This window comes from Streptomyces sp. NPDC090077 (genome assembly GCF_044747545.1).
In the GTDB taxonomy this organism is placed as follows: domain Bacteria; phylum Actinomycetota; class Actinomycetes; order Streptomycetales; family Streptomycetaceae; genus Streptomyces.
This window is the reverse complement of record NZ_JBIVEG010000002.1, coordinates 392593-595816: the sequence shown is the minus strand read 5'-3', so window position 1 is coordinate 595816 and position 203224 is coordinate 392593. Positions and strand designations below refer to the sequence as shown.

The window sequence follows — 203224 nt, the reverse complement described above, 5'->3', positions numbered from 1 at the left end:
TGAGCGTTGCTGTCTTGCGCATGTGTGTATTCCCCGTTGCTGAAGATCCGTTCTGGTGCGGTAACGACCGTAGATCATGCCGCCGCTCGGGTGGCGACCGCCCGAGACGGCGGGGGCTAGAACAGGTCAGGGGTCCAGGTAGGGGCGGGGTGGTCTGGTGTGCCCGGATGGCGTCCCGCAGGTGGGCGGGGGTGACGAGGGTGGCGTCGAGTGTCTCGGTCCAGCCGTTGGGCAGCTGGGCGGCGGTGAGGTCGTCGCCGGTGGGCACGTGGTATTCGTAAAATCCCTGGCCGGGAAGCGGCGAACCGGCACCCGGGCGACGCACTGCTGAAGCAAGATCATCTTGTGTAGGAGTTCGAATCCGGCTCGGCCAGAGAGCTGTCTCTTGATCTTTTTGATGCGGTTCATGGCGCCTTCGATGCTGCCCGAGCTCCAGTCCAGGAGGCCGGCTGTCACGGCGTCGATCCAGGCAGGCAGCGTGGCGCCGAGGCGGCCGGTGAGGATCTCACCGAAGTCGCGGACGTGTCCGGCGGCCGTGACCAGTTCGGGGCAGCGGGTCAGGAGGTCCTTCAGGGTGACGCGGTCTTCCTCGCTCAGGGCGGTGGGGTGGCGGGTGGGCCAGCCGGTCACCTGCCGCACCGTCGGCGGCCGCGGCGTTGCGGTGGATGGAGCCCCGCGCAAGGTGGCGATGTGGGCGCGGACCATGCCGTGGGTGATGGGAGCCTGCTCGGAGACCAGTTCGCCGTGGAGTTGGGTGACGCCGGTGCTTCCCTCGGCGAATCGTCGTTCGAGGTAGGGCTTGTAGAGGTCGAGTCTGCTGGGTCGGGGCTGGATGTCGCGGATGGTGTCCTGCCATTGTGCGGCGTTCGCGTACTGGAGGACGGTGTTGAGGCCCCAGCCCCGGTGCCGGGCGATCGCCCGGCGTGACTGGCCCTGGGCGAGCATCTCGTGGACCAGGGCGTGTGCGGCCTTCTTGCGCTCGGCCCTCCGGCCGACGGGCTCCGCGTCGCTCTGCGGCCGATCTGAAGCTGGTCGGGTGCCCTTCGGCAGGAGGCCGCTGGGCGTCGGGGTGCGCAGGCAGTCGCGGTGGGCGGCTACGCAGGTCTCCACGGCGCGGCCGAGGCCCTGCCACAGATGAAACCGGTCGGCGACCTGCAGTGCGTCGGGGGCACCTCGCCGGGCACCCTCGGCATAGGCTCCCGCGCGGTCCCGGCAGATGATCTCCACGCCGGTGTGACGGACCAGCCACACGGCCAGTGGCCCGGCGTCACGCGTGGGGAGCACATCGACGACGCGATGGTCTTCGACGCTCGTCAAGACCGTGGAGTAGGTCTGACCGCGACGGATCGCGAAATCGTCCACGCCCCAGCACAGGCGGAGTGCTGAACTGCGGATCAGGCAGTGCCATACCCCTGCGTAACAAGGTCATCTGCCCCGCGCCGCACCCCAGCTGGGCAGCGAGCCGGGCGCCGGCCCGCCCGGCCAGCGCGAGCCCCACTCGCTCCAAGGCGCGGTTGAGCCGGGTCGTGAACCGTGCGTACGGCGCGGCCAGCCGGGAGAACGGCTCGGCGAACGTCCGACGCGGACAGTCCGCCGAGCCGCAGACGAAGCGCCGGACCGTCAGCCGGATCACAACGCCCTGATCAGCGAGTGGAAGGTCCTTCAGCTTGCGCTGGTAACGGTCGTGGACCCGGTCCGAGAAGCAGCCGCAGTCCGGACATGCGCCCTCGGCCCTGCGGCCTCTCGCCACCACCTCGACCGTGCCGAACGCGGCCGTCACCGTCTCGACATCCACATCGTCGATCCCGTGGAACACCAGTGAGTCCCAGAACGGTGCATCGGTCTGCATGACCAGCACCATCGCCGTCCACGACCCGCCACAGCAGCGACCGACAGGAAACTGAGAGAGCGTCACATCTGGCTGTCTGACAGCAAGGCGTGCGCCGTCTCACACGAGTCGGCCTCCTCGCAATCGAACGCCGAGGTCACACTCCGTGACGCCTCCCCAAGATCTGTGCCAGAACCGAGTGTGGTTTTGGCACAGGTTGTGTGATCGGTGACACTGGGTAAATGGGTTAGAGATCGAACAGCGACTCTTCCTGCAGTTTGGGCTCGGGTGCGAGGACGGCGCGAAGGCTGCTGATGCTCTGGCGCCACCTCGGGCCATCGGGTGTCTCGTCCCAGAGCTCCGCGAGCTCGGAGGCCTCGGCGACCACCCGGTCCAGCGCCTCGACAGCAAGAGGCTGAAGATCGTCGGCGAAGATCGGAAGGACTTCGTCGGGCCCGTAGCTTGTGCTGATCGGCTCACCGTTCGGGCACTGTGCCGCGATGAAGGCGACGGCAGCGACGGCCTCTGCCCCTTCCGGGCTTTCGAGGTAGTCCCGGGTCTGGATTGTGCGGGTCAGGGTCGTCCGCACGAGGCTCTCGCGCTTGTTCTTGGGCGTCTCGTCCAGGGTGTAGGCGAAGTCTGCGGCCATGTCATTCTCGAACGGGCCGATATCCCAAGTGCCCATTGTGATCTCCTCGTGTCAAAGTGCGGTGATCATCGCATCGACCACTGACAGCGGCTGTCACGAGGCAAGCAGGACACGTTTCCGTAGAAGCGCGAAGCCTGCGCGGCCGCACATCTGCCGTTTGAGCATCTTGATCCGGTTGACATGGCCTTCGACGACACCCGCGTTCCAGGGAAGGCTGAGCCCGGCGATGACGGCATCGCGGTCGCGCTCAATGCCTGCGGCAAGCGTATGGAGGCTGGGAAGGTCGTCCTGTCTGACGGCGTCGAGCCAGTCCGGCAGTCGCTCGCCCTGGCGCTCGGTGAGCATGGTCGCAAAGGACCGGACGTGCCCGGTGAGCGCGTCGATTTCGGGGCAGTCGGCCCGGACGTCCTTCAGGTGGAGGTGCTCGGCCTCGGACAGATTCTCCGGGCGTCGGAGGACCCAACCGGCAACAACCCGGGGCGAAGGCGGCCGGGCTGTCACGGGCCGCGGCGAAGTGCGCTTCTGACGGAGGTAAGCGCGAACGCGCTGGTAGCTGCCTTTGTAGCCGAGCAGGACGATCTCCTCCCACAGTTTCCAGGCATTGGTGCAGCCCTCGTTCCAGCGGTTGTCGAGGTAAGTCTTGTACTCGTCGAGGACGGAGGTCCGGGCCTGCCACTGTCCGGTGAAGAGGTCTTCCGGTTTCGCTGCGTCCGCATACCGTTTGACGGTTCCACTCATCATGCCGAGCTGTCGCTGGATCGCGCGACGGCTGTGCCCTGCCTCCACCAGGGCATGAACGGTCGCGTGCACGGTGCGGGTGCGGTCGGCGAACCGGTGTCCGGTCGGCCACGGCGAGCTGGAGGGATCCCCCGCTGGGTCGGGCTCGGACTCGGGCGCTTCAAGTCCCTCGGCGACCAGGACGCGCAGGCACCGACGGTGCTGGGTGATGCTCCGCTCGGCGGCCTCTCCGAGGTTGTGCCACAGATGCCATCCGTCTGCGACCTGCACGGCCTGCGGTGCGCCGGCGGTGGCGCCCTCGGCGAAGAACGGCGCGCGGTCCCGGCCCGCGAGGGCGAGGCCGATCGAGGCCACGGTTGAGCGCAGCCGCTCGACGGCCGCCGCGGACGCGGGCTCGACGGCGGTCTCTCGGTCCATCTCCCTGCCGACCGAATACGGGGGCACCTCGATGGCGACGTTCCCCGGCAGTGAGTGCCAGTACAGGGCCCCGCGCCCGTACAGGCCCCGGGCGGTGCCGCAGTCCCGCTCGTAGTCGACCCAGCCGGTAACGCCGAGCTCGCGCAGGACAGTGAGGACGCGGCGCAGGTCGTCGAGGTCGCGGTAGTCGAGGGTGTAGACGCAGGCGCGGGTGAAGTCCTTCAGCACCTTCGCGCCGAAGCCGAGGCAGCCCTCGAGGCCAGAGAGAGGACAACGGCCATGCAGCGCATTCTCACAGCACTCCGAGATAGTCCTTGAGTTCCGGCCCGACCGTCCCGGCCACGGTGAGAAGTTCCGCCAGAACGACCGGCGCGTCCGTGTCCAGCGTCAGGATTGCCTCGATCTGCGGCGACAGCTGGATCTGGTCCGGCGAGGCGCTGTTCTGGGCGGAGACGGTAGGGGCCGCATCCGGCGTGGTCAGGCCACGGATGACGTAGGCCACGACCAGGTCCCGCGGCTCGCACGCCTCCCCGTTCCGCGCCCTTGCCACCTCGACCGCCACGCTCAAGAACCGCACAGCGTCGGCGTCCATCCGCCGCATCAGCTCTTCTAGCCTGCGAGGTAGCGCGTATTGGAGTAGAAGGTCGGCAGCGCCCAGATGTTGCCATGCTGCCCGTAGTGCGTCCCCACCGTGCGGTACAGGCAGGTGCCTGCCTGCTTAGTCGTCGAGTCGTTGACGTGGATGGTCTTCGCGGTCGAGTAGCTCGTTACGCCCTCGCCGCGACTGAACCACTGCGCCCCGTCCAGGACCTGGACCTGCGCGCGGGTGTTCGCGTCGTCCAGGCTGTCCGAGCACAGCACACGGACGAAGCCCCTCACTTCCTCCGCGTCGACGCTCCACGGAGCGTTCACGCTGTTGTCCCACTTGCAGGTGACGGCGTGCTGCGGGCCGGGTTCAGCAGCCTGCGCGGTGCCCACTCCGCCGAGAGCGACAAGGCCCGCCAGAGCGGTAACCATAGCGGCGGATTTCATCTTGGTGATCAGGAAATCTCCTCGATACAGGTAGACCAGTCCCCCGAATGCGGGAAAAACTGATGGCCACGCCCTGCACCACGAACCTATCAGCCGGCCTTCGCAGACAGCCGCGCGACTTCCGCCAGAACTCGTTACCAGAATGCACAGTTGAGCCACCTGTGGCGACTGCGCACGCCTCTACCCCCAATTCACGGAAGTCCCCATGAGTTCCCAATCGCCTCGTGGGCCGGACCCGCTCAGCCTGGCAGCTGGCCGTGGCCGTGCGTGGTCGGCTGAATCGGGAGCCCCGCCGTGGTCGGGGCCGCCAAGGTAGCGTGGCGGCCATGAGCGCTTACCGCTGTCAGTCAGAGCCCAGATTCGAGCAGTTGGGAAATACTCACAACGAAGGGGTTTCGTCGAAGTTCAGGATGAATGTTCACAAGATGCCAAAATGCTTCCTCAGAAAATCTGACGGCCTCCAAAATAAACTCACCCCTGGAACATTCGACCTGCAAGTCCGGACCGAACGAAATGATCAGGCAATCACCTGCCGGCTCCAGGTCGATATACTCCTCGTGCTCCGTGAATGAAATCTTGGCATTCGCCGACCGCTTCACTTGGCACGCGGCTTTCAGTAGGCCAGGGACGAAGTCAAGGAGAGGTATCGGGATAGCATCCAGCAGAGTGACGTCGCCGATCTCCACTGTCACAGGATGCGTAAAGTAGTTATACCTGAGGGAAATCTCTTGGATTCTCTCCAAGGTGTCGCTCGGACCTAGATATGGGTCGAAATCCTGGTCGGCTGCGAACGATATGCTGATCAAAATTTCCTCTTCTTCGCGGAGATGGTCAGCCGGAGGTCGACGGCTACGGCCGGGCGGCGTGACCTCGGCATCAGGGCAAGGTGTGGCCGTCCGGTCGCCGATGGCAAGATCGGGCCATGGGATTGAACATAGTCGTCGGAGCCCTCGTCGATGACGAGGACGAGGACTACACCGAGATGGTCCGCGCCGACTTCGTCGCGATCGGCGAGCTACTGGAGCGCGCGGGAGCGCAACAGTGGACTGAGCCCGACCTGGATGATGAGGACAGCGCGGAGTTCGATGCGTGGGGTTACTCGGGTTTGCACACCGTTCGCCGGCTCGCCGTCCACCTTGCAGCGAGTGGGCGCCTGCCCGAGCCGTTCGACAGGACACAACGGGCAACTGACGACCCGCTCCTGAACGAGGTGTACGAGGCCCTGCCGAGTGATCCTCCCGGGCCCTTCGATCATCTGGTCCACCATTCGGACTGCGAGGGCTACTACGTCCCCGTCGATTTCGCCCACGTCATGGTCGACAAGAAGGTACCAGGCGGCTATCTGGGCTCTTCGGTGCGACTGCTGGCGGAAACCCGTCGACTCGCTGAAGCCCTCGGTCTTCCAGAAGACCTCGATCCGCACTCCGAGGAGGTCTCCGACGCTGCCGACGCCGAAAATCCGGCCGTCGAGGGGTGGCAGCGATACCGCGTCGAGTCCTACGTATGCCTTCAGCTCCTCCACGCTGCGAAGCTTTCGGTCTCGACCGGCGCAGCCATCGCTTTCTCTTGAGCGGGGTGTCGTCATTCGTTTGACGACAGGCAGGCGGGGCGTCCAATGAACCCAGAAGGTGGAAGAACTCGCCAAAATCCTCCTCGACGAGCACTAGGAGCCGCGCGCAGCTCGGTCCCGCGTCACTCAACGTGAGACCGGGTTCTCGACAACAGTGAATACGTGACACCTCGACATGCGGGCCCACCAGTCCCAAGGCCGGCCCCCTAAAGGGTGTTGCAGAAGGCTCGGTGTTGGGCATTTTGCCTGTATGGGGGGGGTTGTTGCGGGCTGAGCCGGTGTGGGTGGAGACGTTCACGGGCTTGCGGATGGAGCGGTTCGCGAAGCTGGTGAAAGTGGTCCGGGAGCGGGGCGGGAACGGGCCCGGTGGCGGCCGGCCGTAGTGCCGGGTGTGAGTAGTTGCGGTACAGAAAGTGCCGCTGAGATTGATCTTGCTGACGCTGGGTTACTTCGCGGAGGCTTCGAGCTGCCGGTACGGCGCCGGCGCGCAGTTCCCGCAGGTCCGGGATGTGGTTGTAGAGGGTGCCGGGTGAGACCCCCAGGAGCTTGGCGATCGAAGTGATCGAGCGACCGGGGTCGGGGAGCAGGTCGCGGGCGGCAGCCAGGCCCTCGTTGGTGCCGATGACGATGAGCTCGCGGACGAACTCCGCAAGCGCGGCGAAGACGTGGAAGACGAGCCGGCCACCGGGGGTGGTGGTGTCGAGGTCCTCGTGCAGCAAGGTGAAGCCGATCCGGCGCTCGCGCAGCTCGGCGACCATGTTGATGAGGTCCTGGAGGCTGCGGCCGTAGCGGTCGAGTGAGGGCACGACGAGCGTGTCGCCAGCGTCGAGGAAGGCGTGGCACGCCTTCAGTTCGGGGCGGAGCGCGTTCTTGCCGGATTTCTTGTCCGCGAAGATCTTCCGGCACCCGGCGGCGGTGAGCGCGTCGATCGGCCGCTCCAGCTTCTGCCCACCGGTTGACACCCGGGCGTACCCGTTTTTGATCTCGGTGCGGACGAGCGGTTCGGCGACGAGGAGTTCCGGCCCGGCGGCCGGTTCGAGGGCGGCCATGACCCCGGATCATGTCAGAGAACGGTGGACTGGGATTGTTGAATGACCCAGGTTTTTGAAGGGGTTTTTGAAGGACCTGCGGGGTCCGGGAGGCCCTGTCGGGCGATCTTCAGAGAGCAAAGGATTTTGACGTATGCCCTCACGTGCGACGGCTCCGATGTGCGGGGCGTGTCGGTGGTGAGGGCTAAGGTGCGCTGTCGTGGACGCTGATGATCTTGGCTACCGGGCCCGAACGCTGACGGGCTGCATTCCTCCGCCGCTGGTGGCGCGGCTTCTCGAACTCGGTCATGAGCGAGAAGTGGAGTTGCAGGCCGACCGCGGAGAGTGGTTCTGCGCGCTGGAGTGGGCCCGGCTGCTCGGACATCGAGGCCGGCGCGAGCAGGCGTTGGAGGTGCTCGCTCCGTACGTCGCCACGAACTGGTGGCCGGCGGCCCAAGCCCGGGCGGAGCTGCTGGAAGGCTGGGGCCGGGCGGAGGAGGCGATCGCACTGTCCCGCCCGTACGCGGAGGCCGGTGACCGGCTGGCGCTGGTCTTCTTCGCGCGCCTGCTGGCCCGCCATGGCCGCGGCGGCGAGGCGTTCATGATGCTGCGCGCCGGGATCCAGGACTGGTTCCTCGCCGACTGCCTGGTCGACGTCGCCGAGATGGCGGGCATGGACAAGGAAGCGGCGGCCCTGTTGGAGGTCCGGGTGGAAGCGGCGGTTCCTGCCTGTGACGACCCGGACTGCGACAACCTCCGGATGGAACCGTCCAACGCAGTCGGCCTGCTCGCCGTGATCAGGGAACGCCAGGGCCGGATCGAGGAGGCGATCGCCTTGCTGCGCACCCGCAAGGTCACCTCCGTCAATGGCCGTGACCAGCTGGCCGACCTGCTGGCCGGACACGACCGGATCACGGAACTGCGTGCGTACGCAGCGTCCGAGTACCACGGGCACGCCGTGCAGCGCCTTGCCGAAGTGCTGGAAGAACGCGGTGACGTGGAAGACGCGATCGCCGCCTATCGCACGTTCGGTGCCACGCAGTCCGGCATGTGGCATGTGGCTGTACCGCTGTCCGAGCTCTTGGTCCGGCACGGACAGGGCGACGAGGCGATCGAGATGCTGCACGCGCTCACCGAACACGACGCGGAGGACTGGATCGTCCACACTCTGTGCACCCTGTATGCCGACCAAGGCCGGTCCCGAGAGGGCCTGGACCACCTCGATGCCATCAAGGCGCGAAGCGACGGCAAGGAGTACTGGGACCTGTTCCAAATGCGGCTTCCGCTCATGGCCGACTGCGGCCTGCTCGACGAAGCGATCGAGCAGACGCGGACCCGGCAATCAACAGCTCTCTTCGTGCGGAGCGCCTTATCGACCTCGGCCGCATCCAAGACGCTGTACGACTCCTCCAGCAGCCGATAAGCAAACCGACCACACCCGCCTGGGAAGGCGCCTACCCCACCGAACCACCGTTCTGACAGCTCGGGGTGGTATGCGCCACGTCGCCACCGTACGTCGCGGGCCGGTTCAGTCGTTGCCCTTCTGGCGCGCAGGGCAAGCTGGACCAGCTCGATGCCGAAGCAGCCCGCCGATCCACCGCTGTCGACCTCGGGATGCCGGCCTTCGGTCAGATCGCCGTACGCACGGAGGAAGTGAGCGCACCCTCTGAGGATGGCTGATCGGGCCGCGATCGGTAGTTCAGAGAAGGCACCATCGACCTGATCGACATCCTCAAGGAGGCCGGGTTCGCCACCGGCTTCACCGGCGAGTTCACCTCGGTCGCCGCCAGGGAGGCGGTCCCGACGGCGGTGCTGCGTCGCTGGCTACTGCTGGTGCTGTTCGCGCTCGGGACGAACATGGGCATCAAGCGCGTCGCGGTCACCGGCAAGCACGGCGACAGCGAGGCCGTCCTGCGCCGCGTACGGCACCTGTTCGTCAACCGGACCAACAATGCGCGCGGCGCTGGTGCGGCTGGTCAACGCCACCTTCGCCGCCCGCGATCAGGCGTGGTGGGGCGAGGGCACCGACTGCGCGAGCGACTCCAAGAAGTTCGGCTCCTGGAGCTCGAACTTCATGACCGAGTGGCACCAGCGGTACCGCGGGCCCGGCGTGATGATCTACTGGCACGTCGAGAAGGGCCGTTCGGCGCCCGCTGTTACACGCTGACGCTGTCGGAGGCGATCGACCGGGGGATCTGCGCGCCGTACCAGGTGGTGTGCGTGGACATCACCGACAGCCGGCTCCAGGCCGCGCAGCTGCACGCCGCCGACCCCGAGCTGTACCCGCACACAGTCTGGGCGGACTGACTGTGCGGCAAGCACAAGCCGGGCCACCGCCGGCGGGTCCTCGGGGAGTTCGCCGACGGCATCGCCGCGGACGGCGCGGTCGTGGAGAAGGGCGTCCTGGGCTCGGTGAAGGTCCTCGGGCAGGGCGTCGACACCAAGAACTGCGACTCCGTCTACTGGGCCGACGTACGCGGCTCGATGCCCGCCCTTGTCCAGGCCGTCGGCCGCGCGCTGCGGATGCAGCCCGGCGAGGGCAAAGTCGCGTCCCTCGTGGTGCCGGTGCTGCCCGAGGTCGACGCCTTGGCAGTCGGCCCGCCCCTTGCCTCCGGGCTTGCCCTCGAAGTCGACCATCGCGATTCCGGTCGTGCACGCGATCGCCCCGACGTTCCCGGGACGGCTTCTTTGAGATCTTGCCGGTGGAGCGGAACCGAAGATCGTCGAGCCACGTCATTGAACATGTTCAAGTGACTTTGACCAGGAGGTTCCTTCTATGTCCGGACGACGCCAGCGCATCGCGATATGGCTCGCGGCCACCGTCGCAGCAGCCGGACTGGGGGGCGGCGGCTGGTACGTGACCCAGGTGGTGTCAGCCTTCACCGGCAGCCTGAAGGTGTCCTGCGACGAGGCTGCCCATTTCCTGCGGGCCGCCCGACTGCCCGACGGGACGCACGACCGACACTGCACCACGGGCCAGTGGCTGAGCATTTCGTACGAGTTGGACTTCCGCGCGCCCCGGGACGCCATCGAAGCGTGGCTGCAGGCCTCCTATCCGGGCCTTCAGCTCCGAGATTGCGCAAACGCCGACGTCTGCGCGGACGTGCAGCCGCGCCCCGTACCGTACACAGACAAGGACGGCCACCGGCTCACTGACTCGGTGTGGGTCGAACTCGACTACGAGGACGGAGGCATCGCGCACGCGCGGATGTCCGGAGCCACCATCTGACAGCATCCGGCGCACGTGACACCTGGGCCGGGACCGGGGGCCTTGAAGTCCGCCGCCGTACAGGCCTCCTACGGGCCGGCCGGCGCCCGGGTCAAGCGCAGGCCTGGGGCAGGTAGATCATCACGCCGCCGACCGTGGGCACGCACCGCGTGCCCACCAGGAAGTGCTCGACGACGCCGAGCCCGTCGTCCGGCCCGTACAGCATGATGCGGGAGAGGTGGTTGCGCCCGTACAGCACGGTGCCGGGTTCGGCCCGCGTGCCGGTGAGGCAGAGGACGGGGTCGGCGGTGAAGTGCCCGCCTGCCTCTTTCCCGACCGTCACCGCGGCCGCGTTCAGCTCCGCCTCCGCCGTCTCCACCAGGGTGTGGCACGGCGGCAGACTCAGGCGACGACGATGGGCAGGAAGGTGACCTCGGCGCGGGGCGCGGGGCCCGGGGTGCCGTTGCCTCGGATGGTGAATGACCACTGGCCGTCGCTGTCGGTGAGGTCGGTGGCGTCGTGGTTGGGGTGGGCCTTGATCGCGGTGACCGCCCCGGCGATGAGGGGGGCGGTGTTGTTGCTGCGGAAGAACACGACCAGGGCGGCGCGTCGGGTGCCGTTGTCGATGTACCGCAGAAGCTGGTCCATCGCGGGTTCCATCGCGGCGGAGCCGCGCCACAGGTTGCACTCGACGATGAGGACGTTCCGATCGCCGATGCGCAGGAGGATGTCGTTCTTGCCGTCGCCGTTCAGCGTCTCGCTGGTGGCCTTGCCTTCGAAGTAGCCGTTCAGGGCGACGAGCAGCACGTCGCGGAGGCGGTATTCGTCCATGCCGCGGGTGAGCCGGTGCTGCCGGGTCATGGCGTTGCGGGCGCCGCGCAGGATGCGGAGTGCTTCGCGGTGGGCTGCGTCTCCTTCCCGTGCGTCCTCGGGGCGGTGCTCGCCTTGGCGGCGGATGTCAAGCTTGGGGGTGATGGTGAACCCGTCGCGGGCAAAGGCGTCGGCGATGCCGGCGAGCTTCTTGTGCCAGTATGGGGTCCGGTTCGTCGGGGCGGTGTTCGCGGAGGATCGCCGCGAACATGAGGCACGTTTGTCTGCTGCCCGTCTTCCGCCGGGGTCGACCGGCGACGGGCCGGTGTCGGCTCCCCCTTCTTCGCGCGGATGTGGGAGCCGTCCACGCATGCCCTGGACCAGTCGAGGCGGCCGGCCGCGTTCAGCTCGGCGCGAAGGGTTCGGTTCCGCTGGTCGAAGACCCCCCGCTCGCTGCCAGCGCTCCAGTCTGCGCCAGCAGGTCTGTCCGGAGTCGAACCCCAGCTCGGGCGGCAGGGGTTGCCAGGCGATGTCGTTGCAGAGCACGTACAGGATGCTCTGCAGACACAGCAGGTCAGCCACTGGCCGCGGCCCTGGTGACCTCGTCGGCCGGGGCGGCGGCAGCGGCTCGATACGTGCTCACAAGTCGTCGTCCACGCCCACGGCCGAGTACTCACACCATCCCGAACGGCTGAATCGTCACACCGGTCACGCCCGACCAGGACATCTCCTCAAGATCCTGTTATGAGCTCGTAGGGCGGACAGACAGCGACCCTATCCATTTGTCATGGGCGACTCAGACGCTCAGGTGATGGCCGATTCGCTGACTCTCAGGCAGCTCTGATGCCTAGCCTGAGCCAAGGCCCGCATTGGGCTGAGACGAACTGAACCAGGGAGGGCCACGGAATGTCGCTGGAGATGCTCCCCGACCGAGCCGGGCGGGAAGTCGACTTTGAACGCATGCTGGACGAGCTCCTTCCGATCTTCTGCCCTGACTGGGAGTTGCCGCCGATCATGGAAGGCGAGCCCCAGTACCACTGCAACGAGGTGAAGCGATACCAGCTCGGCGAGGCCGCGGCCCAGGATCCCGCGGCGACACGGCAGCACGCCAGTCTCCTCACGCATGCCGCCGTGCACGATCAGTGCCGAAGCGGCATACGACAGCTCATCCAGCCCCTGGTCACAGCTTGCGGCTATCGCCAGATCCAGGCCGCGATCATCGACTACATGCGAACCGGTTCCGACGCCGAAAAGGTCGGCGCCGGCATGGCCTGGTACTTCGCTCGCCCAGGTCTCCAGTACGCCTCTATGGCGGACTTGCGGCGAGGAATGCCCACAGAGGAGAGCAAAGCGGCGCTGGAGGCACTGGCCGATCTCCGCGACGACTACCGATCGGCGTGCCTGTCCGCATTCCTGGCCTGCGAAGACCCAGAGACGCTCCAGGACCTCTCGCTGGAACTCAGCCTCGACCCGGCGGACTATCCCGCCGACCTCCGCACCAGTCACGAGAAGGCCAGGCTCATCATCCTGGCAGACCCCGAAAGGTATCGCCGACTGTTGGAACGCTGCACGCACATGTCATGAACGGCTCAAACGTAGGTACTCACCTCGACTCTGAAGCACCTATGGATCGTCAAGTCGGGCAGCGAGGTCCATAGGATGCGCTCATGGCTCGGTTTGATGAGGTTAAGGCGACGTTCTGGGGCGAGGGCCCGTACGGGGTTCAGCCACCGCTGACCGACGCGGTCGTTCAGGATGCCGAGCGCCGGCTTGGTGTCCGTCTGCCGGCCTCCTTGCTGGAGATCTTGCGGGTCCAGAACGGGGGTCCGGTGGCGGAGGCGTGGAACGCGTTCCCGACCGATGTGCCGACGTCGTGGAGCGAGAACCACGTTCCGCTCGACGACATGATGGGCATCGGCCGTCACAACGGCCAGCTGTCGTTGCTGGACTCGGGTTACCTGGTTGCGGAATGGAGTCTTCCTGCACCTCTCGTTCTGCTCTCCGGTGATGGCCACTGCTGGATCACCCTCGACTACCGGACATGCGGAGAGCAGGGGGAGCCGTCCGTGACGTGGTTCGACGTGGAAACCGACACGGAGCTCCCGCTGGCAACCGACTTCCAGACGTTCGTCGAACGGCTGGCCGCGGCAGCGTCGCTCGAAGACTCGGACGGCAGCCAGTCAGCATACTGATCCAACTCCGCCCGAGCCCACCGTGATCAGGATGCCTGTACTCCTGAGGTGCCTGTAGACCTCGCGGGCGACGAACCTCTTGAGGCACCCCATGATGTCCTTGGTGGACATGCCCTCGGTGGTGCGTCTGGCGACGTAGGCCGTTTCTTAGCGATCACCTCGCGGTCCAGATGTGGATGGCCGCGAGGTGCAGGGCCGCTCGGTAGACCGTTGCCGTCTTGTCATAGCGGGTGGCCAGGCGCGCCGCTGCTTGAGTCTATTCGGCCGCCCGGTCGAAGGCCTGCGGCAGACGCTCCACCAGCTCCTTCAACGCCTGCACCGTCGCGGACACCTGCGGCGCCGAAAGCGTCTGCGCGTCGTCCAGGAACACGTGGTTCACCCGCTCGACCGCGTCGCTGGCATCGCACACCAGCCGCGCCGGATCCGTCTGCCCCATCACCGCTCCTCACCGTCGAAACCCCCGCACCACCAGCCTTCTGCCCACCGGCGTCCCCCGAACACCCAACCCCGGCCGCCGCAGCGCCGGGTACACAAGGTGGTTGCGGGGTTGTTCAGGTACGAGCAGGGGCACGCAGGCGGGCGCGCTCCGCGCAGTGGATCCCGCCCTCAATGTGGTTCTCGACCGCCCGGCCCTCGGCCGGGCCGTGGTCCGGGCACCAGGAAACTGCCGTGACCCCCGCCGCAGGCATGGAGCACACACCCGCAGCCGGCGCCCGCGGCCGCGGGCAGGAGCGCGTGATGGGCCACACCCCCGTTCCGGGCGGCCGTTCCCCGCAGGCCGGCAGGCCAGCCAGTGTCACCCGCAGGCAGCCCGCCCCCGAACGGAACCGCTCGACCACCCGCACCCGGTCCAAAACCGCCAACGGCACGGTCAGCCGGCCCAGCGCCGCCCCGAACTCCCCCGCCGTCAAGGTGACCAGGGCGCCAGCGTCCTCGTCGGTGGACCAGCCGGACAGCACGTCCTCCCCCGCCGCGTCCTCGGCCAGGACGAGGTGCGGGCCGTCAAGGCGGAACCGGGCCGTGCGCCGCCCCGGGCCCACCACGGTCAGCGTCGCGGCTGGCATGCCGATGGGGACGCCGATCTTGTCGTGGGCCAGCAGCCACGCCACCACGGCCGCCCGGTCAAACTGCGGATGCACCTCCGTACCGCCGGACGGGGCGGGGCAGTAGGCGGTAGCGGCGGCGCCAGCTCCGCACCGCAGCCCGGCCCACCCGAACCATGCGAGCCACTTCCGCCAGCAGGACCCAGTCCCGGCCCGGAACTACCGAGGCCAGACCGGCGAGCGGGGAGCGGGGAGCGGGCGCCGGCCGGGGCGGCGTACACCGCCCGCCAGTCCACCCAGGGCCGCACCACCGGAAGCCGCGCAACCTCCTCAGCCGAGTACAACGGCACCGTGGTGACGCCGCCCTGCTTCACAGAAGGCCCCGGCACTATCATCGAAGCCTTCTCTCACAGCACGATCTGCCAGGAACCCCAAGGGAAATCCACGGGAGTCATCATGAACGTCGAACCAGAAGAGCCCATGCGCGAGTACATCGGATTCATCCGAATCACTGGCCAGCCGGACATCCCATTGCGCCTGATGGCTTCATCATCAGGCGCAGCCCGAAAAGCAGTCATCGAGCAGTACGGAACCGGTCACATTATCTCGGTCTGGAATGAAGAGGACGCCAGTCAGCCCAGGTAGAGCCACCACCCGGTCCAGACCGGCAAACGGGGCTGCGGGCGCCCGCAGGAGCCGCATACACCGCCCGCCCACCAACGGCCGCACCACAGGGAGCAGCGCCACCTCCTCGGCGGAGTAAAGCGGTTCGACCGTGACGCCGCCCTGGCGCTTGTAGTCGACCTCCACCGAACCGACAGGCATCACGAACCCCGAGGCGCACGACGGCGTTGAAATCGACACAGCGGACGCCGAGGTGGCGGGCGGCCTGCTCCGGGCCGAGCGGCACGTGCCGGTCCAGCAGCACCGGCAGGTCCCGCCGGCGCGCGAGGGCGGCCACCTGATCCGGGTGGACGTCGGGAAACGCCGGGTCCCCGCCGAGGTAGACCAGCAGCCCGGCGCAGACGAGGTGACCGACCGCCGAGGCGGTCACCCACGGCCGGCAAGACAACGGCTCCCCCAGCGCCTCCGCCAGCCGGCCCATCGCCACCCCCGCGCCCATCGGGCCCCGCAGCGCCGCCCGGACCGCCTCCGGGTCGGAAACCTCCACCACCCCCCGCGACCAACGCCCCGGCCCGGCGTCCGCTGGCGGGACCAGGCCCGTACCGGCCGCCCACCGCCACGCCGCCACCGGCACCCGCAGGCGCCCCGCGGCCTGCCCCTCGTCGTAGAGCTCACGTACCGAACGCCCCATCCGAACCACACTCCAAACACACGACGGCGCGGCCCGACAGCCGGGGTGTGCCGGAAACATGACGAAAGATCCCATTTCATGTAGATAGTCCTTATTTCGGGGCGAGTTGGGAGTGCACCGCACAAGCCGCCTACGCGTATGTGAGGACAGGAGTCACCCCTGCGGGGGACTGCGGACCGATGCCGGGCAGACGACGGCGGGGGCCGCCAAGGCCGGCCCCTGCCGTCCCCCGGACGTCACGTTCCAGGGGGTGGGGAGCGCCTGCGCAGCGCGCGGGTGGGCGTCGACATCGCCTTGGCGGTGGGCGGCGTGGCCGTGCCCGAGGCGGCGGAACTGCTGGTTCGCGAGGTCCCGCTGGACGCCGCGACCGCGCACCACGAGGCCGCGTTCTTCGCCCTGACCTCTGGTCAGATCCTGCCCTGCCAGGCCGGCAAGACGCAGGTGCTGGCGCTGCCGGCGGATGCGCGCCGCCTGTTCGGGGAGCGCTTCGAGCTGCGGCGCTTTCACCACCACCTGTGGCGCAACGGCAATGTCCCGCTGCCGCTGCTGCGCTGGGAGTACCTCGGTGACCGGGAGGAGGTGGACCGCGCGGACGCCCTTGTCACGGCGTCGGCCTGAGTACCCGCACCAGCAGCGCCGTGCAGAGCAGGGAGGCCGCCGCCGCCACGGCGATGCCCGCCGACGGCCGGGCCAGCTCGGCGACGGCTCCGGTCAGGCCGACGGCGATGCCCTGGCAGGACATCAGGCCGGAGGCCGCCAGCCCGAAAGCCTGACCGCGTGACGCGACGGGGACGACGTCGACGAACGATTCCTGGAGGCACAGACCGTAGCCGAAGCCGATACTGGCCAGCGCCGCCAGCCCGGCGGCCGCGGCGATGCCCGGCTGGGCGGCGAAGAGCAGGTACGGGGCGCCGAGCAGCACGGACAGCGGCAGTGCCCAGCGGCTGCGCCGGCGTCGGGTGGCGAAGCGGCCGACGAGGGTGTCGCCGATCAGCATGCCCAGCGCCGCGGCGGTGAGCAGCGCGCCCACAGCCCGGGGGCTGCCTATCTCGTCCGCGTACGAGATCATGGTCGCTTCCGCGCCGACGATCCAGCACGCGGGCAGGCACAGCGCCAGCAGCAGGCGGCGCACCCGGACGTCCGCCCACAGCGCCCGGTTGACCGCCCAGGTCGTGGAGAGGGCCCGTGCCGGGGTGATGGCGGATCCGCCCGCCCCTCGCGGAGGGCGGATCCGCAGGCCCAGGCGGAGCACCGCGGCGGACAGCAGGGCGCCGCCGCAGACCACCCAGAGTGTGCCGACCGGCCCGAGCAGTGCGAGCAGGGCGCCGCCCACGGCGAAGCCGCCGATCTGCGCGGCGCCGACCGTGACGTTCATCAGGGACTGGGCCAGCACGAACCGGCGCTCGCCCATGAGTTCCGGGAGCAGGGCTGTCTTCATGGCGGCGGGCACGGGGTCGAACAGGCCGTACAGCATGCTCAGGGCCAGGACTCCGGGCACCGGCAGCACGTCGAGGGCCAGCACGGCCGCTCCGGCTGCTCGGGCCGCGTCCCAGGCGGCCATGGTCAGCCGGGGCAGGAGCCGGTCTGCCAGGGAGAGCAGGGCGGCGCTGCCGAACACTTGCGGCAGCAGTCCCGCCACGTAGGCGATGCCGGCCAGCAGGGGGGAGCCGCTGCGGCTGTAGACGAGCGCGGACAGGGCAAGGGCCTTCATGACCTCGCCCAGGTTGAGCAGCGCGTGGGCCACCCACAGCACGCGGAAGTCCCGTACCCGAAACACCTCCCGATATCCCGGGGGCCGGGTGTCGTCGCTGACGATCATGGTCATTCTCCTGGGGCGGGGGGACGGTTCGGCGGCGGTTCTCCGACGGCCGGGAGACAGCAGGATCGCCACGCGCGGACGGCGCCCCCTAGGGTTTCGTCCACAGGCGAAAGGTCATGTCGTGACGCTGCGCAGCGAAGTGGGGGCCGGAGACCTCGGGGCCAGTCGTTTCGCGATATCCCCGATCACCCAGGTCGTGGCGGCCCTGCTGGTCCTGTCCGGCCCTGTGGGTTCCCCGGAGTGCGGACGAGTCCCAAGGGCCTCCGGTCGTCTGTCAGTCATCCATCCGCCGGACGCGGAGTGGGTGTCCGCTCCCGTACAGGGATTCGCCGGTCTTCTTCGTCGGCGGCGGGCGACGGGCGACGGTACGGATGCACCGTCGCCCGTCGCCCGTCAGTTGGTGTGGGCCCGCTTGAGCCTGTGCCAACCTGAAGCCGCAGGTCAAAGGGCTGGTGTGGCCGGCTCTCGGGGTACTCGTGCCGGTCGTGGGCGCGAGTCTGCGGAGAAGATCGTTCGTCAGTGGTCAACTCGATGGCGTTCGAGGCGCGCCTCGGCATCCGGACCAGGCACGCGGAATCGTGCCCGGGTCGCGAGTTCGGGCGGCGCAATGCCGGCCCTTCGTGGGAGGGCGGTTCACGCCTGGGATCATGGGCGCATGTCCGAAGAGTCGAACCTGATGTCAAGCCTGTGGCCGCTCGTGCCCTCCGGGGCCGCCGATTGGCTGCTGGAGCTGTGCGGCGATGGCATCACCGGGTTCATGCCTCCGGCGATGCCTGACGCCGTGTGGGTGCTCAACGCCATGTACGAGCACAGCCGGGGGCCGTCCGATGTGTCGTACCACGAGTACCACCAGGCGCGGCTGGCGGACGGGAGTGTCCAGCCGCACGTCGTTGGAGGCATCGACTTCGACGCCGTGGGCATCGCCACGGGGGGAGGACTGGGCCGTGCCCAGCACCCGGGCACTGGCTGGCGGCGGCTGCGCTGGGCCGAGCTGGCCCGGCGCAGCGGCGACCCGGTCGTGCCCGACGGGCTGATGCCCTCCTACCGCTGCTTTCCCACGACCAAGAAGGAGGGCAGCTGGCCACTGGGCATGGTCCCGCCGACCGAGGGGAGCCTGGACCGTGAGACCTGGAACCGGCTGATCGCCATCCTCACCCAGTTCAGCCCTACCGGCCCGGACACCCGCTGCCTGGCCTACTACAACCCGATGACACTCGGGGCCATCGACTTCGACAACCTCCACGTGCGTACGGGCCGGATCGGCGACGCCGAGATCCTGTACGACCAGTCCGAGGCCGACTTCAGCCCGTCCAACCTCTGGGCCGAGGACCGTTCGTGGGTCCTGTGCACCGACTACGACCTGTGGGCCACCAAGGTCGCCGGGCCCCCCGACCTCGTCAACGCATTGCTGAACGACAGTGAAATCGAGGCAGTTCGTCTGCCTTGGGCGCAGTGACGACGAGCTGATCGAAGCCTTCTGCACCATGGAGTGCGGGCCGGTTCCAGTTCCTGACCGCGGAGGCCCAATGGTCCCTACGATTCTGTGCATGCTGGATCCCGAACTGCTGGAACGGATCACCAGGCGCCGTGCGGAACTGGACGAAATCGAAGAACAGCTGGCCAACCGGCTGGCGGAAGTGCGGGGCGAGCGGGACGAACTCGCCGCAGAGGGCCCACGTCCTCGCCTCGGCCGGTAACCCCGTACCGGTCGACGACCCGCCCGTGATTCGCTTCGCCGTCATCACCGACCCGGACCGGCGGCACGCCTTCTACTGGGCGGCCCCCGCCGGCTCCTTCGACGAACTGCTCACCATCCGGAACCGCGACGAGGACGTGACCGCTGAGCCGTTTGAGTTCAGCGACCCGCTCCTTGTCGCCGAGACGCGAGCCTGGATCGCCGACAGCCAGCAGAGCAACGGCCGTCCCTCGACCGTGATGGTCGGCTCGGTCGAGGGACGGCCAGTGGGTCAACCGGAACCTCCCCGCTGTCCCGCGCCCACCCATCCCCATCTGATGACCCCACCGCCTGCGACCGTCCGCCCCTCGGCAAGGAGCCGGCCGGAGCTCGCGGTTTGTCCGGCCGGAACAGCTCACCGAAGTGGTCCGAGCGAACTGTCCCTGATCGCGCGCGTCTACCAGATGACGAACACCTACGAGAAGGAGCCACATGTCCACGCCCGGCAAGGGAATCTCCGTCACCCACGAGCTGGAAACGCACGGCTGGTCGAACGAGGAGACTGCCGCGTACGAGGCCGCGATCGAGGCGGTGAACGGGCTTGTCGGCGCGTACACCGCGGTGCTCGCCGCCGAAGAGGCCAAGTCTCAGCCGAACCGCGAGGCGATCGCTGCCGCTCGGGCCGCGCAGCAGCGCCTCGCCCGCGAACGTGAGGCGCTGCGCTCCACCGACCACCAGCAGATCGCCGAGGCCCGCGCCCGTTATACCGAGCTGGCTCGCGAGGTACGGGCCGGTCTTGATGCGGCGCAGCCCGTTCGAGGCAGCCACAGCCCAGCGGCCTTCGAAGACGCGCCGACCGCCACCGTGTACGACGTCTTCGCGGAAACGGCCTCCCGGCTCATCGGCCTGCTCATGGCCCGTGCACAGGCCGCCTCGGAGGGAGAGCAGTCGCAGCAGCGGCGAGACCAGGCCCTTGCGGTGCGCGCCGCCGCCCGGCGGGTCCCGGCCCACAACCGTGACGAACTGCTGAAGCAGATCGCGGAGTGGCAGAAGGACATCGCACGCCTGGAGAGTCAGTGAGCATGGCGCAGCCCAACGACTACTTCCTCGATGAGGACCAGCTGCGGACCCTCTTCGAGGAAGTGGTTCGGCCTTTCGTCCTCGATGGGTACAGCCCGCAGGCCCAGCCCGTGCTGTCGTTCTTCGGCGCGCAGCAGGGAGCGGGCAGGAGCCAGGCGATCGCTGCCCGACGCCAGGAGCCGGACGGGGGTGACCTGGTTGCGTTAAGCCCGGACGATCTACGTCCGCTGCACCCCCGATACGCGGAGGTGCTGGCCGCGTACCCACTGCTGATGAAGGACGCCACGGCGCAGGCCACCACGGCCTGGGTCGCCATGTGCCACGACCATGCGCGCCGGCACGGCTACGGGCTGCTCCTGGAGGGGACCTTCGAGGACCCGCAGGGGCTGCTGGACGTCGCCGCCGCTTATGCGGCAGACGGCTACGAGGTCGAGATGACCGCTCTCGCTGTCCGGCTGGAGCGCAGCAGCCTGGACACCCTCAACCGTCACCTGCCGGCGCACGACGCCGCCCCGGGTCGCTGGGTTTATCCCGACCGGGCCCAGAACGCCTATCGGATGATTCCTCTTGCTGTGACGGCCGCCGAGGCTGCTCCGCAGATCCACCGGATCAAGGTGACCAACCGTGCCGGTGAAGATCTCTACACCAACGTGCGCACCCCAGACGGCCCCTGGCAGCACGAGCCGGCGGGGGCAGCTGCAATAGAAGCCGAGCGGGCCCGCTCCCTGCCGCCCGCAGAGGCAGCCGAATGGCTGCGCCTGTGTCAGCGAGTGGCGCTGAACTTCACCGCCGCCGACCACCTCGACGACACCACCCTCGACGCGCTGAACCGCGTACTCGGCGACGCCCACCGCGTCGGGCCGATAGCAGGCTGGACGGACTCTGACCGGTCCCGGCACTCGGCGGTGGAGGAAGTCGTCGCCGCCATGGCCATCACGTCTCCGTGGGACCTCGCCACCAGCAGCAGCGTGCTGGCTGCCTTTCGGCAGCTGGAACAGACCTCCGACAGCGTGACCGTCGAGCCGTTGCGACGTATCGAGGACCGTGCAGCCGCCCGACTTCACCCGGCAGTGGACAGGCTGCCTGCCGCGGTCTCCCAGCCGGACCGTCCGGCCGCTACGGGTGCAGTGGACCCCGCCGAAGTCGAGCGGCAGCGGCTCCCCGAGGCAGAGAACCAGCGGATCTTCCGCGAGCGGATCGTCCCCGACCTTCTGGCCGGGCGCGAGCCGCAGGCGAACCCCGCGGTGGTCTTCGTCATCGGCCAGCCCGGTGCTGGCAAGAGCCGTGTCACCGAGGACGTCGCGCGTGCTCTGAACCGGCACGGCGGCTTCGTAGACGTCGACAGCGACCTCTACAAGCCCTATCACCCGGCCTACGAAGCCTTGATGGCACAGGACGACACCCTCATGGCCGCGTACACCCGGGCCGACGGACGCGCGTGGATGGCGCAGGCCGAGGAGTACGTCCGTACCCATCGTCTGCACGCGATCATCCAGGAGACCTCCCAGAACACGGCGGCGGTGGAGGACAAGATGCTCGCCTACCGGAACGCGGGCGCTCGGGTAGAGGCGCTGTTCATGCAGGTCTCGCAGGCGATGAGCAACCAGGGCATCGTCAACCGGTACTTCGAGCAGCTCGCCGACCGGGGCCAGGGACGCCTCACCGTACAGGCCAACGCCGACGAGTCCTACAGGGGCATCCTCGACCTGGCCGACAAGCTTGACGACAGCGCCGTGGTCCATCTGGCCAACATCTACCGCCGCGGCGAGAGTAAGCCCCGCTACAGCAACAGCAACAGCACACTGGGCTCTGGAGACTGGGCAGGGCCGCCGACCCTGCGGGACGCCCTCGAAGCCGAACGCAGCCGCCCCTGGACCGCCGCCGAGAGCGAGGCCTTCGTCGCCACCCAGATGCGGCTGCGCGAGCGCAGCCACGGTCTCGGTCCGGAATGGCCCAAGCGTCTGGCCATGATCGAACAGCAGGCCGCACCGCTGCTCACACCTGCCGCTGCGCGACAGCTCAGCCCGTCGAGGCCCTCCACGGCAGCGGGGCGTTCCCGCAGCACCACCGGCTGCCGCCGTTCCCCTGAGAGTCCGGGTGCAGCACCTGTCAGCCCGCCAAGTTCAGCTCCGCACCGTGGACCTGGGGGCCCTCCTCGCACCCACGGGCGCGGCAGGCAGATCCTCCACAGCTAGGCCCGCAGGCCCCGGCTTCCCCTCATCAATGGGAAGCCGGGGGCCCGCGCGGGTTGTCTGGCCAGACACAACATCTCTACTCGGCAGACTCAGGCACGGAGAAGTTCTGCATGCAGTCACCGCACATGGTCTTCCTCTTGGCCAGGGTCTTGGGTGAGACCCGGATGACCGCCGGCTGAGGGCACTGGCACGTGGCCTTCACGTAGTTCCGGTCTTCCTTCTCTCGGTCTTGCCGATGGTGGTCTTGCCCTTGCCTCCGCCTCCGATGCTGACGGGGATGTAGGCGGGGACGCGGGTGGCCTGGATGGCCTTGTCCAGGGCCGCGATCTGGTCGGCATACGCCTCCTTGGCCTCCTCTCCCGAGACCGGGAACGCGAAGCCGTACTTCTTCTTGTCCTTCTCGCCGACGGTCGTCGTGCAGACCATGCCGAGCTCCAGCGCCACGGCCTTGAAGTGCTTGTTGTGGTACTGGCTGACCGAGCAGTCGTCGATGCCGCGCACGACATTCACGCCGTGGGTGGCCTCGTGGACCAGGATCTCCATGGTCACCGCGGAGCCCTGCCGCAGCGATTCGGCGGTGACGAAGACTTCGTGGTGGGTCTCGTCGCCCTTGACCGCTTTCCAGCGGTTGCGGGAGAAGTGGGCGAGCTTCACCGCTGGCTCACGGCCGCCGGTGGCCATCGTGATGACGGCTTCGGGTACGTCGCTGTGCCGGGCGCGGATGGAGGTCCAGGCCTCCACCAGGGCGTTGGTGATGGCGACGCCGATCTCGGAGATCGTCGCGGCCCGCGCCGCGGGCGTGCCGGTGGCTCACCGCTCGCACGTCCTGGCGCAGCTGGTGGCCGGGGCGGACCGGTCGGGGGGTCGTGTCCGGGCCCCACACCGGTCCGGCCGGCGGGCCGCCCCGCCGGCGCGGGTGATCCCGCCCGTGCCCGCCTGCTGACGCTTGACGCGACCCCGTCACCCGGCGCCGCGCCACCCCTGAACTGAACGATCATGGTGAGGGGCCACTGGCGCCCCACCGTTGTGCCTCACCGAACAGGAGCACCCACTGTGAAGTCCCTGCGGACCTACCTCCACGACTACGCGGCCGCCGGCGTCGACCGTGAGGAGATGCTCGACCGGGTGGCGGCCTGGCCGCTGGAGGAGACCCTGCACGACCCGGTCCACACCCTCCCGACCCACCAGGACAACACTGCCGACGTGCTGGCCGCCGCCGTGGTGAACGGCCAGATCTCCGAAGAGGACTACACCGAGATCCTGCGTCGGCGACGGACCCGCTGAGCCCCAGGCCACGGAAGAGGGGAGCACATGAACGTACTGCGCGAGAACTACCGGGCCGTCTACCGCCACTTGCAGGACCGGTCGCCAGAAAAGACCTGGCAACGGGCCCGGCGGACACCCACGGCAGGCACTGCCACGACGGCATATGGTCGGTGGAGCGGCTGCGGCTGCACCGCACGATCATGGATGAGGCGAAGGACTCCTGCGAGGGACTTCCCCGCGGCGGCCGGGCGGTGCTGCTGACCTCGGGTCCGCCCGTCGCCGGCAAGGGGACCTCGCTCGGGCGCTCTCCCACAGAAAGCTGACATCCGACCAGCAGCAGTGGCTGCTCGCTCGCATCGTTCCGGCTCGAAGCGCCGCCCTGTACCGAGGGGCCCGGAGCGGCGGATAGCATCGCACACCGCTCCTTCACCGACGACAGCGGCACCCGTCTCGTCCTGGACGTGGCCCGGATCGGCGAGTCCGGCTGGGTGTTCACCTTGTTCTACCCGGGGGAACGGCCCTCCGCCGGTACCGTCGAAGAACACCGGTCCCTGTTCCGCGCGGCCATCGACCGGCTCGGCCTCACCACCGTCGAGATCACCCCCGCCGCCACCGCCGACGAGGTCCTGGTGCCGTCCCTGGAACCGTCCGGCGACGCCGAGTCCGCCTTCGGCGGCCACTGGGACCTGCCGTACGACGACCTTGACCGGGTGTGGCCTCATGTCGGACTCCGTGAAGACGCTCCGCGGGAGGTCAAGGAAGTCAAGCTGCGCGAGCTGATGCGGACCGCGGCCTGGTCCGCCGCTCCCACGGCTCTGCGGCTCCAGGCCGAGGGGTTTCTGCACGGCGGATATCCCCGCTGCCGGGGCCCCGACCCAAGGGAACGGCGGGCAGCAACGGCACCACGGATCGAGGAACCTCCCTGGTCGTTCCTGGTGGCCGGGGCGATCGCGAACCAGCCCGTGGGGTCCTCTACCACTTGTCCTTCCCGGATCAACACCTTCAACCGGGACCGCGTCGTCTCCGTCCTCCAGCCGTTCGCGGTATCCGAGATGTTCTCGCCGATCGCCGCAGCGATGTCCTGTGCCTTCATCGCCCGCCCGGCCCCTGCCAGCAGCACCAGCATTCGCTCACGGGCCACCGACAACTCCAGCGGCCCCGATGTGACCGACGGATCACGGGGATTGGTTACATCGCCGGGCGCCGCTCTGGGCACCGACCCATCCACGAGATCCCCGCCGTAACCTGGGCCCTGCTCCTGTGGCTGAGGTTCGGTGCTGTCATCGGCCTGGTCGGCATGGCCTGTCAGGGAGAGCAGGGTCTCCTGTGTGATCGCCAGGTGGGCCGGCCGTTCCTCCACCGTCGCGATCTTCTGGCGAAGTGAAGACAACTCCGCGCGCACGATGGCTTCTTCCGTGTCCAGACGCTCGAAGAGTGACGTCATCGCAGCCCTGCCTTCACCCAGCCGGCATCGGGGCCTCGCGGCACTGGAAGCCCCAGCCAAACGTAGGGCGAACCGCAACAAGATCGCAGAGGGTGACCGCAGATGCTCCCAAACGACCGCCCTCGCCCGCCTCGGGTCCGCACCCCTGCTCTGAAAGACCACTCCTACCCGCCCCGTAGGCTCACCCCATGCCGATTGAGAACAGCCCGCAGAACACCGTCAAGCACTGGCAGGACTGCACGGACGTGTACGACTTCCTCGAGCAGAACCGCCTCCGCCCCGGCATGTGGCTGCCAGACCACTCACTGCGCCACCTGGAAGCGCTCCTCACCGGCTACCGCGTCGCCCTGGGCGTGCACGCGATCGACGAGCCCTTCGATTTCTGGCCCGAAGAACGATTCACGCAATGGCTCCACGAGAGCCGCGGGACATCCAGTTCCCTCAGCTGGACTGCCGAGATCGAACGCACCACGCCAGCGGACTCAAACCCGGTCGAGGAGTTCTTCCGACTGCTGGACGAATACCGCCGCCACACCACCTCGAAGCCGACGTCGAGAACGTCGAAAGCCGGCTTCCCCGGCATCGAGTACATGAGCAACACGTTCGTCACCCTCTTCTGGCGCCAGCGTATCCTCAACCAGGCTGTGCAGCGCCTCGAAGACCGTGACTTCCGCGTTGTCCGGCTGGCAGCGGGCCAATGGACCACGGAGCAGGACATGCACCGCGCCATCGCTTCCGCCCTGCAGTTCCCCGACTACTACGGCCACAACCTCGACGCGCTCAACGACTGCCTCGGCGACGTCGCCTGCTATGGCGGTTACGACGACTCTGCGGAAGGCGCGGGGCTGGTCCTCGCCTTCACCGACTACGACCGATTCTCAGCTACCTGCCCCCGGGCGGCACAAGTCGTACTCGACATCATCGCCGACCGCGCCCGTCAGGCAGCCGTACTTCAGCGCCGGCTGATCTGCCTGGTCCACAGCAGCGACCCGGACATCCAATTCGACCCGGTCGGTGCCATGCCCGTCATGTGGAACAGCGATGAGTGGATGGACGCCAACCGCCGAGCCTGACGGGGCCTGGGGTCTCCACAAGCGGATCGCCAAGCTGTCAGAGCCGGAACGTAGATTCCCCACATGGGAATCTACGTATGCAGCGTCGATGCCGACGACTGGTCGGACGAGGACATTCTCCGGCCTACTGCCCAGGCGCTCGACGCCGAACTCTCCAAGCGCGGCCTCGCGTCCTACCCCCCGCCGGCAGCAGTGGAGTTCGTCCCACAGTCCGGAATGTCGTTCGAAGAGAAGATGTACCGGCCGATACAGACCTTCGAGGATCTTTGCCGCGCTCAGTCAGACGCACAGGACTTCTACGACGCACTGCTCGGATGGGACCTGCTGGTACCCGTCGGCTTCGAGGACTCACTGACCCTTTCCGTGTCAGCTCCCTACAGCGATAGCACGACCGTCCTCAGCGCCCATCGCACGCTCAGGGCAGCGAAGCGTCTCGCCGTCCAGATCGCTCTGCCGCCGCACGTTCCGCACCGTTGCGACAACCTCGACCTCGGCAACTGGTTCGACAGTTCGGCCACGACCGAGGCTGCCGTCAGCCACCCCGGCCCCTGGGCCGAGGACCTGGACGCCGCTTACTACACGGCGCTGTACCTGCGTGCTGCCGAACACTCGCTCCGGCGGCAATGTCCCATCAGCTACGTGTGATCAGCCACTTCAGGCAAGCTGCCCACGTGCCGGGAAACGATCTTCAGGGGCTATGGCTCCTTGCTGGTCAGACACACTCGTGAACAGCCCGTCCCATGGATGTGCCCTTCTTGTGCGCGTGCCGGATATGACCAGTACGGCACCCGTACGGGGCGGCGGCAAACGGATGGCCCCGTATGGTCTGCTGGTCTGCCTGTTCACCAGCGCGGGCCTGTGGGCGCAGTCTGGCGGTGCCCTTCCACCCCGCATCGGGACTCTAAATCGTTCGGTGTGGACTCACATACTGCGTTCTGGGCCGTAGACCTCGCGGGTCCGCTGGTCCGGTCCTGTGGGCAGATACTCCAGGAGGACGGGGCCGGGGTAGAGGGCTGCGCTGTCCCAGCCGGCCATCTCCTCACCGATCAGGTAGCGGTACAGCCACTCGGCGAAGTTCATGGGGTGGCCGACCCAGTCGCCCTCGGAACCCTGGACCACTATCCCGTCGGGGAACCCGTGGACCTCTGGGGCCAGGAAAATGGCCGCTCCCTGGTCCGTGTCGGCAAGCGGGATGAGGCCGTCGGGGGTGCCGAAGATGATCTGCGGGCGGTTGCAGATCACACGAGGATCAGCGCCGGGTTCCAGGTCGTCGTCCTCCCACGCCCGCCACTCGTTCCGGCCTTCCACATCCGACCGGATCGCCTCGCCCAGGTTCCGCCACGCACAAGCCGGGTGGGACGAGAGGCCGAGGTGCCCGTTGAGCTGGACGGGAGCGTACGCATCGACGATCGCCTTGTAGTCCGCAGGAAGTCTTCTGCCGATCTGCTGCTCCAGGCGGAGCCAGGCAGCAGGATCGGCGTAACGGTTCTCCGCCGGGCCGAGCATGTCGAATACGGCCTGCAAGTAGTCGGTCATAGCTGCCCAGGGTGCTCGTTGGCGAATGTCCAGGACAGCATCAACCACCTGGTGTGGCCTCTATCGGCCGGGGCCCTCGTTGTGAGGAGCCCCAGGTTCCAGGACACGCAACGCGGCCCGTGCCGTCTCTCCTGCCTCTTCCCGTGCCAGCGCCTCCAGCGCGTCGCGATCTGCCCACGCGCACACCTCGCGCAACTCCGGGGTGAGATCGAGTCCGATCTCCTTACCGACCCAATCAGCGATGACGAAGGCGTCTGCCACGACGGTCGGGTCGGTGGCAATGTCCGGCCCGAGCAGAGAGAGCCCGCCGTCATTGGCACCGCGGGCGAGCGCGAGCGCCACAAGCGTCCACCGCGCGGTACGGTCTGAGGGATCGCGCTTCAGCCGTTCCGCGGTGAAGACATCGAGCTTGTAGATCGTGGCGTGATCGTTCGCCCAGCCGTGCCAGAACACATCGTCTCGCGGAAGGGCTTCCAGGACCCGAAGTCCGGCATTCAGCGCCCGCACCATGCGTTCGGCGAACTCGGGATGACCGGTGTCGTATCCGGACCGCCGCAGCGCGTCGACCTCGTTCTGGCTCACCGAGACATCATCCGTGCCCGACGAGGCCGGTGTCTCCGGAAAAGAAGTCGGGCCCTTCCGCGCCGCGCCTGTCAGGGACACGGATCGGGATGAACCTGACCGCAAAACTACTCGTCCACCCAGCATTGATCCCGCAGACACTCCAAGGCAGACGTCACCCGATCAGGGTGGCTCTCAATCCCGCCGCCGATCATGGACCTCTGCCACTCTCTGGTCTCCCGCACAGACGGACCAACGCGGCTCCCGAAACCACCGCCGAAGCGGCTCTCATTCACCGGTCCGGCCGCCGACGAGCTTCCGGCCTATTCGGGCACCCCGGCTGACGTTCGCCGAGCTCCTGCTGCTGGGGGGCGATCGCACGGCACACGCGCGTCCGCGACATCGCGCACGCGGCCGGTATCCCCGGCGCCGACGTCCACGGCAACGTCATCGCGCTGACCCGGCGCTCACGCGCGGTCGATCCGGTCCATCTGGTGGGGCTCAGCCACGGCTGGCAACTGCTGCCGCTCCCACTGGCGGGCCCGCCCCGGCCCACCCGCCCAGGCGCCGGACAGAACAGGGTCGTCCGGAGCCATCCCGGCGAGCAACGTGGGGAGCTCCGCGTGACTGGTCCCGGGGGAAGCCTGAAGAACAGCGGCGAACGGGCGCCACAGCCTGCATCGCCGGCTGGATCGAGGTTCCTGCCTTGCCCAGGGGTGGCCGTCCCCGCTCAGGCCTACGAGTACGTCCAGTTCTCTCCGGTGCCGCGGTATTCGTCGACCGTGATGGGCTCGGTGTCCGGGTCCGGCAGAACGACAACGGTGGCGGCTCGTCCGATGTTGATCTGGGGTGCGGCAAGGCCCATGCCCTTCCCGAAGGTGTGCAGGGCTCGCACGCGGCCGATGCCTTCCATCAGCTGCTGGACGACGGTGCGGGCCTCTTCTGCGTCTGCGGGCAGCTCGAAGGGCTGGGCGGTGCTCGCGAGGAGGGGGTCGCCTTCCTGGACGATGCCGGCCTGGGTCATGAGGGTGCTGGGTGTGGGCACGGGCTCGCTCTCTTCGAGTGTGTCGGTCTTCAGGTTCCACTCGAGACGGAATCGCGTGTGCAGCGGCGGGTACACCCCGGCAGACAGGGTGAGGCCCCGTCCACAGGCGCCGGCTGACCGCCGACCAGCGCAGCGGTCGAACGTCGGCGTTTCGGCCAACCGGCCCCGAGCCGCGTGCCCTTGCGCGGCAAGGGTCGATGCACTGCGCACGTGCGGAGATCCGCTGAATCACGGGGCGCACAACGCGTCCGAAAGGAACAGGTGCTCGAAATCGTGTCGCGTCGTTGAGCACGGCGACGCAACCACCGCGTCCACGAGGGGGGAACACATTGATGCCAGTCGAACCAGGCAGCGACAGGTGCGTTCCCCGCCTCCGCGGCGACCAGCCGTCCGGCCAGGAGACGCCGAGCTGATCCACCCGAGCGCCCCCTTTCCGTCAGCCCGGCCCGCCACCCCGCTCACCACTCCGTCGAAGGCGAGACGACGCCCATGTCATCCAGTTCCACCGCGATCCGAAAGACCGTCGAGGCGTATCTCGTCCGACACCCCGACGAGCGTGAAGCCTTGGCCGGGCTCCTTGCCGTGCTGGACCGGCCCGTCGACGCGACGGCCCGGACGACGCTGCCCGGGCACATCACGTGCAGCGCCGTCATCATCGACCGACAGGGCCGGGTCCTGCACATCCGGCACCGGGCCACCGGCGGCCTCATGCTCGCTCCCGGCGGACACATCGAGCACGGGGACCGCACCCTGCTCGCCGCCGCGCTGCGCGAGGCGGCGGAGGAGGCCGGGATCGCGCCGGGCGCCCTGTGCCTGACCCGCCAACTGCTCGGCTTCCCGATCGACATCGACGTCCACGCCATCGACGCCGGCCCGTCCAAGGGAGAGCCGGCCCACCTCCACTACGACTTCCGCTACGTCTTCTACCTCGTCGGCGAGGAGCCGCCGACGATCGTGCTGCAGGACGCGGAGGTCTCCGGCGCCCAGTGGTTCCCGCAGCCGCAGGTCACCTCGCCGACCCTGTGCGCGAAGCTCCTCGCGGCGGGCCTGGACGGCCGGCCGGAGCCGGTGAATGCTTCCGCGCTGATCCACAACGGGCAGGGCAGGTACCTGCTTCATCTGCGCGACCACAAGCCCGGCGTCATCTGGCAGTCGGGCGCCTTCGCCCTTCTCGGCGGCGGCCGCACCCACGGCGACCAGAGCCTGGAGGACACCCTGCTGCGGGAGCTGTCCGAGGAAGTGCCCGAGCTCCGCCTCGAGGATGTGCAGCCCTACGCCGTGGAGGCCGCCACCAGCATCGACGGCCTCAGCGTCCCGGTCCGGGTCTTCGCCGGCCGGTGGCACGGCAACCCCGACCGGCTCCGGCTGCACGAGGGCGTGCTGGTCCGCTGGTTCACGCCCGACGAGATGGACCGGCTGCGCCTGAGCCCCGCCACCCGGGACCTGATTCGCCGGCACGCGGCCGAGAACCCCCCGGACACCGGGTCGGCTGCGGCTCCCGCCGTGTGGGGCGGGGGTAGCCGGACGGTACTCAACGGTGTCGGGGTCCACCTCCACCTCGAAGACGCCGAGGGCCGGGTGCTTCTCGGCCTGCGTCACCCCGAGTCGAAGTACGCGGGCGACAGCTGGCACTACCTCGCCGGGCGGTGCGAGCAGGAGTCGGCCCTCTCCTGCCTGGTCCGCGAGGCGTGGGAGGAAGCGGGGCTGGTCATCGACCCCGCCGACGTGGAGCTCGCGCACGTCGTCCACGTCGTCGACGCCCCGGGCAGCCTGCCCCTGATGCAGCTCGTCTTCCGGGCCCGCCGGTGGGAGGGCACCCCCGAGGTTCGCGAGCCCGACAAGTGTCTGTCCTGGCAGTGGTGGCCGCGGCAGGAACTCCCGGACCGCCTCGTCCCCTACACCCGCACGGCCATCACCGCGATCTCCGAAGGCCGCGCCTATTCGCAGATGGGCTGGTGAGCAAGGTGAGCACACCCGCCGGTGACGGACCCGGCCGACGGTCCCAGCCAGAGCCCACGCCCGTGCTGCGAGAGCTCCTGGCGGAGCCGAGGGAGGTACCCGGTGCGGCCCTGCACTGAGAACCCGTCCTCCGCCGGCACCTCGCTGTGGCGGCACCGGGACTTCCGCCGGTACCTGACCGGCCAGGCCGCGAGCGTGGCCGGCAGCTCGATCACGCAGATGGCGCTGCCGGTGCTGGCCGTGCTCCACCTGGGCGCGACCACCGCCCAGGTCGCCTGGCTGGCGTTCCTCGGACAGCTCCCGCCCGCGCTGCTCGCCCTGCATGCCGGGGCGCTCGCCGACCGGTACTCCAAGCGCCGGCAGATGATCACCGGTGACCTGGTCAGCGCCGCGCTGCTCGCCACCGTGCCGGTCTCGGCCGCGCTGGGCACCCTGACCCTGGCGCAGCTCATGATCGTCGCCGTGGTGCAAGGAGCGGCGAGCGTGCTCCATGACGCGGCGGCCATCAGCCTGCTGCCCAGCCTCGTCGAACGGTCCTTGATCCAGCGGAGCAACAGCCGGGTCGGCGCGCTGTTCGCGGTTGCCGCGACCGCCGGAAGCCACCTCGGCGCCGCGCTGACCGCGCTGCTCGGCCCCGCCCGGGCCCTGCTCGGCGACGTCGCCTCCTACCTGATCAGCGCTGTGTGCACCGCCCGCATCCAGACCGCCGAACCCGCCCGCGCCCGCCCGGAGGTCCACCGGCTGGGAGCTGAGATCGGCGAGGGCCTGCGGTACGTGCGGGGCGACGACCGGCTGTGGACGCTGACCCTGGTCAACGCGACGACCTCGTTCGCCCTCGGGCTCCTCAACACGTTGTGGGCCCTGTACCTGTTGCGGTCTCTGGCGATGAGCGCGACCGCGTTCGGGGTGGTGCTGGGCCTGGGCGCGCTGGGCGCTGCCGCCGGGGCGCTCACCGCCCCGGCGTTGGCCCGCCGGTACGGGCCGGGGCCGATGATGCTCACCGCGCTCGCGATCACCCCGCTGACCCAGCTCCCGCTGCTGCTCGCCTCCCCCGGCCTCGTCTGGCAGATCACGATCGGGGCGGCGCTGTTCCTGCAGCTCGCCGGTGCCGGCGCCGCGGGCACCACCCAGCGATCCATCCGTCAGATCGTCACCACGGCCGGGATGCAGGCGCGGATGCAGGCGGTGAGTACGTGGCTGACGTCCGGCGCCCGTCCCGTGGCCGCGCTCCTCGCCGGCGCCTTGGGCACGTGGATCGGTGTGCGGCCCGCCCTGACCGCCGGCACCCTCCTGCTGCTCGTCCCGCTCGTCGTCCTCGCCCGCTCTCCGATCCGCTCCCTCCGGCAGATGCCGGACCCGCCTGCTGCCGCTGTGCTGTCACCGCCCGCAGCCCGCACACCCCCTCCCGCCGTGCCCACTCCCGCCGGCACGGACGACACACGGCACGACCGCTCGCTCGGAGGCGATGCGCCGTGAACGAGGTGCCGAACTCTGCGACGACGTCCGCTGCCACACCAGCCGATCCCCTGGAGGGCACCGTGCTGACCGACCCCGCCCCGCCCCTCCTTCCGACGCACTACGCCGCCGACACCTCCGAGGCTGCGACGGCTCGGGACGCGATGGTCGCCCGACTTGAGGAGAGCGGAGCGCTTGCCCCCGGACCGGTACGTGAGGCACTGCTTGCGCTGCCGCGCCAGATCCTGATGCCCCAGGCGTACGTGCGGCGCAGCGCCTCCGACGAGCTGCCGCCGTGCTGGGACCTGCTGGATGTCTCCCGTCCGGCCGACCGGGAGGAGCTGCTGGAACGGCTGCACAGCGGGGACAGCGTCGCGATCCAGCACGACGGCGAGCCGATCCTCGGCCGCGTTCCCGGGCCGCGCCGCGGGGGCGTGATGACCGCCATGTCGTCCACGATGAGCCTGACCGCCGGCCTGCTGCAGCAGCTGGACTTGCGACCCGGGCAGCGGGTGCTGGATGTGGGGAGCGGCGCCGGGGTGACCGCGTCGGTGGCCTGCTTCGTGTGCGGCGAAGCCGGCGTCGTCACCCTCGACATCGACCCGCACGTCACCGCGGCCGCCCGCGAACGGCTGTCCGCCCTCGGCTACCGGCCGGCCATGGTGACCGGGGACGGCACCACCGGGTGGGCTGCCGCGGGCCCGTACGACCGGATCTTCGTCTCCTTCGCCGTCCGCCACGTGCCGCAGGCCCTGGTGGAGCAGCTGGCCCCTTGCGGGCGCGCCCTGATGACGCTCGGGACGTCCTCGCCGTCGTGGCCGGGCCTGGCAGTGATCAGAAGACGGCAGGACGGGAGCATCGAGGCGGAGCTGCGCGCGGTCGAGTTCGGTCACCGTGCCGGGGCCGGCTTCGACCGGCTGTTCCTGTCCGCCTCGTTCCGCGCGGCAATCACCACGGCCGACGGGTGGACGCAGCGCAGCATGCTCGCGCCGCCGCCCGACACGGCGCGCGGTCTGTGGCTGGCCCTGGACCACCTCCACCCGGGCCTGGTGCGCGACTTCGGTGCCGAGGACCTGACCATCGGCGCGCCCGAGTGCCGGTCGTGGATGCGCGTACGAGCTGCCGGCCACTGCCGGTGGGACGTGACGGCTTCCGGGCCCCGGGACATCTGGGCGGAGATCCGGGACGTCGCCGGCCGGTGGCGGGCGGCCGGTGAACCAGCCGTCTACCGGATCCACTTCGACGCCGACGACACCCAGCGAGCCAGCAGCCCCAACGGCGCCCTGACCTGGCAGCTTTCCCCTGGCAAGACGGGAGATGCACGATGACCCGCCCCGACCAACCAGCCTCTGGCACGGTCTCGGACGATGCCCTGTTCGGACCCGAGGCCGCAGACTACGCCCGCTACCGTCCCGGCCTTCCGGACGCCGCAGCCCACCTCCTGGCCGCCACCCAGCACGATGTGCCCGCCCCCGTCCTCCTGGACCTGGGGACCGGTACCGGCCAAGTGCCGCGCGCGCTGCTGCCCGCCCTGCCCGGACTGGTGCACATCGACCTCGTCGACCTGAACGGGGCAATGCTGGAGGCGGCCCGTGCCGCACTCGAACCGGTCCGCGGAGCGTGCACGGTCGACGTCTTCACCGGCGCCGCCCACACCTTCGCCCCCGCCGCGCCCGGCCGGGCGCCCACCCTGATCACCTGCTGCCGGTCCTTCCACTGGATGGCCCGGCCGGAAGTCCTGTCCACGGCCGACCGGGTGGCCGCGCCGCGCGCCGTTGTGGCGATCATGGGTGACGGCAGCCTCTGGACCCATGAGGCCGACTGGACGGCCGCCCTTCGGGAGCTGATCCAGAGCTACCTCGGCGAAGACCGGCGCGCGGGCACCGGCGGCACGTACGCCGGGCCGGGCCGCTCCTACGAGGACGACCTGGCCGACTCGGCGTTCAGCGAGGTGACCGAGCACCGCTTCCCCCTCTCCCGCGCCTGGGCGCCCGAGGACGTCCTCGGCTACCTGCGCACCACCAGCTTCGCCCGCCCCGCCCTCTTCGCCGGCCACCACCACGACTTCGAGGCCGCCGCTCTCCGCCTGCTCCAGGAGCACGCCGGCGGCGACGTCCTGGAGGAGGACGCGGTGTTCACCGTGCTGCTCGCGCGCCGCCCCGGCGGCGCTGCATGAGCGGCACCCCGCGGCACACCGAGCCGCTCGACGTCCACCTGATCGCCGTGCGCGGCGGCGCGGCGGGGCCTGAGGTGCTGCTGTCCCGGCGGGCCGGTGACGTATGCGCGGCCGGCTGCCGGCATCTCGTCTCCGGGCACCTGGACGGCCCGTGGGAGGACATGGTCACCGCCCTGGTGCGCGAGGCCCGGGAGGAGTCCGGTGTCGTCATCGACCCGGCCGACATCCGGGCGGCCGTCACCGTGCACCATCGAGCCCCCGCCGGCGGCGCCCGGATCGGAGTGCTCTTCGCGGTGAAGCGGTGGGAGGGCACACCGGAAGTCAGGGAGCACCATGTGTGCGACGCCATGGGCTCCTTCTCGTTCGACGCGCTGCCGGAGCCGATGGTGGCGTACTGCCGGGCTGGGCTGGATGCCTACCGGGCCGGCGCGCGGATGGCCGTGCACTTCCAGAAGCCCGCAGCTGGGTGTCCGGCCTGGGGCCGTCCGCGCCCCGGCTGGTGGCCGCCGACCCCACGCTTCGGGCTGTCGTGCTCACCGCGGTGGGTGGCCGAACTCTGCACGGCGCCGTCCACCCGCCCGAGCAGCAGCGCCGCATCTTCCACCGCATCGGACAGCTCGCCGCGGCCGTCCACCACAGCGCCCGTCCCCGGCCGGCCGCCCACGGCCTGCCGCTGGGGAAGGTGGAGCGCCACCTTGCCGGCGCCCTGCCCCACCTCGCGCCCGGAGACGAGAAGTTCATCCGCGCCACCGCCGACGGAGCCGCCGGTCCGGCTCCCCTGCAGGCGGTGCCCACGCACGGTGACTTCCAGCTCCGGAACCTGCGCTGGGACGAGGGCGCCGACGCCCTCTACGTCATCGACTTCGAGCGGTCGGAGGACGGCCCGGCCGTTCGGGACTTCGTACGGCTCTCCGACGCCTGGCACGGCAGGCCCGACCTCTTCCAGGCCCTGATGGACGGCTACCGCCGCCCCTTCACCCCCGAGGAAGAGGCCCGGCTCACGGTCCTGTCCGTCCTCGATGCCGTCTCCGGCATCTCCTACGGCACCGCCCACCGTGATCCCGAGCTGGTGGAGCGCGGCCTGCGCACCCTGGCCCGGCTCCGCGCCGAACAGCACCCCTGACCCGCGTCCCGCCCACCATGAGGAGCAGCACGTTGACGTACACAGCCCGTGAAGAGTGGGAGAAGCACTACGGCGAGGGGAAGGGGTGGCGCCGGCTCGGTGAGCGCGAACAGCAACTCCTCGCCGAGCACGCCCCCGTGCCCGAGGGCGGGGGCAGGGCCCTGGATGTGGGCTGCGGGACCGGGGAGCTGGCAGCCCACCTGGCCGGGCTGGGCTACACCGTGGACGCCGTCGACCTCACGGACAGCGCGATCGCCCGCGCCCGCGAAGACCACGCCGCCGTCGAGGGCGTGCGCTGGCTGCAGCTGGACGTCGAGCGCGACGACCCGGCCCCGCTGCACGAGGCGGGGTACGACCTGATCACGCTGCGGCTGGTGTACCCGTTCCTGAGGGATCGCGGCCGAACCGTTCACGGGCTGGGCGAACGGCTGCGCAAGGAAGGCGCCCTCGTCGTCATCACCCCGATCGTCGAGAACACCCCTGAAGAGCGCCACGGGATCGCCCTGGACGAGGACGAGATCACCCTGCTCGGCGCGGGCTGGGAAACGGTGCAGCGGCTGGACGCGGACGGTCTGGCCTTCCTGGTCCTGCGCGGGCCGTGCCACCTCGACACCCAGGCCGTGGAAAAGCGGCCGACCACCGGCCACGCCCTGACCGGCGCCCTCGCCGTCGTCACCGACGACGCCGGCCGCGTCCTGCTGGGCCGATCGCGGCGCGGCATGCTCGAGCTGCCCGGCGGCAAGACCACCGGCCCGGAGGACTTCGCCGCCGCCGCAGTGCGCGAACTCATCGAGGAGACCGGGCTGGTCGCCGACCCGGCCGACGCGCACGTGATGACGATGCTCGTCGACGACAGCCACGGCCTCCCGCGGCTCACGGCCGTCGTCCGCATCACCGCCTGGACGGGCACCCTGGCCAACCCCGAGCCGGACAAGTTCGACCGCTGGGAGTTCTTCGACCTCCACTCGCTCGCCTGCGTCGGCGACGTGTTCGCCCCGGCCGCGCTCGCGCTCGACGCCGTGTGGCCCGGCATCCTTCCCAGCCTGCCGCCCGCGACCTCCTACCCCATCGCGGCCGACCAGCCGCCCGTGCAGGGGGAGCCGGCCGAGGCCGCCAGGCTGCGCGCGGCGATGGCCCAGATGGTCATCGACGGCGGATGGGCCCCCTCCGCGCCGGTCCAGGAGGCGCTGTGGACCGTACCCAGGCACCGCTTCGCACCGGAGGCGAACCTCCTGGCCGCGTACGACGGCGGCGACCGGGCCGTCATCACCCGCTACGACGAGGGCGGCACGGCGATCAGCTCGGTGTCCGCGGCCTGGCTCCAGGCCGACATGATCGAGCACCTGGGCCTGATGCCGGGCGCGGTCGTGTTCGAGGGGGGCTCCGGCGGCTACAACGCCGAGCTGATCGCCCACGTCACCGGACCCGGCGGACGCGTGATCACCGTCGACATCGACCCATGGGTCGTTCGCCGCACCCGCCGGTTCCTCACGGAGGCCGGCAGCAGCCGCGTCACCGCCGTCGAAGCCGACGCCGCCCTCGGCGCCCCCGCCCCTCTCGTACCGCGCGGCGGCTTCGACGCCAGCATGATCACCTACAACTGCCGGGACATCGCCCCGGCCTGGCGGGAGCAGCTGGCCGAGGGAGGCCGCCTGGTCCTCCCACTCGAGATGGGCGGCTACACCCGAGCGGTCACCTTCGAACGCCACGACGAGGTGCTGCGCGCCCGCCACTTCACGTACTGCGGATTCGTCCGCGACCAAGGGCAGCAGGCCCGCGCCATCCCAGTCCTCTCCCTCCTCGACGGCGGGCTGACGGTCCGCTTCGAGCACGGCACCGCCGCCGATACGACGGGCCTCGAGGAGGCGCTGCGCGGGCCGCGACACGAGGTGGCCACAGGCGTGACCATGGGAGCGAACGCCTACTTCGGATCCCTGCAGCTCTACGCGGCCACCACCCTGTCCGGCTTCTGCCGCCTGGCCGCCCACCAGGAACCCGACGAGGGAGTGACCGCAATCGCGAAGGACCACGACGCCCCCGCGATCGTCGGCGACGCCTCCCTCGCCTACCTGATCCACGTGAAGACCAAGGACGGCGACAGCCCGCAGGACAAGAGGTGGGAGTGGACCGTCCACGCCTTCGGCGAGCAAGGCCACGCGCTCGCCGAGCGGCTGGCGGACACGGTCCGGGCCTGGGACCGCCACGTCCGCGCCGCCGACAACGGCCGGCACGCCGATCCTGTCCTCACGGTCCACCCGGCCGGCACACCCAACGACGCGCTGCCCGCCGGTGACGTCCTCGACAAGGAGAACTGCAGGCTGGTGTTCCGCTGGCCCGGGCGCGACGTGCCGCAGCCCCAGCCCGTTGAGCACTCAGGGGCCGACATCGTGACGGAGGGAGTGTGACGGTGGAACGGGCAGCACCCGAGGCGGTATTCGTCGCACCGACAGAACGTGGCGATCGAGAACGGATGCGGCGCGCGCACGCGGCCGCCGCCCAGCAGTTCCAGGTGGCCGCGTCGGGCCCCGAGGTGTGGGGGTGGCAGGGCCGCACCCTGGGGCGCCGAGCCGGACACTGCTGGCTGCGCATCGTCTCCGCCGAGGTGGACAAGGCGGGCGGATGGCTGTGGGAGCTGAAGTCCGCGCTAGGCACGCTCGCGACGGTGCCCACCGACCGGGAGTCCGTACGGCAGAACTGGGTCGACCGGAACTTCCGCCGCTTCCTCGGCATCGACCCCGTCCAGATCCGTCAGACGACGACCGGACACGCAGACCTGCACTGGGCGAACCTCACACGCGCGCCCTGGTCCTGCTCGACATCCGAGAGGTGCGGCCCGACGTCGTCCGTAGACCAGCGCGAGCGCCTCCGCCTGCGCGGCGCCGGCCTCGCGCAGGGCTGCGGCGTCCGGGGCGTCGGCTTCCACGATGCGCGTGGTGGGTGGGGGCTCGGGGCCGATCGTGTCGGCATCGGGCACGAGGAGTGTGACGGGCTGGCGGTAGATGTCGTGGAGCTCGCCCGCCAGCCGTATGGCGAGCGCGTCGTCACCGCAGACCACCATCGGCTGGGGCACCGTTTCTCGGTGCGTCACCTGGCCCGCCTGATCCGCAGCCGCTGCCTCAGCCAGTGCCCGGCTTCACCCAGCGCGAGCAAGAAGGCCGCCGCGGCAGCACACCCAGGCAGGGTCACCGGCTGGCCCCCGGCCACGCCCGCCAGGGCCAGTACGAGCGTGATGAGTGCCCACCACACCAGGATCGATACCACGTGGCGCCGCCAGTTCCGTATCCGCATCACGGGGCGCCCTGCGGGGTGCTCGTCGGGAAAGTGGGCTGCCAGGAGTGCTCATAGGCCGGCGGGTTCCACGGTTCTTTGGCGGGTGTCGGTGCGAACGGCCCGGCACGGTTGGCCATGAGGATCATCATCACCCCGGCGAAGAGCAGAGTGATGATGATGAGGGCGAGGCCGACGGGGTTGCGCGGGTTGTAGGTGTAGCGGCTGGTTCCCCATCTACTGCGTATGAAGACCGGCTCGTCGTCGTGACGCACAGACTTCCTCCCCCGGGTCGAAGTCGCTTGGACGCCGCCGCACCCAGGCACGAAGCGCGGGCACAGGCAGCACTACGGTGTGCAGAGTTCGGCGCATCCCCCGGTGCACGCCGGGGCCGCAACGGCTACGGCTCGATGAGGCCGACCCGGATCGCGTAGCGGGTGAGTTCGAGGCGGTCGCGCAGGCCGAGTTTCTGCAGCAGGTTGGCGCGGTGGCGCTCCACGGTCTTGGGGCTGATGACGAGGAGGTCGCCGATCTCCTTGGAACTGTGCCCTTCGGCGACGAGTTTGAGGATCTCCTCCTCGCGTTCGGTGATGTGCCGCTCCGGGATCGGGCCACCGTTGCGGGCCCGGTCGAGGTAGGTGCGGATGAGGGTGGTCTCCGCGCCGGGGTAGATGAAGGGTTCGTCCCGCAGGGCTGCGCGGCAGGCTTCGACGAGGTCGCGGTCGGCCACGGACTTGAGGACGTAGCCCGAGGCACCGGCGCGCAGCGCCTCGAAGAAGTACTGCTCGTTGTCGTACATGGTGAGCATCAGGATCCGCAGTCCGGGCCGGATCCGGGCGAGTTCCCGGGCGGCCTGCAGGCCGGTCTGGCGGGGCATCGCGATGTCGAGGACGGCCAGGTCGACGTCGAGATCGCGGGCCTGCGCGACGGCTTCGGCGCCGTCGGCGGCCTCGGCGACCACGCTCAGATCGGGTTCGGCGTCCAGGATGAGGCGTACGCCGCGCCGGACGAGGGTGTGGTCGTCGGCGAGCAGGATACGGGCGGGCCCGGGCGCGGGCTGGGTCATGCTGCGGCCCCCGTGGTGTCGTGGATGTCGAGGCGGACCTCGGTGCCGCCGTGCGGGCCGGGGCCGACGGAGAGTTCGGCGCCGATGAGCAGGGCGCGTTCGCGCATGCCTCGGATGCCGGCGCCTTCGGGCGCCTCGCCGAGGCCGCGCCCGTTGTCCCGGACCAGCAGTTCTACGCCGCCGCGGTGAAGGGGCCGGAGGTGGACCTCGACGCGGGTGGCGCCGGAGTGGCGGGCGGCGTTGGTCAGGCCCTCCTGCGCGACGCGGTAGAGGACGAGCTCGGCGGCCGGGTCCAGGTGGGGCAGGCCGGGGGTGATGTGCGCGGTGACGCCCAGGCGGGGGGTGGTGAACTCGGCGGCCAGGGAGCGCAGCGCACTGTGGAGGCCGAGTTCCTCCAGGACGCCGGGGCGCAGGCGGCGGGCGATGCGGCGGATCTCGTCCAGGCTGGCGCGGGTGGTCTCCTGGGCCTGGTGCAGGTCGGTGCGGACCGGCTCGGGGGCGCGGTCGGCGGCGTACTTGAGCTGGAGGAGGACGGCCGTGAGGGTCTGGCCGATCTCGTCGTGGAGCTCCTGGGCGATGCGTTTGCGTTCGCCCTCCAGTGCGGTGAGGACCCGGCCGCTGCTGGTGGCCCGTTCGGCTTCGAGGCGGTCGAGCATGGCGTTGAAGGTCTGGGTGAGGGCGGCGACCTCCCCGCCGCCGGTGACGGCCGGCCGGGTTCCGGGGTTGAGGAGGTCGGCGGTGGCCATCGCCCGGTTCAGGCGGGCGAGCGGGGCCAGGCCGACCCGCAGGAGGACCGCGTTGATGACCAGCATCGCGGCCAGCCCGCCGAGGAGCACGAGCGCCTCCCCGAACAGGACCGGCGTGGACACGGTGACCGGACCGAGCAGCAAAGCCACCGAGAGGGCCAGGACTCCGGCATTCAGCAGGAAGATCCGCCAGTACAACGACACGGCCACACACCTTTCCAGCCGGTCCCCCAGCACATCCGCCACGGTCGCCCGGCCGCCTCGCCTCCAGGCGCTCTGACCTGCAACGGAACCCACTTCCCCGCCCCATCCTCACCCTAGTGAAAGGCCGCTGTCCATCCGTGCCGACACCCATATTTCGGACACGCGAAAGGTGGCACGATGGGGCCGGCCGGCGGCCCTCTCCTGCCCGAGACCAAGCGCCTGCCGCAGCCGCAGCACGTACGCAAGCGAACACGAGGGGGACAGCTGTGCCTGCTCCACGGATGAGCACCACACCACTGCCCGGCATCGGGGTCCAGTACGACCTCACCACCCGCGAACACCGCCACCTGTCGGTGGTCGCGCACCGCGACGGCACCCGGACCGTGAACCTCTACCGGGCCGACGACACCGACGCCTGCGCCCAGTCCCTGCACCTGACGGGCGCGGAGACGGCCTCGCTGATCGACGCGCTGATGCCCGCCCACCACAGCCCCAGCGTCCTGCACACCACCGGTCTGGGGCTGGTGGCCGAGCGGATCGAGCTGTCCGGGCACTCGTACTGGAACGGCCGGGTGCTGGGCGAGACCCGCATGCGGACCGAGACCGGCGTCTCGATCGTGGCCGTGCTGCGCCGGGCGGAAGCCCGCCCCTCCCCCGCGCCCGACTTCCGTCTCGCCGGTGGGGACACCCTCATCGTGATCGGCACCCGCGAGGGCGTCGAGGCCGCCGCCTCCATACTCGGACGGGAGTGATCGCCTGTGCATTCCGCTCTCTTCCTGATCGAGTTCGGCGCGATCATCCTGGGGCTGGGCCTGCTCGGCCGAGTCGCCGGCCGCCTGAAGTTCTCGCCGATCCCCCTCTACCTCCTGGCCGGGCTTGCCTTCGGCACCGGAGGAATCCTTCCGCTGCCCGCCAGTGAGGAGTTCGTCGCAATCGGCGCCGAGATCGGCGTCATCCTCCTGCTGCTGATGCTGGGCCTGGAGTACACCGCCTCGGACCTGGTGTCCAACCTCAAGACCCAGTACCCGGCGGGGCTGGTCGACTTCGGCCTGAACGCCGTACCGGGTGCGGTCGCCGCCCTGCTGATGGGCTGGGGTCCGGTGGCCGCCGTGGTCCTGGCCGGGGTCACCTGGATCTCCTCCTCCGGGGTCATCGCCAAGGTAATGGGCGACCTCGGCCGGGTCGGCAACCGCGAGACCCCCGTGATCCTGTCCATCCTGGTCCTCGAAGACCTGGCCATGGCCGTCTACCTGCCGATCATCACCGCCCTCCTCGCCGGGGTCAGCCTGGCCGCCGGCAGCGCGACCCTGGCCATCGCCCTCGGCGTCGCCGGAGCAGTGCTGTTCGTCGCGGTCCGCTACGGACGCCACATCTCCCGCTTCGTCTCCAGCGACGACCCCGAGAAGCTCCTCCTGGTCGTCCTCGGCCTGACCCTGCTGGTCGCAGGTATCGCCCAGCAGCTCCAGGTCTCCGCCGCCGTCGGCGCGTTCCTCGTCGGCATCGCCCTCTCCGGGGAGGTCGCCGAAGGCACTCACACGCTGCTGAGCCCGCTACGGGACCTGTTCGCCGCCGTGTTCTTCGTCTTCTTCGGCCTGCACACCGATCCCGCGAGCATCCCGCCGGTCCTGCTGCCCGCGCTCGCCCTCGCCGTGGTCACGGCGGCCACGAAGATCGCCACCGGGTACTGGGCGGCGAAGCGCGCCGGCGTCGGGGTCAAGGGCCGCTGGCGGGCCGGCGGCACCCTGGTGGCCCGCGGCGAGTTCTCCATCGTCATCGCCGGCCTCGCCGTCACGGCCGGCATCGAGCCCGCCATGGGACCGCTCGCCACCGCGTACGTGCTGATCCTCGTGGTGGTCGGCCCGCTGACCGCCCGCTACACCGAACCCGTGGCCGCGTGGATCGCCAACCGCCGCACGCCGCCACGGCCGGTCCTGGCCGCGGTGCCGTCCCAGCCGGGCTCGCCGGAGGAACTCAAGGACCAGGCACAGGACCCGGCCGGCCGCGTGTGAACGACGACACCTGGGCGGCGATCACCAGCCGGGAGACCGTACTGCTGCTCGCCGCCCTGGCTGTCTACCTCGGCGGCGCGGTCGGCTTCGCCCACCGTTTGCCCCGCCTTCTGGCCCGTCACCCGGGCTGGCGCCGGGACACCGAACGCGACCCGGTCTCCAGCGCGGTCACCCTCACCCTGCTGATCGTCCTATGGCCGGCGACCTTTGCGTACCTGGCTTTCAAGGTCGCCGCCGGTCGCGGCGGTCGGTGACCCGTGTCGCCTGACTGATCGCCGGGGTCCTGCTGCGGCGACGCAGCACACTTCGTCATGGCCACGGCCGCCTGCCAGTGACACCACTCCATGAACTGCCCCCGAAACCCCAGAGGAACTATCCGCGATGAACTGGCAGTGGATCGGTTTGACGATCTTCTCCCTCACTCTGCTGCCCGCCGGGGTCGCGATTGCCGTCGGCTGGGCGCCGGCCCGCCTGCCCGCCAGACTCAGACCCCTGCGCGCCTACGGCTGGGCCCTCATCGCCGTCTACGCCGTAGCACCCCTCAATGCGGTTCCGCGCCTGGCCGGGGCCGCGCCGCAGGTCAGCCTGGCCTTGACCGCCGTCGCCGGAATCGTCGCGGTGGCAGGATGCCTGCTGGCCGCCCTGGCCTCCCTCGGAAGGGTGAGGGACGGAGCCCGATGACACGGAGGTGCTCTCCGGGTTTTCGACCTGGTCGGACACGGCCCATGTGAGTCAGTGCCCACTGGTTCGGATCTGCCGTGTTCGCCGAACCAGCGGGCGAGTTTGCCTCGGCGGCCGACGGCGCGCAGCCTGCGTTCGGTGGCTTGCCGGGTCACCTGGGTGGTGACGAGGAGAAGTTGGTCACCGGCCGCGAGGACCGTGTCGGGGCCTGGGACATGGGTGACGCCGTCGCGGACGAGGAGGGTGATCACCGTCGGAGCGGGAAGACGCAGTGCGAAGACGGCGACGCCGTGGAGGCGTGAGCCGGGCGGGATGGTCACGGTCAGCAGGTCGGCGTCCAAGACGTCCGGGGGCGCCGGCGAGGTGGGCGGCGATGATGCCGCTGGCGTTGACGAAGCCGCCGGCGGCGAAGGCGATGATGCCGAACCCGACGGTGGCCAACGGGTACAGGCCGGTGGCCGGCAGGGCGATGTGCCGCAGTGCCGCGACCCCGATCCGGCCTGTGACGAGCCCGAGCAGGCCGCCCACGACCAGCTGGTAGAGAACGTTGCCGAGGATCGCGGCAGGGCCGGGGAGATCCGCCGCCGCGGTGGAGAAGACCAGCACCAGGACGATGGTGGGGGCGTCGTTGAACCCGGACTCCGCCTCCAGCAGCCCGGTGGTCTTCCGCGGCAGGGGCAGCGAGCGTAGGACGGCGAAGACGATCGCGCCCAGGAGCAGGGCCAGGTGCCAGTCCATGCCCAGGAGGTAGTGGGCGCCGGCACCCGTGACGGCCACGGACACGGCGACGGCGGCGGTGGCGAGGACACCGGCCGGTGCCAGCAGACGCCTGACGTCGGGCCAGTGGGTGCTCAGGCCGCCCTCGACGAGGATGACGGCGAGTCCGGCGGTGCCCAGGGACCGGGCGAGCTGCGCGTCGTCGAACTCGATGCCGATCACGTCCTCGCCCGCGAGCACCCCGACCGCGAGGAACAGCAGCAGGCTCGGCAGGCCGAGCCGGTGCGCGGCCCGGGAGGCGGCGATGCCGGCCATCAGGACGACGCCGCCCACCAGCAGGACCAGGTACAGCTGCTGCAACGTCACGGGCATGCCTTCAGGGCCTGCGCCGGCGTGTGGTGTCGAAGAGGTTCACCGCGAGGGCGGCCATGATCAGGCCGGCCGCCAGCACCAGCCCGTGCGGTACGAGGGCTCCGGTGACCACGGCGGCCAGCGCCAGGGCCATGGCCAGCCAGGCCCGGCCGCGCCGGTACTCGCGGGGCCGCCGGGGGCGGCCCTTGCCCAGGCCGCGGGCGAAGCGGGGATCGTCGTGCCACAGCAGCGCCTCGATGTCGGCGATCCTCTCGTCATCGGAATCCGTCATGGTCCGTACCTCCTTTCCGTACTCAGGCGAGGGTGAAGTAGCGCAGCCACACGTACACCCCGGCCAGCACCGTCGTGACGGCGGTGACGACCAGGCCGTAGCGGCTGAACTGCCAGAAGGAGATGTGGTGTCCGGCGCGGTCGGCGATGCCGACGGTGACGACGTTGGCGGAGGAGGCGATGATCGTGGCGTTACCGGCCAGGTCCGCGCCCAGCGCGAAGGACCACCACAGCACCTGGGCCTGCCCGTTGCCTCCGGAGGCGGTGACGATCTCGGAGACGATCGGGCTGGTCGAGGCGACGAAGGGGATGTTGTCGATGACCGCGGACGGCACGATCGACCCGAACAGGAGAGCCATGGAGGCGCCGAACAGGTTGCCGTCGAGCGCTCGGGCCGCGGCCTGCCCGAGGTCGGTGAGGATGCCCGTCTGCACCAGTGCGCCGACCATCACGAACAGGCCGGCGAAGAACGCCAGGGTTTCCCATTCGACATCGGCCACGACCTTGCGGGCGTTCAGCCGGGAGACAGCCAGGAGGACCAGCCCTCCGGAGATCGCCACTACCGAGGGCTCCAGGTGCAAGGTGGTGTGCAGGACGAAGCAGGCCATCACGATCATGACGACGATGCCGCTGACGGCCAGCAGCCGGCCGTCGGTGATGGCGTCCCGCTCCCGCATGGCCATGACGTGCGCGGCCCGCTCGGGGTCGTAGGAGAACGCGCCACGGAACATCCAGCGGGCCAGCACCGCGAACACCACGATCAGCACGGTGGTGATCGGTGCCATGTGGAGGAGGAAGTCGTTGAACGACAGGTCCGCGCGGGATCCGATCATGATGTTCGGAGGGTCGCCGATCAGAGTGGCCGCGCCGCCGATGTTGCAGGCCATCACCTCGGCGATCAGGTACGGAACGACGGGGACGCCGAGTTTGGTGCAGACCGCGATGGTGACCGGGGCGATCAGCAGGACGGTGGTGACGTTGTCCAGCCACGCCGACAGGAACGCGGTCGCGAGGATCAGGAGCACCATCAGCCGGTACGGGCGTCCGTGCGAGCGCTTGGCGGCCCAGATCGCGACGAACTCGAACAGGCCGGTGCGCTTGAGGACGGAGACGATCAGCATCATGCCCAGCAGCAGGAAGACAACGTTCCAGTCGATCCCGGCCACCTCGGAGAAGAACGCGTGCTCCGGGCTCGTCGCGCCGATCAGGAGCATGACGACCGCTCCGCCCAGGGCCGCGGCGACCCGGTGGACCTTCTCCGTGGCGATCAGCACGTAGACGGCAGCGAACACCGCAACTGCCAGCCACGCGGTGGCACTCATGGCGGGGCCGCCCGGCCGGTGCCGGAGGGATGGAGGGACGGGAGCGGGGGCGTCATCGGCGCGGCTCCGTTCGCAGGTGCTGCCGCGAGCACCCGCGTCCCACAAGGGCCGCCCCGAACCGAGAGTGCTCCAGATCCCCACCATCACCTGGCGCCCCAGCCCGGCGCATCGGGGCCGGCACCCATCTTCACGACCCTGCCGCCACGTAGCGGGGTCTGCTGCGCGGAGCAACACGAGCATCGGCCACCGGTCCACGATGTGCCTGTGCGGGTCCTGAGAGGCCCGGCGTCGAGTCGACCGTCGATGATCTGCCCGGTGGCCACGTACCGGGCCATGCCGGAGACGAGAAGGAGCCGGTGGATGCGGGCCAGGTCCGTGTCGGCGAGGGGGACGCGCGGGCTGCGGTAGGGCGTCAGTGATCGGATTGCGCGGTGGGGCAGGTCGTACCTGCTGACGGCGAGGTACGTCTCGGGGGTCGCGGCTTCCAGGAGGTCGCCGTCCCCTTCCAGGTCGAGACGGGGTTCTTCGTGCCGGTGCAGTAGGTCGCTCCACTCGTGCGCCGAGCCTTCCTCGCACGCCTGGCGAAGCAGCGGGCGCAGGCGCGGGCGGGCTTCTTCCTGCTGTTCACGGAAGACGCGCTGACGGGTGAGGCGGATCTCCTCGGCGGCCTCCTCGCTGAAGGATCGGGTGTCGCGGCGCTGGTCTTCGGCACGCCGGCCCGGGGTGCGCTCGGCGATGCGCAGGTCTTCCCGGTGGAGGCGCTCGCATGCGGCGAACAGGCGGCGGGAGGTCTGGTCGGCGGGCAGCGGGACCGTCCGCAGCTGCGAGGTGGGGGCGGAGCGCAGGGCGAGGTGGACGGGCATCTGTGCACGGGCGGCGCCGATGAGGGCGCAGCCGGGGTGCTTCGCCGAGCCGGAGTCCTGTCTTCGGCGAGGCAGTCCCTTCCCCGCGGTGGCCCCTGGGGGGAGGCGTCCGTCACCGCTGGTCGGAGCGGCGGCAGGCTCGCCGTAGGACGAGTCCGCAACGCCGGGCGTAGGCCCGCTGGAGGATCCGGGTCACCGGGCCGCCCGCGCGGGCCCACCACACGGCCGGCCGGCTGAACGCGGTCACCGTCAGCCACACGCTGTCATCGGCTTCCCGTTCCACGACGAAGGCCTCCTCACCGCACTCCGGGTGGCCGGGCAGGGTGCCGTAGGCGAATCCGGCGGACCGGTCGCCTTCCACCGCCCACACCACCCGGCAGGGTGCCCGGACCGGGCCGATGCTCACACGCACCCGGCCGCCCTCCGCCGCACGCTCGTCCTCGGCGTCGATCCGGACACCGACAGCCCGGTGCATCCGCCAGGTGAGCACGGCCTCCGCCGCCAGCCGGAAGTGCGCCGGCCCGCTCCCGATCCTGGTCCGTACCCGCAGGGAGTGAAACCCCGCAGGGGGCGGCCCGCTCCGCGTCGCACCCACCACCTCGTACGTGTATCCACCAGCCATCGAGCCAGCCTACGGCTGTGCGGCGGCCCTCCACGAACGGGACCTCAACGGGTCGCATGGGAGGCCTGGCGGTGTTTCCCGACGGCCCCGTGCGAGCTCACCGGTCTCACACCCGTGACCGCCCCCGTTGTCCTCGAACAGGTCCCGGGTACGGCGCAGCAGCGCCTCCCGTACGGCATCCGGTGACAGGACCCGTAGCGTGGTGCCCAGGCCGAGGAGGTAGGTGGCGAGTTGGTCGGCGTCGTTGCCGCCGATTTCGACGATGGTGGCATCGGGGCCGTCCGGGTGATGGGTGCCGATCGTGGGCGGGACGAGCCGTAGCGCCTGGGCCATGGGGTGCGCCAGCCGGACTGTGGCATAGAGCGGGTACACGACGCCCGCGATGGACTGGGAGACGAGAAGCGCCGGGTCGGGCGGGTCGACGAGTTCGACGGTATGTCCGGTCGGCTGTACCTGTACCACCCGGTCGGCCCGGAATGTCCGCCATTGGTTTCGGGTGACGTCGCGGGCGACGAAGTACCAGCGGTGGCCTGTGTGGACCAGGCGGTAGGGGTCGACGTCCCGAACAGTGGCCTTCCCCGCATGATCGCGGTAGGAAAGGCGGGTGCGCTCGCCACGACGGCAGGCGGCGGCCAGTTCCAGCAGCGTGCCGGGCGCTATCTGACGGCCTTCGGGCCTGGGAGTGTGTACGAAGGCCGCATCCATCTCCCCCAGCCGTTCCGCGGTTCGGGGCGGCAGGACCTGCCCGAGTTTCAACAGCGCCGACAGCGCGGCCTGGTCGCCGCCCAGGACGCCGCTGAGCGAGGCCTCTCGCAGCGCGACGGCCACGGCGAGCGCCTCCTCGTCGTCGAGGATCAGCGGTGGCACTCGGGTGCCACCGCCGAGGCGGTAGCCGCCCCAGGGTCCGGGGGCGGACTCGATGCCGTAGCCGAGCTCCCGTAGCCGGGCGATGTCCCGCCGGAGCGTGCGGTCGGTGACCGCCATTCGCTCGGCCAGCTCGCGGCAGGTCCAAGTCGGTCGAGTGGACAGCAGCGAAACCAGTCGCAGCAGACGGGCGGAGGTCTGGATCACATCCCAAAGTGTTACCCATGACCAGGACCAGACCTGTCCTGGTCCCGTCATAGCGTCCTCCTCATGAGTACCGAACCCACATCCGGACCCACGATCCGCTTGCTGTCCGTCGACTTCGACTGCCCGGATCCCGCCGACCTGGCCCGCTTCTACGGCGAAGCCCTCGGCTTGCCCGTCGTCTACTCCAGCGATGACTTCATCCTGCTCGGCCGGGAGGGTGCACCTGGTCTGGGCTTCATCCGCGTGGCCGATTACCGGCGTCCGATCTGGCCGGACCCGTCCCAGGGCAAACAGGCCCACATGGAACTGGGCGTCGACGACCTGGACGCCGCCCACACACGGATGCTCGCACTGGGCGCCACGGAACCCCCTGTCCAACCGCACCCCGATCAGCGCAGGGTCCTGCTGGACCCCGCAGGCCACCCCTTCTGCATTTCCACGCAGAACTGAGCAGCGGGGTTTACCCGCCATGTCCTGGTGCACGGGCCACGGCACGGCCGTGGGGCAGGTTGGACCGGGAGGGCTTCGCGGGCGAGGACGCGGCTCTGCATGCCGGAGCAGGGCCGGAGGGCCGAGGCACTGGGAACGAGACAACGGTGCGGGAGGGCTGGAGTCAGGGCGGTGGCGTGGTTCGGATTGCGTCCATCGGGGGAACTGCGCGATCTGTCTCATGGGTTCGTGTCCTGTCGCCTGATCGGCGGATGGCTGCGCACGTGGACGGCTAAGGCTTCCGTGCGAACCGGTTGCGCCTCTTGTCTCTTTCCGTGGTTTCCCGCCTCCAGTTGATGCGGACGCATATTGCCCTGCTTCGGGGGCTTGTGCGAGATTCCGGATGTTTCGCATTGCGGGAGCCGACGAGGAGAGCCCGGTGGGCAAGCTGCCTTTTTACAGCCGTAGTCTGTCTGTGGCGGAGGAGTTCATCTCCTCCCAATATTGCAAGGTCAAACTGTCCAGTGATTCTGAAAGTTCGGCTACTTCCATCACGTGCCGGCGTTTCCCCGAGATCGGTGTCGACAGCTGGAAACTCGGTTACAACTTCGAATTCGACGCGGTGGGGATGGAGGAGCTTTGTCTGGTGAGCGTCGACCACGGCTCCCTCTCCGTGCGCCGCGAGTCCGGCTTCGAAACCTGCCGGCCCGGCGGCGTCATGCTCCTGAACCAGCCGGGCCGGCCCTTTCACGGCCGCGGCGTGGAGTGCGGTCAGACCGTTGTCCTGCTCGAGGCGGCAGCCCTCCTTCGGGCCGTGGGAGCGGACGAGCACGGGGAGTGCCCGCTTGACGGCTTCCGGCCCGTTTCCCGGGCAGCGGAGTCACGGCTCGCAGCCGGATTCACCTACCTTGCGGCGCTGGCGGATGCGGAAGTCCTCACCGGACGCCTCGTCGGCAGGCGTGCGGCCGATTTCCTGGCAGCCCTCGTCCTTGACTGCTTTCCCCATAAGCTGGGCACCGAGCTGAGAGAGGCAGAGGGATACCGGGCACGGGTGAGCACCTGGAAGAAAGCGACGGCTTTCATCGAGGAGAACGCCCGCCGGGACATCGGGCTCCCGGAAATCGCCCGAGCCGCTCATGTGTCCCCCCGAGCCGTGCAGTACGCCTTCTTCAAACACTCCGCAATCACCCCGGTCGAGTATCTGAGGAATGTCAGGCTCGCGGGTGCTCATGCCGAACTCCTGCTGAGCGATCCCCACCTGGTCACCGTGGGCGAGATCGCCCGTAAATGGCGATTCGTCAATCCCGGCCGCTTCGCCGGACTCTACCGGGAGGCTTACGGGAGTCCACCGTCCGTGACCCTGCGCCGCATCTGAATTCGGCGCAGGGCCCGCAGCGGGACCGGCGGCGGCACTTCGCTCTCGCTCCTGCCGGAAATGCCCGGACTACCAGTACCGCAGGGTGGTGGAGGGGCTGACTCCGTAGGTGGTGCGGTAGGCGGTGGTGAAGCGGCCGGCGTTGGAGAATCCCCAGCGGGCGGCGATCCGCGCCACCGACTCGCCCCCGCCGGGCTGTGCCGCCTTCAGCTCGGCGTGGGCGCGCTCGAGCCGTACGCGCTTGAGGTAGCCATGGGGTGTGGTGTCGCCGTGGCGGGCGAACGCGTACTGCAGCGAGCGGGGGGTGACGCGTGCGGCCCGCGCGATGTCGGCGAGTTTCAGGTCGCGGTGGGCGTTGTCCTCGATGAAGCGGATCGCGCGCCGCAGGGTGGCGGGACCGGCGTCGCGGGTGTCGGTCAGGCTCGGCTCGGCCTCCACCACGTCGTTGGGGAACGCGGCCAGGATCGCGTGGGCGAGGGTCTGGCAGGCCGAGGACACCACCAAAGGCGCGTGGGCCATCAGGGGGTTGGCGAGGACGCCGTCGCGGAGGTAGAGCAACGAGGCCTTCACGAGCTCCGCGCCGGGCTTGGAGCCGGGCCTGAACGCGGTGAACCGGACGCCCCGCTCGTGCTGCTGCGACCCGGCCGGGGCGGTGTTCCGCACGAGTGCGGGGTCGATGATCACGCCGAGGGTCTGCATGCGCCGCACGGTGGCGTGGAACGGGCCCGGTGACAGCAGTGCAAGGTCGCCTCCGCAGGTGAATTCCCGGACCCTTCCCCTCCTGTATTCAATGGATCCCGCAAGGATGATGGCGAGGAGGATTCCGTTCATATCCTCGAGTTCGGCCGAGAAGTCAAAGCCGAATCGCGCGTCGTCAAGCACCAGGTATTCCGTGCCGGTCCGGGTGATGCGCGTATCCTCGTCCGGCTGGGAAGACCGTACGCTCGCCCTGCCGAAGCCAGTGCGCGTCAGGAACTCCGCGAGGTCGCCGTCTTCAATTGAATAAGCTTGCTTCATTTGGATCTGATCACTCTGTTTCCGCTGGCATGCCGACGGGGTCCGAGGTCGGCGGCTCAAGGGTGCATGGCGCCCTGGGGGTTACCGGCACGTCCCTTGCGCCGTTCACCCGATGGAGGCGGCCGCGGGACGGATCCTGCAGACAGGTGTGCTGATTCCGGCCCCTGGGGCCAGGGTTCGCCATGACCGGCGGACGCGTGCCTCCGGAGGCAGGTGCCCCGGCAAGCGGGGCCGGCTCCGCCTCCCGGTTCCGCCGGAGTCAATTATCGGCGGGGTCGATATACCCGATGCGAAGCACCGGAGAACTTGCTTCGCATTACGTCCTGAATTCCCCACAGAATCGTGGACGACTTCCCCGTCTCTCACTCTTCGGCCTTTCTTCTTTGTGTGGCCGTTGACCCTTTCAGTGTCTTTCCGTGAGGGTGTCGCGGTCTGTTGTGGCGTGTCTGAATGACCGGCCTATTCGGGTTTCTGTATAGATCTGCCTGGGCCTGGCAGGCCGCCCCTTCGGGAAGCGGGGGTGGCAAGCCGGGCAATCAGTCAATCCATCATGATGAACCGGAGTGGTAGATGGCTCAGGACCGAAGGTCGGGCATGCGGCGGGCGCTGATCGGCGCAGCTGTGGCCCTGGTGCTCGCGACGACGGGCGCCGGGACGGCGGTCGGCTCGACCGGGCCCGCCGCGGGCAAGCAGCAGGTGTCCGGATCGAAGGCACCGGGAGCGAAGGCGTCCCGGTCGACGAAGGCGGTCTGTCCGCCCGGCCCGATCTGGGCCAACACGGGCGGCAACGCGCGGCGGCTGTTCCAGTACGACTCGGACGGGAACCAGCTGTCCTCGGCGCCGCTCGCGCACGACTACGGTGACATCGCCTTCACCGGGGACGGCTCGACCCTGTACGGGGTGGGCTTCCCGGGCAGCCTGACCGGGACGACCCTGTACACGGTGAACCCCGTGACGGGTGCGGAGACCGCGAGCGTGCAGATCACCGGCCCGATCGCCTCGATCGCGACCCCGGGCTCCCCGTACAGCAACATCAACGCGCTGTCGGCCCGTGCGGACGGGACACTGCTGGCGGGTTCGTTCTCGACCTCGCAGATCTACGTCATCGACCCGGCGACGGGCGTGAGCAGCAACTTCTCGGCGTCGTTCCCGGCGGGCTTCACCTCCGCCGGTGACTTCCTGGCCCTGGACGACGGCGATATCCTCGCCTTCGCCACGCCAGCCGGCGGGAACTTCGGCACCCCCTCGGCCGTCTTCCGGATCCACCCGGACAACACCGTCACCCAGATCGGCACGATGCCGCAGATCTTCGGTGCGGCCCAGTCAGGGAACCTGCCCTACGGTTTCGGCTCCGGCGGCGACATCATCCAGCTCACCAGCCTGCCGACCGCACCCTCGACGGATCCGTTGCCGGTGACGATCATCGCCTCCCCGGCCGTGGGCTTCTACGGCGGCACCTCTGCTCAAGACGCCGGCACCTGCCCGGCGCCCGCCTACACGGTCGAGAAGTCCGCCTCCACCGCCGGGCCGGTCAACGCGGGTGACACCGTCACCTACACGGTGAAGGTCACCAACACCGGCACCGCCGTCGCCAACGGCAACTTCACCGACGACCTCTCCGGCATCCTCGACGACGCCACCCTCGTCCCCGGATCGGTCACCGCCACCTCCGGCACCGCCCAGGTCGTCGGCAACAACCTGAACTGGACCGGCGTCCTGCAGGGCGGGGCCGTCGCGACCATCACCTACCAGGTGCAGGTCAACAACCCCGCTGCCGGGAACCTGAGCCTGGCCAACACCGTGACCCCGACCGCCGAGGGCGGCTCCTGCGCCACAGCCAGCGGCTGCACCGTGACCATCCCGGTCAACGGCACCCGCAGCATCACGATCGTCAAGGAAGCGGACGAGGACGCGTTCACGGCCGTGGGCCAGACCGTCCACTACAGCTACCTGGTCACCAACACCGGTACCGTCCCCGTCTCCTCGCTGACGGTCTCCGACAACGGTCCCGGCACCCCGCAGGTCTCCTGCCCGGTGACCACGCTGGCCCCGGGGGCGTCGACGACGTGCACGGCCAGCCACGTCACCACGGCTGCCGACGTCACCGCCGGGAAGGTCGTGAACACCGCGACCGGCAACGGCACCACCCCGGGCGGGACCCCGGTCACCGGCGGCAGTAACACGGTCACCGTCCCCTACGCGGGCATGAAGGTCGTCAAGTCCGCTCTGGAGTCGAGCTTCTCCGGTGCCGGCCAGACCCTGCACTACAACTTCACCGTCACCAACACCGGCCAGACCACCCTCAACGACCTCGACGTCACCGACAACGCCCCGGGCACCCCTGACCCCAAGGTGACCTGCCCGGTCGACACCCTGGCGCCGGGCGCCTCGACGGTCTGCACCGCCACCTACACCACTACGGCAGCCGATGTCGTGGCGGGCAAGGTCGACGACGTGGCGGCCGCGACGACCACCACTCCGGGTGGGACCCCGGTCACCGGCACCAGCAACCCGGTCAGCGTCCCGGCCGTGGGCACCCAGCCGAAGCTGAAGGTGGAGAAGGACGTCGAGGAGACCGCCTACTCGGCTCCCGGCCAGCTCCTGCACTACACGTTCACCGTCACCAACGTCGGCACCGTCCCGGTCTCCGGCATCAGCGTCACCGACATCGGCCCCGGCAACCCGCCCGTCTCCTGCCCGGCCACCACGCTGGCGCCGGGCGAGTCGACGATCTGCACCGCCACGTACACCACCACCGAGGCCGACATGGAGTCCGGCAGGATCACCGACGTCGCGAAGGTGATCGGCACCGGCCCGAACGGACAGCCCGCCAACGCCACCAGCAACACCGTCACGATCGTCTCCTGCGCCCCCTGCCAGGACCACGACCACGGCGGCTGCAACGGTGACCACCCCCAGGGCAAGCCCCACCAGGGCGGCAAGCCCGGCAAGCCCCACATGCCCGGCAAGCCCGGCCACGGCTGGGACGGCAAGAAGAAGGCCCACAAGGCCTGACCTCGGCCCTATGACTCCTCCCGGTTGTTGACGGTCCGGTTCCCGGCGAGAACCGGGAGGCCCGCCCTGGGCAGGTCCTGAAAACGGCTCCCGAGGCCTCAGGACCGGCCCAGGGCCCTTTCCCCACACGGCTCTGCCGCATCGGCCCCGGCTGGGGGCCATGCGGCAGAGCCGTGTCCCCACCAACGATCCGCGGATCGTTCACCCATGTCCCCCGGTGTCCGTACACGCCCGCGTGAACACGAGGCATGCGGGCCCCCGGGGCCAAGTCCCGCTCCTCTGTCCCTAGGAGACAGTCAATGGTCCAGACCCCTGACAAGACGCTCGCCGGGAAGGTCGCCTTCGTCGGCGGCGCGTCCCGCAACCTCGGCGGCCTGATCAGCACGACGATCGGAGCCGAGGGCGCCAAGGTCGCCGTCCACTACAACAGCGACTCCGCGCGCGCCAAGGCCGAGGACGTCGTCGCGCAGATCAACGCCGGCCCCGGCGAGGCCTTCGCCATCCAGGCCGACCTGACGAAGGTCGCCGAGGTCGAGCGGGTCTTCGACGAAGTGGTCCGCCGCTTCGGAAAGCTCGACTACAGCGTCAACACCGCCGGCATGGTCCTCAAGAAGCCCCTCACCGAGATCACCGAGGAGGAGTACGACCAGATGTTCGCGGTCAACTCCAAGGCCGCGTTCTTCGTGATGCGCGAGGCCGCACGCCGCATGGAGGACGGCGGCAAGATCATCACCATCGTCACCTCGCTCCTCGCGGCCTACACCGGCCTCTACTCCTCCTACGCGGGCAGCAAGGCCCCCGTCGAACACTTCACCCGCGCCCTGTCCAAGGAACTCTTCGGACGCAACATCTCCGTCAACAACATCGCCCCCGGGCCGATGGACACGTCCTTCTTCTACCCGGCGGAGGACGACGACTCCGTCGCGTACCACAAGTCCTCGGCGATGAACGGTGACCTCACCAAGATCGAGGACATCGTCCCCTGGGTCCGCCACATGCTCACCGACGGCTGGTGGGCCAACGGCCAGACCCTCTTCCTCAACGGCGGCTACACCACCCGCTGACCAGGCCCCGACCCCACTCGGTGCGGGGCCGTCCGTCATGGGCCCCGCACTGCCCCCCGCCTGGCTCTTGCGAACTCCCGCCCCATCGAATCCGCAAGCGTCGGTGCAGGCACTCGCCCGATACGGTGCGGCCCGCCGCCTGCATTCCACACGTGCAACCCACGACGGCGCGGAAGACGCCAGATGCCGGGCTTCGTTCCGGTCCTGCGGAGGAACGGTAGCGTGACGGATGTGCGTACGACTTCTTGTGCCATGTGCGAGCAGCCTCTGCTGCCCGTGGGGTTTCTGGTGTCCGGCGCGGTGCGGGTGGACCGTTGGGCGTGGCAGGGGGACTGGCTGGTGATCTGCGAGGCCTGCTACCTGGCCGGCGCCCCGGACCCGGTCACGGGGCTGCCCCGACCGGCCGCCGCCCGCTCCACCGCCACGGCGTCCTGGTCGGGTGATCTGGTCGGGCGGGGCGAGGTGATGGCGCCGACGCCGTGCGCGGCCTGCGGCCAGGTGCTGGTACGCCGCGCCGAACCGCTCCTGGAACACGTGGTGTGCTCACCGGCCTGCCGCACATCCCTCACGCGGACCCGTAACGGCTACCACGGCTCGGGGCTTGCCTGCGAGGGCGGCTGCGGCCGGGTCGTCACAACCGGCCGCGCGGACAGCCGGTACTGCACCGCGGCCTGCCGCCAGCGCGCCTACCGGCGCCGGAAAACGCACGGGCTGCAGGCACAGCCGTAGCACCGGTCGGCGTCGAGCATGGTGTCGACGTAGCCCTACAGGTCTCCTCCGAGGAAGCCGACAGGTTCTCCAGGAAACCGCGGAGCGGGGCCCCGGCATCCGGGGCTTGCGGCAGGTTCCGCCGGCGGCGGCCATCGGCGCCGGCGGGCGGGAGGGGAATCGACGTCTACGAGGACGCTGCGCGGACGAGTTGGTCGGCGGCCTGCGCGGCGGCCGGAGAACCCGGGCGCGGTTGTGGGGTCCTGGGGTTCGATCGCCGGCGCAGGAGGGTGCGGACGGTGCGTAGCGCGGTGTTGGTGTTGGCGTGGACGGGCAGGGAGGGCTGGTTGGCGTTCAGGAGGTGGCGGACGGCCGGGACGCGGCTGGCGGCCGCGAAGGGGATGCCGGTGGTGAGGTGGTAGCGGTGGATGCGCAGGATCACCGAGATCGCGGCCGGGGTGCCGGCGGCCTGGCCCAGGGCGATGACGAGTGCGTCCGGCCGGTGTTCGCGGGCGAGGAGGCCGATCTCGCGAGCCAGCAAGGCGCGCTGTGCGGTGGTGGCCGGAGTGTGGAGGGTGACGAGGAGGACGTTGTCCTCCGCGAGAAGGCGGCTTTGCAGTTCCACGAGTTCTCTCTGCGCAGGGGCCCACAGGGCAAAAGGAGCTGAGAACAAGAAAACGGTTCGGGAGGGGCAGGGGTCACGGTACCCGCTGTGAATTCCTGCGCGGTGACGTCACGCTGTCGGCGCGGATTTCATTCAGTCGTTGGATGGGGTGAGTGTGGAGTTGCGACGGCCTCGTGGATCATCGGGTATCCGGCGGATATCCAGGAGGCGAGCGCAATCCGGTGTCTGTCGGCGCGTCAGTGAAACCGGCGTGCCGGGAATCCCGGAACCTGTCCACCGGAAAGCGGCTGAGCGCTCCTTCAGTGGCGGTCTGAGCGACAGCGTGACGAGCGCTGGTCGACTCGGCCTGCTCAGTAGCCGCATCGGTCGGCGACCCGACGGGATCGACCGGCAACTCGATTGGCCCGCCTGGGGGTCATCGGCAAAGAGGCTGGATCTGCGCCGGAACGAGGCCGCTCCCTCACTGCGGTTCGTCAGAGAGTTGAAGTGGTGGGGATGCGTCGCCCTGGCGTGGAGAATTCCTCCGTGCCGCCCGTGAAGGATCATATCCGTGGCGCGAATTTGCGGAAATGTTTCCTTCGCTTATTGTACGGATTCTTTCACAACAGCCGTTTGGTGAAGTAGATGCTTCTGTGCAGATGTGTCGGCTTGATCCGTTTCCCGGTACCGCTTGACCCGCTGGCGGATATTTCAGGACCTATTCTTGCGATTCTTTGGGCGCGCCGATGATCGGATCATCTGGTCCGCTGTTTAGATCTGACTGAGCCTGCCCGGCCTTCCCTCTGGGAGGCGAGGCAGCCGGGGGGGAAGTCGGCAAACCCTCAAACACTAATCGGAGTAGTGGATGACTCAGGACCGAAGGTCCGGCATGCGGCGGGCGCTGATCGGCGCTGCCGTTGCGTTGACGCTCGCGACGACGGGCGCGGGAACGGCGGTCGCAGCGACCGCGTCCGTCGGCAAGCAGCAGCAGGTGTCCGGACCGAAGGCCCCCGCATCGGGTACGTCCCGGTCGGCGAAGGCGGTCTGTCCGCCCGGCCCGATCTGGGCGAACTCGGCAGGGGACGCGCGGCGGCTGTTCCAGTACGACCCGGCAGGCAACCAGCTGTCCTCGGTCGCGCTCGCGCACGACTACGGCGACATCGCCTTCACCGGGGACGGCTCGACCCTGTACGGGGTGGGCTTCCCCGGCAGCCTCACCACGACGACCCTCTACACCGTCAATCCGGAGACGGGTGCGGAGACCGCGAGCATCCCGATCACCGGCCCGATCGCGGCGATCGCGACCCCGGGCTCCCCGTACAGCAACATCAACGCGCTGTCTGCGCGTGCGGACGGGACGCTGCTGGCGGGTTCGTACTCGACCTCGCAGATCTACGTGATCGACCCCGCCACCGGTGTCAGCAGCAACTTCTCGGCGTCGTTCCCTGCGGGCTGGGTGTCCGCGGGTGACTTCCTGGCCCTGGACGACGGCGACATCCTCGCGTTCGGCACGCCGGCCGGAGCGCCGTTCGGCACTCCGTCGGGGGTGTTCCGGATCCACCCGGACAACACCGTCACCCAGATCGGCACCGTGCCGCAGGTCTTCGGCGCGGCCCAGTCCGGGAACCAGGTCTACGGGTTCGGTTCCGCGGGTTCGATCTACCAGCTGACCAGCCTGCCCACGGCGCCGTCCACGGACCCGCTCCCGGTCACCACCGTCTCGACCCCCACGAACGGCTTCTACGGAGGAACCTCCGGACAGGACGCCGGCACCTGCCCGGACCCCGCCTACACGATCGCCAAGTCCGCCTCCACCGCCGGGCCGGTCAACCCGGGTGACACCATCACCTACACGGTGCAGGTCACCAACACCGGCACCGCGGTCGCCAACGGTGACTTCACCGACGACCTCTCCGGCATCCTCGACGACGCCACCCTCGTCCCCGGATCGGTCACCGCCACCTCCGGCACCGCCGAGGTCACGGGCACCGACCTGAACTGGACGGGCGTCCTGGTCGGCGGGGCCACGGCGACGATCACCTACCAGGTGACCGTCAACGACCCGGCCACCGGCGACCAGAGCCTGGCCAACACCGTCGCCCCGACCGCGGAGGGCGGCACCTGCGCCACCCCGGGAGGCTGCACGGTCACGATCCCGGTCGACGACTGCGAGGACAAGCCCGGCAAGCCCCACAAGCCCGGTAAGCCCGACAAGCCCGGTCATCGCGGCGACGACAAGCGGGCACCGCACAAGGCCTGATCACCGGCCCCCTTCTCTCCTCACGGTTCCGGGCGGCCCGGTTCCCGCCCGGAACCGCGAGGCTCCACCCTGAGCAGGGTGCTGCGGAAGGCCTCCACACGTCTGCAGGACCCGCTCAGGGGTCTTCGCCGGGCACCCGTCGACCCACCCTTGGGGCGACGGCACCCAGCCCAGTGGCCCCACCCGGTGATCCGCGGATCGTCAGAGCTCCACCGATACGGGCAGCCTCGCCCCGGCGCCCAGCACCCACTACCGCACGAACCGGCGAACCGGCGAACCGGCGAACCGCATCGTTCCCGCACGCCGAAGCAGCCGTCCACCCCCAGCCCCAGCCCCGCCGCTTCCGCTCTGAACCTGGAGAAGCAGATGTCCGCGCACATCGACGACCTTGCTGTCGCCGCCTTCGTCGCCGCGGTCAACGCCGGCGACCGCGAAGCCTTCTTCGCCGCCCTCACCCTGGACGCCACCATGTCCGACGACGGCACCGACCGCGACCTGACCCAGTGGGCCGACCGCGAGATCTTCACCTCCCAGGGCCGCATGGACCCCCAGTCCGCAAGCCCCGACGGCCGCACCATCACCGCCGTCTACACCAACACCACCTGGGGCGCCATGCGCACCCGCTGGTCCTTCACCGTCACCGACGGCAAGATCAGCCGCTTCGAAACCGGACAGGCCTGAGGGACATCATGACCAGCCCGAACCCCAGGCCGGCATCCTCCTGGTACCGGCCGATGACCGCGCGCCGCAGCGACGAGCAGCACCGCGTCTCCACGAACCTGGAACTCTTCTTCGACCTGTGCTTCGTCGCCGCGGTCGCCCAGGCCGCCATCGCCCTCGAACACGAGATCTCGGCGGGTCACACCAGCCACGGGGTCCTCGGCTACGTCCTGGTGTTCTTCGCGATCTGGTGGGCCTGGATGAACTTCACCTGGTTCGCCTCGGCCTACGACACCGACGACGTCCCCTACCGGCTGCTGACCCTGCTCCAGATCACCGGCGCCCTCGTCATGGCCGCCGGAGCGCAGGCGGCCGTCGCCGACTACGACTTCACCGTCATCACCATCGGCTACGTCATCATGCGCCTGGCCATGGTCACCCAATGGCTGCGCGCCGCCCGCACCGACCCCGAACGCCGGCCGACCTGCCTGCGCTACGCGACCGGCATCCTCATCGTCCAGGCCGGCTGGGTGGCACGCCTGTTCCTCCCGGAGAACGCGGGCCTGCCCGCCTTCCTCGTCCTGGCCGTCGCCGAGCTGGCCGTGCCGCTGTGGGCCGAGCGGGCCGGGCGCACCACATGGCACCCCCACCACATCGCCGAGCGCTACGGCCTGTTCACCATCATCGTCCTCGGCGAGTCCATCACCTCCGCCACCGCCGCCGTCCACGGCGCCCTCGACAGCGGAGCCTCCTTCGCCACACTCGCCGCGCTCTCCGCAGGCGGGGTCCTCACCGTCTTCGCCCTGTGGTGGCTCTACTTCACCGACAACGCCCCCCACCGGCTGCACTCCCTGGCCGCCGCGATGCGCTGGGGCTACGGCCACTACGCCCTCTTCGCCGCCGCGGCCGCGGTCGGCGCCGGCCTCGCCCTGAACACCGCCGCCGCCACCGGCCACACCGAAGCCACCCACATCGCCACCGCCACCGCCTACACCCTCCCCGTGGCCGTCTACCTCCTCGTCCTCCGGCTCCTCCAGCGCGGCGCCACCCCGAGCGGACTCCGCGACGCCTTGTGGGCGGCGGGCGCGCTCGCCGTCGCCCTGGCCTCCTTCACCACCGGTGCCCTTCCCGTCCTGCTCACCGGACTGATCACGACCGTGCTGGTCACGGTCACGACCTCGCTGCCCGAGCGTCCGGCCACAGCAGACCCGGCTCCCACACCAGCCTGAGGCCGGCCGGTTCACCACACCCCTGTCCCCGGAAGCCACCCCACGGTTCCGCCCGCACGCGGCGGCCCCCGTACGAAAGAGGAGTCATGTCCCGAAAACACATGTACGCAGTGATGGTGGTCGCGCTCGTCACCGGCACGATGGCCGCTCCACTCGCTCCCGCGTTCGCGGACGCCGCGACCATGCGCTTCGACCAGCCGTACGTCCCGCTGATCCAGCCGGGTCAGTCGGGCCAGGCCACCGTCATCGGTACGAACGGAGCGGGGGCCGCGCCGATCTCCGCGTTCCGCGTGACGGCACCCGACCAGACGACCTTCACCACGAACCAGTACTACGTCGACGGCGTGGCCGGCACCATGCCGTGCACGCTGTCGAACGCCAACCGGCTCCTGACGTGCACCGCTGCGGCCGGCAACGAACCCGTCTTCCCGGCGAACGCGCGCACCCGCCTGTCGGTGGCACTGACGGTCGACGCCGCGGCCCCCGACGGAGTCACCCTGGAGAACGGCGAATGGGCCATCGACTCCGGGTACCCCGACTCACCCGTCTCCTTCGCGGTGGCCACCCCCGTACCCGGCCCCCCGGGCACGGACGGCTCGCCGGGCGTCCCGGGCGAACAGGGCCAGCCGGGGGTGACCGGAGCGGACGGCGCCCCCGGTGCGCCGGGCAAGGACGGCCTGCCCGGTGCCCCCGGGCAAACCGGCCCCCGCGGCCCGGTCGGACAGACCGGCAGCGACGGCGCACCCGGCCCCTCCGGCCAGGACGGCACACCGGGCGCTCCGGGTGAACAGGGCCCGACCGGTACCCCCGGGCCCACCGGCGCGACCGGCAGCGACGGCGCACCGGGGCCCGCAGGAGCGGACGGCACGCCCGGCAAGGACGGACTGCCGGGCCCGCAAGGCACCCCCGGCGCGACCGGAGCCCCCGGCCCGGCGGGTCCGGCCGGCCCCAAGGGCGACCCGGGCACCTGCAACTGCTCGCACGGCCACCACGGCGGCAAGGGGAAGGTGATCTCGGACGATCCTGTGACCATCCGATCCGGACCCGGCAGCTCCCACAAGGCCCTCGGCAAGGTCTCCCCGGGCACCCTCCTCGCACTCCGGTGCAAGACGAAGGGCGAGCAGGTCGGAGGCAACAGCCTCTGGTACCGGCTCACCGACAACCACGGATGGGTCCCCGCCCGGTACGTCGCGGGCAAGTCCCCCATCCCCTACTGCACCTGAGGCCCCGTGGGGCGGGAATCCCCCGCCCCACGGGCAACCCGGCTCGTCCGCGCCACCGCCCCCGTCGTCCACCACACTCCCGAAGCAGGACCCAAGACGATGACGACCCAGCCAGCACCCACCGCTTCCGCTACCGAGCCCCACCGCAGGTCCGCGGTGCACCGGGACGCCGTCTGGAGGCTTCCCAACACGGTCTGCCGCATCGCCGGCCTCCTCGGCCCCCAGGTCTCCCACCGCCTCCTCCAGAGGGCCTGCGAATCCGCCGCCGGCGCCTTGGACGCCTCGACGATCCGGGACGGGGAAGTGGTGCCCGACTTCCGCCGCTCCCGCTCCGACGGCACCTTCACCGCACCGGAACTCCTCGCGGCCATCGACGAGGTGCTCCCCGGAGTCGAACGCGCCCTCGGCGTCTCCTGCCCGGACAGCGAGGTCTCCTACGGGCTCAACGTCCACAACGACGGCGACTTCTACCGCGCCCACCAGGACGTCGGCCCCCAGGACTTCGCCTCCAGGCGCCTGCTCACCTTCGTCTACTACCTGCACCGCACCCCACGCCCCTTCGAAGGCGGCGCACTGCGCCTCTACGACGGAGCGACCTCACTGCACCCCGGCGGACGACCCCTGACGTGGCAGGACCGGACCTGGCAGGACTGGCCCCCCGAGCACGACAGCATCGTGTTCTTCCTGCCCGACAAATGGCACGAGGTACGCACCGTCACCTGCCCCGGCAAGGAGACCCGCAACAGCCGCTTCGCCGTCAACGGCTGGCTCTGCACTCCACCCGGCCCCGGAGACCGACGAGCCGTCTGACCCCCACCGCCCAAGGAGCCCTGCCCCATGCCCTCCCTCACGGTCCTGGTCACCGGCGCCGGCACCGGCGTCGTCATGGTCGTCCCGGGAGCCATCGTCAGCGGCACCGCCCACTTCACCGAGGCCACGCGCCCCGCCGACACGGGCACCGCAGCCGCCTACACCGAACTCGAAGGCATCGAGCAGCACATCATGGACCGCCTCGGCGAACTCAGCCCACCGGGCTCTTCTCCCCGGTCCACCGCGGAGGCAGTCGTCCGTCTGGTGGGTCTCCCGGTGGGATCACGGCCGTTCCGCACCCCGGTGGACGTCCTCCACGACGGCGCCGAGCAGCTCGACGAACTCGCCCGCAAGCTGCAGTCCGCCCTCATGACCCGCCTCGGCATCGAACGCCTCCTCCAACCCACAGGCCGCCGCGACGGCGACCCGGCCCGGTAGGCCGGCAGCCAACCACTGCTCCTCCGCCCAGGCCAACCGGACCCGTCCCGCCCTCTCCTCTGGCAATCCGGGGGGAACCACTTCTGCGTGCGACGCAGGTCCTCGATCCGTGGCACGGCGTCCGCGAAGACCGCTGTCGGTTGGCGGTGAGGGGCCGAGGGACGATCCAGGGGGCCGAGCTCCCCGTCCTGGCGGTAGCCGTTGACCCGCTGCGCTGCGCACGCACGAGAGAGGGCCACGTGGGCGAGGGGACGGGTTGGGCAGCGTTCGACCGGCCGCCGACGACCTTCGAGGGGCCGCGGCGCGTTGCGGTGGACCATCCGCGTCAGCGTGCGCCGGGACGCATCGCAGCCGCGGTGTCCACCGCAACGGCCAGCGCATCGGTGGGCGGTCGGTCGAGCAGTCCCACAAGGTCGGGGCTGGAGTTGCTGAGGAACCCATGGCGGACGCTGGTGGCGATCGAGGCGAGCATCGGCGGCTGGAATGGCAGCAGTGCGTCGTCCGCGAGGAGCCGGGCGCGGTACTCGCTGAGCCCGATCGGTCGGTGGGCGACGTCAAGACGTTCGGCGACGTCGGCGGCGGCGATCGGGTCGCCGACCAGGTCGTAGGTCTTGTCGGCGTACGCAGTCGGGTGGCTGGCAACGATGGCTGCGGCTGCGGCCAGGTCCGCCCGAGCCACCGCAGAGAGAGCGCCATCGCCGAAAGCCGACTCCAGGCCATCGGGTGTCCACGTCAACAACGCTCCGAAGAGCTCGGCGTAGAGACCGTTGCGCAGGAGCGTCCACCCGAGACCGCTGGCTTTGACCAGGTCCTCAGTGGCGCGGTGGGCGAGCGCGAACCCGAGATGATCCCCGGCGCCGGTCAGGCTGGTGTAGATCACGTGCGCGACGCCGTCCCGGACCGCAGCGTCGAGAAGGGCCCGGTGACGAGTGATGACCTGGTCGTCCTCCGCGTACCCGGCCGAGACCAGGACCAGTGTCGACACACCGGCGAGGTCCAGGCTGGTGGGGTCATCGAAGTCCAGTCGGCGCTGCCCGTCGGCGGGGGTTCGGCTGCCACCCAGAGCGGGCACCTTCCGGTCGGCCAACTCCTGGAGCGTGAGGGAGGCAAGCTGTCCGTTCGCACCGGTCACCATGATCATTGCGGTTCGATCTCCTACCGTGGTTCTCTTCAGTAACTACGGCGATCCTGAACCGGCCGTGGTCGGCCCACAAGGAGGCAGATTCATGTCAGTGAGGCACACCGGTGTAACTGCCGGCCCCGCAGGGCTGGAACCGTGCGGGCAGCCGGACCACCCCGACTGCGGGATCCGCGACGTTCTCGACCGCGTGGGCGACAAGTGGTCCGTCCTCGTGATCGTCGAACTTGCGAACGGGACGCGGCGCTTCCGGCAACTCCAGCGCGCCATCGACGGAATCTCCCAGCGGATGCTGACGCTGACCGTGCGCCGGCTGGAACGCGACGGGCTGGTGATGCGAACCGTCTACCCCACCGTGCCTGCCCAGGTCGACTACCGACTCACCGTGACCGGCACAAGCCTGACCCACCTCGTCAAGGCACTGGCCGACTGGTCACTCGAGCACCGAGACGCCATCGCCCAAGCCCGCCGGGCATACGACGCGCAGCATCCCGACAACGAGATCCGATGACCATCGGCGTCACCAACGTCATCACGCCCCGTGACGGCGCGACGCCTCACACCTGTTCACGAGATCGCACAGGCTCCGGCCGGTCGGTTGCGGCCGCCATACGGCCGCCACGCTGTGGCAACAACGGGCGGCGAGAATCGGGCCCGGGGCCAGGGCCCGCACGCCCGCCCCCGCCATCCCGTCCCACCCTGGAGCATTTCGTGACGCTGCTGACGACCTGGCCGGAGACCGGCCCCGAGACCGTCGTGCGCCGCACCTCCGACCCCGCCGAGATCACGGCCGCACTAGCTCCGATCGGGGTCCGGTACGAGCGCTGGCCGGTCCGTGAGGACGTTCCGGCGGACGCCGTCGGTGACGCCGTCCTCACCGCCTACCGGGCCGAGATCGACCGATTGACCGCGCAGGAGGGCTTCGCCACCGTCGACGTGGTCGCGCTGCACCCCGGCGACGATCCCGGGTTCGCCGAAACGGCGAAGGCAGCAAGGGCGAAGTTCCTGGAGGAACACACGCACGATGACGACGACGAGGTGCGCTTCTTCGTCGCGGGTTCCGGCATCTTCTACCTGCACGTGGGCGCCGAGGTCCATGCGGTGCTGTGCGAGCGGGGCGATCTCCTCGGCGTACCGAAGGGCACCACGCACTGGTTCGACATGGGAACCCGGCCCGCCTTCACCGCGATCCGCTTCTTCCACGAGGAGGACGGCTGGATCGGCACCTTCACCGGCAGCGGGCTCTCCCACCGCTTCCCCGACTTCGACACGATCACCGCGGGGTACGCGGCGTGAGCCACGCCGTGGAAGCCGTCGTGCTGGACATCGAGGGCACCACAAGTGCCACCGGCTTCGTCGTCGACGTGCTGTACCCGTACGCGCGCGAACGGTTCGGCGTGCTGCTCGCCGAGCGGGCCGGGGAACCGGCGGTGGCCCGCGCCCTCGCCCAGGTACGGACGGAACTGGGGGAACCGGATGCCGGCCCGGCCCGGATCGAGCAGACCCTGAACGCCTGGCTCGACGAGGACCGCAAGGCCACACCGCTGAAGACCCTGCAGGGCGTCCTGTGGGCCGAGGGGTTCGCGCGCGGTGAGCTCGTCTCGCACTTCTTCGCCGACGTGGTGCCCGCGCTGCGGCGCTGGCGTGCCCAGGGCGTCCGCCTGTACGTGTACTCGTCCGGGTCGGTCGCCGCGCAGCGGGCGTGGTTCGGGCACAGCCCCGAGGGGGATCTGCGCGAGCTCGTCACCGGTTGGTACGACACCGAGAACGCGGGACCGAAGCACCTGGCCGGATCCTTCCGCGCGATCGCCGCGGACACGGGCATCGCGCCCGAGCGGCTGTTGTTCCTCTCCGACCGCGGCAGCGAACTCGACGCCGCCCGGGCGGCGGGCTGGCGTGTGGTGGGCGTGCGACGGCCGGGGGAGCCGTACTACGAAGAGGGTTCGCGGGGCCACGTACGGGCCGGGACCTTCGAGGACATCGAAGTGGTGGGGAGCGGAGCATGAAGACGGCGGGCTACGACCTGGAGCGGGCCGGTGCGGTGCTGGCGGCGGAGGCGGCACGATTCGCCTCCTTCGGCTGGATGCGCGGTACCTCGGGCAACCTCTCGGTGCTCCTCTCCCGGGATCCGTTCCGGCTGGCCGTGACGGCGAGCGGCCACGACAAGGGTGAGCTGACCCCGGCCGACGTGGTGCTGGTGGACGAGCGGGGCGCGGCGGTGGGCGGCGGCAGGCCGTCCGCCGAAGCGGAACTGCACGCGAGGGTGGTCCGGCTGACCGGCGCGAACGCGGTGGTGCACGTGCACACCGTCGCCTCCGTGCTCATGGGGCGCAGGCAACCGGGCGGCATCGTCCTGAAGGACCTGGAGATGCTCAAGGGGGTCGGCCACCCGGCGGAGGGGGAGGAGATCACCCTGCCCGTGATCGCGAACAGCCAGGACATGGGGGTCCTCGGGGACCGCCTGGAGGCCGCCCGGGACCCGCGGATGCCCGCGGTGGTCGTGGCGGGGCACGGCCTGTACGCGTGGGGCGATTCGCCGGGCCGGGCACGCCACCACACGGAGATCGTGGAATGGCTCCTCGAACTGGAGCTGGCCACGGGCTGATGCGCCGAGCGCTCCGCAGCGCAGAGGGCGCCCCCGTTCGGGGGCGCCCCGCTTTGGCGTGCCCCGGGTCAGGTCAGGTGGTCCGAGGGCAGTTCCCCCGCCGACACCTCCAGTACGCCCCGCTCGGTGACCAGTGCCGTCACCAGGCTGCCCGGCGTGACGTCGAACGCCGGGTTGTGGCCACGGGAGGCGGCCGGCGCGGTGCGGATGCCGCCCCACTCCAGTACCTCCTCCTCGCCGCGGAGTTCGATGGTGATGTCCTCGCCGCTCGCGGTCGCCAGGTCCACCGTCGTGGTCGGGGCGGCCACGACGAAGGGGATGCCGGCATGAGCGCAGGCCAGCGCGATACCGACCGTGCCGACCTTGTTCGCGGTGTCGCCGTTCGCGGCGATCCGGTCGGCGCCCACCACCGCGACGTCCACCTCCCGGCGCAGAATGGTTCCGGCCGCGGCTCCGTCCGCCTGGACGTAGTGCGCGATGCCTTCCTCGGCCAGCTCCCAGGCGGTCAGCCTGGATCCCTGCAGGAGCGGTCGCGTCTCGTCGGCGTACACCGTCTCGAGCCGCCCGCGGGCGTGCAGTTCACGGATCACCCCGAGCGCCGTGCCCCAGCCCGCGGTGGCGAGGGCACCGGTGTTGCAGTGGGTCAGGACGCGCAGCGGCCGGTCCTCGCCCTGCCGCTTCAGCAGCCAGTCCGCACCGTGCCCGCCCAGCGCGTGATTGGCCTCCACGTCCTCGCGCTGCACAGCGGCGGCCTCGGCCAGGACCGCCGTCACGCCCTCCTCCAGCTGTGCCAGTACCCGGTCCACGGACACGGCGAGGTTCACCGCTGTGGGCCGGGCCGCCCGGACCCGGGCGACCTCCTCGCGTATCCGCGTACGGTTCCAGCCCTCGCGCTCGCCCTGCAGCAGCGCGAGGGCCACGCCGTACGCTCCGGCCGCCCCGATCGCCGGGGCCCCGCGCACCACGAGCCGTCGGATGGCGTCCACCAGTGCGTCCACGTCCGTGACGCGCAGCACCTCCTTCCGGTGGGGCAGGGCTGTCTGGTCGATCAGCGCGAGGCCGTCACCGACCCACTCGACGGCACGCAGTTCCCGGGTCATGGCAGTGCACTCCAAAGGCTGGGAGGGACAGGGGGAGGGGTGCGCGTCACCGTACAGGAGCCCGGGAACCACAGTTTGAGACGGAGGACTGGTCGCGCGAACCCCAGTGCTACTCTCCTGCCTCAACAATCTGTTGCAATATATTCCGAGGGGAGAGCGCACATGCTGCTGACCATGCGCCGCTACCTCGACTACGGCCGGTGCGCCAGCGACTTCTGTCGCGGCTGAGCGCACCCTCGCCCGGCGCCCGACGAGCTCCTCGCCGACTCGTCTGATTTCACGCCGATTTCACGTATCCCGCATGCCGTTCGCCTCCGTGCGGCTGCCGGCTTTGCGCACCCCTCGTACGCCCGTACTCCCTTGCATCGGCACCCCCGTACCCATGCGCCCCCGTACGTCCGTACGCCCCTACCGTCCTGGAAGGTCACCTCCATGTCCCGGAGATCCCGTACCCGAGCCCTTCGACTCGCCGCCACCGTCGCGGGAGCAGCCCTGTTCGCCACCGGCTGCAACGCCGCGGCGGCGAAGAAGGAACAGGAAGGCGGCAAGAGCGGCGGCCCGCTGTTCACGCTCGTCACCCCGGACGCCGTGGGACAGAACGAGTTCCTCAAGCTCTCCGTGGCCGGCGTGAAGGCCGCGGCGAAGGCGCACTCCGGCAGCTCCAAGGTGTACGAGTCCACCGACGCGGCCACCCGGCAACAGAACGTCCAGGCCGCGGTCGACTCCAAGCCCCGGGTGATCGTCCTGGTCGGCTTCGAATTCGCCGACCTGGTCGCCCAGCAGGCCCCGGCCCGTCCGGACCAGCGGTTCCTGGTCGTCGACGCCTGCACCGAGCAGACCTACCCGAACGTGAGCTGCGCCGTCTTCCGCGAACACGAAGGAGTCTTCCTGGCCGGAGCCGAGGCCGGACTGCTGACCAGGAGCGGCAAGGTCGGCGCGGTGGACGTGCTCGACACACCCCAGTTCCGCCGCTACAGCGAACCGTTCGCGGCCGGGGCGAAGAAGACCGCGCCCGCGAGCGAGGCGAGCACCCGCTTCGTCGGCGGCCAGTCGCCCTTCAACGACTCGGCCCGCGCCAAGGAGCAGGCGAGCTCCCTGATCTCGGGCGGCACCGACCAGCTCATGGCGGCCGCCGCCGCCGGCAACTACGGGGTCTTCGAAGCGGCGAAGGCCAAGGGCGCCTTCGCGTACGGCGTGGATGTCAACCAGTGCGCTTCGGCGCCCGGCACCGTCGTCGACAACGTGATCAAGAAGACCGACGTCGTCGTGGAGAAGGGCATTGAACAGGCGATCGGAGGCAAGGGCGGCCAGAGCCTCTCCTACGGGCTCAAGGAGGGCGGCATCAGCCTGACCGGCCTGGAGCAGGGCCTCGCCGACTCCCAGTGCGTCATCGCCCAGCACGCCCCGGTCCTCGACCGGGTCAGGCAGCTGCGCGACCAGATCGTCTCCGGGGAGCTGCAGGTCGATGACCCCGCCGCCAAGTAGTGCCGCAGGCCGGGCCGTCGAACTGTCGGGCATCACCAAGCGCTACCCCGGAACCCTCGCGAACGACGCGGTCGACCTCAGCGTCCGGCACGGCGAGATCCATGCCCTGATGGGAGAGAACGGCGCCGGAAAGTCCACCCTCATGTCCGTCCTGTACGGGATGGAGCGGCCGGACGCGGGCACGATCCGCGTGAACGGCCGCGAGGTCCACTTCTCCGGCCCGGCCGACGCGATCGCCGCCGGACTCGGCATGGTCCACCAGAACTTCCGGCTGTTCGACTCGCTGACCGTCGCCGAGAACGTCGTCTTCCACGCCGAGCCGAACCGGTTCGGCCTCCTCGACCGCGGCGCCGCGCGCCGCCGGGTCGGCGACCTCGCCGAGGAACACGGGCTGCCGGTCGACCCGGACGCCAGAGTGGCGACCCTGCCCGTCGGGGTGCGGCAGCGGGTGGAGATCCTCAAACTGCTCCACCGCGGGGCCCGCGTGCTGATCCTCGACGAGCCGACCGCCGTCCTCACGCCTGCCGAGGCCACCGGGCTCTTCACCGTACTCAAGTCACTCGCCAGGCAAGGGCGTTCGGTGATCCTCGTCACCCACAAACTGAACGAGGTGCTGGAGGGCACCGACAACGTCACGGTGCTGCGCGACGGGCGGGTCACCGCCCGACTGCGTACCTCCGACACCACGGCGGCCGAGATCGCCGAAGCCATGACCGGCCGCCAGGTGGAGCTCGACCGAGTCCACCCACCCGGCGTCCCCGGCGAGGTGGTGCTTTCCGTATCCGGGGTGCGCGCAGTGGACCTGACGGTACGGTCCGGTGAGATCGTCGGGATCGCCGGCGTTGCGGGCAACGGCCAGAGCGAGCTCATCGAGGCACTCGCCGGGCTGCGTCCCGTCGACGCCGGCCGGGTCGAGCTCGCCGGCCGCGACATCACCCACGCCTCGCCGGCCGCACGCCGCGAGGCGGGCCTCGCCTACGTACCGGAAGACCGCGCGGCGGTGGGCACCGCACCCGCCGCCTCCGTCGCGGAGAACCTGGCGATGGGCCACCACCGGCGACGGCTCGCCGGCAGGCACGGACGGCTGACCCCCGCAACCCTGCGCGCCCACGCCCGCGCCCTGATCGAAGGCTTCGGCATCAAGACACCCTCACCCGACATCCCGGCGGGCGCCCTGTCCGGCGGCAACCTCCAGAAGCTGCTGGTCGGCCGCGAACTCGCCCACCAGGCAACACTGCTGCTGGTGGAACAACCCACACGCGGGGTGGACATCGGCGCCGTCCGCCACATCCACGACCAGCTGATCGCCTACCGGGACGCGGGTCACGCGGTGCTCCTCGTCTCGGCCGAACTCGACGAGATCCGCAGCCTGGCGGACCGGATCCTGGTGATGTACGACGGACGGATCTCGGCCTCCTACAACCGCGACGACGCCGACGAACACACCCTGGGCCTCGCCCTGGCAGGGGCGAAGACCTGACATGACCACATCGACCTCACCCCTGACACGCATCTCCCTACTACGCTCACCCGCCCTCTTCCCCGTCATCGCCGCCCTCCTCATCGGGGCGCTCCTGCTGGCCGCCGCCGGCGCGAACCCGCTCACCGCGTACGGGGCCGTCCTGAGCGGCTCCCTCGGCCCCGACGGGCTCGCCGCGACCATGACCACCGGCACCAGCGTCCTCGGCATGGCTCTCGCGCTGGCCGTGCCCCTGCGCGCCCGCCTCATCAACCTGGGCGGCGACGGCCAACTCGTACTCGGCGGCCTCGCCGCCACGGTCACCGGCCTCCACGCACCACTGCCCGCCCCCCTCGCCGTCGCCGCAGCACTCCTCGCGGGTATGACGGCCGGAGCCGCCTACGCCGTACTCGCCGCAGTCTGCGAGACCCGCCTCGGGGTACCGCTGCTGGTCAGCAGCCTGCTCCTGTCCTATCCCGCGGTCTCCCTCGCCTCCTACCTGGCGCGCTATCCGCTCAAGGAGCCGGGCTCCAGCCTGCCGCAGACCCGGCGGCTTCCCGAAGGCGTGGCCCTGTACACGTTCGGCTCGACCACGGTGACCGTCGGCCTGCTCCTCGTGGCAGCAGTGGCCATCGCCTACGCCTTCGTCGATGCGCGGACCAGCACCGGCTACGAGGTCCGGATGACCGGCCTGAACCCACGGTTCGCCACCTACGCGGGCGTGGACCGGGAACGGCTGACCCTGCGCCTGATGGGCACCTCCGGCGCCATCGCCGGCCTGGTGGGAGCGATCGGCGTGCTGAGCTTTCCCCACCGCTTCCTCGACGGCTCGCTCACCGCACCCGGCTACACCTGGACCGGACTCACGGCGGCGCTGCTCGCCGCGGCCGCACCGCTCGGCACCCTGCTCGCCGCAGTCTTCTTCACCGGCCTCCAGGTCGGTGGCCTGAGCATGGAGCGGGTCACCGAGGTGCCCCGCGAACTCACACAGGTACTGCAGGCCCTCGTCATCGTCCTCCTCGCCTCCAAGCTGCGCATGACGTGGCCCCGGCCGCGCCGGCGCGCGCACGAAGACGGGAAGGCCACCTGATGTCCCTCGAAGCCGACCTCCTCCTCTCGGTGCTCCGCACACTCACCCCGATCCTGCTCGCCGCCCTCGGCGGAGCGATCTGCGAACGGGCCGGTGTCTTCAACATCGGCCTCGAAGGCATGATGCTGATCGGCTGCTTCACCGCCGTCACCACGAGCTGGTTCACCGGCAGCCCGTGGCTCGGAGTACTCGCGGCTGCGCTCGCCGCCGGAGCGTACTCCCTGATCCTGGCCTTCGGCGCCGTCACACTTCGCGGCGACGCCGTGGTGCTGGGCGTGGCCATGAACCTCCTCGCCGTGGGCCTCACCGGCTTCCTGCTGCGTACGGTCTTCGGGGTACGCGGCACCTTCGACGACCCCCTGCTGACCGGACTCCCCCTGATCGGCGGGCAGTCACCCCTCACCTACCTCGCCTGGGCCGCCGCCGCCCTCACCGCCTTCACTCTGTCCCGCCACGTGTGGGGGCTGCGCCTGCGCGGGGTCGGCGAAGCACCGGACGCCGCGGCGGCCCTGGGGGTGAGCCCCGCCAAGTACCGCTACGGTGCCGTGCTGGCCTCCGGGACGCTGTGCGGCCTGGGCGGCGCCCAACTGGCCCTCGGCAACGTCACCTTGTTCTCCGAGAACATGACCGCCGGCCGCGGCTGGATCGCGGTGGTGGCGGTGATGCTCGGCCGCGCCCTGCCCCTCGGCGTGCTGCTCGCGGCCCTGCTGTTCGCCGCCGCCGAAGCGGTCGGCTTCCGGCTGCAGGGCCTCGGCCTCCCGCAGCAGGCCACGGACGCCGCGCCGTACGCCGTCACCCTCGCGGCCCTCTTCCTCACCACGGCGCGCCGCCGCCGTGCCACCCGCACCACTGGAGCCGTCGTATGACACAGGAACCGCTGCCCCTCACCCGCATCCCGCGCACCGGCCTGCCGGCCCGTGCGCTCGTCGTCGGCGACCCGGCGCGCGCCGAAGCCGTCGCGGGACGGCTCGAAGGCGCCAAGGAGGTTTCCCACCACCGCGAATACCGCCTCTTCACCGGAACGTGGCGGGCGATCCCGGTCGCGGTCGCATCCCACGGGGTCGGCGCACCCGGGGCGATCCTGCTCTTCGAGGAGCTGGCCGAAGCGGGTGTACGCACCCTCATCAGACTGGGCACGGCAGGTGCCATCAGGCCGGGCCTGGCCGACGGCGAGCTCGTGATCGCGGAGGCGGCGGTGCGCGACGACGGAGTGACCGGACAGCTGCTGCCACCGGAGTATCCCGCGGTCGCCACGCCCGAGGCCGTCCTGGCGCTCCAGGGGGCGGCCCGCGCCGTGGGCGCACCCCACCACCGGGGCATCGTCTGGACGCGCGCCGCCTTCCAACCCGGCCTCATCCCCCTCACCCCGTACGGCGAGGCCGGCATCGCCGCGATCGAGATGGAACTGTCCGCACTGCTGGTGACGGCCTCGCTGCGCGGACTGACCGCGGGCGGCCTGCTGGTGCTGGACGGCGCGAACGCCGACGACCTCGTCGACGAGGAAGCAACCGGCGGCTACAACCCGCACCGCAAGGTCGTCGCGGACGGGATGGGACTGGCCGCCACCGTCGCACTGGAGGCGCTGAGAATCCTGGCGGCTGACGAGAAATGAGTACGGGCCCGTCACCCGGCAACGCCACCGCCCACCCCGTGCGCAGGCGAGAGCCAGCAGACCACCCCGACACCCCCCGCCCGCAAGGGGGAGCGGACCCGAAGGCCAAGGCCGCTCCGGAACTCCGCGCCATCACCCTGGGCATGCCCGTCGAAAGGGGTGTGCTCGGGGGAGTCAGGGGACGAGGTCGGCGCCGGTGGCCGGCCGGACGTACAGGACGGTGACGTGCGTGCCCTCGTCAGGGTCGGCGGTGGCCGGGCATCCGGCGGTCATGCCCTTGAAGGCTTCGCCGGAGACCTCGGTGTCGGGGCGCTGGCCGGTGGTTCCCATGAGGTTGGAGACCATGCCGGTTCCTTGGCATACGCGTCCTGCCTGCACGTAGCGGATGCCGACCATGTAGGAGGCGATCCCGAACGCGCCGGATTCGGTGAGGTCGGCGGGGACTGTCCCGGTCATCTTGATGAATCCGGCGCCATGCCAGCACTCGACCTTTGTGATGCTGATGTCGCTCTTCGGGAGCACGTTGGTGCGGTCAAGGCAGTCCACGAACCCCTTCGAGGTGTCGGGGCGGCGGGTGGGCGTCCCGGTAACGGGGGCCTGAGTGATCACGGGGCCGGTGGGCAGGGCGGTGACGTCGGGCCGGATGACGGTGACAGCCGCTGTGGGCAGGGCGGAGGCGGTGGTGGCCGCGGGGCCGGCCTGTTGGCCGGTGTCGGTAGTGCAAGCGGTGAGGAACGCGGCGCCGGTCACCGCGAGAGCAGCCGTGCGAACGAGGCCGACGGCAGTGGGATTGGTCATGGCGTGTGTCCTTCGTGGTGGGTGGAGGGTCAGCGGCCGAGTTCGGTGCGGGATGCGGAGGCGACACGGATGGTCGCGATGTCGCGCAGGATGCGGGCGTCGGCGTCGATGGGGGCCCCGGTGCGGGCCTCGCGTGCGGTGGCGGTGTGTCGCTCGTGCCTGCTCCGCCGTTGTCTTCGGCAGCGGGCGCCCGCCGGATAGGTCCCGGCGGGCGCCTCGTGTGCTGGGCGCGGTCATCAGGGGCAGGTCTCTTCGTTCTTGACCGGTCAGCCTCGGCGCCAGCGGTTGCGGCCGTCGGAACCGGGCCCGCAGACCATGGGGGTGCCGGCGGAGGTCACGCCGGTCGCACCCGCGGGTGCGCAGTACGAGCCGGCGTGAACGACGTTGGAGGAGCTGCCCCCGCTGCTGCTCCCACCGCCGCTACTGCTGCTTGCGCCGCCGCTGGATGAAGAGCCGCCCGAGGACGACGAGCTGCCGCTGCTGCTGTCCGTGTTCCGCTCCGGTTCAGGTGCCGGTGCGGGGGGCGGCGTGGGTGCCGGGGCCGGGGACGGCGGCGGCTTGAGGAGGTCGCCGATCTTCGACGGGCACACGGACTCGGCCAGGTGCAGGACGACGGTGGACGGGGCGCCGTCGACCGGGGCGCCGTCCTGCCGGCAGACCTTCCAGGCCGAGTAGTCGGCGGGGAGGGTGACGTCCGCGTAGGCGCTGCGGGCTTCGAGCTTGACCGTGCGCGCTGCGGCGTCCTTCCACGTTCCGCCGGTCAGTTGCGGTATCCCGGGCGGCGGGAGCGTCGGGGAGGCGGTGACGGTGATGGTGGGGCCGGGGACCGTGACGGTCGGGCCGGGGACCTTCTTCTCCTTGACCTCGGTCACGGTGTCCGGGCCGAACGCGAGAACGACGGCCATGAGGGCGACGAACCCGCCGACGATGATCCCGCATCCGCTCAGGCCGACGCGCTGGCCACGGCTGAGGGGCTGACGTCCCGGAGGCGGCACGGGGGCGAAGGGCTGCGGGGGCGCGGGGTGTGGGTATCCGTAGGCGGGGCCGGTCGGGGGGATCGGGGGAGGCTGGGGGCTGCTCACGTGGGACCTGCTCTTTCTGGGTCTTGGGGGGTGCGCAGTGTGCTGGGCGTGGGTGTCGGCCGGATAGGTCCCGGCGGGCGCCTCATGTGCCGGGGGCGGTCAGGGGCAGGTCTCTTCGTTCTTGACGGTGGAGAACGTGACGCGCGTAGTCAGGTCGTGTGTGCCGGGCTTCGGTGTCTGGCCGCACACCTTCCAGTTGCGGTCCAGGATCTGCATGCGGCCCGCGCCGGTCGCGTCGTCGCTGGAGAGGATGTAGAACCCGGCGGCCTGCGCGCCGTCCTGGGAGGCCTGGAGCTGGTGGCCGACGAAGTTCGGGAGGGTGCCCGTGGCCGGTGCGGCGGTGGTTGCGGCGGCGGCCGGGCTCGCGCTCGTCGCGGCCGGGGCCGCGTCCGTGGCCGGCGCCTGAACTGGCGGGGGCGGGGCGGCAGTCACGGTCACCGTGGCCGTCGTTGTCACGGTGACGGTCGGGGCCGGGGTGGCGGCGGCGGGGCCGTGCTCCTCGTCGGGGCCGACGATCCCGCCGAGCAGGGCCAAGCCGAACACGCTGCCGCCGATGACGGCGATCTTCTTCTGAGTGGTCCAGCCCGCGGGCTTGGGCGGCTGGCCGCCCCAGGGCGGGGGCTGCTGGCCGGGGTGGCCGTATCCGCCGGTCTGCTGCTGGTAGGGGGGCTGGTTCACGTCGTGCTCCTCGGGCATGGGTGGGAGCCCTGCCGGGCGGCAGGGCTGGACGAAGAAGGAGGAGGTGCGGCTTTCTGCCGGGCCGGGGTCATCCGGGCCGGGGCTGCGAGGGCTGCGCCGTAGTCGGGGCAGGGGCGTTCCATGCCGGGGCTCTGTGCCCGCTCTACCCGCAGCCGTTGGGCTCGCCGGTCGGCGGCCTCACGACGGACCTCCGAAAGAGTACGCGCCAGTAGCGGCACGAATTGCCATTGGGTCACTCTGCGCCGTAATGCGGCTCAAACTCCTCTGCCGGCGGCCGCGAGACGTGGTCGGCACCAAGCTCCGCCGAGACCTGGCCGTCGACGGGAACGAACGCCAGGCCCTCCTCGGAGTCGCCGAAGGCTGTCCACACCCTCATGCGGCGAGATGGAGCATCGCGCCCGGAAGGCAGACCAGGAGGAACTGGACCGGCTCCGGGGCTCACAGCGTCGCGCTGTGCAAACCCGGATCCGGACCGCCCGGAACGAACGGCGGAAACGGGGGCTGCACCGCCCATCGCGGGCGCTCGCGCCGGGCTGCGGGCCGAACTGAAGCAACGCGGGCGGACTCTGGCGAGGAATCAGGCCTGCGGCCGCCGGGCCCTGCGTGGGCGTTTCCTCTTCGGCCCGTGCACCCTCCTCGATATGGAGGGTGGCGAGGCAGGTGATCTCCACCGCAGCAAGCAGGGCGTCGTCCCCCGCGGAACCGGCGGGCAGCAGCCCGCCGTCGTGGTGAACGTGAGAATTCCTTTCCCCCGAACGGCATCCGCGTCTCGCGGTCTGCGACTTTGGCACGTCTGGCTCGTCCTACCCCTGGTCTTCATAGCCGCGGTCAGCATCGCCGGCGGCGTGTTCTACGCCGGATGGGACCTCCTCGGCGCCCACGGGATCAAGCCTGAAAGTCGCATCGACTCCAAGACCCTCTTTGACCTGGTCAAGCTCTCCTTCGGCGTCGTTGCCGGAGCTGGTGCCCTCGTCGCCCTGATCGTCGCCTACAGGCGCCAACGCGTCGACGAGGACGGCGCCCTACGAGACGCGACCCGGCTCCACAGCGAACGCTTCACCACCGCCGTCGCCCAGCTCGGCAACGAATCAATCGCGGTCCGCCTCGGAGGGGTCCACGCCTTGGCTGGACTCGCCGACGACGCCCCCAGTCCCAAACTGCGTCAAACCTGCATCGATGTCCTGTGCGCGTACCTCCGTCTGCCCTACACCGCCGCAACAGACCTGCCGGCAGAGGACGCCCAGGCGCAACACGCCTACCTGGCCCTGCGGGAAGTTCGCCACACTGTCATCCGGGTCATCCGCGACCGTCTCGGCCTGGACTCAGGGCACGAGCTTTCTTGGCAGGGTCACGACTTCGACTTCACAGGCGTCGTGTTTGACGGCGGTGACTTCGCCGGCGCGGTGTTCTCCCATGGAACGGTCTCCTTCAAGGGAGCGGTCTTCGCCAGCGGAGAGGTCACCTTTGCCGAAGCGGTCTTCGCCAGCGGCAAGGTCACCTTCGACAACGCGAAGTTCCCCGGTGCCGAAGTCAACTTCGAAGATGCGTTCTTCTTGGGCTGCGCGGTCTCCTTCCAGGAAGTGCTCATCACCGGTGGCTCCGTTTCCTTCGAGAGCGCGCAGTTCTCCAGCGGCCATATCGACTTCGCCCGGGCTGCGCTCACCGGCGGCACCCTCTCGTTCCATGACGTGGCGTTCAGCGGCGCCAGGGTCAACTTCGCCGGCACGTATTTCGGCACCCCTGTCGACTTCGAACATGCGAGGCTCTCCGCCGGCGACATCACCTTCGACCGCGCGAGCATCTCCCCCGGCGCCGTCAGCCTCCCCGAGATGCCGGCCTCCGGCACCACGATCCACTTCCGCGATGTGCTGTTCACCGACAGCACTGGTGCCGTCACCAGCGCGGTGCTTACCAACGGCAGGATCACCGCGAGCGGGCTACCAGCTTCCCAAACTTGATCATCTGCTGAGCCGAATCCAGGCCGGCCGCCACGCGCGCCAAGAGCTACTCCCCTGCCTTGAAGCGCCGAGACCCTCTCAGCCGCGCACGGGCCGCCTGCGTGCAGGCCGTGCGCGCCCAGCCTTCGGTCGAGGCCTCGCCCTAGCGCTTCAGGTGGGTAGCTGTCGGCAATCTTCCACACTCCGCACCGATGCCATCGTCCCGGACGATCCACCGCAGCACCAAGGTCCCGTCATGATGCCTGGCGCCACTCTTGCCCGCGCCGCCGCCAAGAACCTGCCGGATGCCGCCGAACAGGCCGTGGCCGACGGCGTGCGTGTTCCCGGCTCACGCGCGGCCTGCAGGATCTCGCTCCGGGCTTCGGCGCGTTCCCGCTCCCGGCGCCGCTGCGACGCCGAGGGCTCACGCTCCTGCGCAGGGGGCATCATACCGCACCGCCCCCTTCCCCACCACGCTCGACGGCGGATGCACCGGGCGTGGCCATCGGTGCCAGGAGGCCCAGCTGGGTGAAGAACTCGACGGTGTTGAGCTCGTCCCAGTGCTCCACGGCCACGCCGTACCGGACCCGCCAGATGTCCGGCGACCTCATCTCCACCGCCCGCCCGGTGGGCTCCTCACCGAGCAGCGACCCGAGGTGGCTGGCACGGTAGGTGAACCTCCCGACCACACGGTCACCGTCGACCACTACGTCCTCAAGAGTCACACGGGTATCGGGGAAAGCGGCGAACCAGCGTCCCCGGAAGGCCCGGTTGGCCTCCCGGCCGTCCTCGACGTAGGGGCGTGAATCGGGGCAGGCGGACAACCGGGTTCGCCGGGCCGATCACAGCAGGGGCCTGACGACCGCCCGGGCGAGGGCCTCCGCACATGCACGCGGGGCAGCGGCAGCGCCCGGCCCTTCGGCGTAGTAGCGCAGGAACGCCTCCTGGAAGCACGCTCCGATCAGCAGGGACGCGGAGGCGTGCGGATCGGCGTCCGACGCCACGCGCCCGAGCCCCTGCTCGGCCCGCAGGTAGGCGGCGAAGCCCGCGACCGCCTTGTCGGGACCGCCGCCATGCCGACTCATCGCCGTTCGGTGCGCGGCCATCCGCTGCGGATCCGCCAGCAGCGCCCCCAGCATCGGGAGCGACTCCTGGTAGAAGTCCAGTACGGCATGGGCCAGTTCGGCGAGGTTTCCCTCGACATCACCTTCCCCGGGGCGGACCGAGACCCGGGCCAGTCCGGGCACCCGCTCCTCGAGAACGGCGAGCAGCAGTCGTTCCTTGTCTCCGAAGTACTTGTAGAGCGTGGGCTCCGAGACCTTCGACGCCTGAGCGATCTCCTTGGTCGTGGCCTGTGCCACGCCGCGCGTGCGCAGGATCTCCGCGGCCGCGTCAAGGATCCGTTCGCGGGTGCTCATACCGCCTCCCCCTCTTCCGATTGACAGGTTAGTGAACACTAGCCACCATAGGGGCTAGTGTTCACTAACCCCCTTGGGGAAGGTCAGTATGAAGAAACGTGTCATCGTCTGCCTGGCCGTGGTCCTCGTCTGCCTGCTCGCCTTGGCGGGCACGGTCGGATACCTCACTTTCCTCCGCTCGCCCGCCAACCCTCCGGCCGAAGCCTGCGGCAACGGGCGCGCGCCGGGCGCGGGCCCCGTCGTCGTCGCAGCGGGCGCCAGCATGACCCGGGGCACGCAGGGAGCGGACTGGGTGGGCGCGCTGCGCAACCGGCCCGAGTTCCGCGGGTACGAGTTCGTCAACGCAGGCGTCAACGGCAACACCAGCGCCGATCTGCTACAGCGGGTCGATGCCGACGTCGTGGCGTGCGACCCGCATGCGGTCACCCTCCTGATCGGCACCAACGACGTCCGCGACGGCGTACCGGTGGACCAGTACGAAGACAACCTCGGCGCGATCGTCGACCGCATCAGGAGCAGAACCTCGGCCCGGATCGCGCTCATGTCCCTGCCGCCGCTCGGCGAGGACCTGGACGCCGGCATCAACGCCAGGCTCGGCGCCTACAACGCCGTGATCAGGGAGACGGCCGCGCGCAACCACATCGACTACCTGCCCGTCCACGAACAGATGGCCGATCACCTCAGGCAGCGCGGCGGGAAAGGAGCTTCGTACGACTTCAGCTTCGCGCTGGCCTACAGCGCGGCGGCCGAGCACTACCTGCTCCGGCGCAGCTGGGACGAAGTGGCCCGCGGCAACGGCCTCGAACTACTCGTCGACCACATCCACCTGAGCAACCGGGGCGCGGCGATCGTCACCGCGACCGCCGCCCGGTGGCTCTCCACGCCCGTTGGGGGAACCGCATGAACACCGTGAACACCCGCACCACCCACGTCGTGTGCGTCGGCGACAGCCACACCCGTGCCCAAGTGGGCGTGGACTACGTCAGGATGCTCGAGGAGCACGCCGCCGGCCATCCTCACCGCTTCACGAACGCGGGCGTGAACGGCGACCTCGCCCACAACGTCCTCCTGCGCCTCGACTCCGTCATCGAGCAGCAACCGGACGTGGTCACGGTTCTGATCGGCACCAACGACGCCAACGCGAGTCTCAGCGAGAAGAACATCCGCATGATGACCAGGATGAAGAAGCTGCCGGTCAGACCGACGATCGAGTGGTACCGGGAGAACCTCGCCGCCATCGCGGCTCGGCTGTCGGAGGAGACCGACGCCCGGATCGCGTTGCTGTCGCTGCCCGTGCTCGGCCAGGAACCGGACTCCGAACCGGTCCGACGGGCCGGGGAGTACAGCCAGGTCGTCAAGGAAACGGCAGCGGCGTACGGCGTCACCTACCTCCCGCTCTACGAACGCCAGATCCGGCACCTGCGAACGGTCGACCACACCCCCGGCATCGCCTTCCGGGACGGCCGGACGCTGTCCAGCCGGGCCGCGATGCAGCACTTCCTGCTCGGACGGTCCTTCGACAGCATCTCGCGGCGGCGCGGTCTGGAGCTCACGACGGACTTCATCCACCAGAACAGCCGGGGCGCGGCAATGATCGCGGCTGTGATCAACGAATTCCTCAGCGCCGGCCGCGGCACCAACCTGTCCGGACCACACGACTAGTAGTGCTTTGTTAGCTGGTCTTGTCACGTCGGGTGTCTGGTAGTTCGCTGGCTGTATGAGGGTTGGGGAGCTTGCGGCGGTGCGGGGCCGGTTGGAGGAGTTCGCTTCGGAGGTGTTTGCGCCGATGGTGCGCCGGGACCAGCGGGCGAAGGGCCAGTTGTATCTGCGGGGCCTGCTGCTGGACGGCCGGCGCAAGTCGATGCAGCCGATGGCCGAGCGGCTTGGGGTGGACCATCAGCAGTTGCAGCAGTTCGTGACGTCCTCGACCTGGCCGGTTGCCGACGTGCGGGCCCGGCTGGCCTGGCGGGCAGTGGCAGTGGTCCGCCCGCAGGTGTGGGTGGTGGACGACACCGGCTTCCCCAAGGACGGCACCGCCTCGCCCGGGGTGGCCCGGCAGTACTCGGGCACCCTGGGCAAGGTCGGCAACTGCCAGATCGGCGTCAGTGTCCACGCCGCATCCGACACAGCCTCGTGCCCGCTGTCCTGGCGGCTGTTCCTGCCACGGTCGTGGGACGGGCCCCAGGCGGCCCCGCGCCGGGCGGCCTGCCGGATCCCCGACAGCGAATGCCACCGCCCGAAGTGGCAGCTCGCCCTGGACATGCTCGACGAACTCGCCGGGATCGGCCTGCGGCCCGCCGCCCTGGTCGCGGACACCGGCTACGGCGCGAACGCCGACTTCCGCCGCGGTCTGGAAGACCGTGGGCTCGCCTACGTCCTGCAGGTCAAGGCCGAGATGACCGCTCATGGCGAGGAAGCGGTGCCGCATCAGCCCGCCTGTTCAGGGCTCGGCCCCCGCCCGCTGCCCCGTTACCGCACCCGGCCCGTGTCCTTACGCGAACACGTGCTGGCCGCGGGACGCCGGCGGGGCCGGGCCGTGACCTGGCGCAAGGGCTCCAAAGCCGCGATGAGCTCGCACTTCGTGCTCCTGCGGGTCCGCCTTGCGGGCCGCCGGCCCAAACCAGCCGAGGACGGCACGATCCCGCTCCTCTGGCTGATCGCGCAGTGGCCCGAAGGCGAGGCGGAACCGGTGAAGTACTGGATCTCGAACCTGCCCGCGGACATTCCCGCCAAGGATCTGGTCCGCCTCGCGAAGTCCCGCTGGCGCATCGAGCACGACTACCGCGAGCTGAAAACAGCCCTGGGCCTGGACCACTTCGAAGGCCGCTCGTTCACCGGCTGGCACCGCCACGTCACCCTCGTCAGCGCCGCCCACCTGTTCCTGACCGAACAGCGGAGCAGCCCAAAAGCCCCTGCCAGGGCCTGACCCTCTACCAGGCCCTGGACCTCCTCCAACACCTCATCGCCACCTGGACCGGAACCTGCCCCACCTGCCGACAAACCGTCCCCTGGCAGACCTACGACACCACCTAACAAAGCACTACTAGGCAGCGTCTTGTCGATCATTGGTCGAGCCGGATGAGGGTACCGGCGAGGGTGGTGGCGGCGAGGTAGGGGTCGGGGTGCTTCTCGTAGCGGGTGGCGATGCCACGCCCTTGCTTGAGGCGGTGGAAACAGCGTTCGACGACGTTGCGGCGCCGGTAGGCGGCTTACGGGCCGAGTAGCCCTTGTCCGCGACGACGCGGTCCGGCCGGGTCCGGGGTCTGCCCGGACCCGGCCCGGGGACCCGGATTCCGGCGATGACCGCTTCGGCCTGCGTGCAGTCGTTGCGGTTTCCGCCGGTGATGAGGAAGGCCAGCGGGCGGCCCCGGCCTTCGCACGTCAGGTGGACCTTGCTGGTCGGTCCGGCGCGGGAGCGTCCGAGGCCACCTTCTTCGAGCCCCCTTTGGCAGCGGCGTCCTGGTGGGCCCGCACGGTCGTGGAGTCGATCGCGACGGGCCAGTCGGCCTCCGCGCGGCTCTGGGCCGTTGCCAGGAGCCGGGCGAAGCGTCCGTGGACGGTCTGCCACGGGCCGAACCGTTCGGGCATGTCTCTCCAGGGCAGGCCGGTGCGGAACTCGAACACGATGCCCTCAAGGACCTGACGGTGATCCCGCCACCGGCCACGAGCCCGACCCACAGGCGGCGGCAACGGCGCGATCACCGCCCACGCAGCGTCAGGAATCGGGCCGTCAGGGCGTGCTCGGCGAAGAGGTCTTCCTGCAGGGTGCGGCGCTCGGCGTACGGGCCTTCGGCCCGTGGCGCGGGGTGCGGACGTCAGCCCAGCCAGCACCGGCCAGGACTCTCCGCTCCGGGGTCGCCGGCGTCGGCCGCGCAGTGGCCGGCGGGAGGCGCCAGCAGGTCCGTGACCTGTCGGCAGACTGTTTCCCAGGCCTCGTCGGAAAGTCGGCCCAAGCCGCCGCTCCGCAGGGCGTGGAGATCCTCTTCAGCCGTCGGGTGGCAGCGGACGTCCTCATCGAGGAACTCACCGTCCTCACGGACGGCCACGCGCAGCAGCTTGCCTCCGTCTTCCTCGCGGTGCAGGGCACCTGCCACGACGAGGGGCGGTGGCCCGCCCGCCTCGCCCGCCGCCTTGTGGTAGCGGCTGGCGATCGGGGCGCGCCAGAGCAGGCTCAGCAGCAGATGGCGTTTGGCCAGGACTTCCGCGAGGTCGGTGAGGTGGACGCCCTCCGGTTCGAGGATGACGGCGTGGGCATCCAGGACGAGTGCCGCAGGCAGCAGGCAGCGCAGGGTGCTGCCGACGAGGTTGCCGCCGACCGTGGCCGTGCGGCGTACGGCTCCGGTTCCCACGCCGGCAGCGGCCTTTCGCAGTACCTCGGGCACCCGGTCGTCCACCCGGCTCAGCAGCACGGCCGATCCCAGGGTTTCGGGCCCGATCCCGTTGGCCTCCGGGAGGTCGCGCAGGGACATGGCCCGGGTGGGGAATCCGTCCCGCTGCCAGGTGGCCCACAGCAGGGTGGCGCCGCCTATCGGCACCGCTCCCCCGGCCATGCACTCCTGTGCTTCGGACATGGACGTGGGTAGACGCAACAGCACGGCAGTCAACCTGCTTTCCGGTGACTAGACGGCGAGGTACAGGGCGTTCCGGCCGAAAGAAGCCGTCGCCAGGCGCATTTTGGCCGTAGGGACGCGGGCGCGTACAGAGCTCATACCTTCAGGCAATGCGCCCCCTCGTGCTCCGGCTCACGCACACGGCGCGCGAAATCGCCCGTGGCCGCAGGACACCGTCCAACCAGCGAAGCCCGACCCCGCTGATCGGGAGGACTCCCGACTTGCAGCCCACGATCGCCCTGCGCCTGACGCTGCGCGACCCGGCTCGCGTTCTGCGGGAGGTCGGCGCCCAAGCGACGCGTGCTCGCCCGCCGGGCAAGGACCGAACGGCCCGTGCCTCGTCCAGGCCGCTCTTTCGGATCTTGCCGAGTGGGCTCGCAGACGCAGAGGGCTCCAGAGCCGGCTGCTGATGTGGTCGGCCGCCGGGCTTTCGGGGTGAGGGTGAAGAAGCCGAAGGTGCCCTTCGCCGCGAAGAACAGCCCGCCGTCGCCGACGTCGGCCAGCCCGTCCAGGCACCGGCCCGACAGGGAACACCCCTCTACCGTCCGGCCGTCAGGCCCCAGCCGCCGGATGCCGCCGTTGGCGTCCCCCACCAGGAGGCCGAGCCCGCCCCGCACTCGGCCGAGACCCGCGCCGGCCTCAACGGTGCGTGCAACGCCCTGCGGGCGCTCGGCGCCGCCGCCCTGACGCCGGAGCAGCACGACCGGCTGGCCGCACTGGCCACCGGGGACCGCCGCCTGGTCGCCTCCGGGTCCGACCACGCGATGATCCGCGAGGACGAACAGCTGGGAGCTTTTCTTCCTGCGCGAACAGGTCCTGGCGCGGACGCGCCCGTTCCTTCCCGGGGCCGCAGCTGCTGGTCGTGTGCGGCCTCCCGGCCGGATGAGCCTTGAAGATCGCACGGCCGGGAGCCGGTTTTCGCTTGCCGGGGTCGGTCGCTCCGTCGTTGGTGGTGAGGGCGCCGGTCCGGCCCCTTCCACACCCGGCCCGGCGGTATGGACGACACCGTCGGGGCTTGATCGAGGGAGTACTACAAGACCGACGGCCGGAGAACCGAGCGCCGCCGTCAGCCGCCGATGGCCGTCCCGCCGGGCGGAGGGCGGGACTTCGTCCGCCGTCACGTCCAGGCACAGCCGCTTGAGACGGACCGGGTGGCGGTCAACCCCGCCCCGGTCGATAGCCCGGTCCGCGCTGGTCTCCACGTCGACACCCTGCCGGTCGAGGAAGGCCATCCTGGCAGCCGTGCCCGGCCAGGCCGGGGCGAAGCGGTACACGTCGAGGTGCCGGGCGTGTCAGTGGTTTGCGGCATGATGCCGGGCGGGACAGCGCATCCGCTAGGAATTTCCGAGACCGTCTTCAACAGGGGGCTTCGTGCACAAGCTGGTCGCAGATGAGGTAGAGGTCGCCGAGGATCGGCAACAGCACTATGAAAGGTGGCAGTGGGGCGGAAGGCTGCCGAGCGAAAGGCTGCGCGGTGTCCGCGGGAGCAATGTCCTGGGTCTGCTCACCTTCGACAGCGACCTGGTGCACGCCCTCGATGTCGCGGGTCCCGAGGTCCAGCGTTCAGTGGCGTTGTGCGCCGCTCGGCGGGCGTGCGACGCGGCGGGCCTGACCGATGTGGGATGGGTCGCCCCGGCGCTCACCGCGTTGGCGCAGGGCCGTCCGCTACGAGCGCCCTTCAACGACGACGACCAGATGTGGGAGATCCTGCGATCCTCCCCCCTCGTACCGGGTCCGACGGTGCTCGGGGCGATGCCCCCCGAGCGACCGCCGTACATCCCCCCGCCGCCGGCAGGGTGGACGTGGGTCCCGGTCGCAGAGCCGCAAGACGACGGGGCGACGCGCTACGAACTTGACCGGCTACCGGGCAGCCGCGCGCCGATGGAGTCCGCTTCCTTGCTGGTGTATCCCGGCACACCGGACGTCCGCGGACCGATCTCACAGCCGTACTTCGCTCTCCCCGCCGTGCTCGCTGCTGCTGAGCCCGATCCGCTGAAAGCGGCTCTGGACGCGGTGTGGCATGCGGTGCACACGCACGGCGAGCACTACCCCAAGCTGCTGAAGGAGATCTGGGCGATCTGCTCCAGGCAGGCACACAAGTAGGTGTCGGCAGTCGAGTTGCCGGGCACGCCTCAGGGCTCGCCCAGCAGCCGGGCGAGGGGGTCGTGGGCGAGAAGGACCGGTGCGGCCAGGGCCTCGTCATAGTGGGGGCGCGGAAAGACATAGGGCCCCAGGTGCAGTTCTCCCCACTCCGGCCGGCGGGGCTGGTGGAAGCCGGACCAGGTGACCTCGGTCGCCGTGGCGCGGAGCACGGCGAGCAGGGGCCAGCAGGCATCGATCCCGCAGGAACAGCCCAGAAGGCACAGGGCGCCCGTGTCGCGGTCGCGGAGATCCGGTGGGGAATCGCCCAGGAAGTGGGACCGGGCCCGGTCTCCGTCTACATCATCGTCGAGGTGTAGCGGGGCGTGCTGGCGCAGCAGGAACTCCTCGTGCTCCTGCGGGGTGTGATCGTCCTCGTCGAGCTCCCGGCTCCAGAGCTCGCGCGTCGCTCCCACGACCAGGACGCGCAGGTCGGTACCGTCGATCCGGACACCCCAGGCCATCAGGTGCGGGAAGCCAGGGTGAGGATGGCGCAGAAACTCCACCCGGTGCGTGACGATCGGCAGATTCATACGCCCCATCCTGCGGCGCCCACCCGACCGCCTCCACCGAGTAACGCCACGCCGGGAGGCCGAAGCGCGCACCGCCGGGCATGCCCGAGGCGAGCTGCCACGCGGGGGGCTTGGGCCTGTCGCCCTCCGAGTTCCGATCCGCGGTACGGGTCCACACCGGCGGCGGCTGGGACACCCGCACCTGCTGCAAACCAGCCACGTTCGACGTCGCCCGGCGGGCCCTCGCCGAGGGACGACCCGCGCGAGTCCGCCGAGCGGTCATCGCAGTGAAACACCCTCGCCGTCGGCGCCTGTTCCGGGGAACACTGCGCCCATGGAGTTCCTCTGCTACCACCGCGACCGCACCGGCTCCCTGTCACTGCGCTACGAACTGAACGCCGCGCACTTGTCCTACATGGATGGATTCGCGAAGGAGATGATCGCCCGGGGGCCGACCTTCGCCGACGACGGCGAGACCCTCACCGGCAGCGTGCACATCCTCGACCTGCCCGGTCCCGCTGCCGCCCGCGCGTTCGCCTTCGACGAGCCGAACTACCAGGCCGGCGCCTACCGGGACGTACTCGTGCGACGGTGGCGCAACGCCCTGGGACGCACCATGTGGGACTTTCCCGGCGGCCGGACCGGCGGCAACCGATACCTGGTGCTCGGCCTCGGCACAGGAGAGGCCGCCGACCTCGCGCTGCCGCCCGAGCCGACGGAGCTGATTGCCTACGGACCACTGCTGTCCGACGACGGGACGCTCTGGCTGGGCACGGCCGCGTTGCTCCGGGCCCCGGACCCGCACACCGCGCGCGCCATCCTGACCCACTACCTGTACGCCGACATCGAGGTGCACAACTGGGAGTTCGGCGGGCGGCCGTCGTGAACGAGGGCGCCCACCGATGCCACGAGGTATAGGGCACGGCCGCCTGCTCCTTCTGTGTTCACCGGTCCGAGGAAACGATCGGGCACTCCGGCCGGGGCCCTAACGTGGACAGGGTGAAGCGTCCCCTCACCGCGCTGTCGACGGCCGCCGCCCTGCTGCTCCTCGCGCCCGGCCCGGCACACGCCGTGGATCCGGCACCGTGCGTCAGGGGCGAGTCCGAAGCCAGGTCCCACAGCTCCGTGGACGGCAGCGAGCTGCGGTACACCGAGGTCTCGCAGTACGACCCCGAGATCAAGCACGCCATCGCCGCCTGGCAGTACGCCGGAGCGAAGATCAAAGTCCTCAAGGACTCGGCGACGACCGTCAACGACCTCGAGTTCGGGGACGTCGACAGCCTGGGCGGCGGAGCCGCGGGCGAGTGGCAGTTCCGCGCCGCGCCCGGCTTCACGGACTACGTCAAGTTCAGCAAGGCCAAGATGAAGAGCTACTCGCCGAAGAAGCGCCGCAGCGTCGCCGCGCACGAGCTGGGGCACGCGCTCGGCCTGTGCCACAAGGCGCACGCGACCACCGACTCGCTGATGTGGCCGGACGTGCAGGAGAACTTCGACGTACCGCAGGCCGTTGACAGGGCCAACTACAAAAAGCTGTGGGGCTGATCATGGGTGCACGGATGTGGACTGCCGCAGGGCTGGCCGGCGTCGGCGGGCTGCTGATCGTCGGCGGCGGCTGGTACGCGGTCGCAGGCGCGTCCTCCTCCACCCATGCCGCCTGCGGCGCCGACCTGACGAAGGATCCCGTCGTCGCCAGCGAGTTCCCCGACATGGCGGTCGTCGAGGTCGTGAAGAACACGCGGGGCTGGGACATCGAGGGCGGCAGCTCGTTCCTCACCAGCGAGGTGAAGTCCCTCAAGACGCTGAAGGGCTCCGTGCCCGAGCGGCTGTCCCTCACCCAGGGCGTCACGAAGGACGGCACGACGGCCGGGAAGTACGTCAACGACGACCCGCTGTACGCCGTCCTCGAACCCGGCAGGCAGTACGTCGTGGGCATCGAGACGATGGACAGCGACGGCCAGGGCCCCTGGGCCGGGTACGTGACGCCGGCGAAGCGCGGCGTGGAGGGCGAGGCCGCGCACTGGCGGGACGCCCAGAAGACCGCCGTGACGCCGGTGTCGGCCTGCGACGACATCGTGAACGGTTGACAGGGCCCCGGCTCAACTCCGCGCAGCCGCCCCGGCCGCGCAGACCGCGAAGTCGTACGTCGGCAGCCCCTGCCTGTGCTGGTCGATCCCGAAGACCTCGTAGAAGATCCCGGACTCGAACGGCGCCACTCCGTCGGAGAGGGCCACCGCCACGTTGGTCGGCGATCCGGTCTTCAGCACGGCTCCCGTGTGGCAGTAATTCGCTCTTCTGTGACAGTCCTGCCACTGTCCGGTTCCGGCGGCCCCGGCGATCTTTGAGTCATGAACACGTTCCTCGACTACCTGACCGTCCTCGCCGTCGCCGCCCTCCTCCTCGCCCCCGCCCTGCACGGTGCCCTGCACGAACGCCGCGTGGAGCGCCAGCTGCGCGCGGCCCGCGACCGCGCGGCGGCGCCCCGGCAGGCGGCCGGTCCCGGCCGGACGGGCCGGCGACCGGGTGCCCGCTCCGCCGCCTGGCGCCGGGACAGCGTCGCCCACTGAGGGCCCTGCCGTCCGGGGCCCCACGCGGTCGACACCCACCGGGGGCGGGGCCAGCATGGAAGGTGGGGGCGAACCGCAGGAGGCCCAGCATGGCCCGCAGACGTCGCAGCTCCGCCGCCGTCCTGCCCGTGGTGACGGCGCTGGCATTGGGGTCCCTGGCCGCCTGGCCGAGCGCGGCGGCGGCTCCCGCCGCCGAGTGCAGCATCCGGCCGGAAGGGTCGTCGGGCTACCTGATCAAGGGCTCGGGCTTCGAACCGGGCAAGTACATCAACTTCTTCCGCAACGGCAACGGCATCGGCGGAGGCCCGGTGGGCCCCGACGGCACCTACTACGTGCACCTGCGCGTCGACCAGGGCGCCCCCGGAGCGGGCGTGACCTTCTTCGCCATGGAAGGGCGTCAGGTCGGCGCCCGCACGACCACCTGTACGGTCGTCGACACGCCCGCCGCGACCTCGGCCTGCGACCCGATCGAGCTCCAGAAGGACGCGTTCGCACTCGGCCACGGCGAGGGCCTCAAGGACGGCCGGGCGGACGGGTTCGAGGACGCCTACCGGCAGTCCTACGACGACGCCTTCAAGAAGAAGCCCGGCATCACGGCCGACCAGTGCGAAGACCTCGGCCTCAAGGCCTTCCAGGACGGCTACGGCAAGGGCTACGAGAAGGGCTTCGCGGAGGGCCGGGCCAAGGGCGGCAAGGAGGGCAAGAAGGAGGGCCAGGAGGACAGGCGCACGGGCAACGCCTCCCGCAACGTCTCCGTCGAGGTCCTCAAGGTGAGGGCGGAGCCCGCGAGCGGCGAGACCGACTGCTCCGTGGGCATCGTGTTCACCGCCACCGTCGTGGCGTCGGGAGCCGGCACCGTCCGCTACCACTGGGAGCGGCCCTCCGGGAACCTCCCGGGCACCCTGGAGTTCCGTGACGACGGTGCGCCCCGGACCGCCATCAGCCAGGGGACCGTGGCGCCGGGAGCCGCGACGGCCACCCTCACCCAGACGTTCGTGGTCGACAGCGGCCCCTCGCAGGGCAAGACGGCGCAGGCGACGGCCAACGTGACGTGCAAGAAGTAGACGTGCAAGAAGTGGGGGGCCGGGATTCTGAACCCGGATCGGGCGTGGTTGCCCGTCCAGGGTCGTCCAGGGTCGTCTCAGGCCGTCCGACGGTCCGGAGCGTCGGAGCGGCCCGTCAGCCCGAGCGGTCGGCGGGCCGCTGCTGCGTGCCGTCCAGGAGCTCCCGTACCAGGGCACCGACCTGCTCGGTCTCCAGGAGGAACCCGTCGTGCCCGTACGCGGAGCGGATCACCCTGGTCTCGCGTGCGGACGGGATGCCGTCCGCCAGTTCCTCCTGCTGCGTGAGGGGATAGAGCCGGTCCGAGTCGACCCCGGCCACCAGGGTGCGGGCCTGGATCCGGCGGAGGGCCGCGCGCACCCCGCCGCGCCCGCGGCCGACGTCATGGGTGTTCATCGCCTCGGCCAGCGCGACGTAGCTGCCCGCGTCGAACCGCCGTACCAGCTTGGCGGCCTGGTGGTCCAGGTAGGACTCGACGCGGTAGCGGCCGCCGCGCCAGGGCTGCTCGCCCTCCTGGGCCTCGTGGCCGAAGCGGGCCTCCAGTTCGGCCGCCGACCGGTAGGTGACGTGCGCGATGCGCCGAGCAATGCCCAGCCCGGTGTGCGGCCCCTGTCCGGGAGGGGCGTCGTGGTAGTCGCCGCCCCGCCAAAGGGGGTCGGCGCGGATCGCGTGGACCTGCGCCGCGGCCCAGGCGATCTGGTCCGCGCTCGCGGCGGCCGGGCAGGCGAGCAGCAACAGCGCGGCCACGCGTCCGGGTGCCGCGACCGCCCACTCCAGCGCCCGCATCCCGCCCATGGAGCCGCCGACCACCAGCGCCCAGCGCCCGATGCCGAGCGCGTCGGCGAGCCCGGCCTCCGCCCGCACCTGGTCGCGCTGGGTCAGCCGGGGGAAGGCTCCGCCCCAGGGGGCCCCGCCCGGGCCTGCGGAGGCGGGGCCCGTGCTCCCCTGGCAGCCGCCCAGGACGTTCGGGGCCACGACGAACCACCGGTCCGTGTCGAGCGGCCGGCCCGGGCCGACCAGCGCGTCCCACCAGCCCGCCGTGGGGTGGCCCGGCCCGGCCGGGCCCGCGAGGTGGCTGTCGCCCGTCAGCGCGTGCAGGACGAGGACCGCGTTCGCACGGTCGGGCGCGAGGCGTCCCCAGGTCTCGAACGCCAGCCGCACCTCCGGGAGCGCCCCGCCCGCCTCCAGGGCCAGCGGGCCCGCGTGCCGGTGCCACTGCCGGCGCCCGGCCGGGTCCCCCTCCCGCCACGCACCGGTGGCGGGAGGGGGGAGCGCGGTGGCCGGGGCCGCTGTGGCGGGGTTCAGGACGCTTCCTTCGCCGCGCGGAAACCGGCCTCCAGGTCGGCCTTCAGGTCCGCGACGTTCTCGATGCCGACGGACAGGCGCACCAGTCCCGGGCTGGTGCCGGTGGCGGCGAGCTGTGCCGCGTCGAGCTGGCTGTGGGTGGTGGAGGCGGGGTGGATCACCAGGCTCCGGACGTCGCCGATGTTCGCGAGGTGGCTGAACAGTTCCAGTCCGTCCACGAACCGGCGGCCCGCTTCGAGGCCCCCCGCCAGCTCGAAGGAGAGCACGGCACCGGCGCCGCGCGGCAGGTACCGCCGGCCCGCCTCGTACCAGCGGTTGGACGGCAGCCCGGGGTAGTGCACCGCCGCGACCTCGTCCCGTCCTTCGAGCCACCGGGCCAGTTCCAGGGCGTTCGACGCGTGCCGCTCCAGGCGCAGGCTCAGCGTCTCGACGCCTTGCAGGAGCAGGAACGCCGAGTGCGGTGCGATGGCGGGGCCGAGGTCGCGCAGCAGCTGCACGCGCAGTTTGACGGCGTACGCGCCCGCGCCGAGGGCGGGCCAGTACCGCAGGCCGTGGTAGCTGGGGTCGGGTTCGGTGAATCCGGGGAAGCGCTCGGGGTGCGCGCCGAAGTCGAAGGTGCCCGCGTCGACGACGACGCCGCCGATGGTGGTGCCGTGGCCGCCGAGGAACTTGGTGGCCGAGTGGACGACGACGTCGGCGCCGTGCTCGATGGGGCGCAGCAGGTACGGCGTGGGCACGGTGTTGTCGACGACCAGCGGCAGGCCCGCCGCGTGCGCGACGTCGGCCACGCCCCGTACGTCGAGGACGTTGCCCCGCGGATTGCCGAGGGTCTCCGCGAACAGGGCCTTGGTGCCGGGGCGGATGGCGGCCCGCCAGGCGTCGAGGTCGTCGGGGTCCTCGACGAAGGACACCTCGATGCCGAAGCGCGGGAGGGTGTGGCGGAACAGGTTGTAGGTGCCGCCGTAGAGGGAGGCGCTGGAGACGATGTGGTCGCCCGCCGAGGCCAGGTTCAGGATCGCGAGGGTCTCGGCGGCCTGCCCGGAGGCGAGGGCGACGGCGGCGACGCCGCCCTCCAGGGAGGCGATGCGCTGTTCGAGGGCGTCCTGGGTCGGGTTGTGGATGCGGGTGTAGATGTTGCCCGGCTCGGCGAGCGAGAAGAGGTCGGCCGCGTGCCGGGTGTCGCGGAAGACGAACGAGGTGGTCTGGTAGATCGGGACGGCGCGGGCGCCGGTGGCCGGGTCGGGGACGGTGCCTGCGTGCAGCTGCCTGGTCTCGAAGGACCAGGCCGGGGTCCCGGCCGCGGCGGGCTCGTCCTCGGGGGTGTGTCCTGCGGTGACGGCGTCGACGGGCTGGCTCATGGGGCTCCTCGGAGGTGAGGGCGGACGGTGGGAAGGCGTGCGGCCGCGCGCACCCGGATGCGGGTCACGGGCGTGCGGGTGCGCGCGGTGCGGGAGCGGTGGCCGACCGCGTGACGGCCCGCCGGCGGTGCACGGCGGCCGGGCGGGGCCGGGATGTCGTGGGACGGGTACGCGGAGGGCGTGGAGGGGGCGCGGGACGGTGCCGCGCGGTGCCGCGTCAGACGGTGACGGGACGACCCGTGACGGGACAACCCGTGGTCGTGACACGCACGTAGTCCACGTGGCGACGGGTCACGAGTACGGTCATGGGCCCAGGTAACCACAGGAGGGGCGGGGAGCACCAGGGCGTTCGTCCGGACCGGTGACGCACGCCACCACCCCCTCGCCGGCGGCGAGTTCGCGGTGAGGGGGCGGGAGCCGGAGCCGGGCGGGAGACCGGTCAGCGGCGGGCGGAGATGCGGACCACTCCCGTTTCGGTGCCCTGGTAGAGGGTGCCGTCCGGGCCGGCCGTACCCCGCATCTGGAGCGGGTTGTAGACCAGTCCGATGCCCAGGAAGGAGGAGGCGGTCTGGGTGCCGGTGGCCGGGTCGATGACGGAGTGGTGGTACTGGGCGAAGGTGTTGAGGCCGGCGCTGCCGGTCGGGCCGGTGACGGAGACGGTGTAGATCTTCCCGTCGGCCAGGGAGAGGCGGGGCAGGGCCGCGGACTTCACCGGGCTGTTCCACACCACCTCGCAGCCCGTTCCGCGTTCGTTGACGTCGATGCGGCTGAGACCGCCGTCGAAGTTCGCGGAGGAGGGCTTGCTGGCCGGGGCGCCCTCGGGCAGGGCCGGGTACGGGTAGCCGTAGGTGTTGGTGACGAAGACGCTGCGTCCGGAGGCGATGACGGCGTCCTCGGTGCCGCTGCGGGCGTGCTGGGTGAGGACGGGGATCCGGCAGACCGGGTCCGGCCCGCCGTCCGCGCGGTAGACCAGCAGGTTGCCGTGCGGGGCGGCGTTGTCGACGATGGTGACGTACTCGGTGCCGCTCCGCGGTCCGAAGAAGCTCGGGGTGGTGCCCGTGCCCCAGCTGAGCTGGCCGGGCTTGCGGGCGGGACCCCGGTCGTAGGGGGCCCGCCACTCCACGACGGGGGTGCCGTCGGGGGCGGCGGACAGCAGGTACAGGGCGTGGTCGGTGGCCACGGCGGTGCGGCCGGGGATGGTGGAGATGCTGTTCTGGACGCCTTCGCCGGTGCTGATGGCGCGTACCGTGCCGGTGCCGGTGTCGACCGTCCCGATCACCCCGCCGCTGGTGGCGAACCAGACCCTGCCGTCCCAGTCGGGGGTCAGGCCGACGATGTTGTCCCCGGCGGGCACGGTGCTGCCGAGCGGCGTGGACTGGTCGATCCGCAGCGTCCAGGTGCTTCCGGTGCGGTGGTGCCCGATGCGCAGGAGGGTGTTGCCCCCGTCGACGACCACGAGGCGGTCCTCGTTGTCGAGGTAGGCGTAGACGCCGCCGAAGAGACTGCCCTTGGGGAGGGCGAGGGAGGCGAGGTCGGCCCCGGTGGCGGGGTCGAGGAGGTGGACGGTCGGCGTCCGGCCGAAGATGGTGGTGCAGAGCGCGATCACGTACCCGTCACCGCCCACGACGACGGTCGGGCAGGCCGAGGCCAGCGCCGTGCGGGAGTAGTCGACGGCGGCCGTCCCGGGCCCGGGGAAGGCGGTGGTGCCGCTGGAGGCGCTGTCCCCGTGCATGGTCGCGGCGCCGTTGGCCGCGGTGAACGGGTTCTGCGGCGGCCGGGGTCCGTACGCGGACGCCGCCGGGGCCGCGGGGGCCGCGGATGCGGGGGTGCCGGTGAGGCAGGTGGCACCGAGGGCCACGGCGAGGGAGAGGGCGAGCGCGGCAAGGCGTCCGCCCGCGGGCGGGGAGTACGGCATCTGGGGGTCCTGGTCCTCGGGACGGGAAGGGGAGGGAACGGGGGCTCGGCGCCGCCCGTACGGGACGGCGCGCCGCGCACGGTGCGGCGGTTCGCGCACGGCGCGACCGGGAGCCCGGCGGCGACCGCGGGCCCGGCCGCGAGCGCGCGCGAGCGCGGCACCGGCCGGCGTGGGCGGGGGTGTGCCCGGCGTGGGCGGCCGTGGGCGCCCCGCGTACGACGCCGGCCGGCGTACGCGCTGCCCGGCGCCGGCTGATGTACGGCGCCGGCTGGTGTGGCGGCGGCCCAACGGCTTGGCGGCGGCCGGTGGTGGGGCCGGGCCCTGGTCCCGTGGGGCGATCGCTCCCCGGAACGGCTCTGACACGGGGACGTTAGCCGCTGCCCGCGCGGTACCGGTCGTTCCGCGGCAGCCCGCCACGGCCTGTTCATCCCGTTCACGTTCCCGCAGCACGGCGGCAACACCCGGACGCCCGCCCGGCCCCCGCCGCCCGTGCCGCGGGCCGTGGGGCGGCGCCTCAGCCGCGCATGATCTCGGTCAGGCGTCCGCGCAGCCGGGCGAACTCGGGCGAGGCCCGCAGCGCGGAGACGTCGGTGTCCGGCTGCCGGGCCAGCCCCACCGGGAGCTCCGCCACCACCCGGCCGGGCCCCGCGGCCATGACGAGCACCCGGGAACCCAGCAGTACGGCTTCCTCCGCGGAGTGGGTGACGAACAGCACCGTCGTGCCGAGCCGCGAGGCGAGGGTCCGCACCTCCTCCTGGAGCCGCTCCCGGGTCAGCGCGTCGAGCGCGGCGAACGGTTCGTCCATGAGGAGGAGTTCGGGCTCCGCCGCCAGCGCCCTGGCGAGCGCCACCCGCTGCTGCTGACCACCCGACAGCTCCCACGTGCGCCGGCCTGCCGTCCCGGGCAGTCCCACCCGCTCCAGCAGCCCGGCGATCCGGCCCGGCCGGTCGGCACGCGGCACTCCCAGCCGGGCCAGGGCGAAGGCGAGGTTCCCGCCGACCGTGCGCCAAGGGAACAGCCGCGGCTGCTGGAACACCACCCCGGCGCCCTCCCCCGGCCGGGGGAGGGCGCCCCGGACCCGGGCACGGCCCGACGCCGGCCGCTCGAAGCCCGCGACCACGCGCAGCAGGCTGGTCTTGCCGCAGCCGGACGGCCCCACCAGGACGACGAACTCGCCCGCGCGGACGCGCAGGTCGACGCCTTCGAGTGCGGTGACCTGCTGCTTCGGGGATCCGTACCGGACCGAGACGCCCGCCAGGTCGACGACCGCGTCCCGGGTTTCCGGTGCCCCGGTCGCGGTCACGGTCGCGTCAGTTGACGGCACGGCCGAGCTCCTCCACCGCGAGGGCCCGTCCGAAGACCGCCTGGTCCGGCACCGCGTCGACGGCCTTCTGCCCCTTCAGGAACACGGCGGCGTCGTGGAGGTTCGCCGCCAGCTTGCCGGGGGCGCCCGGCGTGCCCAGGTAGTCGGGCCCCGTCTGCTCCTTCGCGCTGAGCAGCACCAGTTGCGACAGCTGCCGCTTCGCCTCCTCCGCGGGCAGCCCGAGCTCCGCCCCGATGGACCGCGCGGCCTCGTCGGGCGCGGTGCGCGCCTGCGCGACGGCGGTGTCCTGGGCCTTGATCCAGGCGGTGACCACCTCGGGGTGTTTCGCGGCGAACGCGTTCGTCACCACGCCCAGGTCGGCGGTGGGCTTGCCCTGCTTCGCCAGTTCACGGCTGGTGAGCAGCACCTTGCCGTCCTTGGCCAGTTCGCTCAGCGTCGGCGTCCACACGTAGGCGGCGTCGATGTCCCCGCGCTTCCACGCGGCGAGGGCGTCCTGCGGCTGGAGGTCGACGGTCTGCACGGCCGAGGGCTCGACACCGGCGGCGGCCAGCGCGGCGAGCAGCGAGTAGTGGGCGGTCGAGCCGAACGGCGTGGCCACCTTCCGGCCCGCCAGGTCCTTGACCGAACCGATCCCGGGCTTGGCGACGAGCGCCTCGTTGTCCCCGATCAGGTCGTGGATCCACACCACCTTGTACGGGATGTCCAGCGGGGCGGACAGGCCCTTGGTGACGGGGCTCGACCCGGCGAGACCCAGGTCGACGGCTCCGGCGATGACGGCCGTGTTGACGTCACCGCCCGACTCGAACTTGACCCACTTGACGTCGGCTTCGGGGAGCGCCTTCTCCAGCAGCTTCTGGTTCTTCACCACCAGGTCGGCGTTGGGTATCGCCTGGTAGGCGATCCGGACGGTGGTCCGCCCGGCCGAGCCGCCGGCCGCGTCGGCGCCGCCCCCGCACGCGGTGGTGGCAGTGGCAGTCAGGGCGAGGGCCGCGGTGAGCAGGAGGGTGCGGCAGGACGGGCGAGCGGGCATGGACGGTCTCCGGTCTGAAGGGGAGGGCGGAAAGGGAAGGAGGAAGGGGAGGAAGGGGCGGCGGTGGGAGCCGGAACGGGGGTCAGGTGCGTCCGCGCCACGGCACGCCGATCCGCTCGACGAGCCGGAGCAGCGCGTCCAGCGCGATCCCGGACAGGCCGATCGCGAGGATGCCCGCGATCACCAGCGCGGTCTGGTTGTAGCGCTGCGCGTCGCGGATCATGCCGCCGATGCCGGGCACGCCGTTGACGGTCTCCGCGGCCACGACCGAGGTGTAGGCGACGCCGACGGCGATGCGGACGCCCGTGAGGATCTCCGGCAGGGCGGAGGGCAGCCGTACGGACAGCAGCAGCGCGACCGGACCCGATCCGAGTGCCCGCGCGGCCTCGACGAGGTGGCCGGGCACCGTGCGCACGGCCGCCGCGGTGGCCGCGGCGATCGGCGGCAGGGCCGCGATCACCAGGAGCCAGATCTTGGGCGCCTCGTCGATGCCGAACCAGATGACGAGCAGGGAGAGGTACGCCAGCGGGGGCAGCGTCCGCAGGAAGGTCACCGCCGGCTCCAGTACGACGGCCAGCGGCCGGACCGTGCCGATCAGGAGACCCAGCGGCACCCCGGCCAGCACGGCGTACGCGGAGCCGGTCCCGATCCTGCCGAGGCTCACGCCGAGGTGCTCGACCAGCAGGTGGCCGCCGTAGCCCCGCACCCCGTCGTGCACCGTGGAGGCGAGGACGAACTGCCGCCACACCTCGCCGGGCGGGGGCACCAGGACCGGCGGCCAGACCTCGGCGGACACCACTGCCTGCCAGGCGCCGAGGAGCACCGCGAGCGCGCACGTGCGCAGCGCGCCCCACCGGAGCGCCTCGCGCAGTCGGCCCCGCCCGGGGGACGCGGCCCCGGCCGGGTCCCGGTCCGGGCCGGGCGTCCCGAGCCGGTCCGGGCCGGCCGTCGTCGTGGGGGCCGTCATGCGAGCTCCGTCCCCGTCAGGGCGCGCAGCCGCGGGGCCACTTCCTCGCCGATCCGGTAGGCCTCCTCCAGGTGCGGGTAGCCGGAGAGCACGAACTCGTCGATGCCCAGGGCGTGGTATTCGGCGAGCCGTCCGGCCACCTCGTCGTGCGAGCCGACCAGCGCGGTGCCCGCGCCCTCGCGGACCAGACCGATGCCCGCCCACAGGTTCGGTGCCACGGTGAGGCGGGCGGCGTCCGCGACCCCGCCGTGCAGCGCCGTCATCCGGGCCTGCCCGGTCGAGTCCATGGCGGCGAACCGCTCCTGGCTGGCCCGTACGGCCTCCGGGTCGAGCCCGGCGAGGATCCGGTCGGCCTCCGACCAGGCCTCGGCGGCGGTGTCCCGGCTGATGACGTGCAGCCGCAGGCCGAACCGCAGCGAGCGGCCCGCCGCCCGGGCCCGCTCCCGCAGCCGGCCGACGCGGGTGGCGACGGCGGCGGGCGGCTCGCCCCACAGCAGTTGCACGTCCGCCTGCCGCGCGGCGACCTCCTCGGCGGCGGGCGAGGCCCCGCCGAAGTACAGGGGCACGGGGTGGCGGAGTTCGGGTCCGGCGAGCCGGGCTCCCTCGATGCGCAGGTGGGTCCCGTCGTGGTCGGCCGTCTTCCCGTCCAGCAGGGTGCGCAGGACCGTCATCACCTCCTCGGTCCGGGCGTAACGGGCGTCGTGCTCCAACCGGTCCCCGTAGGCACGCTGTTCGGCGGGATCACCTCCGGTCACCACGTTGAGCGCGAGCCGCCCCCCGGCGAACCGGCGGAAGGCGTCGGCCTGTTGGGCGAGCAGCGTCGGACTGGCGAAGCCGGCGCGGAAGGCCACGAGGAATCCGATCCGGGTGGTGTGCTGCGCGAGGGCGGCAGTGAGGATCCAGGGGTCCGCGCAGCCGAGGCCCACGGGGGTGAGCAGCGAGTGGAATCCGGCCTGCTCGGCGGCGCGTGCCACCTGGGTCAGGTACGGGATGTCCGCGGGCCGCCGGGTGGCGGCCGCGGTACGGCCCTGGACGGCGGTGACGCCGCCGGGATCGCGGCCGTCCCCGCCGGTGGGCAGGAACCAGTGGAGCAGGAGGGGGTGATGCGGCATGGGAGTACCTCGTCGACGCGGCAGCACGACAGGCGTCACGGTCGGCGGGAGGCCTGTGGTGACACGTGTACACGCGCGGGTGTGCAGGCGTTGGGGGACGTGCGGGGAACGGGCGGCGGCCCGTGCGGTGTCACGGGCGGCGGAGCGGCGGAGCCGTCAGCAGGATCGGCGGATCAACAGCCGTACGCGGGGGAGTCGGCGGCCCGACACAGCATGGTCGATACACGCAGCAGATCCACGTGACGACGCGATACGAGTACGGGGGCCATGGCCGCATCCTGTCGACGCGTCCGGCCACACGCAACCACCGTCCGGATGCTGAACGTTCTCGTTCCGGATACTGGACGGGGCTGCGCGTGCGGCGGGGAGTTGTTGCCGCAGCATGGCGAGTTCGTGGCGGCGGCGTCCTCCGGAGGGCGGCGGCTCCCCGCACTCCCTACGCTCTCCGAAGGGCCCCGGCCCGAGGCCCGGCCTGCCCGGCCCCTCCCGCCTTCCCCTTCCCCCTCGTTCGCCGCCTCTGCAAGGACGCGTACCGCCATGACCGTTCCCCGTGCCATCGGAGTCAGCGAGGCGCAGCAGCGCCTCGGCGAGCTGGCCGTCGTCGACGTCCGCACCCCCGCCGAGTTCGCGACCGGCCACCTGCCGGACGCCCTCAACGTGCCCTTCGACCGGATCGCCCGGAGCGCGCCGGAGCTGCGGAAGGCCGCCGCGGACAAGTCCCTCCTCGTGGTGTGCTCCTCCGGCGCGCGCTCGGACAAGGCCGTCACGGAGCTGGCCGTCCACGGGATCCCCGCCTCCGGCCTCACCGGCGGCACCCGCGCATGGGCGGCCGCGGGGCACCGCCTGGAGCGTCCCGCCGGGCCCGCGCGGGCCGTCTGGGCGATGGAGCGCCAGGTCCGCTTCACCGCCGGCGGCCTCGTGCTGACCGGCCTGCTGCTCGGGCTGCTCGTGCACCCCGCCGTGCAGCTGTTGTCGGCGGCCGTCGCGGCAGGCCTCGTCTTCTCCGCGGTCACCGACACGTGCGGTCTGGCGGTGCTGCTCGGCCGGCTCCCGTTCAACCGCGGCGGAGCCAGGTCCCCTGTCTGACGGCCGGGGCCGCCGGCCCGGACCCGCCTCGGTGGTGACGCCTTCGACCGCTACGTCGCGAAGACGGCTCCGGGCCGCCTCGGCGCGCCCCGAGGACATCGCCCGGGTCATCGCCACGCCGCTGTCGGACGACGGAGGGTGGATCACCGCCCAGGACATCGAGGTGTCCGGCGGCTGCGCCCTCTGAAGGAAGGAGCTGCGACGCCTCCCTATGCTCCTCTCATGACGCATCCTCGTTGGGGACTCCAGTTCCACTGGTGGGCGGTGGATCCCTCCGGCCGGGTCGGATTGTTCTACTCCGCGTTCGGACCGGTGCCCTCGGCGGCAAACGCCCACGCGCAGGCGATGGACGAGACGACGGCCTGGGCCAGGGCGCGGCACCCGGAGTGGTTCGACGCGGGGTGTGCGGAACACGACTGTCCCCAGCACTGCGTCATCGAGCTGGCCCGGGCGCCGTACCTCTACACCTGGGACGAGGAGCACGACGACCGCTACAGCCGCTACGGCGTGCCGACCCGACCGCTCGTGGTGTCCGAGCTGCCTGCTGCAGTGGCCGCCGGCGTGGGGCTCGTCGGAGTCGACTTCTCCTTCGACCAGGCCGCGCGGATCGACCTCGAACACCCCGCAGGCCGAGAGACCCTCTCGGCCTCGGCGCTCACCCCCTGGACGTACTGCCAACGGCAGGGGGACGGACGGGGTCCAGGGTCACCGGTCAGGGTGTAGTCCTCTGCAACCGTGCGCGTTCGGCGAGGTTCGGCTCCGGTGGGCCCTTAGCGTGCATCGGGAGTGATCCGGGCGGGCCGTCGCCGGGGTCGCGATCTACGGAGGTAACCGCTCATGACTGTCCCTCTCTCCGAACTGACGGGAAACTACGTCCTCGACCCGGCCCACACCCGCATCGGGTTCGTCGCACGCCACGCCATGGTCACCAAGGTGCGCGGCTCCTTCCACCAGTTCGACGGCACCGCGCACCTGGACGGCGGCGACCCGGCCAAGTCCACCGGCGAGGTGACGATCAGGACCGAGAGCATCGACACCGGCGTCGAGCAGCGCGACCAGCACCTGCGCACCAACGACTTCCTGGACGCACCGAACTTCCCCCACATCACCTTCCGCACCACCACGGTCGAGGCGAAGTCCGACAGCGACTACCGGGTCACCGGCGACCTCACCATCAAGGACACCACCAAGCCGGTCACGATCGACTTCGAGTACACCGGCAACGCCGTCGACCCCTACGGCAACCTCCGGGTCGGTCTGGAGGGCTCATTGACCATTTCCCGCAAGGAGTTCGGCATCACCTGGAACGCGGCCCTGGAAGGCGGAGGGGTCCTGGTGGGCGACAAGGTCGTCCTGGAGTTCGACGTCTCCGCGATCAAGCAGGGCTGAGAACCTCCACGGCTGGTCACCCTGCCCAGGAGCCGATCGAGCGGCGCGGTTCCCCCGTCTCAGGACCGCGCCGTCACTGGCCGTGGCCGTCGACACGGTACGTGGTGAAGCAGGTGGTGACGGAGGCGGTGTCCGCGAAGGCGCACGTTGACGCACATCTCGGCGACGCCCCGGCCACCGTCGCCGTCGGTCCGGCCGGTCCGGGCAACACCGTCGCGGCTTGGCGCTCCAGGCGCTCCGCCTCCCTCTGGGTCCGACCGGCAGCTCGTAGCCCTCCCGCAGAGGACACGTCGTAGGCCGGCGAGCTGCTGGAGCACCACACCGGCCTGCTACCGGCATCGGCCCCGGTCGCCGGGAAGCGCGACCACACGGCACCCGGCCGAGAAGAGCCGACTCACGAGGGCTCGGTGGTCCAGTCACCGGGGAGGGACACGCGGACGGAGTCCAGCCCGGCAGCAGTGAGACCGAGGGCCCATAGCCACTCGCCGGCGTCATCGCGCAGCAGTGCATCAGCCGAGGCGAACCACCGGATCACGCCTCCCTCGACAGCCCACATCGGGTAGTCGGGCATGGCCAGCCGCCGGAATCCGGGCGGTGCCTCGATGGTCTCCGACTCTTCGAGGGGGCGGCTGTCCGTGCGTGTCTCGTACTGAGCGAACAGGGACTCGGAGAGCACCATCTCGACACAAGCAGCGGAAAACCGGTCGAGGAAGGGCGTCCAGGGCTGCGCGTGGCTGTCCCTGCGCCGGAAGACCACGGGCGGGTCGTCGCCTTCCAGGTGTTCCTCCCGGATGGCCCACTCGGCGACCGCTTGGTTCTCCCGCCGGAACACCAGGGCGCCGTCGTCAACATGGAGACGCTCCAAGGGAAGCAGGGAGTCCTGCACGCTGGTCAGGTCCGCACGTCGCCCGAACAGTCCGTACGCCTCCCACAAGGCTGCCGGCAGCGGCGATCCCAGCCGCGACTCCGCCTCGGCGAGCTCCTCGAACCCGCAGCCGTCGCCGGCACGAAGCGGCTCGCGTCAGCACGCGACGAACCCCTTGATGAACCGCCAGGCACCCGCCCGATCCGAGACACCCGCCAGCTCGGCGGCAACGTCGAACCCCTCCGTCATACGCCAGAGAGTAATCCGGACCAGGTGGAGGATCTGCCCCGACCGCGGGCCCACCGTCACCGCCGCCGAGAACGGGTCCATCGGCGGCGGCCGGCTCGTGGTCGGGCCGGCCGCTCACTGCCGACGCCTGGTCAAACCGCGCCCACTCACCTGACCAGCAGCTGCTGGGTGACCAAGTCGTACTCGACGATCTCGTCGTCGCCGAACCACAACGAGTTCGCACGCTCGGCTCCCTCGAAGCCGTCGGTTCCGTGGGCGACCGTACGGGTGTGGCCGTCCACGGCGGTGGCGACGGCGTTCGCCGGCACGGCAGCGATCAGCAGGGCAACCGTCGCAGAAGCAAGCACAACCAGTCTCTTCATCATGATCGGCCAACGATGCAGGCGACGATCGGTCACCCTCACCCGTGCAGGGTCGGGACACGGCCTCTCGCCTCAGCCGGCGAGGGGCCACTCCCAGGGTTCCGCGTTGAAGCCGCGGAAGAGCTCGACGGCGGCGGGCTTCTGGCCGGCCGGGATCAGGAAGGCGGTGCAGATCTTCTCCGACTGGCCCGGTCCCAGGGTCTTCTCGCTCTGCGGCGCGGGGCAGTCGTTCCACTTCGCCCGGCCCATGAGGACGATCAGGGCGCGCGTGCGCAGCCCCGACTCCGTCCGGACCATCAGGTCGCCGTCCATGTCGCCGAGCTTCATGGGCGTGCCGCTCTTGTGGGTGAGGGTCGACCGGACGAAGACGGGGATCTGAGGTCCGTCCTTCTCGTCCTTCTCCAGGCCGGAGGCGTCCATGTCCGCCTGGGTGCCGGTGCGCACGTCCAGCGGGGTCACCGTGAACCGGGCGTCCTTCGAGTCGGTCTTCGGGCTCTCCTGGAGCCAGCTCTCCTCACCCATGCGGAACGTCTTCTTCGCGCCCGGCTTGGCCTGCGGCGACGCCGGGGCGCTGCCCTTCGCCGGCGGCAGCCCGTTGCAGCCGGTCACGAGGGCGGCCACGGTCAGGGACCCCGCCATCGCCGACGCGGCGCGCGTCCACGTACGCATTCTCACTCCATCCTCGTCCGGGCCCAGGGCACACTGCGCCACGGCCCGCACCTCAACGCTTGGAGCGATCATCTTCTCAGATGTGAACATGCCAAGGGGTTCGGCCACAGGCAGGCCGGTGCGGATCGGCCTCGTTCAGTCGCAGCAGTCGCAGCAGCACTTGCACGGGTTGCAGCAGCCACCGCCCCCGCCGCCACAGCCGTCTCCCGAGCCGCCACCGGAGCCACTCGAGCCGCCGGAGTGGCCGGAGTGGCCGCCGGAGTTCCCTCCGCCGCGGCCGCCGCCGCCCGACCAGCCGTCACCCCCGGAGCCGTTCCGGCCCGAACCGCCGTACCCGCTCCCGCTGCCGTCGCCGAACTCCCAGGCTTCTCCGTCATCGGCGCTGCAACGGCAGCAGCCGAGGCACACCCGGCAGTCGGCGCACAGCCGGCGCCACTCGCGGCACCGCGGGCACTGCCCCTCCGGCGGCCGGGCCGACGCCGTCAGCCCGTCGGGATCCGTACGGCGTCCCAGCCAGGGCAGCATGCGCAGGCCCCGCGCCTGGGGGCGGGGGTGATGGTGCCGGTGGCGGGGGTCGAAGACGCGGTCGACGGCGCGCTCCAGTTCCTCGCCCAGAAGCGCCTCTGCCAGCCGCCCATCGACGAACACCACGTCGGACAGGGCGAGTCGGATTCCCCGGACGGCGTCATCGCACAGCCGGCGCACCTCGGCGAGGTCCGCGCCGGTCACGGCGATCGGGTTCCACGCACCCGAGGCCTCGTCCGCGGCGCGGTCCTCCACCGCGTCCAGCAGATGCGCCAGCCGGCCGAACAGCGCGCCGGCCTCCGCCAGCGGTCCGGCGTTGCCGGGGCGGTCCGTGAGCACCGCGGTGTACGCGAAGGCGGCCGCGGTCGCCGTCTCCGTGGGCTCGGTGACCGTCAGGAGCGAGCCACCGGGGCCGGTCGAGCGCTCGACCTCCGGCTGGCGCTCGACCGCTCCGATCAGCACGGCGGTGTCGAAGCCGAGCCGTTCGCCGCCCGCGGCGCCCGCGCGGTCCCAGCCGTGGGCGATCCGGCGGGCCGCCAGCGCCACCGGGCGGCGCCCGACGAGGCCGTCGCCATCGGCCACGTGGTCGCGTATCTTCGCCGCGGCCAGCACCAGCGACACCGTCGCCGCCAGCCGTGCGCCCTCGCCCTGCGCCACGTCCGCCGACCGCATCCCGCGCAGGGGGCACGGACCGGCGCCCCGCCGCCAATCCCCGCTGCGCTCCGACTGCGCCTCGGTCAGCACCGACACGATCAGGCCGTCGTAGTTCGTGGCCACCCTCGCGAACTGCCCATACTCGCTGCGCAGAGCGAGGCACAGCCCGCACAGGTGCGCCATCCACTCGGTACGCAAGCCCTCGCCCAGCCGATGGCGGCACGGCCTGATGATTCCGAACACCGAAGTTCTCCCCCCGCACGTGAACATCAACAACGTCAACACGCTGCCGACACCCGGCATGGTTCCACCCGCACTGCCGTCGACGATGCGCGCGCGGGGTCAGGCCGTGGGGCCCGTTGCGGTCGGGGTGGTGGCATCCCCGGCGCCGCCGGGGGACCGGGCGCCCTGCCTCGGAGAGCTGGGGGCTCGCCCCGCGCGGCTTCGACGCGGCCAGCCTGTGGGCCGGCACCTGGCGGGTGCCCGACCTCGCGGCCCGGATCCGCCGAGACCGCGCCCCGGAGCCGTCCTCACGGTCCGGCCTGCCGGCCTCCCTCTTCCACAGGGCCGCCATCCTGGTCGAGCAGCACGGCGCGAGGCCGAGTCGATCAGGTGCGCCCTGGCGCGAGCCGGGGCCGGGTAGGTTGCGCGGATGCATACAGGAACCGCAGCCACGCGGCTGGTCTTCTTGCGGGGGAACTCGGGGTCCGGGAAGAGCACGGTGGCCGACCTGATCCGTCAGCGGTACGGGCGGCGCGGCATGGCCGTCATCGGGCAGGACACGGTACGGCGGAGCATCCTCAAGGAGACCGAGACGGAGGCCTCCGGGCATGTGACCGTGGGCATGATCGACGTCATGACCCGCCACGCCCTCGATGCCGGGTACCACGTCGTCGTGGAGGGCATCTACGGCGCCCGCCGGTACGGCGACACGTTCCGGGCCCTGGCCACCGATCACGCGGGCATCACGGCGGCGTTCTACTTCGACGTGCCGTTCGAGGAGACGCTGCGCCGGCACGCGACGCGGGGGAAGGCGGGCTCTTTCGGGGAGGCGGAGATGCGTGAGTGGTGGAAGCCGCAGGACCTGATCGAGGGCCTGGCCGAGACGGTCATCGGGCCGGAGCTCGACGCCGAGGAGGTGGTCGCGCTGGCTCTCGCCCGGGTCGGTCTGGCGGCGGGCGGGGCGGCGCGGTGAGCGGCGTGCGGGTGGTGGCGGTGACCGGGCGGCCCGGGTCGGGCAAGACGACGCTGGCGGCCGCGCTCGCCGAACGGCTCGGGTGGCCGCTGGTCGCGCGGGACACGATCAAGCACGCCATGGTGTGGAACGCGGACGGCTACCGGCCGGGGCCCGGGGATCCGTATGCGCTGCGGACGCTGGAGACCATGGCGGCGGTCCTGGCCGCGTACACGGGAGCGGGGGTGTCGGTGGTCGCGGAGGCCGCCTACCAGGAGAAGCTGTGGAGGCGTGCTCTGGAGGGCTGTGCGGGCCGGGCGGAGGTGCGGGTCGTGCGCTGCACGGTCGCGCCGGAGACGGCCGTGCAGCGGATGAGGGAGCGGATCGAGGCCGAGCCGGGGCGGCTCCGCGCGCACACCGATGCCCAGTACCTGGCCGAGCTCCCCGACTTCACGCCGGTCGACCTCGGGGTGCCGGCGCTCGACGTCGACACCGGCAGTGGGTACCGGCCAGGTCTCGACGCGGTGGCTTCGTTCTCCACCGGCCGCTAGCCGGGCTGCCCGTTCGTCGACGAGCGGCGGAGGGGTTCGGCGGCCGCGGCGAGGGTCTTGCCGTCCGGCATGCGCCAGAAGTCCCAGGCGTTGAAGCCGGTCTGCGGGCCCGGGTCGCCGAGTATCCGCTCCCGCATCCTGCGGTGGAGGCTTCCGGCCCGGTAGGCGGTGTGGTCGTACTCCCGGCGCAGCCACCCCCAGCTGCCCGTGGACACGGCGGCCGGGGGCAGGACGATCGTCGCGCGGGCGGCTTTCGGGTTCGCTGCGAGCCAGGCCGCGAACCCGGCCCGGTCCCGCTCCGGGAGCGCCGCCGTGTCGTACGTCAGCTCCAGGCCTTCCTCTTTCACCCACCGTCACTCCAGCGGTGCTCCCGGTCCCTGGACAAATCCGGATGCTGCGCCCAACCCGCACGCCCTACGGTTCCGGCACGGCATCCAGCCGCCCACCACCACCTCGGCACCGCCCGGGAGGAGCAGCCCCATGACGAACCCGCAGATCGTCGCCTACTACGCCGACGAATTCGCCGAAGCCGACCGGCTCCACGACACCGCGTCCGGGCAGCTGGAGCTCCTCCGTACGCAGGAGCTGCTGCGCGAGCACCTGCCTCCGGCGCCGGCCCGGATCCTCGATGTCGGCGGCGGCCCCGGCACCCATGCCCGCTGGCTCGCCGAGGACGGGTACGGCGTGCACCTGGTCGACCCTGTCGCCAAGCACCTCGACCAGGCCGCCGCCTACGCCCGCTGCACCACCGAACTCGGCGACGCCCGCGCCCTGTCGGCCGGTGACGGCTCGTACGACGCGGTGCTCCTCCTCGGCCCGCTCTACCACCTGTCCGAGCGTGCGGACCGGGTCCTGGCCCTGCGGGAGGCCGCGCGCGCCGTCCGGGCGGGCGGGCTCGTGGCGGCCGCGGGGATCTCCCGCTACAGCTTGCTGCAGGACTACACCGTCCACGCCGAGCTCACCCCGGAGCTGCTCCACGGTGAGGTGGCCGGTGTGGTGGCGACGGGCGTGTACGACGGCAGCCGGGGGTTCACCGTCGCCCACTTCCACACTGCCGCGGAGCTCGTCGCCGAGGCGATCGAGGCAGGCCTCGACGATGTTCGGGTCCACGGCGTCGAGGGCCCTGGCTGGGCCTACCTCCGTGCAGCGGAACGGACGGCCGGGACCGCGCTGTTCGACTCGCCCCTGCTGCCCGGGGCGCTGCGTACGGCCCGGCTCGCGGACCGGCACCCGGAGGTGGCCGACACGTCCGCGCACCTCCTCGTGACGGGCCGGGCTGCGCGAAACTAGCCGGCGCCGGCTGCTCGATCAGGGGTGGGTGCCTGGTGGGGTCGGCATCCGGACTGCGCTGGTCTCCTGACCGAGGGCCCGCACCTCGTGGGGTGCGGGCCCTCGGGTTGCCTGGGCCGGCCGGTTCGTGAGCGGTCCGGTAGGTGGCTGGTTCAGTCTCCGGAGACGTGGACCATGGCGCCACGGGAGTTGCGTTCGCAGGGTCCGTTCGCGGGTCTTGAGGAGCTTGTTCTCGACCCCGGCGGCGAGGTCGACACCGGTCATCTCGGCGACCGGGACCGCCCGCGTCGGGGGAAGATGGCCCGGTGACCGGGGAGGAAGCGGTCGGCTCCACGACCGCAGGAGGCGACGTGACCGTCATCGGCCTGCACGGCGACGTCGACGAGGAGAACGCGCCGCTGCCGGCCCGCGCCCTCGCGCAGGCCGCGGAGGGCGGCCCGCGCACCGTGGTGGACCTGTCGGGCGCCGGCTTCGTCGATTCCTCGGTGCTGCACGCGCTGCTGCGCGCACAGCGGGCCCACGCCGCCGCCGGCGGGGCGCTCGTCCTCGCCGGGCCCCTGCACACGGAGGTCCGCAGACTGTTCGGAGTCACCGGAGCCGGAACGGCGTTCCGCATGGCGGACGACCTGGCGACCGCCCTGACGTGCTGACCGCCGCCCGCCCGCTGACGGGCCCTCACGGTACGGACCACGAGCCCCTGGGCAGGCGGGGGGCATGAACGCATCCCCGCCGTCCGACGGACCCCTGGACGCCCGGCAGCACCGCCAGGACGCCGTCGGCGGCCGACCCGCCGTACCTCCGGTCTCGGCTGCGGCGGCCCGCGACCGCGTCCGCGAACTGCTGCTCCTGGCGGGTGTCGGCCTCGACGGCGTCGTCGCGGCGGACGCGCTGCTCGTCACCTCGGAGCTGGTCACCAACGCGATCCGGCACGGTGACGGAGTCGTCGCCTTCCGGGCCGCCGTGGAGGACGGTGTCCTGCGGCTGTCGGTCAGCGACGCCAGCCCCCGTCTTCCCGCCGCCCGTACGGGCACCCCCGACCGCCCCGGCGGCTACGGCTGGCCCCTCGTCCAGCGGCTCGCGGAGCACGTCGACTGCCGCGCCCGTCCCGGCGGGAAGGACATCACGGCGACGCTCCGCCTGGGCTGAACCGCCCGGCACGGCCGCGGAGTCCGGCGGCGGGGTTCAGGCCGTCCTGGTGGCCTGGGACTCCGGGGGCGGCAGCCGCAGCGGCCTCGCCACCGCCTCGCAGAAGTCGGCGAGCCCCGCGGCGAGGGCGGCCCTGGAGGCCTCCGGCATCGTGGCCATCGCCTCGGCCAGCGCCTCCTGCCTGCGGGCGCGCAGGCGTTCCAGGTACGTCCGCCCCGCGGCGGTCAGCCGGAGCAGGACCTCCCGGCGGTCGTCGGCCCCGGGGTGGCGTTCGAGGAAGCCGACCGCCTCCAGCCGGTCGCAGAGCCGGGTGACGGACGGCGGTGCCGCCTCCAGCAGCCTGCCGAGTTCGCGCAGGTTCAGCCGGCCGTTCGCCTCGACGAGGAACAGCACACGGGCCTGCGCGGAAGACACGGGCGGGGCGCTGGCGGTGTCCCGGCCGCGCTCCCACACCACCTCCAGCAGCTCGATCAGCCCGCTCATCTCCGCCACCGCCACCGCCGACACGGCGGAGGGGGTACGGGGGGAGCCGATCGACCGCTGACCCATGTGACACTCCCTACTGGACGTACGCGCAGCCCTCCCCGGCGGACCGGCGGCTCCGTCGTCCCCCATCTTGGCAGTTGCGAGAGAGACAGGTACGGGGCCGGTGAGTGCAGTCGTACGCGGCGAAGGTGCCGGAGGCGGCGGGGAGGTCGAGCGGGCGCTGCGCGGCGCGGCGCCGCACGCGCTGTTCGAGGAGGTCCGGGCCGTCCTGGCCCGCGAACACGGGGCGGCCGGGGCCGAGCTGCTGATGGCGGACTACGCCGCGGCGCGGCTCCAGCCCGTCACGGCGCGGCCGTTCACCGCCGATTCCGTATCCGCGTACAACGGCGCCGAGGGGCGGGCCTTCGGCTCCCAGGAGCCGCACGTGGTCCAGGGGCGGGACGGGACCACGGTGCACCTGCCGGTGACGGTGCGCGGCGACCGGCTCGGGGTCCTGAGCGTGCGCTTCGCGGCCGGCGTCGCGACCGGGCCGCTGCTCGGAGCGCTGCGGGACGTGGCCGACGCGCTGGCGCACGAGATCCTCGTGGCCGACCGCGACACCGACTTCTTCCTCCAGGCGCGCCGGGCCAGGAGGCTCACGCTGGCCGCCGAGATGCAGTGGCAGCTGCTGCCCGGGCGCTCCTGTTCCCGGCCCGAATACGAGCTCGGGGCCCAGCTGGAACCGGCGTACGCCATCTTCGGCGACAGTTTCGACTGGTCGGCGTCGGCGGACCACCTGACCCTGACCGTCAATAACGGCATGGGAGAGGGCATCGAGGCGGCGCTGCTGACCAATCTCGCCGTCAGCGCCCTGCGCAACGCCCGGCGGGCCGGCCTCGGCCTCGCCGACCAGGCGGCCCTGGCGGACCAGGCCCTGTACGGGCAGTACCAGGGGCGGCTGCACCTGGCGATGCTGCTGCTCCGCTTCGACCTGGACAGCGGCGAGGCCGAGGTCATCGACGCGGGGTCGCCCCGGATCTGGCGGCTGCGCGGGAGCACGGTGGAGCCGGTCGGGCTGGAGGCGCAGCTGCCCCTGGGGATGTTCGAGGACACCGTCTACTCCAGCCAGCACTTCCGGGTCCTGCCCGGGGACCGGCTGTTCTTCCTGAGCGACGGCGTCTACGACGTCCTCTCCCCCGCCGGTGAGCGGTACGGCCTGCACGCACTGGCCCGGGCCGTCCTGAGCACGCGGCTGCTGCCGTCCTCGCAGGTGCCTCGGGCCCTGTTGGAGGAGCTACCGGGGTACCGGGGCGGTGTGGACGCGGTCGACGACGCGATGGTCGTCTGCCTCGACTGGCACGGCCGGCCCGGACGGCCCGGACGGCCGGTGGGCTGAGCGGGCAGGGCCGCCGCGCGGCAGGGGGCTGAGCCGGCACGGCCGCCGTGCGGCAGGCGGGCTGGGCGGCCCGGACGGTGGCAGAGTGGTGGCATGCCCCGTCCCGGCCCCTCCGGTGCGCACGAGGACCCTGCCGCGGTCCTCGCCTCCGCCGCGGAGCTCCTCGCGGTGCTGTACGCCCGGGGCCAGGACGAGGTGGCGCCGGCGGTGTCGCCGTCGCAGCTGCGGGCGCTGCTCGCCGTCGAGGGGGCCGAGGGGGCCAACCTGCGGACCCTGGGCGACGTGCTCGGGTCCCGGCCGCCGTCGGTCACCCGGCTCTGTGACCGGCTGGAGGCCATGGGGCTGCTGGTCCGCTCGCCCCATCCGTCCCGGCGGCGCGAGGTGGAGGTGCGGCTCACGCCCCCGGGGCGGGCTCTGCTGGCCGAGCGGCGGGCGGTGCAGGTCCGCGAACTGTCGGCAGTGCTCGGGCGGATGGCGCCCGAGGCGGTGGACGCACTGGTGGCGGGCCTGGCGGCGTTCCGGGAAGCCGCCGCGGGGCCCTCGACGGCCGGTGGTCCGGCCGCGGACACCCCCGGCCCGCCCGCACGCGCACCCGGTCCCGCGCCGTCGGCCGGTGGTCCGGCCACCGTCCCCGACAGCGCCTGAGGGCCGCCGCCGGTCGGCGCGCCCCGGCCTTCGGTGGCCGGTCCTGCCCTGCGAATGGCCGGTTCCCTACGGTTCCGGGGGTACCGGAATCATTGACTTCGTCAAATATTGCCTAACGGCAAATGATCACTCTAGGCTTGTCCGGAGCGACCACGCGGTCGTCGGGCGTCCGCCGTCCGGGATGAGAAGGGACACACGCGACGCCATGGCGATCACCTCCCGGCTCGGGGCCCAGCGCCCCGCGGTCGGCACACCGCAACGGCCCCGGCCGACGCCTTCGGGCGAGCCGGACGACCTCCTGGCCCTGTGGGACGGCGTACCGCCGCACGTCCTGCTCATCGAGGACGACGAGGGCGACGCCCTGCTCGTCGAGGAACTGGTGGAGGACAGCGGGATCGAGGTCCGCCTCGGCCGGGCCCGCTCCCTCGCCGAGGCCCTCGACCTGCTGGGGGCGGAGGCCCCCGAGTGCGTCCTGCTGGACCTGCACCTCCCCGACACCCAGGGCCTGGAGGGGCTGAAGAAGGTCCTCTCCGTCTGTGCCGAGGCCGCGGTCGTCGTCCTGACGGGCCTGTCGGAGGAGCGGGCGGGACTGTCCGCCGTCGCGGCCGGTGCGCAGGACTACCTGCTGAAGGGGCGCCTGGAGGCCGACGTCTTCATGCGGGCCATCCGCTACGCGATCCAGCGCAAGCGCACCGAACTGGCCGCGGTCGCCCTCCAGGCGGGCAGACTGCGCGCCGAGGAGAACGCCCGGCTCGAACGCGGGCTGCTCCCCACCCCGCTGCTGCTCGACGGGGTGGGCGACGCCGTCTCCGTCTGCGCCCGTTACCACCCGGGGCGCGCCCAGACCCTGCTCGGCGGGGACTTCTACGACCTCGTCCAGACCCCCGACGGGGCGACGCACGCCGTCGTCGGCGACGTATCGGGCCACGGCCCGAGCGAGGCCGCGCTCGGCGTCTGCCTGCGCGTGGCCTGGCGGTCCTTCGTCATGGCCGGCGCCCGCGGCGCCGAACTGCTGCAGCTGCTGGAGCGGATCCTACTGGCGGAACGGTCCGGACCGGAGACCTTCGCCACCCTGGTCTCCCTCACCCGTCCCGCCGGCACCGGCTCCGTCTCGGTCCAGCGGGCGGGCCACCCCGGCTTCCTGGTCCGGTCGGCCGCGGGCGTGGACCTGCGCACCGTTCCCGGGGGCCCCGCGCTGGGCATCCTGCCCAACTGGGGCCCCGGCTGGCCCGTCGCCGAGGTCGAGGTGGAGCCGGGCGGCGCGGTCATGCTCTTCACCGACGGCCTGATCGAGGGGCGCATCGGTCCCGGCCCCGACCGGCTCGACGAGGCCGGGCTCCTCGACATCGCCCGCCGGCACGCAGGCCTGCCGGCGGAACCGTTCGTCGACACCCTGATCCGGACGGCGCAGGGCCTCGCCGCGGACTGGGGCGGCCTGGCCGACGACGTCGCCGTCCTCCACCTCGAATGGAACTCCCCCTCGTGACCGCCCCCGCACAGCCGTCCGCACAGGCCTCCGCACAGCCGTCCGCGGGGCCCGCGGGACGGGCTGCGGACGGCCGTCGGCCGAGCCTGCGGGGCTGGCTGACCACCGTGCTGGTGACGCTCGCCCTCGTGGTCGTCGGCACGGGCGCGCTCGGCGCCGCCCTCCTGTCCCACACCACCACGGCCGGGAACCGGCTCGTCGACGGGATCCTGCCCGCCCAGCGGGAAGCCCTGCGGCTGGAGACGGCCCTGCTGGACCAGGAGACGGGGATCCGCGGCTACCTGCTGGCCGACGAGCCCGCGCTCCTGGAGCCGTACCAACGCGGCCTGGCCAACGAGTCCGGGGCCGCGCGGCGTCTGGCGACGGTCCTCGACGGCGAAGCCGGCGTGCGCGAGGACCTGGCCGCCGTGCAAGAGGCCGCCAGGACCTGGCGCGAGGAGTTCGCCGCACCCGCCATCGCCTCCGTGGAGAACGGCTCCCCCGCGCCCTCCCTCCAGGCCGGCAAGGACCGGTTCGACGAGGTCCGCCGCCGGATCGCCGCCCAGCAGGCCCGCCTGGACGGCATCCAGTCCGACGCCCGCACCACCTTCGGCGAGGCGCGGTCGCAGCGCGACCACATCCTGCTGGCGATCGGCGTCGGCTTCCTGCTGACCGGGGCCGGCCTCGCCGTGCTGCTGCACGTAGGGGTGCTACGGCCGCTCGCCCTGGTGCGGACCGCCTCGCAGCGCGTCGCGGACGGGGCGTTCGAGGAGGAGATCCCCCTGCGCGGCCCCTCCGACCTGCGGGCCCTGGCGCGGGCCGTGGAGGCCATGCGGCACCGGACCGTGGCCGAGCTGAACGCGTCGAGGCGCAACGCCGAACGGCTCGACCGGACGGCCGCCGAACTCGACGCGCAGGCGGTGGAGCTGCGCCGCTCCAACGCCGAGCTGGAGCAGTTCGCGTACGTGGCCTCCCACGACCTCCAGGAGCCGCTGCGCAAGGTGGCCTCCTTCTGCCAGCTGCTGGAGAAGCGCTACGGGGACCGGCTCGACGAACGCGGGACCCAGTACATCGGCTTCGCCGTCGACGGTGCCAAGCGGATGCAGGTCCTGATCAACGACCTGCTGGCCTTCTCCCGCGTGGGCCGCGTGCAGGACGCGCGCGAGACGGTCGCCATGGACGGCCCCCTGGACCGGGCGCTGCGCAACCTCATGGCCGCCCTGGAGGAGAGCGGCGCGGAGATCACCCGGCCCGAGCGGCTCCCGGACGTGGTGGGCGACCCGACGCTCCTGACGATGCTGTGGCAGAACCTGGTGGGCAACGCCGTCAAGTTCCGCTCTCCCGAGCGCGCTCCGCGCGTCGAGGTGGCCGTGGCCGAGGGCCCCTCCGGCACCGCCGCGGAGCCGGGCTTCCACACCTTCACGGTGACCGACAACGGCATCGGCGTACCGGCCGAGTTCGCCGAGAAGGTCTTCGTCATCTTCCAGCGGCTCCACGGCCGGGAGGCGTACGGCGGCACCGGCATCGGGCTCTCGCTCTGCAAGAAGATCGTCGAGCACGCCGGCGGGCACATCCTGATCGACACCGAGCACCGGGTGGGCACCCGGATCGTCTTCACCCTGCCCGTGGCCGCCTCCGACTCCGACTCTGCCTCCGCCTCCGCCTCCGTGTCACCCGTACCCGCATCCACCGAAGGAATCCCGCGATGAGCACCCCCGCCGACCGGCCCCAGGCCACCCCCGCCGAAGTCCTGCTGGTCGAGGACGACGCGGGCGATGAGCTGATGACCCGGGAGGCCTTCGAGGACAACAAGATCGGCAACGTGCTGCACGTCGTACGGGACGGCCTGGAGGCCCTCGACTTCCTGTACCGGCGCGGCGAGCACGCCGACGCGCCGCGCCCCGACCTGATCCTGCTCGACCTGAACCTGCCCAAGTACGACGGGCGGCAGGTCCTGGAGCGGATCAAGACCGACCCGGACCTGAACCACATCCCCGTGGTCGTGCTCACCACCTCGGCGGCCGAGGAGGACATCCTGCGCAGCTACAAGCTGCACGCCAACGCCTACGTGACGAAGCCGGTGGACCTCGACCAGTTCATCCGGGCGATCCAGCAGATCGACGACTTCTTCGTCACCGTGGTCAAGCTCCCCCGCACGCGGTGAGGCCGGTGAACGGGGCGGGTGACGGGGCGCAAGGTCCGGAAGACGGAACGCAGGAGCGGGGAGGACGGGAGTGAGCAGCATGGAGACCGACGGCGCGCGGGCGCGCAGCAGTGTCGAGACCCGGACGGACGGCGAGGTACGGGTCGTCGTGATGGCGGGTGAGTTCGACATGGACAGCGTGGGCCCCCTGCGGACCGCGATGGACCCCACGGTGCCGGGCATCGCCCGGTTCGTCGTGGACGTCACCGGGGTCACCTTCGTCGACTCGACGGCGCTCAGTGTGCTGCTCCAGCCCGCGCTGGACCGCCCGGTGATCCTCGCCGGGACCGTGCCGCCGAGGCTGGCCCGGGTCCTGGAACTCACCGGTGCCGACCTGGTCTTCGGCACCGCGCCCAGCGTGGACGCGGGGAAGGCCGTGATCGTCCCTCCCCGGCACTGAGCCCCCTCCGGTGCGGCGCGGCCCGTTTGGCGCCCGGAATCCCGGCCATACGAGCGTCGAACGGGCCTCCGCGTCCGCCGGGGACCGCGGGGTGCCGCGACAGGAGGAGACCCGCATGGCTCGTACGATCCGCATGACCACGCCCGAGGGGGACACGCCCGCGTCCGCGCGCGGGAATGGACCCGCCCGGCACCCCGGTGCGGGGCGGGACGTGGTGCTCGCGCTCGGGTTGCTCGGCACCGCCCTCGCCGGCATCGCCGCCTTCGTGAAGGCGGTGGGGGCGGACGGGCTCCGGCTCCCGCTCGCCCCGATCGCCACCGTGGCCGTACTGCTGCTGGGCGTGCTCCTCGCGAAGTGGGGCTGCGCGCCCGCCCACCGCCGGCCGCGCACCACGCCGCCCGCGGACCCGCCCGGGGTCGGGGAGGACGCCTTCGACCACGCCGAGGACAACCGGGTCGGGTCGCCGACACCCCGTCAGATCAGTCGTCTCCGGCCGTGATGGCGCACGCGGGGTACGCGCGCCCGGACGGTACGGAGCCGGTCACGGAGGGAGCGTTCGATGGACGTGCGCGAGAGGCTCGCAGCGGTGCGCCGGGCGAAGCGGAAACGGCGGACGGTGACGGCGGAGGGGGCGCGGGAGCCCGTCCCCGTCAGCCGACCTCCGGCACGGCCCGTGCTGCGGGTGCTGGCGGTGCTGGCCGCCTTCGCCGGGACGGTGCTGTTCAGCCTGGTCCTGGCACGCCTCACCCTGGAGCCCTCCGCGGCGTCGGCCGGACTGGTGCACAGCAACACGCGCCCGGGCGCCTCGATCGGCCAGTACCTCGACGGCACGTCCGTCCGGGAGGCGGTCGAGCAGCTCGGCGGGAACGTCCTGCTCGGCGTTCCCTTCGGGGTGCTGCTGCCGGTCCTCCTCCCGCAGGCCCGCGGGCTGCTGAGGGTGGCGGCGGTGACCGCCGTGGTGATGACGCTCGTCGAACTGGTCCAGGGCGCCCTGGTCACCGGGCGCGCCTTCGACGTGGACGACGTCATCCTCAACACCGCGGGAGCGCTGCTCGGCTACCTCTTCCTGGGCCGCCGGCTGGGCCGGGCCGTACACCCGCGCCGCCACCACTGGTGGCACCGCCTGACCCGCCGCGCCGGCCGGGCCCCCCGCGGGACCGGGTAGGTGCCGGTCACAAGGGAGTCGGTGCCGTGAAGAAGTCCGGCCGGACCCCGGTGGGGGGCGGCGGGCCGGTCCGGTGGCCGGGAATCGGATCGCCGTCGACGGGGTTGCTGCGGGAACGAGCCGTTGAGTGGAGGGTCATGCGAGCGATTCAGGTGTACGAAGTGGGCGGTCCCGAGGTGCTGCGGGAGGCCGAGGTGGACCGGCCGCGGCCGGGTCCGGGCGAGGCGGTCGTGGAGGTCGCCGCATCCGGGGTCAACTTCCTCGACGTCTACCACCGCGAGGGCCGGTACAGCCTCCCGCTGCCCTTCACCCCGGGCACCGAGGGCGCCGGCACGGTCGTCGAGGTCGGACCCGGCGTCGCCGACGTCGCGGTCGGGGACCGGGTCGGCTGGGTGGAGGTTCCCGGCTCGTATGCCGAGCGGGCCGTCGTGGACTCCTCCCGGCTGGTGCCGCTGCCCGACGACATCGGCTTCGAGACGGCCGCCGCCGTGCTCCTCCAGGGCATGACCGCGCACTACCTCGTCAAGGACGCCTACCCGGTCCAGGCGGGCGACACGGTGCTCGTGCACGCGGCCGCCGGTGGCATGGGGCTGCTCCTGACCCAGCTCATCACCCATCTCGGCGGCAGGGTGATCGGCACGACGTCGACCACGGCGAAGGCCGAGCTGGCGAAGCGTGCCGGGGCCGCCGAGGTGATCCTTTCCTCCGCGGTCGACGATCTCGCCGCCGAGGTGAGGCGGCTCAACGGCGGTCAGGGACTGCCGGTCGTCTTCGACGGCGTCGGCGCGCACACCTTCGATGCGAGCCTGGCCAGCCTGCGGACCCGCGGCCATCTCGTGCTCTTCGGCGCGGCGAGTGGTGCCGTGCCGCCGTTCGATCCGATGCGGCTCGCCCAGGGCGGTTCGCTGACCCTGATCCGGCCCAGCCTCGGGCACTACATCGCCGACCGGTCCGAACTGCTCCGACGGGCCGCCGACGTGTTCGAGTGGGTGCGCTCCAAGGCGCTCGAGGTCACCGTGACGGGCCGCTACGCATTGTCCGAGGCCGCCCGGGCCCACAGCGATCTGGAGGCCCGGCGTACCACCGGCAAGCTGCTCCTCGTACCCGATGCGGCCGCTGCCGGACTCCGCGAGGAGACGCAGGGCTGATCGCGGGGGACGAGGTCGACGTCCGGACCCCTTGCCGTGTCGGTCCGTCCCCCGGAGTTCAGCGAGTCGGGCGCTGCGGGGTGCTCGCAACCCCCGTCTCCCGACCGCTGAGCGCGGCGTCCAGTGTCTCCTGGGCCGTGCGCATGGCGTCGGCGTACTTGGGCTCGGACATGCGCTCCCAGGCCTGGTCCGGCGCGACGTCCTGTACGTGGCTCGTCACCCACCAGATGTTGCCGAACGGATCCCGGACCCGGCCGCCGCGATCCCCCCAGGCGCTGTCGGCGCACTCGGTGATCACCTGCGCCCCGTGCTCGACCGCGGCCGCCATGGCTGCGTCTGCGTCGGGGACGTAGACGCGCAGCAGCGAGGGCACGGGGGGCCAGTCGGGCCGTCGGTCGAAGGCCAGCACGACCGTGTCGCCGACGCGGATCTCGCCGTGGCCGATGGTGCCGTCCTCGACCGGCACCCGTGCGAGCTCCTCGCCCTCGAACGCGGCGGTGATGAAGTCGAGCAGCGCGCCGGTGTCGTCGGTGACCACCCACGGTGCAACGCTGGTGTAGCCCTCGGGTGCAGTGTGACTCATCGGTCTCGTCCCCTCGTGCGGTTCTTCGTGACGCGACGACCCTAGGACCTGTGGAGGACGGTTACGGACCTACATCACGCCTGAATCCCCTGCCGTCCTGGTCGGCGCGGTTTCCCCGTCGCGGGCGGGTCGCATACGGTGATCCACATGTACAGGGGGATGGAGTTGGCGGGCCGCTACCGGCTCGACAGCCGCTTGGGGCACGGCGGTATGGGCGAGGTGTGGGCGGCGTCCGATCTGAGGCTGCGCCGCACCGTCGCGATCAAGATGGTCCTCGCCTCGCACCTGCGTGACGACCGGCTCGCCACCCAGGTCCTGGCCCGCTTCCGCCGCGAGGGCGAGGCGGCCGCCCGGCTGAACCACCGCAACATCGCCGTCGTCCACGACATGGGCGAGCACAGGGAGACGCAGGACGGCGGGCAGGCGGAAGTCTCCCCGTTCCTCGTCATGGAGTTCCTGGAAGGGCGTGATCTCGCGACGGTCCTGCGCGAGGACCACCCCGGCGGGCTTCCCCTGGAGAAGGTGCTGGAGTACGGCGCGCAGGCGTGCGACGGGCTGGCCGCCGCCCACGCGCGGAACATCGTGCACCGCGACATCAAGCCGGCCAACCTCATGCTGCTCGACGACGGCACCGTCAAGATCTGCGACTTCGGGATCGTCCAGATCCAGGACGGCACGATCGGCCTGACCGCGGCCGGAGCGCTGCTCGGCAGCCCCCTCTACATGGCTCCCGAGCAGCTCAGGGGCCAGACGCCGACGCCCTCGGCCGACCTGTACGCCCTGGGTGTCAGCCTGTACGAGCTCCTCACCGGGCGCCCCCCGTTCACCGCGGACTCCGCGTACGCCGTCATCGCCATGCACCTGTCCACCACGCCCGAACCGCCCAGCACCCACCGGCCCGCCCTACCGCCCGGCCTCGACACCCTCATCACCTCCCTCCTCGCCAAGGACCCCGTCGACCGTCCCCCCACCGCCGAGGAGGTCGCCGCACGCCTGCGCTCGGCCCACCTCGCACCCGGGCCGGCCACCGGCCCCGCCGCAGCGGCTCCGGAACCGGAATCCGACGAAGAGCGCTACCAACGGGCCGCCGACGCCGGGGACACCGACGCCATGGTCGTCCTCGCGCTGTTGCGGACGGAGGCCGGCCGCACCGACGAGGCAGAGACCTGGTACCGGAAGGCCGCCGACGCCGGAAACACCGGCGGCATGACCGGCCTCGGCGTGCTGCTGGCCAACGCGGGCCGCACCGACCAGGCAGAAGCCTGGTACCGGAAGGCCGCCGACGGCGGAGAGACGTACGCCATGAACAACCTCGGACTGCTGCTGGCCGACACCGGCCGCACCAACGAGGCGGAAACCTGGCACCGGAGGGCCGCGGACACCGGAGACACCGAGGCCATGTACAGCCTCGGGGTGCTGCTGGCCGACACCGGCCGCACCAACGAGGCGATGGCCTGGTACCGGAAGGCCGCCGACGCCGGGAACACCGCCGCCATGAACGGCCTCGGGCTGCTGCTGGCCCACACCGGCCGCACCAGGGAGGCGGAGATCTGGCACTGGAAGGCCGCCGACGCCGGAGACACCGACGGCATGAACGGGCTCGGCGTGCTGCTGGCCAACACCGGCCGCACCGACGAGGCAGAACACTGGTACCGGAAGGCCGCGGCCGACGGCGGACAGATGAACGCCATGAACAACCTCGGACTGCTGCTGGCCGGCATCGGCCGCACCAACGAGGCGGAAACCTGGTACCGGAGGGCCATCGACGCCGGACAGAGGAACGCCATGAACAACCTCGGAGTGCTGCTGGAGGACGCCGGCCGCACCAACGAGGCGGAAGCCTGGTACCGGAAGGCCGCCGACGCCGGAAACGGCAGGGCCATGGACAACCTCGGAAGTCTGCTGGCCGCCACCGGGCGCTCGGCCGAGGCACAGTTCTGGTACCAGCGCGCCGCCAACTCCCCCGACGGCGCATGACCCGTGAGGGTTCAGAACCCTCCGGGCAAGAGCGCGGAAGGCCCGGATGCCGTGGTGCGTCCGGACCCGGGGGCGGCAGCTCCCTTGCCCGGTGGTCAGCCGGTGTTGCCGCCGCGGCTGTGCCAGGCGCGGATCGGGTCCGGCCCGGAGCGGGTATGTTCGCCCGATGGCGCGTTCGCAGCGCTTCGGGAGGGGAGAGTGCCGGTGGACGTCGTCGCGATGATGGAAGCACTGGCTGAACAGGGCGTAACGGTGCTGTTCAAGGCCGACGCTGAGCGGATGGCAGAGAGGGGCAAGCCTTGGACCTTCGTCGCCAGTGGAGCGCCGTTGCGCGAGGACGTCCTTGTGCGAACCGATGCCGCGTCTGTGGAGCAATGCCTCGCAGTGTGCTTGCCCCGCCTGCGTGAGCTGGGCTTTTCGTTCCCTGAGTGAGAGAGCGGGTGTGACTGAACCGCGGCCCTGGATGTCAGTACCGGCTGCTTACATGAGCCCATGGACACCGTGCACACGACCGCCGCCCTCCTCCCGGACCCCGCCGAGCTCCGCGCGCACCTGCGCGCGCTGGCCGTGCTGGACCAGGCGATCTGCCGCGACCCGCGGTTCTCCCGTTACTCCTTCTCCACCACCTGGGGGCCTGGGACGGAGGCGGCCCTGATGGACAACGGCTCGGGTGACGACTTCTCCGTCCTCTTCACCCCGGCCGGTGTGCTCGTCCGCGGCTTCGACCACGAGTCGGAGATGAGCCCGTACGGCACGGACGACGAACAGGTTTGGCCCGGTGTCATCGACGAGGTGCCCGCCGCGCTGCGCCCGCTCCTGGACGACCCAGCCTTCGTCGACGAGGGCCTCGGCGCCCCGCGGGTCACCGCCTGCCTGTGGTGGGAGACCGGCGGCAGCGCCTGGCGCACCGGCTCGGGCATCGAGTTCCCCTCGGGCAGCCCGGACCCGGACGGCTCCGGGCACCTCTTCCGCCTCCTCACCGACCGCTCCCCCGAGGCCGTCCAGGCGCACTTCGACGAGGACTACGGGCGGCCCGTCCCCCTCGACACCGTCCGCCACGTCCTCGCGGGCCACCCCCTGACCCTCGAAGCCGCCCGCGGCCTCAACCCGGCCGCCCTCTCCGACGAGGCCCTGCTTCGCCGGATCGCCGCCGACCCCGAGGTCGAGGCGTACCTCGCCTGCGACGGCGAGTTCGACCTCACGCGGACCGACCCCGTCGAGGCGATCGCCCTGCCGGCCGGTCTCCCGGTGGAGCCCGTGGCCGGCTGCAACGCGGGGGGCACCCACTACCTCTGCGGCCCGGCCGGCTCCGACCGCGTCCGCCCCGTCCTCTACACCGACTCCGAGGGCAAGGCCTCCCTCATCGCGGAGTCCCTCGCCGAGGCCCTGACCCTGGCCATCGTCCTCCCCTCCTGGCACGACGCCCTGGCCGGCTTCCGTCCCCCCGCGCTCAATGCCGACTACCTGGAGGACAACCCGGACCACCCCGAGGTCCGCGACCGCCTCCTCGCCGCCCTCCGCCTCCCCCCGGCCACCGAGCCCGAGGTCCTGGCCCGCCTCCTCACCACGGCCGCCCGCACCGTCCCGGACGGCTTTCTTCCTTCGGTCGAGGGCGAGGAGGACGCGGCCTTCGAACCGATGCTCCGTCTGCCGGCCGAGTAGAACAGCCCCGCCGCGCGCCGACTTCCGGACCGACGCAGCTGTCCGCCCAGGAGACCGTTACCCTCGTTCCGAGGTCAGCGTCCCTGTTGAGACCAGGTCCGTGCGCTCGATGGCCAATCTCCAGGCTGAGTGTCGCCTATTCGTATCCGATGCAACTGGCGTCGGTAGGAACATCGGAACGAAAAACCGGCGCTAAGCCCTGCCTGCTCTCCGGAGCCCGTTGACCTGCACCTCTGTGGTGGTTGAACCTTTGGCGGTCGTGCCGAAACCCGGACCGGTCCTCCTCACAGGCCAGCTTGTAGTGTGAGGAGAGTGTCATGGGGGGTGATCGATATGAGCAGGCGACGGTACGTAGCCAGAGGGGTACCCGGCGGGTACCGCATTTGGGACAACAAGGGGCAGCGGTGGTGGGGTGACCACTACGAGCTCTGCCCTGACGCTCTCCTGACGGAGTTGAACGGCGCTGCCGAACCCGCGAAGCTCACCGCTCTCCTCAAGCAGTACCGAGCACAGAAGCGCTGACGGAGCGAGCGACCGGTGTGGAGCACGGTCGGGTGGGCGTGGCCGAACTGGCCTCGGCCGACTTGTCCGACTGCTCGATGAGTGGCGGCAGCGTCCAGCTCAGCGCTTCGCCCCTTGGACGGCCGACCCGCTCACCTGATGTCCAGGAAGCACCTCCTCGAACATCGAGGTGACGCTCCGCGACGTCTCCCCAAGACGCTGACCGGTTCTCGTACTCGCGGCGGGCTTTGCGCTGGGCCGGGACCAGTGGCCGACGGTGTCAGTAGGACACCTTCTCCGTTGCGGCCCCAGTCGTGTGACATGCCCAACGAAAGAACACGCCCTACTGTAGGGCCCGTCCTCTGGGTATCCACGTCACCGCCGGTCAGGCTGGTGACGCGCCGGCCTTCGAGGCGGTCATGGCCAGGATTCGGATCCCCCGCAGCGGACCCCGGAAGGCCAACAACCCGCCCGACAACCGTCCTGGCGGATCGCGCCTACTCATCCCGCTCGATCCGTGGACACCTTCGTCGCCGAGGCATCCGGGCTGTCATCCCACAGCCCGCCGCCCGCAGACCTGATCAGTCACCGCCTGCGTCGAGGCCGTGCCGGAGGCCGCGCACCCAGCTTCGGCGCCGCGAAATACAAGGAGCGCAATGCCGTCGAGCGGTGCATCGCCCGCCTCAAACAGTGGTGCGGCCTGGCCCTGCGGACGGACAAACTCGCCATCGCCTACCAGGCCGCAGTCCACGTCGCGTCCATCGCTATCTGGGCACGGCAGTGACACGACCGCCGAATCTACAGGCTCAAACTCGAGACGAAACCCGAGAAAGTAGGCGCTACGACCCGCCACTCGCACAGAAGGGGATCCGCCCAGAAGTCACTGCCGACGATGCGGGGATCTGAGGGGTCAGTCCGGTAGTCGAGAGCCAAGGCGCCATCATCACCGGGATTGCGAGTGGTGGCGATCAGCACTGCCTGGTCAACGTCAAGCCAAGGAAGTTCGAGCGGGGTGACGCTCCTGCTTCCGCGTGCCTGGCGAAAGAAGTCGGAGTGTGGATCATCGGCGACCATATCCATTGATTGGGACGCGTACGCCATCTGCTCGGGGTTCGACACGAAGCCAAGTGGGTCCTTGAACCACGGAATGGCCTTCGCCAGCACCGCATCGCCCGGGTGACACCAGAGGCCGCGATCGATCAGCGACGTCAGCAGGGCGGGCAGAGCAAGTCCACGGACTAGCGAAGGCTCCATGACGCACAGCTTCGCACGGCGGACAGCGCCAAGGAGACACGCTCTGATCGAGAAAGGCGCCAAGGGTCGTGGCCACGACGGTGGCGAGGGTGATGACGGCGGCGAAGGCCGCGGAGGCACGGGGGAGGGCGCCGGGGTAGGCGGCGCCGTCCATGCGGGCGAGCTTGCCCGCGGCGGCGGCGCCGAGCAGCGTGACCGAAGGTCGCGGAACCGGTGTTCGCCGGGGTTCGCGGGGACGAAGACGAACACAGGCGAACACCTCACCGGCCCGGGGGAAGATGTGCACGACGAGCAGGACGGCCGCAATCCGGCCCACGCCGAGCTGTACGACAGGCTCAAGGGCGCCTTGGCCCGGGCCCAGTTGACCCAGGCACAGCTCGCCGTGCGGGCAGGACGCGGGCGCACCACGGTGTCGCAGGCGCTCTCGGCCACAGCGCCGGTCCCATCGGCCGTGACGGTCGCGGCCCTGGCCAAGGCGCGGCCTCCCAGCCGGGACCGGCCTTGCTGCCGTCGTCGTCGGCCGGCCCGCATCCCTTGCCGGTGCCGCCGCGGGGGTCCTCCAGCCAGCCGTCGGCCGCCGCCCGGGTTATGCCGTCCAGGAACACGCCCGCCATCCTGCGGTAGCCGGTGTCGTTGGGGTGGGCGGGCTGGGCAAGGTCGACGGTGGTCACCGCGCTCATGTCGAGCAGCGCGACGTGCTTCACCACAGAGCGCTACGTCTCGTCGCACATAAGTGATCATCATGCCGCAGAGTGATCAAAGGCACCGGAGGCTCGCTGAACCCGGCTGCGTGCACGGTCTCCTCCCGGTGGCCTGCGGGGCGACTACGCCCCAGGGTCGGGCAGGCCGGCGGCGGTCAGTGCCACGTGGTAGCCGCCCGTGGGGGCCGGGCAGGACGCTTCAGGCCCTGCCCTGTGCGTGTCCGGCGCGGGCGGCCGTCGCGCACACGCGTCGCAGCAGGTGGTGCAGCTGGGCGCGCTCGCCCTTGGTGATGGAGGCCAGGAGGACGTCTTGCACGCTCTGCAGGTCACCCAGTGTCGCCGCGCGGGCGGCGGCACCGGCCTCGGTGAGCGTGACCACCTCGTGCTGCCCGCCCACGTTGACGACCATGGCCCGGACCAGGTCCTGGTCCTGGAGTTCGTCGATCACCCGCGAGACGTCGGCCGGGGGCGTCTCCAGGCGGGCCGCGAGATCGACGCGGGCGTGGGGACCGAGGTCGGCGAGCGTCCTGAGGACCGCGTGCTGGAGGGGGCTCAGGGGTCGTGCGCCCGTGAGCTCGGCCAGCAGCGAATCCACGGCCCTGCCGGCCGTGACCAGGAGCTCCACGGTCTGCTCGGAGGGATCCGACGGCCCGTGCCCTCTGTCGTACACGCCGCATCCAATCACTGAGGAGGAGACGTCGCCTCGGAAACCGGCCCGCCGCGGACCGCCGTTGCCGCTGCACGCCCGTGTGCAGTCGCGGGGACGCCGGAGGGGCGGGAAGGGACGCGCACTGCACCTGGGCTCACCATACTTTCACCCAGGGTGATTGGTCTACATTGAAGTCGACACTGAGGGTTGTAGGGGTGCTGGAGGGCGCGAGCGGCCGGCTCCCGTGACGGAGAGCAGGTGGTGGCGGCCCGCCAGATCGGCGAAGGTCTGCGGTTCGGGGCCCGCGACGACGGGCAGGTCACCGTCGGAGGCCGCGTCGCCCATGGCGGATCAGGCGTGCGCGAGCGTCGAGCGGTGCGCGGAACAGGCCGGTCAGCGCCGGGACGGTACCGCCGCCGCGCCCCGCGGGAGCGCGAACGCCGGCATGACCGTCGCGAGGGCCGGGGTCATGCGCCGTCTTCGGACTCCAGGAGGAGCCGTCGCAACGCCTCTTCGTCGTCGTCGGACAGCGAGGACACGAACCGCTTCAGCACCAGGTCGCGTTCCGGCTCCCGTTCGAGCTCCCGCCGCATGCGCCCGGCGGCGAGGCCGGCGGCGTCGTCCGCCGCCGCGTAGGCGAAGCCCCGCCCCTCGCGGGTCCGTACGAGCGTCCCCTTCTCGTGCAGGCGGGACAGGATCGTCGTGACCGTCGTGCGGGCCAGGTCCCGGTCGAGCGCGGCGTTGATCTGCTGCGGCGTCAACGGACCGTCGGCCGCCCACAGGATCGCCATCACGTCCGCGACGAGCTCCCCGTGCGGGCGCCGCGCGTCCCGACCGTCCTCCACCATGCCGCTACCGCCCTGCTGCTGTCCCGGACCCGTACGCCCGCTTCGGAAAATAGGTTTGCCTTATCTAACCCTACGGGCTCGCACACCGGATCCAGGGGGCTTCGCCCTGGGCGACTTCGATGCCGGCTCCGCTCCCTGACCTGGCTCACTGCGGCCCTCAGGAGGCGTTGACCACGTGCCGGCAGGAGGGGGCGGGCTCCGCCGACGATTTATCGGCTTGTCTTTCGAGTCGAGCCCGTACAGACTGATCGCCGTTGAATCGAACGCGTTCAAATGAATGAACGTATTCCACATGGGGGTAGGGAATGAACTTCAACCGCAAGCACGCCACCTGGACAGGGGCGCTCGTCGCCGCCCTCTCGGTCGGCGCGCTCGTCTCTCCGGCGGCCCAGGCCGCCGGCGGCAAGACCGACACCCCGACCGCCGTCAAGCTGGCGGTCAAGAAGCCGCAGGGCGGTGTCCCGGCCAAGAGCGCCGCCAAGAACCAGCAGCGGGCGACGGCCCTCGCCGCGGCGGCCGTCGTCTCGCTGCACCCGGGTGACGTGCTCGCCTCGGACGAGTACATCGAGACCGAGAACGGCTTCCTCCACATGCAGCCGGACGGCAACCTCGTCCTGAACCACAAGGCCGGCGCGGAGCTGTGGGCCTCGGGCACCTTCGGCAACACGGGCGCGTACGCGGTCTTCCAGACGGACGGCAACTTCGTCGTCTACAAGAAGGGCGGCGGCCCGGCCAAGGGCGGGGCCCTGTGGAACTCCGCCACCTGGGGCAACGCGAACGGCCGCCTGGACTTCCAGGACGACGCCAACCTCGTCGTCTACCGCGCGGACAACTCCGCCGCCTGGTCGACCAGGACCTGGAAGGTGGGCAACAACACGCTCACCGGTGGTCAGAACCTGGAGCGCGGCACCTGGATGTCGGCCGCCAACTCCGTCCTCGCCCAGGACAACCGCGGGTACTTCGCGGTGTTCTACCGCGGCAAGGACTACGGCCTCGGCTTCTGGAACTACAGCCCCGGCGCCTACACCCGCATGCAGACCGACGGCAACCTCGTGACGTACAAGAAGGACGGCGGCGAGGGCAAGGGCGGCGCGCTCTGGAACACCAAGACGTGGGGCCAGAACGGCGCCTACCTCGCCTTCGGGGCGACCGACTCCACCCTGGTGCTGCACAAGTCGAACGGCGACGTGCTCATCGACTTCAAGACCGGTGACAACCAGCAGTAGATCCGGTTCCGAACCCTCGGACGCACTGCCGGGCCCCGACCCCTGCCCAGGGTCGGGGCCCGGTCGCGTCGGTTCGTCCCCGTGACGTGCGGGCCGGTTCGTCGAGCTGAATCGATTCGGCAGCTCAGGCGCGTATCGACCGGCGAACAGCCGGGGAGCATCTGGGGGCACGGAACGCTCCGGACACCTCATCGACGCCGATCCCGCCCGGCACCTCCTCCGGGGCGGCGACGTCACCATCCCCACGCGCAACACCCGGCCCGCGCCGTAGAGCCGCCTGCCGGGCCATCTGTGGCAGGAAGGGCAACGCCGGATGGGCATCTACGGACAGGACTGGGCGTCCTACCAGAGCGACGAACCGAGCCTCACCGGACTCGACTTCGTCTTCACGAAGATCACGGAAGGCCTCGGGTACACGAATCCGAAGTGGGTCCGCCAGCGCGACCACGCCAAGCGTCACGGCCTGGTCTGGGGCGCCTACCACTACCCCCACATGGGCAACGACCCGCAGGCCGAAGCCGACTTCTTCCTCGACCAGGTGGCCTGGCAGCCCGGCGACGTCCTGGTCCTCGACTGGGAGGGCTACGACGACGCCAACGCCGGCGTCCCCAAGGCTCGCCAGCGGGCGTACAAGGAGGACTGGCTCCGCCACGTCAAAGCCCGCATGCCGGGTCACCGGGTCGGCATGTACTGCAATGCCGACTACTGGAGGAACGTCGACACGACCAGCTACTGCGGCGACTTCCTGTGGATCGCCACCGCGGGCCGCAGCGCCGGTGACCCCGGGATCACGGCGAGTTGGCTGTTCCACCAGTACGACGACGACCCCGTCGACCAGGACTACTGCCCCCTGCCCGACCGCGAACAGCTTCGCGCCTGGGCCCTCGGATCGCCCGGAATCCCGGAGGACGACATGCCCCTGTCCCAGGCAGACCTCGACGCCATCGCGACCGCCGTCTGGCGCCACACGGAAACCAACGCCGCCACCGGCCGCCCCGTCGACATGGGCGCCGTCATGGCGTGGATGGACAAGATGCACAACGCCCAGAGCGACGCCGTCACACGGCAGCTCACGGAGACGCAGGCAGCGGTGAGCGCGCTCGCCGCACAGCTCGGCCGGCAGCACGGCGTCGACACCGAGGCGGTGGTGGCCGCCGTCCGGCAGGCCATCGCCGACGCCGTGATCCAGGTGGACGTCCGGGTCACCGGCAGCTCCGCCCCGACCGGCTGAGGGACACCGCCTCCCGGTGAGCTCCCCGGTCGCCCGTCGGGCCGGAGCCGGCGCCGTCGCACGCGAGGGCCTCCTCGATCAGGCCGCGCAGTTCCTCGTCGCGGAGGACCATCGGGTATCCCCCCTCCGCGGACAGGCGCCGCTGCGACCGCCGCACCGCCAGCAGCGCCTCCCGGACCGCCGGGCTGAGCTCGCCCATCCGGATCAGGGTCCGGAGGGCGTCGCGGAAGAACCCGTAGCCGTCATCTCCGTCGGCCACCGGCAGGACGAACTCCTCCAGGACCCGCATGCTCGGGCCGGTCCGGCCCGTGATCTCCCAGAGCGTGATCGCCGCGCTGAGCCGCGGCCAGTGGCTGGTGCTCTCCATCACGAGCCGTACCCGGTCCGCATAGGGCGCCGCGTCGCGGCCGAACTCGGCCAGGGCGCCGAACGGCCCGAACTGGGGCTCCTCCGCCGCCATGAACTCCTCGCCGACGATCCGCAGCGCCGTCCGGCGGTCCGCGCCGAGACACGCGGCGGTCCGCGCCACCAGGCGGTGATTGCCCGGGTGGTCCAGGACCGCGGCGGCCCGCACGGCGGGGACGGCCGAGGCGGCTGCCGGCCCCATGGCCGGCAGCATCCTCAGCACGGTGACCGAGGTACGGGTGTCCGCCAGCAGCGGGAGGAGTTCGGGCAGGGCGGGCCTCGCGGCCTCGCCCCAGGCTTCCAGCACCGTGAGGAAGCCGCGGACCGGGCCGCTGCGCATCGCCTCCCGCATCTCCGGCAGCAGGACGTCCGCGTGCGCGCGCAGCGGGATCAGCACGTCCTCGGCCTCCGGCCGCCGCGGATCACCCATGACGTAGCCCCTCCCCTGTTCCTCCTGCTGGGCGCGGAGCTGTGCGACCAGTCCCGGCAGGGCGCGCGGGTCGCCGATCCGGGTCAGTGCCCACCGGGCGATCTCCCGGACCGTCCCGTCGAGGTACGGGTCGGCCGCGTCGTCGTCGAGCAGGCCGGCGAGGCGGTCGGCGTACGGGGCCGCCCGCGGGCCCAGCACCGCGAGGATGTTCGCGGCCCTCAGGCGCACGGCGCCGTCGGGATCGGTCAGCAGCCCGCCCGCGAGCGGCAGCAGGGCGGCCTCCACGGAACGCCGCTCGGTGAGGAGCTCCCACGCCACGTCCAGTGCTTCCCGGCACAGTGCGGCGTCCCCGGAGCGCTGCGCCGTCCCGGCCAGCCGCACGGCGAAGGAGAGCCGTGCCCCGGGGTCGTGTCCGAGCAGCCGGGCCGTCGAGCGGACCAGGTCTTCGCGGGTCCAGGGGACCTCGATGTCGGGGGTGTACCAGACCTCTTCGAACCGTGGCCGCAGCGCGGTGTCCGAGAACACCTCGATCAGCCGGTCCAGCTGCCGGACCGGCAGCTCCCGGTCGCGTTCCGCCGCGGCGTGCACGGCTGCGACCCACATCACCGGGTCGTCACCGTCCAGGACGCCGGCCAGGACGGCTCGCGCGTCGTCGTCGGCAGCGTCGCCGGAGGCGGCCTGGCCGAGCGCGAGCAGCAGCGGCAGCCGTACCGACGGGTCCGACTCGGCCTCCCACCGCCCCAGCAGCCGCGTGGTCCCGACCGGCAGCGTCGTCGCCGCCCGCCGCACCGCCGGATCCGGATCCGCGAGCAGGGCCCACGCCCCGGACCAGTCCGCGTCCGCCAGGGCCGGTGCGTACATGCACGCCAGCAGGTCGACGAGATCGACCCGCGCACCCGTGGCCGGGTCGGCGGCGAGCGCGATGACGAACGGCAGGGCGACCGCCGCCGCGGACGGCGTTTCACACCCGTCCCGCGTGACGAGGGAGTAGAGGGCGTGGTGATCGTCCGCCACGGCGTGCGCACCCGCCCGGGCGAGCCGACGGAGCGCCCGCGGCACGTCGCGGACCGGATGCTCCTCGGGATACCCGGTCTCCAGCCCGTCCCACACCACGGCATCCAGCGCCTGCAAGAACTCCGGCGTCACCGCTCCCCCTTCACCACCCCGTCGCCCGGGGTACCGCGAGGGACCCTACGCCACCACGCAGGGCCGGGCGCCGCCCGTGATCCTCGGCGGATCACCGCGGCGCCCGGCCGGCCGGTCAGAAGTGCGGGTTGAGCAGCGAGCCGATCGTGTGGGTGCCCGGCGCCAGTCCGAATTCGGACGGGTCGACGAGGTACGCGGTCTCCGAACCGGGCTTGTACAGGAGGGAGAACTGCTTGTAGCCCCCGTCCCGCGGGCTGAGGCAGTCCTTCCACGTGTAGGTGCCCATGGCCAGGTAGAGGTCGCGGGTCGGGTACCGGTACCCGTCGAGGATCTGTGTCCACGTGTAGGTGCCGGAGGCCAGGTACATGCTCCGGGAGGTGCACGCGTCGGCCTGGCCCTGCGTCGGTTTGCCGTCGACCCAGACGTCCCGCGTGTTGAAGGCTATGTCCCCCGCGCTCGCGGGCGTCCCCGCCAGCGTCACGACCGCCGTGGCCGCGGCCGCCACGGCCGCGAACCTGCCGAACTTTCCAGGCATGGAATGCCTCCCCTTGATGACCATGTCGTCCATGGTGTCCAGGCGATGACGAGGCGTCGGACGTGCGTGCGGGCAGGGGCCCGGCGTCCGTCATCGGAGGTGAATCTAGACGCGGGCGCCGCGCGACGGTGTTCGTCGCGTGCCCGGATCCTGTGCTCTGCGTGCCGTGCGGCGTCCGGCGCGTCGCGTACGCGTCGGGGCCGTGCGCGGCACAGAGTGAACGGGCGGCAGGGCCGCATCGGAGCGACACGTGAGGGAGGTGGTCGTATGTCCTCGGGCCTCGGCGCGGCGGACGTGCTGGTCGTCGGTGCCGGGGTCGCCGGGCTGGCCTGTGCCCGGGACCTGGTGGCGGCCGGCTTGAGCGTACGGGTGCTGGAGGCCGGCGACGCGGTCGGCGGACGCATGCGCACGGACCGGCTTCAGGGCTTCGTCGTGGACCGCGGATTCCAGGTGTTCAACTCCGCCTACCCCCAGGTCCGGCGGAGGTTCGAGCTGAGGGAGCTCCGGCTCCGGCCCTTCACGCCGGGGTTCCTCGTGCACACCCCGGCCGGGAGGCTCGGCTTCGTCGATCCCGTCCGTCGGCCGCGCACGATCCCCGAGTTGCTCTCCGGCCGCCCCGCGGCCCGGCGCGACCTGGCCGCCCTCGCCCTGCTGTCGGCCCGTGACGTGCTGCTGCCCCCGGCGCGGCTCAAGCGGCGGCCGGACACCACCGTCCGCACCGCGTTCGCCGACGCCGGGATCTCCGAGGCGTTCGTCGAGCGCTTCTTCCGCCCCTTCGTGGCCGGGGTCTTCCTGGAGGACGGACTGGAGACGTCCGCCCGGGTGTTCCACATGGTGTGGCGGAGCATGCTGCGCGGAACCATCTGCCTGCCGGCCGAGGGCATCGGTGCGGTCCCGCGGGCCCTCGCCGCCGGACTGCCGGAGGGTGCCGTACGGCTCGAAACCCCGGTGGCCGGACTCACGGGGGACGGTGTGCTGACCGCCGGGGGACACGAGGTCCCGGCGCGCGCCGTCGTGGTCGCCACCGGCCCCGGGGCCGTCCCTGCCCTGCTCCCCCAGGTGGACCTGCCCTCCTACCGCACGGTGACGACGTACTACCACGTCGCGGCGCGGTCCCCGCTCGGCGAGCCGACCCTGCTCGTGGACATCCGCCGCCGCTTCCTCAACACCTGTGTGCTCAGCGACGTCGTGCCCGGCCACGCACCGTCCGGCCAGGCCCTCGTCGCCACCTCGGTCACCGGCCGGGACGGGCCGGGCCGTGAGCGCGAGCTCCGGTCGGCGCTCGCGGAGGCGTACGGCACGGACACGGACGGCTGGGGCCTGCTCACCGTCCGCACCGTCGGGGACGCGCTGCCCGCCATGGATCCGCCGCAGCCGCTGACCCGTACCACGCGGGTGGCGCCGGGCCGTTACGTGTGCGGCGACCACCGGGCCACCGGTTCCACCCAGGGTGCGCTGGCCTCCGGTGCGCGGGCCGCCCGCGAGGTGCTGCACGACCTGCGGCGCCGGGGCGGGGCGTGAACGTACCCCGTCCGCGGTTGACGGCCCGGTAGGAGGGCGCCGGTTCGGGCGAGCGGCCCGCCGCGCCCCGCCGCGCCCCGCCGGGCCGCCCCCGGGAGATTTCCGATGCGCAATCGCTGCAAGTTGCCCCCACTCGCCCGGGCCGGTGAGGCTGGTCGCATCGCGTCCGCCGGGATGCGGAGGTTGCCTTCATCCCCCGGCGGTGCCTCCGGTCCGGCGGACGCGAGCGGTCTCCCCCGCGGCCGGACCGCCGGGGGAACCGCGCGCTGGAACCGCACCCATCCGGCGGGGGCGCCGCTCCGAATCGCCGGATGAGAGCCCGGGCCACGGGGGGCAGTCCCCCGGCCCCCGGAAAACAGGGGTGGAGTGATGGACCGCAAGAGCATCGCGGTGGTGGGGTCGGGGGTGGCCGGGCTCACGGCCGCCCACGTCCTGTCCCGCGCCCACGACGTGTTCCTCTACGAGGCGGACGGACGCCTCGGGGGCCACGCGCACACCCACGAGGTGCCGGCCGGCGGTGGGGGAACGGTGGCGGTGGACAGCGGGTTCATCGTCCACAACGAACGCACCTACCCGCACCTCCTGCGCCTCTTCCGCGAACTGGGCGTGACCACGCAGGACTCCGAGATGAGCATGTCGGTCCGGTGCGACGGCTGCGGCCTGGAGTACGCGGGCGCCCGCGGCCCGCTCGGGCTCCTCGGCGGCGGGAACCTGCTGCGCGGCCGCCACCTGCTGATGCTCGCCGACGTCCCCCGCTTCCACCGCGCCGCCCGACGGCTGCTGGCCGACGGCGACACGGCCTCCACCCTGGGCGGCTTCCTGCGCGAGAACCGCTTCCCGCCGTACTTCGTCAGCCACTTCGCCGTCCCCCTGGTCGCCGCCGTCTGGTCCTGCGCACCGGCCACCGCGCTGCGGTACCCGGCCGCCTACCTGTTCCGCTTCCTCGACCACCACGGACTGCTCTCGGTCACCGGATCCCCGCAGTGGAGAACCGTCACCGGAGGATCCAAGGCCTACGTCGAGCGGGCCGCCAAGGGCCCGGCGCGCGTCCTGACCTCCACGCCGGTCCGCGCGGTCGTGCGCGGAGCCGGCCGCGTACGCCTGGTCACGGACGACGGCGAGACGGCCGAACACGCCGCCGTCGTCATCGCCGTCCACCCCGACCAGGCGCTGAGGCTCCTCGCCGACCCCACCGAGCAGGAACGCCGCGTCCTCGGCGCCTTCACCTACTCCCGCAATCCGACCGTGCTGCACCGCGACACCTCGCTCCTGCCCCGGGGCGCCCACGCGCGGGCGTCATGGAACTACTGGCTCCCCTCCTGCTCCGCCCGCCCGGAATCGGTGCAGGTCAGCTACGACATGAACCGGCTCCAGCGGCTGTCCGGCCACGCACCGCACATCGTGACGCTCAACCCCGGCGACCGGATCGACGAGAGCACCGTCCTGGCCCGCATGACGTACGAACACCCGGTCTACACGCCCGAGTCGGTGGCGGCGCAACAGCTGTTGCCCACCCTCGACGACGGCGTCACCGCCTACGCGGGCGCCTACCACGGCTGGGGCTTCCACGAGGACGGCTGCCGCTCCGGCGCCCAGGCCGCGAGATCCCTCGGGGTGACGTGGTGACCGGCGCCGCCGGCGGCCGCGCGCCCCGCGTGCCCGCCCTGTACGCGACCGAGGTGCGGCACACCCGCTCCCACCCGGTCCGGTACGCCCTGACGCACCGGACGTACATGTGGCTGGTCGACGTGGACGACCTGCCGGTCCTGCCCCGCCTCCTGCGCCCGTTCGCCCGCTTCGACGCCCGCGACCACTTCTCGGGCCGTGCGCCCACGCTGCGGGCCGGCCTCGATGCCTTCCTGGCCGCTCAGGGCGTCCCCGGCGCCGACGGCCGGGTCCTGATGCTGGCGCACGCGCGCGTGCTGGGGCACGTCTTCAACCCGCTGACCCTGTACTGGTGCCACGACGGCTCCGGCGGTCTCGTCTGCGTCGTCGCGGAGGTCCACAACACGTACGGAGGGCGGCACTGCTACCTCCTGCGGCCCGACGGCCGGGGCCGTGCCGAGACCGCCAAGGAGTTCTACGTCTCCCCGTTCTTCGGCGTCGAGGGGAGCTACCGGATGCGGCTGCCCCTGCCCGGCGACCACCTCGACCTGGCCGTCCAGCTCCGCCACCCGGACGGCTCCCGCCCCTTGACCGCCACCGTCCGCGGAACGCACCGCCCCGCCGGAACCCGGGCACTGCTCGCGGCCCTGCTGCGCAACCCGTGGCCGACCGCCGGAGTGTCGCTCGGCATCCGCCGGCACGGAATCCGCCTCTACCTCAAAGGCCTGCCCGTACGGCCGCGGCCCGCCCGCCCGGCCCGTCCCCTCCAGGAAGACGCGCTGTGACCCTCGCCCTCCCCCCTGCGCCCCACGGTGGTGCCCGCACCGGCCGCCACCTGGTCGATGCCGGCCTGTGGCCCGACGTCGCCCGCCTGCCGCACACCTCGGCCCTGCACACCGCGCTCGCCCGCCGGATCGTGGAACGTGCCTTCGACCGCCTGCCCTTGAGGGTGCGGACCGCCGGCGCCGGGACGCGGATCCCCCGGCAGCCCGACGGAACGCAGGACGGCCTCCCCACCCTGACGCTGTACGACCCCGACGCGTTCTACCGGCGCATCGGCGCGGGCGGCCTGATCGGCTTCGGCGAGTCCTACATGGCCGGCGAATGGGACAGCGACGACCTGGTCGGGCTGCTGACCGTCCTGGCCCGGCACGTGGACGAGCTCGTGCCCCCGGCCCTGCGCCGCCTGCGCAGCCTCTGGGTCCGCCGCAGGCCCGACGCGGACCTGAACACCGTCGACGGGGCCCGACGCAACATCCACCGGCACTACGACCTCTCCAACGACCTCTTCGCCACCTTCCTCGACCCCACCCTCACCTACTCCTCGGCCGTCTTCACCGCGCTCCCGGCCGGTCCCGAGGAGCTGCCCGCGGCACAGCACCGCAAGATCGACCGGCTCCTCGACCTCGCCGGGACCGGAGCAGACACCAGCCTCCTGGAGATCGGTACGGGCTGGGGCGAACTCGCCATCCGGGCCGCCCGGCGCGGCGCGCGCGTACGCACCGTCACCCTCTCCCGGGAACAGCGCGACCTCGCCCTCGGCCGGATCGCCGAGGCCGGAGTCGCCGACCGGGTCACCGTCGACCTGTGCGACTACCGCCGCGTCGAAGGCAGGTACGACGCCGTCGTCAGCGTCGAGATGATCGAAGCCGTGGGAGCCGCCTACTGGCCCGCCTACTTCGGCACCCTGCACCGGCTGCTGGCCCCGGGCGGCCGGGCCGTGCTCCAGGCCATCACCATGCCGCACGAGCGGATGCTGCACACCGCCCGCACCCACACCTGGATCAGCAAGTACGTGTTCCCCGGCGGGCTCATCCCGTCCCCGGAAGCCATCGCCCGGGAAGCGGGCGCCGCCGGGCTGGGCATCGTCCACGACACCGGCTACGGCCACCACTACGCGGAGACCCTGCGCCTGTGGCGCGAACGGTTCCTCCAGCAGTCCGCCGAGGTGACCGCCCTCGGGTTCGACCGCGCCTTCCTGCGGATGTGGGAGCTCTACCTCGCCTACTCCGAGGCCGGCTTCCGCGCCCGCTACCTCGACGTGCGCCAGATCGTCCTCGCCGGCCGGGACGGGGCACCCGACACGAACGGGCCGGGCGCGTGAGCACCGTCGACACCGGAGCCCTCGTCACCGTGCTGGCCGCGTCGGCGGGCACGGCGCTCGCCGTCATGCTGCTCACCTTCGCCGTGGCCCTGGTCAAGGGGGTCCACCGGATCGTCGACAGCGCCTGGGGGGTGGCCTTCGCGGCCGTCGCCGTCGTGGCCTGGTTCCTCTCGGCCGGCCACGGCGACCCGGTGCGGCGGACCGTGGTGGCCCTCGCCACCGTCGTCTGGGGGCTGCGCCTCGCGGTGCACATCGCCCGGCGCGGACGCGGCCACGGGGAGGACCCCCGGTACGCGCGCATGCTCGCCCGCGCACCGGGCAGCCCGGCCCTGTACGCGCTGCGCGTCGTCTACCTGCTCCAGGGCGGCCTGGTCTGGCTCGTGTCCCTCCCCGTCCAGGCGGCGGTGCTGCTGCCGCAGCCGCCGGACGCCGCAGCCGCACTGGGGCTCGCCCTGTGGGCCGTCGGGCTGTTCTTCGAGGCCGTGGGGGACCACCAGCTCGCCCGGTTCAAGGCCGACCCGGCGAACCGGGGCCGCATCATGGACCGCGGCCTGTGGTCCTGGACCCGGCACCCCAACTACTTCGGCGACTTCCTCGTGTGGTGGGGCCTGTACCTGACGGCCTGCGCCACCTGGCAGACCGCCCTGGCCACCCTCGTCTCCCCGCTCGTGATGAGCGCCCTGCTGATCAAGGGCAGCGGCAAGCGGCTGCTCGAAGCGCACATGGCCGGCCGGCCCGGATACGCCGCCTACCTGGCCCGCACCAGCGGCTTCTTCCCCCGGCCGCCGCGCCCCGGGGGCCGGCCGGGGTGAGGAGCGCGCCCTCGGGCGGGCCGCCCTGCCTCCCGGTCCGGCTCCCCGCTCACCGCTCCGGACCCCCGCCGGACGCTTCCGCCGCGTAGAGCCTGGAGATCACGTCCAGCGCCTCGCGCAGTCCCCGGGGACGTCTCGTGCCGGCGGCCGCCGTCCGCACGGGCCATCCGGGACCCGCGAGGAGGACCAGAGGGGTGGTTCGGGCCCCCTTGAGCCCGAACGCCATCGACGCCACCTGCCGGGCCAGCACGGCGTCCGCCGTCGAGCGGGACTGCGACCACAGCACCACGGCCATCGGGCCCGACCGGCTGACCGCGGCCCGCAGGGCCTCCGCGGGAACGGCCGCCCCGAACATGCGGGTCGGGACACCCCGCTCGGCCAGACCGGCCGCGAGCGCCTCCAGGGGCAGCGTGTGCTGCTCCCCCGGGAGGCAGGCCAGCACGACCGGTGCCGCGGGACCCGCGGGCGGGGGGCCGGTGACGGCCGCCCGCCGCAGCACGGTCGACACGTGCCACGACAGCAGGTGCTCGACCTCGACGTACCGGTCGTCCGTGGACTCCCACTTGCGTCCCACCGCGTGCAGGGTCGGCGCCATCACCTCCTCCCACGCGGTCACCAGGCCGTGGGCGTCCATCGTCTGCTGCAGCAGGGCGTCCATGGCCGGGCCGTCCAGCCGGACCGCGGCACGGGCCAGCCCGCGGCACTCCTGCCGCACCTCGCCCAGGGGCAGTCCCCCGCCCGGCGCTCCCCGACGGTTCCGGCGCGGGCCGTCCGGCGGCGGTGCCGGCGCGGCCGCGGACGGGGGCGGCTCGGCGCCCGCTCCGGGACCGGGGGCACGGCGCAGCGCCACGGCCGCCCTGGCGGCCTCGGCCGGAGGGATGCCGGAGGAGGTGAGCCGGCACATCTCTTCGAGCATCGCCACGTCGCCGGGCGTCCACCGGCGGTGCCTGCCGCCCTCCCGCAGCGCCGGACCGATCCCGTACCGCTGCTCCCACGAGCGCACCGTGGTCGGGGAGACGCCCAGGCGCCGGGCCACCGCACCGGTCGTGACACCAGGAGCCGCTCCGGTCATGCCGCCCATTCTACGAGGCGCCCGTCCGCGGGCGCCTGCGTGCATCCGGGGAACGGCTCCCGGGAGAAGACCATTTCAACGAGGTGGACGCCGCCGAGGAACCGAGGAGGAGCCGATGATCCGGGTCGCCCGCACCATGCACCTCGACCGCCCGATGCCCGACGCCGTGCGCTTTCTGGCGGACTTCGGGAACGCGCGGGAATGGGATCCCGCGACCGTCTCCTGCGACCGTCTGGACCGGGGGCCGGTCGGGCCGGGCTCGCGCTGGCGCAACGTCTCGCGGTTCCGCGGGCGCACCGGCGAGGTGGTGTACCGGCTCGACGTGCGCGAGGAGGACCGTCTCGTGTTCCGGGGCGAGAACGGCACGGTGCTGGTCGAGGACGACCTCCGCTTCGCTCCGGTCTCCGGCGGGTCGACCCGGCTGGTCTACCGTGCGGTCTTCCGTTTCAAGGGACTCGCGCGCCTCGCGGAGCCGTTCCTGCGCGCCGAGGTGAACCGGCTCGCGGACGGTGTCGCCGAAGCCCTGCCCGGGGTCCTGGCCCGGTGAGTTCGCCGCCGCGCCGAGCGGAACGGGTGGATCAGCCCGTCCCTGTTCCGGCGTTCGGCAGGGGTGGCGTCGCCCACCGGATGGCGGTGGTGACCGCGCGCCCGCCGGGTCGTGCCACGGGCAGCAGGATCCGCGTCGTCAGGGGCAGGGCGAGCCGGGCCCTGGCCCATCGCGGCAGCAGGTCCGCCGCCGCGGCCGCCAGGAGGGCGTAGGGGACGCGCAGGGCCGCGGGCAGCGGAGGGTGGGCGAGCAGGTAGTCCGTGGTCGCCCGCGACGGGGCGGTCGGCCGGAGTTCCCCGCGGTACCGGGCCAGGCGGGCCGTCAGTTCCGCGCACGTCCCGGGTGGTTCCTCGACCCCCAGCAGACGGGCGACGGTGGCCATGTCCGCCACGTAGGCGTCCTGTCCGGCGCGGTCCAGCGGCCGGCGCCCGTAGCGCTGGTGGGCGCGCAGGAAGCAGGCCGTCTCGGCGAGGTGGACCCAGCCGAGGAGGTGCGGGTCACAGGCTTCGTAGGCGACGCCCTCGGGGGTCGTGCCCCTGATCCGCTCGTGCACGGCGCGTACCCGGCGCACGGCCTGCGCGGCGTCGTCGTCCGTTCCGAAGGTGGTGACGGCGAGGAAGGTGCTGGTGCGCTGGAGGCGGCCCCAGGGATCGCCGCGGAACCCGGAGTGGGCCCAGACGGCTGCCATGGCGACCGGGTGCAGCGACTGGAGCAGCAGTGCGGCGAGCCCGCCGACGTACATCGAGGCGTCCGCGTGCACGGTCCGTATCGGCCGGCCCGGCCCGAACCGGCGCGGGCCGGGGGCCTGGTGGATCCGGGCGCGCTTCTGCCGCGCCCCCGGGCCGGCGACCCTGAGCAGCAGTTCCTCTCCGGTCCGGGCCTTGAGCCCGGTCAGGGCCCGTGACGGCCACGGCCTGGACAGGGCGTCCCTCTCGTCGGCTTCTCGCGCGGGGTCTCCCGGCTGCTCCATCGGCCGGCCCCGGTCTACCAGCCGGCGATGCGCACGACGAAGAACGCGGCGACCATCACGGCTCCGAGGGCGATGAGCGCGAGGATGGCCCGGGGGTGCTCCCACAGTCCTCCGTCGGGGCGCTCCTGGTGGGCCGCTGCCGTCGATCCTTCCGCCTCCGGGGTCTCTTCCGGCGGCACCTTGGGTGTGGACATGGTTCCTCCCTGGTCATCGGTCGGGTGGAGCGGAGGGTGAGGGGGCATCGGCCCGTCGTCGCGGGGCGGGTGCCTCCGGGAGGGCGGGGCCCGCGAGGTGTCCGAGGAGTTCCCGGACCAGCGCTCCGACTTCGGTCGTGGGATCCGCGCCCGGTCGGAGCGGTGGGGGGCTTCCGACGACGGCGCGGGAGGCGAAGCCGGTGTCCAGGTGCGGGAGGCGGGCGTCGACGACGGCGATCCGCCGTCGGCGGACCTCCCGCTTCAGAACGCCGAGCCAGCAGGCCAGAGCGGACTTCGACGCGGCGTAGTCGGCGGTCCCCGTGAGGGGGGCGTTGACGATCGCCCCGGTCACGGCGGCCAGGAAGCCGCCGTCGCGGACCACGGGCACGGATCCCCTGAGCACGGCCATCGGGCACAGGGCGTTGACGGTCATGAGGTGCTCCGCGGCGGCGTCGGAGACCTGGTCGGCCGCGCCGAAGCCCGCGACCCCGACGGTGACGAGGACTCCGTCGAGGCGGCCCAGTTCGGTCAGGGCCCACCGGCCGGCACCGGCGCAGGCGTCCAGGTCGTAGGCGTCCAGGAGCCGGGCGGGACAGCCGGTCCGCCCGGCCAGCTCCGCCAGGGTCCGCCCGTCGCGTCCGGCCAGTGCCGGGCGGGCGCCGTGGCGCAGGAGGTCCAGGACCGCGAGCCGGCCGACCTCGCCCGTCGCGCCGGCGACGAGGATCCGTGCGGCCCCGTCCGGGGTGGTCATGACGGCGTCCCGGACGCCCGGTCGGCGCCGGTCCCGTGGGCGCGGCCGGGGCGGTGGTCCGCGGGCGGTTCGTCGCGCAGGCGCATGGGAGGCCTCCCGGAGGGTCGCGTCCGACGTGCAGCTGTCCCGAGGGAACCAGCGTGACCCGGACGGGCCGCCGGGGAAACTCGCAGCGATCCTGCATCGAAGACGCGGGCCGGGCGGCGGCCGTCGTCAGGGAGCGGTCCCGTCCCGGGCGTGCTCCTGGCGCAGCAGTTCGGCCAGGTCGGGCAGCCGGTCGAGGCCGGCCACCGGGCCCGCGGTGCGCGGGTTGTGGGCGAGCCGGTGCCGGTGGCGGTGCAGGAACGCCCAGTAGCCCGCGGTGAAGGGGCAGGCGTCCTCGCCGATCCGGCGGTCGGGGCGGTAGCGGCAGGGGCCGCACAGGTCGCTCATCCGGTCGATGTAGGCGCCTCCCGAGGTGTAGGGCTTGGTGGTCGTCCTGCCGCCGTCCGCGTACTGCGACATGCCGAGCACGTTGGGGAGCATCACCCAGTCGTATCCGTCGACGAAGCAGCGGTGGAACCAGTCGGTGACGGCCGCCGGGTCCCAGCCCCGCTGGAGCGCGTGGCTGCCGAGGACCATGAGGCGGGGGATGTGGTGGGTCCAGCCCGTGTCCCGGACCTGGCGCAGGGCCGCCGACAGGCAGCGGGCGGTGACGGCGTCCGCGTCCAGCTCGTTCCACCAGGACGGGAGCGGTGCGGTGTGCCCGAGCTCGTTCGAGGTCCGGTAGTCCTCGCCGAAGTGCCAGTAGAGGTGCCAGACGTACTCCCGCCAGCCGGCGATCTGCCGGACGAAGCCCTCGACGGAGTTCAGCGGTGCCCGCCCCGCCCGCCAGGCGGCTTCGGCCCGCTCCACGCATTCGGCCGGGTCAAGCAGGCCGAGGTTGAGCGAGGTGGACAGCAGGCTGTGGCTCAGGAACGGGTCGGCGGCCAGCATCGCGTCCTCGTGGGCGCCGAAGCCCGCGAGGCGGTGGTCGACGAAGCGCCGCAGGGCCGCGAGGGCCTGGCGCCGGTCGGCCGGGAAGAGCCGGGGTCCGTCCCGGCCGACGAACGAGACGTCGCCGGCGCGCTCCCAGCGGTCGAGGTCGTGGCGGACCTCGGCGTCGATGTCGTCCTCGCGGGGGCGGTAGGGCGCCGGAGCCCCCAGGGTCGGTTCTCCCGGGGGCGGCGGCTGCCGGTTGTCGTGGTCGAGGTTCCACCGGCCGCCGGCGGGTTCGTCCCCGTCCATCAGCAGGCCGTGCTCGCGGCGCACGTGCCGGTAGAACTGCTCCAGGCGGAGCCCGGCGTGTTCGTGGGCGGCCGCCCAGGCGGTGAACTCCTCCCGGCTGACGAGGAAGCCCCGCGGGGGCAGGACCGTGACGTTGCCGAGCGAGGCCACCAGGGCGGCGGCGGCCCGCGACGTCGGGTGGCGGACGGTGACCGGTTTGCCGCCGGCGGCGCGGTGCAGCCCCTCCCGGTACGAGTCGGCCTTCACGTAGACGGCCCGGTCGCCGAGTTCGGCGGCGCGGTGGCGCATCGCCGAGAGGACCAGGTGGGCCTTGGCGCGGTGGAACCGCCGGCGACGGAACACCGCGCGCGACTCGATCATCACCAGCGGGGCCTCGGGGGAAGGGCCGTCGTCGCCGTCGGGAGCGGTGAACGCCGGTCCCAGCTGGTCCCCGAAGAGCCAGTGCGCACGCATCGCCGGGCCGTCTCCTCTCGTCGCGGGTTCCTTCCGGTCCTACGGGGTGCCGGTGCCGGTGCCGGTGCCGGTCACGGTCCCGGTGCCGGCTCCGGGGTGCCCGGCGTCGTCCGCGAGGCGTTCCGCGGCGCGGGTGATGTTGCGGGCCATGCCGCCGAAGACCACGGCGTGGAAGGGCGAGACGCTCCACCAGTAGAGGTGGCCGAGCAGGCCGTGGGGGTGGAACACGGCCCGCTGGCGGTAGCGGGCGCCGCCGGGGGCGGTGCGGGGGTCTGCGTACATTTCCAGCCAGGCGAGGCCGGGCAGGCGCATTTCCGCGCGCAGGCGCAGCAGGTGCCCGGGTTCGATCTCCTCGACGCGCCAGAAGTCCAGCGAGTCGCCGACGCGCAGGCGGGTGGCGTCGCGGCGGCCCCGGCGGATGCCGGCGCCGCCGACCAGGCGGTCGAGCCAGCCGCGTACGGCCCAGGCGAGCGGGGCGGAGTACCAGCCGTTCTCGCCGCCGATGCCCTCGATGATCCGCCACAGCTGGTGCGGGGCGGCGTCGGTGTCGCGTTCCCGGTGGTCGGTGTACAGGCTGCCGCCCGCCCAGTCGGGGTCGGTGGGCAGGGGGTCGCTGGGCGCGCCGGGCAGTGCGGCGTTGGACCAGCGGGTGGTGACGTTGGCCTCGCGGACCCGCTGGAGCGCCAGGTCCAGGGAGAGGTCGAAGGGGATGGGGTGACCGGGCGGGTCGGGTACGTGGCGGGCGATGTCGTGGTCGCGGCAGACGACCTCGTGGCGCAGGGACTCCGCGAGGGGGCGGGCGAGCGCCCTGGGGACGGGGGTGACCAGGCCGATCCAGAGGCTGGACAGGCGCGGGGTGAGCATCGGCACGCGCAGGATCAGGCGGGGTGGCAGCTGGGCGACCCGGGCGTAGCGGCGCATCATCTCCTCGTAGGTGAGGACGTCGGGCCCGCCGATGTCGAAGGTCCGGTTGACGTCGTCGGCCATCCGGGCGCTGCCGACGAGGTAGCGCAGGACGTCGCGCACGGCGATGGGCTGGACCCGGGTGCCGACCCAGCTGGGGGTCACCATGGCCGGCAGCCGTTCGGTGAGGTAGCGGAGCATCTCGAAGGAGGCGGAGCCGGAGCCGATGACCACGGCGGCGCGCAGCACGGTCGCCGGGACCTCGCCCCGGAGGAAGATCTCGCCGACTTCGGCGCGGGAGCGCAGGTGGGGGGAGAGGGCGCGGGCGGGCTCGTCGGACGGGACGAGGCCGCCGAGGTAGACGATGCGGCGGACGCCGGCGGCCCGGGCGGCGTCGGCGAAGGTGGCGGCGGCCCGGCGGTCGCGTTCCTCGAAGGCCGGACCGGTGTTGAGGGAGTGGACGAGGTAGTAGGCGACGTCGATGCCCTGGAGTGCGGCGGTGGTGCCCGCGGCGTCGGTGACGTCTCCGCGGACGGCCTCGATGCGGCCGGCCCAGGGGAGGTCGCGGAGCCGTTCGGGTGACCGGGCCAGGCAGCGGACCTGGTGGCCGGCGTCCAGCAGCTCGGGTACCAGGCGGCCGCCGATGTAGCCGGTGGCACCGGTGACGAGGCAGCGCAGCGGTGTCTGGGCTTCCTGGGTGCTTTCCACGGCGGCCTCCCGTTCCGTCGGCCGCCCGGGAAGGGGTCCGGGCGGCCGGTGGCTGTCACCCCAGGATCACCCGGTTCGCGTCGGGGGGCCCGTGTGCGCGGGAGCGTTCAGGTCCCCGCGCGCGGTTTCGGGGCGGCCGGGCCACCAGAAGCGGCGTCCGGTGAGCAGGACCAGGGCGGGGACGAGGACGGTGCGGACGAGGAGGGTGTCGAGGAGGACGCCGATGCCGACGATGACCCCGATCTGGGTGAGGGTGATGAGGGGCAGGACTCCGAGGACGGCGAAGACGGCGGCGAGGAGGATGCCGGCGCTGGTGATGACGCCGCCGGTCGAGGCGAGGGCCCTCAGGACGGCCCGTCGGGTGTCGTGGCCGGCGAGGGTGTCCTCCCGGGTGCGGGCGATGAGGAAGATGTTGTAGTCGACTCCGAGGGCGACCAGGAACAGGAACGACAGCAGCGGGACGTTGGTGTCGAGGGCCGGGAAGTCGTAGACCGTCCGGAAGAGGAACCAGCCGGCTCCGAGGGCGGCGAAGTAGGAGGTGATGACGGTCGCCACGAGGAGGAGGGGGGCGACGAGCGCCCGCAGCAGGACGGTCAGGACGAGGAAGACGATGGCGAGGACGAGCGGGACGACGACCTCGGTGTCGCGGGCGTTGGCCTGCGCCGTGTCGTAGGCCTCGGCGGTCTGGCCTCCCACGAGGGCGTCGGCGCCGGGAACGGCGGCGACCGCGTCGCGGAGGTCCTCGAGGGCCCGGTCGGAGGCGTCGGTGCCGGGGGACGCGGTCAGGACGACGTCGGCCCGGGCGTGGCGGGCGGTCGCGGGGCCGGCGGTGACGGAGGCGACTCCGGGGACCCGGCGGGCCGCCTCGGCCACCTGGTCGCGGGTGGCGGGGGTGGAGAGGAGGGTGAGGGGGTCGGCGGATCCGGCGGGCCGGACGGCCGCGAGGGTGCGTGCGCCGAGGACCGCTTCGGGTGTCTTGCGGAAGGATTCGTCCTGGGCGAGTCCGGTCTGCAGGGTGAGCATGCCGGAGGCGAGGGCGAGGAGGACAGCGGTCCCGGCGACGGCGACCCGGGCCGGCCGCCCGGCGACGTACCGTCCGATCCGGGACCACAGGCCGCCGCGGTCGGCGGTGACGGGTTCTCCGGTCCTGGGGACCAGGGGCCAGAACAGCCAGCGTCCCGGCAGGACGAGGGCGGCCGGCAGGACGACGAGGCCGAAGAGCATCGCGGTCAGGATGCCGACCGCGCCCGCGAATCCCAGGCCCCGGTTGCCGGTGAGTTCGGCCGTCAGCAGGGTCAGCAGGCTGAGCACCACGGTGGTGCCGCTGGCCAGGACCGCCGGGGCGGTTCCGCGCCAGGCGCGGGCCATGGCCGTGAACCGGTCTTCGGTGAGGTGGAGTTCGTCGCGGTAGCGGGAGACCAGGAGCAGCGCGTAGTTGGTGCCGGCTCCGAAGACCAGGACGGAGAGGATGCCAGCGGCGGAGGCGTCGACCTGGACGCCGGCGTGGGGTGCGAGGACGCCGACGAGGATGCCGGCCGTGCGGTCGCCCGCACCCACGACGAGGAGGGGGACGAGCCACAGGACGGGGCTGCGGTAGGTGATCAGCAGCAGGACGGCGACCACCGAGGCGGTGGCGAGGAGGAGGTTGGTGTCGGCTCCTTCGAAGACCTTGGTGATGTCCGCGCGGTACGCGGGGCCGCCGGTGACCTGCGCCTGGAGCGGTGCGGTGAGCCCGTCGGAGGCGGTCCGGCGGATCCGGTCGACCGCCGTGGTGTTCTCGCTGTCGCCCGCGCCGGTGGGGAGGAGCACGGCGACGGTGGCGACGGTGGGGTCCGGGTGCTGTGGCCGGGCGGCCTGGGGGGCGAGGCCCAGGGCGCCGAGTGCCACGGACCGTTCGGCGATGAGGCGTTGCTCGGCTTCGCCGAGGGGGCTGCCGTCCTCGTTGCTGTAGACCACGATCGCGGGGGCGGCCGCGCCGTCGGGGAAGGACGTGAGGGCCTCGGCGACCCTGGCCGACTGCGCGGCCGCCGGGAGGGACGTGCCGGTGGACTCGGTGGTCGTGGCGTCGGAGGGGCCCAGACCGAAGGCCGCGCCCAGCCCGAGGACCGTGAGGAGCAGCACGAGGCAGGCGAGGCGGCGGGGCTTCTTCGGCCTTCCGGGCGTTCCGTCCGCCGGGGCGGGGGCGGGGGCTGGGCGCGGTGGACGGCCGGTCTGGGAACGTGACACGGAAACGCACCTTTTCGTTAAGTAGCTTAGCGATTTCTACCGTGGCAGAATCCTGGCCATGGCGCAACACCTCCCGGAAAGCACCGGAACACCTCACTCCCCCGGGCGACAGCCGGCGGCCGGGCCGGGCGCCCCGGTGAGCGACGAGCTGTCCGAAGCCCTCAGGGAGGTCCTGACCCTCACCCAACTCGCCCGGGGCGCGCTGGCCGAGCGCCTGGCGATGCCGCTGACCAACGTCGAGGCGGTCGAGCACGTGGTGATGGCCAGGGCCGCCGGAGAGCCGATCGGCCCGGTGGAGCTGTCGCGCCGGCTCGGGGTCACCAGCGCCGCGGGCACCCAGTCGGTCAACCGGCTGGTCTCGGAGGGGCACCTCACCCGCGCGGCGCACCCCCGCGACGGCCGCCGCCAGGTCCTCGACGTCACCGAGAGCGGCCTCGACCACGTCATGGGCGAACTCGCACCCCTCCTGGCCCTCCTCTACCAAGCCGGTCGGGATCTCGACGACGCGGAACGGGCCGCCGCCTCCCGCTACCTCCACCAGGTGGCCCGGGCCTACCGCTCGTACCTCGAAAGGCCGGGCCCGCCGAGGACGCAGAGCCCCGCGGACCGGCACGAGGGGCGGCCGTAGCGCTCACGGACGCCAGGGGGCGCGCCCCGGCCCCGGTGGATGTCAGTGGTCCCTGTGAAGATCACGGCCATGGACCTCCGCACCGCCCTCGCCGGGCTCGACGCCCACCCCTGGGCCACCGTCGACCACGCCTACGGCCCCGCCGAAGACCTGCCCGAGCTGCTGCGCGCCTTCGCCGAGGGCGGTGAGGATTCCGAGGAGGCCCTGGAGGAGCTGTACAGCTCGATCGTGCACCAGGGCACCGTGTACGCGGCCAGCGTCGACGCCGCCCCGTACCTCGCCCGCATCGCCGCCTCCGGCCGGCAGACCGTCGACGCGCTCCGGCTGCTCGGCTGCCTCGCCGGGAGCGAGGACGAGCACGACGTCGAGCCGGGCGCCGTCCGGGCCGCGGTGACCGCCCAACTGGCGCTGCTCGTACCACTGCTGGCGGACGAGGACGCCGCCGTACGGCAGGCAGCGGCCTGGACGGCCGGCACCACGCAGGACAGCAGCACGGCTCTGCCCGCCGTCCGGGCCCGACTGGCCGCCGAGACCGAACCCACCGTCCGGGCCGAGCTCCTGACCGCGTACAGCCGGCTGGACCGGGCCGGCGCCGCCGCCGAGGCCCGCGCCCTGCTCGGCCCGGACACCCCTCCGCCGCTGCGCCTGGCCGCCCTGTTCGCCGCCCTGGGCCCCGAGCAGCCGTGGCTCGCCGCGCACCGAGACGCCCTCCTCGGCCTGCTGCCCGCACGGGAGACGGCAGCGGCCGGCTACGCGGACGGGCACCGGGATCCGCTGGGCTCCATCGTCGAGATCCTGCTGGGGCGGGACACCGACGCCGACCGCGAGAGCGCCTTCGCACTCCTCGACGTCGCGCTGCGCGACGAGCGCCCCGCCGTGCGGGCCGAGGCCCTGTGGGCGGCCGACCGCGCCTGCACCCTGTCCCGCAGCGCCCCGCAGCGGCTGGTCCCCGCCATCGCCCCGCTCGCCGCCGACCGGACGGCCGCCCGGCTGCTGGGCAAGCTCGGCCCGGCCGCTGCCGAGGCCGCGCCCCTCCTGGCCGAACTCGCCGCGCAGCCGGACGACGAGGCCGCCGACCAGGCCCTCGCCGCGCTCGTCCTGGTCGCGCCGCAGACCGCCGCACCGCTGCTGGCCCGGGCCCTCGGCCGGCGCCCGTACGCCCTGCAGTACGCCAGCGGGTCCCACGCCCCCGCCGACGCGCCCTTTCCGTACGACCCCGAACTGCTCGCCGCGGTCCGCACCCGCCTGGCCGCCAAGGCACTGGAGCGCCCCGAGGAACGCAAGGAATGCGGCTGCCCGACGACCGCGGACCACAACGACACCGCCAGGCTGGTCCACCTGCTCAGGCTCTGGGGCCCCCGGGCCGCCCGGGCGCTGCCCGAACTCTGCGCCGTGCTGCCCCGGTTCCACCACGCCGCCACCGCCCTCACCTCCGTCGCCGCCGGCCTCGGACCGGAGCAGCGCGAGCAGGCCGCCACCGCCCTGCGCGCCGACGCCGGGACGCTGTCCGTGGCCCGGGCGCTGCACGAGCTGACCGGCGAGACCGGGCCGCTGTTCGCCGCCGCCGAGGCGGTACTCGCCACCGGAGTGCGCGGCTGCGTCGAGGGCGCCGACGCCCTGGCCGAACTCGGCCCGGCCGCCGCCCGCACCGCCCCGGCCCTGCGGTCGGCCCTCGGCCGCGCCGTCGACCGCGACACCACGGCGGAGGCCGACACCGACCTCGCCCTGGCGCTCGCCCTGTGGCGGATCACCGGCGAGGCGTCCGAGGCCGTCCCCGTGCTGGCCTCGGTCCTCGACCGGTGCGAAGACCTGCCGTGGTCCCGCTGGACGACCGTCCGTGCCGCCCGCGAGGCCGCCGTACTCGGCCCGGCCGGCCGGCCGCTGACCGACCGGCTCCACGCGCTCCTCGACGACCCGGCCCAGGCACCGTCCGCCGTCCTCGGACTGCTCGGCGTCGCCGACCCGGCGGTCCTCGACCGCGCCCGGCTCGCCGAGGCGGTGCTGCACGCGGCGGAGACCCGCGCCGACCCCAAGGGCGCCGCCGAGGCCCTGCGGGCGCTCGGCCCCGCCGCCCTGACGCCGGAGCAGCAGGACCGGCTGGCCGCGCTGGCCCGCGGGGACCGCCGCCTGGCCGTCCACGGGTTCGACCACACGATGATCCGCGAGGACGAACAGCTGCGTGCCGCGCTGACGTCCGTGCTCGACGCCATCGGGTGAGGTGCGGGCCGCGCGTGCGGACCCTGCCGGTTCCGCGCTGCCGGCTGCCTGCGGTGCGTCGTCGCCCACGGCTTGCGGGTCGTGCGCGGCGGGGCCGTCGGACGCCGGTCAGGGGGACGGCCGGGTCAGGCCTCGACGACCGCCAGCCAGATCTGCAGGTCCCAGTCGCCGTCGCCGTTCTGGCAGTACTGCTCCAGCACCAGGTGCCGGCCCTCCACCTCCCAGGTGAGCGAGCTGTTGCCGTCCCCGCTGCGCAGGCAGTGGCCGGCGTGCGGGAGCGGATCGCCGTAGCGGGCCCGCAGGCGCTCCTCGACGGCGTCGTGGATGCGTGCGAAACCGGCCTGTGCGTTGTCCTCCAGGAAGGGGTACTCGGCGAGGCGCTCGGCGGCCAGCCAGGTCTCCGCGAGGACGCGCAGCGCGCCGTTCTCGGTGCACTCCAGGTCGTACGCGTCGAGGTCCTCCAGGTCGTACGCGTCCTCCCGGCGGTCGAAGATCAGCGAGCAGGGGTAGAAGCGGCGGGCCGGGGCGTCGAGCAGCTGCCGGACCAGCGGCTCCGGGTCGCCCTCGTACACCGAGGGGTCGGCGTAGGCGCGCGGGTCGCCCGACAGGTACGGCACCTCGGCCGCGAAGGTGCCGGGCCCGGCGGTGCCCCGCCAGAGCGGCCGGCCCTGCGCGTCGCACAGGAGGACGGCGCTGCCGTCGGGGGCGTCCACGGCGGTCCGGCACAGGTCGCGGCCGTCGCGGCCCACGTGCGCCACCTCCCCGCCGGCCGTCAGGAAGGGCGCCAGCCCGTGGCCGCCGTCGAAGCCGACGACCCAGCCGTCGGGGTCGGTGAGCGGCTCCGGGTGTGCGGTGGCGGTGAAGGAGCCGTCCGCGCGGAGCACGCCCCACGCCCCCTCGTCCTCGGAGCGGGCGACGGCGGCGCCGGCCCCGTCGAACCGGTCGGCCCACTCGTACGCGGGCTCGATGGCCCAGGCCCCGGCCGCGTCGCGGAAGCCCGTGCCGTAGCCGTCGCCGGCCTTGAGCAGGCCGCAGCGCAGGACGTCGTCCATCTCCCCGTCGCGGGTGACGACCCGTTCGCCGCGGGCGTCCACGAAGGCGAGGAACGTGTCGCCGGGGGTGCCGCCCACCGCGTACGCCAGACCGTTCTCGTCGTAGGCCTCCAGCAGGCGGAAGCACGGTTCGACGACCCACCCGCCCGTCTCGTCGACCAGCCCCCACAGCTCCCCCACCCGCACGGGCGCCGTGCCGGCCGCGTTGAAGGGGCGGGCCCCGTCGAAGCGGGTGGGGAACGCGGACCGGCCCTGGCGGTCGAGGTACCCGCAGCTGCCGTCCGCCAGCCGGACGGCGCCCAGGCCGTTCGGCCCGAACGCGCCCGCGGCCTGGTGGCCGCCCGTGACCAGGCGGCCCGTCAGGTCGGCGTACCCGGCGCCCTCGCCGGTCCGCACGGCGGCGAACCCGTGCCGGAACGGGGCCGCTTCGGTGAACCGCGCCGCGATCACCCGGGCGCCGGTGGCGTCGGCGTAACCCCAAAGCCCGTGTTCCCGGAAGCGGGAGAGCCCGGCGCCGTCGAAGTCGGTGGCGTGTTCGAGGCCGGGCTCGACGATCCAGTGCCCGCGGTGGTCCAGGTACCCCCAGGACCCCGCCAGGTCGGCTGCCGGAGCCGTCCAGCCGCCCGCGCCGTCCGCGTGGAACGCCCCGACGGCGCGCAGTTCGGGCGGACGGACAAGGGAGCCCGCCGGGCCGACGAGTGCGAACCGCCGCCCGAAGGGCTCGGCGCCTTCGACGGGGACGGCGTGGGGTATCGGCGGGTCGGTGTGCATGGCGCTGCTCCTGTCCGGGCCCGACGTGCGGAACGGGCCGAGGTGCCCAGCCTAACGAGCCCGTCGGGGCGGGCTTGCGGGCTTGCGGGCTTGCGGGCTTGCGGGCTTGCGGCCTTCCGGGGCGGCGCGGTCGATGTCAGAGCGGTGCCCTACGGTCGGGCCGTATGACCACTCTGATCATCTACGCCGGTGAGGGCAGACCCGGCGCCGCCGTCACCAGGATCGGCGGCGTGCCGTTGGGCGTTCCCGGGGCGGTGTGGCCGACGTGCGCCGAATGCGGTGGCCCGCTGAAGTTCCTCGCGCAGTTCCGGCTGGACGAGTCCGGTGCGGCGCTCGCCGGTACCGGCCGGCCGCGGGCGCACGCCCACCTGCTGGCGCTGTACGCCTGTCAGAACCGCATCGGGTCCTGCCAGGACTGGAGCGCCACCTCCGGAGCCAACGCCGCCCTGCTCCTTCCGGCCAGGGGCCTGCGCCGCATCGCACGGCCGCGGGGCCGCTCCGTCGACCCCGAGAAGCTGTACCTCGGCGCGACCCACGCCGCCGAACCGTACGCGGCCGCCGAAGCGGACTACGACCGCGCCTGCGCTGCCTGGGAGGCCCGGACCGGCCGGCCCCGCAAGCACGTACTCGGGCAGCTGGGCGGCCCACCGGCCTGGCTCCAGTACGACCGCACCCCGGCGTGCCCGGACTGCACCGAGCCGATGCGGCCGGCCGTCCAGTTGCAGGAGGGACCCGACCCCATCACCGCCATGAACTTCGGCACGGGCCGCGGCTACGCGTTCACGTGCCTGCCGTGCGGCGAGGCGGCGTTCCTCTGGCAGTGCTGACGGCCCGCCGCTCCCGTTCCACGGCGCGCTAGCGCACGCTCCACGCGCTGACCGCGGAGAGCGGGATGCGGAAGTACTCGCCCAGGATGGAGGGCAGGCTGCTGGTGCCGGATATCAGCTGGCAGCCGCGGAGGTTGAGGAAGGCCGGCGGGTAGTCGGGGACCGTGTCGGCCTCGCGGTCGAAGTCCTCGGCGAAGCGTTCGTCGGGCAGGCCCGCGTCGCCAAGGCGTCCGGCCACGTCCGTGGCCCAGCGCCGGTGGGGGGTGAGGCGGCCTGCGATCACCACGCCTTCGGTGGCGATGGTGATGCGGGGACCGTCGCCGTTCATCTCGGTGCGGTTGATCAGGTCGGTCAGCAGGTCGTCTCGTGTGGTCACACCCGGATCCTAGTGATCATGCCGGAGGGGGTGGCACTCCGGTCGGAGGGCGCGATCCACGGGCTGGGGCGCCCGACGGCGGTGGGTGCGGGCAGCGGCCGACGCTGGACCGGCACTTCTGGATCACATCTCGGATGGTGACCCGTGCCTGCGCAGCGTCGGCCTCCCGACCGTTCGATCCGCCCGGGCTCACGGCGATCGGTGCGGCCCCGGCCCCGTTGCGCGGCCTGCGAAGGCCTCCGGGGTGGTGTCCGGGCCGCCGGTGGTCCATCGGACTCCGAGCCGCTGACGGGTCACGAGCCAGCCGCGCCGCGGGTCCCGGCGGAACTCCCAGTCGTAGGGCCCGCCGATGGAGTACGGGGCGGCGTCCGAACCGGGGGCGGTGACGGCCACGAACCACATGTAGCCGCTGCCGACGGCCCGGGAACCGGTTGCGGTCACCTCGACGTGCAGGTTGAGGATGTGGTGCTGCATGCTCACGAAGGACGCCTCGGCCTCCTCCACCCGTGCCCGGATCGCCTCCCTCCCCCGGATCGGTCCCCACGGCCCGAAGTCCAGCTCGGCGTCCTCGGCCCAGCAGGCGGCCCAGGTGGCCCAGTCCTTGCGGTCCAGGGCCCGCCACCCGCGCAGGAGCAGGCTGCGGAGCGCCGCCTCGTCCTCCAGCACCCGCAGCCGGCGCGCCAGGTCCTCGTACGTCACGCCCGGGTCGCCCGTCACTGGGCGCTCGCGGCGGGACGGATCACGAGTTCGTTCACGTCGACGCCCGCCGGCTGGGAGACGGCGTAGGCGATGGCGTCGGCGACGGCCGCGGCGGGCAGGGCCACGGCCCGGTAGGCCTTCATCGCTTCCCGGGCCTCCGGGTCGCCGATGGAGTCGGCGAGTTCGGACTCGGTCACCCCGGGGGAGACGAGGGTGACGCGGATGCGGCCGTCGGCGCATTCCTGGCGCAGACCCTCGGAGATCGCGCGGACGGCGAACTTGCTCGCGCAGTAGACCGCCGCCGTCGGCGAGACCTCGTAGGCCCCGACGGAGGCGATGTTCACCAGGTGACCGCCGCCCTGCGCGCGCATCACCGGCAGCGCGGCGGCGATCCCGTGGAGCACGCCGCGGACGTTCACGTCGAGGGTCCGGTCCCACTCCTCCACCCGGAGCGCGGCCAGCGGCGAGAGCGGCATCACGCCCGCGTTGTTGACCATCACGTCCAGCCGGCCGAAGCGCTCGCGGGCGGCCGCCACGAAGGCGTGCACGTCCGCCGCGCCGGTGACGTCCAGGGCTCGGAAGGACGCGCTCCCGCCCTGCGCGACGATCTCGCGGACCAGCGCGTCGAGCCGGTCGGTGCGCCTGGCACCGAGGAACACGTGATGGCCGTCGGCCGCGAGGCGACGGGCGGTCGCCTCACCGATGCCGCTGCTCGCACCGGTGATGGCGACGACCTTGGCTTCTTCCTCTGTCATGTGCTGTTTCCTCTCGACGACGGGGCACGGCCGGCCCGGACCGGGTCGGCGTCATCGAGTCTGTGCAGCCGGCGGCCCGCCTGCCAGGACGGGTGTTGCCCGGGTGTACCGCACCCAGGCAACACCCGGCCCGACCGCCTAACCTGACCGCATGTCCGACAACCAGCTGGGGGAGTTCCTGCGCGCCCGCCGCGCGGCGCTGACCCCCGAACAGGCCGCTCTGCCCAGCCACGGCAGGCGCAGGGTCAGCGGGCTGCGCCGCGAAGAGGTCGCCTTCCTGGCCCGCATGAGCGCCGACTACTACACCCGGCTCGAACAGGGGCGGGAACGCCGTCCCTCCCCGCAGATCCTCGACGCCCTCGCCCGCGCCCTGCGCCTGGAGCCCGACGCTCGGACCCACCTGCACCAGCTGGCCGGAGCCCACCTGCCCGCGCCGCCCGCCCCCGTGGACCACCGGCAGGTCGGCCCCTTCCTGCGGCAGATGCTGGACGGCTACACGGCCGCCCCCGCGTTCGTGATCAACCGGACCCTGGACGTCCTGGCCGCCAACGCGCCGGCCCGAGCCCTCTACGCGCCCTTCGCACCGGCCGACAACCTGGCCCGCATGGTCTTCCTGGACCCCGCGGCACGGCGCTTCCACACCCGGTGGGCCGAGACGGCGGAGTCCGTCGCGGCCCACCTCCGCCACACGGCGGGCCTGGCCCCCGACAGCGCGGCCCTGCGCGACCTCGTCCGGGACCTCAGCGCCCGGAGCGCGTACTTCGCGGACCTGTGGACCACCCACACCGTCCGGGCCAAGTCCTCGGACACCAAGCAGTTCCACCACCCCGACGTCGGTCCCCTGACCTTCGCCTACCAGGCCTTCGACGTGTGCGCGTCCCCCGGCCTGCAGCTCGTGGTCTACCAGCCCGCCCCGGACCCCGCCACGGCCCGGGGCCTCGCCCTCCTCACCGCCCGCCGGCCCTCCGCGGTGGGGTGACGGTCGCCACTGCCGGAGACGGGTCAGACGGCGACGGCGGTGAGGTGGTAGGTCGTGTCGACCCGGAAGCCGTCGGTGGTGGCGCCCTTGACCTCCAGCACGTACTGGCCCGGGATCAGGGGTGCCGTGCCCGCCCAGATCCCCCACGCAAGATGCGTGCGGAGCCCCACGGGGAAGGGCGGGGCGGTGAACTCGCGCAGGTCGAGTGGAGCCCCGTTGAGGAAGGCCTTCGCCTCGGCCACGTCGAGCTTCAGCGGCTTGCGGGAGTACAGCTTGGTGTGCTGGATGTTCAGCACGGGGAAGAACAGCGGCCGGTCCGAGGGGACTTCGCAACGACGGACCACGCGGCCGCCGTAGGTACCGGCGAGGAACCAGAGGTCGTCGGGCTGTTGCCAGCCGGCGTGCTCACCGGTGGTGTCGGACACCGGGCTGCGGTCCTCCGGGGCGGACAGGGCCCACTGCCACCAGCGTCCGGCCAGGACACCGCCCTCCCGGTCACCGATCTGCCAGGCCCCACCGTTCGTCGCCATGCCTTCCACGGCCTTCACCCTCCCCGGGAGCAGTCGTGCGGTCCGACTGGTCAGTCGGTCGAACCCTACGCCGTCGTGCCGGGCGGAGAACGGGGAGGGTCGGGGGCTGCGGTCGTCGTCGCCGTCGTCCCGATCCGGATCCGGATCCGGATCACAGCATGGGGTACGAATCCAGGAAGAGGGTCCAGAACCCGCTCCTGAACGGCAACGGGTCCCAGCGCTCCATGCCCTCTCGGACGATCTCCTCCACCGCGGCCCAGTCGTGGGGGTTCGGGCGCTCGTCCGGTCCCGGACGTTCCACCCGGAACTTGTAGACCAGGTAGCCGAGCGAGGAGACGTCGCCGTGGACCAGTTCGTACTCGATCTCCGCATCGGGGTCCGCGGCCCAGATCGTGCCGTCGCCAAGGTGGACGTAGACGACCGCCTGGAAGAGGAAGCCCAGCGGCTGCAGCCTCCCGACCGGGGTGTCGACGGGCAGGGCGTCCAGATCCTTGGCGAAGGCCGTCGCGGGACTGGCCGGATCCCGCTCGGCCAGCTCTTCGAGGATGCGGAACAGCCCGCCGGAGTACGGGATCCCGACCTCCGTCACGAAGCGCGCCCCGTCCCCCTCGGGCCAGATCCGCGCCGCGGCGTCCAGACGGAACCTCAGCAGGTCGCCGGGAGCGGACCCTTCGACGACCAGGGGCCATTCGATCCCGACGAGCACGTGCCGTCCCTCTCCCCATGCGTCCGACACCGGTACCCGGGCCTGCTGCCCGGTCACCGTCGGCGCTTCCGCCGCCGCGTGCGGAGGCGGACGTACCCATCATTTCATCCCCGTCCGCCGATCACGGTTCCGACGGCCCCGGCAGGCCGCACGGCGGCTCCTGCTCGGCCGTGGTGCTTGAATGAGGGGGTTGTTCCTGTTCCGGCAAGGAGAAGTGCTGTGCCCCTGGTCTCTGTCGTGATGCCCGTGTACAACTCGGCGGCGACCCTCGGCGCGGCCGTCCGGTCGGTACTCGCCCAGACCCACGGCGATGTGGAGCTGCTGGTCACCGACGACCGGTCCTCGGACGGCTCCATGGAGCTGCTCGCCGAGTTCGCCCGGCAGGACGAGCGCGTCCTGCCGGAGCGGGCGCCCGAGCAGGGCGGCGCCGGTCGGGCCCGCAACCGTGCGATCGAGCGGGCCCGCGGGGACTACGTCGCCTTCCTCGACAGCGACGACATGTGGCTCCCGGAGAAGACCGAGAAGCAGCTCGCCTTCGCCGCCGAGGCCGCCGCGCCGCTCACGTTCACCTCGTACTTCAAGATGGACGCCGACCACGGCGGCGAGAGCACCGACTGGGTGCCCAACGGGCGCGTGGTCCGCGCGCGCGACCACGTGGACTACCGCGCGATGCTGGTCCGCGACCACATCGGAGCCCTCACCGCCATGTACGACCGCAACGCCCTGGGCACGCGGCTGATGCCGGAGATGCGCAAGCGCCAGGACTACGCCCTCTGGCTGTCGATCATGCGGGACGGCGCCGACGCCCGCGGTCTGGCCGAGCCGCTCGCGGTGTACAGGGCCCACCAGGCAGGGTCCCTGTCCTCCAACAAGCTCTCGCTCGTCCAGTACAACTGGTCGCTCTACCGCGAGCACGAGCACCTGTCGGTCCCGCGGGCGACGCGGGCGCTGGCCGGTGCCGTGTGGCAGTCGGTGCGCAACTCCCGTATCTAGACGACGTCGTGCGCGAGCGGCTGTTCCCGGCACGGGGCGGGGTCAGGCGGTGCGTTCCTCAGCATCTGACGGACGTCCGATCCCCCGGAGAAGGGAAGTTCCGCGATGCGGCTCCGGTACGCGTCGCACACGGACGACAGGCGTACTCCGTCCCGGTACCCGAGGCCGTGCAGGAACTGGCGCACGGCGGCGGACGCGTCGCCCACGCGCAGGCCCGTCCTGCCGAAGAAGACCGCGTTCGCCGCCCAGATCCGGGAGCCCAGGTCGCGCACCTCGGTCGGGGGGATGGAGGCCCGTGAGGTGAGATCGACGAAGGGCGGCAGGTAGGGCACCCGGGTGATGGCACCGTCTGCCTGCTGCACCACCAGGCCGCTGTCGTCGGCGCCGACCAGGAGGTCCCGCAGGTCGATGAGGTCCATCGGCCGGGGGCCGTCCGGCGTGATCTCGGACATCAGGGAGACGGTGTGCGCCACCTCTATTCCGGCCCGTTCGAGCAGCGCCGAGGCGTACTCCGTGCTGGCGCCCGTCCAGATGTCGTCGTCCATCAGGACGACCGACTTCGCCGAGATCTCCGCCACCTGTTCGCTCGGGGCCGGCCATCCCGGACGCGCCACCATCGCGTGCGGGCGCAGCTGGCCGTCGGAGGGGAAGAACAGGCGCGAGATCCCCAGCCGGTGGGTCGCGGGGGTCGACGGGTCCAGCGAGACGACCGTGTGCTCGGCGCAGAGCCGCGCGGCCACGTCCCGCTGCTCCTCGTGGTCGAGGAGATCGAGACGGACGGGCCGGCCCCCCGGGCCGTTGAGGGCGGCCCGGATGCCCGTCAGCACGCCGTCCCTGAACTCGGCCAGGGCGGGTTCGAGGACGTCCGCGGGAACGGACGCGCGCCAGCGCCGGGCGGCCCAGGCCAGGTCGTCCCGCACCGCGTACCGGCGTGGGGCCCGGGTGTCGGCGCCGGCGCCGGGCCGGCCGGGGGGATCGACCGTGGTGGAGGCGGCTGCGGTGGCACGGAGTTTCGTGGAGGACATGAAGGCCGATCCGGGAAGGGCGGGACCGGTGAGAACCCTTCTCGTGCGCAGGGCGGACGCCATCCCGGGGTCGTCGAGGACTTCGGCCACCCGGCGTTCGTGGCCCCCTCGTGCGACGATGACGCACCGGCCGCGGCGGGCGAAGCACCGCGCGAACTCGGAGTTGTCGGCCCCGACGACGAGCGCGACGTCGCACGCTTCGTCCCATGTCCGGCGGAGATGGTTCTGCAGGCGCAGGAGGACCGTCGTGAAGTTGACCGGGTTGGCCACCCACTGGGATTCCCAGGGGCAGGCCGTGATCCAGTCGTACGAGGACGTCTTCCGGCGGATGAGTGCGAGCCTCTCGTCCGCGGGAAGCGCCTCGGGGCCCAGCTTGGCCGAGACGTAACGGTCGTGACTGGGTGAAAGGTAGGCTCCGGCGACGTGGTCCCCGTTGGCTTCGAGCGCGCGGCGTGCGCTCAGGAGCATGTCCAGGTGCCCCTGGTGCAGCGGTGAGAACGCTCCGGTGGCCAGCAGGACCACCGGGCGGGCGTGGTCCGGACTCCTGGTCAGCTTGTGGGTGGGCGTGCAGAAGAAGGGGGTTCCGGTCGTCTCGTGCAGGTCCGCCCGGGTCGATCCGTCGTCGAAGTAGCCGGTGATCCGGAGCATCGGTTCGCCCCACTCCGCGAGCACGTCCCGGTAGAAGGGGTCCCGGCGTGCGCGAGCGGCTCGGGCGGGCACGGTCATCGGCGGCGGGAGCACCACGCGCTGCCGTTCCCTCGTTCTAGTGGGCGTCTGACGGTTCATAGAGCACATCGGTTCTGAGGATGGTCTTCGCGCCCTCGGCCAGGGGGGCCGAGTCGTGGAGGGTGCGGTGCCAGAAGAGGAGCGCATCGCCCGGTTCGGGACGGTGGGCGGCCAGTACCTCGTCGGGCTCGGCGGTCCGGGGCCAGTCCGCGAAGTCGCGCTGCGCGAAGGGCAGGTCCTGCTGCCGGTCCGCGATGAACCGCGTCTCGCCGCCGGTACCCCGGTAGGACAGGTAGAGGACCACGGACAGGAGCGTGCGGGACCCGTCCGGGGCGAAGTAGGGCGCGTCGTAGTGCGGTACGAGAAGCCCGCCACGCTCGTACCTGATGAACCTCATGCGCGGGTTCACCCCGATCGGGCGCCACGCCCTGCCGTCCGTGTCGGTCGGATCGTCGGGGCCCGCTTCGAGCGACAGGCACGACTTCAGCCGCCGGTAGAGCTCTGCCGCCAGGGCCGTGGAGTCCGCCGTGGCGCGGAAGGAGCCGATCTGATCACCCTGCGCGTAGTGCGCGAGGATTCCGTCGCGGCCCGTGGGGACGAAGCGCCGGGCGGCGAGCTCGGCGTTGAGGAGTCCGGTCTCGGAGGGGGTGAGGAAGTTCCTGATCACCTTGGCGGGGGTTCCGGGAACCTCCGCCGCCTCGGGAGCCCATGAGTCGTCGGCCGCGATGCCGCACACCGTGCCCGCGGAAAGGGTGAAGGGGTTGACCGCCGTTCCCGTCATCGTCGTCCCTCCGTCCGGGCGCATTCGGTTCCGTGGGTCCAGCCGCCCGGAACGGCGGCGGGCAGTACGTTGAGGTGCACGGCCGGGCTGCCGACCTTGTACTTGTGTGCGTTGAAGGAGTGGAGACGCTCCAGGCGCGCGGCCAGCTCGTCGAATTCGAGGCGGGCGGCCTCGGGCCACGGGGCCCGGCGCGATTCCCTCTGGGCGGCCGGGGCCGTGAGCCAGTCCAGGTAGAGCTCGACGAAGTCGTACGAGGTCCCGAAGACCGCTTCGTCGGGGCGCCCGTCGAACATGTCCCCGGTGGGAACGGCGTCGATGACGGAGCGGGGCAGCCCGAGGTGGCGGGCGACCGCGTACACCTCGCTCTTGTGCAGGTCGCTGATGACCTGGAGGTCGACCATGGCGTCGGACGCCTTGCCGAAGAAGCCCAGGTAGGCCCCTTCGTCACGATTGGTCGTCCCCAGCACGACCGGGGAATGGCCGAGCTCGGAGAGCGTGCTGGCGGTGTAGTAGAAGGCAGGAGTCCGTATGTAACTGGCCAGTTGCCCCGAGGCCCAGTTCGCACCGGGTCGCTGCAGATCCGCGTCCACTGCGCTCTTGAGGGTGGCATGCGCCCCGGTCAGGTCCACCACCACGGGGGCGAGGTCCAGGGAATCGCACACCTCGCGACCGCGGGCCATTCCCTCGGTCTGCCCGGTGGCCGCGGAGGTGTCGTTGATCGGAGCGAGCACCGGAACGATCTTCACCAACGGCGAGTCCGGGCTCCTGCGGGCAGCTGCCGCGATGGCCAGCACGACGGCCGAGTCGACGCCGCCGGACATGCCCACGACCGCGGCGTCGAGGCCGTTCCGCCGCAAGTATCCGTTCAGGACGCGGCACTTCTCCCCGACGTACGCCGCCGCGTCGAACGCCCGGAGGGAGCGGACCTCCGACAGGTGGGCGGAGAGGGCGGGGTGCAGGACGGAGGACGGGGGCGGCGGACTGGCGTGGCGCATGGGACGTTCCTAGCGGGGCGGGTGGCGCGGGGGACGGGTCGTGATCGCGTCATATCCGCACGGCCTGCTGCGGATCGGGACGCCCGGCGCCGCGCGACGGGTGGAGGGCGCGAGGACGACGTGCGGTTATCGTCATCATGACGAGAATAAACGGAGGGGCACCTCAAGGCAAGCCGCGCCCTGCCGGCGGGACCCGTCTCCGGATCTCGGCGCACCACGGGGAACGACGCAGTCACGGCGTCGCCGGTTCGACCAGGACTGCGGGTGCCGCCAGGAGTTGACGTTGAGGGGGGACGCCCCCGGCTTGTGGGACGGCCGCAGCCGTCGCGGATCAGGGCGGTCCGGGCGCCTGCGGCCCCGAAGGCCCCGGCCGTGGGCGGTCGTCCGCGCGGGAGGGCTGCGCCGCTGCTCGCCCGGGAGGAACTCCGGGTCGACGGGCGTGCCGGGCGACAACGTTGTCGCGCGCCGGAGCGACCCCGAGGGCGATCACGGGGTCAGCCCGCAGTGCGGGCAGGCCCCCTTCCCCTCCGGTCTCGTCGTACCCGGCTTCAGGGGCGGCCCGAGTGGAGGGCCGCCAGGCCCCGGGCGTGGTCGAACGCGGCTGCGGCGTCCCGTGCGTCGGTCCAGGGAGCGGCCCCGCACCATCCGCCGATGAGCCGGAACTGCGCCAGGGCCTCCGCGAACCGCCCCGTCTTGACGAGGACGGCGGCGTACAGGTGGCGTATCGCGGGGAGCCGGCGGTCGTCCGGACGGGCCTGCTCCAGGTCGGCCCGGACGCCGGCGAGCGCGGACTTCGTGACCCAGGTGCGGTAGGCCGCGTCGCCGTCCTGGAGGGTGGCTTCGTACACGGCGTGCAGGTAGACGCCGGAGAGCAGGGTCCCGGGCGGGGCGGACGCCGCCGCCTGCCGGGCGAAGTCGAACATCAGCCGGTGGGAGCCGTGCCACTTCGCGCACCAGTACTGGAGTGCGTGCCAGTGGGCGTCGTAGTGCTGCGGCGCGCGGCTCGTGACCTCGCTCCACAGGCCGCGGAACTCGTCGTGGGAGAGCCCCAGTCCACGCGAGGCGGCGACCATGGTGACCCAGGGGGAGGGATCGCGCGGTGCCAGCCGGGCCGCCTCCCGGGCCGCGTACAAGGCGGTCGGCAGCAGCTCCCTGAACAGTGCCACCTGCTCGGCGGAGGTCTGGTCGATGGTCTTCTCGCCGCGCGCCGCCCAGGCGCGGAGCAGCAGGGCGTGGGCGTGGACGACGACGGGGTCCGCGTGCTGCGGCTGCTTGGCGCGCCAGATCCGCAGCCAGTGCTCGTCCTCCACGGCCAGGTCCGCGAACACCTCGACGAGCCGCCAGCGCTCCTCCCAGTCCTGGCGTTCCGCGGCGTCCGCGAGGAGTCCGGCCGCGGGCTCCCACGCGCCGCGCAGGGCGGCCTCGACGGCGGAGTGCAGCGCGGGCTCGTCCCGGGGCGGTCCGGAGCGCCGGGCGTCGAGCCGCTCGCGGGGGACGAGGCCGTAGGCGGCGGCGTCGAAGTTGCGGGCCTTGCGGTTGCGGACGGCGAGGCGGGTGGTGTTGACGATCGCCCAGAGGAGGACGAGCAGACCGACGGCGGGGATGACGTTCGTGAGCACGAAGCGTCATCATTCCTGGTCAGGATCACGAAAGGCGAACGCTGCGGCAAAGTACCGGACTCGTTTGCGGCCTCGCCGAGGGCACGGGGGCGCGGCGCTCAGCCGCGGGCGCGGTAGCCGGGGTGGACCCCCGGCGTCAGTTCCTGCTGCGCGGCGACGCGTTCGAGGAGGCCGGTGAGGAGGGCGCGCTGCTCCGGGTCGAGGGCGGCGAGCAGGGCGTCCTCGTGGGCCGCGGCCGCGCGGGAGACGGCGCCGAGCGTGCGCCTGCCCTCCGCCGTGAGGTGGAGTTCGTGGTTGCGGCGGTCCTCGGCGCTGCGCCGCCGTTCGACGAGGTCCTTGCCCTCCAGGCCGTCGATCAGCGCGACGACGCGGCTCGGCACGACGCCCAGGTCCTCGGCGAGGGCCCGCTGGCTGCGCCCCGGCTGCCCGGCGACCATGCGGAGCAGGCCGACGTCGGCCGGGGTCAGTCCCAGGTGGCCGACGCGTTCGGCGAAGCGCCCGGCGGCGTGCGCGCCGATCTGGGCGAGGAGGAACGCGGCTCCGCGCGGCCCGGTGGCCGGGGCGGGGTCCGTCGAAGGTGGTTGCCGCGGGCTGTTCACCCGCCTATCGTAAGCCACGAGAAATGATTCTCTCCAGTGAACGATTCTCATGACAGAACGGATTGTGCCGTGACTGCCACCACCACCGCCCCGCAGACCCGCAACCGCCGCGACCCGCAGGCCGGGCCGCCGCCCGGCATCCTCGCCGTGGTGTTCACCGCCCTCTTCCTGGCCGGACTCGTGCTCAGCACCCTCCTCGCGGACGGGGACACCTTCCCCTCGCCCTTCGGCTCCGCCGCGACGGCGACCGCCTACTTCCGCGACCACAGCGGCGCGGTCCGCGCCTCCGGCGCCCTGCAGTTCGCGGCCTCGGTGCCCCTCGCCCTGTACGCCGCGACCGTCTCGGCGCGGCTGCACAAGCTCGGGGTACGCGCCCCCGGCGCCACCATCGCCCTCGCCGGCGGCGTCCTCGCCTCGGCCTTCCTCGCCTGCTCCGGCCTGGTCACCTGGGTGCTGTCCCGCCCGGAGGCGGCGGGCAGCGCCGAGGCCGTACGGGTCCTGCAGTACCTGGCCTTCGGGCTCGGCGGGCCCGCCCACGTGGTCCTGCTGGGGCTGCTGATCGCCGGGATCGCCGTACCGGGGCTGCTCGCCGGCCTGCTCCCGCGCGCCCTGGCCGTGACGGGCCTGGCCGTCGCGGCGGTGGCCGAGCTGTCCACGCTGGTCCTGCTGGCCGACGGCGCCGCCCTGTTGCTGCCGGTCGCCCGGTTCGCCGGGCTGCTGTGGCTGGTCGCGGCCGGGTTCCTGCTGCCGCGCCGACGCGTCCGTGCGGAGGGCTGACCGCCATGACGAGCCCCTCCTCCACCGCCCCCGTCCAGGACCCGGCGGACCGGATGCTCCGCTTCCACCAGCCCGAGAAGGTGCTGCGCCACCTCGGCCCCGCTCCCGACGAGGCAGCGCTCGCGGCCCTGTTCGGCCTCGACCCGGCCGGCTACCGGACGCGCCTGGACCGGTTCGCGGAGCGCAACCGGGAGGCCGCCGCCGCCCTCGCGGCCGCGCCGGGGGCGGCCGCGCGCCTGGCCGCACTGCCGTTCCGGCCCGGCGAACACGTCGTGGCCGTCGGGGAGAGCACCACCGCCGACCGGCTCTCCTGGTTCGAGGTCCTGCGGCACCTGGTCCCGCAGGGCGTCCGCTGCACCAACCTGGCCGTGTCCGGCAGTACGACGGCCCAGGCCCTGGCCGGCCTGCCGCAGCTCACGTTCCAGCGGCCCGACTGGGTGCTGTGCATGCTGGGGGCGAACGACGTCCAGCGGCTGGACGGGATCCCGCTGGTGGCCGCCGCGGAGACCCGCCGTGCCCTGCGGGCCCTGCGCGATCTGACGGTCCGCCGGACCGGGGCGCGCTGGATCTGGCTCACCCCGCCCGGGGTCGACCCCGGGCGCGTCGCGCGGTACGTGCACTTCCGGCGGGCGGGGCTCGGCTGGGACGCGGCCGACCTCGACGCCGTCGCCGACCTGCTGCTCGCGGAGCCCGAGGTCACGGTCGACACCCGGGCCGCCGCCCACGGCCACACGGAGGAGGACGGCGTCCACCTCACCCCCGCCGGGCAACGGCGCGTCGCGGCGGCCGTGCTCGACGTACTGGGGCCGGGCGGGGCCTGATGCCGTAGCTGCCGCGCAGGGAGCCGTGGACCGGCTCCGCCCGGTGCCGGGGTACGCGTCCGTCGTGTTCACGAGGCCGGCGCCCGGCCCGCCTCCGGCGCGTGGCACGGGGCGCGGGGGTGCGGCGGGAACCGTGCCCGCTCCGGGCGGGAGGGCGCGTGGTCGAGGGCCCGGGCGGCCGGCTCTCACCCGCGCGGGCGCAGTCGCCCGTCCCGCCGCCCGGTCGGGCCCCCTGCTACTTCAGCAGGGTGCGGAACTCGTCGAAGTCGAGGACCCCGTCGTGGTTCGCGTCGGCCGCCATGGCCTTCTTGACCTCTTCGGCGAGGTGCCCCTGGGCGCCCTCGGCCTTGAACCCCTCCGCCAGTTCGACGATGCTGATCCGCCCGTCGCCGTCCGTGTCTATCTCGTCGAACAGCGCCTTGAGCTCGGCCTCGTTCATGACATACCCCTCTCGCGTCCACGGGCCCGAAGGCCCACATGCGCCACCACCCTGCCACACCGTCAACATCGGGCTGACGGCCGGGCGTCGGCCCGGACGCCGCGCTCCCGGAGTGCACGCAGCGGCAAGCGGCCCGGCGCGCTCGGGCAATCCGGCCCGCCCGGACGGACCTACGTTCGAGGAGTGCCGGTCACCGCAGTCGGGTGGCCGGGCAACGGACCGCTTCGGTCCCTTCACTCCGTTCCGCGAGAGGACCCTCCGATGTTCGACATCGCCCAGGTGCACGCCGCCCCCGGCGCCCGCCTGCTCACCCCCGACAACTGCGTCATGCTCTTCGTCGACCACCAGCCGCAGATGTTCTTCGGCACCGGCAGCGGTGACCGGACCGCCATCGTCAACAGCACCGAGGGCCTGGGGAAGGCGGCGCGGGCGTTCGGTGTGCCCGCCGTCCTCACCACGGTCGCCGCCGAGTCCTTCTCCGGCCCGCTCCTGCCGCAGCTCGCCGCGGTGTTCCCGGACCAGGAGCCGATCGACCGCACCAGCATGAACGCCTGGGAGGACGAGGCCCTGGTCGAGGCCGTCCGCGCCACCGGCCGCAGGAAGATCGTCCTGTCCGGGCTGTGGACCGAGGTGTGTCTCGTCCTGCCCGCCCTGTCCGCGCTGGAGCAGGGCTACGAGGTCTACGTGGTCACCGACGCTTCCGGCGGGGTGACCCCCGCCGCCCACGAGCACGCCCTCCAGCGGATGGTCGCCGCCGGTGCGGTCCCGGTGACCTGGGTGCAGGTCCTGCTGGAACTCCAGCGCGACTGGGCGCGCACCGAGACGTACGGGGCCGTCATGGAGATCGTCAAGGAGCACGCGGGCGCGTACGGCCTCGGCGTGGTCTACGCGCAGGCGGTCATCGGCGCGCACGCGGCCGGCTGACCCCGTTGGACACCGGCCTGTTGGTCCTGCGGCTGCTGGTGGGCCTGCTCATCGCCGGCCACGGGGTACAGAAGACCACCACGCACCTCGGCGGCAAGGGCCTCGACGGCGGGGCCCGCGAGTTCCGGGCCGACGGCTTCCGGGGCGGGGCGCTGACCGCCCTCGCGGCCGGCGGCGGCCAGATCGGCTCCGGGCTGCTGCTCGCGGCCGGGCTGCTGACCCCGCTCGGCGCGACCGGGGCCATCGGGGTCATGACCGTCGCCCTCACCGTGAAGTGGCCCAACGGCCTCTGGGTGCAGGACGACGGCTACGAGTACCCCCTGGTCCTGATCGGGGCCGCCGCCGCCCTCGCGGCCACCGGCCCCGGGGCCTGGTCCCTCGACCACGCGCTGGGCCTGACGCCCTACCCGGTGTGGTGGACCGCCCCCGTACTCGCGGCCGGCGTCGGCAGCGGGCTGCTCACCCGGCTCGTCCTGCGCCGCCCCCCGGCCGCCGCCTGACCGGCCCGGCCGTCCCCGTCACCCCCTTCCCCTCCCCCTATCTGCACACGAGGAGTACACACATGCCGTTCATCAAGGTCGCCGAGGGCAACTCCGCGCCCGTCGAGCTCTACTACGAGGACCACGGCGCCGGCCGGCCCGTCGTGCTGATCCACGGCTGGCCGCTCAACGGGGCCTCCTGGGAGAAGCAGACGGCCGCCCTGCTCGCCGCCGGGAACCGGGTCGTCACCTACGACCGGCGCGGCTTCGGCCGCTCCGACCAGCCCTCCGACGGCTACGACTACGACACCTTCGCCGCCGACCTCAACCAGGTCCTCACCACCCTCGACCTGCACGACGCCGTCCTGGTCGGCTTCTCGATGGGCACCGGCGAAGTGACCCGCTACCTCGGCACCTACGGCTCGGAGCGGATCGCCAAGGCCGTGCTGATCGGCGTCGTCCCGCCGTTCCTGCTCAAGACCGACGACAACCCGGCCGGCGTCGACGCCGAGGTCTTCAAGGGCATCGAGGAAGCCATCCGCGCCGACCGGTTCGCCTTCATGACCGACTTCCTCGCCGACTTCTACAACACGGACGTCCTCCTCGGCGAGCGGATCAGCCCGCAGGCCGTCCAGGCGAGCTGGAACACCGCCGTCGGCGCCTCCGCCAAGGGCACCCTCGACTGCGTCCGGGCCTGGCTGACCGACTTCCGCGAGGACCTGCCCCGCATCGACGTCCCCACCCTCATCGTCCACGGCGACGCCGACCGCACCCTGCCCATCGACTCCACCGCGGTCCCGCTGGCCCGCCTGATCGACGGCGCCGAACTGAAGGTCGTCCCCGGCGGCCCCCACGGCCTGCTCTGGACGCACGCCGACGAGGTCAACACCGCCCTGCTCACCTTCCTGGGCTGAGCGGCCCCCGCTCCGGCACGCCGGTGGCCGCTGCCCGCCCGGCAGCGGGCACCGGCACCCTGCCCCGTCCCCCGACCGAAGGAAACCCCGTGAACGACCGCCCCGTGCCGCAAGGCACCCGCCCCCGGGCCCGGGCATGAGCACCGCCGGCAGCATGCCCGTCGCCGGCCCGAACCCCTCCCCGGGCCGGCATCCCGGCAGCGCGGACCTCATCGTCCGCAACGCCAAGGTGCACACCGGGGACCCCGCCCGGCCCGCGGCCGGGGCCGTGGCCGTCCGCGACGGCCTGGTCCTGGCCCTCGGCGACGACCACGACCTCGCCGGGCTCATCGGCCCCGCCACCCGGGTCGTCGACGCGCTCGGCCGCCGGCTCGTCCCCGGACTCAACGACTCCCACCTCCACGTCATCCGCGGCGGCCTCAACTACGTGCTCGAACTGCGCTGGGACGGGGTGCGCAGCCTGCGCCGCGCCCTCGCCATGCTGCGCGAGCAGGCGGGCCGGACTCCCAAGGGCCAGTGGATCCGGGTCGTCGGGGGCTGGACGCCCGAGCAGTTCGCCGAACGCCGCATGCCGACGGTCGCCGAACTGAACGCCGCGGCCCCCGACACGCCCGTCTTCGTCCTGCACCTGTACCAGTCGGCCCTGATGAACCGGGCAGCCGTCCGCGCCGCCGGCTTCACCCGCGACACCCCCGACCCGCGCGGCGGACAGATCGTACGCGGCCGGGACGGCGAGCCGACCGGAGTCCTGCTGGCCGCCCCCGGCGCTCTGGTGCTGTACTCCACCCTCGCGCGGGCCCCACGGCTGGACGAGGCCGACCGGCGCACCTCCACCCTCCACTTCCTGCGCGAACTCAACCGCTTCGGGCTGACCTCCGCACTCGACGCCGCCGGCGGCTTCCAGAACTTCCCCGACGACTACGCCACCGTCACGGACCTGGCCCGCTCCGGCGAACTGTCCCTGCGCATCGCCTACTACCTGTTCCCCCAGACCGCCGGCCAGGAGCTGGACGACCTGCGCCGCTGGACGCGGACGGTCCGGCCCGGCGACGGCGACGCCTGGCTGCGGCTGGCCGGCGCGGGCGAGAACCTGACCTGGGCGGCGGCCGACTTCGAGAACTTCGCCGAACCGCGGCCCGTCCTCGCGGCGGACTACGAGGCCGAGTTGGAGCAGGCCGTCCGGCTGCTGGCCGAGAACGGCTGGGGCTTCCGGCTGCACGCCACCTACGACGAGACGATCCGCCGCGACCTGGCGGTCTTCGAGAAGCTCGCCGCCGAAGGCCTGTTCCCCGCCGGGAACCGGTGGCTGTTCGACCACGCCGAGACGGCCTCCGACGACAGCCTCGACCGGATCGCCGCCCTCGGCGGCGCCCTGTCCGTGCAGAACCGGATGTCCTTCCAGGGCGGCGTCTTCCTCGACCGCTACGGCGCCGCGGCGGCCTCCCGCACCCCGCCGGTCCGCGCCATGCTCGACCGCGGCCTGACGGTGGCCGCCGGGACGGACGCCACCCGCGTCTCCTCGTACAACCCGTGGGTCGCCCTGCACTGGCTCGTGACCGGGCGGACCGTCGGCGGCACGGCGCTCTACCCGCCCGAGAACCTCCTCGACCGGCGGGAGGCGCTCGACCTCTACACCCGCGGAGGGGCGAGGCTGACCGGCGAGGAGGACGTCAAGGGCGTCCTGCGCGAGGGCTGTTACGCGGACCTCGCCGTGCTGTCCCACGACTACTTCACGGTGCCCGAGGAGGCCATCCCCGACATCGAGTCGGTCCTCACGGTGGTCGGCGGGCGCATCGTGCACGCGACGGCGGAGTACGCGGGCCTGGAGGAGCCGGTACCGCCGGTCTCCCCGGCGTGGAGCCCCGTGGCCCGCTTCGGCGGGTACGCCGCCCGGGGCGACGGCGCCGGCCAGGCCGCCGCCGTGGCCGAGGCCGCCGCCGAATCCGGACGCCACCGCGCCTGGCGGGCCGCCCGCGCCGGCACCGCCCCCGTGCCCGGCCCGGACCGCCCCGTCGACCCGTGCCTGTGGCACTGAACGGGAGGGAACCCCAGATGAGCACCGAACCCGGCCCGGGACCCGCCGGCTCCGGCCCAGGGCGCCGGCACGAGCCGGACCTGCGGGCGATGACCCGGATCACGCTGCGTCCGATCGCCTCGCCGATGCCGCTCGGCTTCTTCACCGTGGCCATCGCCTCCGTGATGACCGGCTGCCTGCAACTGGGCGTCCTCGGGCCCGCCGACCGGCAGGCCGTCGCGCTGTGCGTGCTGCCCGCCTTCGCCCTGCAACTCCTCGTCAGCGTGCTGGCCTTCGGAGCCCGCGACGTGATCGCGGCCACCCTGATGGGCAGCTTCGCCGGCAGCTGGCTGGCGTACGCGCTCGTCATGGGCAGCGGCGCGCCCGGCGGGCCCCGGGTGCTGGGCGTCTTCAACCTGGCGTTCCTGTGCCTCGGAGCGCTCATGGCCGCCGTGACCCGTCCCAAGCGGGCCCTGTGGCTGGTCCTCGTGGTCTCCCTGCCCCGCTGGGCGGCGACCGGCCTGGGCGGGCTCACCGGCAGCGAAGGGGCGGTCCGTACGGCGGGGGCCCTGGGGATCCTGGTGGCGCTGGCCGCCGGCTACGCGGCGTTCGCGCTGATGCTGGAGGACGTGCGCAGCGGGGAGGTCCTGCCCGTCGGCCGCAGCGGACCCGCGCAGCACGCCGTGGAGGGCGGCCTCGCCGTCCAGCTGCGCGACATCGAGCGGCAGGCGGGCGTACGGCGCACCTTGTAGGCCGCCCGCCCGGTCAGCGGGGCGCCGGTCCCGCGGCCGCGGGGAGGCGGGCGGCGGCCTGCCATTCGCGGGGCGCCATGCCGTAGGCGGCGCGGAAGGCCCGGCTGAAGTGGGCGGGGCTGACGAACCCCCAGCGCCGGGCGACGGCCGCCACCGTGGGGACGGCCCGGGCCGGCCGGGCCAGGTCCCGGCGGCAGCGCTCCAGCCGCTCGCGCAGGATCCAGCGCCCCACCGTGGTGCCCCCGGCGTGGAACAGCTTGTGCAGGTAGCGCACCGAGACGTGGTGGGCCGCCGCGATCCGCTCCGGGCACAGGCCGGGATCGGCCAGGTGGAGCAGGACGTACTCCTGCACCCGCGCCAGCATCCCGCGCGCGTGCTCCGGCGCCCTCGGGTCGAGCAGGCCGCGGCGTTCGCGGACCAGGACGGCCAGCAGGTCGCAGGCGGTCAGGGCCAGCCGGTGACCGGTGTGCGGGTCGAGGCCGCCGGCCTGCTCCGCGAGCCGGCCCAGGAACACCGCCACCAGGCCGGACGTCCCCGAGACGCCGTCGAACAGGGTGCCGGTGGCCGCCCGGAGATCGTCGTCCGGGACGCCCAGGCTCGTCCTGGGCACCCGGAAGGCGGTGAAGCGGAAGGCGTCGGGCTGCTCGCGTACGTAGGGCCGCCCGGCGTCCGAGAGGGTGAAGGAGCCGGGCCCCACGAGGGCCTGGCGTCCGCCTTGGTCGAGCCGCGCGCCGCCGCGCTGCTGGAGGGTGACGGTCAGGTACTCCCCGCCCCCCTGGGCGATCCGGCGGGCGCTGCGGTCCACGGTCTGCGGCCCGGCCTCGACCTCGGACACCCGGATCGGGCCGAGCCCCCTGCTGGTGATCGTCCCGACCGAGGGCTCCGGCTCGTGCAGCCGGACGTCGAGCGGGATGAACGCGCCGGCCACCAGCTCGTGCCAGTAGTCGGCGCGTTCACCCGGAGGCAGCGCGAGGGTGGTCTGTACGACGGACATGAGGGGCTCCGGGTGCGGTTCGGGGTCGTTCCGCTCCCACTCTCGGCTCCGCGCTCGCCGTGGCCATCCGTCACGTGACGTACGTCGTGGACGAGGTGGACGAGGTGGACCCGGGGGGCTCCCTCAGTCCCCCGGTTCCCGCTCCACCACGTCGCGCAGCTGACTGCGCGCGGACACGCCCAGGACGGGGAACACCTGGTAGAGGTGGGTGCCGACGGTGCGCGGGGAGAGGAACAGCCGTTCGCCGATCTCCCGGTTGGTCAGCCCCTGGGCGGCGAGCCGGACGATGCGCTGGCGTTGCGGGGTCAGCGAGCGCAGGGCGCTGTGCCGGGAGGTCTCGACGGCGACGCCCGCCGCGCGCAGCTCGGCCTCGGCGCGGGCGGCCCAGGCGGCGCAGCCGAGCCCCTCGAAGACCTCGCGCGCCTTGGCCAGGGCTCCGCGGGCGTCGGCGATCTGCCGCTGCCGGCGGAGCCATTCGCCGTACTCCAGCCACACCTGGCCCCGTTCGAAGGGCCAGCGCCGGCCCGCCGGGTCCTCCAGGGCCTCCCGGAAGTACGGTCCGGCGTCGTCCGGGGCGGCGAGCAGGGCGGTGGCGCGCAGCAGGATCTGGCGCAGCCGGGCCGAGGCGCCGTCGCCGACTTCGGCGCGGACGTGGGCGAGGACGGTACGGGCCTCCTCGGCCCGGCCGGTGAGCACGGCGGCGGCCGCGAGGTCGGCGACGCCGTAACAGGACAGGTGGTAGTGCAGGGGCGCTCCCGGTCCGTCGTACAGGGCGCGCAGGTGGCGGTGGGCGGCGTTGTGGTCGCCGAGGGCCGTGGCGGCCAGGCCGGCGGCGCGGTGGGCGCGGGCCACGGTGGCGAGGGCGCCGGCCGGCTCGGTGACGGCGAGGACGGCCGCCGCGTGGCGCAGGGCCGCCTCCGGCTCACCGGTCAGGGCGCACACGGTGGCCAGGGCCGCCAGGGCACGGGCGGGCCCGAGGGTGTGCCGGCCCGCGAGGAACCGGTCGGCCAGCCGCTCGACGCCGAGGCGGGCGTCGGCCCACCGGCCGGCGTCGAGGTGGGCGAAGGCCAGGTCGGCGGCGGTGGTGCCGGCGTGGAAGTCGGCGGCGCCCTCCCACTGCGGGTTCACCACCTCGCCCAGCAGGCTGATGGACGTTTCCGTCTCGTCGAGCAGCATGCACAGGACGCCCAGGGTGTGGCTCTCGGTGGGGAGCAGGCCGGGGGCGGCCGTCACCGCGGGCAGCAGGGTGCGGATCGCCGGGCCGTGGACGAACGGGTCCGTGCACCCGGTGTCCCACAGGTGGAACGGGTGGGCGGCCATGCCCTCGTGGCCGGCGCGCGCCGCGAGCATGGGGCGGACCCGCTCCCGCTGGGCGGGCAGGCCCGAGTGGTAGGCGATGCCGGTGGCGATCGTGGAGACGCCCCCGTCGATCTGCTCCGGGCCGGGCAGTTCGCCGGGCAGCACCAGGGCGAAGGCGCGTTCCATGCGCAGGGTCAGCATGGCGACGAGGCCGCTGAGGGCCGATATCCAGTGCAGGGCCTCCGCGCCGGCGTCGAGGCGGGAGGCGTCGGAGGCCAGGGCTTCGGCCCGGTCGGTGTCGCCGACGACGACGGCCGCGTAGGCGGCGGTCGACAGCAGCCGTGTCCGCTCGGCCGCCGAGGGGTGCAGCCGGGCGGCGCGTTCGAGTCCGGCGACGGTCTCGGCGACGGCGCCGCGGGCGAGGGCGCGCAGGGCGGTGCCCTCCAGTTCGCCCGCGACGGCCGGATCGGGTGCCGTCGCGGCGGCGGAGAGCTGCCAGGCCCGCCGGTCGGGGTCCGCGCCGAGGACGGCGGCGAGCGCCAGGTGGGCGCGGCGCCGCTCGGCGAACGGGGCGGCCCCGTACACGGCGGAGCGGATGAGGGGGTGGCGGAAGACGATGCGGTCGGCCTGCAGGCGGACCAGTCCGGCGCGTTCGGCGGGCAGCCAGACGTCCGTGTCGGGGCCGGACGGCAGGGCGGCGAGGACGTCGGCGAGGGCGGCGCCTTCGGCTGCGGCGGCGACCACCAGCGCGGTGCGGGTGGCCGGGGGCAGCTCGTCGAGCCGGGCGGCGAAGGTGCGCTCCAGCAGGTCGGTGACCGGCAGGGGCCCGGCGGCGGGGAGGCCGCCGCGGGTGGCGGAACGGGCCAGCTCCACCAGGGCCAGCGGGTTGCCGGCGGCGGTGTCGAGGAGCCGACGGCGGGCGGGGCCGGCGGGGGCTCCCGGCTGTGCGGCGAGGAGTTCCTCCGCCTCGGCGGGCGGGAGCGGCGGCACGACCAGCTCCGGGACGACCGGGTCGAGCCAGTCGGGGCGGCAGCCGCGGGCGGCGACGGCCAGGGCGATGGACTCGCCGTCGAGGCGGCGGGCGAGGAAGCCGAGCACCTGGCAGCTGCCGCGGTCGAGCCACTGGGCGTCGTCGACGGCGAGCAGCAGCCGGGCGGTGGAGGCGGTCTGGGAGGTGAGGGTGAGCACGGCCAGGCTCATCATCATCAGGTCGGGCGGGGCCGGGTCCTCGCCGAGCCCGAACGCCGCCAGCAGCGCGGCCCGCTGACGGGGCGGCAGGGCTGCGGTCTCGCTCTCGCCCAGGACCGGCAGCAGCAGCTGGTGCAGGCCGGCGAAGGCGAGTTCGGACTCGGCGGCGTTGCCCCGTACCCGCAGCACCCGGGCGCCGGCGCGGGCGGCCTCCTCGACGGCGGTGTCCAGGAGCAGGGTCTTGCCCACCCCCGCCTCACCGAGGACCAGCACCGACGACGCGCGCGCCGAGAGCGCCCCGGCGATGAACGCCCGTTCTTCCTGACGTCCGATCACCACGGGACTCCTGAAACCTGTTCGTGCGGAAACACCGCCCCCGCTCGAACCGGTCGAAGGACCTGCGAAGGGCTCAGGCCGGAGCATAACCGCCACCGCCCTGACGGCGAATTCGCGAGGACCGGCGCCCGGCCGCGCGTTCCACGGAAGATCTTCCGGAGTCCTGGGTCGGATGCGCACGGATCTCCCGGTTCCGCACGTGCCGTCGCACGGCGGCGATCCGGCGGCGGGCGGCGGGGGTTCAGTCGCCGGGGAGGAAGTCGGCGACGAGGGTGGCGAACTCCTCGGGGGCGAGGATGCGGATGCCCAGTTCCTCGGCCTTGGTGCGCTTGGAGCCCGCCTTCTCGCCCGCCACCAGGAGGGTGGTGCGCTTGGACACCGACGAGGAGGCCTTTCCGCCGGCCCGCTCGACCAGTTCGTTCACCTCGTTGCGGGACAGCGCCGCGAGGGGGCCGGTCATGGAGCCGGTCACCACCACGGCCTGGCCGGCGAGCGGGCCGCCGTCCGCCGCCGCCGCGTCGTCGGAGGCGTCGGCCGCGGCGGAGGCGGCGGACGCGGGCTGCTGGGGCTCGGTGACCTGTGTGCCGACCTGCTGGGCCTGGAGCCGGTCCAGGAGCGGGGCGAGTTCCACGAGTTCGGCCGCGATGACGCGTGCCTTCTCGGTCCCGATGCCGTCGACCCCGGCCAGCGTCTCGGCGTCGGCGGCCCGGATCGCGGCCATCGAGCCGAAGTGGGCGGCGATCCGGCGGGACATCGTACGCCCGGTGCCGCGGACGCCGAGGGCGCAGAACACCCGGTTCAGTGCGGCTCCGCGGGCGGTCTCGATCGCGGTCAGGAGGTTGGCCGCGCTGGTCTCGCCCATGCGCTCCAGGCCCAGCAGCTGCTCGCGGGTGAGCGTGAACAGGTCCGCGACGTCCTTGACCAGGCCGGCCTCCACCAGCTGGACCGCGCGCGTGCCGCCGAGGCCTTCGATGTCGAGCTGGTCCCGGCCGGCCGCGTAGATCACCGACGCGACGGCCTGGCAGCTGCGGCCGCGTACGCACCGCCACCGCTGCTCGGTGGTGTCGATGGCGTCGCCGCAGCGGGGGCACGCCCCGGGGAAGACGATCGGGCTCTCGGCGCCGGTGCGCCGGTCGGCGAGCGGTGCCTCGACCCGGGGGATCACGTCGCCCGCCCGGTACACGAACACCTGGTCGCCGATCATGAGCCCGCGCCGGGTGATGTCGGAGGGGTTGTGGAGCGTGGCGTACGTGACCGTCACCCCGTCGATGACCACGGGCTCCAGGACGGCGCGCGGGGCGATGATCCCGGTCCGGCCCACGTTCCACTCGACCGCCAGCAGGCGCGTCACCTTGTGTTCGGCCGCCAGTTTCCGGGCCACCGCCCATCTCGGGGCGCGCGAGCCGTTGCCGGCCCGCCGCTGCTCCGCGGCCGTGTCGGCCTTGACGACGACACCGTCGATCCCGAACGGCAGGTCGGCGCGCAGGCCCCCGATCGCGTCGATGCGTTCCTGCACCTGCTCCAGGGTCTCGTACCGCATCGGGGCGGCGGCCGTGCGGGCGGCCGTGTGTGCGCCGAGCGCGGCCAGCCGCTCCAGCAGCGCGAGGTGGCCGAGGTCCTCGTCCAGGCCGATCGCGCCGTAGGCGAAGAAGGTCAGCTCGATCCGGTAGGGCCGGTCCTTGGCCCGCAGGGTGCCGGCCGCTCCGCTGCGGGGGTGCGCGAAGGGCGTGGCCTCGTGGGCGAGGCGGATCCGGTTGGCCTCCTCGAACTGTGCGGTCGTCAGCAGCACCTCGCCGCGCAGCTCGACGTCGACCGGCTCGGTGAGGACGGGCGGCATGCCGAGGACGGCGTCGGCCGTGTGGGTGATGTCCTCGCCGGCCAGGCCGTCGCCGCGGGTGAGGACCTGGACGAGCCGGCCGCCCCGGTAGCGGGCGGCCACCGCGAGGCCGTCGAGCTTCGGCTCGACGCACCAGCCGGCCACGGGGTGCCCGAGGCGCCGCTCCAGCCCCGCGGCCCATTCGGCGAGTTCGCCGGCGTCGAAGACGTTGTCGAGGGAGAGCATCGGCACCGAGTGCGGCACGTCACCCTGCACCGCCCCGCCCGCCACCTTGCCGGTCGGCGACTCGGCCAGCACCTCGTCCGGGTGGGCCTCCTCGTAGGCCGCGATGGCGCGCAGCAGCCCGTCGTACTCGTCGTCGCCGAGCGGGGTGGTCCCGTCGCCGTAGTACGCGGCCGACGCCGCCAGGGCGGTGGTCACGGCCTGCGCGTAGGCGGTGGGGGAAAGCAGGGCACTGTTTTCGGTCATGAACGTCATCATCGCGCCCACCACTGACAACGGCCCCGGACGCGGCGGGCGGTCGGCGTCAGCTCAGCGTCAGCGTCAGCGTCAGCGGGACGGTCGGGGCGGCCGGCGCCGGAGGCGGAGCGGGCGGCGGCGCGAGATGCGCTGCCTGCGGCCGGACGGGGGCTGGCCGGCCAGCGCGAACACCACGGTGATGCGCGCCCCGCCCAGCGGGCCGGTGTCGATGCGCACGGAACCGCCCGTGGCGCCCGCCGCCCGGTGGGCGATGTCCAGCCCCAGCCCCGTGGAACCGGTGCTGCTGCCGCGCGAGAGCGCCAGGTCCGGTTCGGGGATGCCCGGTCCGCCGTCCTCCACGACCAGTTCCACGGCCTGTGCCGTGCGCACGACCCGGACGGCGAGCGGGGTGCCGGGGCCCGTGTGCCGGAAGACGTTGCCGATGAGCGCGTCCACCACGGCGGCGATGTCGTCGTCGGAGAGGGCGACGGCCGTGGGCTCCTGGGTGAGGTCCAGGGCGCAGCAGCGGTCCTGCTGCTGCGCGAGCACCGACCAGAAGGCCGTACGCCGGCCCACGACCTCGGCGACCTCACCGCGCGGGGCGGTGGCCGGGGAGCCCGGGGCGGCTTCCGTCCCGAGCATGCCCTGCCCCATCGGGCCGACGGCGAGCGGGGTGCGCGCCGCCGCGATGATGGCCCGCAGTTCCTCCTCCAGCTGGGCGACGGCCGCCTCGACCCTGGCCGACTCCGGTGTGCCGGCCATGCGTTCGGAGGCCAGGTGCAGGGCGGTCAGCGGAGTGCGCAGCCGGTGGGACAGGTCGGCGACCAGCTCGCGCTCGACGGCGAGCAGCTCCGTCATGCGGTGGGCCATCGCGTTGAAGGCGACGCCGGCGTCCCGCAGTTCCCTGGGGCCCATCGGTTCCACCCGGGTCTCCAGGTCGCCCCGGCCCAGGGCGTGCGAAGCCTGCGCGAGGCGCCTGGAGGACCGTACGACCTTCGCGCCGAGGCGGTCGGCCACCAGCACCGAGCCGGCGATCAGCCCCACGGCCAGGAAGGCCATGACCACCCAGGACTCGGTGACCCCGCGGGTCAGTTCCGCCTCGGGGACGAAGTTCTCGATCACCGCCACCCGGTTGTCGGCGAGGACCACCGGCTGCAGGCAGATCCAGCCGTCCGGGATCTCCTGCGAGATGGACTCCCGGCCCCGCTGCGCCCGTTCGAGCAGGGCCGCGGGCGCCCGGGAGGGGCTGGGGGCGCCGTCGTAGGGGAGGTGGACGACCAGGCGCTCGGCCGCGTCCAGACTCGCCGCCGACTCGCGCAGGGCGGCCGGATCGGTGGTGAGGGTGAGCACCGGCGCCAGGGCGGCCGCCTGCTGCTCGGCCGCGGTCACGCCCTGCTCCTTGACCAGCGACATCACCAGGGCGGCCAGGGGTATGAGGAAGGAGAGCGCGACCATGGAGGTCACGGCGAGCGCCACTCCGGCCAGCGAGCGTCTCACCGCGGGGCCACCAGCTTGATGCCGACGCCGCGCACGGTCAGCAGGTAGCGCGGCGCCGCCGCGCGCTCGCCGAGCTTGCGGCGCAGGGAGGAGAGGTGCACGTCGACGGTCTGGTCGTCCACGTACGGCTCCCGCCACACCTCCGTCAACAGCCGCCGTTTGGAGACGACCTGGCCCGTGTGGTGGGCCAGGAACGCCAGCAGGTCGAACTCCCGGCGCGTCAGCCTCAGCTCCCGGCCCGCCAGGTACGCGGTGCGGGCCCCCGGGTCCACCGCCAGCTCGCCCACGGTCGTGGGGCGCAGCGGCTCGGCCGCCGGGGCGGCGGGGGCTCCGGCGGCGCCGCCGGCGACGGTGGACGGGGCGTGGCTGGAGCGCCGCAGGACGGCCTGGAGGCGGGCGATGAGCTGCCCGCCGGAGAACGGCTTGACCAGGTAGTCGTCGGCGCCCGCGTTGAGCAGTTTGATGATCTCCGCCTCGTCGTCGCGGGCGGTGGCCACCAGGACGGGCACGGAGGATATGCCCCGGATCATGCGGAGGGCGTCTCCGCCGTCCAGATCGGGCAGTCCCAGGTCGAGGACCACCGCGTCGACGGGTGTCTGGGTGACCTCCCGCAGCGCGCCGAACCCGTCGCCCACGCTGCGTACGGCATACCCGTGCTCCGCCAGGACCTCGATCAGGGACTGGCGGATGCTGGGGTCGTCTTCCACGACCAGGACGCTCGGCATGGGGCCACTCTAGGGGGCGTCGAAAACCGGTCCGTCGCCGGTGACGCGCAGGCGTACGGGACGGTCGGCGACGGGGATGGTGCAGCCTTCGCGGGTGCTGCAGCTGGCGTAGCCGAGCAGGACCGTCGCCGCCCCGGTGCCGTCGGCGCGGACGGGCAGCGTGGCGGTGACCGGGCCGTCCGGGTACACCGGGACGGGGGCGTCGACCCCGGGGAGGCTGATCGGGCGCGCCTCGGCGGCGGTGGCGAGCTCGCCGTCCGGCTTCAGTGATCCGGCCACGGCCACGGCGGTGGGGCGGCCCACGCCCTCGACGCCGGTTGCGGGGAGGGCGGTGCTGTAGAGGTGGAAGCCGGGCTTCTCGGGCGTGAAGACGGCGGTCAGCGTGCCCTTGGACGACCGCCAGTCGGAGACCGAGAGGGTGACGGTGACTCCGTTCTCGGTGAACCGGGTCGTGGGGGCGGGGGCGGCCTGCTGCGCGGGATCCTTCGCGGGCTGCTGCCCGCACGCGGCGAGCCCGGCCAGGGCGGCCGCGGTGGCCAGGGCGGCGGCGGTGCGGAGCGTCCGGTGGTGCGGTGCGTTCCGTACGGGTCGTACGGGTCGTCCGTGCGTGGGACCGTTCATGTTCTGCTGTCCCTCCTTCTCTCGTCGGTGTGTGGGTGTGGGTGGGCGGGCGGGTGGGGGCGCTAGAGGGCCGTCGCGAAGTCGGCGCTCCACAGCTGCAGTCGGTACACCAGGTCGTTCCACACGCCGGTGGCCAGCGCCGCGCCGACGAGGACGAGGAGCCCGCCCCCGGTCCGCAGCACCGCCGTGTAGTGCCGCTTGACCAGGCCGAACGCGCCCATCGCCCGGCGGAAGGCCAGCGCGGCGAGGACGAACGGCAGCCCCAGGCCGAGGCAGTAGGCGACCATCAGCAGGGCGCCGCGCACCGCGCTCGCCTCGGTCCAGGCCAGTGCCTGCACGGCCGCCAGCGTCGGGCCGATGCACGGGGTCCAGCCGACGGCGAACACCGCCCCCAGCAGCGGCGCCCCGGCGAGCCCCAGCACCGGGCGCCGGTGGCTGCGGAACTCCCGCTGGGTGAAGCCCGGCAGGAACCCCATGAACGACAGGCCCATGAGCACGGTGAACACCCCGAGCACCTGGGTGACCGCCTCCTGGTGGGCCAGGAGGGTACGGCCGAAGTAGCCGAACAGGGCTCCGCCGGAGACGAGGACGGCCGTGAAGCCGAGGACGAACAGCAGTGCCCCGGCCGCCATCCGGCTGCGCCGCCCGCCGCGCGCGTCGGCCAGGTCGGCGACCGACAGGCTGGTGACGTAGCTGAGGTAGCCGGGTACGAGCGGCAGCACGCACGGTGACAGGAAGGAGACCAGGCCCGCGAGGAAGGCCACGGGGGCCGCGATGGCGAGCGTTCCGTTCAGGAGTGACGCGGTGTCGGTGGCGGCGAGCGCCCAGGGGCCGGGCGCCGTCACGGCGCCGGCACCCGGTCCTGCGGCCGCTCCTGCTCCTGGTCCGGGGCGTGCTCCTGGGACTGGTCCTGATCCTGCTCCTGGTCCGGCTCCGCCAGCACGCGCGCGAGCAGGGGCCGCAGTTCCTCGGTGGTGACGGCTCCCCCGATTCCGGCGGCGATGCGGCCGTGCCGGTCGATCACGAGGGTCGAGGGGATCGCCTGCGGGTTGAGCAGTGCGGGCGGGAAGCGGAGCAGCATGTCGCCCTCGGGATCGTGCAGGCTGGGGAAGCCGAGGCCGTGGGCGCGGACGAACGACTTCGCGGCCGCCCGGTCCCGGTCGCGGGTGTTGATGCCGAGGAAGCTCACCCCCTGGCCGCGGGTCTGCCGGTTCAGGCGTTCCAGGTCGTCGGCCTCCGCCCGGCAGGGCCCGCACCAGGAGCCCCAGACGTTGAGCACGACGACCCGGCCCCGCAGCCCGGCGAGGCTGACCGGATTCCCGTCCAGGTCGGCGCCGGCCAGGGCGGGCGCGTCCTGGCGGGCGCCGGGGCCGACGACGTGCGCGCCCGTCGCGCCCGCCGCCGTGCCGGGCGGGTTCGCGGGGCCGCCGTCGCCGTAGCCCCCGTCACCGTTGCCGTCCGTGGCGATTCCGGCGAGGACGAGCGCGGCCGCCACCGCGAGGCCGGCCCCGGCCGGTACGGCGGCGGAGCGCAGGCGCGGCCGTCTCACGACGCCCACTTGTGCAGGAAGGAGTTGATGCCGTCCGAGGTCAGCGAGGGGTTGCCGGTGACGTGCGTGTCGGTGAGCACCTTGCCGGAGGAGGAGACCGCGACGAGGACGGGCATGGTGTAGGTACCGCCGGAGGGGCTGTACTTGCGCAGCAGCGCCGAGTTGGCGGAACTGCTGCCGCCTATGTCGATCTTGACGAGGTGGTAGTCGGCCCCCAGGATCGCCGCGGTGGCCGGCTGGGCGAACACCTTGTCGGCGGCCTTGCAGTTGCCGCACCAGTTGGCGCCGAAGTCCAGCAGAACCGTCCGCCCGTCGGCCGCGGCCGCGTTCAGCGCCGCCTGGATCTGCTTCTGGGCGTCCGCCGAAGCGTCGTAGCCGGGACCGGGTACGCGCGCCGGTGCGGGGGCGGTGGAGGCGGCGGGGCCCCGCCCGGCGGTGGACCCGCTCGCGGCGCGCGAGGGGGTGGGCGAGGGCCGGGTGCTGCCGCCGGCGGACGCGGAGGCGGAGGCGGAGGCCGGGGTGGACGGGGAGGCCGACGCGGTCGGGGACGCCTCGGCGGAGGCGCTCGCGGACGCCGTCTCCGAGGGGAGGGCCTGCGCGGTCCGTCCGGCCGACACGGGCTCGGTGGATCCGGCGGACTGTGAGGACGCCGGCCCGCAGGCGGCGGTGAGGCCCGCGGCGACCACGGCCGCGGCGATGAGCGGGAGGCGCGTCCCCAGGGGGGCGGCGGATCGGACGGGTCGAGGCATGCGAGGACTCATGGCGGATACACCCCAGGGCACGGTCGGATCGCGGGAAGGGCGAGAACGCCTCCCGGCACGTGGAAACCGTCGGCCCGACGCCGCGCCGGGGCGTCACGTCCGGCGGCACTACCCGCTTCCCGCACGTCCCGGCGCCGAGGGCCGCTCGGCTGACGCGAGCATAGGTCCGCCGGGCGCCGCCGTGACCGCTTCGGGCCGATCTTGAGGTTGCCCTAAGGAAGGGCTCACGTTCCGCTTCGGCGGAACCCGGATGGAACGGACGTATCCGTCGGCCGGCGACTGTCGGGCGTCAGAAGGAGGTCTCGCGGACGCTGGCCTTGGCCGAGGGGGTGATGGTGGCCGTGACGACCGACTGGTGGTCCGGGCCGGCGAACGTGACCGTGAGGGTGTCGTCCGACGTCTGCAAGGTGGTGGCCTTGAAACCGCGGCCGGGGATCGCGGAGATGAGGCAGACGCCCCGGCTGCCGTACCGCACGGTGACCTTGCCGCCCTGTGCGGGGATGGTGTGCGGGCCCGCGCCGCCCTGCCCGCAGTCGACGGCGTTCGCGGTGCGCTCGTCGCGCGGGGCCGCCGACGTGGCCTTGACGGGGGTCGGGGCCGCGGGGGACGGCTTCTGGGAGGCGCTCGGGGAGGCCTCGACGGACGGGCTCGGGGACGGCGGGGACGGCGAGGGGCTCGGCGCCGTCCACGCCGGCGGGGTGTCGATGACCACCGGGGCGGACCGGGCGACCGGGGGCGTGTGCCGGGTCGTGCCGACCACGAACTGGACCGTGGCGAGCACGGCGGTCACGCTGGCGGCCGTGCACGACAGCCATATGAACAGGTAACGCGGAATCCGGGGCACCGCCCCATAGTGGCCGACGCCGGGGCGGCTCCGTCACCGCCTCCCCCCTTCCTCCTCCCCCTTCCCCCTCCGTTCCGGTTCGGGGAACGCCGAAGTCCTCCGGACCCGTGGACGGGGTCGGAGGACGTCGGGGCAGCCGAGCGGCCGGTGTGGGGGGAGGGGGGAGGGGGGAGGGGGACTACCTCGGGCTGCCGAAGTTCTGCGTCCACCACGGGCCGCCGTCGCCCTTGTGGACGCCCACGCCGATCTCCTTGAACGAGCAGTTGAGGATGTTCGCCCGGTGGCCGGAGCTGTTCATCCAGGCGTTCATGACCGCGGCCGCGTCGGCCTGGCCGCGGGCTATGTTCTCGCCGAGGCCGGACCAGGCGTACCCGGCGGCCTCCACCCGGCTGGTCATGGTGGACCCGTCGGGACCGGTGTGGGACATGACGCCGCTGCGGGCCATCGTGTCGCTGTACGCGCGGGCGGCGTTGCTCAGCTTGGCGTTCATGGTCAGCGGGCCGCACCCGGCGGCCGCCCGCTCCTTGTTGACCAGGGAGAGGACCGCGGACTCGGAGCCGCTGTCGACCGTCCCGCCGCCGGAGCCCGAGCCGCCGCCCGAACCACCCGAGCCGCCCGAACCGCCGGTGCCGCGCGATCCGCCGGAACCGGAGCCGGAGCCGGAGCCCGAGCCGGAGCCGGATCCGCCGCCCGTGGACGTGGCGGGCTTGCCGGCCGGCTTGCCCGCCTGGTCCGGAGCCGGCGCGGAGCCGCCCGCCCCGTCGCCCGCGGCCGCCTTCGCGGCGTCGGGCGCGCCCGACGGGCTCGCGCTCGCCGAGGCGGAGGCGGAGGCCGAGGCGGAAGCCGACGCGGACGCGGTGGGCGTGGGGGTACCGGCGGAGGCGGTGCCGAGGCCGTCGGCCGGGCCCGAGGCCCCGGACCCGGCCTTCGTTCCGGCCGTGTCGGCCCGCCCGTCCTTGCGGCCGTCACCGCCGGAGTCGGCCACCGCCACCCCGACCGCGACCGCCGCTGCCGCCGCGGTGACCCCGAGCACGATCCGGGTGCGCACCGCCTTCCTCCGGCGTGCCTCGATCCGGGGCGACGTTTCGGGAGTTCGGTTGCGGCTCATGCGGGTAACACCTCACAGGAGAAGGGGAGGAGGGGACTCCGCCGAGCTTAGGTCGGTGATCATCGGAAAAGACGGCCGGGACGCCCACTTCAGACTCCCTTAAGGAAGCCCGCAGGGAGGCCTCAGGGAATCAATCGGGCCGACCGGGGCAATCGCCACAAGCCACCCGGGGCCTCCCCCGGCTCCGCGACCGGCACGGGCGGCACGGCCGGCTCGGGCGGCCGTAACCGGGCCGTCGGACGGGCGAGTTGCCCGAGCACGGCATACGGCGGCGGTGTCGGCCGTGCCGCCGACGGGGCAGCCGGTGCCGGGGCTGTCGGAGGCGTCGTGCATGATCGGCCCTTTGCACCGCTCCCTAGAAGGATCCCGATGAGACCCTCCGCACGCAGACCCGTACCCGCCGCTCTGGCCGCCGTCTTCGCCCTGGCCGCCACGGCCGGCTGTGGCGGGCAGGGCGAACAGGCGGGCGCCGACGGCCCCGCCAAGCCCGCCGCGGGCGCTGCGTCGAGCAGCCCGCCGGCCCCGGTCAAGGTGCCCCCGCTCTCGGCGGAGGAGGCGCGGGGCGTCGTCAAGGACGTCACCCTGAAGGTCGAGGCGGACAACTTCGACGCCGGGTACTGGAAGGGCGTCACCGAGGGCCCGCTGCTGGAGCAGCAGCTGGCCGTCGTGGAGACCAGCCGGAAGTACGGCACCGACCGGGAGCCGCGGCCCGCCGACTCCCCGGAGACGGACCCCGCGGTGCACACGTGGAGCACCGGCCGGGACGACGGCGGCGACCGGTGGATCCTCGGTGCGCACGAGGTGCAGGGCTACACCGTCGGCGACGACGCCAAGGAGGCCGTGCTGCGCTGGTCGCTGTTCCACCAGCAGCGGCCTGGTGCACCCTGGCTCGCGGCCTTCGTCGCCCGCGCTCCCGAGCCGACGGGGCTGCCCGAGGTCGCCGTCGGGCCTGACGGCCGGGCGGTCACCGGCGGGGACGCGGCGGGACTCGCAGCAGACCCGGCGAAGGTCTGCGGGCAGTACGGCGACCACCTGAACACCGACGCCGGTGCGGGCGGCGTGAAGTGGGACCGGGACGTCGCCCAGCGGAAGGCGGCCTCCGCGGAGGGGCTGGAGAGCATGCGCAAGTCCCTCGGGAAGGGCGCCAGGGTCGACTTCGGCGTCGACGTCAACCGGAGCCCGCACGGCCCCGTCTGGCGCACGACGGACGGCGGCGCCCTGGTGGCCTGCACCTCGGTCAGCAAGGTCCACACGGAGCTGGGCCCGGGCCGGTCGACGACCTTCGGCAGCAGCGGCTGGGCCGGCACGACGGGCATCCCGTGGGCCTCGTACACCCAGCGGATCATGGCCCTGACCATCCTGAAGATCCCCGCGGGCAGCGCGGCGGGGGTGTCCGTCGCGGCGGAGTCGAACCTGCCGTACTCCTTCGACGGCACGAAGAGCACCGGCTGACGGACCACCACCCGCCGCAGGACGCCGCGCGGCGGTGTCACCCGTCGGCCGTCGGGGTGTCCTCGCCCGGGCGGGGTGCGAAGGTTTCGGCCGCTTCCAGGATCTCTTCGGCCCGGCGCCGTACGTACGGGTCCTCGTCCGCGGCGAGCGTCAGCAGGACCTCCCCGGGCGCGCCCGGGGGGATGTGCCAGGTGCGCTGGTCCACGAGCAGGTCGGGGACCTCGGCCCGGACGCGGGCGCTCGGGTGGGCGGCGTACCGCAGTCCCAGGGCCCGTTGGTCCGGGTGGCTCAGGTCGCCCAGTGCCGAGAGCACGCCGGCCAGCAGGTACCGGTCCTCCTCGCCCTCCGTCGCCCAGGCGGCGAGGACGTCCGCCGTCTCCCGGCCGAAGGGGATCCGGCGGGACCGGATGTTCCGGTAGAACCGCATCCGGTAGGCGTCGAAGACCGCGAGGAGGAACTCCCGGCGGACCGGGTCCGGGTCGTGCCGGAGGGCGGTCACCGCCAGGAACGTCCCGGTGTCGGGGCGGAGCGCGAGGGCCCCCGCGGCGGCCTTCCAGTCGACGTGCTCCCAGTCGTCGTGCGCCACGGCCCTGCCGACCAGCTCGTCCACGGGTGTCAGGACGCCGAAGGCGCGTTCCAGTCCGGTGAGGACCGCACCGTGCCCGGCGCGGACGGTGAGGCCGCCGAGCGACAGCTGTTCCACGTAGCGGTGCACCGAGTCCTCGACGTACTCCTCGTGCACGGGTCCGTGCTGCGCCGCCCTTTCGCGCAGGCCCGCCTCGGCGCCGCCGCGGTGCCAGCGGCGGGCCGGCGCGAGCAGCCGCTCGCGTTCGGCTTCGGGGAGGTGCGGCGGGTCCTCACCGAGCAGGACCCCGGTCATCGCGGGCGAGCCGCCGTCGACCGCCCGCACCAGGGGCGTCGTGCCGTCCGGCAGCGGGCGGTGCGGGTCGGCACCGCCGCCGGTCAACGCGCCCGCGACGGCGGTGTCGTAGGCGCGGACCGCCAGGCACAGTACGGTCAGGCCGTCCTCCGTGGGCGTGTCCGGATCCGCTCCCGCCGCCAGCAGCACGCCCACGGCCTCCGCGTCCCCCCGCCGGACCGCCGCTTCGAGTTCCCGCCCGGACCCCATCGCAGAACCACCCCCGTCCTTTCCGAGGGCCGCATCATCGGCGCCGCGGCGGCGATCGGGAAGGCCCGGGCCGTCACGGGTTCCCCGGAGACGCCGAAGGGCGGATGTCCGGCCGCGCCGGCTTCGGACGCCTCCGCGAACCCGTCCTGCTCCACTCCTGTTCCACTCCTGAAGCGGCTGCTCAGGACTCATCGCCGATCAGCCCGAAGCCCTCGGGGAACGCTTCCAGGAACGCGCGGCGAGCCGGGTCGCCCTCGGCGGCTGCCATCTCCCCGACCAGCTCGACCAGTTCCCGTCGCTGGTCACTCGGCAGCGTGCTGACCACGTGGGCGACGCCCTCCATGACCTTGACCGCGTCGTCCTGGTCCATCCGGTCGTCCTCGGTGCCGTCGACGAACCACAGGACATCGGCCAAGGCACGGGTCAGGGACGGGTACGAGGACGTCACGGGAGTCTCCCAGCGGTTCGACGGCAGAGTCCGGTCATCCCACCACGCACCACTGACATCGCCGGTCGTGCCGTGGGCTTGACCCTGCCCCGCGGGGCAGGGGTTAGCGTCCCGGCACCCGTCGCGCCCACGTCCTGGAGGCCCGCCCGTGCCGACCACCGTCCTGCCCCGCCACGCCCGCGAAGTCCGGCTCGCCGCACGCCCCGACGGCCTGCCCGCGCCGCACCACTTCACCGTCGTGCGGACCCCGCTGCCCGAGCCGGGGCCCGACCGGGTGCTCGTACGGAACGAGCAGTTCCTGGTCTTCCCCGGCCTGCGCACCCTGATCGGCGGCGAGACCGACGGCCTGCCCCTGCCGCTCCTGCACCCCGGGGACACCCTCTTCGGCCCCGCCGTGGGCGAAGTGCTCGCCGCCCCCGCCGACGGCCCGCTGCGCCCCGGCGACCGGGTGGTCCACCTGGCGGGCTGGCGGGACCACGCCCTGCTGCCGGCCAGCGCGGTGGCCCCCCTCGACCCGGCCCTGCCGACGGCGGTCGCCCACCTCGCCCAGGGCTCCGCCGCGTACGGCGCCCTGACCCGGCTGGCCCCGGTCCGGACCGGCGACGTCGTCCTGGTGACGGGTGCGGCCGGCGCGGTCGGCACCCTGGCCGGGCAGATCGCCCGGCTCCTGGGCGCCGCACGGGTCCTCGGCAGCACCGGTTCGCCCCACAAGGCCGACCGGCTCGTACGGGAACTCGGCTACGACGAGGTCCTCTTGCGGGGTACCGAACACCCGCCCTTCGCCGACCGGCTGCGGGCCGCCGCCCCGGACGGCATCGACGTGGTCCTCGACACCGTGGGCGGCGAGCAGCTCGCGGCCGCACTGGCGGTGGCCCGGCAGGGTGCGCGGGTGGCCGTCGTCGGCGCGCTGGCCGGTCAGATGGCCGCGGAACGGGGCGGTGGCACCGCGCCCGTGGAGATCGACACCTTCCGGCTGGTGGTCCGGGGCCTGTCGCTGCGCGGATACGCCGGCACGGACCACCCCGACGTGGAGGCCGAATGGCGGGAGCGGTTCGGCGGCTGGCTGCGGTCCGGCGCGATCCGCTTCCCCCATGCGACCGTCGAGGGAATCGACGGGGCCGTGCGGGCGTTGCCCGAACTGATCGCCGGACGCCATTTCGGCGCGGTGATCGTGCAGTTGTAGCGCCCTGCGCCACCCGGCACACGACGTGTGGCACACGGCGTGCGGCACACGGCGTGCGGGACCGGGACGGGGTGGGGCGGATGCGCATCGGCGACGCGGCGGCAGCGGCGGGGACCACGGCACGGGCCCTGCGCCTCTACGAACAGCGCGGCCTGCTGCCCCCGCCCGCCCGTACCGCGTCCGGACAGCGGGAGTACGGTCCCGAGGACGTGGCCCTGGTCCGGGTGATCAGGGAACTGCTCGCGCTGGGTCTGACCATCGGGGACCTGCGCACCCGCGCGGACCGCCTCCCGCTGCTCACCCGTGACCCGGCGCCGGCCTGCGGCTCCGGGACCGGTGACGGCGGCTTCGCGCCCGTGGTCGACCGCCGCATCGCGGCCCTCGACGCCGAGCTGGCCCGGCTCCGCCGGCAGCGCGAGGAACTCGCCCGGCGGACCGGCCGCCCGCCCCTCCCGCGGGCCGAGTGACGCCCGGTCGGCGTCGTCGCCCTGTACAGCAGGGCGGAGGTGCCGCAAGCCGGGCGTCGGCCGCCCCCCGTCGTACGCCCGCCCGGCTTCCGGCGCCGGAGCACGGCCCCCGGCGGCCGCGCCGGGGCCGCGCAATCCCCCGCCGGAGTGACACGAACCTGTTCGAGCGAGTTTCAACACCCCCACCGCAGACCCCCCAAGCCCGCCGGACCGGACCGGAACATCCGTTCACCATCCGCTCCCGATTCGGCCGTGACGCACCCGATCGGGAGCCGTTCCTAGAGCACCAGTACCAGCCGTGCGTCCATCCGGAGGACCCCGTGGATCCCGTGCCGAACCGGCTCGACATCGCCGCCGCAATCGAACATCCCCGGCCTCCCGCGTACGCGCGCCCGGCCCGCGGGATCCGCGTTGACGCCGCGTCCTCCCTCGGCCGCGGCACACGACCGGATACCGGGAGCGCCGCATGAGCCGGAACCCGACGGACGGATCGGGCACGGCGGGGGTGTCGGACTCCGAGCGGCTCCTCTTCGGCGGTGAGCTCGCCTACGACATCGGCTGGGAGCGGCACGAGGGCGCCTGGCTGAAGCTCGGGCTCTGGGCCATGGCGCGGGAGCTGCCCCGCCTGGTGGGGACCGGACTGCGGCTCGCCCGCCTGGCCGATGCCCGGGCGCTGCGCGTGGTCCTGGCCGCCGAGTCGGCCCGCGGCATCGTCCAGGCGGTCGGACTGGTCGCGGTCAACGGCGTGCTCGGGCACGTCCTCGCGGGCGGCAGTACGAACGAGCGCCTCGCCCGGGCGGTGCCCGCGCTGACGGTCGTGGCGGTCAGCGCGCTCCTCGGCTCGCTGCTGCGCTCGGCCTCGACGGCGGCAACGGGCGCCCTGGAGCCGAAGGTGCAGCGGGTGGCGACCGAGCAGTACCTCGGCCTGGTGCACCGTACGGAGCTCGCGGCGATCGAGGACGACGAGTTCCACCGGCTCCTCGACGCCGCCCGGTACGGCGCCGACTCGGCCCGGCGCATGATCCGCTACTGCACCAACACCCTCAACGCCGCGGTGTCCCTGGCCGCCGCGGCCGGTGTGCTGACCGTCCTGCATCCGGCGCTGCTGCCGCTGCTGGTCCTGATGACCCTGCCGAGTGCGTGGAGTTCGCTGATGATCTCCCGCCAGAAGTACGTCTCCTTCCACGCCTTCGTGCAGCACGCACGGGCCGGGCACCTCCTCGGACAGCTGCTGACGCAGAAAGAGGCCGCGGCGGAGGTCCGCGTCCACGGGGTCGGGCCGTTCCTGCTGGGCCACTTCCGGACCATGGCCGAGACCAGCGAACGCGAGCAGACCCGGCTGGCCCGCCGGGCCGCACGCATCGGGCTCGTCGCCGACGGCGCCGGCGGCGTCGCCACCCTCCTCACCTACGGCGCCCTGGGTGCGCTGCTGTGGGCCGGGGCCATGGACCTCGCGGTCGGCGGGACGGCCGTCCTGGCCATCCGCACCGGCGCCGCCAGCCTCGACGTGCTGGTGCTGCAGGTCACCGAGCTGTACCAGGAGTCGCTGTTCGTCGCCGACTTCGAGCGGCTGTGTCAGGAGGCGAGGGCACGGGCCGTCCCGGTGGGCGGGCGGTCCCTGCCCGAGCGGCTCCGGGAGGTCCGGTTCGACAAGGTCACCTTCACCTACCCGGGCAGCGGCGGCGACCGGCCGGAGCCGACCCTGCGCGAGGTGAGCCTGTCGTTCCCGGCGGGGAAGATCATCGCGCTGGTGGGTGAGAACGGCTCCGGGAAGTCGACCCTGGTCCGGATGCTGGCCGGCCTGTACCTGCCGGACGAGGGCGGCGGCACGATCTGGTGGGACGACGTCGACGCCCGCCGCGCCGACCGCGACCAGGTCTTCGGGCGGGTCGCCCTGATGTCGCAGGACTTCTACCACTGGCCCTTCACCTTCCGCGTGAACGTCGGCATCGGCCGGCCCGGCCGGGCCATCGACGACCCCGCGGTCGAGGAGGCCGCCCGCTTCTCGGGGGCCGACCAGGTCCTCGACGACCTGCCGCGCGGGCTCGGCACCCTCCTGGCCCGCGGCTACCGCGGCGGCCACCAGATCTCCGGCGGCCAGTGGCAGCGCATCGGCATCGCCCGCGCCAAGTACCGCGAGGCCGAGATCCTGATCGTGGACGAGCCCACCAGCGCCCTGGACGCGGTCGCGGAGCAGCGGGTCTTCGACCAGATCAGGGCGCTGGCCGCAACCAGCGGCCAGACGATCGTGCTCATCACCCACCGCCTGCACTCCGTACGCCACGCGGACCTCATCCACGTCCTCAAGGAAGGCCGGGTCGCCGAGTCGGGCACCTTCGAGGAACTGATGGACCCGGCCACGGGCACCGGGGACTTCCGCGACGCCTACCTCGTCCAGGCCGCCGCCTTCGATGCCCCGGTCCCCGCCCAGCCCGCCGGCGACCACGACGCCCGGTCGGCGAAGGAGCACCCGTGAACCCGGACGCGCAGCGGCCCGAACCGCCGACGATCGCGAGGCCCTGCCCGCCTTCACGAGAACCGGGCCGGGTCCTGGGCGGTGCCGGACTCCGGAACTCCTGGCTTCGGTCCGGCGTTCCCTGATCGACACAATGGGCCCATGGACAGCGAACCTCTGCAGATCCCGCTCGACCGGCTTCGGCACGCCTTCGAGCTGGCGCTGCAACACGTCGAAGCGTCGGCCGGCAACGCGGTGGAGCTCGAACACGAGTACTTCTGGTCCATTCCGGGCGACGAGCTCTACGACGTCTTCGACGAACCGCGGACGCTCACCATCGGGCAGCTCTCCGAGTCATGGCAGCACCTCGAAGGCCTCCTCGCCGATCCGGACCGGGCCGTGGACCACCACCTGGTCTGGCTCGCCGAGGTCCTCCGTGCGATCGGTCAGGGCACCTTGCCGCGGAATGCGGGCGGGCCCCCGCCGCGTCCCGGTGAAGGACGGACGGGGGGCCTGCGCACGGTGCGGTCGGGCGGTTACGGGGCCACCTTCAGCAGCTTGTTGGCGGTGCCCGCGGACGGGTTCTTGATCGCCCCGGCCGTCGCCTTCGCGGTCAGCGCGCCGGCCGTCTCGGCGGGGGTCGCCGAGGGGTGGCCGCCGAGGTAGACGGCCGCGGCGCCCGCGACGTGCGGAGTGGCCATCGACGTACCGGAGATGGTCCTGGTACCGGTGTCGCTGTCGTTCCACGCGGAGGTGATCTCCGAGCCCGGGGCATACAGGTCCACCACCGAGCCGAAGTTGGAGAAGTCCGACTGCTGGTCGCCCTCGGTGCTCGACGCCACCGTGACGGCCTCCGGGACCCGGGCGGGGGAGCCCTGTCCGGCGTCCCGGGACTCGTTCCCCGCGGCCACCGCGAAGGTGATGCCCGAGGAGACGGCCCGCTTGACCGCCGCGTCCAGCGCCTCGTCCGCGCCTCCGCCGAGGCTCATGTTGGCCACCGACGGGCCGGAGTGGTGCTCCGTCACCCAGTCGATCCCCGCCACGACCTGCTCGGTGGTGCCGGAGCCGTTGTCGTCGAGCACCCGCACGGCCACGACCTTGGCCTTCTTGGCGACCCCGTGCGCCGTGCCGGCGATGGTGCCCGCCACATGGGTCCCGTGCCCGTTGCCGTCGTCGGCGCTGTCGTCGTTGTCGACGGCGTCGAAGCCGTGGGCGGCCCGGCCGCCGAAGTCCTGGTGCGAGATCCTGACGCCGGTGTCGATGACGTAGGCGGTCACTCCCTCACCGCCGTTGTCGGGGTAGGTGTACTTCTCGTCCCCGGCCGTCTGGGTCTGGTCGATCCGGTCGAGCCCCCAGGACGGGGGGTTCTGCTGGGTCGCGTTGATGGTGAAGCGCTTGTTCTGCGCGACCGTGCCGACCGCGGGGTCCGCGGCGAGCTGCCTGGCCTCCTTTTCCGTGAGCCCGGAGGCGGAGAAGCCGTTGACGGAGGAGCCGTACGAGCGCTCCAGCCGGCCTCCGTACTTCTTCGCCAGGTCCTCCTTGTTCGCGGATGTGTCGAGTATGACGACGAAGCTGCCGTCCACCGCGCCCTCTGCGCCGAGTCCGTACACGGTGCCCTCGGGGGGTGTCGCCGCTCCGGCGAGCGGGACCGCAAACAGGGCCGTGACGACGGTTGCCGCTGCTGCCGCGGCGATCGAGGCATGACGAAGTCGGCTGGAACGCTTGTGAGTTGCCATGTGGGGAATTCTCCTCCGGTTGACGTGTGGGGCGTCGGTCGTTCAGGACAACCCTGTTCCGCTTGACAGGAGCAAATCAAGGACGACCCCCCTCTCCGGGCCGGTTCGACAAGGTTTCCTCCGGAGGCCCCCACACCGCCTCCACCTCGCATACGGCAACTCCCGAGCTCCTGCACGATTCCGTCACGTTCGAGGACCGGGCGGTACCTTCCGGATTCCGGACGGCGCAGGCGCGGAGCGCCGAGGTGGGCGCCGCGTGCAAAACGGGTTGCCCGGCCGGGTCGGCGGCAGCGATCATCCTGGGGATTTCGCCCCCGACCACCGGAGACACATGACCACCGAACTGTCCAAGGCCTGGGAACTCTTCGAATCCGGCGACCCCCAAGGGTCCATGCGGGCCCTGTTGCCCGCCGCCGAAGGGCTCACGTCCGCAGAGATCGCCCCGCTGGTGGCCAGGCTGGCCGAAGGTGCCGGGTTCACGGATCTCGCCGAGGCCTCGGCAGAACTGGCGGCACGGCCCGCGGAGGCCGAACGGCTGTACGGGTTCGGCTACGCCTGCGTCGAACGGGGACTTCCCGACCTGGCCGTTCCCGCGCTGCGGGCTGCGCTCGGCCTGGCCTTGGAGCCGGCGCCCGCGCCCGCGCCCGGACGCACCGGGCTGTTCCGCCGCAGGCCCAAGGCTCCCGCCGGGACGGGGCTCGGGCCGCGGCGGGTGCTCCTGGAGCTGGTGACCGCGCTGGAGCGGGTCGAGCGGCACACCGACGCGCTGGCGCTGCTGCAGGAACACGACTCCCTGCTGGCCGACTGGCCGGACCGCTATCTGGCGGTCTACAACGCACTGATGGCAGGCCGGACCGACACGGCCCGGGAGGTGTTCGGCGGCCTGTCGGCGCCCGAGGGGGTCTGGGCGGGACCGGGCCGGCGGGTCGGGCGGATGCTCGACCGTGCCGCGGCCCTGCCGCCGACCGGCCTCCAGGACCTGCGCGGCTGGCACTACGTGCTGACCGGTGGCCTGCTCCTCACCCTCTCCCCGCACGGGTTCGACCAGGGGATGACCGGCCGCTGGGCGTACCTGCAGGAGGACTTCGGCTCCTGCCTGCACGGCCTGCACCGGCTGCGTACGGTCCTGGAGGCCACCGGCCGCACGCCCGCGTCCGTCGGTCTGCTGCCCGACCGCGGCAGCCGGGCGCTCGGTCTGGCGGCCGCACGCCTGCTGGGCGTCCCGGCCTCCCCGTACCGGCCCGGTACTCCGGACGCGCTGGTCGTCGCGTACGACCTGACCACGTGCGACCCCGAGACGGTGGCCGCGCTCGGGGAACGGGCGCCGGGCGAGCTGCTCTTCGAGCACGCCACCTGCTGGACCGAGCCGCCGGCGGCCACGGCCGACGTCTGCACCCTGCTGGTGCAGAGCGTGACCGCGCCCTGGGAGCCCGGCCTGCGGCTCACCGAGGACGGCCGGGCGGAGCGGGGGGAGCCCGACGGCCGGAGCGCCGAGGAGCTCGCGGAGGCGATCCTGGCGGCGGACCCCGCCCCGGCGGAGGGCGACGGCCGCACACCGGACGACCCCGATGCGGCACTGGCCGCGTTCGCCGCACGCGCGGCCGGGCTGTGGGCGGACGGACCGCGGGACGCCGTCAGGTCCTCGGGCCCCGTGCGCAGCGGCCGCTTCGCCTGACGGGGCGGGGGTGGTCCGGAGGAGTCGGTTCGGGGGTTCCGGAGTGACCGGAAGCGACGAGTGGTCCTACGTGTCGGCTGTCGGCGTGGGGCCGCTCCGGTTCGGCATGACCGTCGGCGAAGTGGTCGGGGCGGCCGCGCCGCTCGGGCCGGCGACGGTCAGCCATTGCCCTCGGGGCCCCGCGGTCTTCTCTCCGACCCTCAGGGTCGAAGTCCACCGCCACGGGGCCGCTCCGTCGCAGGCTGCCGTCACGGCGTACGTGAGCCAGGCCGCGGGGCTGTTCTGCGTCGCCGTCGACGCCGTGCACGGCCCCCAGGTCGCCTACGACGGACTCCCGCTGGTCGGAAGGGACATGGCGGAGCTGGAGGGCGACGCGATCGCGTACGCCGAGGCGATGGACGTGCAGTTCCGCATCATGCCCGAGGGCTACGCGGCACCGGACGACCCCGGGATCGTCATGCGCGCGCAACCGGTCGGGCAGGCCCTCCGGTCGCGTCCGCTGTTCATGGTGCCGCGCGACGGAGCCTGGACGGAGTGGGACTCCCTGCCCTCCGAGGAGTACCACGTCGACGGATGTCATCCGCCCGACACGACGCCACCGGACGACCCGTGGTCGGAGGAGGTCTGACTCCGCCCCGGTGACGGCGAGGGCCCGGTCATCAGCGGGAGCAGGGAGCCGACCACCTTGAAGCTCCTCGGGAGGACCCACCCGTGGTTGCAGTGGGAGGGACGGCCGTTCCAGTTGTGGTGCGTGAGGCGGAGCGGCCGTACGTCGCCCAGGTCGGCCACCGTCAGGGGCTCGGGCCCGGACCAGTCCAGTTCGAGCACCGCGGCACAGCGGGCCGCGGCGTCGAGGCCGGTGATCTGCGAGGCCGTCCAGGCACCGAGCGCCTCGGAGTGCACGGCGACGACGTCGCCGACGGCGACCGGTCTCGGTGGGCGGTCCCGTTCCATGCCGGGAGAGTAGCGGGCTGCCTGCCCGGCTCCCCTGCGGGGGTGTCCCCCGGACGGCCGGCGGCTCGCGGCCTCGCGCGGGTGGGCGATGATGCGTAGGGCAGGGCACGGTTCGGGCACGGAGGGCTCACGCATGGAGGCGGTTCACACGGGGGCGTTGGTCGCGGAGCTGTTGGCGGCGGCGGGGCCGGAGGACAGCGGTGCGCTGTGGCGCCTGCAGGACGCAGGCCGGCAGCTGGACGCCAATCTGGTACGTCACCTGCCCGGCGCCGGCGGGGCCCTGCACACCGAGCACGAGGTCGACGTCATGCTCGTCACGGTGGCGGGCAGCGGCACCCTCACCCGTGACGGTGCCGACATCCCGCTCGCCCCGGGGGTCCTGGCGTTCCTGGCCCGTGGCGCCCCGCGCGCCCTGCTGGCCGGGCCGGACGGGCTGGCCGTCCTCACCGTCCACCGGCGGCGCTCCGGGATCGCCATCGGCCGTCCCGCCACGCCCGCGGAGCCTCCCGCCGCCTGCGCGGTGCACCTGGTGTGCGGCCGCTGCCACCGCCACGCCATAGAGGCCGCCGCCCGCTACTGCAGCGACTGCGGCACCCCCCTCCCCGGCCGCCCGGGCGGCTGACTCCGCCCGCGTCGGGCGGCTCCCGTCACGGCTGTGGCATGCTCCTCCGTATGATCCCCGTCACGGACGACGGCTGGTCGTTCGCCACGGCGCGAGAACCGGCCCGGTTCGCCGCCTGCGAGGTGCACGGCGCTCCCGGTGTCGACCACGCGGCCGGCCCGCGCGGCACGCTGTGCGGCATAGCGGCGCGCCACACCACCACCCGGCTCCACCTGTTCGAACCCGGTGCCCTGCAGTCGTGCCTGCGGTGCCGCACGCGCGCTGCCGCCGCCCCGTCGGAGCCGTGCGCACAGGAACGCCTCCACCGCAGGGTCCGGGACGCCGCCGAGGGGGCGGCCCGGGACGACCTGCTCGCCGCGCTCCTGCGAGGCGCGGAGGTGGGGTTGTGGGTCAACGGCCCTTCGGGAGGGCTGGCGGAGCACTACGCGGGGCTCGACGCGTTGACGGACGGGGCGGGGCCGGCCGCCGCGGCGTTCGGTTCCGCTGCGTCGATCGGGCTGGCCCGCGTCGAGGACGGTCCCTGGCGGTTCGTCGTCGTCCTGCCGGAGGACGGGGGGCGCCCCCTCGTCGCACGCGGGCCGCGCTGACCGCGCGGAGCACGCTGCTTCACCGACCCGGGCGCCTTCGCCGGGACCGGCCCGGGTGTCAGTCGGTCAGGCGTCCCAGCAGGGCGCCCTGGCCGGACTGGAGGACGTGCGCGGCCTCCAGGGGAATCCAGAAGCACTCGAAGCGGGTGGGCCGGCCCCGGCCGTCGTGGTCCTCCTGGCTCGGCCACCGCTCCGGGGTGTGCTCGGTGAGCTCCAGGTGGAAGACGTGGCGGTGCTGGATCTCGAACCGGTAGGGGCTGATGTCGTACTCGGTCTCACCGAGCTTGCGCACGATCCTGAAGCCGGTGAGGCCGGTCTCCTCCCTCGCCTCCCGCAGCGCCGCGGCCTCCGGGCTCTCCCCGGGTCGGACACTGCCGGCCGGAACCTGGATGCCTACCTCCTCGTAGCTGTGGTCAGTGTGCCGGAACACCAGCAGCCGCCCGTCGCGTACGACGTAGACGAGCACCTTCTCCTTGACGGCCTTCTCGGGCATCGAGGCATCCTCCGGACGGACGGTCAGGACGGGTACGGCGCCGGTCGCCTAGCCGATGAGGGCCTCGGTGATCTGACGGGTGGTCTGCGCGGCGACCCGGGGGTTGACGGCGGCGTAGTGGACGTAGGCGTTCAGGCCCGTGGCCAGCGCCCAGCCGCGGCCCCGGGTCCAGGTGGCGTCGTCCACGCCGAGCGCGGCGCGGAAGGCGGCCCGGCTCCCGGGCGACATCAGGGTGAAGGCGATCGTCAGGTCGCGGGCCGGGTCGCCGATGCCGAGTCCGCCGAAGTCGATGACCGCGCTGAGGCGGCCGTCGACGGTCAGCAGGTTGCCGGTGTGGAAGTCGCCGTGGGACCAGACCGGTGGGCCGTCCCCGTCGGGGGCGCTCAGCGCCGCCTCCCACAGCTCGGTCATGGCGGCAGTGTCGAACGGGCCGTCGACCTCTGCGATGGCGGCACGCGTGGCCCGGTCGCGGGCGGCCAGCGGCTGGGCGGCGAGGTCCTCTCGGGTGCCCGGGGCCGGGATCTCGCCCGGCTCGAACCGCTGGAGAGCGGTCAGGAACCCGGCCAGTTCGACGGCGGCCTCGGGGGAATCGCCCAGTGCCTCCACGGTCGCCACCTCGCCGTCCAGCCAGCGGGAGACCGCCCAGGGCCACGGATAACCGAAGCCGGGCTCCCCCACCCCCACGGGCACGGGGACGGCCAGGGGCAGGTGCGGGGCGAGCCGTGGCAGCCACTCGGCCTCCTTCCGGGCCTGCCCGATGGCATCGGCATGGCGTGGCAGCCGGACGGACAGCCCCTCGCCCATCCGGTAGATCACGTGGTCCGAGCCGGCCGGGTCGAGCAACTCCAGGGGCAGCCCGGCCCACTGCGGGAACTGCGTGTCGACCAGGCGCCTGACCAGCGCGGCATCGATCGGGGGACGGGCGTCCGTGACGCTACCGGTTGTCAAGAGCAGCTCCTGCGGTCGGCCGGCCCCGTGCGGCGGGCAGTCGGGGCCATCACAGTGCATCGCGGAGCGCCTGTCGACCGGGTTTCCCCACCAGTGGCACCGCTACGCCTCCTCCTGCCTGCGACGCAACACCAACGCCCCTTCGTCATCGCAGCCTGGCCCGCTGTTTCGTGGGGTCGCACGCTCATGCCGTAGGGCCCCTCGTCCCGGCCGGGAGCGGGGCCTACGGGCGCCGGGCGAGGAGGTGGGCGTCGAGGAAGCCCCGTTCGGAGGCCGGGTCGTGGAGCAGTCGGGCGAAGGGGACGAGGCCGGCGGCGGCCAGCAGTCCGGCGAGGTGGTCCGGCGGCCAGCTGTAGGCGGGGGTCACCTTGTGGTCGAAGCGGACCGGCTCCGGTCCCTCGGTCCCGAAGAAGGAGACCAGGAGCAGGCCGCCCGGCGCCAGGACGCGCACCTGCTCGGCGAGCAGCTCCGGCAGTTCCCGCGGCGGGGTGTGGATCATCGAGTAGTGGGCCAGTACGCCGCCGAGTGCGCCGTCCTCGATCGGCAGGGACTCCATCCGCGCCTCCTCGAAGCGCAGCGCGGGGTGGGCCCGTCGGGCGTGGTCGACCATGCCCGGGGAGAGGTCGAGGCCGAAGGCGTCCAGGCCCAGTTCGTGCAGCATGGCCGTCAGGTGGCCGGGCCCGCACCCGACGTCCGCCGCCCGCGGGTTGCCGGTCGCGCGTACCAGTTCCGCGAAGGTGGCGATCATGGACCGGGCGAAGGGCTGGGTCTCCAGCCGGTCTGCGAACAGGGATGCGTACAGCTCGACGACTCCGTCGTAGGCCGCTCTGGTCGTGTTCTGGTGATCCGCCACAGGGAGGACTCTAGGGCCGGTGCTCCCGGTGCTCCCGGTGGGGTCGGTGGAGGTGGTGCCGCTGGGGTTCAGGCGGTGCCGGTCGTGTTCTCGGTGCGGAAGGTGATGACGTCCACCTCGTCGGTTTCCGCCAGGTCCGGGTAGTGGCCCTTGAGGGCCTGCCCGAGTTCGGTTGCGGTCGTCAGGCCCTCGGCGCGGGCGTCCTCGTCGGTGAGGTCGCGGACCAGGCAGTGCCGGATGGCGGTCGCCTCGGCCGGGAGGACGACCTCGGGGTCGCTTTCGAACACCAGCCGGGCCGGCCCGAGCCGGGCCGGGTCCCGGAAGCGGGTGGTCCTGGTCTTGGCTCCGGAGCGGACGTCTTCGAGGTAGCGGGGGTGGAACCGGATGATCGGGGGACCGGCCGTCTCGGGGTCCTCGTAGAGCGAGGGGTCGAGACCGCCCATGCCCTCCGGGGTCCACCGCTGGGTCAGCGGCAGCAGGTCGGCGGCGAGGACGGACCGGGGCCCGTCGGGCGTGGGCACGATGACGCGCATCGTGGGGTGGTAGTCCACGAAGACCTGCCGGTCGCGCCCGCACGGGCCGATGATCCCGCGCCCGCGGTTCCCCACGGCGACGATGCAGCGCATCTGGCGTGCGCCCTGGGCGCGTGCGGCTCCGAGGGCGACGAGTTCGGCGCAGGGGCCGCCGGTGAAGTGGTAGAGGTTCACGCCGGCGAACATCCGGTAGTCGGCGGCCATGACCGCGGCGCCCACCGTGTGGATCCCGTCCCCGTCGGGCCCGGCGTCGGTGTGCGCCTCCATGGTGCGGCGGGCCAGCTCCACGAGCTCGCGCTCGTCGTCGTCGAGGGCTCGCGCGGAGGGCGGTACGTACACGGTGTCGGCCTTTTCTTTCGTCGGGGGCAGAACAGAGCATTCCATGCCATGGAGGTGTGATCCACGGGATTTCGGCCTGCCGGGGACGACCCCGGACCGGCGGCCCCGCTCGCGGCGGGCGTCCAAGCGAAAGGCCGACCGCATCCAACCCGACGCCCGGAAAACGGGGGTTCCGGGGTTCCCGGGGGTGCGCGCGGGTGGACGCGCGGCGGCGGGGGCAGACCGCCCGGCGGGGTGCCGGCGGTGGGGGCCGACCGCCCGGTCTTCCGGGTTCGGCGTGGTCTCCGGCGGCCTGTTCGGGCCCGTGGGGCGGCCTGGGCGGCGCTCGGGCGGCGCTCGGGGCGGGCTCGTGCGGGTGGCGGTCGCGGATCGTCGCGTCGGGCCAACAGGGTGCGGGGGAGGGCGGGTAGGCGGTCCGACGCACCGTCAGCCGGGTGACCTGGGGCGACTTGACACACCCCCGGTGATCAATGAAGTTAGGGAAGCCTTACCTAAGCAGCTGGGTGAGTCCGAGGAAGGAATGGGCATGCCCGCACCCCGTACGCACACCGGGTCCGACCGGTCCCACCACGCGCCGAGATCCAGGGGCTGACACGTGTCCACGACTTCTTCCCCCGCTCCGGCCGTCCCGAACGCCGCCCCCCGGTACGTCGGCCGGGGCCGGGGCCTCCGGTCCGCGGCCGCGCCGTCGGGCACCGGGCGCCCGGTGCCCGGACCGCCCGGGGACACCGAGGCGGGACCGCTGGCCCTGCTGCCCGCCGCGCACCGCCTGCGCGAGGCACCCGGCGCTGCCGGGGGCGCCCGCGAGCACGCCCTGCTGGAGGTTCCGGCGGGGCTGCGGGCCGGCCCGCTGCGCCGGGCCCTCGCCGCACTGGCCCGCCGGCACCCGGCGCTGCGGCTGGCCCTGCACCGCTCGCACGGCGTCTGGAGCCAGGAGGTCCTGCCGCCGGCGCAGGCACCGGCCGTCACCGGCGCGACGACGCTGCGCCGCTACCCGGCGGCGGACCTGGAGCCCGGCGCCCGGGACCTGCTCGTCACCGCGGCGGCGCGGGCCGCCGGGGACGCGCTGGACCCGGCGGCGGCCTCGGTGTTCCGCGCGGCCTGGTTCGACGCCGGTCCGGACGCGCCCGGACGGCTGCTGCTCACCGCCCACGCGCTGTGCGTCGACGACGTGTCATGGCAGCTGCTGCTCACCGAACTGCCGGAGCTCTACAACTGGTTCACCGGCACCGGGGCCGGGCCGGCCGTCCTCGGACCGGCCGGCGGGCTGACCGCCTGGGCCGCCGGACTGGCCGCCGAGGCCCAGTCCCCCGCCCGGGTGCGGGAGCTGCCGTACTGGACGGACCTGGCGGACGGGCCCGCGGCCCGCGCCTGGCCCGCCGCCGAAGGCGGGCACCGCACGGTCACCCGGTTCGAGGTGCCCGCCGGGCCGCCGGGACCGCACCCCGTCGACGTGTCCCTGCTGGCCGCGCTGGCGCTCACCGCCGCCGGACGGCCGCGGCTGCACGACGGCACGCGGCTGCCGGTCGAGCTGGAGCTGCCCCGCCCCGTGACGGCCCCCCGCACGGCCGGGCGGCTCTCCACCGTGCACGGCGTCCGGCTGCCGCTGGGCCAGGACGGCCCCGGGCCCGTACGGCGGCTGCTGGCCGCCGTACCGGACGGCGGCCGGGGCCAGGAGCAGCTGCGCCACCTCAACCCCCAGACGTCGGCGCTGCGGACCGGGGCCCCCGGCCGCGGTGTCCGCTACCGCAGGTGCGCCGCCCTGAGCGCCCCGGGGACCGCTCCCGGCTGGGGCCCGGCCCCCGAGGAGGAGTGGGACGCGCTCGGAACGCTCCGCGGCGACCCCCCGCTCACCGGGCCCCTGGAAGTGACCGCCGCGCTCGCCCCGGCCGCCGGCGGCGGACACCGCGTGACCGTCCGCTGGCGCTGGTCCGCGTCCCTCTTCGGCGCCGCCGAGGCGGCCGCGCTGTCCGGGGCGACGACGGATCTCGCCGCCCGGTTCGCCGCCGCACCGGCCGCCTGAACGGGCCCGTACCCCGACACACACCCACTGCCCCGCACACGACCCCCGGCGCGGCGGACCGCCGCCGCGCCCGCACACGAGGAGACACCCCCATGGCCACGAACCCCTTCGAGGACGCCGACGCCCGCTACTTCGTCCTGGTCAACGACGAGAACCAGCACTCCCTCTGGCCCGCCTTCGCCGCGGTGCCGGACGGCTGGCGCGTGGTGCACGGCGAGGACAGCCGCGAGGGCTGCGCCGCGTACACCGAGGAGCACTGGACCGACATGCGGCCGGCCAGCCTCGTGGCGGCCGAAGCCGCCCGCTGACCCCGCCCCCCACCCCACACACAGAGGAACCCGCCTGCCATGACCGCCTCCCCCGACGACGTACGCGCCCCCGCACCGGAACCGGACTTCGGCCTCGACCGCCTGCTCCGGGACGTCGCGGACGTGCTGTGCGCCGAGCCCGAGGAGATCGACCCCGACGAGAACCTCCTCGACCAGGGGCTCGACTCGATCCGGCTGATGTCCCTGGTGTCCCGCTGGCGGGCCGAGGGCGCCCGGACCGCCTTCGTGGACCTGGCCGAGCGGCCCACCCTGCGGGAATGGGCCGAACTCCTCGCGCCCGCCGCCTGATCCGCCACCTCCCCTTCCCCTCCGCCCCGCCGTCCCTCCCCCTCCCTCCCCGTATCCCCCGGAGTCCTGGTGTCCCTGCGCGACCTCGTCATCGACATAGAACCGCTGCGCGCCTCACGCGACTTCCGCGCCGTCTTCATCGCCCGCGTGGTGTCGCTGTTCGGCCTGGGCATGGCCACCGTCGCCCTGTCCGCGCAGGTATGGGGCATGAGCCGGTCCACCTTCCAGGTGGCCGTGGTCAGCATGATCATGAGCATCAGCGTGCTGGCCGGGTCGCTGTGGGGCGGCATGATGGCGGACCGCATGGACCGGCGGACGCTGATCCTGTGGGCACGGGGTGCCGCGGCCCTGGCCTTCGCGGGGCTCG

Annotated in this window: 207 protein-coding genes and 8 pseudogenes (1 of these 215 cut by a window edge); 115 read left to right on the top strand and 100 right to left on the bottom strand. The window is 72.4% G+C overall.

What is annotated here, in order from left to right; translation table 11 throughout:
- Positions 1-126 precede the first annotated feature (126 nt).
- From ACIPW5_RS07025 to ACIPW5_RS06995, 7 genes are all read right to left on the bottom strand, one after another.
- Complete coding sequence (locus ACIPW5_RS07025; protein WP_401241395.1) at positions 127-1317, bottom strand: transposase; 1191 nt, start codon at positions 1315-1317, stop codon at positions 127-129.
- Entirely contained in the window at positions 1268-1849 is a 582-nt protein-coding gene (locus ACIPW5_RS07020; RefSeq protein WP_401241393.1) for a transposase family protein, read from the bottom strand. Before ACIPW5_RS07020 ends, ACIPW5_RS07025 begins: the two co-directional genes overlap by 50 nt.
- 226 nt (positions 1850-2075) lie before the next feature.
- Entirely contained in the window at positions 2076-2513 is a 438-nt protein-coding gene (locus ACIPW5_RS07015) for a DUF4259 domain-containing protein (RefSeq protein ID WP_401241390.1), read from the bottom strand.
- A 57-nt stretch (positions 2514-2570) separates the two neighbouring features.
- Positions 2571-3917, bottom strand: coding sequence for a putative phosphothreonine lyase domain-containg protein (locus ACIPW5_RS07010; RefSeq protein WP_401241447.1), 1347 nt, complete (start codon positions 3915-3917; stop codon positions 2571-2573).
- Positions 3918-3924: 7 nt separating this feature from the next.
- Positions 3925-4224 (bottom strand): hypothetical protein, encoded by a 300-nt coding sequence (locus tag ACIPW5_RS07005; RefSeq protein WP_401241387.1) that lies wholly within the window; start codon positions 4222-4224, stop codon positions 3925-3927.
- A gap of 17 nt (positions 4225-4241) precedes the next feature.
- Positions 4242-4649 (bottom strand): hypothetical protein, encoded by a 408-nt coding sequence (locus tag ACIPW5_RS07000; RefSeq protein ID WP_401241385.1) that lies wholly within the window; start codon positions 4647-4649, stop codon positions 4242-4244.
- Positions 4650-5011: 362 nt separating this feature from the next.
- Positions 5012-5350, bottom strand: coding sequence for a hypothetical protein (locus tag ACIPW5_RS06995; protein WP_401241382.1), 339 nt, complete (start codon positions 5348-5350; stop codon positions 5012-5014).
- 236 nt (positions 5351-5586) lie between these two features.
- On the opposite strand from ACIPW5_RS06995, the gene ACIPW5_RS06990 reads away from it, so the two are divergent.
- Entirely contained in the window at positions 5587-6234 is a 648-nt protein-coding gene (locus ACIPW5_RS06990; RefSeq protein WP_401241380.1) for a hypothetical protein, read from the top strand.
- Positions 6235-6476: 242 nt separating this feature from the next.
- A pseudogene (locus ACIPW5_RS06985) lies at positions 6477-6614 on the top strand (IS5/IS1182 family transposase); the annotation flags it as partial.
- A gap of 90 nt (positions 6615-6704) precedes the next feature.
- Here the strand turns inward: ACIPW5_RS06985 and ACIPW5_RS06980 are convergent.
- Positions 6705-7283: pseudogene (locus ACIPW5_RS06980) on the bottom strand (recombinase family protein); the annotation flags it as partial.
- Positions 7284-7482: 199 nt separating this feature from the next.
- Between ACIPW5_RS06980 and ACIPW5_RS06975 the strand changes: the two are divergent.
- Positions 7483-8685 (top strand): hypothetical protein, encoded by a 1203-nt coding sequence (locus tag ACIPW5_RS06975; protein ID WP_401241377.1) that lies wholly within the window; start codon positions 7483-7485, stop codon positions 8683-8685.
- A 290-nt stretch (positions 8686-8975) separates the two neighbouring features.
- Positions 8976-9152, top strand: a pseudogene (locus ACIPW5_RS06970) (Tn3 family transposase); the annotation flags it as partial.
- Here the strand turns inward: ACIPW5_RS06970 and ACIPW5_RS06965 are convergent.
- Positions 9087-9242: a hypothetical protein gene (locus ACIPW5_RS06965; protein ID WP_401241375.1), complete on the bottom strand. Its 156-nt coding sequence runs from the start codon at positions 9240-9242 to the stop codon at positions 9087-9089. The pseudogene ACIPW5_RS06970 and the gene ACIPW5_RS06965 sit on opposite strands and share 66 nt — an antisense overlap.
- Here ACIPW5_RS06965 and ACIPW5_RS06960 point away from each other — a divergent pair.
- From ACIPW5_RS06960 to ACIPW5_RS06950, 3 genes are all read left to right on the top strand, one after another.
- Complete coding sequence (locus tag ACIPW5_RS06960) at positions 9229-9429, top strand: Tn3 family transposase (RefSeq protein ID WP_401241372.1); 201 nt, start codon at positions 9229-9231, stop codon at positions 9427-9429. The two genes, ACIPW5_RS06965 and ACIPW5_RS06960, sit on opposite strands and share 14 nt — an antisense overlap.
- A 140-nt stretch (positions 9430-9569) precedes the next feature.
- Entirely contained in the window at positions 9570-10016 is a 447-nt protein-coding gene (locus tag ACIPW5_RS06955; RefSeq protein WP_401241444.1) for a helicase-related protein, read from the top strand.
- A gap of 22 nt (positions 10017-10038) precedes the next feature.
- Positions 10039-10491 (top strand): hypothetical protein, encoded by a 453-nt coding sequence (locus tag ACIPW5_RS06950; RefSeq protein ID WP_401241369.1) that lies wholly within the window; start codon positions 10039-10041, stop codon positions 10489-10491.
- A 91-nt stretch (positions 10492-10582) separates the two neighbouring features.
- On the opposite strand, the gene ACIPW5_RS06945 is transcribed toward ACIPW5_RS06950, so the two are convergent.
- Positions 10583-10849, bottom strand: coding sequence for a hypothetical protein (locus tag ACIPW5_RS06945; protein WP_401241366.1), 267 nt, complete (start codon positions 10847-10849; stop codon positions 10583-10585).
- A gap of 23 nt (positions 10850-10872) precedes the next feature.
- A complete protein-coding gene (locus tag ACIPW5_RS06940) occupies positions 10873-11913 on the bottom strand; it encodes a transposase (RefSeq protein ID WP_401241443.1) in 1041 nt (346 codons plus the stop codon).
- A gap of 273 nt (positions 11914-12186) precedes the next feature.
- On the opposite strand from ACIPW5_RS06940, the gene ACIPW5_RS06935 reads away from it, so the two are divergent.
- A complete protein-coding gene (locus ACIPW5_RS06935; protein WP_401241364.1) occupies positions 12187-12864 on the top strand; it encodes a hypothetical protein in 678 nt (225 codons plus the stop codon).
- Between the two features lie 83 nt (positions 12865-12947).
- Entirely contained in the window at positions 12948-13472 is a 525-nt protein-coding gene (locus tag ACIPW5_RS06930) for an SMI1/KNR4 family protein (RefSeq protein ID WP_401241363.1), read from the top strand.
- Positions 13473-13728: 256 nt separating this feature from the next.
- Here ACIPW5_RS06930 and ACIPW5_RS06925 read toward each other — a convergent pair whose 3' ends face one another.
- Together ACIPW5_RS06925 and ACIPW5_RS06920 are read right to left on the bottom strand one after the other, a co-directional pair.
- Positions 13729-13908 (bottom strand): hypothetical protein, encoded by a 180-nt coding sequence (locus ACIPW5_RS06925; protein WP_401241361.1) that lies wholly within the window; start codon positions 13906-13908, stop codon positions 13729-13731.
- A gap of 115 nt (positions 13909-14023) precedes the next feature.
- On the bottom strand, positions 14024-14611 hold the full coding sequence (locus ACIPW5_RS06920) for a hypothetical protein (protein WP_401241358.1): 588 nt from the start codon (positions 14609-14611) through the stop codon (positions 14024-14026).
- A gap of 255 nt (positions 14612-14866) precedes the next feature.
- Here ACIPW5_RS06920 and ACIPW5_RS06915 point away from each other — a divergent pair, with 255 nt between their 5' ends.
- Together ACIPW5_RS06915 and ACIPW5_RS06910 are read left to right on the top strand one after the other, a co-directional pair.
- Positions 14867-15160, top strand: coding sequence for a hypothetical protein (locus tag ACIPW5_RS06915; RefSeq protein ID WP_401241356.1), 294 nt, complete (start codon positions 14867-14869; stop codon positions 15158-15160).
- An 829-nt stretch (positions 15161-15989) separates the two neighbouring features.
- Entirely contained in the window at positions 15990-16448 is a 459-nt protein-coding gene (locus tag ACIPW5_RS06910) for a DUF885 family protein (RefSeq protein WP_401241440.1), read from the top strand.
- On the opposite strand, the gene ACIPW5_RS06905 is transcribed toward ACIPW5_RS06910, so the two are convergent.
- The gene (locus ACIPW5_RS06905; protein ID WP_401241353.1) at positions 16432-17649 is read right to left on the bottom strand and encodes an MFS transporter; all 1218 of its coding nucleotides are present in this window, start codon (positions 17647-17649) and stop codon (positions 16432-16434) included. The genes ACIPW5_RS06910 and ACIPW5_RS06905 overlap by 17 nt on opposite strands.
- 655 nt (positions 17650-18304) lie before the next feature.
- Between ACIPW5_RS06905 and ACIPW5_RS06900 the strand changes: the two genes are divergently transcribed.
- From ACIPW5_RS06900 to ACIPW5_RS06885, 4 genes are all read left to right on the top strand, one after another.
- Positions 18305-19105 (top strand): hypothetical protein, encoded by an 801-nt coding sequence (locus ACIPW5_RS06900; RefSeq protein ID WP_401241351.1) that lies wholly within the window; start codon positions 18305-18307, stop codon positions 19103-19105.
- A gap of 91 nt (positions 19106-19196) precedes the next feature.
- A complete protein-coding gene (locus ACIPW5_RS06895; RefSeq protein ID WP_401241349.1) occupies positions 19197-19346 on the top strand; it encodes a hypothetical protein in 150 nt (49 codons plus the stop codon).
- Positions 19347-19816: 470 nt separating this feature from the next.
- Positions 19817-20404, top strand: coding sequence for a hypothetical protein (locus ACIPW5_RS06890; RefSeq protein ID WP_401241347.1), 588 nt, complete (start codon positions 19817-19819; stop codon positions 20402-20404).
- A gap of 2 nt (positions 20405-20406) precedes the next feature.
- Complete coding sequence (locus ACIPW5_RS06885) at positions 20407-22599, top strand: zeta toxin family protein (protein WP_401241345.1); 2193 nt, start codon at positions 20407-20409, stop codon at positions 22597-22599.
- 198 nt (positions 22600-22797) lie between these two features.
- On the opposite strand, the gene ACIPW5_RS06880 is transcribed toward ACIPW5_RS06885, so the two are convergent.
- Positions 22798-23340 (bottom strand): hypothetical protein, encoded by a 543-nt coding sequence (locus tag ACIPW5_RS06880; protein WP_401241344.1) that lies wholly within the window; start codon positions 23338-23340, stop codon positions 22798-22800.
- Between the two features lie 312 nt (positions 23341-23652).
- Here ACIPW5_RS06880 and ACIPW5_RS06875 point away from each other — a divergent pair, with 312 nt between their 5' ends.
- The 4 genes from ACIPW5_RS06875 (at position 23653) to ACIPW5_RS06860 (ending at position 27027) form a co-directional block, all read left to right on the top strand.
- Positions 23653-23883, top strand: coding sequence for a hypothetical protein (locus ACIPW5_RS06875; RefSeq protein ID WP_401241341.1), 231 nt, complete (start codon positions 23653-23655; stop codon positions 23881-23883).
- Positions 23884-24326: 443 nt separating this feature from the next.
- Positions 24327-25109, top strand: a complete 783-nt coding sequence (locus ACIPW5_RS06870; RefSeq protein WP_401241339.1) for a hypothetical protein — start codon at positions 24327-24329, stop codon at positions 25107-25109.
- A gap of 388 nt (positions 25110-25497) precedes the next feature.
- Positions 25498-26382: a barstar family protein gene (locus ACIPW5_RS06865; RefSeq protein WP_401241336.1), complete on the top strand. Its 885-nt coding sequence runs from the start codon at positions 25498-25500 to the stop codon at positions 26380-26382.
- 63 nt (positions 26383-26445) lie between these two features.
- Positions 26446-27027 (top strand): hypothetical protein, encoded by a 582-nt coding sequence (locus ACIPW5_RS06860; protein WP_401241334.1) that lies wholly within the window; start codon positions 26446-26448, stop codon positions 27025-27027.
- Positions 27028-27303: 276 nt separating this feature from the next.
- Here ACIPW5_RS06860 and ACIPW5_RS06855 read toward each other — a convergent pair whose 3' ends face one another.
- The 3 genes from ACIPW5_RS06855 to ACIPW5_RS06845 form a co-directional block, all read right to left on the bottom strand.
- Positions 27304-27918 (bottom strand): SMI1/KNR4 family protein, encoded by a 615-nt coding sequence (locus ACIPW5_RS06855; RefSeq protein WP_401241331.1) that lies wholly within the window; start codon positions 27916-27918, stop codon positions 27304-27306.
- A gap of 60 nt (positions 27919-27978) precedes the next feature.
- Positions 27979-28500 carry a hypothetical protein gene (locus ACIPW5_RS06850; RefSeq protein ID WP_401241326.1) on the bottom strand — a complete coding sequence of 174 codons (522 nt, stop codon included), beginning with the start codon at positions 28498-28500 and terminating at the stop codon, positions 27979-27981.
- 715 nt (positions 28501-29215) lie between these two features.
- Positions 29216-29524 (bottom strand): peptide deformylase, encoded by a 309-nt coding sequence (locus tag ACIPW5_RS06845; protein ID WP_401241323.1) that lies wholly within the window; start codon positions 29522-29524, stop codon positions 29216-29218.
- Between the two features lie 489 nt (positions 29525-30013).
- On the opposite strand from ACIPW5_RS06845, the gene ACIPW5_RS06840 reads away from it, so the two are divergent.
- From ACIPW5_RS06840 to fxlM, 7 genes and pseudogenes are all read left to right on the top strand, one after another.
- A complete protein-coding gene (locus tag ACIPW5_RS06840; protein ID WP_401241320.1) occupies positions 30014-31483 on the top strand; it encodes an NUDIX domain-containing protein in 1470 nt (489 codons plus the stop codon).
- Between the two features lie 102 nt (positions 31484-31585).
- On the top strand, positions 31586-32959 hold the full coding sequence (locus ACIPW5_RS06835) for an MFS transporter (protein WP_401241318.1): 1374 nt from the start codon (positions 31586-31588) through the stop codon (positions 32957-32959).
- Positions 32960-33021: 62 nt separating this feature from the next.
- The gene (locus tag ACIPW5_RS06830) at positions 33022-34266 is read left to right on the top strand and encodes a protein-L-isoaspartate O-methyltransferase (RefSeq protein ID WP_401241316.1); all 1245 of its coding nucleotides are present in this window, start codon (positions 33022-33024) and stop codon (positions 34264-34266) included.
- A complete protein-coding gene (locus ACIPW5_RS06825) occupies positions 34263-35114 on the top strand; it encodes a class I SAM-dependent methyltransferase (protein WP_401241314.1) in 852 nt (283 codons plus the stop codon). Before ACIPW5_RS06830 ends, ACIPW5_RS06825 begins: the two co-directional genes overlap by 4 nt.
- Positions 35111-35437: pseudogene (locus ACIPW5_RS06820) on the top strand (NUDIX domain-containing protein); the annotation flags it as partial. The gene ACIPW5_RS06825 and the pseudogene ACIPW5_RS06820, both read left to right, overlap by 4 nt.
- Positions 35416-36237 carry a phosphotransferase gene (locus tag ACIPW5_RS06815; RefSeq protein WP_401241312.1) on the top strand — a complete coding sequence of 274 codons (822 nt, stop codon included), beginning with the start codon at positions 35416-35418 and terminating at the stop codon, positions 36235-36237. The pseudogene ACIPW5_RS06820 and the gene ACIPW5_RS06815, both read left to right, overlap by 22 nt.
- 32 nt (positions 36238-36269) lie before the next feature.
- On the top strand, positions 36270-38642 hold the full coding sequence (gene fxlM, locus ACIPW5_RS06810; RefSeq protein WP_401241309.1) for a methyltransferase, FxLD system: 2373 nt from the start codon (positions 36270-36272) through the stop codon (positions 38640-38642).
- Between the two features lie 239 nt (positions 38643-38881).
- Here the strand turns inward: fxlM and ACIPW5_RS06805 are convergent, their stop codons facing one another.
- From ACIPW5_RS06805 to ACIPW5_RS06785, 5 genes are all read right to left on the bottom strand, one after another.
- Positions 38882-39325: a hypothetical protein gene (locus ACIPW5_RS06805; RefSeq protein WP_401241307.1), complete on the bottom strand. Its 444-nt coding sequence runs from the start codon at positions 39323-39325 to the stop codon at positions 38882-38884.
- Positions 39322-39525, bottom strand: coding sequence for a hypothetical protein (locus ACIPW5_RS06800; RefSeq protein WP_401241305.1), 204 nt, complete (start codon positions 39523-39525; stop codon positions 39322-39324). The genes ACIPW5_RS06805 and ACIPW5_RS06800 overlap by 4 nt, the downstream gene beginning before the upstream one ends.
- Positions 39525-39779 (bottom strand): hypothetical protein, encoded by a 255-nt coding sequence (locus ACIPW5_RS06795; protein ID WP_401241303.1) that lies wholly within the window; start codon positions 39777-39779, stop codon positions 39525-39527. The genes ACIPW5_RS06800 and ACIPW5_RS06795 overlap by 1 nt, the downstream gene beginning before the upstream one ends.
- Before the next feature lie 125 nt (positions 39780-39904).
- Positions 39905-40570, bottom strand: a complete 666-nt coding sequence (locus tag ACIPW5_RS06790) for a response regulator (RefSeq protein ID WP_401241300.1) — start codon at positions 40568-40570, stop codon at positions 39905-39907.
- A complete protein-coding gene (locus tag ACIPW5_RS06785) occupies positions 40567-41520 on the bottom strand; it encodes a sensor histidine kinase (protein WP_401241299.1) in 954 nt (317 codons plus the stop codon). Before ACIPW5_RS06785 ends, ACIPW5_RS06790 begins: the two co-directional genes overlap by 4 nt.
- A 281-nt stretch (positions 41521-41801) precedes the next feature.
- Here ACIPW5_RS06785 and ACIPW5_RS06780 point away from each other — a divergent pair, with 281 nt between their 5' ends.
- From ACIPW5_RS06780 to ACIPW5_RS06765, 4 genes are all read left to right on the top strand, one after another.
- Positions 41802-42272 carry a cation:proton antiporter regulatory subunit gene (locus ACIPW5_RS06780; protein ID WP_401241296.1) on the top strand — a complete coding sequence of 157 codons (471 nt, stop codon included), beginning with the start codon at positions 41802-41804 and terminating at the stop codon, positions 42270-42272.
- A gap of 6 nt (positions 42273-42278) precedes the next feature.
- Entirely contained in the window at positions 42279-43529 is a 1251-nt protein-coding gene (locus tag ACIPW5_RS06775; RefSeq protein ID WP_401241293.1) for a cation:proton antiporter, read from the top strand.
- Positions 43526-43783 carry a hypothetical protein gene (locus ACIPW5_RS06770; RefSeq protein ID WP_401241291.1) on the top strand — a complete coding sequence of 86 codons (258 nt, stop codon included), beginning with the start codon at positions 43526-43528 and terminating at the stop codon, positions 43781-43783. The genes ACIPW5_RS06775 and ACIPW5_RS06770 overlap by 4 nt, the downstream gene beginning before the upstream one ends.
- 127 nt (positions 43784-43910) lie before the next feature.
- The gene (locus tag ACIPW5_RS06765; RefSeq protein ID WP_401241289.1) at positions 43911-44210 is read left to right on the top strand and encodes a hypothetical protein; all 300 of its coding nucleotides are present in this window, start codon (positions 43911-43913) and stop codon (positions 44208-44210) included.
- 59 nt (positions 44211-44269) lie between these two features.
- Here the strand turns inward: ACIPW5_RS06765 and ACIPW5_RS06760 are convergent.
- The 6 genes and pseudogenes from ACIPW5_RS06760 to ACIPW5_RS06735 form a co-directional block, all read right to left on the bottom strand.
- A pseudogene (locus tag ACIPW5_RS06760) lies at positions 44270-45293 on the bottom strand (cation:proton antiporter); the annotation flags it as partial.
- Positions 45294-45303: 10 nt separating this feature from the next.
- Positions 45304-45570 (bottom strand): DUF3040 domain-containing protein, encoded by a 267-nt coding sequence (locus ACIPW5_RS06755; RefSeq protein WP_401241288.1) that lies wholly within the window; start codon positions 45568-45570, stop codon positions 45304-45306.
- Positions 45571-45592: 22 nt separating this feature from the next.
- Positions 45593-46891: an ArsB/NhaD family transporter gene (locus tag ACIPW5_RS06750; RefSeq protein ID WP_401241285.1), complete on the bottom strand. Its 1299-nt coding sequence runs from the start codon at positions 46889-46891 to the stop codon at positions 45593-45595.
- A gap of 143 nt (positions 46892-47034) precedes the next feature.
- Positions 47035-47754, bottom strand: coding sequence for a hypothetical protein (locus ACIPW5_RS06745; protein ID WP_401241282.1), 720 nt, complete (start codon positions 47752-47754; stop codon positions 47035-47037).
- 112 nt (positions 47755-47866) lie between these two features.
- The gene (locus tag ACIPW5_RS06740) at positions 47867-48376 is read right to left on the bottom strand and encodes a DUF1990 family protein (protein WP_401241281.1); all 510 of its coding nucleotides are present in this window, start codon (positions 48374-48376) and stop codon (positions 47867-47869) included.
- Between the two features lie 9 nt (positions 48377-48385).
- Entirely contained in the window at positions 48386-49447 is a 1062-nt protein-coding gene (locus ACIPW5_RS06735) for a helix-turn-helix transcriptional regulator (protein ID WP_401241278.1), read from the bottom strand.
- Positions 49448-49510: 63 nt separating this feature from the next.
- Here ACIPW5_RS06735 and ACIPW5_RS06730 point away from each other — a divergent pair, with 63 nt between their 5' ends.
- On the top strand, positions 49511-49897 hold the full coding sequence (locus ACIPW5_RS06730) for a VOC family protein (protein ID WP_401241276.1): 387 nt from the start codon (positions 49511-49513) through the stop codon (positions 49895-49897).
- Positions 49898-50315: 418 nt separating this feature from the next.
- Positions 50316-51251 (top strand): helix-turn-helix transcriptional regulator, encoded by a 936-nt coding sequence (locus tag ACIPW5_RS06725; RefSeq protein ID WP_401241274.1) that lies wholly within the window; start codon positions 50316-50318, stop codon positions 51249-51251.
- A gap of 69 nt (positions 51252-51320) precedes the next feature.
- Here the strand turns inward: ACIPW5_RS06725 and ACIPW5_RS06720 are convergent, their stop codons facing one another.
- Complete coding sequence (locus ACIPW5_RS06720; protein WP_401241271.1) at positions 51321-51950, bottom strand: helix-turn-helix transcriptional regulator; 630 nt, start codon at positions 51948-51950, stop codon at positions 51321-51323.
- A gap of 888 nt (positions 51951-52838) precedes the next feature.
- Between ACIPW5_RS06720 and ACIPW5_RS06715 the strand changes: the two genes are divergently transcribed.
- The 3 genes from ACIPW5_RS06715 (at position 52839) to ACIPW5_RS06705 (ending at position 57076) form a co-directional block, all read left to right on the top strand.
- Positions 52839-55283 carry a hypothetical protein gene (locus ACIPW5_RS06715; protein ID WP_401241268.1) on the top strand — a complete coding sequence of 815 codons (2445 nt, stop codon included), beginning with the start codon at positions 52839-52841 and terminating at the stop codon, positions 55281-55283.
- A gap of 299 nt (positions 55284-55582) precedes the next feature.
- Positions 55583-56347, top strand: a complete 765-nt coding sequence (locus tag ACIPW5_RS06710) for an SDR family oxidoreductase (RefSeq protein WP_401241265.1) — start codon at positions 55583-55585, stop codon at positions 56345-56347.
- 252 nt (positions 56348-56599) lie between these two features.
- Positions 56600-57076, top strand: a complete 477-nt coding sequence (locus tag ACIPW5_RS06705; protein WP_401241263.1) for a hypothetical protein — start codon at positions 56600-56602, stop codon at positions 57074-57076.
- A gap of 166 nt (positions 57077-57242) precedes the next feature.
- On the opposite strand, the gene ACIPW5_RS06700 is transcribed toward ACIPW5_RS06705, so the two are convergent.
- Positions 57243-57680, bottom strand: coding sequence for a hypothetical protein (locus ACIPW5_RS06700; RefSeq protein WP_401241260.1), 438 nt, complete (start codon positions 57678-57680; stop codon positions 57243-57245).
- 844 nt (positions 57681-58524) lie between these two features.
- Between ACIPW5_RS06700 and ACIPW5_RS06695 the strand changes: the two genes are divergently transcribed.
- The 6 genes from ACIPW5_RS06695 (at position 58525) to ACIPW5_RS06670 (ending at position 64279) form a co-directional block, all read left to right on the top strand.
- Positions 58525-59919, top strand: a complete 1395-nt coding sequence (locus tag ACIPW5_RS06695; RefSeq protein WP_401241258.1) for a hypothetical protein — start codon at positions 58525-58527, stop codon at positions 59917-59919.
- A 366-nt stretch (positions 59920-60285) separates the two neighbouring features.
- On the top strand, positions 60286-60600 hold the full coding sequence (locus ACIPW5_RS06690) for a nuclear transport factor 2 family protein (RefSeq protein WP_401241256.1): 315 nt from the start codon (positions 60286-60288) through the stop codon (positions 60598-60600).
- Positions 60601-60608: 8 nt separating this feature from the next.
- Positions 60609-61808 (top strand): low temperature requirement protein A, encoded by a 1200-nt coding sequence (locus ACIPW5_RS06685; RefSeq protein WP_401241253.1) that lies wholly within the window; start codon positions 60609-60611, stop codon positions 61806-61808.
- A gap of 86 nt (positions 61809-61894) precedes the next feature.
- A complete protein-coding gene (locus tag ACIPW5_RS06680; RefSeq protein WP_401241250.1) occupies positions 61895-63031 on the top strand; it encodes an SH3 domain-containing protein in 1137 nt (378 codons plus the stop codon).
- Between the two features lie 99 nt (positions 63032-63130).
- The gene (locus tag ACIPW5_RS06675; RefSeq protein ID WP_401241247.1) at positions 63131-63841 is read left to right on the top strand and encodes a 2OG-Fe(II) oxygenase; all 711 of its coding nucleotides are present in this window, start codon (positions 63131-63133) and stop codon (positions 63839-63841) included.
- 27 nt (positions 63842-63868) lie between these two features.
- On the top strand, positions 63869-64279 hold the full coding sequence (locus tag ACIPW5_RS06670; protein ID WP_401241450.1) for a hypothetical protein: 411 nt from the start codon (positions 63869-63871) through the stop codon (positions 64277-64279).
- A 77-nt stretch (positions 64280-64356) separates the two neighbouring features.
- Here ACIPW5_RS06670 and ACIPW5_RS06665 read toward each other — a convergent pair.
- Positions 64357-64599, bottom strand: a pseudogene (locus ACIPW5_RS06665) (IS481 family transposase); the annotation flags it as partial.
- 5 nt (positions 64600-64604) lie between these two features.
- A complete protein-coding gene (locus tag ACIPW5_RS06660) occupies positions 64605-65420 on the bottom strand; it encodes an NAD(P)H-binding protein (protein WP_401241245.1) in 816 nt (271 codons plus the stop codon).
- An 85-nt stretch (positions 65421-65505) separates the two neighbouring features.
- Between ACIPW5_RS06660 and ACIPW5_RS06655 the strand changes: the two genes are divergently transcribed.
- From ACIPW5_RS06655 to mtnB, 4 genes are all read left to right on the top strand, one after another.
- A complete protein-coding gene (locus ACIPW5_RS06655) occupies positions 65506-65928 on the top strand; it encodes a winged helix-turn-helix transcriptional regulator (RefSeq protein WP_401241242.1) in 423 nt (140 codons plus the stop codon).
- A 200-nt stretch (positions 65929-66128) separates the two neighbouring features.
- Complete coding sequence (locus ACIPW5_RS06650; protein WP_401241240.1) at positions 66129-66713, top strand: 1,2-dihydroxy-3-keto-5-methylthiopentene dioxygenase; 585 nt, start codon at positions 66129-66131, stop codon at positions 66711-66713.
- Positions 66710-67423: an acireductone synthase gene (gene mtnC / locus ACIPW5_RS06645; RefSeq protein WP_401241238.1), complete on the top strand. Its 714-nt coding sequence runs from the start codon at positions 66710-66712 to the stop codon at positions 67421-67423. Before ACIPW5_RS06650 ends, mtnC begins: the two co-directional genes overlap by 4 nt.
- Positions 67420-68022 carry a methylthioribulose 1-phosphate dehydratase gene (mtnB, locus tag ACIPW5_RS06640; protein WP_401241235.1) on the top strand — a complete coding sequence of 201 codons (603 nt, stop codon included), beginning with the start codon at positions 67420-67422 and terminating at the stop codon, positions 68020-68022. Before mtnC ends, mtnB begins: the two co-directional genes overlap by 4 nt.
- 68 nt (positions 68023-68090) lie before the next feature.
- Here the strand turns inward: mtnB and mtnA are convergent, their stop codons facing one another.
- Positions 68091-69122 (bottom strand): S-methyl-5-thioribose-1-phosphate isomerase, encoded by a 1032-nt coding sequence (mtnA, locus tag ACIPW5_RS06635; protein WP_401241232.1) that lies wholly within the window; start codon positions 69120-69122, stop codon positions 68091-68093.
- Between the two features lie 432 nt (positions 69123-69554).
- Between mtnA and ACIPW5_RS06630 the strand changes: the two genes are divergently transcribed.
- The 5 genes from ACIPW5_RS06630 to ACIPW5_RS06610 are packed head-to-tail and all read left to right on the top strand — an operon-like array spanning position 69555 to position 74768.
- Positions 69555-70607 carry a BMP family ABC transporter substrate-binding protein gene (locus ACIPW5_RS06630; protein WP_401241229.1) on the top strand — a complete coding sequence of 351 codons (1053 nt, stop codon included), beginning with the start codon at positions 69555-69557 and terminating at the stop codon, positions 70605-70607.
- A complete protein-coding gene (locus ACIPW5_RS06625; RefSeq protein ID WP_401241226.1) occupies positions 70588-72087 on the top strand; it encodes an ABC transporter ATP-binding protein in 1500 nt (499 codons plus the stop codon). The genes ACIPW5_RS06630 and ACIPW5_RS06625 overlap by 20 nt, the downstream gene beginning before the upstream one ends.
- A 1-nt stretch (position 72088) precedes the next feature.
- Complete coding sequence (locus ACIPW5_RS06620; RefSeq protein WP_401241225.1) at positions 72089-73156, top strand: ABC transporter permease; 1068 nt, start codon at positions 72089-72091, stop codon at positions 73154-73156.
- On the top strand, positions 73156-74022 hold the full coding sequence (locus tag ACIPW5_RS06615; protein WP_401241222.1) for an ABC transporter permease: 867 nt from the start codon (positions 73156-73158) through the stop codon (positions 74020-74022). The genes ACIPW5_RS06620 and ACIPW5_RS06615 overlap by 1 nt, the downstream gene beginning before the upstream one ends.
- A complete protein-coding gene (locus ACIPW5_RS06610) occupies positions 74019-74768 on the top strand; it encodes a nucleoside phosphorylase (protein ID WP_401241219.1) in 750 nt (249 codons plus the stop codon). Before ACIPW5_RS06615 ends, ACIPW5_RS06610 begins: the two co-directional genes overlap by 4 nt.
- A 174-nt stretch (positions 74769-74942) precedes the next feature.
- On the opposite strand, the gene ACIPW5_RS06605 is transcribed toward ACIPW5_RS06610, so the two are convergent.
- The 3 genes from ACIPW5_RS06605 to ACIPW5_RS06595 form a co-directional block, all read right to left on the bottom strand.
- The gene (locus tag ACIPW5_RS06605; RefSeq protein WP_401241218.1) at positions 74943-75566 is read right to left on the bottom strand and encodes a hypothetical protein; all 624 of its coding nucleotides are present in this window, start codon (positions 75564-75566) and stop codon (positions 74943-74945) included.
- 266 nt (positions 75567-75832) lie between these two features.
- Positions 75833-76471 (bottom strand): hypothetical protein, encoded by a 639-nt coding sequence (locus ACIPW5_RS06600; RefSeq protein ID WP_401241215.1) that lies wholly within the window; start codon positions 76469-76471, stop codon positions 75833-75835.
- 276 nt (positions 76472-76747) lie between these two features.
- A complete protein-coding gene (locus ACIPW5_RS06595) occupies positions 76748-77326 on the bottom strand; it encodes a hypothetical protein (RefSeq protein WP_401241213.1) in 579 nt (192 codons plus the stop codon).
- A gap of 662 nt (positions 77327-77988) precedes the next feature.
- Here ACIPW5_RS06595 and ACIPW5_RS06590 point away from each other — a divergent pair.
- Positions 77989-79305 carry a pentapeptide repeat-containing protein gene (locus ACIPW5_RS06590; protein WP_401241211.1) on the top strand — a complete coding sequence of 439 codons (1317 nt, stop codon included), beginning with the start codon at positions 77989-77991 and terminating at the stop codon, positions 79303-79305.
- Between the two features lie 425 nt (positions 79306-79730).
- Here the strand turns inward: ACIPW5_RS06590 and ACIPW5_RS06585 are convergent, their stop codons facing one another.
- Together ACIPW5_RS06585 and ACIPW5_RS06580 are read right to left on the bottom strand one after the other, a co-directional pair.
- On the bottom strand, positions 79731-80108 hold the full coding sequence (locus ACIPW5_RS06585; RefSeq protein ID WP_401241208.1) for an ester cyclase: 378 nt from the start codon (positions 80106-80108) through the stop codon (positions 79731-79733).
- Positions 80109-80126: 18 nt separating this feature from the next.
- Positions 80127-80702 (bottom strand): TetR/AcrR family transcriptional regulator, encoded by a 576-nt coding sequence (locus ACIPW5_RS06580; protein ID WP_401241206.1) that lies wholly within the window; start codon positions 80700-80702, stop codon positions 80127-80129.
- Between the two features lie 88 nt (positions 80703-80790).
- On the opposite strand from ACIPW5_RS06580, the gene ACIPW5_RS06575 reads away from it, so the two are divergent.
- Genes ACIPW5_RS06575 through ACIPW5_RS06565 form a run of 3 tightly spaced genes read left to right on the top strand, consistent with a single transcriptional unit; the run spans position 80791 to position 83628 of the window.
- Positions 80791-81606: an SGNH/GDSL hydrolase family protein gene (locus ACIPW5_RS06575; RefSeq protein ID WP_401241203.1), complete on the top strand. Its 816-nt coding sequence runs from the start codon at positions 80791-80793 to the stop codon at positions 81604-81606.
- Positions 81603-82364 (top strand): SGNH/GDSL hydrolase family protein, encoded by a 762-nt coding sequence (locus ACIPW5_RS06570; protein WP_401241201.1) that lies wholly within the window; start codon positions 81603-81605, stop codon positions 82362-82364. Before ACIPW5_RS06575 ends, ACIPW5_RS06570 begins: the two co-directional genes overlap by 4 nt.
- A gap of 55 nt (positions 82365-82419) precedes the next feature.
- Positions 82420-83628 carry an IS701 family transposase gene (locus ACIPW5_RS06565; protein WP_401241199.1) on the top strand — a complete coding sequence of 403 codons (1209 nt, stop codon included), beginning with the start codon at positions 82420-82422 and terminating at the stop codon, positions 83626-83628.
- 136 nt (positions 83629-83764) lie between these two features.
- Here ACIPW5_RS06565 and ACIPW5_RS06560 read toward each other — a convergent pair.
- Positions 83765-84425 (bottom strand): annotated as a pseudogene (locus ACIPW5_RS06560) (IS5 family transposase).
- 92 nt (positions 84426-84517) lie between these two features.
- The gene (locus ACIPW5_RS06555; protein ID WP_401241196.1) at positions 84518-85297 is read right to left on the bottom strand and encodes an FAD binding domain-containing protein; all 780 of its coding nucleotides are present in this window, start codon (positions 85295-85297) and stop codon (positions 84518-84520) included.
- A 1386-nt stretch (positions 85298-86683) separates the two neighbouring features.
- Between ACIPW5_RS06555 and ACIPW5_RS06550 the strand changes: the two genes are divergently transcribed.
- On the top strand, positions 86684-87415 hold the full coding sequence (locus ACIPW5_RS06550; RefSeq protein ID WP_401241194.1) for a hypothetical protein: 732 nt from the start codon (positions 86684-86686) through the stop codon (positions 87413-87415).
- Between the two features lie 29 nt (positions 87416-87444).
- Here ACIPW5_RS06550 and ACIPW5_RS06545 read toward each other — a convergent pair whose 3' ends face one another.
- The gene (locus ACIPW5_RS06545) at positions 87445-87984 is read right to left on the bottom strand and encodes a hypothetical protein (RefSeq protein ID WP_401241192.1); all 540 of its coding nucleotides are present in this window, start codon (positions 87982-87984) and stop codon (positions 87445-87447) included.
- Between the two features lie 313 nt (positions 87985-88297).
- Between ACIPW5_RS06545 and ACIPW5_RS06540 the strand changes: the two genes are divergently transcribed.
- The 3 genes from ACIPW5_RS06540 (at position 88298) to ACIPW5_RS06530 (ending at position 90047) form a co-directional block, all read left to right on the top strand.
- Positions 88298-88849, top strand: a complete 552-nt coding sequence (locus tag ACIPW5_RS06540; protein ID WP_401241190.1) for a YciI family protein — start codon at positions 88298-88300, stop codon at positions 88847-88849.
- A gap of 113 nt (positions 88850-88962) precedes the next feature.
- On the top strand, positions 88963-89505 hold the full coding sequence (locus ACIPW5_RS06535; RefSeq protein WP_401241188.1) for a matrixin family metalloprotease: 543 nt from the start codon (positions 88963-88965) through the stop codon (positions 89503-89505).
- Between the two features lie 14 nt (positions 89506-89519).
- Positions 89520-90047 carry a hypothetical protein gene (locus ACIPW5_RS06530; RefSeq protein ID WP_401241184.1) on the top strand — a complete coding sequence of 176 codons (528 nt, stop codon included), beginning with the start codon at positions 89520-89522 and terminating at the stop codon, positions 90045-90047.
- Positions 90048-90059: 12 nt separating this feature from the next.
- Here the strand turns inward: ACIPW5_RS06530 and ACIPW5_RS06525 are convergent, their stop codons facing one another.
- Positions 90060-90227, bottom strand: a complete 168-nt coding sequence (locus ACIPW5_RS06525; protein WP_401241181.1) for a hypothetical protein — start codon at positions 90225-90227, stop codon at positions 90060-90062.
- An 81-nt stretch (positions 90228-90308) separates the two neighbouring features.
- Here ACIPW5_RS06525 and ACIPW5_RS06520 point away from each other — a divergent pair, with 81 nt between their 5' ends.
- Together ACIPW5_RS06520 and ACIPW5_RS06515 are read left to right on the top strand one after the other, a co-directional pair.
- Positions 90309-90527: a hypothetical protein gene (locus tag ACIPW5_RS06520; protein ID WP_401241178.1), complete on the top strand. Its 219-nt coding sequence runs from the start codon at positions 90309-90311 to the stop codon at positions 90525-90527.
- Between the two features lie 89 nt (positions 90528-90616).
- On the top strand, positions 90617-91591 hold the full coding sequence (locus ACIPW5_RS06515) for a hypothetical protein (protein ID WP_401241175.1): 975 nt from the start codon (positions 90617-90619) through the stop codon (positions 91589-91591).
- 115 nt (positions 91592-91706) lie between these two features.
- Here ACIPW5_RS06515 and ACIPW5_RS06510 read toward each other — a convergent pair whose 3' ends face one another.
- The 7 genes from ACIPW5_RS06510 to ACIPW5_RS06480 form a co-directional block, all read right to left on the bottom strand.
- A complete protein-coding gene (locus ACIPW5_RS06510) occupies positions 91707-92894 on the bottom strand; it encodes a homoserine O-acetyltransferase (protein WP_401241438.1) in 1188 nt (395 codons plus the stop codon).
- Entirely contained in the window at positions 92891-94252 is a 1362-nt protein-coding gene (locus ACIPW5_RS06505; RefSeq protein WP_401241172.1) for a bifunctional o-acetylhomoserine/o-acetylserine sulfhydrylase, read from the bottom strand. Before ACIPW5_RS06505 ends, ACIPW5_RS06510 begins: the two co-directional genes overlap by 4 nt.
- A gap of 439 nt (positions 94253-94691) precedes the next feature.
- Positions 94692-96167: a hypothetical protein gene (locus ACIPW5_RS06500; protein ID WP_401241170.1), complete on the bottom strand. Its 1476-nt coding sequence runs from the start codon at positions 96165-96167 to the stop codon at positions 94692-94694.
- Positions 96168-96681: 514 nt separating this feature from the next.
- Positions 96682-97491 (bottom strand): ABC transporter ATP-binding protein, encoded by an 810-nt coding sequence (locus tag ACIPW5_RS06495; RefSeq protein ID WP_401241169.1) that lies wholly within the window; start codon positions 97489-97491, stop codon positions 96682-96684.
- Positions 97478-98521 carry an ABC transporter substrate-binding protein gene (locus ACIPW5_RS06490; RefSeq protein ID WP_401241167.1) on the bottom strand — a complete coding sequence of 348 codons (1044 nt, stop codon included), beginning with the start codon at positions 98519-98521 and terminating at the stop codon, positions 97478-97480. The genes ACIPW5_RS06495 and ACIPW5_RS06490 overlap by 14 nt, the downstream gene beginning before the upstream one ends.
- A gap of 82 nt (positions 98522-98603) precedes the next feature.
- Positions 98604-99488, bottom strand: a complete 885-nt coding sequence (locus ACIPW5_RS06485) for an ABC transporter permease (RefSeq protein WP_401241164.1) — start codon at positions 99486-99488, stop codon at positions 98604-98606.
- Positions 99485-100600: an LLM class flavin-dependent oxidoreductase gene (locus ACIPW5_RS06480; protein ID WP_401241161.1), complete on the bottom strand. Its 1116-nt coding sequence runs from the start codon at positions 100598-100600 to the stop codon at positions 99485-99487. Before ACIPW5_RS06480 ends, ACIPW5_RS06485 begins: the two co-directional genes overlap by 4 nt.
- Positions 100601-101137: 537 nt before the next feature.
- Between ACIPW5_RS06480 and ACIPW5_RS06475 the strand changes: the two genes are divergently transcribed.
- The 4 genes from ACIPW5_RS06475 (at position 101138) to ACIPW5_RS06460 (ending at position 103075) form a co-directional block, all read left to right on the top strand.
- Positions 101138-101686 carry a rhodanese-like domain-containing protein gene (locus tag ACIPW5_RS06475; protein ID WP_401241159.1) on the top strand — a complete coding sequence of 183 codons (549 nt, stop codon included), beginning with the start codon at positions 101138-101140 and terminating at the stop codon, positions 101684-101686.
- Positions 101687-101720: 34 nt separating this feature from the next.
- Entirely contained in the window at positions 101721-101873 is a 153-nt protein-coding gene (locus tag ACIPW5_RS06470) for a hypothetical protein (protein WP_401241157.1), read from the top strand.
- A 35-nt stretch (positions 101874-101908) separates the two neighbouring features.
- Positions 101909-102409 (top strand): hypothetical protein, encoded by a 501-nt coding sequence (locus ACIPW5_RS06465; RefSeq protein ID WP_401241155.1) that lies wholly within the window; start codon positions 101909-101911, stop codon positions 102407-102409.
- 114 nt (positions 102410-102523) lie between these two features.
- Complete coding sequence (locus tag ACIPW5_RS06460) at positions 102524-103075, top strand: YceI family protein (protein ID WP_401241152.1); 552 nt, start codon at positions 102524-102526, stop codon at positions 103073-103075.
- Between the two features lie 394 nt (positions 103076-103469).
- Here the strand turns inward: ACIPW5_RS06460 and ACIPW5_RS06455 are convergent, their stop codons facing one another.
- The 4 genes from ACIPW5_RS06455 to ACIPW5_RS06440 form a co-directional block, all read right to left on the bottom strand.
- Positions 103470-103940, bottom strand: a complete 471-nt coding sequence (locus ACIPW5_RS06455; RefSeq protein ID WP_401241150.1) for a hypothetical protein — start codon at positions 103938-103940, stop codon at positions 103470-103472.
- Between the two features lie 395 nt (positions 103941-104335).
- Positions 104336-104536, bottom strand: coding sequence for a hypothetical protein (locus ACIPW5_RS06450; RefSeq protein ID WP_401241148.1), 201 nt, complete (start codon positions 104534-104536; stop codon positions 104336-104338).
- Positions 104537-104623: 87 nt separating this feature from the next.
- A complete protein-coding gene (locus ACIPW5_RS06445; RefSeq protein WP_401241147.1) occupies positions 104624-105220 on the bottom strand; it encodes a hypothetical protein in 597 nt (198 codons plus the stop codon).
- A gap of 135 nt (positions 105221-105355) precedes the next feature.
- The gene (locus ACIPW5_RS06440; protein ID WP_401241144.1) at positions 105356-106642 is read right to left on the bottom strand and encodes a DUF5685 family protein; all 1287 of its coding nucleotides are present in this window, start codon (positions 106640-106642) and stop codon (positions 105356-105358) included.
- Positions 106643-107051: 409 nt separating this feature from the next.
- Between ACIPW5_RS06440 and ACIPW5_RS06435 the strand changes: the two genes are divergently transcribed.
- Together ACIPW5_RS06435 and ACIPW5_RS06430 are read left to right on the top strand one after the other, a co-directional pair.
- Positions 107052-107594, top strand: coding sequence for an AAA family ATPase (locus ACIPW5_RS06435; RefSeq protein ID WP_401241141.1), 543 nt, complete (start codon positions 107052-107054; stop codon positions 107592-107594).
- A complete protein-coding gene (locus ACIPW5_RS06430) occupies positions 107591-108124 on the top strand; it encodes an AAA family ATPase (RefSeq protein WP_401241138.1) in 534 nt (177 codons plus the stop codon). Before ACIPW5_RS06435 ends, ACIPW5_RS06430 begins: the two co-directional genes overlap by 4 nt.
- Here the strand turns inward: ACIPW5_RS06430 and ACIPW5_RS06425 are convergent.
- Positions 108121-108471, bottom strand: coding sequence for a hypothetical protein (locus ACIPW5_RS06425; protein WP_401241136.1), 351 nt, complete (start codon positions 108469-108471; stop codon positions 108121-108123). The two genes, ACIPW5_RS06430 and ACIPW5_RS06425, sit on opposite strands and share 4 nt — an antisense overlap.
- A 133-nt stretch (positions 108472-108604) precedes the next feature.
- Here ACIPW5_RS06425 and ACIPW5_RS06420 point away from each other — a divergent pair, with 133 nt between their 5' ends.
- The 3 genes from ACIPW5_RS06420 to ACIPW5_RS06410 all read left to right on the top strand — a co-directional run bounded on the left by ACIPW5_RS06420 (position 108605) and on the right by ACIPW5_RS06410 (position 110560).
- Positions 108605-109414: a class I SAM-dependent methyltransferase gene (locus tag ACIPW5_RS06420; protein ID WP_401241134.1), complete on the top strand. Its 810-nt coding sequence runs from the start codon at positions 108605-108607 to the stop codon at positions 109412-109414.
- Positions 109415-109719: 305 nt separating this feature from the next.
- On the top strand, positions 109720-110064 hold the full coding sequence (locus tag ACIPW5_RS06415) for an STAS domain-containing protein (protein ID WP_401241132.1): 345 nt from the start codon (positions 109720-109722) through the stop codon (positions 110062-110064).
- 64 nt (positions 110065-110128) lie between these two features.
- The gene (locus ACIPW5_RS06410; RefSeq protein WP_401241130.1) at positions 110129-110560 is read left to right on the top strand and encodes an ATP-binding protein; all 432 of its coding nucleotides are present in this window, start codon (positions 110129-110131) and stop codon (positions 110558-110560) included.
- A 36-nt stretch (positions 110561-110596) separates the two neighbouring features.
- On the opposite strand, the gene ACIPW5_RS06405 is transcribed toward ACIPW5_RS06410, so the two are convergent.
- Positions 110597-111109, bottom strand: coding sequence for a MarR family winged helix-turn-helix transcriptional regulator (locus ACIPW5_RS06405; RefSeq protein WP_401241128.1), 513 nt, complete (start codon positions 111107-111109; stop codon positions 110597-110599).
- A 100-nt stretch (positions 111110-111209) separates the two neighbouring features.
- On the opposite strand from ACIPW5_RS06405, the gene ACIPW5_RS06400 reads away from it, so the two are divergent.
- The 9 genes from ACIPW5_RS06400 to ACIPW5_RS06360 all read left to right on the top strand — a co-directional run bounded on the left by ACIPW5_RS06400 (position 111210) and on the right by ACIPW5_RS06360 (position 119447).
- On the top strand, positions 111210-112421 hold the full coding sequence (locus ACIPW5_RS06400) for a PP2C family protein-serine/threonine phosphatase (RefSeq protein WP_401241125.1): 1212 nt from the start codon (positions 111210-111212) through the stop codon (positions 112419-112421).
- Between the two features lie 93 nt (positions 112422-112514).
- Positions 112515-113066 carry a MarR family winged helix-turn-helix transcriptional regulator gene (locus ACIPW5_RS06395; RefSeq protein ID WP_401241122.1) on the top strand — a complete coding sequence of 184 codons (552 nt, stop codon included), beginning with the start codon at positions 112515-112517 and terminating at the stop codon, positions 113064-113066.
- A 205-nt stretch (positions 113067-113271) separates the two neighbouring features.
- Positions 113272-114552, top strand: a complete 1281-nt coding sequence (locus ACIPW5_RS06390) for a PP2C family protein-serine/threonine phosphatase (RefSeq protein ID WP_401241119.1) — start codon at positions 113272-113274, stop codon at positions 114550-114552.
- On the top strand, positions 114549-116240 hold the full coding sequence (locus tag ACIPW5_RS06385; protein ID WP_401241117.1) for an ATP-binding protein: 1692 nt from the start codon (positions 114549-114551) through the stop codon (positions 116238-116240). The genes ACIPW5_RS06390 and ACIPW5_RS06385 overlap by 4 nt, the downstream gene beginning before the upstream one ends.
- Complete coding sequence (locus tag ACIPW5_RS06380) at positions 116237-116695, top strand: response regulator (RefSeq protein WP_401241114.1); 459 nt, start codon at positions 116237-116239, stop codon at positions 116693-116695. Before ACIPW5_RS06385 ends, ACIPW5_RS06380 begins: the two co-directional genes overlap by 4 nt.
- Before the next feature lie 79 nt (positions 116696-116774).
- Positions 116775-117134: an STAS domain-containing protein gene (locus ACIPW5_RS06375; RefSeq protein ID WP_401241435.1), complete on the top strand. Its 360-nt coding sequence runs from the start codon at positions 116775-116777 to the stop codon at positions 117132-117134.
- Positions 117135-117249: 115 nt separating this feature from the next.
- Complete coding sequence (locus ACIPW5_RS06370; RefSeq protein WP_401241112.1) at positions 117250-117633, top strand: hypothetical protein; 384 nt, start codon at positions 117250-117252, stop codon at positions 117631-117633.
- Between the two features lie 60 nt (positions 117634-117693).
- Entirely contained in the window at positions 117694-118299 is a 606-nt protein-coding gene (locus ACIPW5_RS06365) for a VanZ family protein (RefSeq protein WP_401241110.1), read from the top strand.
- A 137-nt stretch (positions 118300-118436) separates the two neighbouring features.
- Positions 118437-119447, top strand: a complete 1011-nt coding sequence (locus ACIPW5_RS06360; RefSeq protein WP_401241108.1) for a quinone oxidoreductase family protein — start codon at positions 118437-118439, stop codon at positions 119445-119447.
- Between the two features lie 58 nt (positions 119448-119505).
- Here ACIPW5_RS06360 and ACIPW5_RS06355 read toward each other — a convergent pair whose 3' ends face one another.
- The gene (locus ACIPW5_RS06355) at positions 119506-120030 is read right to left on the bottom strand and encodes a VOC family protein (RefSeq protein WP_401241105.1); all 525 of its coding nucleotides are present in this window, start codon (positions 120028-120030) and stop codon (positions 119506-119508) included.
- A 147-nt stretch (positions 120031-120177) separates the two neighbouring features.
- Between ACIPW5_RS06355 and ACIPW5_RS06350 the strand changes: the two genes are divergently transcribed.
- The 5 genes and pseudogenes from ACIPW5_RS06350 to ACIPW5_RS06330 all read left to right on the top strand — a co-directional run.
- On the top strand, positions 120178-122007 hold the full coding sequence (locus ACIPW5_RS06350; RefSeq protein WP_401241102.1) for a tetratricopeptide repeat protein: 1830 nt from the start codon (positions 120178-120180) through the stop codon (positions 122005-122007).
- A 204-nt stretch (positions 122008-122211) separates the two neighbouring features.
- Positions 122212-122439, top strand: a complete 228-nt coding sequence (locus tag ACIPW5_RS06345) for a hypothetical protein (protein ID WP_401241099.1) — start codon at positions 122212-122214, stop codon at positions 122437-122439.
- 60 nt (positions 122440-122499) lie between these two features.
- On the top strand, positions 122500-123669 hold the full coding sequence (locus ACIPW5_RS06340; protein WP_401241096.1) for a hypothetical protein: 1170 nt from the start codon (positions 122500-122502) through the stop codon (positions 123667-123669).
- A gap of 333 nt (positions 123670-124002) precedes the next feature.
- Entirely contained in the window at positions 124003-124191 is a 189-nt protein-coding gene (locus ACIPW5_RS06335) for a hypothetical protein (protein WP_078624200.1), read from the top strand.
- Between the two features lie 335 nt (positions 124192-124526).
- Positions 124527-124954: pseudogene (locus ACIPW5_RS06330) on the top strand (transposase); the annotation flags it as partial.
- 14 nt (positions 124955-124968) lie between these two features.
- Here the strand turns inward: ACIPW5_RS06330 and ACIPW5_RS06325 are convergent.
- The 3 genes from ACIPW5_RS06325 to ACIPW5_RS06315 form a co-directional block, all read right to left on the bottom strand.
- Complete coding sequence (locus tag ACIPW5_RS06325; RefSeq protein WP_401241093.1) at positions 124969-125424, bottom strand: hypothetical protein; 456 nt, start codon at positions 125422-125424, stop codon at positions 124969-124971.
- A 900-nt stretch (positions 125425-126324) separates the two neighbouring features.
- Positions 126325-126795: a MarR family winged helix-turn-helix transcriptional regulator gene (locus ACIPW5_RS06320; protein ID WP_401241091.1), complete on the bottom strand. Its 471-nt coding sequence runs from the start codon at positions 126793-126795 to the stop codon at positions 126325-126327.
- 446 nt (positions 126796-127241) lie between these two features.
- On the bottom strand, positions 127242-127622 hold the full coding sequence (locus tag ACIPW5_RS06315) for a BlaI/MecI/CopY family transcriptional regulator (RefSeq protein ID WP_401241088.1): 381 nt from the start codon (positions 127620-127622) through the stop codon (positions 127242-127244).
- Positions 127623-127927: 305 nt separating this feature from the next.
- On the opposite strand from ACIPW5_RS06315, the gene ACIPW5_RS06310 reads away from it, so the two are divergent.
- Both ACIPW5_RS06310 and ACIPW5_RS06305 read left to right on the top strand, forming a co-directional pair.
- On the top strand, positions 127928-128848 hold the full coding sequence (locus ACIPW5_RS06310) for a hypothetical protein (RefSeq protein ID WP_401241085.1): 921 nt from the start codon (positions 127928-127930) through the stop codon (positions 128846-128848).
- A 313-nt stretch (positions 128849-129161) separates the two neighbouring features.
- The gene (locus ACIPW5_RS06305; RefSeq protein ID WP_401241082.1) at positions 129162-130079 is read left to right on the top strand and encodes a glycoside hydrolase family 25 protein; all 918 of its coding nucleotides are present in this window, start codon (positions 129162-129164) and stop codon (positions 130077-130079) included.
- Here ACIPW5_RS06305 and ACIPW5_RS06300 read toward each other — a convergent pair.
- Entirely contained in the window at positions 130051-132060 is a 2010-nt protein-coding gene (locus ACIPW5_RS06300) for a hypothetical protein (protein ID WP_401241080.1), read from the bottom strand. The two genes, ACIPW5_RS06305 and ACIPW5_RS06300, sit on opposite strands and share 29 nt — an antisense overlap.
- A 115-nt stretch (positions 132061-132175) precedes the next feature.
- Complete coding sequence (locus ACIPW5_RS06295; RefSeq protein WP_401241077.1) at positions 132176-132595, bottom strand: hypothetical protein; 420 nt, start codon at positions 132593-132595, stop codon at positions 132176-132178.
- Positions 132596-132862: 267 nt separating this feature from the next.
- On the opposite strand from ACIPW5_RS06295, the gene ACIPW5_RS06290 reads away from it, so the two are divergent.
- From ACIPW5_RS06290 to ACIPW5_RS06270, 5 genes are all read left to right on the top strand, one after another.
- Positions 132863-134116 (top strand): NAD(P)/FAD-dependent oxidoreductase, encoded by a 1254-nt coding sequence (locus ACIPW5_RS06290; RefSeq protein WP_401241075.1) that lies wholly within the window; start codon positions 132863-132865, stop codon positions 134114-134116.
- A gap of 369 nt (positions 134117-134485) precedes the next feature.
- On the top strand, positions 134486-135742 hold the full coding sequence (locus tag ACIPW5_RS06285; RefSeq protein WP_401241072.1) for an NAD(P)/FAD-dependent oxidoreductase: 1257 nt from the start codon (positions 134486-134488) through the stop codon (positions 135740-135742).
- A complete protein-coding gene (locus tag ACIPW5_RS06280; protein ID WP_401241069.1) occupies positions 135739-136506 on the top strand; it encodes a DUF1365 domain-containing protein in 768 nt (255 codons plus the stop codon). Before ACIPW5_RS06285 ends, ACIPW5_RS06280 begins: the two co-directional genes overlap by 4 nt.
- Positions 136503-137825: a class I SAM-dependent methyltransferase gene (locus tag ACIPW5_RS06275; RefSeq protein ID WP_401241068.1), complete on the top strand. Its 1323-nt coding sequence runs from the start codon at positions 136503-136505 to the stop codon at positions 137823-137825. Before ACIPW5_RS06280 ends, ACIPW5_RS06275 begins: the two co-directional genes overlap by 4 nt.
- Positions 137822-138637 carry a DUF1295 domain-containing protein gene (locus ACIPW5_RS06270; protein WP_401241065.1) on the top strand — a complete coding sequence of 272 codons (816 nt, stop codon included), beginning with the start codon at positions 137822-137824 and terminating at the stop codon, positions 138635-138637. The genes ACIPW5_RS06275 and ACIPW5_RS06270 overlap by 4 nt, the downstream gene beginning before the upstream one ends.
- Before the next feature lie 49 nt (positions 138638-138686).
- On the opposite strand, the gene ACIPW5_RS06265 is transcribed toward ACIPW5_RS06270, so the two are convergent.
- The gene (locus ACIPW5_RS06265; RefSeq protein WP_401241063.1) at positions 138687-139709 is read right to left on the bottom strand and encodes a MerR family transcriptional regulator; all 1023 of its coding nucleotides are present in this window, start codon (positions 139707-139709) and stop codon (positions 138687-138689) included.
- A 115-nt stretch (positions 139710-139824) separates the two neighbouring features.
- Between ACIPW5_RS06265 and ACIPW5_RS06260 the strand changes: the two genes are divergently transcribed.
- A complete protein-coding gene (locus ACIPW5_RS06260; protein ID WP_401241061.1) occupies positions 139825-140256 on the top strand; it encodes an SRPBCC family protein in 432 nt (143 codons plus the stop codon).
- Positions 140257-140287: 31 nt separating this feature from the next.
- Here ACIPW5_RS06260 and ACIPW5_RS06255 read toward each other — a convergent pair whose 3' ends face one another.
- From ACIPW5_RS06255 to ACIPW5_RS06230, 6 genes are all read right to left on the bottom strand, one after another.
- Positions 140288-141226: an oxygenase MpaB family protein gene (locus ACIPW5_RS06255; protein ID WP_401241058.1), complete on the bottom strand. Its 939-nt coding sequence runs from the start codon at positions 141224-141226 to the stop codon at positions 140288-140290.
- A gap of 14 nt (positions 141227-141240) precedes the next feature.
- Entirely contained in the window at positions 141241-141420 is a 180-nt protein-coding gene (locus ACIPW5_RS06250; RefSeq protein WP_401241055.1) for a DUF6480 family protein, read from the bottom strand.
- 13 nt (positions 141421-141433) lie between these two features.
- A complete protein-coding gene (locus tag ACIPW5_RS06245) occupies positions 141434-142171 on the bottom strand; it encodes an SDR family NAD(P)-dependent oxidoreductase (protein WP_401241054.1) in 738 nt (245 codons plus the stop codon).
- Between the two features lie 213 nt (positions 142172-142384).
- Entirely contained in the window at positions 142385-143890 is a 1506-nt protein-coding gene (locus ACIPW5_RS06240) for a cryptochrome/photolyase family protein (RefSeq protein ID WP_401241052.1), read from the bottom strand.
- A 39-nt stretch (positions 143891-143929) separates the two neighbouring features.
- A complete protein-coding gene (locus tag ACIPW5_RS06235; protein ID WP_401241050.1) occupies positions 143930-145501 on the bottom strand; it encodes an SDR family oxidoreductase in 1572 nt (523 codons plus the stop codon).
- Positions 145502-145567: 66 nt separating this feature from the next.
- Complete coding sequence (locus ACIPW5_RS06230) at positions 145568-147727, bottom strand: MMPL family transporter (RefSeq protein WP_401241047.1); 2160 nt, start codon at positions 147725-147727, stop codon at positions 145568-145570.
- A gap of 136 nt (positions 147728-147863) precedes the next feature.
- Between ACIPW5_RS06230 and ACIPW5_RS06225 the strand changes: the two genes are divergently transcribed.
- Entirely contained in the window at positions 147864-148355 is a 492-nt protein-coding gene (locus tag ACIPW5_RS06225; protein WP_401241045.1) for a MarR family winged helix-turn-helix transcriptional regulator, read from the top strand.
- Between the two features lie 69 nt (positions 148356-148424).
- Positions 148425-150572, top strand: coding sequence for a hypothetical protein (locus tag ACIPW5_RS06220; RefSeq protein WP_401241043.1), 2148 nt, complete (start codon positions 148425-148427; stop codon positions 150570-150572).
- Positions 150573-150697: 125 nt separating this feature from the next.
- Here ACIPW5_RS06220 and ACIPW5_RS06215 read toward each other — a convergent pair whose 3' ends face one another.
- Positions 150698-152395 (bottom strand): WG repeat-containing protein, encoded by a 1698-nt coding sequence (locus ACIPW5_RS06215; RefSeq protein WP_401241040.1) that lies wholly within the window; start codon positions 152393-152395, stop codon positions 150698-150700.
- A gap of 164 nt (positions 152396-152559) precedes the next feature.
- Between ACIPW5_RS06215 and ACIPW5_RS06210 the strand changes: the two genes are divergently transcribed.
- Positions 152560-153222 (top strand): hypothetical protein, encoded by a 663-nt coding sequence (locus ACIPW5_RS06210; protein ID WP_401241037.1) that lies wholly within the window; start codon positions 152560-152562, stop codon positions 153220-153222.
- A gap of 28 nt (positions 153223-153250) precedes the next feature.
- On the opposite strand, the gene ACIPW5_RS06205 is transcribed toward ACIPW5_RS06210, so the two are convergent.
- From ACIPW5_RS06205 to ACIPW5_RS06195, 3 genes are all read right to left on the bottom strand, one after another.
- Positions 153251-153598: a hypothetical protein gene (locus ACIPW5_RS06205; RefSeq protein ID WP_401241034.1), complete on the bottom strand. Its 348-nt coding sequence runs from the start codon at positions 153596-153598 to the stop codon at positions 153251-153253.
- A gap of 189 nt (positions 153599-153787) precedes the next feature.
- Positions 153788-154297, bottom strand: a complete 510-nt coding sequence (locus ACIPW5_RS06200; RefSeq protein WP_401241032.1) for a nuclear transport factor 2 family protein — start codon at positions 154295-154297, stop codon at positions 153788-153790.
- Between the two features lie 14 nt (positions 154298-154311).
- Positions 154312-155052, bottom strand: coding sequence for an SDR family oxidoreductase (locus ACIPW5_RS06195; protein ID WP_401241031.1), 741 nt, complete (start codon positions 155050-155052; stop codon positions 154312-154314).
- A 151-nt stretch (positions 155053-155203) separates the two neighbouring features.
- Between ACIPW5_RS06195 and ACIPW5_RS06190 the strand changes: the two genes are divergently transcribed.
- A complete protein-coding gene (locus ACIPW5_RS06190; protein ID WP_401241028.1) occupies positions 155204-156031 on the top strand; it encodes a helix-turn-helix transcriptional regulator in 828 nt (275 codons plus the stop codon).
- 23 nt (positions 156032-156054) lie between these two features.
- Here the strand turns inward: ACIPW5_RS06190 and ACIPW5_RS06185 are convergent, their stop codons facing one another.
- Both ACIPW5_RS06185 and ACIPW5_RS06180 read right to left on the bottom strand, forming a co-directional pair.
- Positions 156055-156561 carry a hypothetical protein gene (locus ACIPW5_RS06185; protein WP_401241025.1) on the bottom strand — a complete coding sequence of 169 codons (507 nt, stop codon included), beginning with the start codon at positions 156559-156561 and terminating at the stop codon, positions 156055-156057.
- 151 nt (positions 156562-156712) lie between these two features.
- Positions 156713-157297, bottom strand: a complete 585-nt coding sequence (locus tag ACIPW5_RS06180) for an SUKH-4 family immunity protein (RefSeq protein ID WP_401241434.1) — start codon at positions 157295-157297, stop codon at positions 156713-156715.
- A 189-nt stretch (positions 157298-157486) separates the two neighbouring features.
- On the opposite strand from ACIPW5_RS06180, the gene ACIPW5_RS06175 reads away from it, so the two are divergent.
- The gene (locus ACIPW5_RS06175; protein ID WP_401241023.1) at positions 157487-158260 is read left to right on the top strand and encodes a glycosyltransferase family 2 protein; all 774 of its coding nucleotides are present in this window, start codon (positions 157487-157489) and stop codon (positions 158258-158260) included.
- Here the strand turns inward: ACIPW5_RS06175 and ACIPW5_RS06170 are convergent.
- The 5 genes from ACIPW5_RS06170 to ACIPW5_RS06150 all read right to left on the bottom strand — a co-directional run bounded on the left by ACIPW5_RS06170 (position 158257) and on the right by ACIPW5_RS06150 (position 164005).
- A complete protein-coding gene (locus ACIPW5_RS06170; RefSeq protein ID WP_401241021.1) occupies positions 158257-160029 on the bottom strand; it encodes a hypothetical protein in 1773 nt (590 codons plus the stop codon). The genes ACIPW5_RS06175 and ACIPW5_RS06170 overlap by 4 nt on opposite strands.
- Before the next feature lie 19 nt (positions 160030-160048).
- On the bottom strand, positions 160049-160792 hold the full coding sequence (locus ACIPW5_RS06165) for a 2OG-Fe(II) oxygenase (RefSeq protein ID WP_401241018.1): 744 nt from the start codon (positions 160790-160792) through the stop codon (positions 160049-160051).
- Entirely contained in the window at positions 160789-161787 is a 999-nt protein-coding gene (gene nadE, locus ACIPW5_RS06160) for an NAD(+) synthase (protein ID WP_401241016.1), read from the bottom strand. The genes ACIPW5_RS06165 and nadE overlap by 4 nt, the downstream gene beginning before the upstream one ends.
- A 548-nt stretch (positions 161788-162335) precedes the next feature.
- The gene (locus tag ACIPW5_RS06155; RefSeq protein WP_401241013.1) at positions 162336-163406 is read right to left on the bottom strand and encodes a hypothetical protein; all 1071 of its coding nucleotides are present in this window, start codon (positions 163404-163406) and stop codon (positions 162336-162338) included.
- A 98-nt stretch (positions 163407-163504) separates the two neighbouring features.
- Complete coding sequence (locus ACIPW5_RS06150) at positions 163505-164005, bottom strand: MarR family winged helix-turn-helix transcriptional regulator (protein WP_401241010.1); 501 nt, start codon at positions 164003-164005, stop codon at positions 163505-163507.
- A 69-nt stretch (positions 164006-164074) separates the two neighbouring features.
- Here ACIPW5_RS06150 and ACIPW5_RS06145 point away from each other — a divergent pair, with 69 nt between their 5' ends.
- Complete coding sequence (locus ACIPW5_RS06145) at positions 164075-164782, top strand: hypothetical protein (RefSeq protein ID WP_401241008.1); 708 nt, start codon at positions 164075-164077, stop codon at positions 164780-164782.
- Between the two features lie 5 nt (positions 164783-164787).
- On the top strand, positions 164788-165603 hold the full coding sequence (locus tag ACIPW5_RS06140) for an SGNH/GDSL hydrolase family protein (RefSeq protein ID WP_401241006.1): 816 nt from the start codon (positions 164788-164790) through the stop codon (positions 165601-165603).
- Positions 165604-165838: 235 nt separating this feature from the next.
- Here the strand turns inward: ACIPW5_RS06140 and ACIPW5_RS06135 are convergent, their stop codons facing one another.
- Positions 165839-166042, bottom strand: a complete 204-nt coding sequence (locus ACIPW5_RS06135) for an EF-hand domain-containing protein (protein ID WP_401241003.1) — start codon at positions 166040-166042, stop codon at positions 165839-165841.
- 261 nt (positions 166043-166303) lie between these two features.
- Between ACIPW5_RS06135 and ACIPW5_RS06130 the strand changes: the two genes are divergently transcribed.
- The 5 genes from ACIPW5_RS06130 to ACIPW5_RS06110 all read left to right on the top strand — a co-directional run bounded on the left by ACIPW5_RS06130 (position 166304) and on the right by ACIPW5_RS06110 (position 171125).
- Entirely contained in the window at positions 166304-166966 is a 663-nt protein-coding gene (locus ACIPW5_RS06130) for a hydrolase (protein ID WP_401241000.1), read from the top strand.
- A gap of 5 nt (positions 166967-166971) precedes the next feature.
- Entirely contained in the window at positions 166972-167466 is a 495-nt protein-coding gene (locus ACIPW5_RS06125; RefSeq protein WP_401240998.1) for a DoxX family protein, read from the top strand.
- A gap of 62 nt (positions 167467-167528) precedes the next feature.
- Positions 167529-168359, top strand: coding sequence for an alpha/beta fold hydrolase (locus ACIPW5_RS06120; protein WP_401240995.1), 831 nt, complete (start codon positions 167529-167531; stop codon positions 168357-168359).
- A gap of 136 nt (positions 168360-168495) precedes the next feature.
- Positions 168496-170394 carry an amidohydrolase gene (locus ACIPW5_RS06115; protein WP_401240992.1) on the top strand — a complete coding sequence of 633 codons (1899 nt, stop codon included), beginning with the start codon at positions 168496-168498 and terminating at the stop codon, positions 170392-170394.
- A gap of 17 nt (positions 170395-170411) precedes the next feature.
- Positions 170412-171125 carry a GPR1/FUN34/YaaH family transporter gene (locus ACIPW5_RS06110; protein WP_401240989.1) on the top strand — a complete coding sequence of 238 codons (714 nt, stop codon included), beginning with the start codon at positions 170412-170414 and terminating at the stop codon, positions 171123-171125.
- A gap of 13 nt (positions 171126-171138) precedes the next feature.
- Here the strand turns inward: ACIPW5_RS06110 and ACIPW5_RS06105 are convergent, their stop codons facing one another.
- From ACIPW5_RS06105 to ACIPW5_RS06055, 11 genes are all read right to left on the bottom strand, one after another.
- The gene (locus ACIPW5_RS06105) at positions 171139-172119 is read right to left on the bottom strand and encodes a helix-turn-helix domain-containing protein (protein ID WP_401240986.1); all 981 of its coding nucleotides are present in this window, start codon (positions 172117-172119) and stop codon (positions 171139-171141) included.
- A 123-nt stretch (positions 172120-172242) separates the two neighbouring features.
- Entirely contained in the window at positions 172243-174942 is a 2700-nt protein-coding gene (locus ACIPW5_RS06100) for an AAA family ATPase (protein WP_401240985.1), read from the bottom strand.
- A gap of 241 nt (positions 174943-175183) precedes the next feature.
- Entirely contained in the window at positions 175184-177256 is a 2073-nt protein-coding gene (gene ligA / locus ACIPW5_RS06095) for an NAD-dependent DNA ligase LigA (protein WP_401241432.1), read from the bottom strand.
- Positions 177257-177328: 72 nt separating this feature from the next.
- Complete coding sequence (locus tag ACIPW5_RS06090; RefSeq protein WP_401240983.1) at positions 177329-178735, bottom strand: ATP-binding protein; 1407 nt, start codon at positions 178733-178735, stop codon at positions 177329-177331.
- Positions 178732-179460, bottom strand: coding sequence for a response regulator transcription factor (locus ACIPW5_RS06085; RefSeq protein ID WP_401240980.1), 729 nt, complete (start codon positions 179458-179460; stop codon positions 178732-178734). Before ACIPW5_RS06085 ends, ACIPW5_RS06090 begins: the two co-directional genes overlap by 4 nt.
- A 9-nt stretch (positions 179461-179469) precedes the next feature.
- Positions 179470-180081, bottom strand: a complete 612-nt coding sequence (locus ACIPW5_RS06080) for a hypothetical protein (protein WP_401240977.1) — start codon at positions 180079-180081, stop codon at positions 179470-179472.
- 62 nt (positions 180082-180143) lie between these two features.
- Entirely contained in the window at positions 180144-180926 is a 783-nt protein-coding gene (locus ACIPW5_RS06075) for a cytochrome c biogenesis CcdA family protein (RefSeq protein ID WP_401240975.1), read from the bottom strand.
- A complete protein-coding gene (locus ACIPW5_RS06070) occupies positions 180923-181630 on the bottom strand; it encodes a TlpA family protein disulfide reductase (RefSeq protein ID WP_401240972.1) in 708 nt (235 codons plus the stop codon). Before ACIPW5_RS06070 ends, ACIPW5_RS06075 begins: the two co-directional genes overlap by 4 nt.
- Positions 181627-182379, bottom strand: coding sequence for a thioredoxin family protein (locus ACIPW5_RS06065; protein WP_401240970.1), 753 nt, complete (start codon positions 182377-182379; stop codon positions 181627-181629). Before ACIPW5_RS06065 ends, ACIPW5_RS06070 begins: the two co-directional genes overlap by 4 nt.
- Positions 182380-182680: 301 nt before the next feature.
- Positions 182681-183181 carry a hypothetical protein gene (locus ACIPW5_RS06060; RefSeq protein ID WP_401240967.1) on the bottom strand — a complete coding sequence of 167 codons (501 nt, stop codon included), beginning with the start codon at positions 183179-183181 and terminating at the stop codon, positions 182681-182683.
- A 232-nt stretch (positions 183182-183413) separates the two neighbouring features.
- The gene (locus tag ACIPW5_RS06055) at positions 183414-184343 is read right to left on the bottom strand and encodes a CAP domain-containing protein (RefSeq protein WP_401240965.1); all 930 of its coding nucleotides are present in this window, start codon (positions 184341-184343) and stop codon (positions 183414-183416) included.
- 369 nt (positions 184344-184712) lie between these two features.
- On the opposite strand from ACIPW5_RS06055, the gene ACIPW5_RS06050 reads away from it, so the two are divergent.
- A complete protein-coding gene (locus ACIPW5_RS06050) occupies positions 184713-185795 on the top strand; it encodes a hypothetical protein (protein WP_401240963.1) in 1083 nt (360 codons plus the stop codon).
- A gap of 37 nt (positions 185796-185832) precedes the next feature.
- Here the strand turns inward: ACIPW5_RS06050 and ACIPW5_RS06045 are convergent, their stop codons facing one another.
- Both ACIPW5_RS06045 and ACIPW5_RS06040 read right to left on the bottom strand, forming a co-directional pair.
- Positions 185833-186924: an ankyrin repeat domain-containing protein gene (locus tag ACIPW5_RS06045; RefSeq protein ID WP_401240961.1), complete on the bottom strand. Its 1092-nt coding sequence runs from the start codon at positions 186922-186924 to the stop codon at positions 185833-185835.
- A 181-nt stretch (positions 186925-187105) separates the two neighbouring features.
- On the bottom strand, positions 187106-187372 hold the full coding sequence (locus tag ACIPW5_RS06040) for a hypothetical protein (RefSeq protein WP_401240959.1): 267 nt from the start codon (positions 187370-187372) through the stop codon (positions 187106-187108).
- 148 nt (positions 187373-187520) lie between these two features.
- Here ACIPW5_RS06040 and ACIPW5_RS06035 point away from each other — a divergent pair, with 148 nt between their 5' ends.
- The 3 genes from ACIPW5_RS06035 to ACIPW5_RS06025 all read left to right on the top strand — a co-directional run bounded on the left by ACIPW5_RS06035 (position 187521) and on the right by ACIPW5_RS06025 (position 191498).
- Positions 187521-188555, top strand: coding sequence for an MDR family NADP-dependent oxidoreductase (locus tag ACIPW5_RS06035; protein ID WP_401240956.1), 1035 nt, complete (start codon positions 187521-187523; stop codon positions 188553-188555).
- Positions 188556-188635: 80 nt separating this feature from the next.
- A complete protein-coding gene (locus tag ACIPW5_RS06030; protein ID WP_401240953.1) occupies positions 188636-189022 on the top strand; it encodes a MerR family transcriptional regulator in 387 nt (128 codons plus the stop codon).
- Positions 189023-189488: 466 nt separating this feature from the next.
- Positions 189489-191498 carry an ABC transporter ATP-binding protein gene (locus tag ACIPW5_RS06025; protein ID WP_401240950.1) on the top strand — a complete coding sequence of 670 codons (2010 nt, stop codon included), beginning with the start codon at positions 189489-189491 and terminating at the stop codon, positions 191496-191498.
- A 515-nt stretch (positions 191499-192013) separates the two neighbouring features.
- Here ACIPW5_RS06025 and ACIPW5_RS06020 read toward each other — a convergent pair.
- Complete coding sequence (locus ACIPW5_RS06020; protein WP_401240948.1) at positions 192014-193213, bottom strand: S8 family serine peptidase; 1200 nt, start codon at positions 193211-193213, stop codon at positions 192014-192016.
- Between the two features lie 331 nt (positions 193214-193544).
- Between ACIPW5_RS06020 and ACIPW5_RS06015 the strand changes: the two genes are divergently transcribed.
- Both ACIPW5_RS06015 and ACIPW5_RS06010 read left to right on the top strand, forming a co-directional pair.
- A complete protein-coding gene (locus tag ACIPW5_RS06015; RefSeq protein ID WP_401240945.1) occupies positions 193545-194888 on the top strand; it encodes a hypothetical protein in 1344 nt (447 codons plus the stop codon).
- Positions 194889-194931: 43 nt separating this feature from the next.
- On the top strand, positions 194932-195516 hold the full coding sequence (locus ACIPW5_RS06010; protein ID WP_401240942.1) for a hypothetical protein: 585 nt from the start codon (positions 194932-194934) through the stop codon (positions 195514-195516).
- Here ACIPW5_RS06010 and ACIPW5_RS06005 read toward each other — a convergent pair.
- A complete protein-coding gene (locus tag ACIPW5_RS06005) occupies positions 195465-195842 on the bottom strand; it encodes a hypothetical protein (protein WP_401240941.1) in 378 nt (125 codons plus the stop codon). The genes ACIPW5_RS06010 and ACIPW5_RS06005 overlap by 52 nt on opposite strands.
- A 133-nt stretch (positions 195843-195975) precedes the next feature.
- On the opposite strand from ACIPW5_RS06005, the gene ACIPW5_RS06000 reads away from it, so the two are divergent.
- The gene (locus ACIPW5_RS06000; protein ID WP_401240939.1) at positions 195976-196464 is read left to right on the top strand and encodes a hypothetical protein; all 489 of its coding nucleotides are present in this window, start codon (positions 195976-195978) and stop codon (positions 196462-196464) included.
- 50 nt (positions 196465-196514) lie between these two features.
- A complete protein-coding gene (locus ACIPW5_RS05995) occupies positions 196515-197051 on the top strand; it encodes a hypothetical protein (RefSeq protein ID WP_401240936.1) in 537 nt (178 codons plus the stop codon).
- Positions 197052-197109: 58 nt separating this feature from the next.
- Here the strand turns inward: ACIPW5_RS05995 and ACIPW5_RS05990 are convergent, their stop codons facing one another.
- From ACIPW5_RS05990 to ACIPW5_RS05975, 4 genes are all read right to left on the bottom strand, one after another.
- A complete protein-coding gene (locus tag ACIPW5_RS05990) occupies positions 197110-197544 on the bottom strand; it encodes an NUDIX domain-containing protein (protein WP_401240934.1) in 435 nt (144 codons plus the stop codon).
- Between the two features lie 48 nt (positions 197545-197592).
- Entirely contained in the window at positions 197593-198492 is a 900-nt protein-coding gene (locus tag ACIPW5_RS05985; RefSeq protein WP_401240933.1) for an aminoglycoside phosphotransferase family protein, read from the bottom strand.
- Positions 198493-198715: 223 nt separating this feature from the next.
- A complete protein-coding gene (locus tag ACIPW5_RS05980; RefSeq protein ID WP_401240932.1) occupies positions 198716-199345 on the bottom strand; it encodes a class I SAM-dependent methyltransferase in 630 nt (209 codons plus the stop codon).
- Positions 199346-199413: 68 nt separating this feature from the next.
- Positions 199414-200262 carry an ASCH domain-containing protein gene (locus tag ACIPW5_RS05975; protein WP_401240929.1) on the bottom strand — a complete coding sequence of 283 codons (849 nt, stop codon included), beginning with the start codon at positions 200260-200262 and terminating at the stop codon, positions 199414-199416.
- A 550-nt stretch (positions 200263-200812) separates the two neighbouring features.
- Here ACIPW5_RS05975 and ACIPW5_RS05970 point away from each other — a divergent pair.
- The 4 genes from ACIPW5_RS05970 to entS all read left to right on the top strand — a co-directional run.
- Positions 200813-202240 (top strand): condensation domain-containing protein, encoded by a 1428-nt coding sequence (locus ACIPW5_RS05970; RefSeq protein WP_401240926.1) that lies wholly within the window; start codon positions 200813-200815, stop codon positions 202238-202240.
- Positions 202241-202332: 92 nt separating this feature from the next.
- Positions 202333-202548, top strand: coding sequence for an MbtH family protein (locus ACIPW5_RS05965; RefSeq protein ID WP_401240923.1), 216 nt, complete (start codon positions 202333-202335; stop codon positions 202546-202548).
- A gap of 39 nt (positions 202549-202587) precedes the next feature.
- The gene (locus ACIPW5_RS05960) at positions 202588-202857 is read left to right on the top strand and encodes a phosphopantetheine-binding protein (protein WP_401240921.1); all 270 of its coding nucleotides are present in this window, start codon (positions 202588-202590) and stop codon (positions 202855-202857) included.
- A 69-nt stretch (positions 202858-202926) separates the two neighbouring features.
- On the top strand, positions 202927-203224 hold the 5' portion of the coding sequence (gene entS / locus ACIPW5_RS05955) for an enterobactin transporter EntS (RefSeq protein ID WP_401240918.1). The gene runs 1025 nt beyond the window's last position; only the first 298 of its 1323 coding nucleotides appear in the window; its start codon is at positions 202927-202929; its stop codon lies off the right edge, out of view.

What these genes read in the sequence shown, in the direction of transcription:
- ACIPW5_RS06355 (WP_401241105.1), bottom strand. Translation starts at nt 120,030, where the DNA reads ATGAGTCACACTGCACCCGAGGGCTACACCAGCGTTGCACCGTGGGTG.
- ACIPW5_RS06325 (WP_401241093.1), bottom strand. Translation starts at nt 125,424, where the DNA reads ATGGAGCCTTCGCTAGTCCGTGGACTTGCTCTGCCCGCCCTGCTGACG.
- ACIPW5_RS06950 (WP_401241369.1), top strand. Translation starts at nt 10,039, where the DNA reads ATGTCCGGACGACGCCAGCGCATCGCGATATGGCTCGCGGCCACCGTC.
- ACIPW5_RS07020 (WP_401241393.1), bottom strand. Translation starts at nt 1,849, where the DNA reads ATGCAGACCGATGCACCGTTCTGGGACTCACTGGTGTTCCACGGGATC.
- mtnA (WP_401241232.1), bottom strand. Translation starts at nt 69,122, where the DNA reads ATGACCCGGGAACTGCGTGCCGTCGAGTGGGTCGGTGACGGCCTCGCG.
- ACIPW5_RS06360 (WP_401241108.1), top strand. Translation starts at nt 118,437, where the DNA reads ATGCGAGCGATTCAGGTGTACGAAGTGGGCGGTCCCGAGGTGCTGCGG.
- ACIPW5_RS06220 (WP_401241043.1), top strand. Translation starts at nt 148,425, where the DNA reads ATGGACCTCCGCACCGCCCTCGCCGGGCTCGACGCCCACCCCTGGGCC.
- ACIPW5_RS06445 (WP_401241147.1), bottom strand. Translation starts at nt 105,220, where the DNA reads ATGCGTACGTGGACGCGCGCCGCGTCGGCGATGGCGGGGTCCCTGACC.
- ACIPW5_RS06565 (WP_401241199.1), top strand. Translation starts at nt 82,420, where the DNA reads ATGAGGGTTGGGGAGCTTGCGGCGGTGCGGGGCCGGTTGGAGGAGTTC.
- ACIPW5_RS06680 (WP_401241250.1), top strand. Translation starts at nt 61,895, where the DNA reads ATGTCCCGAAAACACATGTACGCAGTGATGGTGGTCGCGCTCGTCACC.
- ACIPW5_RS06705 (WP_401241263.1), top strand. Translation starts at nt 56,600, where the DNA reads ATGTGCGAGCAGCCTCTGCTGCCCGTGGGGTTTCTGGTGTCCGGCGCG.
- ACIPW5_RS06370 (WP_401241112.1), top strand. Translation starts at nt 117,250, where the DNA reads ATGGCTCGTACGATCCGCATGACCACGCCCGAGGGGGACACGCCCGCG.
- ACIPW5_RS05965 (WP_401240923.1), top strand. Translation starts at nt 202,333, where the DNA reads ATGGCCACGAACCCCTTCGAGGACGCCGACGCCCGCTACTTCGTCCTG.
- nadE (WP_401241016.1), bottom strand. Translation starts at nt 161,787, where the DNA reads ATGCGCCACGCCAGTCCGCCGCCCCCGTCCTCCGTCCTGCACCCCGCC.
- ACIPW5_RS06710 (WP_401241265.1), top strand. Translation starts at nt 55,583, where the DNA reads ATGGTCCAGACCCCTGACAAGACGCTCGCCGGGAAGGTCGCCTTCGTC.
- ACIPW5_RS06660 (WP_401241245.1), bottom strand. Translation starts at nt 65,420, where the DNA reads ATGATCATGGTGACCGGTGCGAACGGACAGCTTGCCTCCCTCACGCTC.
- ACIPW5_RS06120 (WP_401240995.1), top strand. Translation starts at nt 167,529, where the DNA reads ATGCCGTTCATCAAGGTCGCCGAGGGCAACTCCGCGCCCGTCGAGCTC.
- ACIPW5_RS06905 (WP_401241353.1), bottom strand. Translation starts at nt 17,649, where the DNA reads ATGATCGTCAGCGACGACACCCGGCCCCCGGGATATCGGGAGGTGTTT.
- ACIPW5_RS06140 (WP_401241006.1), top strand. Translation starts at nt 164,788, where the DNA reads ATGACGAGCCCCTCCTCCACCGCCCCCGTCCAGGACCCGGCGGACCGG.
- ACIPW5_RS06350 (WP_401241102.1), top strand. Translation starts at nt 120,178, where the DNA reads ATGTACAGGGGGATGGAGTTGGCGGGCCGCTACCGGCTCGACAGCCGC.
- ACIPW5_RS06500 (WP_401241170.1), bottom strand. Translation starts at nt 96,167, where the DNA reads ATGCCGTACTCCCCGCCCGCGGGCGGACGCCTTGCCGCGCTCGCCCTC.
- ACIPW5_RS06655 (WP_401241242.1), top strand. Translation starts at nt 65,506, where the DNA reads ATGTCAGTGAGGCACACCGGTGTAACTGCCGGCCCCGCAGGGCTGGAA.
- ACIPW5_RS06135 (WP_401241003.1), bottom strand. Translation starts at nt 166,042, where the DNA reads ATGAACGAGGCCGAGCTCAAGGCGCTGTTCGACGAGATAGACACGGAC.
- ACIPW5_RS06190 (WP_401241028.1), top strand. Translation starts at nt 155,204, where the DNA reads ATGTCCGACAACCAGCTGGGGGAGTTCCTGCGCGCCCGCCGCGCGGCG.
- ACIPW5_RS06215 (WP_401241040.1), bottom strand. Translation starts at nt 152,395, where the DNA reads ATGCACACCGACCCGCCGATACCCCACGCCGTCCCCGTCGAAGGCGCC.
- ACIPW5_RS07005 (WP_401241387.1), bottom strand. Translation starts at nt 4,224, where the DNA reads ATGGACGCCGACGCTGTGCGGTTCTTGAGCGTGGCGGTCGAGGTGGCA.
- ACIPW5_RS06240 (WP_401241052.1), bottom strand. Translation starts at nt 143,890, where the DNA reads ATGCGTGCGCACTGGCTCTTCGGGGACCAGCTGGGACCGGCGTTCACC.
- ACIPW5_RS06000 (WP_401240939.1), top strand. Translation starts at nt 195,976, where the DNA reads ATGGAGGCGGTTCACACGGGGGCGTTGGTCGCGGAGCTGTTGGCGGCG.
- ACIPW5_RS06580 (WP_401241206.1), bottom strand. Translation starts at nt 80,702, where the DNA reads ATGAGCACCCGCGAACGGATCCTTGACGCGGCCGCGGAGATCCTGCGC.
- ACIPW5_RS06185 (WP_401241025.1), bottom strand. Translation starts at nt 156,561, where the DNA reads ATGGCGACGAACGGTGGGGCCTGGCAGATCGGTGACCGGGAGGGCGGT.
- ACIPW5_RS06410 (WP_401241130.1), top strand. Translation starts at nt 110,129, where the DNA reads ATGAACGCATCCCCGCCGTCCGACGGACCCCTGGACGCCCGGCAGCAC.
- ACIPW5_RS06485 (WP_401241164.1), bottom strand. Translation starts at nt 99,488, where the DNA reads ATGACGGCCCCCACGACGACGGCCGGCCCGGACCGGCTCGGGACGCCC.
- ACIPW5_RS06030 (WP_401240953.1), top strand. Translation starts at nt 188,636, where the DNA reads ATGCGCATCGGCGACGCGGCGGCAGCGGCGGGGACCACGGCACGGGCC.
- mtnB (WP_401241235.1), top strand. Translation starts at nt 67,420, where the DNA reads ATGAAGACGGCGGGCTACGACCTGGAGCGGGCCGGTGCGGTGCTGGCG.
- ACIPW5_RS06720 (WP_401241271.1), bottom strand. Translation starts at nt 51,950, where the DNA reads ATGCAGACCCTCGGCGTGATCATCGACCCCGCACTCGTGCGGAACACC.
- ACIPW5_RS06315 (WP_401241088.1), bottom strand. Translation starts at nt 127,622, where the DNA reads ATGGTGGAGGACGGTCGGGACGCGCGGCGCCCGCACGGGGAGCTCGTC.
- ACIPW5_RS06005 (WP_401240941.1), bottom strand. Translation starts at nt 195,842, where the DNA reads ATGGAACGGGACCGCCCACCGAGACCGGTCGCCGTCGGCGACGTCGTC.
- ACIPW5_RS06925 (WP_401241361.1), bottom strand. Translation starts at nt 13,908, where the DNA reads ATGGGGCAGACGGATCCGGCGCGGCTGGTGTGCGATGCCAGCGACGCG.
- ACIPW5_RS06395 (WP_401241122.1), top strand. Translation starts at nt 112,515, where the DNA reads ATGCCCCGTCCCGGCCCCTCCGGTGCGCACGAGGACCCTGCCGCGGTC.
- ACIPW5_RS06465 (WP_401241155.1), top strand. Translation starts at nt 101,909, where the DNA reads ATGACGCATCCTCGTTGGGGACTCCAGTTCCACTGGTGGGCGGTGGAT.
- ACIPW5_RS06695 (WP_401241258.1), top strand. Translation starts at nt 58,525, where the DNA reads ATGACTCAGGACCGAAGGTCCGGCATGCGGCGGGCGCTGATCGGCGCT.
- ACIPW5_RS06110 (WP_401240989.1), top strand. Translation starts at nt 170,412, where the DNA reads ATGAGCACCGAACCCGGCCCGGGACCCGCCGGCTCCGGCCCAGGGCGC.
- ACIPW5_RS06610 (WP_401241219.1), top strand. Translation starts at nt 74,019, where the DNA reads ATGACACAGGAACCGCTGCCCCTCACCCGCATCCCGCGCACCGGCCTG.
- ACIPW5_RS06105 (WP_401240986.1), bottom strand. Translation starts at nt 172,119, where the DNA reads ATGTCCGTCGTACAGACCACCCTCGCGCTGCCTCCGGGTGAACGCGCC.
- ligA (WP_401241432.1), bottom strand. Translation starts at nt 177,256, where the DNA reads ATGACGTTCATGACCGAAAACAGTGCCCTGCTTTCCCCCACCGCCTAC.
- ACIPW5_RS06250 (WP_401241055.1), bottom strand. Translation starts at nt 141,420, where the DNA reads ATGTCCACACCCAAGGTGCCGCCGGAAGAGACCCCGGAGGCGGAAGGA.
- ACIPW5_RS06255 (WP_401241058.1), bottom strand. Translation starts at nt 141,226, where the DNA reads ATGGAGCAGCCGGGAGACCCCGCGCGAGAAGCCGACGAGAGGGACGCC.
- ACIPW5_RS06685 (WP_401241253.1), top strand. Translation starts at nt 60,609, where the DNA reads ATGACCAGCCCGAACCCCAGGCCGGCATCCTCCTGGTACCGGCCGATG.
- ACIPW5_RS06015 (WP_401240945.1), top strand. Translation starts at nt 193,545, where the DNA reads ATGACCACCGAACTGTCCAAGGCCTGGGAACTCTTCGAATCCGGCGAC.
- ACIPW5_RS06745 (WP_401241282.1), bottom strand. Translation starts at nt 47,754, where the DNA reads ATGCCCGTCCACCTCGCCCTGCGCTCCGCCCCCACCTCGCAGCTGCGG.
- ACIPW5_RS06865 (WP_401241336.1), top strand. Translation starts at nt 25,498, where the DNA reads ATGCCGATTGAGAACAGCCCGCAGAACACCGTCAAGCACTGGCAGGAC.
- ACIPW5_RS06765 (WP_401241289.1), top strand. Translation starts at nt 43,911, where the DNA reads ATGAACTGGCAGTGGATCGGTTTGACGATCTTCTCCCTCACTCTGCTG.
- ACIPW5_RS06390 (WP_401241119.1), top strand. Translation starts at nt 113,272, where the DNA reads ATGGCGATCACCTCCCGGCTCGGGGCCCAGCGCCCCGCGGTCGGCACA.
- ACIPW5_RS06340 (WP_401241096.1), top strand. Translation starts at nt 122,500, where the DNA reads ATGGACACCGTGCACACGACCGCCGCCCTCCTCCCGGACCCCGCCGAG.
- ACIPW5_RS06435 (WP_401241141.1), top strand. Translation starts at nt 107,052, where the DNA reads ATGCATACAGGAACCGCAGCCACGCGGCTGGTCTTCTTGCGGGGGAAC.
- ACIPW5_RS06025 (WP_401240950.1), top strand. Translation starts at nt 189,489, where the DNA reads ATGAGCCGGAACCCGACGGACGGATCGGGCACGGCGGGGGTGTCGGAC.
- ACIPW5_RS06840 (WP_401241320.1), top strand. Translation starts at nt 30,014, where the DNA reads ATGTCATCCAGTTCCACCGCGATCCGAAAGACCGTCGAGGCGTATCTC.
- ACIPW5_RS06530 (WP_401241184.1), top strand. Translation starts at nt 89,520, where the DNA reads ATGTGGACTGCCGCAGGGCTGGCCGGCGTCGGCGGGCTGCTGATCGTC.
- ACIPW5_RS06380 (WP_401241114.1), top strand. Translation starts at nt 116,237, where the DNA reads ATGAGCACCCCCGCCGACCGGCCCCAGGCCACCCCCGCCGAAGTCCTG.
- ACIPW5_RS06045 (WP_401240961.1), bottom strand. Translation starts at nt 186,924, where the DNA reads ATGGGGTCCGGGCGGGAACTCGAAGCGGCGGTCCGGCGGGGGGACGCG.
- ACIPW5_RS06990 (WP_401241380.1), top strand. Translation starts at nt 5,587, where the DNA reads ATGGGATTGAACATAGTCGTCGGAGCCCTCGTCGATGACGAGGACGAG.
- ACIPW5_RS06210 (WP_401241037.1), top strand. Translation starts at nt 152,560, where the DNA reads ATGACCACTCTGATCATCTACGCCGGTGAGGGCAGACCCGGCGCCGCC.
- ACIPW5_RS06085 (WP_401240980.1), bottom strand. Translation starts at nt 179,460, where the DNA reads ATGCCGAGCGTCCTGGTCGTGGAAGACGACCCCAGCATCCGCCAGTCC.
- ACIPW5_RS06475 (WP_401241159.1), top strand. Translation starts at nt 101,138, where the DNA reads ATGACCGTTCCCCGTGCCATCGGAGTCAGCGAGGCGCAGCAGCGCCTC.
- ACIPW5_RS06690 (WP_401241256.1), top strand. Translation starts at nt 60,286, where the DNA reads ATGTCCGCGCACATCGACGACCTTGCTGTCGCCGCCTTCGTCGCCGCG.
- ACIPW5_RS07015 (WP_401241390.1), bottom strand. Translation starts at nt 2,513, where the DNA reads ATGGGCACTTGGGATATCGGCCCGTTCGAGAATGACATGGCCGCAGAC.
- ACIPW5_RS06605 (WP_401241218.1), bottom strand. Translation starts at nt 75,566, where the DNA reads ATGACCAATCCCACTGCCGTCGGCCTCGTTCGCACGGCTGCTCTCGCG.
- ACIPW5_RS06625 (WP_401241226.1), top strand. Translation starts at nt 70,588, where the DNA reads ATGACCCCGCCGCCAAGTAGTGCCGCAGGCCGGGCCGTCGAACTGTCG.
- ACIPW5_RS06575 (WP_401241203.1), top strand. Translation starts at nt 80,791, where the DNA reads ATGAAGAAACGTGTCATCGTCTGCCTGGCCGTGGTCCTCGTCTGCCTG.
- ACIPW5_RS06740 (WP_401241281.1), bottom strand. Translation starts at nt 48,376, where the DNA reads ATGGCTGGTGGATACACGTACGAGGTGGTGGGTGCGACGCGGAGCGGG.
- ACIPW5_RS06265 (WP_401241063.1), bottom strand. Translation starts at nt 139,709, where the DNA reads ATGACCGGAGCGGCTCCTGGTGTCACGACCGGTGCGGTGGCCCGGCGC.
- ACIPW5_RS06420 (WP_401241134.1), top strand. Translation starts at nt 108,605, where the DNA reads ATGACGAACCCGCAGATCGTCGCCTACTACGCCGACGAATTCGCCGAA.
- ACIPW5_RS06670 (WP_401241450.1), top strand. Translation starts at nt 63,869, where the DNA reads ATGCCCTCCCTCACGGTCCTGGTCACCGGCGCCGGCACCGGCGTCGTC.
- ACIPW5_RS06480 (WP_401241161.1), bottom strand. Translation starts at nt 100,600, where the DNA reads ATGCCGCATCACCCCCTCCTGCTCCACTGGTTCCTGCCCACCGGCGGG.
- ACIPW5_RS06050 (WP_401240963.1), top strand. Translation starts at nt 184,713, where the DNA reads ATGAGACCCTCCGCACGCAGACCCGTACCCGCCGCTCTGGCCGCCGTC.
- ACIPW5_RS06615 (WP_401241222.1), top strand. Translation starts at nt 73,156, where the DNA reads ATGTCCCTCGAAGCCGACCTCCTCCTCTCGGTGCTCCGCACACTCACC.
- ACIPW5_RS06860 (WP_401241334.1), top strand. Translation starts at nt 26,446, where the DNA reads ATGGGAATCTACGTATGCAGCGTCGATGCCGACGACTGGTCGGACGAG.
- ACIPW5_RS06895 (WP_401241349.1), top strand. Translation starts at nt 19,197, where the DNA reads ATGCTGGATCCCGAACTGCTGGAACGGATCACCAGGCGCCGTGCGGAA.
- ACIPW5_RS06855 (WP_401241331.1), bottom strand. Translation starts at nt 27,918, where the DNA reads ATGACCGACTACTTGCAGGCCGTATTCGACATGCTCGGCCCGGCGGAG.
- ACIPW5_RS06755 (WP_401241288.1), bottom strand. Translation starts at nt 45,570, where the DNA reads ATGACGGATTCCGATGACGAGAGGATCGCCGACATCGAGGCGCTGCTG.
- ACIPW5_RS06065 (WP_401240970.1), bottom strand. Translation starts at nt 182,379, where the DNA reads ATGCCTCGACCCGTCCGATCCGCCGCCCCCCTGGGGACGCGCCTCCCG.
- ACIPW5_RS06780 (WP_401241296.1), top strand. Translation starts at nt 41,802, where the DNA reads ATGAGCACCACACCACTGCCCGGCATCGGGGTCCAGTACGACCTCACC.
- ACIPW5_RS06405 (WP_401241128.1), bottom strand. Translation starts at nt 111,109, where the DNA reads ATGGGTCAGCGGTCGATCGGCTCCCCCCGTACCCCCTCCGCCGTGTCG.
- ACIPW5_RS06055 (WP_401240965.1), bottom strand. Translation starts at nt 184,343, where the DNA reads ATGAGCCGCAACCGAACTCCCGAAACGTCGCCCCGGATCGAGGCACGC.
- ACIPW5_RS05995 (WP_401240936.1), top strand. Translation starts at nt 196,515, where the DNA reads ATGATCCCCGTCACGGACGACGGCTGGTCGTTCGCCACGGCGCGAGAA.
- ACIPW5_RS06545 (WP_401241192.1), bottom strand. Translation starts at nt 87,984, where the DNA reads ATGAATCTGCCGATCGTCACGCACCGGGTGGAGTTTCTGCGCCATCCT.
- ACIPW5_RS06630 (WP_401241229.1), top strand. Translation starts at nt 69,555, where the DNA reads ATGTCCCGGAGATCCCGTACCCGAGCCCTTCGACTCGCCGCCACCGTC.
- ACIPW5_RS06520 (WP_401241178.1), top strand. Translation starts at nt 90,309, where the DNA reads ATGAACACGTTCCTCGACTACCTGACCGTCCTCGCCGTCGCCGCCCTC.
- ACIPW5_RS06335 (WP_078624200.1), top strand. Translation starts at nt 124,003, where the DNA reads ATGAGCAGGCGACGGTACGTAGCCAGAGGGGTACCCGGCGGGTACCGC.
- ACIPW5_RS05960 (WP_401240921.1), top strand. Translation starts at nt 202,588, where the DNA reads ATGACCGCCTCCCCCGACGACGTACGCGCCCCCGCACCGGAACCGGAC.
- ACIPW5_RS05990 (WP_401240934.1), bottom strand. Translation starts at nt 197,544, where the DNA reads ATGCCCGAGAAGGCCGTCAAGGAGAAGGTGCTCGTCTACGTCGTACGC.
- ACIPW5_RS06570 (WP_401241201.1), top strand. Translation starts at nt 81,603, where the DNA reads ATGAACACCGTGAACACCCGCACCACCCACGTCGTGTGCGTCGGCGAC.
- ACIPW5_RS06750 (WP_401241285.1), bottom strand. Translation starts at nt 46,891, where the DNA reads ATGAGTGCCACCGCGTGGCTGGCAGTTGCGGTGTTCGCTGCCGTCTAC.
- ACIPW5_RS06930 (WP_401241363.1), top strand. Translation starts at nt 12,948, where the DNA reads ATGGCTCGGTTTGATGAGGTTAAGGCGACGTTCTGGGGCGAGGGCCCG.
- ACIPW5_RS06260 (WP_401241061.1), top strand. Translation starts at nt 139,825, where the DNA reads ATGATCCGGGTCGCCCGCACCATGCACCTCGACCGCCCGATGCCCGAC.
- ACIPW5_RS06505 (WP_401241172.1), bottom strand. Translation starts at nt 94,252, where the DNA reads ATGAGCCAGCCCGTCGACGCCGTCACCGCAGGACACACCCCCGAGGAC.
- ACIPW5_RS05975 (WP_401240929.1), bottom strand. Translation starts at nt 200,262, where the DNA reads ATGGAATGCTCTGTTCTGCCCCCGACGAAAGAAAAGGCCGACACCGTG.
- ACIPW5_RS06365 (WP_401241110.1), top strand. Translation starts at nt 117,694, where the DNA reads ATGGACGTGCGCGAGAGGCTCGCAGCGGTGCGCCGGGCGAAGCGGAAA.
- ACIPW5_RS06800 (WP_401241305.1), bottom strand. Translation starts at nt 39,525, where the DNA reads ATGCGGATACGGAACTGGCGGCGCCACGTGGTATCGATCCTGGTGTGG.
- ACIPW5_RS06900 (WP_401241351.1), top strand. Translation starts at nt 18,305, where the DNA reads ATGTCCGAAGAGTCGAACCTGATGTCAAGCCTGTGGCCGCTCGTGCCC.
- ACIPW5_RS06935 (WP_401241364.1), top strand. Translation starts at nt 12,187, where the DNA reads ATGTCGCTGGAGATGCTCCCCGACCGAGCCGGGCGGGAAGTCGACTTT.
- ACIPW5_RS06790 (WP_401241300.1), bottom strand. Translation starts at nt 40,570, where the DNA reads ATGACCCAGCCCGCGCCCGGGCCCGCCCGTATCCTGCTCGCCGACGAC.
- ACIPW5_RS06600 (WP_401241215.1), bottom strand. Translation starts at nt 76,471, where the DNA reads ATGGCCGTCGTTCTCGCGTTCGGCCCGGACACCGTGACCGAGGTCAAG.
- ACIPW5_RS06825 (WP_401241314.1), top strand. Translation starts at nt 34,263, where the DNA reads ATGACCCGCCCCGACCAACCAGCCTCTGGCACGGTCTCGGACGATGCC.
- ACIPW5_RS06590 (WP_401241211.1), top strand. Translation starts at nt 77,989, where the DNA reads ATGGAGGGTGGCGAGGCAGGTGATCTCCACCGCAGCAAGCAGGGCGTC.
- ACIPW5_RS06080 (WP_401240977.1), bottom strand. Translation starts at nt 180,081, where the DNA reads ATGAACGGTCCCACGCACGGACGACCCGTACGACCCGTACGGAACGCA.
- ACIPW5_RS06130 (WP_401241000.1), top strand. Translation starts at nt 166,304, where the DNA reads ATGTTCGACATCGCCCAGGTGCACGCCGCCCCCGGCGCCCGCCTGCTC.
- ACIPW5_RS06305 (WP_401241082.1), top strand. Translation starts at nt 129,162, where the DNA reads ATGGGCATCTACGGACAGGACTGGGCGTCCTACCAGAGCGACGAACCG.
- ACIPW5_RS06020 (WP_401240948.1), bottom strand. Translation starts at nt 193,213, where the DNA reads ATGGCAACTCACAAGCGTTCCAGCCGACTTCGTCATGCCTCGATCGCC.
- ACIPW5_RS06540 (WP_401241190.1), top strand. Translation starts at nt 88,298, where the DNA reads ATGGAGTTCCTCTGCTACCACCGCGACCGCACCGGCTCCCTGTCACTG.
- ACIPW5_RS06620 (WP_401241225.1), top strand. Translation starts at nt 72,089, where the DNA reads ATGACCACATCGACCTCACCCCTGACACGCATCTCCCTACTACGCTCA.
- ACIPW5_RS06490 (WP_401241167.1), bottom strand. Translation starts at nt 98,521, where the DNA reads ATGCCCGCTCGCCCGTCCTGCCGCACCCTCCTGCTCACCGCGGCCCTC.
- ACIPW5_RS06115 (WP_401240992.1), top strand. Translation starts at nt 168,496, where the DNA reads ATGAGCACCGCCGGCAGCATGCCCGTCGCCGGCCCGAACCCCTCCCCG.
- ACIPW5_RS06885 (WP_401241345.1), top strand. Translation starts at nt 20,407, where the DNA reads ATGGCGCAGCCCAACGACTACTTCCTCGATGAGGACCAGCTGCGGACC.
- ACIPW5_RS06310 (WP_401241085.1), top strand. Translation starts at nt 127,928, where the DNA reads ATGAACTTCAACCGCAAGCACGCCACCTGGACAGGGGCGCTCGTCGCC.
- ACIPW5_RS06245 (WP_401241054.1), bottom strand. Translation starts at nt 142,171, where the DNA reads ATGACCACCCCGGACGGGGCCGCACGGATCCTCGTCGCCGGCGCGACG.
- ACIPW5_RS06295 (WP_401241077.1), bottom strand. Translation starts at nt 132,595, where the DNA reads ATGCCTGGAAAGTTCGGCAGGTTCGCGGCCGTGGCGGCCGCGGCCACG.
- ACIPW5_RS06165 (WP_401241018.1), bottom strand. Translation starts at nt 160,792, where the DNA reads ATGACGGGAACGGCGGTCAACCCCTTCACCCTTTCCGCGGGCACGGTG.
- ACIPW5_RS06675 (WP_401241247.1), top strand. Translation starts at nt 63,131, where the DNA reads ATGACGACCCAGCCAGCACCCACCGCTTCCGCTACCGAGCCCCACCGC.
- ACIPW5_RS06715 (WP_401241268.1), top strand. Translation starts at nt 52,839, where the DNA reads ATGGCTCAGGACCGAAGGTCGGGCATGCGGCGGGCGCTGATCGGCGCA.
- ACIPW5_RS06195 (WP_401241031.1), bottom strand. Translation starts at nt 155,052, where the DNA reads ATGACAGAGGAAGAAGCCAAGGTCGTCGCCATCACCGGTGCGAGCAGC.
- ACIPW5_RS06460 (WP_401241152.1), top strand. Translation starts at nt 102,524, where the DNA reads ATGACTGTCCCTCTCTCCGAACTGACGGGAAACTACGTCCTCGACCCG.
- ACIPW5_RS06285 (WP_401241072.1), top strand. Translation starts at nt 134,486, where the DNA reads ATGGACCGCAAGAGCATCGCGGTGGTGGGGTCGGGGGTGGCCGGGCTC.
- ACIPW5_RS07000 (WP_401241385.1), bottom strand. Translation starts at nt 4,649, where the DNA reads ATGGTTACCGCTCTGGCGGGCCTTGTCGCTCTCGGCGGAGTGGGCACC.
- ACIPW5_RS06890 (WP_401241347.1), top strand. Translation starts at nt 19,817, where the DNA reads ATGTCCACGCCCGGCAAGGGAATCTCCGTCACCCACGAGCTGGAAACG.
- ACIPW5_RS06730 (WP_401241276.1), top strand. Translation starts at nt 49,511, where the DNA reads ATGAGTACCGAACCCACATCCGGACCCACGATCCGCTTGCTGTCCGTC.
- ACIPW5_RS06515 (WP_401241175.1), top strand. Translation starts at nt 90,617, where the DNA reads ATGGCCCGCAGACGTCGCAGCTCCGCCGCCGTCCTGCCCGTGGTGACG.
- ACIPW5_RS06375 (WP_401241435.1), top strand. Translation starts at nt 116,775, where the DNA reads ATGGAGACCGACGGCGCGCGGGCGCGCAGCAGTGTCGAGACCCGGACG.
- ACIPW5_RS06290 (WP_401241075.1), top strand. Translation starts at nt 132,863, where the DNA reads ATGTCCTCGGGCCTCGGCGCGGCGGACGTGCTGGTCGTCGGTGCCGGG.